Annotated in this window: 218 protein-coding genes, 2 tRNA genes and 1 rRNA gene (1 of these 221 running past the window's edge); 99 read left to right on the top strand and 122 right to left on the bottom strand. The window is 43.6% G+C overall.

Annotated elements, in window-relative coordinates:
- Nucleotides 1-141 precede the first annotated feature (141 nt).
- The 6 genes from ACFGVR_RS21750 to ACFGVR_RS21775 all read right to left on the bottom strand — a co-directional run bounded on the left by ACFGVR_RS21750 (nt 142) and on the right by ACFGVR_RS21775 (nt 5,394).
- A tRNA-Ala gene (locus ACFGVR_RS21750) sits at nt 142-215 on the bottom strand.
- A 109-nt stretch (nt 216-324) separates the two neighbouring features.
- Nucleotides 325-399: transfer RNA gene (locus ACFGVR_RS21755), tRNA-Ile, on the bottom strand.
- A gap of 227 nt (nt 400-626) precedes the next feature.
- Nucleotides 627-2,148: ribosomal RNA gene (locus ACFGVR_RS21760) — 16S ribosomal RNA — on the bottom strand.
- A gap of 855 nt (nt 2,149-3,003) precedes the next feature.
- Nucleotides 3,004-3,369 carry a CoA-binding protein gene (locus tag ACFGVR_RS21765; RefSeq protein WP_448699727.1) on the bottom strand — a complete coding sequence of 122 codons (366 nt, stop codon included), beginning with the start codon at nt 3,367-3,369 and terminating at the stop codon, nt 3,004-3,006.
- Nucleotides 3,359-3,847, bottom strand: coding sequence for a DinB family protein (locus tag ACFGVR_RS21770; protein WP_448699729.1), 489 nt, complete (start codon nt 3,845-3,847; stop codon nt 3,359-3,361). The genes ACFGVR_RS21765 and ACFGVR_RS21770 overlap by 11 nt, the downstream gene beginning before the upstream one ends.
- Complete coding sequence (locus ACFGVR_RS21775; RefSeq protein ID WP_448699731.1) at nt 3,844-5,394, bottom strand: NAD(P)/FAD-dependent oxidoreductase; 1,551 nt, start codon at nt 5,392-5,394, stop codon at nt 3,844-3,846. Before ACFGVR_RS21775 ends, ACFGVR_RS21770 begins: the two co-directional genes overlap by 4 nt.
- 86 nt (nt 5,395-5,480) lie before the next feature.
- Here ACFGVR_RS21775 and ACFGVR_RS21780 point away from each other — a divergent pair, with 86 nt between their 5' ends.
- From ACFGVR_RS21780 to ACFGVR_RS21800, 5 genes are all read left to right on the top strand, one after another.
- Nucleotides 5,481-6,059 carry a LemA family protein gene (locus ACFGVR_RS21780; protein WP_448699732.1) on the top strand — a complete coding sequence of 193 codons (579 nt, stop codon included), beginning with the start codon at nt 5,481-5,483 and terminating at the stop codon, nt 6,057-6,059.
- Nucleotides 6,060-6,158: 99 nt separating this feature from the next.
- Complete coding sequence (locus ACFGVR_RS21785) at nt 6,159-6,593, top strand: TPM domain-containing protein (RefSeq protein ID WP_448699734.1); 435 nt, start codon at nt 6,159-6,161, stop codon at nt 6,591-6,593.
- Nucleotides 6,594-6,603: 10 nt separating this feature from the next.
- Nucleotides 6,604-7,398: a TPM domain-containing protein gene (locus tag ACFGVR_RS21790; protein ID WP_448699736.1), complete on the top strand. Its 795-nt coding sequence runs from the start codon at nt 6,604-6,606 to the stop codon at nt 7,396-7,398.
- Nucleotides 7,399-7,520: 122 nt separating this feature from the next.
- Nucleotides 7,521-8,069, top strand: a complete 549-nt coding sequence (locus ACFGVR_RS21795; RefSeq protein ID WP_448699737.1) for an NUDIX hydrolase — start codon at nt 7,521-7,523, stop codon at nt 8,067-8,069.
- A 65-nt stretch (nt 8,070-8,134) separates the two neighbouring features.
- Nucleotides 8,135-8,662: a Uma2 family endonuclease gene (locus tag ACFGVR_RS21800; RefSeq protein ID WP_448699739.1), complete on the top strand. Its 528-nt coding sequence runs from the start codon at nt 8,135-8,137 to the stop codon at nt 8,660-8,662.
- 74 nt (nt 8,663-8,736) lie between these two features.
- On the opposite strand, the gene dnaA is transcribed toward ACFGVR_RS21800, so the two are convergent.
- The 3 genes from dnaA to ACFGVR_RS21815 all read right to left on the bottom strand — a co-directional run bounded on the left by dnaA (nt 8,737) and on the right by ACFGVR_RS21815 (nt 12,770).
- Nucleotides 8,737-10,164 carry a chromosomal replication initiator protein DnaA gene (gene dnaA, locus ACFGVR_RS21805; protein WP_448699740.1) on the bottom strand — a complete coding sequence of 476 codons (1,428 nt, stop codon included), beginning with the start codon at nt 10,162-10,164 and terminating at the stop codon, nt 8,737-8,739.
- 496 nt (nt 10,165-10,660) lie between these two features.
- Complete coding sequence (locus tag ACFGVR_RS21810; protein ID WP_448699741.1) at nt 10,661-12,211, bottom strand: acyl-CoA mutase large subunit family protein; 1,551 nt, start codon at nt 12,209-12,211, stop codon at nt 10,661-10,663.
- 10 nt (nt 12,212-12,221) lie between these two features.
- Complete coding sequence (locus ACFGVR_RS21815) at nt 12,222-12,770, bottom strand: DUF7935 family protein (RefSeq protein ID WP_448699743.1); 549 nt, start codon at nt 12,768-12,770, stop codon at nt 12,222-12,224.
- A gap of 95 nt (nt 12,771-12,865) precedes the next feature.
- On the opposite strand from ACFGVR_RS21815, the gene ACFGVR_RS21820 reads away from it, so the two are divergent.
- Together ACFGVR_RS21820 and ACFGVR_RS21825 are read left to right on the top strand one after the other, a co-directional pair.
- Nucleotides 12,866-13,219: a HesB/IscA family protein gene (locus ACFGVR_RS21820; RefSeq protein WP_448699745.1), complete on the top strand. Its 354-nt coding sequence runs from the start codon at nt 12,866-12,868 to the stop codon at nt 13,217-13,219.
- Between the two features lie 131 nt (nt 13,220-13,350).
- Nucleotides 13,351-14,592, top strand: coding sequence for an ABC transporter permease (locus ACFGVR_RS21825; RefSeq protein WP_448699747.1), 1,242 nt, complete (start codon nt 13,351-13,353; stop codon nt 14,590-14,592).
- A gap of 3 nt (nt 14,593-14,595) precedes the next feature.
- Here ACFGVR_RS21825 and ACFGVR_RS21830 read toward each other — a convergent pair whose 3' ends face one another.
- From ACFGVR_RS21830 to ACFGVR_RS21850, 5 genes are read right to left on the bottom strand one after another with little or no spacing between them, the layout of a single operon-like run.
- Complete coding sequence (locus tag ACFGVR_RS21830; protein ID WP_448699749.1) at nt 14,596-15,333, bottom strand: tyrosine-protein phosphatase; 738 nt, start codon at nt 15,331-15,333, stop codon at nt 14,596-14,598.
- 2 nt (nt 15,334-15,335) lie between these two features.
- A complete protein-coding gene (gene rfbB / locus ACFGVR_RS21835; protein WP_448699750.1) occupies nt 15,336-16,388 on the bottom strand; it encodes a dTDP-glucose 4,6-dehydratase in 1,053 nt (350 codons plus the stop codon).
- 10 nt (nt 16,389-16,398) lie between these two features.
- The gene (gene galE / locus ACFGVR_RS21840) at nt 16,399-17,424 is read right to left on the bottom strand and encodes a UDP-glucose 4-epimerase GalE (protein ID WP_448699751.1); all 1,026 of its coding nucleotides are present in this window, start codon (nt 17,422-17,424) and stop codon (nt 16,399-16,401) included.
- 3 nt (nt 17,425-17,427) lie between these two features.
- Nucleotides 17,428-18,411 (bottom strand): UDP-glucuronic acid decarboxylase family protein, encoded by a 984-nt coding sequence (locus ACFGVR_RS21845; RefSeq protein WP_448699752.1) that lies wholly within the window; start codon nt 18,409-18,411, stop codon nt 17,428-17,430.
- Nucleotides 18,411-19,727, bottom strand: a complete 1,317-nt coding sequence (locus tag ACFGVR_RS21850; RefSeq protein WP_448699753.1) for a UDP-glucose dehydrogenase family protein — start codon at nt 19,725-19,727, stop codon at nt 18,411-18,413. Before ACFGVR_RS21850 ends, ACFGVR_RS21845 begins: the two co-directional genes overlap by 1 nt.
- A 70-nt stretch (nt 19,728-19,797) precedes the next feature.
- Here ACFGVR_RS21850 and ACFGVR_RS21855 point away from each other — a divergent pair, with 70 nt between their 5' ends.
- The gene (locus ACFGVR_RS21855; RefSeq protein WP_448699754.1) at nt 19,798-21,015 is read left to right on the top strand and encodes a 3-deoxy-D-manno-octulosonic acid transferase; all 1,218 of its coding nucleotides are present in this window, start codon (nt 19,798-19,800) and stop codon (nt 21,013-21,015) included.
- Nucleotides 21,012-21,635, top strand: coding sequence for a DUF6624 domain-containing protein (locus tag ACFGVR_RS21860; protein WP_448699755.1), 624 nt, complete (start codon nt 21,012-21,014; stop codon nt 21,633-21,635). The genes ACFGVR_RS21855 and ACFGVR_RS21860 overlap by 4 nt, the downstream gene beginning before the upstream one ends.
- Here the strand turns inward: ACFGVR_RS21860 and hemH are convergent.
- Nucleotides 21,632-22,648 (bottom strand): ferrochelatase, encoded by a 1,017-nt coding sequence (gene hemH, locus ACFGVR_RS21865; RefSeq protein WP_448699756.1) that lies wholly within the window; start codon nt 22,646-22,648, stop codon nt 21,632-21,634. The genes ACFGVR_RS21860 and hemH overlap by 4 nt on opposite strands.
- 174 nt (nt 22,649-22,822) lie before the next feature.
- Here hemH and ACFGVR_RS21870 point away from each other — a divergent pair, with 174 nt between their 5' ends.
- Nucleotides 22,823-23,221, top strand: a complete 399-nt coding sequence (locus tag ACFGVR_RS21870) for a hypothetical protein (RefSeq protein ID WP_448699758.1) — start codon at nt 22,823-22,825, stop codon at nt 23,219-23,221.
- Here ACFGVR_RS21870 and ACFGVR_RS21875 read toward each other — a convergent pair.
- From ACFGVR_RS21875 to pgmB, 15 genes are all read right to left on the bottom strand, one after another.
- Entirely contained in the window at nt 23,218-23,892 is a 675-nt protein-coding gene (locus ACFGVR_RS21875) for a fatty acid desaturase (protein ID WP_448699760.1), read from the bottom strand. The two genes, ACFGVR_RS21870 and ACFGVR_RS21875, sit on opposite strands and share 4 nt — an antisense overlap.
- A gap of 23 nt (nt 23,893-23,915) precedes the next feature.
- Entirely contained in the window at nt 23,916-24,767 is an 852-nt protein-coding gene (locus ACFGVR_RS21880; protein WP_448699761.1) for a 4-hydroxy-3-methylbut-2-enyl diphosphate reductase, read from the bottom strand.
- A gap of 33 nt (nt 24,768-24,800) precedes the next feature.
- A complete protein-coding gene (locus ACFGVR_RS21885) occupies nt 24,801-25,445 on the bottom strand; it encodes a carotenoid biosynthesis protein (protein WP_448699762.1) in 645 nt (214 codons plus the stop codon).
- Entirely contained in the window at nt 25,442-26,530 is a 1,089-nt protein-coding gene (locus ACFGVR_RS21890; protein ID WP_448699764.1) for a glycosyltransferase, read from the bottom strand. The genes ACFGVR_RS21885 and ACFGVR_RS21890 overlap by 4 nt, the downstream gene beginning before the upstream one ends.
- A 2-nt stretch (nt 26,531-26,532) precedes the next feature.
- Nucleotides 26,533-27,153, bottom strand: coding sequence for a lysophospholipid acyltransferase family protein (locus ACFGVR_RS21895; protein WP_448699765.1), 621 nt, complete (start codon nt 27,151-27,153; stop codon nt 26,533-26,535).
- A gap of 84 nt (nt 27,154-27,237) precedes the next feature.
- Complete coding sequence (locus ACFGVR_RS21900; protein WP_448699766.1) at nt 27,238-27,861, bottom strand: lysophospholipid acyltransferase family protein; 624 nt, start codon at nt 27,859-27,861, stop codon at nt 27,238-27,240.
- On the bottom strand, nt 27,858-28,676 hold the full coding sequence (locus tag ACFGVR_RS21905; RefSeq protein WP_448699767.1) for an alpha/beta fold hydrolase: 819 nt from the start codon (nt 28,674-28,676) through the stop codon (nt 27,858-27,860). The genes ACFGVR_RS21900 and ACFGVR_RS21905 overlap by 4 nt, the downstream gene beginning before the upstream one ends.
- A gap of 166 nt (nt 28,677-28,842) precedes the next feature.
- Nucleotides 28,843-30,324 (bottom strand): 1-hydroxycarotenoid 3,4-desaturase CrtD, encoded by a 1,482-nt coding sequence (gene crtD / locus ACFGVR_RS21910; RefSeq protein ID WP_448699768.1) that lies wholly within the window; start codon nt 30,322-30,324, stop codon nt 28,843-28,845.
- 91 nt (nt 30,325-30,415) lie between these two features.
- Nucleotides 30,416-32,491 (bottom strand): 1,4-alpha-glucan branching protein GlgB, encoded by a 2,076-nt coding sequence (glgB, locus tag ACFGVR_RS21915; protein WP_448699769.1) that lies wholly within the window; start codon nt 32,489-32,491, stop codon nt 30,416-30,418.
- A 379-nt stretch (nt 32,492-32,870) separates the two neighbouring features.
- The gene (locus tag ACFGVR_RS21920; RefSeq protein WP_448699770.1) at nt 32,871-33,413 is read right to left on the bottom strand and encodes a hypothetical protein; all 543 of its coding nucleotides are present in this window, start codon (nt 33,411-33,413) and stop codon (nt 32,871-32,873) included.
- A 77-nt stretch (nt 33,414-33,490) separates the two neighbouring features.
- A complete protein-coding gene (locus tag ACFGVR_RS21925; RefSeq protein WP_448699771.1) occupies nt 33,491-34,231 on the bottom strand; it encodes a hypothetical protein in 741 nt (246 codons plus the stop codon).
- A gap of 2 nt (nt 34,232-34,233) precedes the next feature.
- Nucleotides 34,234-36,294 carry a hypothetical protein gene (locus ACFGVR_RS21930; RefSeq protein ID WP_448699773.1) on the bottom strand — a complete coding sequence of 687 codons (2,061 nt, stop codon included), beginning with the start codon at nt 36,292-36,294 and terminating at the stop codon, nt 34,234-34,236.
- A gap of 213 nt (nt 36,295-36,507) precedes the next feature.
- Nucleotides 36,508-38,958, bottom strand: a complete 2,451-nt coding sequence (locus tag ACFGVR_RS21935) for a glycoside hydrolase family 31 protein (RefSeq protein WP_448699774.1) — start codon at nt 38,956-38,958, stop codon at nt 36,508-36,510.
- 144 nt (nt 38,959-39,102) lie between these two features.
- The gene (locus tag ACFGVR_RS21940) at nt 39,103-40,809 is read right to left on the bottom strand and encodes an alpha-amylase family glycosyl hydrolase (protein ID WP_448699775.1); all 1,707 of its coding nucleotides are present in this window, start codon (nt 40,807-40,809) and stop codon (nt 39,103-39,105) included.
- Nucleotides 40,810-41,118: 309 nt separating this feature from the next.
- Nucleotides 41,119-41,769 (bottom strand): beta-phosphoglucomutase, encoded by a 651-nt coding sequence (gene pgmB / locus ACFGVR_RS21945; protein WP_448699777.1) that lies wholly within the window; start codon nt 41,767-41,769, stop codon nt 41,119-41,121.
- Nucleotides 41,770-42,048: 279 nt separating this feature from the next.
- Here pgmB and ACFGVR_RS21950 point away from each other — a divergent pair, with 279 nt between their 5' ends.
- From ACFGVR_RS21950 to ACFGVR_RS21975, 6 genes are all read left to right on the top strand, one after another.
- Nucleotides 42,049-42,414 carry a hypothetical protein gene (locus ACFGVR_RS21950; protein ID WP_448699778.1) on the top strand — a complete coding sequence of 122 codons (366 nt, stop codon included), beginning with the start codon at nt 42,049-42,051 and terminating at the stop codon, nt 42,412-42,414.
- A gap of 121 nt (nt 42,415-42,535) precedes the next feature.
- Complete coding sequence (locus ACFGVR_RS21955; RefSeq protein ID WP_448699779.1) at nt 42,536-44,989, top strand: penicillin acylase family protein; 2,454 nt, start codon at nt 42,536-42,538, stop codon at nt 44,987-44,989.
- 1 nt (nt 44,990) lies between these two features.
- On the top strand, nt 44,991-45,335 hold the full coding sequence (locus ACFGVR_RS21960) for a hypothetical protein (protein ID WP_448699781.1): 345 nt from the start codon (nt 44,991-44,993) through the stop codon (nt 45,333-45,335).
- A gap of 14 nt (nt 45,336-45,349) precedes the next feature.
- On the top strand, nt 45,350-45,970 hold the full coding sequence (locus tag ACFGVR_RS21965) for a class I SAM-dependent methyltransferase (protein WP_448699783.1): 621 nt from the start codon (nt 45,350-45,352) through the stop codon (nt 45,968-45,970).
- Between the two features lie 35 nt (nt 45,971-46,005).
- Nucleotides 46,006-46,992, top strand: a complete 987-nt coding sequence (locus tag ACFGVR_RS21970) for a LuxE/PaaK family acyltransferase (protein ID WP_448699784.1) — start codon at nt 46,006-46,008, stop codon at nt 46,990-46,992.
- Between the two features lie 64 nt (nt 46,993-47,056).
- Complete coding sequence (locus ACFGVR_RS21975) at nt 47,057-47,719, top strand: PH domain-containing protein (protein ID WP_448699785.1); 663 nt, start codon at nt 47,057-47,059, stop codon at nt 47,717-47,719.
- Nucleotides 47,720-47,834: 115 nt separating this feature from the next.
- Here ACFGVR_RS21975 and tyrS read toward each other — a convergent pair whose 3' ends face one another.
- Nucleotides 47,835-49,124, bottom strand: a complete 1,290-nt coding sequence (gene tyrS, locus ACFGVR_RS21980; RefSeq protein WP_448699786.1) for a tyrosine--tRNA ligase — start codon at nt 49,122-49,124, stop codon at nt 47,835-47,837.
- Between the two features lie 117 nt (nt 49,125-49,241).
- On the opposite strand from tyrS, the gene ACFGVR_RS21985 reads away from it, so the two are divergent.
- The 5 genes from ACFGVR_RS21985 to ACFGVR_RS22005 all read left to right on the top strand — a co-directional run bounded on the left by ACFGVR_RS21985 (nt 49,242) and on the right by ACFGVR_RS22005 (nt 54,883).
- Entirely contained in the window at nt 49,242-49,910 is a 669-nt protein-coding gene (locus ACFGVR_RS21985) for an ACP phosphodiesterase (RefSeq protein ID WP_448699787.1), read from the top strand.
- 185 nt (nt 49,911-50,095) lie between these two features.
- The gene (gene rpsA / locus ACFGVR_RS21990; protein WP_448699788.1) at nt 50,096-52,081 is read left to right on the top strand and encodes a 30S ribosomal protein S1; all 1,986 of its coding nucleotides are present in this window, start codon (nt 50,096-50,098) and stop codon (nt 52,079-52,081) included.
- 418 nt (nt 52,082-52,499) lie between these two features.
- Nucleotides 52,500-53,045: a bifunctional pyr operon transcriptional regulator/uracil phosphoribosyltransferase PyrR gene (gene pyrR, locus ACFGVR_RS21995; RefSeq protein WP_448699789.1), complete on the top strand. Its 546-nt coding sequence runs from the start codon at nt 52,500-52,502 to the stop codon at nt 53,043-53,045.
- A gap of 102 nt (nt 53,046-53,147) precedes the next feature.
- The gene (locus ACFGVR_RS22000) at nt 53,148-54,074 is read left to right on the top strand and encodes an aspartate carbamoyltransferase catalytic subunit (protein ID WP_448699790.1); all 927 of its coding nucleotides are present in this window, start codon (nt 53,148-53,150) and stop codon (nt 54,072-54,074) included.
- 89 nt (nt 54,075-54,163) lie between these two features.
- Nucleotides 54,164-54,883, top strand: a complete 720-nt coding sequence (locus tag ACFGVR_RS22005) for a DUF4397 domain-containing protein (protein ID WP_448699791.1) — start codon at nt 54,164-54,166, stop codon at nt 54,881-54,883.
- A gap of 36 nt (nt 54,884-54,919) precedes the next feature.
- Here the strand turns inward: ACFGVR_RS22005 and ACFGVR_RS22010 are convergent, their stop codons facing one another.
- The 3 genes from ACFGVR_RS22010 to ACFGVR_RS22020 form a co-directional block, all read right to left on the bottom strand.
- The gene (locus ACFGVR_RS22010; RefSeq protein WP_448699793.1) at nt 54,920-55,078 is read right to left on the bottom strand and encodes a hypothetical protein; all 159 of its coding nucleotides are present in this window, start codon (nt 55,076-55,078) and stop codon (nt 54,920-54,922) included.
- Nucleotides 55,079-55,181: 103 nt separating this feature from the next.
- Nucleotides 55,182-56,009: an alpha/beta hydrolase gene (locus tag ACFGVR_RS22015; protein ID WP_448699795.1), complete on the bottom strand. Its 828-nt coding sequence runs from the start codon at nt 56,007-56,009 to the stop codon at nt 55,182-55,184.
- Nucleotide 56,010: 1 nt separating this feature from the next.
- Nucleotides 56,011-56,844 (bottom strand): ThuA domain-containing protein, encoded by an 834-nt coding sequence (locus tag ACFGVR_RS22020; RefSeq protein WP_448699796.1) that lies wholly within the window; start codon nt 56,842-56,844, stop codon nt 56,011-56,013.
- Nucleotides 56,845-56,962: 118 nt separating this feature from the next.
- On the opposite strand from ACFGVR_RS22020, the gene ACFGVR_RS22025 reads away from it, so the two are divergent.
- Nucleotides 56,963-57,640: an NAD-dependent epimerase/dehydratase family protein gene (locus ACFGVR_RS22025; RefSeq protein ID WP_448699797.1), complete on the top strand. Its 678-nt coding sequence runs from the start codon at nt 56,963-56,965 to the stop codon at nt 57,638-57,640.
- A gap of 21 nt (nt 57,641-57,661) precedes the next feature.
- Here ACFGVR_RS22025 and ACFGVR_RS22030 read toward each other — a convergent pair whose 3' ends face one another.
- Together ACFGVR_RS22030 and ACFGVR_RS22035 are read right to left on the bottom strand one after the other, a co-directional pair.
- Nucleotides 57,662-57,946: a GNAT family N-acetyltransferase gene (locus ACFGVR_RS22030; protein ID WP_448699798.1), complete on the bottom strand. Its 285-nt coding sequence runs from the start codon at nt 57,944-57,946 to the stop codon at nt 57,662-57,664.
- A 35-nt stretch (nt 57,947-57,981) separates the two neighbouring features.
- Complete coding sequence (locus tag ACFGVR_RS22035; RefSeq protein ID WP_448699799.1) at nt 57,982-58,197, bottom strand: hypothetical protein; 216 nt, start codon at nt 58,195-58,197, stop codon at nt 57,982-57,984.
- Nucleotides 58,198-58,281: 84 nt separating this feature from the next.
- On the opposite strand from ACFGVR_RS22035, the gene ACFGVR_RS22040 reads away from it, so the two are divergent.
- Complete coding sequence (locus ACFGVR_RS22040; protein WP_448699801.1) at nt 58,282-59,250, top strand: helix-turn-helix transcriptional regulator; 969 nt, start codon at nt 58,282-58,284, stop codon at nt 59,248-59,250.
- Here ACFGVR_RS22040 and ACFGVR_RS22045 read toward each other — a convergent pair.
- The 6 genes from ACFGVR_RS22045 to kaiC form a co-directional block, all read right to left on the bottom strand.
- On the bottom strand, nt 59,247-60,752 hold the full coding sequence (locus tag ACFGVR_RS22045) for an ATP-binding cassette domain-containing protein (RefSeq protein ID WP_448699802.1): 1,506 nt from the start codon (nt 60,750-60,752) through the stop codon (nt 59,247-59,249). The genes ACFGVR_RS22040 and ACFGVR_RS22045 overlap by 4 nt on opposite strands.
- A 99-nt stretch (nt 60,753-60,851) precedes the next feature.
- The gene (locus ACFGVR_RS22050; RefSeq protein WP_448699803.1) at nt 60,852-61,349 is read right to left on the bottom strand and encodes a hypothetical protein; all 498 of its coding nucleotides are present in this window, start codon (nt 61,347-61,349) and stop codon (nt 60,852-60,854) included.
- A gap of 188 nt (nt 61,350-61,537) precedes the next feature.
- Nucleotides 61,538-63,205 carry a PAS domain-containing sensor histidine kinase gene (locus tag ACFGVR_RS22055; protein WP_448699804.1) on the bottom strand — a complete coding sequence of 556 codons (1,668 nt, stop codon included), beginning with the start codon at nt 63,203-63,205 and terminating at the stop codon, nt 61,538-61,540.
- Nucleotides 63,205-63,540 carry a circadian clock KaiB family protein gene (locus tag ACFGVR_RS22060; protein ID WP_448699805.1) on the bottom strand — a complete coding sequence of 112 codons (336 nt, stop codon included), beginning with the start codon at nt 63,538-63,540 and terminating at the stop codon, nt 63,205-63,207. Before ACFGVR_RS22060 ends, ACFGVR_RS22055 begins: the two co-directional genes overlap by 1 nt.
- Nucleotides 63,541-63,550: 10 nt before the next feature.
- Complete coding sequence (locus ACFGVR_RS22065; RefSeq protein ID WP_448699806.1) at nt 63,551-63,841, bottom strand: circadian clock KaiB family protein; 291 nt, start codon at nt 63,839-63,841, stop codon at nt 63,551-63,553.
- Nucleotides 63,842-63,848: 7 nt separating this feature from the next.
- Nucleotides 63,849-65,561: a circadian clock protein KaiC gene (kaiC, locus tag ACFGVR_RS22070; protein ID WP_448699807.1), complete on the bottom strand. Its 1,713-nt coding sequence runs from the start codon at nt 65,559-65,561 to the stop codon at nt 63,849-63,851.
- A gap of 222 nt (nt 65,562-65,783) precedes the next feature.
- Between kaiC and ACFGVR_RS22075 the strand changes: the two genes are divergently transcribed.
- The 5 genes from ACFGVR_RS22075 to ACFGVR_RS22095 all read left to right on the top strand — a co-directional run bounded on the left by ACFGVR_RS22075 (nt 65,784) and on the right by ACFGVR_RS22095 (nt 70,270).
- On the top strand, nt 65,784-66,683 hold the full coding sequence (locus tag ACFGVR_RS22075) for a DnaJ C-terminal domain-containing protein (RefSeq protein WP_448699809.1): 900 nt from the start codon (nt 65,784-65,786) through the stop codon (nt 66,681-66,683).
- A 72-nt stretch (nt 66,684-66,755) separates the two neighbouring features.
- A complete protein-coding gene (mqnC, locus tag ACFGVR_RS22080; protein ID WP_448699810.1) occupies nt 66,756-67,880 on the top strand; it encodes a cyclic dehypoxanthinyl futalosine synthase in 1,125 nt (374 codons plus the stop codon).
- Between the two features lie 274 nt (nt 67,881-68,154).
- Nucleotides 68,155-68,715 carry an SMC-Scp complex subunit ScpB gene (scpB, locus tag ACFGVR_RS22085; protein ID WP_448699811.1) on the top strand — a complete coding sequence of 187 codons (561 nt, stop codon included), beginning with the start codon at nt 68,155-68,157 and terminating at the stop codon, nt 68,713-68,715.
- 153 nt (nt 68,716-68,868) lie between these two features.
- Nucleotides 68,869-69,063, top strand: a complete 195-nt coding sequence (locus tag ACFGVR_RS22090; protein WP_448699812.1) for a hypothetical protein — start codon at nt 68,869-68,871, stop codon at nt 69,061-69,063.
- An 88-nt stretch (nt 69,064-69,151) separates the two neighbouring features.
- A complete protein-coding gene (locus ACFGVR_RS22095; protein WP_448699813.1) occupies nt 69,152-70,270 on the top strand; it encodes a GNAT family N-acetyltransferase in 1,119 nt (372 codons plus the stop codon).
- Between the two features lie 3 nt (nt 70,271-70,273).
- Here ACFGVR_RS22095 and bshB1 read toward each other — a convergent pair whose 3' ends face one another.
- The 3 genes from bshB1 to ACFGVR_RS22110 are packed head-to-tail and all read right to left on the bottom strand — an operon-like array spanning nt 70,274 to nt 72,112.
- Complete coding sequence (gene bshB1, locus ACFGVR_RS22100) at nt 70,274-70,996, bottom strand: bacillithiol biosynthesis deacetylase BshB1 (RefSeq protein ID WP_448699814.1); 723 nt, start codon at nt 70,994-70,996, stop codon at nt 70,274-70,276.
- A gap of 1 nt (nt 70,997) precedes the next feature.
- Entirely contained in the window at nt 70,998-71,498 is a 501-nt protein-coding gene (locus ACFGVR_RS22105) for a glutathione peroxidase (RefSeq protein ID WP_448699815.1), read from the bottom strand.
- Nucleotides 71,498-72,112 carry a DUF4294 domain-containing protein gene (locus tag ACFGVR_RS22110; protein WP_448699816.1) on the bottom strand — a complete coding sequence of 205 codons (615 nt, stop codon included), beginning with the start codon at nt 72,110-72,112 and terminating at the stop codon, nt 71,498-71,500. The genes ACFGVR_RS22105 and ACFGVR_RS22110 overlap by 1 nt, the downstream gene beginning before the upstream one ends.
- Before the next feature lie 117 nt (nt 72,113-72,229).
- Here ACFGVR_RS22110 and ACFGVR_RS22115 point away from each other — a divergent pair, with 117 nt between their 5' ends.
- The 5 genes from ACFGVR_RS22115 (at nt 72,230) to ACFGVR_RS22135 (ending at nt 78,103) form a co-directional block, all read left to right on the top strand.
- Nucleotides 72,230-74,452 (top strand): RelA/SpoT family protein, encoded by a 2,223-nt coding sequence (locus ACFGVR_RS22115; protein ID WP_448699817.1) that lies wholly within the window; start codon nt 72,230-72,232, stop codon nt 74,450-74,452.
- A 116-nt stretch (nt 74,453-74,568) separates the two neighbouring features.
- Nucleotides 74,569-75,036, top strand: coding sequence for a Fur family transcriptional regulator (locus ACFGVR_RS22120; protein ID WP_448699818.1), 468 nt, complete (start codon nt 74,569-74,571; stop codon nt 75,034-75,036).
- Nucleotides 75,037-75,086: 50 nt separating this feature from the next.
- Nucleotides 75,087-76,364: an adenylosuccinate synthase gene (locus ACFGVR_RS22125; RefSeq protein ID WP_448699819.1), complete on the top strand. Its 1,278-nt coding sequence runs from the start codon at nt 75,087-75,089 to the stop codon at nt 76,362-76,364.
- Between the two features lie 33 nt (nt 76,365-76,397).
- Entirely contained in the window at nt 76,398-76,775 is a 378-nt protein-coding gene (locus tag ACFGVR_RS22130) for a hypothetical protein (RefSeq protein ID WP_448699820.1), read from the top strand.
- A gap of 56 nt (nt 76,776-76,831) precedes the next feature.
- On the top strand, nt 76,832-78,103 hold the full coding sequence (locus tag ACFGVR_RS22135) for an anthranilate synthase component I family protein (protein ID WP_448699821.1): 1,272 nt from the start codon (nt 76,832-76,834) through the stop codon (nt 78,101-78,103).
- Here the strand turns inward: ACFGVR_RS22135 and ACFGVR_RS22140 are convergent.
- Genes ACFGVR_RS22140 through ACFGVR_RS22160 form a run of 5 tightly spaced genes read right to left on the bottom strand, consistent with a single transcriptional unit; the run spans nt 78,094 to nt 81,619 of the window.
- Nucleotides 78,094-78,819: a YqjF family protein gene (locus ACFGVR_RS22140; RefSeq protein ID WP_448699822.1), complete on the bottom strand. Its 726-nt coding sequence runs from the start codon at nt 78,817-78,819 to the stop codon at nt 78,094-78,096. The genes ACFGVR_RS22135 and ACFGVR_RS22140 overlap by 10 nt on opposite strands.
- A gap of 36 nt (nt 78,820-78,855) precedes the next feature.
- On the bottom strand, nt 78,856-79,647 hold the full coding sequence (locus ACFGVR_RS22145; protein WP_448699824.1) for a M48 family metallopeptidase: 792 nt from the start codon (nt 79,645-79,647) through the stop codon (nt 78,856-78,858).
- Nucleotide 79,648: 1 nt separating this feature from the next.
- Complete coding sequence (gene plsY, locus ACFGVR_RS22150; protein ID WP_448699825.1) at nt 79,649-80,296, bottom strand: glycerol-3-phosphate 1-O-acyltransferase PlsY; 648 nt, start codon at nt 80,294-80,296, stop codon at nt 79,649-79,651.
- 44 nt (nt 80,297-80,340) lie between these two features.
- Nucleotides 80,341-81,189 carry a carboxylating nicotinate-nucleotide diphosphorylase gene (gene nadC, locus ACFGVR_RS22155; RefSeq protein WP_448699827.1) on the bottom strand — a complete coding sequence of 283 codons (849 nt, stop codon included), beginning with the start codon at nt 81,187-81,189 and terminating at the stop codon, nt 80,341-80,343.
- A gap of 40 nt (nt 81,190-81,229) precedes the next feature.
- The gene (locus tag ACFGVR_RS22160) at nt 81,230-81,619 is read right to left on the bottom strand and encodes a DUF4783 domain-containing protein (RefSeq protein WP_448699828.1); all 390 of its coding nucleotides are present in this window, start codon (nt 81,617-81,619) and stop codon (nt 81,230-81,232) included.
- Between the two features lie 120 nt (nt 81,620-81,739).
- Here ACFGVR_RS22160 and gpmI point away from each other — a divergent pair, with 120 nt between their 5' ends.
- Together gpmI and ACFGVR_RS22170 are read left to right on the top strand one after the other, a co-directional pair.
- The gene (gene gpmI, locus ACFGVR_RS22165) at nt 81,740-83,269 is read left to right on the top strand and encodes a 2,3-bisphosphoglycerate-independent phosphoglycerate mutase (protein ID WP_448699829.1); all 1,530 of its coding nucleotides are present in this window, start codon (nt 81,740-81,742) and stop codon (nt 83,267-83,269) included.
- Nucleotides 83,256-83,804, top strand: coding sequence for a hypothetical protein (locus ACFGVR_RS22170; RefSeq protein ID WP_448699831.1), 549 nt, complete (start codon nt 83,256-83,258; stop codon nt 83,802-83,804). The genes gpmI and ACFGVR_RS22170 overlap by 14 nt, the downstream gene beginning before the upstream one ends.
- Here the strand turns inward: ACFGVR_RS22170 and ACFGVR_RS22175 are convergent, their stop codons facing one another.
- Nucleotides 83,805-84,437 carry a tetratricopeptide repeat protein gene (locus tag ACFGVR_RS22175; protein WP_448699833.1) on the bottom strand — a complete coding sequence of 211 codons (633 nt, stop codon included), beginning with the start codon at nt 84,435-84,437 and terminating at the stop codon, nt 83,805-83,807.
- Nucleotides 84,438-84,771: 334 nt separating this feature from the next.
- On the opposite strand from ACFGVR_RS22175, the gene lon reads away from it, so the two are divergent.
- A complete protein-coding gene (gene lon, locus ACFGVR_RS22180) occupies nt 84,772-87,246 on the top strand; it encodes an endopeptidase La (protein ID WP_448699835.1) in 2,475 nt (824 codons plus the stop codon).
- A 77-nt stretch (nt 87,247-87,323) separates the two neighbouring features.
- Nucleotides 87,324-88,268, top strand: coding sequence for a lipid A-modifier LpxR family protein (locus ACFGVR_RS22185; protein ID WP_448699837.1), 945 nt, complete (start codon nt 87,324-87,326; stop codon nt 88,266-88,268).
- Nucleotides 88,269-88,292: 24 nt separating this feature from the next.
- On the opposite strand, the gene arfB is transcribed toward ACFGVR_RS22185, so the two are convergent.
- Nucleotides 88,293-88,706 carry an alternative ribosome rescue aminoacyl-tRNA hydrolase ArfB gene (gene arfB, locus ACFGVR_RS22190; protein WP_448699839.1) on the bottom strand — a complete coding sequence of 138 codons (414 nt, stop codon included), beginning with the start codon at nt 88,704-88,706 and terminating at the stop codon, nt 88,293-88,295.
- A 24-nt stretch (nt 88,707-88,730) separates the two neighbouring features.
- Here arfB and cmk point away from each other — a divergent pair, with 24 nt between their 5' ends.
- Entirely contained in the window at nt 88,731-89,414 is a 684-nt protein-coding gene (gene cmk / locus ACFGVR_RS22195; protein ID WP_448699841.1) for a (d)CMP kinase, read from the top strand.
- 56 nt (nt 89,415-89,470) lie between these two features.
- Here cmk and ACFGVR_RS22200 read toward each other — a convergent pair whose 3' ends face one another.
- From ACFGVR_RS22200 to ACFGVR_RS22240, 9 genes are all read right to left on the bottom strand, one after another.
- On the bottom strand, nt 89,471-90,652 hold the full coding sequence (locus tag ACFGVR_RS22200; RefSeq protein WP_448699843.1) for a trans-sulfuration enzyme family protein: 1,182 nt from the start codon (nt 90,650-90,652) through the stop codon (nt 89,471-89,473).
- Between the two features lie 37 nt (nt 90,653-90,689).
- Entirely contained in the window at nt 90,690-91,118 is a 429-nt protein-coding gene (locus ACFGVR_RS22205; protein WP_448699845.1) for an OsmC family protein, read from the bottom strand.
- 633 nt (nt 91,119-91,751) lie between these two features.
- Entirely contained in the window at nt 91,752-92,360 is a 609-nt protein-coding gene (locus ACFGVR_RS22210) for a DNA alkylation repair protein (protein WP_448699847.1), read from the bottom strand.
- A gap of 3 nt (nt 92,361-92,363) precedes the next feature.
- A complete protein-coding gene (locus ACFGVR_RS22215) occupies nt 92,364-92,933 on the bottom strand; it encodes a DUF1572 family protein (protein ID WP_448699849.1) in 570 nt (189 codons plus the stop codon).
- 195 nt (nt 92,934-93,128) lie between these two features.
- Nucleotides 93,129-94,778, bottom strand: coding sequence for an IPT/TIG domain-containing protein (locus ACFGVR_RS22220; protein WP_448699851.1), 1,650 nt, complete (start codon nt 94,776-94,778; stop codon nt 93,129-93,131).
- Nucleotides 94,779-94,922: 144 nt separating this feature from the next.
- Entirely contained in the window at nt 94,923-95,318 is a 396-nt protein-coding gene (locus tag ACFGVR_RS22225) for a VOC family protein (RefSeq protein ID WP_448699853.1), read from the bottom strand.
- Nucleotides 95,319-95,424: 106 nt separating this feature from the next.
- The gene (locus ACFGVR_RS22230; protein ID WP_448699855.1) at nt 95,425-95,685 is read right to left on the bottom strand and encodes a hypothetical protein; all 261 of its coding nucleotides are present in this window, start codon (nt 95,683-95,685) and stop codon (nt 95,425-95,427) included.
- 44 nt (nt 95,686-95,729) lie between these two features.
- Nucleotides 95,730-96,143, bottom strand: a complete 414-nt coding sequence (locus ACFGVR_RS22235; RefSeq protein WP_448699857.1) for a DUF3052 domain-containing protein — start codon at nt 96,141-96,143, stop codon at nt 95,730-95,732.
- 15 nt (nt 96,144-96,158) lie between these two features.
- Complete coding sequence (locus ACFGVR_RS22240; RefSeq protein ID WP_448699859.1) at nt 96,159-96,602, bottom strand: DinB family protein; 444 nt, start codon at nt 96,600-96,602, stop codon at nt 96,159-96,161.
- Nucleotides 96,603-96,645: 43 nt separating this feature from the next.
- Between ACFGVR_RS22240 and ACFGVR_RS22245 the strand changes: the two genes are divergently transcribed.
- From ACFGVR_RS22245 to ACFGVR_RS22255, 3 genes are read left to right on the top strand one after another with little or no spacing between them, the layout of a single operon-like run.
- On the top strand, nt 96,646-97,824 hold the full coding sequence (locus ACFGVR_RS22245) for a M14 family zinc carboxypeptidase (RefSeq protein ID WP_448699861.1): 1,179 nt from the start codon (nt 96,646-96,648) through the stop codon (nt 97,822-97,824).
- A 21-nt stretch (nt 97,825-97,845) separates the two neighbouring features.
- The gene (locus ACFGVR_RS22250) at nt 97,846-99,084 is read left to right on the top strand and encodes a nucleoside recognition domain-containing protein (RefSeq protein ID WP_448699863.1); all 1,239 of its coding nucleotides are present in this window, start codon (nt 97,846-97,848) and stop codon (nt 99,082-99,084) included.
- A gap of 15 nt (nt 99,085-99,099) precedes the next feature.
- Nucleotides 99,100-101,139 carry a S9 family peptidase gene (locus ACFGVR_RS22255; RefSeq protein WP_448699864.1) on the top strand — a complete coding sequence of 680 codons (2,040 nt, stop codon included), beginning with the start codon at nt 99,100-99,102 and terminating at the stop codon, nt 101,137-101,139.
- A 58-nt stretch (nt 101,140-101,197) separates the two neighbouring features.
- On the opposite strand, the gene ACFGVR_RS22260 is transcribed toward ACFGVR_RS22255, so the two are convergent.
- Nucleotides 101,198-101,677 (bottom strand): hypothetical protein, encoded by a 480-nt coding sequence (locus ACFGVR_RS22260; RefSeq protein WP_448699865.1) that lies wholly within the window; start codon nt 101,675-101,677, stop codon nt 101,198-101,200.
- A gap of 124 nt (nt 101,678-101,801) precedes the next feature.
- On the opposite strand from ACFGVR_RS22260, the gene ACFGVR_RS22265 reads away from it, so the two are divergent.
- Complete coding sequence (locus ACFGVR_RS22265; protein WP_448699867.1) at nt 101,802-102,419, top strand: hypothetical protein; 618 nt, start codon at nt 101,802-101,804, stop codon at nt 102,417-102,419.
- Nucleotides 102,420-102,441: 22 nt separating this feature from the next.
- Here the strand turns inward: ACFGVR_RS22265 and ACFGVR_RS22270 are convergent, their stop codons facing one another.
- A complete protein-coding gene (locus tag ACFGVR_RS22270; RefSeq protein ID WP_448699869.1) occupies nt 102,442-102,630 on the bottom strand; it encodes a hypothetical protein in 189 nt (62 codons plus the stop codon).
- Nucleotides 102,631-102,796: 166 nt separating this feature from the next.
- Here ACFGVR_RS22270 and ACFGVR_RS22275 point away from each other — a divergent pair, with 166 nt between their 5' ends.
- Together ACFGVR_RS22275 and ACFGVR_RS22280 are read left to right on the top strand one after the other, a co-directional pair.
- Nucleotides 102,797-103,822 carry a PorP/SprF family type IX secretion system membrane protein gene (locus ACFGVR_RS22275; RefSeq protein ID WP_448699870.1) on the top strand — a complete coding sequence of 342 codons (1,026 nt, stop codon included), beginning with the start codon at nt 102,797-102,799 and terminating at the stop codon, nt 103,820-103,822.
- Nucleotides 103,823-103,900: 78 nt separating this feature from the next.
- Nucleotides 103,901-104,314, top strand: coding sequence for an OsmC family protein (locus ACFGVR_RS22280; protein ID WP_448699871.1), 414 nt, complete (start codon nt 103,901-103,903; stop codon nt 104,312-104,314).
- 68 nt (nt 104,315-104,382) lie between these two features.
- Here ACFGVR_RS22280 and ACFGVR_RS22285 read toward each other — a convergent pair whose 3' ends face one another.
- Nucleotides 104,383-104,622 (bottom strand): hypothetical protein, encoded by a 240-nt coding sequence (locus tag ACFGVR_RS22285; RefSeq protein ID WP_066005571.1) that lies wholly within the window; start codon nt 104,620-104,622, stop codon nt 104,383-104,385.
- A 151-nt stretch (nt 104,623-104,773) separates the two neighbouring features.
- Complete coding sequence (locus ACFGVR_RS22290) at nt 104,774-105,280, bottom strand: DUF4126 family protein (RefSeq protein WP_448699872.1); 507 nt, start codon at nt 105,278-105,280, stop codon at nt 104,774-104,776.
- Nucleotides 105,281-105,989: 709 nt separating this feature from the next.
- Between ACFGVR_RS22290 and ACFGVR_RS22295 the strand changes: the two genes are divergently transcribed.
- The 3 genes from ACFGVR_RS22295 to ACFGVR_RS22305 all read left to right on the top strand — a co-directional run bounded on the left by ACFGVR_RS22295 (nt 105,990) and on the right by ACFGVR_RS22305 (nt 109,005).
- Nucleotides 105,990-106,847 carry an N-acetylglucosamine kinase gene (locus tag ACFGVR_RS22295; protein ID WP_448699874.1) on the top strand — a complete coding sequence of 286 codons (858 nt, stop codon included), beginning with the start codon at nt 105,990-105,992 and terminating at the stop codon, nt 106,845-106,847.
- Nucleotides 106,848-107,010: 163 nt separating this feature from the next.
- Complete coding sequence (trhO, locus tag ACFGVR_RS22300) at nt 107,011-107,967, top strand: oxygen-dependent tRNA uridine(34) hydroxylase TrhO (protein ID WP_448703050.1); 957 nt, start codon at nt 107,011-107,013, stop codon at nt 107,965-107,967.
- A gap of 246 nt (nt 107,968-108,213) precedes the next feature.
- The gene (locus ACFGVR_RS22305) at nt 108,214-109,005 is read left to right on the top strand and encodes a carboxylesterase family protein (protein ID WP_448699876.1); all 792 of its coding nucleotides are present in this window, start codon (nt 108,214-108,216) and stop codon (nt 109,003-109,005) included.
- Nucleotides 109,006-109,184: 179 nt separating this feature from the next.
- Here ACFGVR_RS22305 and gap read toward each other — a convergent pair whose 3' ends face one another.
- The 3 genes from gap to pfkA are packed head-to-tail and all read right to left on the bottom strand — an operon-like array spanning nt 109,185 to nt 112,022.
- Nucleotides 109,185-110,180: a type I glyceraldehyde-3-phosphate dehydrogenase gene (gene gap, locus ACFGVR_RS22310; protein ID WP_448699877.1), complete on the bottom strand. Its 996-nt coding sequence runs from the start codon at nt 110,178-110,180 to the stop codon at nt 109,185-109,187.
- 8 nt (nt 110,181-110,188) lie between these two features.
- Nucleotides 110,189-111,037, bottom strand: coding sequence for a BadF/BadG/BcrA/BcrD ATPase family protein (locus ACFGVR_RS22315; protein WP_448699878.1), 849 nt, complete (start codon nt 111,035-111,037; stop codon nt 110,189-110,191).
- Between the two features lie 4 nt (nt 111,038-111,041).
- Nucleotides 111,042-112,022 (bottom strand): 6-phosphofructokinase, encoded by a 981-nt coding sequence (pfkA, locus tag ACFGVR_RS22320; protein ID WP_448699880.1) that lies wholly within the window; start codon nt 112,020-112,022, stop codon nt 111,042-111,044.
- 129 nt (nt 112,023-112,151) lie between these two features.
- Between pfkA and ACFGVR_RS22325 the strand changes: the two genes are divergently transcribed.
- On the top strand, nt 112,152-112,841 hold the full coding sequence (locus ACFGVR_RS22325) for an NUDIX hydrolase (protein ID WP_448699882.1): 690 nt from the start codon (nt 112,152-112,154) through the stop codon (nt 112,839-112,841).
- A 153-nt stretch (nt 112,842-112,994) separates the two neighbouring features.
- Here the strand turns inward: ACFGVR_RS22325 and ACFGVR_RS22330 are convergent, their stop codons facing one another.
- From ACFGVR_RS22330 to ACFGVR_RS22340, 3 genes are all read right to left on the bottom strand, one after another.
- Nucleotides 112,995-113,963 carry a hypothetical protein gene (locus tag ACFGVR_RS22330; RefSeq protein ID WP_448699883.1) on the bottom strand — a complete coding sequence of 323 codons (969 nt, stop codon included), beginning with the start codon at nt 113,961-113,963 and terminating at the stop codon, nt 112,995-112,997.
- Between the two features lie 243 nt (nt 113,964-114,206).
- Nucleotides 114,207-114,935 carry a YebC/PmpR family DNA-binding transcriptional regulator gene (locus tag ACFGVR_RS22335; RefSeq protein ID WP_448699884.1) on the bottom strand — a complete coding sequence of 243 codons (729 nt, stop codon included), beginning with the start codon at nt 114,933-114,935 and terminating at the stop codon, nt 114,207-114,209.
- A gap of 108 nt (nt 114,936-115,043) precedes the next feature.
- On the bottom strand, nt 115,044-115,997 hold the full coding sequence (locus ACFGVR_RS22340; protein ID WP_448699885.1) for an NAD-dependent epimerase/dehydratase family protein: 954 nt from the start codon (nt 115,995-115,997) through the stop codon (nt 115,044-115,046).
- 210 nt (nt 115,998-116,207) lie between these two features.
- Between ACFGVR_RS22340 and ACFGVR_RS22345 the strand changes: the two genes are divergently transcribed.
- Entirely contained in the window at nt 116,208-117,215 is a 1,008-nt protein-coding gene (locus ACFGVR_RS22345; RefSeq protein WP_448699886.1) for an aspartate-semialdehyde dehydrogenase, read from the top strand.
- Between the two features lie 94 nt (nt 117,216-117,309).
- Complete coding sequence (locus ACFGVR_RS22350) at nt 117,310-118,086, top strand: hypothetical protein (RefSeq protein WP_448699887.1); 777 nt, start codon at nt 117,310-117,312, stop codon at nt 118,084-118,086.
- Here ACFGVR_RS22350 and ACFGVR_RS22355 read toward each other — a convergent pair whose 3' ends face one another.
- Entirely contained in the window at nt 118,087-118,683 is a 597-nt protein-coding gene (locus ACFGVR_RS22355; protein WP_448699888.1) for a hypothetical protein, read from the bottom strand.
- 520 nt (nt 118,684-119,203) lie between these two features.
- On the opposite strand from ACFGVR_RS22355, the gene pth reads away from it, so the two are divergent.
- The 5 genes from pth (at nt 119,204) to ACFGVR_RS22380 (ending at nt 125,994) form a co-directional block, all read left to right on the top strand.
- Nucleotides 119,204-119,764: an aminoacyl-tRNA hydrolase gene (gene pth / locus ACFGVR_RS22360; RefSeq protein WP_448699889.1), complete on the top strand. Its 561-nt coding sequence runs from the start codon at nt 119,204-119,206 to the stop codon at nt 119,762-119,764.
- A 172-nt stretch (nt 119,765-119,936) separates the two neighbouring features.
- A complete protein-coding gene (locus tag ACFGVR_RS22365; RefSeq protein ID WP_448699890.1) occupies nt 119,937-122,399 on the top strand; it encodes a TonB-dependent receptor domain-containing protein in 2,463 nt (820 codons plus the stop codon).
- Between the two features lie 12 nt (nt 122,400-122,411).
- Nucleotides 122,412-122,762, top strand: coding sequence for a Spx/MgsR family RNA polymerase-binding regulatory protein (locus ACFGVR_RS22370; protein ID WP_448699891.1), 351 nt, complete (start codon nt 122,412-122,414; stop codon nt 122,760-122,762).
- 84 nt (nt 122,763-122,846) lie between these two features.
- Entirely contained in the window at nt 122,847-125,009 is a 2,163-nt protein-coding gene (locus ACFGVR_RS22375) for a M1 family metallopeptidase (RefSeq protein ID WP_448699892.1), read from the top strand.
- A 94-nt stretch (nt 125,010-125,103) separates the two neighbouring features.
- On the top strand, nt 125,104-125,994 hold the full coding sequence (locus ACFGVR_RS22380; protein ID WP_448699893.1) for a LysR substrate-binding domain-containing protein: 891 nt from the start codon (nt 125,104-125,106) through the stop codon (nt 125,992-125,994).
- A gap of 19 nt (nt 125,995-126,013) precedes the next feature.
- Here the strand turns inward: ACFGVR_RS22380 and ACFGVR_RS22385 are convergent, their stop codons facing one another.
- Nucleotides 126,014-128,449, bottom strand: a complete 2,436-nt coding sequence (locus ACFGVR_RS22385; RefSeq protein WP_448699894.1) for a DUF5686 and carboxypeptidase regulatory-like domain-containing protein — start codon at nt 128,447-128,449, stop codon at nt 126,014-126,016.
- Nucleotides 128,450-128,587: 138 nt separating this feature from the next.
- Between ACFGVR_RS22385 and kbl the strand changes: the two genes are divergently transcribed.
- From kbl to ACFGVR_RS22440, 11 genes are all read left to right on the top strand, one after another.
- Complete coding sequence (gene kbl / locus ACFGVR_RS22390) at nt 128,588-129,778, top strand: glycine C-acetyltransferase (protein ID WP_448699895.1); 1,191 nt, start codon at nt 128,588-128,590, stop codon at nt 129,776-129,778.
- Between the two features lie 170 nt (nt 129,779-129,948).
- Nucleotides 129,949-130,680 (top strand): hypothetical protein, encoded by a 732-nt coding sequence (locus tag ACFGVR_RS22395; RefSeq protein WP_448699896.1) that lies wholly within the window; start codon nt 129,949-129,951, stop codon nt 130,678-130,680.
- On the top strand, nt 130,667-131,701 hold the full coding sequence (gene pheS, locus ACFGVR_RS22400) for a phenylalanine--tRNA ligase subunit alpha (protein ID WP_448699898.1): 1,035 nt from the start codon (nt 130,667-130,669) through the stop codon (nt 131,699-131,701). The genes ACFGVR_RS22395 and pheS overlap by 14 nt, the downstream gene beginning before the upstream one ends.
- Before the next feature lie 125 nt (nt 131,702-131,826).
- Nucleotides 131,827-132,237, top strand: coding sequence for a Rieske (2Fe-2S) protein (locus ACFGVR_RS22405; protein WP_448699900.1), 411 nt, complete (start codon nt 131,827-131,829; stop codon nt 132,235-132,237).
- A 3-nt stretch (nt 132,238-132,240) separates the two neighbouring features.
- Nucleotides 132,241-132,819 carry a TetR/AcrR family transcriptional regulator gene (locus tag ACFGVR_RS22410; RefSeq protein WP_448699901.1) on the top strand — a complete coding sequence of 193 codons (579 nt, stop codon included), beginning with the start codon at nt 132,241-132,243 and terminating at the stop codon, nt 132,817-132,819.
- Nucleotides 132,820-132,917: 98 nt separating this feature from the next.
- Nucleotides 132,918-133,673: a tetratricopeptide repeat protein gene (locus ACFGVR_RS22415; protein ID WP_448699902.1), complete on the top strand. Its 756-nt coding sequence runs from the start codon at nt 132,918-132,920 to the stop codon at nt 133,671-133,673.
- A gap of 222 nt (nt 133,674-133,895) precedes the next feature.
- On the top strand, nt 133,896-135,239 hold the full coding sequence (creD, locus tag ACFGVR_RS22420) for a cell envelope integrity protein CreD (protein WP_448699903.1): 1,344 nt from the start codon (nt 133,896-133,898) through the stop codon (nt 135,237-135,239).
- A gap of 132 nt (nt 135,240-135,371) precedes the next feature.
- Nucleotides 135,372-135,653, top strand: coding sequence for a hypothetical protein (locus ACFGVR_RS22425; RefSeq protein ID WP_448699904.1), 282 nt, complete (start codon nt 135,372-135,374; stop codon nt 135,651-135,653).
- Nucleotides 135,654-136,078: 425 nt separating this feature from the next.
- The gene (gene rlmD / locus ACFGVR_RS22430; protein ID WP_448699905.1) at nt 136,079-137,485 is read left to right on the top strand and encodes a 23S rRNA (uracil(1939)-C(5))-methyltransferase RlmD; all 1,407 of its coding nucleotides are present in this window, start codon (nt 136,079-136,081) and stop codon (nt 137,483-137,485) included.
- On the top strand, nt 137,485-137,880 hold the full coding sequence (locus ACFGVR_RS22435; protein ID WP_448699906.1) for a hypothetical protein: 396 nt from the start codon (nt 137,485-137,487) through the stop codon (nt 137,878-137,880). The genes rlmD and ACFGVR_RS22435 overlap by 1 nt, the downstream gene beginning before the upstream one ends.
- A gap of 33 nt (nt 137,881-137,913) precedes the next feature.
- Nucleotides 137,914-138,423 carry a phosphoribosyltransferase family protein gene (locus ACFGVR_RS22440; protein ID WP_448699907.1) on the top strand — a complete coding sequence of 170 codons (510 nt, stop codon included), beginning with the start codon at nt 137,914-137,916 and terminating at the stop codon, nt 138,421-138,423.
- Here the strand turns inward: ACFGVR_RS22440 and ACFGVR_RS22445 are convergent, their stop codons facing one another.
- The 4 genes from ACFGVR_RS22445 to ACFGVR_RS22460 form a co-directional block, all read right to left on the bottom strand.
- Entirely contained in the window at nt 138,424-138,948 is a 525-nt protein-coding gene (locus ACFGVR_RS22445; RefSeq protein WP_448699908.1) for a shikimate kinase, read from the bottom strand.
- Between the two features lie 150 nt (nt 138,949-139,098).
- Nucleotides 139,099-140,157 carry an ABC transporter permease gene (locus ACFGVR_RS22450; RefSeq protein WP_448699910.1) on the bottom strand — a complete coding sequence of 353 codons (1,059 nt, stop codon included), beginning with the start codon at nt 140,155-140,157 and terminating at the stop codon, nt 139,099-139,101.
- A complete protein-coding gene (locus ACFGVR_RS22455) occupies nt 140,158-141,336 on the bottom strand; it encodes a BT_3928 family protein (RefSeq protein WP_448699911.1) in 1,179 nt (392 codons plus the stop codon).
- 3 nt (nt 141,337-141,339) lie between these two features.
- Entirely contained in the window at nt 141,340-141,876 is a 537-nt protein-coding gene (locus ACFGVR_RS22460; protein ID WP_448699913.1) for a DUF1599 domain-containing protein, read from the bottom strand.
- 113 nt (nt 141,877-141,989) lie between these two features.
- Between ACFGVR_RS22460 and folP the strand changes: the two genes are divergently transcribed.
- Together folP and ACFGVR_RS22470 are read left to right on the top strand one after the other, a co-directional pair.
- Nucleotides 141,990-142,859: a dihydropteroate synthase gene (folP, locus tag ACFGVR_RS22465; protein WP_448699914.1), complete on the top strand. Its 870-nt coding sequence runs from the start codon at nt 141,990-141,992 to the stop codon at nt 142,857-142,859.
- A 200-nt stretch (nt 142,860-143,059) separates the two neighbouring features.
- Nucleotides 143,060-143,554, top strand: coding sequence for a DUF421 domain-containing protein (locus ACFGVR_RS22470; protein ID WP_448699916.1), 495 nt, complete (start codon nt 143,060-143,062; stop codon nt 143,552-143,554).
- An 11-nt stretch (nt 143,555-143,565) separates the two neighbouring features.
- Here ACFGVR_RS22470 and ACFGVR_RS22475 read toward each other — a convergent pair whose 3' ends face one another.
- The 4 genes from ACFGVR_RS22475 to recJ all read right to left on the bottom strand — a co-directional run bounded on the left by ACFGVR_RS22475 (nt 143,566) and on the right by recJ (nt 147,920).
- On the bottom strand, nt 143,566-143,769 hold the full coding sequence (locus tag ACFGVR_RS22475; RefSeq protein ID WP_448699917.1) for a hypothetical protein: 204 nt from the start codon (nt 143,767-143,769) through the stop codon (nt 143,566-143,568).
- An 86-nt stretch (nt 143,770-143,855) separates the two neighbouring features.
- Complete coding sequence (locus ACFGVR_RS22480; RefSeq protein ID WP_448699919.1) at nt 143,856-145,370, bottom strand: GH3 auxin-responsive promoter family protein; 1,515 nt, start codon at nt 145,368-145,370, stop codon at nt 143,856-143,858.
- A gap of 12 nt (nt 145,371-145,382) precedes the next feature.
- Nucleotides 145,383-146,123, bottom strand: coding sequence for an LPS export ABC transporter ATP-binding protein (gene lptB, locus ACFGVR_RS22485; protein WP_448699921.1), 741 nt, complete (start codon nt 146,121-146,123; stop codon nt 145,383-145,385).
- A 96-nt stretch (nt 146,124-146,219) separates the two neighbouring features.
- Nucleotides 146,220-147,920 carry a single-stranded-DNA-specific exonuclease RecJ gene (gene recJ / locus ACFGVR_RS22490; RefSeq protein ID WP_448699923.1) on the bottom strand — a complete coding sequence of 567 codons (1,701 nt, stop codon included), beginning with the start codon at nt 147,918-147,920 and terminating at the stop codon, nt 146,220-146,222.
- Nucleotides 147,921-148,009: 89 nt separating this feature from the next.
- On the opposite strand from recJ, the gene ACFGVR_RS22495 reads away from it, so the two are divergent.
- Nucleotides 148,010-148,786, top strand: coding sequence for an MBL fold metallo-hydrolase (locus ACFGVR_RS22495; RefSeq protein WP_448699924.1), 777 nt, complete (start codon nt 148,010-148,012; stop codon nt 148,784-148,786).
- On the opposite strand, the gene ACFGVR_RS22500 is transcribed toward ACFGVR_RS22495, so the two are convergent.
- The 4 genes from ACFGVR_RS22500 to gcvP form a co-directional block, all read right to left on the bottom strand.
- Nucleotides 148,776-149,192 carry a response regulator gene (locus ACFGVR_RS22500; protein ID WP_066006238.1) on the bottom strand — a complete coding sequence of 139 codons (417 nt, stop codon included), beginning with the start codon at nt 149,190-149,192 and terminating at the stop codon, nt 148,776-148,778. The two genes, ACFGVR_RS22495 and ACFGVR_RS22500, sit on opposite strands and share 11 nt — an antisense overlap.
- 144 nt (nt 149,193-149,336) lie before the next feature.
- Nucleotides 149,337-149,660: an antibiotic biosynthesis monooxygenase family protein gene (locus ACFGVR_RS22505; protein ID WP_448699926.1), complete on the bottom strand. Its 324-nt coding sequence runs from the start codon at nt 149,658-149,660 to the stop codon at nt 149,337-149,339.
- Between the two features lie 103 nt (nt 149,661-149,763).
- On the bottom strand, nt 149,764-150,147 hold the full coding sequence (locus tag ACFGVR_RS22510) for a hypothetical protein (RefSeq protein ID WP_448699928.1): 384 nt from the start codon (nt 150,145-150,147) through the stop codon (nt 149,764-149,766).
- Nucleotides 150,148-150,246: 99 nt separating this feature from the next.
- Entirely contained in the window at nt 150,247-153,138 is a 2,892-nt protein-coding gene (gcvP, locus tag ACFGVR_RS22515; RefSeq protein WP_448699929.1) for an aminomethyl-transferring glycine dehydrogenase, read from the bottom strand.
- Nucleotides 153,139-153,261: 123 nt separating this feature from the next.
- On the opposite strand from gcvP, the gene ACFGVR_RS22520 reads away from it, so the two are divergent.
- Nucleotides 153,262-156,789 (top strand): gliding motility-associated C-terminal domain-containing protein, encoded by a 3,528-nt coding sequence (locus ACFGVR_RS22520; RefSeq protein ID WP_448699930.1) that lies wholly within the window; start codon nt 153,262-153,264, stop codon nt 156,787-156,789.
- Here the strand turns inward: ACFGVR_RS22520 and ACFGVR_RS22525 are convergent, their stop codons facing one another.
- A complete protein-coding gene (locus ACFGVR_RS22525) occupies nt 156,790-157,509 on the bottom strand; it encodes a pyridoxine 5'-phosphate synthase (protein WP_448699931.1) in 720 nt (239 codons plus the stop codon). It lies immediately after the preceding gene.
- Nucleotides 157,510-157,604: 95 nt separating this feature from the next.
- Between ACFGVR_RS22525 and ACFGVR_RS22530 the strand changes: the two genes are divergently transcribed.
- Both ACFGVR_RS22530 and ACFGVR_RS22535 read left to right on the top strand, forming a co-directional pair.
- Nucleotides 157,605-158,588: a polysaccharide deacetylase family protein gene (locus ACFGVR_RS22530; RefSeq protein ID WP_448699932.1), complete on the top strand. Its 984-nt coding sequence runs from the start codon at nt 157,605-157,607 to the stop codon at nt 158,586-158,588.
- Nucleotides 158,589-158,650: 62 nt separating this feature from the next.
- Nucleotides 158,651-159,481 carry a lipocalin family protein gene (locus tag ACFGVR_RS22535; protein ID WP_448699933.1) on the top strand — a complete coding sequence of 277 codons (831 nt, stop codon included), beginning with the start codon at nt 158,651-158,653 and terminating at the stop codon, nt 159,479-159,481.
- A gap of 39 nt (nt 159,482-159,520) precedes the next feature.
- Here the strand turns inward: ACFGVR_RS22535 and ACFGVR_RS22540 are convergent, their stop codons facing one another.
- From ACFGVR_RS22540 to ACFGVR_RS22560, 5 genes are all read right to left on the bottom strand, one after another.
- Complete coding sequence (locus ACFGVR_RS22540) at nt 159,521-159,955, bottom strand: hypothetical protein (protein ID WP_448699934.1); 435 nt, start codon at nt 159,953-159,955, stop codon at nt 159,521-159,523.
- Between the two features lie 42 nt (nt 159,956-159,997).
- Nucleotides 159,998-160,642 carry an START domain-containing protein gene (locus ACFGVR_RS22545; RefSeq protein WP_448699935.1) on the bottom strand — a complete coding sequence of 215 codons (645 nt, stop codon included), beginning with the start codon at nt 160,640-160,642 and terminating at the stop codon, nt 159,998-160,000.
- Nucleotides 160,643-160,889: 247 nt separating this feature from the next.
- A complete protein-coding gene (gene ahcY / locus ACFGVR_RS22550; protein ID WP_448699936.1) occupies nt 160,890-162,209 on the bottom strand; it encodes an adenosylhomocysteinase in 1,320 nt (439 codons plus the stop codon).
- Nucleotides 162,210-162,257: 48 nt separating this feature from the next.
- The gene (locus ACFGVR_RS22555; RefSeq protein ID WP_448699937.1) at nt 162,258-162,683 is read right to left on the bottom strand and encodes a bactofilin family protein; all 426 of its coding nucleotides are present in this window, start codon (nt 162,681-162,683) and stop codon (nt 162,258-162,260) included.
- A gap of 7 nt (nt 162,684-162,690) precedes the next feature.
- Nucleotides 162,691-163,557, bottom strand: a complete 867-nt coding sequence (locus tag ACFGVR_RS22560) for a M23 family metallopeptidase (RefSeq protein WP_448699938.1) — start codon at nt 163,555-163,557, stop codon at nt 162,691-162,693.
- 210 nt (nt 163,558-163,767) lie between these two features.
- Between ACFGVR_RS22560 and ACFGVR_RS22565 the strand changes: the two genes are divergently transcribed.
- The 9 genes from ACFGVR_RS22565 to ACFGVR_RS22605 all read left to right on the top strand — a co-directional run bounded on the left by ACFGVR_RS22565 (nt 163,768) and on the right by ACFGVR_RS22605 (nt 174,331).
- Entirely contained in the window at nt 163,768-164,178 is a 411-nt protein-coding gene (locus tag ACFGVR_RS22565) for a BrxA/BrxB family bacilliredoxin (RefSeq protein WP_448699939.1), read from the top strand.
- A gap of 504 nt (nt 164,179-164,682) precedes the next feature.
- Nucleotides 164,683-164,853, top strand: a complete 171-nt coding sequence (locus tag ACFGVR_RS22570; protein ID WP_448699940.1) for a hypothetical protein — start codon at nt 164,683-164,685, stop codon at nt 164,851-164,853.
- Between the two features lie 237 nt (nt 164,854-165,090).
- On the top strand, nt 165,091-168,162 hold the full coding sequence (locus ACFGVR_RS22575) for a tetratricopeptide repeat protein (protein ID WP_448699941.1): 3,072 nt from the start codon (nt 165,091-165,093) through the stop codon (nt 168,160-168,162).
- The gene (locus ACFGVR_RS22580; RefSeq protein ID WP_448699943.1) at nt 168,159-169,967 is read left to right on the top strand and encodes a hypothetical protein; all 1,809 of its coding nucleotides are present in this window, start codon (nt 168,159-168,161) and stop codon (nt 169,965-169,967) included. The genes ACFGVR_RS22575 and ACFGVR_RS22580 overlap by 4 nt, the downstream gene beginning before the upstream one ends.
- A gap of 39 nt (nt 169,968-170,006) precedes the next feature.
- Complete coding sequence (locus ACFGVR_RS22585) at nt 170,007-171,044, top strand: HU domain-containing protein (protein ID WP_448699944.1); 1,038 nt, start codon at nt 170,007-170,009, stop codon at nt 171,042-171,044.
- On the top strand, nt 171,041-171,748 hold the full coding sequence (locus tag ACFGVR_RS22590) for a MotA/TolQ/ExbB proton channel family protein (RefSeq protein WP_448699945.1): 708 nt from the start codon (nt 171,041-171,043) through the stop codon (nt 171,746-171,748). The genes ACFGVR_RS22585 and ACFGVR_RS22590 overlap by 4 nt, the downstream gene beginning before the upstream one ends.
- Nucleotides 171,745-172,143 (top strand): ExbD/TolR family protein, encoded by a 399-nt coding sequence (locus ACFGVR_RS22595; RefSeq protein ID WP_448699946.1) that lies wholly within the window; start codon nt 171,745-171,747, stop codon nt 172,141-172,143. Before ACFGVR_RS22590 ends, ACFGVR_RS22595 begins: the two co-directional genes overlap by 4 nt.
- A gap of 3 nt (nt 172,144-172,146) precedes the next feature.
- Nucleotides 172,147-172,947 (top strand): energy transducer TonB, encoded by an 801-nt coding sequence (locus ACFGVR_RS22600; RefSeq protein ID WP_448699947.1) that lies wholly within the window; start codon nt 172,147-172,149, stop codon nt 172,945-172,947.
- Between the two features lie 88 nt (nt 172,948-173,035).
- Nucleotides 173,036-174,331, top strand: a complete 1,296-nt coding sequence (locus ACFGVR_RS22605) for a bifunctional folylpolyglutamate synthase/dihydrofolate synthase (protein WP_448699948.1) — start codon at nt 173,036-173,038, stop codon at nt 174,329-174,331.
- 138 nt (nt 174,332-174,469) lie between these two features.
- On the opposite strand, the gene dacB is transcribed toward ACFGVR_RS22605, so the two are convergent.
- Together dacB and ACFGVR_RS22615 are read right to left on the bottom strand one after the other, a co-directional pair.
- Nucleotides 174,470-175,873 carry a D-alanyl-D-alanine carboxypeptidase/D-alanyl-D-alanine endopeptidase gene (dacB, locus tag ACFGVR_RS22610; protein WP_448699950.1) on the bottom strand — a complete coding sequence of 468 codons (1,404 nt, stop codon included), beginning with the start codon at nt 175,871-175,873 and terminating at the stop codon, nt 174,470-174,472.
- Nucleotides 175,851-177,317, bottom strand: coding sequence for an APC family permease (locus ACFGVR_RS22615; RefSeq protein WP_448699952.1), 1,467 nt, complete (start codon nt 177,315-177,317; stop codon nt 175,851-175,853). The genes dacB and ACFGVR_RS22615 overlap by 23 nt, the downstream gene beginning before the upstream one ends.
- A 243-nt stretch (nt 177,318-177,560) precedes the next feature.
- On the opposite strand from ACFGVR_RS22615, the gene ACFGVR_RS22620 reads away from it, so the two are divergent.
- The 4 genes from ACFGVR_RS22620 (at nt 177,561) to ACFGVR_RS22635 (ending at nt 182,542) form a co-directional block, all read left to right on the top strand.
- Entirely contained in the window at nt 177,561-179,807 is a 2,247-nt protein-coding gene (locus tag ACFGVR_RS22620) for a sodium-translocating pyrophosphatase (RefSeq protein ID WP_448699953.1), read from the top strand.
- A 113-nt stretch (nt 179,808-179,920) separates the two neighbouring features.
- A complete protein-coding gene (locus ACFGVR_RS22625) occupies nt 179,921-181,477 on the top strand; it encodes an amino acid permease (RefSeq protein WP_448699954.1) in 1,557 nt (518 codons plus the stop codon).
- 81 nt (nt 181,478-181,558) lie between these two features.
- Complete coding sequence (locus ACFGVR_RS22630) at nt 181,559-182,155, top strand: MarC family protein (protein ID WP_448699955.1); 597 nt, start codon at nt 181,559-181,561, stop codon at nt 182,153-182,155.
- A 48-nt stretch (nt 182,156-182,203) separates the two neighbouring features.
- Entirely contained in the window at nt 182,204-182,542 is a 339-nt protein-coding gene (locus ACFGVR_RS22635; RefSeq protein ID WP_448699957.1) for a hypothetical protein, read from the top strand.
- Between the two features lie 28 nt (nt 182,543-182,570).
- On the opposite strand, the gene ACFGVR_RS22640 is transcribed toward ACFGVR_RS22635, so the two are convergent.
- From ACFGVR_RS22640 to ACFGVR_RS22655, 4 genes are all read right to left on the bottom strand, one after another.
- A complete protein-coding gene (locus ACFGVR_RS22640) occupies nt 182,571-183,740 on the bottom strand; it encodes an RsmB/NOP family class I SAM-dependent RNA methyltransferase (protein WP_448699958.1) in 1,170 nt (389 codons plus the stop codon).
- Nucleotides 183,737-184,972, bottom strand: a complete 1,236-nt coding sequence (locus tag ACFGVR_RS22645; RefSeq protein WP_448699960.1) for an ABC transporter substrate-binding protein — start codon at nt 184,970-184,972, stop codon at nt 183,737-183,739. The genes ACFGVR_RS22640 and ACFGVR_RS22645 overlap by 4 nt, the downstream gene beginning before the upstream one ends.
- Nucleotides 184,929-186,458, bottom strand: coding sequence for a glutamine-hydrolyzing GMP synthase (guaA, locus tag ACFGVR_RS22650; RefSeq protein WP_448699961.1), 1,530 nt, complete (start codon nt 186,456-186,458; stop codon nt 184,929-184,931). The genes ACFGVR_RS22645 and guaA overlap by 44 nt, the downstream gene beginning before the upstream one ends.
- Before the next feature lie 278 nt (nt 186,459-186,736).
- Nucleotides 186,737-188,104, bottom strand: a complete 1,368-nt coding sequence (locus ACFGVR_RS22655; protein WP_448699962.1) for a hypothetical protein — start codon at nt 188,102-188,104, stop codon at nt 186,737-186,739.
- Nucleotides 188,105-188,235: 131 nt separating this feature from the next.
- On the opposite strand from ACFGVR_RS22655, the gene ACFGVR_RS22660 reads away from it, so the two are divergent.
- Complete coding sequence (locus tag ACFGVR_RS22660; protein ID WP_448699963.1) at nt 188,236-189,474, top strand: multidrug effflux MFS transporter; 1,239 nt, start codon at nt 188,236-188,238, stop codon at nt 189,472-189,474.
- A 35-nt stretch (nt 189,475-189,509) separates the two neighbouring features.
- Here the strand turns inward: ACFGVR_RS22660 and ACFGVR_RS22665 are convergent, their stop codons facing one another.
- The gene (locus tag ACFGVR_RS22665; RefSeq protein ID WP_448699964.1) at nt 189,510-191,045 is read right to left on the bottom strand and encodes a glycoside hydrolase family 28 protein; all 1,536 of its coding nucleotides are present in this window, start codon (nt 191,043-191,045) and stop codon (nt 189,510-189,512) included.
- A gap of 190 nt (nt 191,046-191,235) precedes the next feature.
- On the opposite strand from ACFGVR_RS22665, the gene ACFGVR_RS22670 reads away from it, so the two are divergent.
- Both ACFGVR_RS22670 and ACFGVR_RS22675 read left to right on the top strand, forming a co-directional pair.
- Nucleotides 191,236-191,412, top strand: coding sequence for a DUF6496 domain-containing protein (locus tag ACFGVR_RS22670; protein WP_448699966.1), 177 nt, complete (start codon nt 191,236-191,238; stop codon nt 191,410-191,412).
- A 197-nt stretch (nt 191,413-191,609) separates the two neighbouring features.
- On the top strand, nt 191,610-192,095 hold the full coding sequence (locus tag ACFGVR_RS22675) for a hypothetical protein (protein WP_448699967.1): 486 nt from the start codon (nt 191,610-191,612) through the stop codon (nt 192,093-192,095).
- Between the two features lie 58 nt (nt 192,096-192,153).
- Here ACFGVR_RS22675 and ACFGVR_RS22680 read toward each other — a convergent pair whose 3' ends face one another.
- From ACFGVR_RS22680 to ACFGVR_RS22705, 6 genes are all read right to left on the bottom strand, one after another.
- Nucleotides 192,154-194,085, bottom strand: a complete 1,932-nt coding sequence (locus ACFGVR_RS22680) for an SPFH domain-containing protein (RefSeq protein ID WP_448699968.1) — start codon at nt 194,083-194,085, stop codon at nt 192,154-192,156.
- A gap of 279 nt (nt 194,086-194,364) precedes the next feature.
- Entirely contained in the window at nt 194,365-194,931 is a 567-nt protein-coding gene (locus ACFGVR_RS22685; RefSeq protein WP_448699969.1) for a DUF2911 domain-containing protein, read from the bottom strand.
- 86 nt (nt 194,932-195,017) lie between these two features.
- Nucleotides 195,018-196,034 carry a Gfo/Idh/MocA family protein gene (locus tag ACFGVR_RS22690; RefSeq protein ID WP_448699970.1) on the bottom strand — a complete coding sequence of 339 codons (1,017 nt, stop codon included), beginning with the start codon at nt 196,032-196,034 and terminating at the stop codon, nt 195,018-195,020.
- 51 nt (nt 196,035-196,085) lie between these two features.
- Nucleotides 196,086-197,081, bottom strand: a complete 996-nt coding sequence (mgrA, locus tag ACFGVR_RS22695; protein WP_448699971.1) for an L-glyceraldehyde 3-phosphate reductase — start codon at nt 197,079-197,081, stop codon at nt 196,086-196,088.
- 108 nt (nt 197,082-197,189) lie between these two features.
- Nucleotides 197,190-197,396, bottom strand: coding sequence for a helix-turn-helix domain-containing protein (locus ACFGVR_RS22700; RefSeq protein ID WP_448699972.1), 207 nt, complete (start codon nt 197,394-197,396; stop codon nt 197,190-197,192).
- 3 nt (nt 197,397-197,399) lie between these two features.
- Complete coding sequence (locus ACFGVR_RS22705) at nt 197,400-198,017, bottom strand: hypothetical protein (RefSeq protein ID WP_448699973.1); 618 nt, start codon at nt 198,015-198,017, stop codon at nt 197,400-197,402.
- A gap of 369 nt (nt 198,018-198,386) precedes the next feature.
- Between ACFGVR_RS22705 and ACFGVR_RS22710 the strand changes: the two genes are divergently transcribed.
- Both ACFGVR_RS22710 and ACFGVR_RS22715 read left to right on the top strand, forming a co-directional pair.
- Nucleotides 198,387-199,247 (top strand): sigma-70 family RNA polymerase sigma factor, encoded by an 861-nt coding sequence (locus ACFGVR_RS22710; RefSeq protein WP_448699974.1) that lies wholly within the window; start codon nt 198,387-198,389, stop codon nt 199,245-199,247.
- A gap of 79 nt (nt 199,248-199,326) precedes the next feature.
- The gene (locus ACFGVR_RS22715) at nt 199,327-200,118 is read left to right on the top strand and encodes a PhzF family phenazine biosynthesis protein (RefSeq protein ID WP_448699975.1); all 792 of its coding nucleotides are present in this window, start codon (nt 199,327-199,329) and stop codon (nt 200,116-200,118) included.
- A gap of 10 nt (nt 200,119-200,128) precedes the next feature.
- Here ACFGVR_RS22715 and ACFGVR_RS22720 read toward each other — a convergent pair whose 3' ends face one another.
- Together ACFGVR_RS22720 and ACFGVR_RS22725 are read right to left on the bottom strand one after the other, a co-directional pair.
- The gene (locus ACFGVR_RS22720) at nt 200,129-200,392 is read right to left on the bottom strand and encodes a Txe/YoeB family addiction module toxin (protein ID WP_448699976.1); all 264 of its coding nucleotides are present in this window, start codon (nt 200,390-200,392) and stop codon (nt 200,129-200,131) included.
- Nucleotides 200,383-200,583: a DUF2683 family protein gene (locus ACFGVR_RS22725; RefSeq protein ID WP_448699977.1), complete on the bottom strand. Its 201-nt coding sequence runs from the start codon at nt 200,581-200,583 to the stop codon at nt 200,383-200,385. Before ACFGVR_RS22725 ends, ACFGVR_RS22720 begins: the two co-directional genes overlap by 10 nt.
- A gap of 156 nt (nt 200,584-200,739) precedes the next feature.
- Here ACFGVR_RS22725 and smc point away from each other — a divergent pair, with 156 nt between their 5' ends.
- Nucleotides 200,740-204,279, top strand: a complete 3,540-nt coding sequence (gene smc / locus ACFGVR_RS22730) for a chromosome segregation protein SMC (RefSeq protein WP_448699979.1) — start codon at nt 200,740-200,742, stop codon at nt 204,277-204,279.
- A gap of 69 nt (nt 204,280-204,348) precedes the next feature.
- Here smc and ACFGVR_RS22735 read toward each other — a convergent pair whose 3' ends face one another.
- From ACFGVR_RS22735 to ACFGVR_RS22750, 4 genes are all read right to left on the bottom strand, one after another.
- Nucleotides 204,349-204,954, bottom strand: coding sequence for an HAD family hydrolase (locus ACFGVR_RS22735; protein ID WP_448699980.1), 606 nt, complete (start codon nt 204,952-204,954; stop codon nt 204,349-204,351).
- Nucleotides 204,954-205,274, bottom strand: coding sequence for a hypothetical protein (locus ACFGVR_RS22740; protein ID WP_448699981.1), 321 nt, complete (start codon nt 205,272-205,274; stop codon nt 204,954-204,956). Before ACFGVR_RS22740 ends, ACFGVR_RS22735 begins: the two co-directional genes overlap by 1 nt.
- Nucleotides 205,271-205,930 (bottom strand): ABC transporter ATP-binding protein, encoded by a 660-nt coding sequence (locus tag ACFGVR_RS22745; RefSeq protein WP_448699982.1) that lies wholly within the window; start codon nt 205,928-205,930, stop codon nt 205,271-205,273. The genes ACFGVR_RS22740 and ACFGVR_RS22745 overlap by 4 nt, the downstream gene beginning before the upstream one ends.
- 114 nt (nt 205,931-206,044) lie before the next feature.
- Nucleotides 206,045-208,612 carry a M1 family metallopeptidase gene (locus ACFGVR_RS22750; RefSeq protein WP_448699983.1) on the bottom strand — a complete coding sequence of 856 codons (2,568 nt, stop codon included), beginning with the start codon at nt 208,610-208,612 and terminating at the stop codon, nt 206,045-206,047.
- Between the two features lie 460 nt (nt 208,613-209,072).
- Here ACFGVR_RS22750 and sucC point away from each other — a divergent pair, with 460 nt between their 5' ends.
- The 6 genes from sucC (at nt 209,073) to ACFGVR_RS22780 (ending at nt 212,525) form a co-directional block, all read left to right on the top strand.
- Complete coding sequence (gene sucC / locus ACFGVR_RS22755; RefSeq protein WP_448699984.1) at nt 209,073-210,266, top strand: ADP-forming succinate--CoA ligase subunit beta; 1,194 nt, start codon at nt 209,073-209,075, stop codon at nt 210,264-210,266.
- A 90-nt stretch (nt 210,267-210,356) separates the two neighbouring features.
- Nucleotides 210,357-210,713, top strand: coding sequence for a DUF4180 domain-containing protein (locus ACFGVR_RS22760; RefSeq protein WP_448699985.1), 357 nt, complete (start codon nt 210,357-210,359; stop codon nt 210,711-210,713).
- Nucleotides 210,714-210,815: 102 nt separating this feature from the next.
- Nucleotides 210,816-211,382: a hypothetical protein gene (locus ACFGVR_RS22765; RefSeq protein ID WP_448699986.1), complete on the top strand. Its 567-nt coding sequence runs from the start codon at nt 210,816-210,818 to the stop codon at nt 211,380-211,382.
- 16 nt (nt 211,383-211,398) lie between these two features.
- A complete protein-coding gene (locus tag ACFGVR_RS22770; RefSeq protein ID WP_448699987.1) occupies nt 211,399-211,527 on the top strand; it encodes a hypothetical protein in 129 nt (42 codons plus the stop codon).
- On the top strand, nt 211,524-211,670 hold the full coding sequence (locus tag ACFGVR_RS22775) for a hypothetical protein (RefSeq protein WP_448699988.1): 147 nt from the start codon (nt 211,524-211,526) through the stop codon (nt 211,668-211,670). Before ACFGVR_RS22770 ends, ACFGVR_RS22775 begins: the two co-directional genes overlap by 4 nt.
- 54 nt (nt 211,671-211,724) lie before the next feature.
- Nucleotides 211,725-212,525 (top strand): alpha/beta hydrolase, encoded by an 801-nt coding sequence (locus tag ACFGVR_RS22780; RefSeq protein WP_448699989.1) that lies wholly within the window; start codon nt 211,725-211,727, stop codon nt 212,523-212,525.
- Between the two features lie 179 nt (nt 212,526-212,704).
- On the opposite strand, the gene ACFGVR_RS22785 is transcribed toward ACFGVR_RS22780, so the two are convergent.
- On the bottom strand, nt 212,705-213,364 hold the full coding sequence (locus ACFGVR_RS22785) for a hypothetical protein (protein ID WP_448699990.1): 660 nt from the start codon (nt 213,362-213,364) through the stop codon (nt 212,705-212,707).
- A 362-nt stretch (nt 213,365-213,726) separates the two neighbouring features.
- Between ACFGVR_RS22785 and ligA the strand changes: the two genes are divergently transcribed.
- On the top strand, nt 213,727-215,742 hold the full coding sequence (gene ligA, locus ACFGVR_RS22790) for an NAD-dependent DNA ligase LigA (protein WP_448699991.1): 2,016 nt from the start codon (nt 213,727-213,729) through the stop codon (nt 215,740-215,742).
- 140 nt (nt 215,743-215,882) lie between these two features.
- The gene (dapA, locus tag ACFGVR_RS22795) at nt 215,883-216,761 is read left to right on the top strand and encodes a 4-hydroxy-tetrahydrodipicolinate synthase (protein WP_448699992.1); all 879 of its coding nucleotides are present in this window, start codon (nt 215,883-215,885) and stop codon (nt 216,759-216,761) included.
- 60 nt (nt 216,762-216,821) lie between these two features.
- On the opposite strand, the gene ACFGVR_RS22800 is transcribed toward dapA, so the two are convergent.
- The 11 genes from ACFGVR_RS22800 to ACFGVR_RS22850 all read right to left on the bottom strand — a co-directional run.
- Nucleotides 216,822-216,998 (bottom strand): histone H1, encoded by a 177-nt coding sequence (locus tag ACFGVR_RS22800; protein ID WP_448699993.1) that lies wholly within the window; start codon nt 216,996-216,998, stop codon nt 216,822-216,824.
- 405 nt (nt 216,999-217,403) lie between these two features.
- Entirely contained in the window at nt 217,404-218,645 is a 1,242-nt protein-coding gene (locus ACFGVR_RS22805) for an aminotransferase class I/II-fold pyridoxal phosphate-dependent enzyme (RefSeq protein WP_448699994.1), read from the bottom strand.
- Nucleotides 218,646-218,791: 146 nt separating this feature from the next.
- On the bottom strand, nt 218,792-220,399 hold the full coding sequence (ftsZ, locus tag ACFGVR_RS22810) for a cell division protein FtsZ (RefSeq protein WP_448699995.1): 1,608 nt from the start codon (nt 220,397-220,399) through the stop codon (nt 218,792-218,794).
- A gap of 128 nt (nt 220,400-220,527) precedes the next feature.
- Entirely contained in the window at nt 220,528-221,859 is a 1,332-nt protein-coding gene (ftsA, locus tag ACFGVR_RS22815) for a cell division protein FtsA (protein WP_448699996.1), read from the bottom strand.
- A gap of 7 nt (nt 221,860-221,866) precedes the next feature.
- Nucleotides 221,867-222,733, bottom strand: coding sequence for a cell division protein FtsQ/DivIB (locus tag ACFGVR_RS22820; protein ID WP_448699997.1), 867 nt, complete (start codon nt 222,731-222,733; stop codon nt 221,867-221,869).
- Nucleotides 222,726-224,081: a UDP-N-acetylmuramate--L-alanine ligase gene (gene murC, locus ACFGVR_RS22825; RefSeq protein WP_448699998.1), complete on the bottom strand. Its 1,356-nt coding sequence runs from the start codon at nt 224,079-224,081 to the stop codon at nt 222,726-222,728. Before murC ends, ACFGVR_RS22820 begins: the two co-directional genes overlap by 8 nt.
- Nucleotides 224,082-224,131: 50 nt before the next feature.
- The gene (gene murG, locus ACFGVR_RS22830) at nt 224,132-225,232 is read right to left on the bottom strand and encodes an undecaprenyldiphospho-muramoylpentapeptide beta-N-acetylglucosaminyltransferase (RefSeq protein WP_448699999.1); all 1,101 of its coding nucleotides are present in this window, start codon (nt 225,230-225,232) and stop codon (nt 224,132-224,134) included.
- Between the two features lie 69 nt (nt 225,233-225,301).
- Nucleotides 225,302-226,474: an FtsW/RodA/SpoVE family cell cycle protein gene (locus tag ACFGVR_RS22835; RefSeq protein ID WP_448700000.1), complete on the bottom strand. Its 1,173-nt coding sequence runs from the start codon at nt 226,472-226,474 to the stop codon at nt 225,302-225,304.
- A gap of 95 nt (nt 226,475-226,569) precedes the next feature.
- On the bottom strand, nt 226,570-227,955 hold the full coding sequence (gene murD / locus ACFGVR_RS22840) for a UDP-N-acetylmuramoyl-L-alanine--D-glutamate ligase (RefSeq protein ID WP_448700001.1): 1,386 nt from the start codon (nt 227,953-227,955) through the stop codon (nt 226,570-226,572).
- A 42-nt stretch (nt 227,956-227,997) separates the two neighbouring features.
- The gene (mraY, locus tag ACFGVR_RS22845; protein WP_448700002.1) at nt 227,998-229,239 is read right to left on the bottom strand and encodes a phospho-N-acetylmuramoyl-pentapeptide-transferase; all 1,242 of its coding nucleotides are present in this window, start codon (nt 229,237-229,239) and stop codon (nt 227,998-228,000) included.
- A gap of 3 nt (nt 229,240-229,242) precedes the next feature.
- Nucleotides 229,243-230,686 carry the 3' portion of a UDP-N-acetylmuramoyl-L-alanyl-D-glutamate--2,6-diaminopimelate ligase gene (locus ACFGVR_RS22850; RefSeq protein WP_448700003.1) on the bottom strand. Its footprint extends 20 nt past the window's final position, so 1,444 of the gene's 1,464 nt are visible here — the last part of the coding sequence; its start codon lies beyond the right edge, outside the window — the gene reads right to left on this strand; the stop codon is at nt 229,243-229,245.

A 230,686-nucleotide genomic window follows, 5' to 3' on the forward strand; every position in this document is an offset into this window, starting at 1 on the left:
TTTCAAAGCCAACAACCGTCTCTACTGTTGTTTTCTCTTTTATTACTTCTTCCAATATGTCAAAGAACGTTTACCCCGGTCCCCGCATTGCGCGGTCGCCTTTACCAATATCTCACCTTTGTTAAGGTATGAGTGGGAATGTGGAGAATAACGGATTCGAACCGTTGACCCCCTGCGTGCAAGGCAGGTGCTCTAGCCAGCTGAGCTAATCCCCCTAAAGTCAAGTTTTCTTTTTGTTCATTCGTTCACTCGTCATTTGTTCATTGGTATCCTTTTGCAAAGACTAATGAACTACTGAACTGATGAACCATTGAACCAAAAGTGTAGTCCGGAGCAGATTTGAACTGCTGACCCCTACATTATCAGTGTAGTGCTCTAACCAAACTGAGCTACCGGACTCTATTTGTTGTCAGTTGTGAGTTGTCAGTGGTCAGTTTGGGTTAGCCGCTTTTGCTAACTAACTTTTCACTTGCTTCCTTCAACTTTCAACTGCCAGCATTGTCCTGTGCCTTTCGGTTACAGCCACTGTGGCTTGTCTTTTGGGTGTTTTTTTATAAAAAGAAATAGACATGTGCGTAGCGGCATATGCGCCGCTCTTAAAGAGTGAGTATTGATACCTGCTCCAGAAAGGAGGTATTCCAGCCGCACCTTCCGGTACGGCTACCTTGTTACGACTTAGCCCCAGTTACCGGTTTTACCCTAGACGGCTCCTTGCGGTTACCGGCTTCAGGTACCCCCAGCTTCCATGGCTTGACGGGCGGTGTGTACAAGGCCCGGGAACGTATTCACCGCGTCATTGCTGATACGCGATTACTAGCGAATCCAACTTCACGGGGTCGAGTTGCAGACCCCGATCCGAACTGTGATCAGCTTTGTGAGATTGGCATCCTGTTGCCAGGTAGCTGCCCTCTGTACTGACCATTGTAGCACGTGTGTAGCCCCGGACGTAAGGGCCATGATGACTTGACGTCGTCCCCTCCTTCCTCTCTACTTGCGTAGGCAGTCTGTTTAGAGTCCCCACCTTAACGTGCTGGCAACTAAACATAGGGGTTGCGCTCGTTGCGGGACTTAACCCAACACCTCACGGCACGAGCTGACGACAGCCATGCAGCACCTAGTTTCGTGTCCCGAAGGACTGATCCGTCTCTGAATCATTCACTAACTTTCAAGCCCGGGTAAGGTTCCTCGCGTATCATCGAATTAAACCACATGCTCCTCCGCTTGTGCGGGCCCCCGTCAATTCCTTTGAGTTTCACCCTTGCGGGCGTACTCCCCAGGTGGAACACTTAACGCTTTCGCTTAGACGCTAACTGTATATCGCTAACATCGAGTGTTCATCGTTTAGGGCGTGGACTACCAGGGTATCTAATCCTGTTTGATCCCCACGCTTTCGTGCCTCAGCGTCAATTAAACCATAGTAAGCTGCCTTCGCAATTGGTGTTCTGTGACATATCTATGCATTTCACCGCTACTTGTCACATTCCGCCTACCTCTAGTCCATTCAAGCCCATCAGTATCAAAGGCACTGCGATAGTTAAGCTACCGTCTTTCACCCCTGACTTAATAGGCCGCCTACGCACCCTTTAAACCCAATAAATCCGGATAACGCTTGGATCCTCCGTATTACCGCGGCTGCTGGCACGGAGTTAGCCGATCCTTATTCTCAGAGTACATTCAGCTCCGGTCACGACCGGAGGTTTATTCCCCTGCAAAAGCAGTTTACAACCCGTAGGGCCGTCTTCCTGCACGCGGCATGGCTGGTTCAGGCTTCCGCCCATTGACCAATATTCCTTACTGCTGCCTCCCGTAGGAGTCTGGTCCGTGTCTCAGTACCAGTGTGGGGGGTCATCCTCTCAGATCCCCTAGACATCGTCGCCTTGGTGGGCCGTTACCCCGCCAACTAGCTAATGTCCCGCATGCCCATCTTATCCCTATAAATATTTGATTATTAAATAATGCTATTCAATAATGTTATGCGGTGTTAATCTCTCTTTCGAGAGGCTATCCCCCTGGATAAGGTAGGTTACATACGTGTTACGCACCCGTGCGCCACTCTCATTAGGAGCAAGCTCCCAAATCCCGTCCGACTTGCATGTATTAGGCCTGCCGCTAGCGTTCATCCTGAGCCAGGATCAAACTCTCCATTGTAAATGTTAAGTTTTTAATCACTGACTCTACTTTATTTCTATTGTAGAATCTGTATTTGTATATCTTTATACAGTTATCTACTCCTCTTTATTGTTCGTTACATAACTTCGATATTGCTATCTCCGCTACGCATCATGTTACTCCTTTTAAAGAACTTTTCGATCCACCTTCACGGCTTCTCTATATATCTATCTAAGTATTGCACTTAGTAAATCTTCTTGTTTGTGAATCACAAAATCGCTCTGTGATTGTTGAGATTCGCATCTCTTTTTGTTAAGCTTTTCAGCTCCTTTCCCTCTTCTCTCTCACCCACTTCAAGCTTTGTGCCCTCCGCTTTTCCCCAGCTTTCTATCTTTCGATTTTCTCAGCTTTTTCGATCCCTCGTTTTGGGACTGCAAAGGTAACAACCTTTTTCTTTATTTCCAAAAAATATTTTTATTTATTTTTTGGACCCTTTTTGAAGAATTCGCTTCTTCTGATCGGGGCTGCAAAGGTAGTAATTTTGTTATTTGTGTCAAGGAAAATTTTATATTTTTTTAACCTTGTTTCAACCTCTGCTTATTTCAAAAAACGCTCCCTTTTTCGATTTGGGATTGCAAATGTAATGAGAAAACAGCTATCCTACCAAACAAAAAATGAAGATTTTCGCATATTTGTTGTAACTCATTGTTTTATAGCATGCCCAATATGCTAACCCGATGCGGTGAGAGAACCTTTTTATGAGCTATAAGGCAGTTTGCAGCGCCAACTTCCTTTAAATTGCGGGGAAAGACAGGAATAAAAATATTGATCGGGCGGCGTTTTTTATCGGCCATTGTGAATAAATGGCCAGAAAAGCATCCCGCAAAAGCGGTATTAGTATTGTCCTGTGGATAACAAAACCAAAGTGCAGGCATATAAAGTTTCTATTCCATGCTCATTTGCCATGCGTTTTAATTCGGCATTCTCGGTTCCGGGGTTAAAAATGATACGCTTTGGATGGGTCTCCAAAATGTAATTATATAATGAGGGTTGGTTTTGCGGACCAACATATAAGGTAACCGTATCCACATCGTGATGAATGGCTTCGGGTTTCTCTATCGGCACACCGGCAACCTCTCCCTTTTTTATGCCTACATTAATAATAGTATGGCCCTTGCTCACCAGGCGGTTTGAAGCCAGGTTAGCGTAACGGCTTTCATCGGGTGTGGCACCTAATACCAAAGTTTTTCTATTGGCCATTGCTCAGTTTATTTAATAATACAATTTGCCCGGTGTGGTAAACATGGTGTTGGATCAACCCGGTAACCATCGCTTCGTAACTTGCTTCATAGCCTGTGTATATTCCACGAGGGTCGTTAGTAGGGGTATTCCATTTATCTTCCGGAAAATCACTGATGAGTTGTAACAGTTCAACATTAACCAGCTTAAAGTTATTAATCAATTGCTGCAGATTTTGTTCGCTGGGTTCGCCGACCTCGGGCCAGTCGCCAGCTGCAGGTATCGAAGCCACATTACCCTGCACGCGACTGATCACCTCTTCTGTCCACGCCAGCATGTGCATCAAAATTGCTGCAATACTGTTTGAAGCGCCGGGCAATTTTTGGTAAGCCGAATCGAAAGATAACCCATCGATAACATTATAAATAGGCGAACCGTACCAGGCATGGCCATACAATGCGGTACTTAATTGGTTATATAGTCTCTCAGAATTGGTCATGACAGTATTTTAAAAGCTGCCGAAGCACAGTTGATACCATCTATTGCAGCAGAAATTATGCCACCCGCGTAACCAGCGCCTTCGCCGCAAGGAAATAACCCTGTAATTTGCGGGTGCTGAAGGGTTTCTTTATCGCGAGGAACTTTTACGGGTGACGATGTGCGCGACTCTACTCCCACCAAAATGGCTTCATTGGTATAGTACCCCCTCATTTTTCGACCAAAGGCAGGTAATGCTTTACGCAACCGCTCATTGATCCATTTTGGCAAAACTTCTTTAAGCTGTACACTTTTGGTGCCGGGCAGGTAGGAGTTTACGGGTAGGTCGGCCGAAAGGCGATTTTCAAAAAAATCAACCATGCGCTGAGCTGGGGCCACCAGGTTACCGCCGCCCGCTTTAAAAGCTGCCTGCTCTATCTGATGCTGAAAGTTCAGCATACGGAACGGATCATCGGCCTTACCGGCGACATCTTCGAGATTAACCTGTACAACCGTGCCCGAATTGGCAAAAGGGTTGTTGCGTTTTGACGGACTCCAGCCGTTAACCACGATCTCGTTATAATCGGTTGCGCAAGGCGCGATGATGCCGCCCGGGCACATGCAAAACGAAAACACACCACGATCATCGACCTGTTCGACCAGGTTATAATAGGATGGCGGTAAAAATTCGCCGCGGTTTTCGCAGTGATATTGTGCCTGATCGATAATTTGTTGCTGATGCTCAATACGCACGCCTAATGCAAAGGCCTTAGGCTCGATCAATACTTCCTGATTGTGCAGCATCTCGAAAACGTCGCGGGCCGAATGGCCGGTAGCTAATATAACAGCATTGGCGTTGACCTCATTGCCTGTAGCGGTTTTAACACCCTGTATTTTATCGAATTTAATATTCAAGCCGGTTACTTTGGTATCAAAATGAATTTCGCCGCCTGCATTGCGAATGGTATCGGCCATAGCCGTGATGATTTGCGGGAGTTTATTGGTGCCTATGTGCGGCCTTGCATCTATTAATATATCCGCGGAAGCGCCGTGAGCAACAAAAGCTTTAAGTACTTCGTTTACATCACCGCGTTTGGTTGAGCGGGTATACAGTTTACCGTCGGAATAAGTACCTGCCCCGCCTTCGCCAAAGCAGTAGTTTGATTCGGGGTTGATGATGCCTTGCTTATTGATATCGGCCAGATCGCGGCGGCGGCGTTTAACATCTTTACCCCGCTCCAACACTATCGGCTTTAAGCCTAATTGAACGCATTGTAAAGCAGCGAACAATCCGGCGGGGCCGGCTCCTATAATAATAACAGGCCTGGCGTTACTGACATTTTGATAGTTTACCGTGTAAACATCTGCCACGGGCTGCTCGTCGATAAAAACTTTTATTTGCAGCCGGTAAATAACTTTACGGCCGCGCGCGTCGATAGATCTTTTAAGTATCTTTATAGCAAATACCTTGTTTAAAGGGAATTTGAGCGTCGCCGATACTATCTTCTTTAAAGCAGCCTCGTCTTCGTGCTCATGTGGCAGGCAGGTTATTTCAATGTCTTTAGTCATATTATGCCGGGTTTTTATCCCGAATAGAAACAAAGGTATGTAATTTGCATTACTCATATAATACATCATAAAAATCTACACTCAACATGAAAAAGATATTCTCAGTATTATTGATCATCGTGGCAGCAGCCTCACTAAGTTCATGCAGTTATAACAGCATGGTTAAAATGGACGAAAACGTTAAGGCAAAATGGGGACAAGTACAAAACGACTATCAGCGCCGGTCGGATTTGGTGCCGAACCTAGTAGCTACCGTGAAGGGCGCGGCCAATTTTGAAAAAAGCACGTTAACCGATGTTATTAACGCGAGGGCAAAAGCAACTTCTATCCAGGTTGATCCAACCAAATTGACGCCGGAGTCGATACAGAAATTCCAGGCTGCACAAGGCGAGTTAAGCAGCGCTTTAGGTAAATTAATGGTGATCACCGAAAATTATCCTGACTTAAAAAGCAATGCCAACTTTTTAGCACTACAGGCACAGTTGGAAGGTACCGAAAACCGGATAACCGTTGCGCGCAAAGATTTTAACGAAGCTGTACAGCAATATAATGGTAAAATCCGGTCTTTCCCGGCTAATATCACCGCGAAAATGTTTGGCTTTAGCGAAAAAGGGTACTTCCAGGCAGAGCCGGGCAGCGAAAAAGCACCCGAGGTAAAATTTTAACATGGGATTTCACTGATTGAAAATTGATGGCACCGATATCAGTGTAATCATAAAACAATCGGTGTAATCATAAAATAATCAGTGTAATCATAACCAATCATGTCAATATTTAACGACGAAGAGCAGCACCGGATACGCGTAGCAATTGAGGATGCCGAAAAGCTAACCTCGGGGCAATTGCGTGTTTGTATTGAAAAGACCTGTAGCGAAGACGTACTTTTACGTGCAACCCACTACTTTAAAAAATTAGGGATGCAGCACACCAAGCACCGGCATGGGGTATTGATCTACCTGGCAACGGTCGACCGTAAATTTGCCATTATTGGCGATAAGGGTATCGACAGTGCTGTTCCTCCCGGTTTTTGGGAAAACACCAAGGATGCCATGTTGCAGCATTTTAAATACGGTGAGTTGGTTGATGGCATTGTAACCGGCGTAAAAATGGCCGGCGAACAATTGGCCAAATACTTTCCGCATAACGATAGCGACAAAACCCAACTGCCTGACGATATAGCTTTTATGGATGGCAAATAAACCTAAACCGATGTTCAGAAAATACTTATTGATCATTTTACTTGCTGTTACAGGCAGCGGAGTATTCGGCCAGGAATATCCGCCAAAGTCGAACACTTTGGTTACCGATTATACCAATACGCTTAGCGCGGATAATAAAGCGCAGCTTGAGAATAAATTAGTAGCCTTTAACGATTCTACTTCCACGCAGATCGCAGTGGTTATCATCAAATCTGTCGGCAGTTATGACATCGCCGAATATGGCGCGGGGCTGGGCCGCAATTGGGGTATTGGTCAAAAAGGCAAAAATAACGGAATATTGATATTGGTTGCGATAGAGGACCATAAGGTAACCATACAAACCGGGTATGGTGCCGAAGGCGCTGTGCCCGATGCCATAACCAGCCAGGTGATCAATAACCAGATCAAGCCCGCATTTAAAGGAGGCGACTATTACGGCGGGTTAGATGCTGCAATCACATCACTGATACAATACATGCGCGGCGAATACAAAGCAGATGTGCAAGTTCAGGATCAGAACGAGGGCAATGGCGGCGGTGGCAGCATAGGCTTGATCATTTTCATTGTGGTGGTTATCGTGATATTGATATTCAGAAACATTGGCCGCGGCGGTGGGCATATTATCGGCGGTCGTGGTGGCGCAAGTCCTTTTTGGTGGTTCCTGGCTGGTTCGGCTTTGGGCGGCAGGGGTGGTTGGGGCGGCGGTAGTTCTGGCGGCAGCGACAGCTCCGATAGTGGAGGTGGTAGTTTCGGCGGGTTTGGCGGCGGCGATTTCGGGGGCGGTGGCTCAAGCGGTAGCTGGTAGAGGTAGTTATTAGTTATTAGTTATTAGTTATTAGTTATTAGTTATTAGTTATTAGTTATTAGTTATTAGTTATTAGTTTGGATCAACCCGGACAGGACAGTTTAATTATACATTCATTTTTTATGCGAGATCTGAGGTGGAAAACGCTTTCTTCAAAATATGTACACACCGGGGCCTGGGCCACTTTACGGGTTGATACCTGTGAGCTACCCGATGGCCGGATAAACCCTGCTTATTATGTATTGGAATATCCAAACTGGAGCAATGCCGTAGCCTTTACCGAAGAGGGTAAGATTTTACTGGTGCGCCAATACAGACACGCCGCCGAAATCATATCGCTCGAGCTCCCTGGCGGAGTTATTGAAGCCGGTGAAAAACCGGAAGACGCGATCAAGCGCGAACTGCTCGAAGAAACCGGATACCAGTTTGATGAAGTGGAGCAGATTGCCATTGTTTTCGCTAACCCGGCAACGGGTAATAACCATACCTATTGTTATATCGCCAAAAACGGCAAAAAGGTTCAGGAGTTAAATCTGGATGAGCATGAAGACATCATTGTGGAAGAATACACCATCGACGAAGTAAAACAACTATTGGCCGATAATAAAATAGCGCAGGCCCTGCATTGTACCAATTTATTTTATGCTTTGATGAAGCTGGGAGAATTGTAGCGCTTTGGTTTTTGAAGTTAAATCATTTTAAGTTTTAATACTTAATAAGTAAATTAGCTTTTGTTATGAAGAATATAACCGACATACCACGTACAGCAATGGAAGTGTTTAACATGCTTCCGGAAGGAACGCGTTGCGAGGTTATTGATAATACCTTATATATGTCGCCATCACCAAGCACCAATCACCAGGATACTCTTGGTGATATCTTTTTTAAGATCAAACAATATCTTATCCAAAATCAATCGGGCAAAATTTTTATTGCGCCATTAGATGTTTATTTGGATAACGAGCTTGGTGTGGTTCAGCCCGATCTGATCTTTATTAAAACCGACAATCAGCACCTGATACAAAAAAAAGGCATTGTCGGTTCGCCGGATATGATCATCGAAATATTATCTTCTAACATGGTCTACGATATGACGAAAAAATTCGAGTTATATCAAAGGAATCAAGTTACAGAATACATCATCATTAATCCCGACACCAAAGAGGTATTACATTATCTGCTAAATAGCAGAACGTACGAACAAACTCCATCTGAAAAAGCAAAACTGAATTTAAAGGTTCTTGACTTGCAGGTTACTTTTTAAGTACTGTGTGCTCCAAAACAAAAGCGCCTGTCTCACTTGAAACAGGCGCTTTTGTTTTATCGTTGAGGTTGTGGTTACGACATCTTCAGCTTTTTCTGAATATCTGCAACATAGCCTTTAAATTTTTTATCGGTGTCAATTAAATCTTCAACTGTTTGGCAGGCGTAAATCACTGTTGAGTGATCGCGGCCGCCGAAGAAACTGCCGATTGATTTTAATGAGCTTTTGGTATGTGCTTTTGCAAGGTACATGGATATCTGGCGGGCCTGCACAATTTCGCGTTTGCGGGTTTGTGATTTTACCATTTCGATAGGCACTTCAAAGTATTCGCAAACCAGGCTTTGGATATATTCCATCGAAATCTCTTTAGTAGAGTTTTTGATGAAGTTCTTTAACATTTGCTTGGCCAGGTTAAGGTCGATCTCTTTACGGTTAAGGGTTGATTGTGCCAATAATGACACCATCGCTCCTTCCAACTCACGCACGTTGTTATCAATGTTGTGGGCTACGTATTCAACTACTTCGTTTGGCAGTTCAATACCGTCCTGGTAAATCTTTGTTTTAAGGATAGCCATTCGGGTTTCCAGGTCCGGAACCTGCAGATCGGCCGAAAGGCCCCATTTAAAACGCGAAAGCAAACGTTCTTCTAAACCGGCCAGATCTTTTGGCGCTTTATCTGATGTAATGATCAGTTGCTTGCCCGACTGGTGCAGGTGATTGAAGATATGAAAAAAGAAATCCTGTGTTTTTTCTTTACCGGCAAAGTTGTGCACATCGTCCATGATCAGCACATCAATAGCCTGGTAAAAGTTCACAAAATCGTTAATGTTATTGTGCTTTAATGCATCTACAAACTGCTGGGTAAATTTCTCGCATGATACGTATAGTACCAGCTTATCGGGCAGGCTGCGTTTAATTTCGTTACCAATAGCTTGTGCCAGGTGGGTTTTACCCAAACCAACGCCACCATATATCATTAATGGGTTAAAAGAGGTGCCGCCTGGTTTTGCTGCAACAGCATAACCTGCCGAACGCGCCAAACGGTTACAATCGCCCTCGATAAAGCTATCGAAAGTATAGTTGCGGTTTAACTGCGGATCAACCTGCAGCTTTTTTAAACCCGGTATTACAAACGGGTTTTTAATATCCTTATTGATGGAGATGGGGATAGGCATCGATTGGTTTTTGCCCTCTGCCCCATTTCCGTTCGACGGCATGTTGGTGGTGTACGGCTTGCTCGATGATGATTGCTCAACAACAATGTTGTATTCAAGTCTTCCATCCTCGCCTAACTGCTTTTTTATCGTTTTGCGTAACAGGCCTACATAATGCTCTTCGAGCCATTCGAAAAAGAATAAGCTTGGTACTTGTATGGTTAGCACGCTTCCTTCGATCCTTAAGGCTTTTATTGGCTCGAACCAGGTTTTAAAACTTTGGGCCGGGATGTTATCCTTGATGATCTGCAAGCAGCTATTCCAAACGTTAGTACAAGTTTTTTCCATTAGTAGTTGTATAATTTATTGATTTACAAACCCCAGCACAAGCTTTCACTTCGCCGGCTTCGGAACATCGAATATTGAAAAAATAACCTGATTAAAAAATTAAATTTTCACTTTTTGATGTTCCATTTCTTAACATTCTCACCAATACACAATTAGTTTATTTTGCACTTAAAAATGTAATTATTAATTAATTTAAGCACAAAATTCTATAGAGCGTACCTTTCACTCCCCAATTATTGCAAGCCTATATTACTATAGGTTATACTACAATTGAGACAATTTAAATTCCCAAAAAATTGTTAGTTAATTATCGGCCCACCACACCGGTTTATCAGCACTTCTCTTCATGACAAACCCTCCTTCAAATTGTATTGCTTTCTAAAAAATTAAAGCTAACAAAAATATTACATCGTAGCCAAAGTTTATAAGTTTTTTTCAACTTTTTACTCTTGGCTGTGCCTTAACAAGATACGTTATCAACAATGGCGATTATGGGTTAATGTTCGCCGAAAACTTTGCGCATGGTATCGGCTATTTCGCCGAGTGTAGCGTATTGCTCCACTGCATTTAGTATAAATGGCATTAAATTGCTTTCGCCATCAGCCGCCTGTTCCAGTTGTTGCAGCGCCTGCTGAACTGCCCCGTTATCGCGTTCGTTTTTGAGTTTTTTTAATTTTTCAATTTGGTGCAGCCTGATAGAGTCGTCGACCCTGAAAACCTCAACAGGCTGCTCTTCCTGTTGCGTAAACTGGTTAACGCCCACCAGTACCTGTTCTCCGCTTTCAATGTCCTGCTGGTACTGATAAGCCGCTTTTGCAATTTCCTGCTGGATATAATCTTCCTCAATTGCTTTTACCGACCCGCCCATCGCATCTATCTTATCGATATACAGCTGCGCTGCGGCCTCCAGTTCGTCTGTTAGCGATTCGATGAAATATGATCCTGCAAGGGGATCGACGGTATCGGTAACTCCACTTTCAAAAGCTATGATCTGTTGTGTACGCAGAGCGATCTTAGCTGCAGCTTCGGTGGGTAATGATAAAGCCTCATCGTAACCATTAGTATGTAATGATTGCGTACCACCTAATACCGCTGCCATAGCCTGGTTGGTTACACGCACAATATTATTCATGGGTTGTTGTGCCGTTAAGGTTGATCCGCCAGTTTGGGTATGGAAGCGCAGTTTTTGGGCACCCGGGTCTGTAGCGCCAAGCTCTTTGGTAATATGCGCCCACATGCGACGTGCGGCACGAAACTTACAGATCTCTTCGAAAAAGTTATTATGGCAGTTGAAAAAGAAAGATAGTCTTTTGGCGAATACGTTGATATCTAACCCTTTATTCATAGCAGCTTTTAAATAAGCTTTTCCATTAGCCAGGGTAAAGGCCAGCTCTTGCACCGCAGTTGAGCCCGCTTCGCGGATATGATAGCCCGAGATAGAGATGGTGTTCCATTTGGGCAATTCTTTACTGCAATATTCAAACACATCGGTAATTAGCCGCATAGATTGCCGTGGCGGATAGATATAGGTACCACGTGCGGCATATTCCTTTAAAATATCGTTTTGGATGGTGCCTGATATCAGTTTCAGATTGGCGCCCTGTTGTTTAGCTAAGGCGATATACATGGCTAATAAGGTAGCCGCTGTAGCGTTGATCGTCATAGAGGTGGTTACCTTTTGCAGCTCGATGCCATCAAACAGTATCTCGATGTCTTTTAACGAATCGATAGCTACGCCTACTTTGCCTACTTCGCCTTCAGAAAGTTGATGATCGGAATCGTAACCGATCTGTGTAGGCAGGTCGAACGCTACTGAGAGCCCCATAGTGCCCTGGCTCAATAAATAGTGGTACCGTTTATTCGACTCCTCGGCTGTTGAAAAACCTGCGTATTGGCGCATCGTCCACGGCCGGCCGCGGTACATGTCTTTTTGAATACCACGGGTATATGGAAACTCGCCCGGCATTTCATCCATTGGCGATGGCGAAGCGGTATAGACTTCCTTGATGTTGATACCCGATGAGGTGGTAAACTTTTTTTGCGACATGCCTGCTTTTTTAGAAAATATCTTCGAGGTCTTTCCTGATCACGGCCGTAGCCATATCGTACGGATTTTCTTCCAGCTTGCTCAGGTGGGTTAGTATGGCCCGGCTCAGATCAAGCCCGGTGGCATCGTCGGGCAAACCCTTCACGACATTGGTAACAATACCCATGGTATCATCTTTAATGCGGCGGACAACAGTCCACGCCTGTGCCGAAACATAAATTTGCTGGGTAACGTTATGCTGGTATTCGTTACGGATCTCGGCAATTACTATACTCTGTAACTCTGCCGCCGAATAATCATTAGCGCCCAAACGGATAAGCATACTGGCAGGGTTAACACGCTCAATAAACAGTACTACACGTTCATATGCCTGCAGTTTTAAAGGCAGGGTTTGATTAGCGACGGATTTGCGCAGATCCAATAACTGAAAACTTTCAACCCGGTCCAGATGGGGCCTTACCAAATAATAAGCAAGTGCCACAGTAGTGAGGCCGGCGATGGTGTACTTAAGCACATCTGACAACAGAGGTGGTATTTCTAACAATAAAGTAGGGATCATAAAAAAGTTAAATGTTATTCCGGTGTCATTAATAACCGGGTGAGCAACAAAAATCTACATTTTGCCTTATATTTGTACATCAAATTAAAAATAACATGAATACTGCTGTTGAAACCGCTGCTGCCCCTGTTTCTTTTACCGAAGGCGCAGTAAAAGAACTACACAAATTAAAAGATCAGCAAGAACTTAATGATGATTTTGGCTTGCGCGTTGGCGTTGAGGGTGGAGGTTGTGCCGGCATGAACTATGTTTTAGGCTTTGACCAAAAGAAAGACGGCGACCAGGAATACCAGATTGAAGGTATCCGTGTATTTATGCATAAAGCACATGGCTTATATTTAGCCGGCATGCAGGTTGATTTTCAGGACGGACTAAATGCGCGGGGGTTTACTTTTAGCAACCCTAATGCAGCAAGTACCTGCGGTTGCGGCACTTCGTTTTCGGTTTAAAAAAGATATTGTTTATATTTAAAAGCGTTTTGTTAATAACAAAACGCTTTTTTTATGTGCTAAACTATTTACTGCATCAGGTGTAACAAACATACCTGCACAATAGTCTTAACAACCAAAATACCCGGCCCATGTCTGTACAGATGAATTATAAAGAGAATGTTGCGGTTGCCATGCAATCTATTGGCGGCAACAGGTTGCGCACAGCACTCACGGCACTCATCATTGCAATAGGCATTATGGCACTGGTTGCTATTTTAACGGCCATTGAGGGTATCAAACAATATACTAACGATGCTTTTTCGAGCATGGGGGCCAATTCGTTCACTATCCGCAACCGCGGCGGCGGTATCCGTTTTGGAGGTGGCGGCCGACGTAAAGTGTTCCAGTCCATCCGGTACGAAGAGGCCGATCATTTTAAAAGAGCCTTTAAACTACCTGCTTTATTGTCGGTTAATACTTACGCATCATACCAGGCTACGGCAAAATATGGCGATAAAAAAACCAACCCCAATATTTCAATTTTAGGTGCCGATGAAAATTACCTGGCAACTGGTGGCTATAAACTGGCTTCGGGCCGTAATTTTTCGCCCGCCGAGCTTGAGCATGGCGCTACTGTGGTTCTTATTGGCGACGAAATCAAAACCAAACTTTTTAAAAATGAAAACCCGCTGGATAAAGTATTAACCATTGGCGCTAATAAGTTTAAGGTAATAGGTTTGCTGGCGCCGAAAGGCTCAAGCATGGGTGGCGCGGGTGATAAGATCTGTATCATACCGGTATTTAAGGCCAAGCAGATCACAACCAACCCTAACCCTTCCTTTACCATTGGGGTTATGGTAAGCCAGCCAAGTGCCCTTGACGAAACTGTTGGCGAGGCTACGTCGCTGTTTCGCAACATACGCCGCCTGCCCATTAACCGCGACAATAATTTTGAAATAACCCGCAGCGACTCTATACAGCAGCAACTGGCCGGCAACCTTGCAGGCGTAACCGTAGCCGGCGTGGTAGTGAGCCTGATCACCTTGATTGGCGCTTCTATAGGTTTGATGAATATTATGCTGGTATCGGTTACCGAGCGTACGCGCGAAATTGGTATCCGTAAAGCAATTGGTGCCACCCCGGCAGTAATACGCAAACAGTTTTTAATCGAATCGGTGGTGATTTGCTTTATTGGCGGTGTTGCGGGCATTGTGTTAGGTATTGCTGCCGGTAACCTGGTGGCAGTAAATATAAGCGGCACGTTTGTGGTGCCATGGGCCTGGCTGTTTCTGGCTGTTGTGTTGTGTACCTTAATTGGATTGGGATCAGGCTATTATCCGGCAAAAAAAGCATCAAAGCTCGACCCGGTTGAGGCACTGCGGTACGAATAAAATTTAAAGCAGCGCTTTGTTGTTGAGGTAGCCATCGGCTAAAAGCCTTTGCACGTAAGGCATCTCTAACGATTTGATGAATGCATCGGCATGTCGCGTGGCGTGCATATCGCTCGATATAAAATCAACCAGGTGGTTGTCCACTAAATCTTCGGCTATTTTTTTGGTTTCGCGACCGTAATATCCGGTTAACGATATGGTGTTGATCTGCAGCATGCAACCCCATGCTTTTAGATTTTTATATTGATCGAGCGTGTAATAAGGGTACCTTTCGGGATGTGCCAGTATGGGCTGATAACCGGCATCTTTGAGCTTTTGCAAGGTTGGGATAAAAACCGGCGGCGGGCTTACAAACGAAAACTCGAAAAGGATATGGTTTTTACCGATCGGCAGCAGCTCATTTCTGTCAACCAGTTCCATAAATATCTCATCAAAAAAGTATTCGGCAGAGGCCTCTATCGGGATATCGATCTGCTCTTTAATTAATTCGGCTTTTAAAACCGCTAAGGCATTATTGATGCTTTGGGGTGTATTGCGGTAATAATCGTTCATTACGTGCGGCGTGGCGATTATTTTTTTTATCCCTGCCGACATCATCACCTTAATTAACTCGATAGACTCCTGCGGATTTTTAGCGCCATCGTCAATACCGGGCAAAACATGCGAGTGCATATCAACCCCTATACTGTCAAAATTTAGTTTTGGCTGTTCGTTTCTCCTTTTTTTAAAAAGGCCAAACATAATTAACGATTAGTATATTGGCCATCGTAATATTGCTGGTATTGGCCGGATGTAACGTGGTCAAGCCATTCCTGGTTAGCCAGGTACCAGTCGACAGTTTTTTCAAGCCCTTGCTCAAAAGTGATGCTTGGTGTCCAGCCCAGCTCGTCTTTTAGTTTGGTAGCATCAATGGCGTAACGCAGATCGTGCCCTGCCCTATCAGTTACAAAAGTGATCAGTTTAGCCGATTCGCCTTCGGGCCTGCCTAATTTTTTATCCAGTATGCTGCAAAGTAAACGGATCAGGTCGATATTTTTCCACTCGTTGTGGCCACCAATATTGTAGGTTGTGCCTGATTTTGCTTTGTGGAAGATCACATCGATAGCACGGGCATGATCTTCAACCCATAACCAATCGCGGATGTTTTCGCCCTTGCCGTAAACCGGAATAGGCTTTGACTGCTTGATGTTATGGATAGAAAGCGGGATCAGTTTTTCCGGGAAATGATATGAACCGTAATTGTTTGAGCAGTTTGAGATAACCGCATCAATACCATAGGTATCCTGATAAGCGCGCACAAAATGATCTGAACTGGCTTTTGATGCCGAATAAGGTGAATGCGGATCATAAGCGGTTTCTTCGGTAAACATACCATCTTCACCTAAAGTACCGTAAACCTCGTCGGTTGATACATGGTAAAAACGGGTTTTATTATAATTGCCTTTCCAATGCTCTTTGGCAGCGTTAAGCAGATTTACGGTACCGATCACGTTGGTCATCACAAACTCCAGCGGGTTAGTGATCGACCTGTCGACATGCGATTCGGCAGCTAAGTGAATAACCGCGTCAGGTTTCTCGGCTTTAAAAAGCTCATCAATAAACGCAGCATCAACAATATCGCCTTTTACAAAACGATAGTTTGGGTTATGCTCAATATCACGTAAGTTCTCAAGATTACCTGCATAAGTTAGTTTATCAAGGTTAATGATCTGGTAATCAGGATAGGTTGTTACAAACCTACGAACCACGTGCGAACCTATAAACCCCGCTCCACCTGTGATGATGATCTTCTTCATAAATCAGTTTTTAGAAAGGATTTTCAGCCAAATATTTTTCCCAGTTCCAGGCGGATAGCATCATATCAGCAATGCCCAATTCAGCAGTCCATCCCAGTACTTTGGTTGATTTAGTGACATCGCCCCAAACCTGCTCCACATCGCCGGGGCGGCGCGGACCAATTTTGTAATTTAATTTTTCTCCGGTAGTCTTTTCAAAAGCATGTATTACCTCCAGTACCGAACTACCGTTGCCTGTGCCTAAGTTAAACATATCGTAACCTGTAGCATGCCCTTCGGCTTCCATTAATTTTAATGCAGCAACGTGGGCCTTCGCCAGGTCGACAACGTGGATATAATCGCGGATACAGCTGCCGTCCGGAGTGCTGTAATCATCTCCAAATACGGTGATAGGACCGCGTTTGCCAATAGCACTTTGGGTGATGAACGGCACCAGGTTTTGCGGAACGCCGATGGGTAGTTCGCCTATCAAAGCAGAATCATGAGCACCAACCGGGTTAAAATAACGCAATGAAATAACCTTGCATTTACTTCCTGAATGAACCGTATCCTGTAAAATTTCTTCGGCTACCTGCTTGGTATTGCCATATGGCGATTGTGCAGGTTGTATAGGCGCGTCTTCGGTTACGGGTAGCTTTTCGGGCTGACCGTATACGGTACAGCTTGATGAAAACACAAAGTTAACCGGCTTGCTATAGTATGTTTGCAGCAGGTTAACCAGCGAGTAAAAGTTGTTGTGATAATATTTTAAGGGGTTGGCTACTGATTCGCCAACCGCTTTATAAGCTGCAAAGTGGATTATCCCCGAAATATCCGGTTCGGCTGCAGCCAGATCTTTAACCGCTTGCTCATCGCAAAGGTCGATCTGGTAAAATTTTGGTTTAAAGCCGATGATCCGGGCAACCTGATCGTGTATCTTGATATCGGAGTTAGACAGGTTATCAACTATAACGGGCTCATAACCGGCGTTAACCAGTTCGACCACCGTGTGTGAGCCGATGTAACCTAAGCCACCGGTAACCAATATTTTAGCCATAGCTTATTTGTTATAGTAGGTGAAATCCTTATGATGAATTTCTTTATCCGGTAACGACTTAAAGTATTCGTAAGTAATTTTTAAACCTTCGGCACGGGCCACTTTTGGCTCCCAGCCTAAAATTGCTTTAGCTTTGGTAATATCCGGGCGGCGCTGTTTCGGATCATCAACCGGCAGGTCTTTACAAACCAGTTCCTGGTCGGTACCTGTTAGTTTGATGATCTCTTCGCCAAACTGACGGATGGTGATCTCATCGGGGTTACCGATATTCATCGGCTGTACGTAATCGCTGAAAAGCAAGCGGTAAATACCTTCAATCAAATCGTCAACATAGCAAAAAGCGCGGGTTTGCGATCCGTCACCAAAAACGGTAAGGGGCTCGCCACGCAATGCCTGACCAATGAATGCAGGTAATACACGACCATCATTCAAGCGCATACGCGGACCGTAGGTATTGAAAATACGCACAATGCGGGTTTCAACGCCGTGGAAGGTATGATAAGCCATGGTGATAGCTTCCTGGAAACGTTTTGCCTCATCATACACGCCACGAGGGCCAACCGGGTTAACATTACCCCAGTATTCTTCGGGCTGCGGGTTAATGGTTGGATCGCCATACACCTCGGATGTTGAAGCGATCAACATACGGGCGCCTTTTGCGCGCGCCAAACCTAACAGGTTATGTGTACCCAACGAACCTACTTTTAAGGTTTGGATAGGTATTTTTAAATAATCGATAGGGCTGGCCGGCGATGCGAAATGCAAAATGTAATGCAGATCGCCCGGAACGTGTACAAATTTCGACACATCATGGTTGTAGAACTCAAAGTTCTCCAGTTTAAACAGATGTTCAATATTGCGTAGATCGCCGGTTATCAAGTTATCCATGCCAATAACATGGAAATCTTCTTTAATAAACCTGTCGCACAAATGCGAGCCTAAAAAGCCGGCGGCGCCGGTTATGAGTATTCGTTTTCTTTCTGCCATTATTTGGTTTCAACTATTTTACGACCGATACTGTTATAATAGAATCCGCAATCTAACATTTTTTGCAGATCGTATAAATTACGTCCGTCAAAAATAACTTTGTTTTTTAATAATTTACCTACCTGGTCAAAATCAGGTGTACGGAACACCGACCATTCGGTAACGATCAGCAACGCGTCGGCATCGTGCAGGGCACTGTACTGATCGGCAGCGTAGCTAATTTTGGTACCTAACAGGTTGCGTACGTTGTTCATACCTTCAGGGTCAAAAGCGGTTACGGTAGCACCAGCTTTAATTAATTCGTCAATAATATACAAAGCCGGGGCTTCGCGGATATCATCAGTCTCCGGTTTGAAAGACAATCCCCAAAGGGCAAACTTTTTACCTTTTAACTTACCGTCGAAATATTTCTTAACCTTTTCGAATAAAACTTTTTTCTGTGTTTCATTAACCTCGATAACCGAGTTTAAAATTTTAAAGTCGTACTTAGCTTCATCGGCCGATTTTACCAATGCCTGTACATCCTTAGGGAAACAGCTGCCGCCGTAACCAACCCCCGGGAACAGGAAGCGACGACCGATACGCTCATCAGATCCGATACCACGGCGAACCATGTCAACATCGGCACCAACCAGTTCGCAAAGGTTGGCAACTTCGTTCATAAAGGTAATTTTGGTTGCTAAAAACGAGTTTGCAGCATATTTTGTCAATTCAGACGAACGCTCGTCCATAAATATAATAGGGTTACCCTGACGTACGTATGGGCCATAAAGTTCGGCCATCAGTTTTTGGGCACGTTCGCTTTTGGTACCAACTACCACACGATCAGGTTTCATAAAATCTTCAACAGCTACACCTTCGCGTAAAAATTCAGGATTAGATACCACATCGAATTCTATTTCGGTTTCGGCACCTAAAGCCGCACGCACCTTATCGGCAGTACCTACAGGTACGGTTGATTTGGTTACGATAACTTTATAATCTTTAATGATCTTACCGATATCTTTAGCTGCACCCAGTACATAGCTCAGGTCGGCCGCACCGTCACCACCCGGAGGGGTTGGCAATGCTAAAAAGATAATTTTAGCTTCTTCAATGGCTTCGGCCAGGCTGGTGGTAAAATGCAACCTGTTTTGTGCAATATTACGGAGGAATAAGATGTCAAGTCCGGGTTCGTAAATTGGCATTTTGCCATCTTGCATCATTTTTACTTTTTCGGCGTTTATATCAACGCAAATTACCTGGTTTCCGGTTTCGGCTAAACATGTACCTGTTACTAAACCTACGTACCCCGTACCTACTACAGCTATTTTCATATTTTGATGTTCGCTTTAAATGTTTTTTAATTTACCTTCGATCGACGAAGATAATAATTCAAATCCTATAATGTTATTAATTTACAATTTATTCCTGCGAATTTATTTAATATTAATATTAATCTCTTCATTTTTTAACAAAAAAGCAAAAAAATGGATAACTGGCCGTAAAAATAACAATGTTGCGCATAGCCAATCATCTTTTTGGTTTCATTTTGCATCGTTAGGCGAATTTGAACAAGGCCGCCCCGTGCTCGAAAAGATGCGACTGCTGCATCCTGACCAAACAATTGTTATTACTTTTTTTTCGCCATCGGGATACGAGATACGTAAAAACACTCCCCTGGCCAACCATGTTTATTACCTGCCCTTAGACACGGCAAAAAATGCGAGGGAATTTATTGGTAACATCAACCCTACCCTTGCTGTTTTTACGAAATATGAATACTGGTACCACTATTTTAACGAGCTGAATAAGCGAGGGGTACCGCTCTACGTCATATCGGGAATATTCAGGCCGAAACAAATATTTTTTAAATGGTATGGCGGCCTACACAGGCAAATGCTGGGGTTTGTAACACGTTTTTTTGTGCAGGATAGTGAGTCGGAAGCGCTGCTTAAGGGCATTGGTATAACTCATGTTACCATTAGCGGCGATACCCGTTTTGACCGTGTTTGGGAAAACTCGCAATCGCCCAAACAGATAGATGTAGTTGCAAAGTTCAAGGCAGGGCAACTGCTATTTATTGGCGGCAGCACCTGGCCGCAGGATGAAGAACTGATCGCATCGCTCATACCATTGTACCCTGAATGGAAATTCATCTTCGCCCCGCACGAAATAACCGAACCTAAAATACAGGCTTTGCTAAAACTTGTCCCGCAGGATAAAGCCATTCGCTTTTCGGAAATTGAAAAGCTTAACGCCGATGTGAGCCATTACCAGGTACTGATCATCGATAATATCGGGATGTTATCCTCATTATATCAATACGGCGATATTGCTTTTATAGGCGGCGGATTTGGCGCAGGCATCCACAATATTTTAGAAGCTGCTGCATTTGCCTTGCCGGTGATATTCGGCCCGCGGTATCAAAAGTTTAAAGAAGCACGGGACGTGGTGGAAAAACAGCTGGGCTTTTCGGTAGTGAACCAGGAGGAACTACAAGAGGCCGCTGATATATTAATAGCCGATGAGGCCTATCGTGAAGAAACAGGTAAAAAAATACGAGAGTATGTAAAGGCGAATACGGGAGCGACGGAGAAGTTTTTGGAGGAAATTAAACGATGAGAATTAAGTTATTACTTGCTGTAATGATAATTTTCAGTGCTGCGCTCTGTTTTGGACAGCAGGCTCAATTAAACAACAAGCTTAGTTATACTATCGATAGTTTATTTAAGACGGAGCCCATACGATCAGCTTATGATCTGAAATCTACAGAGAAAGAGTCGAGAAGAAATGCAAAGAAAAACCTGCCTGTAGTAAAAGCAATACTGGATCAGTATGGTTTTCCGGGTTATGACCTTGCTGGTGAAACAAGTTCAAACAACTATGCCATTTTGGTTATGCGTTCGGTTATTGATATTGAATTTCAGAAACGGGCGTTGTCACTTTTGGAGATGCAGGTTAAAAATAAAAACGCAAATGTATGGCGCTACGCTTCTTTGGTCGACCTGATAAATATTGAAACCGGTAAAAAACAGGTATACGGAACACAAACCACATTAACTGATGAAGGCTTTGTGGTTAAGCCTTTAATTGACCCCGCAAATGTTGACGCAAGGCGTAAAGCTATTGGTATCAATACCTCGCTTGCCAGTTCGTTAAAAACGGCTAACGGCTTTTACCAGTCATACAAAAAGGGACCATGGGTAAACAAGATAACTATTAAAGACACCACCAGACATTAGTTTAACACCATCCGCTTTAGCGATTCGATAAACATCGGCGAATCGTTTAAACTTTCAACCAGTTGCATATGTTCGCCGCCGGCGGCTTTAAACTCTTCGTGGTACTCTACGGTAACTTCGTAAACGGTTTCGAGGCAATCGGCAACAAAGGCGGGGCAAAATACCAGCACGCGTTTTTTTCCTTCAGCGGCAAGCTTAGCTACTATTTCGCTGGTGTAGGGCTGCACCCATGGGTCGCTACCCAGGCGCGACTGAAAACAAATGGTATATTTTTCTTTCGGGATACCGAGCTTATCTGCAATTAGTTTTGCGGTATGGTACGATTGTGCCGAATAGCAGGTTTTGTTAACATCGGTCAGGGTGTCGCAGCATCCGGCTGTTTTAAGGCAATGCTGATGCGTATGATCGGCTTTAACGAGTTGCCTTTGCGGCAGGCCATGAAAGCTGAACAAAATATGATCGTAAGTTTCGGGGTTGTATTTTTTAGCGTTATCGGCAAAAGTACTGATCATCAGGTCGTCATCGTGAAACGAGTTGATGAACGAGATATTTGGTTTGGTTGGCCAGGTACCGATCAATTCCATCACCTTATCATAAACCGAGCCGGTACTTGCCGACGCATATTGCGGAAACAAAGGGATAACCCGGATATCATCAACCAAAGCATCCTTAAATTTAGCAAGGGCTGATTCGATAGATGGGCTTTGGTAACGCATTGCCAACTCAACCTGGTAATCTGCACCTAAGCTTTCGCGCAGCATATCGCGCTGTAAAATGCTGTAATGCAACAAAGGTGAGCCGGTTTCATCGCTCCATATTTTTTGATACAACGCCGCCGATTTTGGGCTGCGGAAAGGAACAATTATGCCTTTTACCAAAACAATGCGCCAAACAGGGTTAACATCAATTACCCGGGGGTCCATCAAAAACTCGTTAAGGTATTTGCGCACATCAGCTGTTGATGGGCTATCGGGCGTGCCCAGGTTGATCAGTAAAACTCCTTTTTTGCTCATGCTTATTAATTCGGAGTGCAAAGATAATATTGCTATGGATGGTTAGGTAATTAAAAATGTCAATAAGGTGTTAAAATAAAAATCACTTCAAAAAAATTAAAAACACTTTAAAGAATTATTTATCAATGAATTACAATTCAATTTTTTATATATTTAAGCAATTATATCATCGCCATGAAAAAATACATCTTTGCCATTATCCTGTTTACTTCAGTTTTGGCCGTTTCATCATGTAAAAAAGCGGATACTGTTAACCAGGCCGCGCCAGGATATGTACAAACTGTTACCTACCAGTTTAACACAACCGTTGGTGGTAACTATACTGCCTCATATACCGGTGCCGATGGCAAATCTGTTTTGGAGCCTGTAACCGCTACAGCAACTCCGTGGTCAAAATCTGTGGCTATAAGTGATGTTACGGTTACAAAATCAGCTACGCTATTGGTATCATCATCCACTGTTACATCCGGAACAGTAATAGTAAAAATATTAAAAAACGGTAACGTGGTAAGTTCTACAAGCTCTACCTTTACCAGTTCATCTCACGATGTTACTACAACTTATACTTTTTAAGGCTTCAGCTTCCACAGCAACCACCATGGCGTGCCCGGCGAATCGTGGTGCTCGTAATGATAACCAAAAAAATAACAAGAGAAGAATGCGGCCAAATGGTTTTTACGCTGGCTGCGCGATTGATGCCGATTAACATGTTCGCCTTTATGCGGCAGGTAAGTGCCAAAATAAAATAACTGCACTGTGCTTAACAATGACGGCGCTACCCAAAACAAGATGAGGTTTTGCTGAGGTATCCAAAGCTTTAGCACGTTGAATAATATAGCCATAAACACTACCTGCCAAACAGATAGATAATTGCGGATAAAACTAATATACCAGCGTACAAAACTGCCGGAATGATAGTCAGGGTCGGTATCGGTATGTACATGCCGATGGTGTTGGTGATGTTTGGTATACAGTTTTGGGTACCAAAAGGCTGCGTATAACAAAGTTACAATATGCCCTATCCCATTGTTGATGGTTTTATTGGCGGATATTGTGCCGTGCATGGCATCGTGAGCAGTAATGAACAGGCCCGTGTATAAATGCATCTGCAACAGCACAAAAAAATACAGCAAAGGGTTGGCAAGGCTTACCTGCCAGCGCATTAACAAAACGGTGCAGGCTAGCCAGCCCAGCAGAATGATCAAAGCGATAATGATACCGGTATTTGAGGCTGGTTTATGCATGATAATAAAACGCCTGTAAGCGGTTAATAGTTTTGCAGGGCGGCTTTTACCTCTTCCATCAGCCACATGGGTGTGGATGTGGCACCGGCTATGCCAATGGTATCTCCTTCGTTAAACAAGCTAAAGTCTATTTCGTTGGTAGCCGAAATAAAGTAGGTGTTGGGGTTATACTTGCGGCAAACTTCGAACAGCACTTTGCCGTTGGATGATTTTTTGCCCGATACGAATACGATCTTATCAAATTTTACGGCAAATTCGGGCAGGTCGCGGTCGCGGTTTGATACCTGGCGGCAAATGGTATCGTTGGCTTTAATTTCGTAGCCGCGTTGTATCAGTTCTTCTTTGATCTGGTAAAACTTGGCGGTGCTTTTGGTGGTTTGGCTGTACAAGGTAAATTTTTGCGGCAGCTGCATGGTATCCAGCTCGGTAATATCCTGAAAAACCAAAGCTTCGCCATCTGTCTGTCCCTGCAGGCCAATTACTTCGGCGTGGCCGTGTTTACCGAATATCACGATCTCTTCATCGGCGTCAAAAGATGTTTTAATACGATTTTGCAGCTTTAACACTACCGGGCACGAGGCATCAATAAGTGTAATGTTATTTTCGAGCGCTATTTTGTAAGTTTCGGGGGCCTCGCCGTGCGCACGGATCAAAACCTTTTCGTTGCGCAGGTTAACCAGTTCGTGGTGCGCTATAATGCGCAGGCCCTTTGCTTTCAGGCGGTCAACCTCTTCGTCGTTATGTACAATATCGCCCAGGCAATATAAATAACCGTCTTCGGCTAAAATATCCTCGGCCATATCAATGGCGTATACAACGCCAAAGCAAAAGCCCGAATCCTGATCGATAGTTACCTTTAACTGATGCGCTCCCATGCTGCAAATTTAAAGTAAAAAGCCCGAATAATGTTATACCCAATATAGCAATAAAAAAAACACAAACTGTGCCAGCAGCAACACCCCGCTAACGGCATTTTGCTTTTTAAACCTAAAGGCCTCAAAAACACCCAGCATTACTGCGCTAACGCCAAACCAGCTGAGGTAATTGCCTAATGGCGCGGTTAAATATTCGCCGGGAGGTGTCCAGTGCCAGTAATCGTAACGGGTGGCGCTTGGTTCGATAAAGATATCGAGTGTCATCATCACAAATGCACCAATGATGATACGTGCAGATACACTGCTGACATTTAAATTTTGCATTACCGTGCCGGTACTATACGTAAGCAGCAACCAGTTAACGGCAATAATTACCGGCACGCTTTGCCATTTGTAACCCAGCGTTTGGCCGTAAACATAATGCCCAAAAAGCAAATGCCTGTTTACGCCCAGCCACTCCACCCCAAAGGCGGTTATAGATATGACGATGATAAACAAAACAAATTTAGGGTCGATATCCTGGTGACTTAAAAATATCATCGCCAGCATTAACAGCAAATGAAAGGGTACTATCTGTAAAAAGAAAGGCTGCAGGGTATCAATAGCAAAGCCGGCCAAACCAACTGCATGAAACAGGATGATGATAAAGATCAGGATGGTAGATTTATCCCCTCTCATACTTTACGGCCTTTCCATACATTGGTTTTGGTGAGGTGTTTTTGGATAGACATAAACGCGATAAAAGTTAAACTGCACATTTGCAAAGGGTGTAATAAGGTATTGGTAATAGGATTTTGCCCGGCAAGCATACTGATCATTACCCGGTTAAGTGCAATTAAGCCGCACATAAATAAGATGAAAGAAAAGTTAAGAGTGGTAATAATGAGCAACGGACCGGCAATTAAAATGGTTAAAAATACCAGTAAACCACCAATGCTGTAATTAAACGCGGCTAAAAGGTTTTTACTAAAACCGGTTACGCTTTCGCCGAAACTCTTGTACATGCGGCAGCTGATCATGCCGTTAGCCAGTAACGCTTCGCCGTTAAGGTTTTGGGCTTTTACCTGTTTCATGATCTCTACATCTTCAACTACATCTCCCCTCACCTTTTGGTGCCAGTTGTGATGGTGGTAATCAGCAGCGTTAAATAGCATAAACTGACCGCTGGCCGCTGCTACCGACTTATTTTTTGATAAAAAAACCAGCTTTAGCGGGAGCAGATTGAGCAGTATAAAATGCATGAGCGGCACTACCATATTTTCGCCCAAGGTAAGCATGGTTTGGTTGGTAAACAAGCTCAAAAGGCTTAAATTATTCATTTGCATGCGATAAACCGCACTATTAATGAGCCCTTTGTTCACCTGCTCATCGGCATCTAAAAACAGTAAGTACTCACCCTTAGCCTGTTGCGCTAATTGGTGGCAGGCGTAATTTTTACCCAGCCAGTCGCCGGGAAGTGTGGCTCCTTTGATCACTTTGAAACGGCTGTGGCGCGAGGCAAAATTGCTGCATACCTTAAAAGTATGGTCGGTTGAGTTATCGTCGAGGATGATCACTTCGTAATCCGAATAATCCTGTTCAATTATCGATTGTAGTAAAGGCAAAATATTATGCTCTTCATTGCGTACCGGTATTAAAATTGAAACCAGGTTGCTGGCATGCTTGCCTACGCGACGTAGTTTTGGATCGGATATAAAGTTGAACAAGGTAACGCAAAAGCGAACGATGATAAAAAACAGCACAAAGCAAATGGCGTACAGCATACTTATACAACAATTTGGGTTTGATGTTGCTTTGTCAGATCATAATGCTGCTGATAGGCCTCTTGCACTTCTTCCGCGGTAAGCGTATTACTTTGCACTATCTTAAAACCAATATTTACCGATGGTTTTTGATGATCAAAGTTTTCGGTAAAGGCAGCGCAAAACAGGTATTGAAAATCGGCTATAGCCATATCGGTTATTTTAGATAAACCCTTCTCAAAGGTAACGCTATCCACAAAGTTTGAGTATAGTTTACCTTGCGGGAATATCACCACCATATTTTCAGGATCGTTCAATGATCCGGCAGCATAGTTTAACGACTCAACAACCTGCCGGGAGTTTTTATTGACCGAAAACGCGCCAAGATATTTAAAGAAGCTGATCTCTTTCATGGTTTCTTCTAACACCATTATTCTGAATTGCTTTTTAAAATATATTTTATTGAGGTAATACAACACCAGGCCATCCCACCAGCTGAAATGGTTGGCGATCAACAATACCGCTTTCGCGGGATCAGGAGTTACCTTGTTAAAGTTTACCGAATGAAAGTTGCGCTTAATGATATACCCGATGTATACCGAGAAGAACGGGGTGATGAGCCAATGGCGACGGGGAGTTATCATACGGTAGCCCTCTCTAAATCGCCCCCGGTTGGGGAGACTTTTAATAAGCCCTCCCTTCCGGGGAGGGTTTGGGTGGGGCTGTCTTCAATGCTCCACATTGATCTGATCTTTTAATGCTTGTGCATGGTGCTTGTCGATATTGGCCACCAGTTCATCAAAGGGCACCTCGTTAGCCACCCCGCAATCAAACAAATGGATGAACGCCGATGGCTTGAGGCTTTCGAAATAGTCGATCAGCGTGGCGCAGTAAACTATCTGGCATGGGCCTTTGATGTGTTTGATCAGGCGTTCGATGCCTTTTTCAACGCTGATATGCGTGGTATGGTTTGAGATCAGTTCGCCTTGCGGGAATACAACCACGAGGTTTTCCGGATCGTTCAGCAGATCGGCGGCATACCATAGCGATTTCAGCATTTCGCGGTTACCGCGTTCGATAGAAAAACCACCGAAGAGGTTGAATAGCATCCGTTTTTCGAGGTGATCGTGCTGCATCATGATATACAGGTACCGTTTCATTACCCAGTAGGCCAGGTAATTGCCAAAAAAGCCATCCCACCAGCTAAAATGATTGCACAGCAACAGCACCGAATGCCCCGGCTTTGGTGTAAAAGGTGTTACAACAATGCGGTTAAAAGCCTTGTTCATGCGGTAGCGCATGTATTTGGCGAAAACGTTGCTTAAAAACTTATTACGGCGGGCAGGTATCATGCTCCTAAATTAACCAAATAATCATCTAATTGTGTTGTTACCAGCCAATGGCCCATGGGTACTTCGTACACTTTTGCGTCGTGTATCTTTTCGATCAGCGGCAATACGGGTTTCATCGGAAAAAGCATATCATCCTTACCGAATATGAATGTGCTTTTAATATGGTGTTGATTGACTAACTCAACAATTTTGTCCATATCGGGTTTGAGGTGCTTGATTAAATTGATAGAGTAATACACATCGTGCCGTTTTTTTGGTGTGTCGATCTCATTATAGGCAATTGTATATAAGCTGTTATCAATAAACTTGAGGCGCCTTACCATTCTTAACAACATCGGCGCAAGCCATTTGCTTTTGGTAGCAGTGTAAAACAACAGCCTGCCCATGCGCTCGTGCTGTAAAAACTTAAACACTTTATATCCTGCAAGGCCATCGGGTGCCATTAATATAAGCTCGTCGATCAGGTCGGGGTATTCTTCTACCAGTATCAAGGCCAGGTTTGCACCGATGGAATAAGCCATGAGCGATATACGCTGGCGGCCATGTATCTTAAACCATTCTTCGGCATATTGTTTTACTAATTCGCGCGGCATGCCGGCCAGTATCTGTTTTTCTGTCCAGCCCTGTAATTCGCTGCCGCCATGAAAAAAATGATCGAACCCGTACACGTGGTATTGGCTCAATACCGATCGTTCCAACACGTGGAACTGCTTGCCCGTCATGCCGTAGCCGTGAAAGGCCAGCATAGGTTTCGTTCCCGATCCGTATTCGTGGTAATGTACTTTGCCCAGGCCGGGTATTTGCAGGTAGCCCATAAGCGGCAATATTAAGGAATTTGTGGGAAATGCGGGCCTTTAAGTAACACGTCTTTGCGAGGCACGAAGCAATCTCAAATAGGCAGAGCGGCTCTGTAAGTCGGGGATTGCCGCGCTATCGCTCGCAATGACGGGCGGAGAAATCTTGCTAACTATTTACCACTGACTATTCACTAATCCACTCACTCACAATTTTAGCCGATAACAACGACAACGGTATCCCACCACCGGGGTGCACACTACCACCGCAGAAGTAAAGGTTTTTTATTTTTGATGAGCGGTTGGCATGGCGCAAAAACGCCGCGAATTGCCCGTTTGAGCTGGTGCCGTATAGCGAGCCCTGGTACGATGAGGTCTTACTTTCGATCGAGCGTGGATCGAGTATGGATTCGGTTTGGATCAATGCTTCGATATTTACACCTAATTGTTTGTTTAGTTTGGTTAGGATATTTTTACGTGCTTCTGCGATAAGCGTATCCCAATCCTGACCAATGTTTGCGGGTACATTGATCATCACGAACCAGTTTTCGCAACCGGCAGGGGCATCATCGGGTTTGAGTTTGCTGCTGATATTGAGGTACACGGTTGGATCAGCGCTGATAGTTTTTTGTTTCCAGATGGTGCTAAACTCAGCTTCGTAATCAGTACTGAAAAAGATGTTATGCAATTCAAGCTGTGGGAACTGTTTTTTTATTCCCCAATAAAATATCAATGCCGAACTGCTTCGCTCCTGCTGTAAAATACGTTTGGGATGCAATTGCGGGTGCTGCTTTAATAACTTGTGGTATGTAAACCAAACATCCATATTGCTCACTATTACCCCAGCCTGTTTTAATACGCCTTTCACCCTTATGCCCTTTGCCTTTCGCCCTTCCAGTACTATTTCGTCCACCGGGCTATCGTAATTAAAGTTCACACCCAAACTTTCGGCCAGTTTAACCAGCGCCCTGGTGATACTGTACATGCCCCCATCCGGAAAGTAAGCGCCAAAATGCTGTTCCAGATGTGGGATGACATTGAGTGTGGCGGGCGCCTGATAGGGGTCAGAGCCGTTATAGGTTGCATAACGATCGGCATATTGTACCAGGCGTTTATCAGCAAAAAAGCTTTGGTTGGCCCGGTGCATAGTGCGGAAGGCATCTATCCGCCCAAAGCGTAAAACCGATTTTAGCGTATCCCATCGTAAATAGGTTTTTAAACGGTGCAACGAGCGCTGTAAAAAAACATGATCGGTTATGGAATAAATAGCCGCACTGTTTTCATAGTAACGTTTTACCGATGCCATTTCTTCGCTGGTATGTGTGGCTATTTCTTTCGCCAGTTTGTCTTCATCCGCGTAAGCGTTAAAAGTGGTACCATCGGGATAATGATAACGGCAAAGGATATCGAGTTTAGTGTAATTGAATTGCTTACGGGGATCGTGCCCGGCCAGGGTAAACAGTTCATCCACATATTGCGGCATGGTGAACAGGCTCGGGCCGGCATCAAAACGGTAACCATTTTGCTCAATCTCGCTTAGCTTACCACCGGGATAACTATTGGCTTCAAAAACCTGTACAGCGTAGCCTTTTACCGCAAGGCGAATGGCGCTGGCTATGCCGGCAATACCGGCGCCTATAATGATGGCGGTACGAGGTTGATTGGTCATTAGTATACTAGGTTGCCATCCAAATATTCGCAGGAGGATGGCGCAGAGGCCATCCCGCTATGGTTCGACACGCTCACCATGACACTTTTTTTTATTTTCCTTCCTTTAATATCACAGCACCCAACGGTGGGATGGTTAATAAGAGCGAATCGTTTTTGCCGTGCCATTTTTCGGTGCCGGTTTGCATGGGTTTAGGGTTGGTAAGCCCCGATCCATTATACTTTTTATCGTCGGAGTTGAAGAGCTCTTTCCATACGCCTGCCTTAGGTACACCAATGCGGTAACCGTGGCGCGGTACGGGTGTCATATTCAGCACGATCACCAGGTCGTTTTTGGCATCGTTACCCATGCGGCGGTATACCAAAACAGAGTCATCGGCGTTGCCGCCGTCTATCCACTCAAAGCCGTTCCAGGTAAAGGTTTTTTCGTAAAGGGCGGGCTCGGTTTTGTATAGCTTATTTAGGGCCTTTACCGTTTCGGATACGCCGTGGTGCGGGGCATATTCGAGCAGGTGCCAATCGAGCGATTTTTTGTAATCCCACTCTTCGCTCTGGCCAAATTCATTACCCATAAACAACAGCTTGGTACCGCTATGGGTAAACATATAACTGTAAAGCAGGCGCAGATTGGCAAATTGCTGCCAGTCATCTCCGGGCATTTTACGCAGGATAGATTTTTTACCGTACACCACTTCATCATGCGAAAGCGGCAGCATAAAGTTTTCGGTAAAGCCGTACACGGTGCTAAAGGTGATCTGGTTGTGGTGATACTTACGGTTTATCGGATCTTCTTTAAAATACTTCAGGGTATCATTCATCCAGCCCATCATCCATTTCATACCAAAACCCAGTCCGCCCGTAAAGGTTGGGCGGCTAACGCCGGTAAACGAGGTCGACTCTTCGGCGATGGTTTGCACATCGGGGAAGTAGCTGTAAACAGTTTCGTTAAATTCCTTTAACAGGGATATGGCTTCGAGGTTGTGGTTACCGCCATAAATATTGGGCTCCCACTCGCCGTGCTTGCGCGAATAATCAAGATACAACATTGAAGCCACCGCATCAACACGTAAACCATCGATGTGATAACGATCAAGCCAGAACAAAGCATTGCTGATTAAAAACGCCCTCACCTCGTTACGGCCGTAGTTAAATATGTACGATTTCCAATCGGGGTGAAAACCCTTACGTACATCGGCATGCTCGTACAGGTGCGTGCCATCAAAATTATATAAGCCATGAGCATCGCCGGGGAAATGCGAAGGCACCCAGTCAAGAATAACGCCTATACCGGCCTTATGCAGTTCTTCGATCAAAAACATCAGGTCCTGCGGGCGGCCGTACCTTGTTGACGCCGCAAAAAAACCCACTATCTGGTATCCCCAGCTTGGGTAGTACGGGTGCTCCATTATCGGCATAAACTCCACATGGGTAAAACCCATCTCCACTACATAAGGCACCAGTTTTGCAGCTATCTCGCGGTAGCCCAAAAACAGGTCGGGGTCTTCGGGGCTGCGGGCCCAGCTACCTATGTGCAACTCGTAAACCGACCAGGGCTGATTTAAACCGTTATTTTTGATCCGGCCTTTCATCCAATCCTTATCCTGCCACTCGTAAAAAGTGTGGGTTACGATGGATGCCGTGTGCGGCGGTTCCTCCCAGCGCAGGGCGTAGGGGTCGCTTTTCTCCAGATCTTCTCCGCTTGACGAATTAATAAAATATTTATAGGTTTCGCCATCACCAATATTGGGAATAAAGCCTTCCCAGATGCCTGAGCCATCCCAACGCACCAGCAGTTTATGCGAGCCTTTGTTCCAGCCGTTAAAGTTGCCTATTACCGATACGTATTGCGCATTTGGCGCCCAAACCGCAAAGTAAGTACCCACCACACCCTTATGCTCTACCACATGCGAACCGAATTTTTCGTACAGTTTATAGTGCGTACCGCTTTTAAACAGGCTCACGTCAAAATCGGTAAACAAGCTGTACGATTCTACCGCGTTTAGCGGTTCGCTTACAGCCGGTACTGTTTTGGTGGTTTTAGCTTTGGTAACCTTTTTTACGGGTTCGGCTGATTTCCCGGCAGGTTTAGCGGCTTTTTTTGTGGTAGGTTTGGCGGCTTTTTTTTCTCCGTCAGCTATGCTTTTAGGGTCGGCAACTTTTTTGGCCATGGTTGTAAGGTTGTATAGTATGTGCTTTACAGCAACGTATTAAAAGGGTTCTGGTTTTTGATATCGGGCACAAGTTAACTATTTATGTTTACCTGCGCTTATTATTGTAAAGCTACAGTATTAATTGTGCGAAAGAAAGGGTTGGGAGGAGAATATTGCGGGGTGTTGCGATGTTTATGCAGAGGAGAAATCGCCTAAGATCTTAAGAATAACAGATGAGGAACAGGAAGTTTTTGGGCGTTTCCCTACGGGCCGCGCTTTACGCTCATACTGCACAGGCCTTAGCCACAGGGTCGGTATCCGCTGCAATCGCTAACGCGGGGGCATCAGGAAACAAAAAAGCCCGGTATACCTTTCGTACCCGGGCTTAATGATATAGTCAGTTTGTTGGTTCGTGTAAACTAAAATAATCATAAACTTTTATTCCTTTTTTTGTCAGATGTTTGATCAGGTAATCCCTCTTTTCCATGGATAGCTTAGATGTGTTCAGATCGATATATTTTAAAGCAGGCATTTTTAACAATATTTTTAAGGCGTTTTCTACATTCGTGCTCCTGCTAAAACATATTTGCATGTCTTCCATTTTTTTAAATGATGCAAAGTATTCGGGTAGGTCTTTAATAAATAATCCATTAAGAAAAAGCTGCTTCAAATTTTCGAAGTCTTTAAAAAAAGCCAGATCGTCTAAAAAAAAGCCATTCATCGGTAATTCACTATCATCAGCATAACCAGGGTCGTATAAGTTGCTTGAGGTATAAATATATAAATTCGTTATATTTTTAGCATTAGCCCTCAACGTTTCTTTTTTCGAATTAAATTCATCGTAGCTAAGGTAATATACATTAGTGGCATCTAACATTATTTCTGTTTTGTTAGCTTGTAGTTCATTTAAACCGACAATGAAGAGAAATAACAGGTTCATAAGATCTTAATTTCATCTTTTTTGACTTCATGCAAAAACATTGGTTAGCAAAACTGAAAACTGATAACAAAGTATAATTATAGATATTCATTTAAAAAATCATACGTTTCATAATGCTCAAGTTGATTAACAGGCATTAATTCAATAGGCACTAACGGTGTTTTTAAATCAATTTGATAACCTTTTATCCACGCCAATTTTGTAAATCCCGAAGTGTCAATTGAAAAAAATTTATAAATAAGGGGATCGCCTTCCCTTCTCTTTTTATAAGTTGAGAGTAGTTGTTTTAGACCCTCTTCTAACAAGCCTGCGTCTTTTTGTTTAAAGCCATTTAAAACATCAACCACACCGGTAAGCGAATTAAACCTGGGCATTTTTACAAAACGTTCAAGACAATGGATATTCCAGTCCAATTTATCCCATTGATCTAATAAAATATTTTGCATTGCATTGGGCAATTGATAGCCAATACCCGTTTCATGATTTATAGGGTTTTTCATGACGCTATACCTATCAATTAAATCCTTATTATCTGATAATAATGCATAACTCATTTGATACAAGCCACTATCGATAACCCTACGGTCAAATTTTCTGTACATAAAATCCGCAACCGCAGCAGCTTTATAAAATAAATTTTTTGCTTTTAAATAATCATGTTCTATATATATGGATCGTATCGCATATAAGAGGTTTGTACCTTCAAGAGAAGGTACAAAGAAATAGATATTATCTATTTCTTTTATTTTCTCAAAAACTATAGCCTCATCATTTATCCTATTCTTATATATACTTTCTAAATGATCTATTTTGTCCATTATTAGTACCCCATAAGTTTTAAAATTACTATTTCACCCGTACTTTTATCAACACAAGTAACGGTTTTTGTTATTAAGTTGCGATTAAGATTTAAAATATCACCAATAGCTTGAATAGAATTGTTGGCTGTATAATTCCTCATCGCATCTATGGTTTGATTTACCCATGCATCACTCATCTGTGATGCTTTTCCAGAACCAGCCGGATTGAGTTTGATGTTGCCGGGGGCCGACATTTGCTTAGCTTCATTTATTATAATGTCTGTTGGATTGTTTGGGTCACCTTTTATATACACTCCGTCGAAACCGTTGTTGCTTCCATATTGTGAAGCTTGTTTTACGTAACCGTCTTTTTGCAGAAGTACATCAGACAGTTGTTCTGTTTTACTCCCTGTTGCATCACCAAATTGTACAATATCATCAACAATTGTCTTTAAAGCGGTTTCTGTCGGCGCAACACGCATCCCAAATTGATCAACCAAATAGCGACTAATGTTAGTTAATGTTTGGTCCGCAGGTCTTATTGCCTTCAAAGTCTTAACCGCGGCATAATCAAATATACTAACGGCGACTTTAATGACCCTTGTTTCACTACCAACTTTTATTACCTTGTAAGCAATTTTACCTACGGCGTCAGCGATAGGAACACTCTTAACTGTTGTTTTAACCCATTTTCCTGCAATTGATGCCCAACCAGCTACCGGCACCGCAGCAGCTACGCTTAATGCGCAATTTACTTTGTCTCCTTCAATAAAATAAATACCACCATTAATTAAAGATGCTGCATCACCAATCAGAGGTACAAACCCAGCAACATCTAATATAAAATGGGTGGTTCCTCCAATTACATTCCACAATGCAACTGAGTATACCCTTGTACGCCCCCAGTCGGGATGCGCTATTTTTACTACTTCAATTTCCTGAAGATAAGATTCTGAAAACATTAAACCTGTCAAATTCATGATCGGTCCAGGCCCAACCATAATTTGACTATTGTCACTGGCATCGATCTGATCCATTAACTGATCATTATTTGCAAAAATGCCTTCAATATCATTATAGGAATAAACATTGCCAGTTATTTGATCTGTTACAGTTTCATATCCCTGGGGTTCCGAAATTATAGCGGAGCTATGGAGATCAGTCATAGGAAACACCACATAATTATTACCTGAACACCCTCCGCCACCGCTGCCATCATCCGGAGGCGGAAGCGGCATAGAGTTAATTTTTAAATTACCTGCAGGAAATCCGGTAGTTGCATGTATAGTACCACATGGATTAGTATTAGGTATTACTACCCACGATGACCCACCACCCAGATCCACCGTTAAACCATCTCCGGGATTAAAGCCGGGAATAATCAGACTAAACCCAGGATCATATGGGTCTGGAGCGCTGCCGCTATTTGTTTCCTCGTCAGGACTTAAGCTATCGCAACTCCACCAGTATGTTGTCATACTTCCATTTATTTCGATTCCGTCTTCTACCATCGTGCCACCTTTAAGCCAGCACATTAATCTATCCCATAACGAAGGGGGTGGGTAAGATGACGGATGTATATTGCCTAAGGGTACAGATGGTAGCACCCTGGCCAATGCTGAGCTTTTTATTAACTGCGAATTATTATAAACTAACCGGCTTAAAATATTATCCTGAAAGCTATATGTATATATATTACCGGTAAATTTATCACCAGTTGTATTGATATTGTTCCATTTATATGTGTATACTTTGAGTAAACCATTTATTTTGGTAAAATACAAGGCGGTGTTTGTAGCTATAGGTATACGTACCACATGTTTACCTTCTATTAAAGCTTGCTGGGCCATGTTAAGTAATTGTTCGGCAGGCTTTAATTGAGGATAGGCCACAAACCATGTCTCTATTTCATTTACATGTACCTTGTCATTATCAGACAGTTGCTGCAATGTGGTAGCAGCGGATGCGGAGGGCAAAACCGGTGTAAATGATTCGTTTTTGCGGCATGCATTAGTGCTAATCAGCAATAAGGATAACAAGAAAAAAAGCGCACGATTACTACGAATAAGCATTGACTTCATTGGGTTTAAGTTAATAGTGTATAAATAGTTTAGGAAAACCGTCTCTAATATAGTATTTTATTTATAATAATATATAAAAATATTGAATAAAAAAGCCCGGCATACTTTCGTATCCGGGCCGTAATTCCGTCTTTAATTTACATCCGAGCCGCTTGGTAAAGATTTCTCGTCGCTGCGCTCGCTCGAAATGACAATTTGGATGGAGTTTATGTCTTATTTAAATATCTGGATCATTCTGAAATTCTTATTTGCTTTAAAGCGGTAGCGCTCCAGTTCGTCGATAGTGGTTTTGATGATCTGCTTGTTATCAACCAAAACCTTTGATGGCTTAAAGGGTAGGCCGATGATCTTCATTTCGTAGTTTTCGTAACGCGGGGTGTATAAGCCGTCAACCGATTGGGTGATGGTCATGCTGTGCTCGTCGCCGGTGGTTACAAATTTCTTTTCGAGGTAAATATCCTGCTCGTAAGCAAAAGTTTCGCCGTAATCTTCAAAAAAGAAGGAGTTAACCTCATACGGTGCGTAGTATACCTGGAACAATAATTCGTCTATCTGTTTTTCGCCCACGTATTGCATTACCGGCGATTCGGGGATAACCGAGCCTGCCTTAACAAATATCGGCATGGAGTCGAGCGGGGTTTCAACCACCAGTTCGGCACCACCTTTCAGTTTTTCGTGGGTCCAGTAATGGTACCAGTCGCCTTTTGGCAGGTACACGGCGCGGGTTTTTACTCCCGGATCCATTACCGGGCAAACCAGTATCTTATCGCCAAAGGTAAACTCATCCTGCCTGAAATGGTTGATGGCCACCTCCTGCTCCTGCATTACCATGGGGCGCAATATCGGGAAACCGTAACGGTTATGCTCCCAAAAGGCGGAATAGAAATATGGCATCAGCCTGTAACGCAGCTCGATAAATTTGCGGTTAATGCTGGTATAGGGTTCGCCAAAGCTCCAGGGCTCACGCTCGCGGGTATCGCCGGCGGAGTGGGCACGCATAAACGGCGAAAACACGCCCAATTGGATCCAGCGGGTAAACAGCTCGCCATCGGGTTCGCCGCTAAAGCCGCCGATATCCGTTCCGCAGAAGGATACGCCTGATATTGACAGGCGCTGGCATTGGATGTTGGCCAGTTTTAAGTGTTCCCACGAGGCTACGTTATCGCCCGTCCACACGCAGGCATAGCGCTGCAGGCCTGAGTAACCGGCACGGGTAATAGTAAACGGACGTTTGTTCTTCATCAGTTTACGCAAACCTTCGTAGGTGGCGCGTACCATTTGCATGCCATAAACATTGTGTGCCTTACGGTGCGAGCCGCGGTGACCATCGTACTGGTGACGAACATCATCGGGGAAGGTACCTGCGCCAAAAACGGCGGGTTCGTTCATATCGTTCCACACACCGGCAACGCCTAATTGCACCAGTTCATCAAACAAACCGCCCCACCAGTCGCGTACTTCGGGGTTGGTGAAATCCGGAAACTGGCAGCGGCCCGGCCAAACATGGCCCTCCATAAAGTAATCATCGCAGCGGCGGCAAAAGTATTTTTTCTCTTTACCTTCTTTAAACACGCCGTAGTTATCGTCCACACGGATACCCGGATCAATAATGACCACGGTTTTAAAGCCCTGGTCGGACAATTCGCGGATCATCTTTTTAGGATCAGGAAAATATTTGCGGTTCCAGGTAAAACAGCGGTAGCCATCCATATAGTCGATGTCGAGATAGATGGCATCGCATGGAATTTTATTTTTACGGAAGCCCTGGGTTATTTCCCTCACTTTCGACTCCGGGTAATAGCTCCAGCGGCATTGGTGATAGCCAAGCGCCCAAAGCGGCGGCATGGGATGCATGCCGGTCAAACTATGGTAGCGTTTTACCACGTCCATCATATGCGGGCCGTGGATATAGTAGTACTGCAACTCGCCGCCATCGGCCCAGAAACTGGTTTTGGCTTTGTCTTCGGCACCAAAATCAAAATGCGATTTAAAGGTATTATCAAAAAATATACCGTGCGCTATACCTTCGTGCAGGCTGATATAAAACGGGATGCTGCGGTATAAAGGGTCCTGATCTTTTGCAAACGAGTAGGCATCGGTGTTCCAGTTAACCAAACGTTTACCTACCAGGTTAAGCTCGGTAGCCTTATCGCCCAGGCCAAAAAAGCTTTCGGCGGGGTGGCATACCTTGGTCGAATACACGTAATAACCGCCAAATTGTACGTTCTCTTCCCAGTGCATGGGTTTAGCATCAACGCTGGTAACATGGTTCTCGTTATCTGAGAAAGAAATATGGAAATCCTTTTTACGGATATGGCAGTTTACAGTGTTGGTTGATACCTGGTATTCGTCATCGTCTTCATTTAGTGAAAATACCGAAACCCGGTGGTCAGTTTTACTTACAGCATAGCTAAACTCTTCTAAAAAAACGCCGTGCGGGGCAAGGCGCACACGGATAATATCATCGCTGATAACGACAACCTCAACCTTGGCATCAGCATCCGAAAAATAAAACCGGTTACCATCCTGCGTTACTTTGAGCACCGCCCCCAGGTATTTTTTTACAATAGGTTTTAAACCTACTACGGGGTTATTTAAATGCTGGATAACCTCTTCTTCAATCACCACTTTTGCTGGTATCTCCGGATCTTCAATTTTCTCCATAATAGTTATACGGGGTTTGAGCTAAAACAATTCCAAAAAAAGTAAAATAATTGCTAACTGCGGGCCAGAAATCAAAATTAAGCTTAATTTTTAACGAAAGACCTGTAGTTTTTGAATATTTTTAAAAAAACAGTGAAATATCTATCAAAAGTTTAACAAAAAACCTGCCGTTGCCGGGATAGTGATGTTTAAGCCCTGGGTAATATTATCGGCAGTGTAGCTTTGGTTACCCAAAAGGTCGGTAAAAGTGAGCTTACCGTTTAAATGCAGGTCGCTGATCAGGTCGGGAGTGAGTTTTACCAGCAGGTTGCGCTCCTCGCGATGAAAGTTTACTACCACCAATATCCTTACATTTTCGGTGTAGCGGAGGTAGGCGTAAGTTCGTTCATCAAAACCCTGGCCTTCATTGAGATTGATGAGCATCAGTTCGTAAAACTTACCCGAGGTGATGGCCTCGTTATGCCCGGCGATATTGAGCAGCTTACTGTAAAACCCTCGAAGCTGTTTTTGCGAGTCAGATAATTGGCCGCCATCAAATTGACCGCCGTTGAGCCATTTTTGATATTCGGGTACGCCCCAGTAATCAAATATGGTAGTACGGCCGTTACCTTCGTTAAAACCCGGAACGCCTGCGGCAGGTTCGCCAACTTCCTGACCAGAGTAGATCATGACCGGACCGGTTGATAAAGTTGCCGAAACGATCATCCCGGGAACGGCCAGCCAGGCATCGCCTGCAAAATGCGTGGAGGCAATGCGTTCTTCGTCGTGGTTCTCTAAAAAGCGCAGCATGTGTTCTGGAAAGTCGTTACTTTCGTGAAAGACACAGCGATTAATATCCCATATGGTAGCATAGGTTTCGTTGCGGATGAGACGTTTTACGGCATCGTACAAACCAACCTTATCATACAGGTAATCAAAGTGGCCATTAAAAATATAGTTTCGATACTGGCTATTGTTATAGGCTTCGCCCATAAAGATAATATCCGGATATTGCTTTTTTACTTCGGGGATCACCCAGCTCCAAAACTCCACGGGCACCATTTCCACCATATCACAACGGAAACCATCCACGCCTTTGCCTGCCCAAAAGCATAGAATGTGATGCATCTTTTTCCAAAGCACATGCAGCGGATCGAAGTGGGTTTGATGACCGGCCAGGTAATCTACGCCGTAGTTCAACTTAATGGTTTCGAACCAGTCGTTTATAGATGGTGTGGCACTGAACACATCGTTGCCGGTTGCTTTGGCGGGGTTTTCATCAAAGCGCCCGTTTTTTAGCGGACTGGTATATTCATCGCCACCTGGGTTGTAAAAAGCCGGCACCTGGAAAGACTGGCCGGGGATATAGTAAAAGTCGTTCTTCGGGTCGAAGTGCTTGGTGGTGTCATCATCTTCACCAAAATCGCGCACATCTTCGGGTTTCACGTCCGATCTATAAGTTCGCGCTACATGGTTAGGCACCAGGTCGATCATTACTTTCAGTCCGTTTGCATGGGTGCGGGCAACCAATGCCTCAAACTCGGCCATGCGGTTGGGTACGTTTACCGCCAGATCGGGCGTAATATCATAATAATCGCTAATGGCATACGGCGACCCTGCCCTGCCCTTCACCACATCTGGATCGTCGGGACGGATACCATAGGCGGAATGATCCGTCATGGTGGCGTGCTCGATAATGCCGGTGTACCAAACATGGGTAATGCCCATAGCCTTTAGTTCGCGCAAAGCCACATCGGTAATATCGTTAAGCTTGCCAACGCCGTTCTCTTCTACCGAACCATAGGTTTTATTGGTGGTATTGGTGTTACCGAATAAACGGGGTAAGAGTTGGTAGATGATGTGTTTGTGCATGGGTTTGTTGAAATGTTTGAAGATTGGAATGTTTGCTTTTATTTTTTAGACTATGAGTGTTTGGTTTTTTGTCTTGTCTCTTGATTCTTGCATCTTGATTCTTTTCCAGGGCGTTCCCTACGGGCCGCGCTTTCCGCTCATACTGCACAGGCCTTAGCCACAGGGCCGGTATCCGCTGCAATCGCTAACGCGGGTATTCTCGTTATTGAAGCGTTGTTGCGTACGGCAATTCCAAGTATGCAGAGCCCCTCTGTAAGTCGGGATTGCTTCGTCCCTCGCAATGACGCGCGGAGAGAAATTTGTAAGCTTTTACAATTCCTCCAACATACCCAGCGTCATCTTATCCAAACCACTGATCACCAGATTAGCCCGGCCCAAAACATCGGGCACACCTATCCCTATGCATTTCATCCCCCCGGCAATAGCCGCTTCTATACCCGCAATAGCGTCTTCAAACACCACGCACTCATCAGGGGTAACGCCAACGGCTTCGGCGCCTTTTAGAAACACCTCGGGGTCGGGCTTGGCTTTGGATACTTTGTTTCCGTCGATCACGGCGTCGAACAAATGTTCGATGTCGACTTTTTGTAAGATTATACCGGCGTTTTTACTGGCCGAACCGAGCGCGGTTTTAATACCTGCCGCGCGGCAGGCTTCTAAAAATTCCTTAGCTCCGGGCAGTATCTCGTCGGGCTGCATTTTGGTGATCATATCCACATACCAGGTGTTTTTCAGCGTAGCTAACTGCTCTTGCTCGGCCTCGGTTTTGGTAATGCCGCCGATGCCTAAGATGATCTGGAGCGAACGTACCCGGCTCACACCTTTGAGCAGTTCGTTATCGTGTTCGGTAAAATCAAAACCCAACTGGGCGGCAAGGCGTTTCCAGGCTTTATAATGGTAAACGGCCGTGTCGACTATCACACCGTCGAGATCGAATATACAGGCTTTTATAGTACTCATTTTCATTATCGCGTAAAGCCATAAATGTAGAGTTTTTATAGGAAATGAGGTGGATTTTTGGTAAATTTACGTCTGAGGGGAAAGGTTAAAGGCGGAAAGGAGAAAGGTAAAAGCATGCGAAAATTTCTTACAATTTCCCCCCTGCTTTTTGTTCATTGGTTCATCGGTCATTAGTCGATCGGCATTCTCTGGCGTAGAAAACCGAAAGAAATTAAAAATACCGCGTCATTAGACTAAAAGAAAATTGATTAACAAAGCTATCAGGCAAAAACATATCATATGACCATCGGACTATTTGGAAGAAAATTTACTGGTATAGACTTAAATGGAACCTGGGAGTCTTATAATTACTATTTACCGGACATGAATTATGGTGGCTTTCTGATCTATCAAGATCGTTTGCCCAAATATTATATTAATTTCATAGATGAGAAGTTTACAGACATGAGCGATTATATCCATACCCATAATATTGATGCTGAAAAACTCTTAAAAAAGATATGCGAAATTTGCCCTGAGAATAATTTAAGGTTACGACCGAAGTCAAAGTGGTTTGCTTATAAAGCCGGGAAGGAAGAATCGTTTGACTATGAAATAGAAGAGTTTCCTATTAGCATTTGGAATGAAGTAAAACATAAGCTGTAGACACCCAACAAGCATTTTATATTTTAAAATCCCCCCTCAATCCCATTTGTAAAAACGGTAATACCACTATTAAATATCTGCTTTGTTTAACTAACTTAGATTCACAAACTCAACCATCCTGATGAAATTAACCAAAGCCATTATATCAACCCTTTTTACGTTGGTTTTGATATGGGCCCTGCAAACAAAATTTGGCGATATACCGCCATTAGGCAAGCTTTTAAACCCCGCTACGGGTTTTTGGCAAAATGCCGAGAGTAAAAATATCCAGGCCAATAAAAGCATTAACCTGAAAGGTTTGTACGGCAAGATCACCATCAGGTATGATGAAAATATGATACCGCATATCTTCGCCGAAAACGACCATGACCTGTATTTTGCCCAGGGCTATGTTACAGCGGTGGACAGGCTTTGGCAAATGGACATCCAGACACGGTCGGCATCGGGCAGGTTATCGGAGATCGTTGGTCCGAAAGCCCTGGAGCTTGACCGTTACCACCGCCGCATGGGCATGGTTTACGGCGCCGAAAATACCCTGGCCGAGTGCATGAAGGACCCGAAGGTTAAGGAAATATTGGAGGCTTACGCCGATGGTGTTAACGCGTACATCCATAGCCTGCCCTCAAAATATTACCCGCTCGAGTTTAAGCTACTGGATTACGCGCCGGAGGATTTTAAACCTATCAATTGCGCATTGGTACTTAAACTGATGTCGGAAACGCTGGCGGGCGGATCGGACGATTTTGCCATGACCAATACCTTAAAGTTGTTTGGCCCGAAGATCACCAACGATCTTTTCCCGGATCAGGCATTTAAGGAAGACCCGGTTATCCCGAAAGGAACCAAATGGAATTTTAAAGCCCTGCCCCTGCCACCGGCATCAAAGGGCTTTATGGCCGATATGACCGATACCATTAAAACCAAACCCAAGGTTGAAGGCATTGGCAGTAATAACTGGGTGGTTGCCGGCAGCCGGTCGGCAAATGGTTACCCTATTTTAGCCAACGACCCGCATCTGGACCTGAGCTACCCATCCATTTGGTACCAAATGCAGCTTACTGCGCCGGGTGTGAGCGTGTATGGCGTTTCTATCCCGGGTACGCCAACAATCATCATCGGTTACAACCAAAAAATTGGCTGGGGCGTTACCAACGTTGATGCCGATGTTTTGGATTGGTACCAGGTGAATTTTAAGGACCTGAGCAAAAACGAATATTGGTACAATGGCAAATGGGTGCCGGTTAAAAAGCGGATCGAAGAGATCAAAATACGCAACCAGCCAACGGTTTACGATACCGTGTTATATACCAACAACGGGCCGGTGGTTTATCAAAACGCCAGCCTTAAACCTGCCAAACTGGGCGCCGCCCGTATTGTGCCTGTAGGCGATGCCTTGCGCTGGATAGCACACGATCCATCGAAGGAGTTTAAAACTTTTTACCTGCTAAACCGGGGCAAAAATTACGATGACTACCGCGAAGCCTTAAAGTATTTCACTGCACCTGCGCAGAACTTTATTTTCGCCAGTGTTGATAACGATATCGCGATAACGCCGAACGGTAAGTTTCCGTTAAAGTATAAAGACCAGGGCAAGTATATTTTGGATGGCAGCGACCCTGCCGATAACTGGCAGGGCTGGATACCGCCAGAGCAAAACCCGACGGTAAAAAACCCGGTGCAGGGCTATTTAAGCTCGGCCAATCAATCATCTACGGATAATACCTATCCGTATTACATCAACTGGCGGTTTGGCAGCTACCAGCGGGCCAAACGCATTAACGACCGTTTGAACGACATGCACAAGGCTACTGTAGATAGCCTGCGTGCTTTACAAAACGACAACTACAGCATTTTTGCCCAGGATGTTTTGCCAACCATGGTGGATGACGTTGACGAAACCAAGCTTGATGAAAAGCAGAAATACGTTTACCATGTGATAGAAGCCTGGGACAAGCAATACACAGCTTACTCCATGGGGCCAACTATTTTCAGTATTTGGTGGGATAATTTGTATAACGCCATCTGGGCCGATGATTTTGGCGTTAAAGGCGCACTGGACTTGCAACTAAAATGGCCAAGCAATTACCGCACCGTTGAACTGCTGGTTACCCAGCAACAATCAAAATGGTATGATGATACCCGCACTTTGGGTGTTGAAACCCGCGATTACCTGATCCAGAAAACCTTTGAAGCAACAGTAGACAGCCTGTACAAACATTATGGAAAGCCCGGCAAAAGCTGGCAATGGGGACCGGTTAAAGGTTCGCACATTGCGCACCTGGGCCGGGTTGAGGGTTTAGGTTCAGGCGAGTTTGATGCCGACGGTACCGGCGGCGTGATCAACGCACTGAGCGATACGCACGGCCCATCGTGGCGCATGATCGTACAGTTTGGACCGGTAGTTAAAGGCTACGGTATATTTCCCGGCGGCGAATCGGGCAACCCGGGCAGCTTTTATTACGATAATATGTTCCGCACCTGGAAAAACGGCCAACTCAATCCCTTGCTATTTATGCAAAATAGTAACGACGAGCAAAAACACATTAAATCGACCTTAACTATCAACAACAAATAATATGTTATTTTTCATCATACTCATAGCCTGCCTTGCTGTCAATTTCGTACTACCCTGGTGGATAGTGGCCATCATTTCGTTTTTAGCGGCATTCTTCATTGCTAAAACTTCTGCGCATGCGTTTTGGTCGGCCTTTGCGGCGATATTTATTGTGTGGACGGCAATGGCGTTATTTAAAAGTGTGCCCAACAACCACATTTTAGCCACCCGTATGGCGCATGTTTTCCCCTTAGGCGGGCATTGGATAATATTGTTAATGATCACTGCTGTGATTGGTGGTTTGGTTGCGGGGATGGCAGCCTTATCGGGACAACTGATCAAAAGGGTGATCAAGGACAAAGCATAAATTCAATCCTATATATGCAAACCGGCGAGAGGCAAAATGTGTACGAAGTTTACAATAAGATAGCCGTATGGTTTTCTGAGAATCGGTATGCCGGGTTGATGGAGAAAAGTTACCTGGATGATCTGATAGAACTTATCCCTGCCGGGGGCGCTGTATTGGATTTAGGCTGCGGTACCGGCAAACCGATTATGGAGTACCTGCTTAGCCAAAAACTTAAAGTAGCCGGCGTTGATGCGAGCAGCGAAATGCTGAAGATAGCGGAAGCGAATTTCCCCGATGTACAATTCATTTTGCAGGATATGCGATCGCTTAAGCTGAATCAAAAATTTGATGCCATTATTGCCTGGCACAGCTTTTTCCACTTGCCGGCTGTTGATCAGCCTGGTATGTTCGGGGTATTTGAAAAACATATCGATCCAAACGGTGTGTTGCTTTTTACTTCGGGGCCGAAAAGTGGCGAAGCATGGGGAATGAACGGCGGAGAAAACCTGTTCCATGCTTCGTTAGCGCCCGATGAGTATAAAACCTTATTGAGCGACCATCATTTTAAAGTATTGAAATACGTAGCAGAAGACCCGGAATGTGGTGGTGCTACGGTTTGGATGGCACAATACCATGATTTAACAAATGACTGACGAGGCACAACATTCATCTGCATATCTTTGCGCCAATGAGTATTCCGGGTAAGCAGCAGGTATTTGGTATTGAAAGCGACGAGCAGTTTAACGCGGTTGCTTTACAGGTGTTTCGCCACCAGGCAACGCACAACGCTATTTATCGCGAATTTTTAGCAGGCTTAAAAACTGATGTTGAAGCTGTTACTGATACCGGGCAGATACCGTTTTTGCCCATCGAGTTCTTTAAAAGTCACGCGGTGGTAAGCAGCGATGCCGGTGCAGAGGTAACTTTTACCAGCAGCGGCACTACGGGTATGATCACCAGCCGGCATTTAGTTACCGATGTAAGCTGGTATACCGAGAGCTTCCGCAAAGCTTTTGAACTGTTTTATGGCGACATTAAAAGTTACACGGTTTTAGCCCTACTCCCATCGTACCTGGAGCGCGAAGGTTCATCGCTGATCTACATGGCCGATGACCTGATCAAACAATCCAATAATGCCGATAGTGGCTTTTACCTGTATAACCATGATGACCTGTACAAACAGCTTATTCATCAGCAGCAGCTTAAAAAACCAACTTTACTAATAGGCGTTACCTTTGCTTTGCTGGATTTTGTGGAGAATTACCGGGTTGATTTCCCTGAAATGATCGTGATGGAAACCGGTGGAATGAAAGGGCGCCGTAAGGAAATGATCCGCGAGGAGTTGCATGATACACTTTGTAAGGGTTTTGGTGTAACACATATCCATTCGGAATATGGGATGACTGAACTGTTATCGCAGGCTTACTCAAAAGGCGATGGTGTTTTTGAATGCCCGCCCTGGATGAAGATCGTTACCCGTGATACTAACGACCCGCTGGACAAACTTGGCTTTGGCCGTACGGGCGGCATCAATATTATCGATCTGGCGAATGTAAATTCGTGCTCGTTCATCGCCACGCAGGATCTGGGCAGGGTGCAACCCGATGGCAGCTTTGAAGTTTTGGGCCGGTTTGATCATTCGGACATACGGGGTTGCAACCTGTTAATTGGTTAATTTAGAAGCCATAACTCACAGAATATTGTTATTTTTGTGATACTGATACAAACATTGAATAACGATGATAGAAAAATTTTTGAACGACCAGCAAGATCCAAAAGCGATTGAAAAAGTTTACTCGCGCCTGGTTGACCTGTTAACCACGGGTGAAGAAATATTATATATAGCCGTACAAAAAAAGCCTATTGTTAACGTGTTGCCCGATTGTGTGGCCCTGACCAACAAACGCCTGCTGTTTTTTACCCCGGCAAACCTTGGCTTATCCATGAAGTTTGTTGACTTTGTTTGGAAGGACATTATTGACGTACAGATAAAAGAAGAAATTTTAGGCGCCGTATTTAGCTGTAAAACCGCCAACGGAGCCGAAATGGGTGTTGATTACCTGCCTAAGGTACAGGCCCGTAAACTATACCAGATAGCCCAGGCCCGTAAAGAGGATGAGCGCGAAGCCCGCCGCCTGCGTGAACTGGAAGAAAAACGTGCCGAATCGGGGGCGTTGCAGTTTGATAACCCGGCAGCTTTTGCACACACGGCGGCGCCAACACCGCCACCTGCACCGGTACATACCCCGGAACCAGAACCTGTTAAAGCGCCTGTAGTTGAGGCCGCCAAACCCGACGAGCTAACCGAGAAACTGCAAAAACTAAAGAAACTGTTTGACCACGGGTTGATATCGCAAGACGAGTACAACCGTAAGAAGATGGATTTGCTGGATGATTTTTAAGAGTTATAGATTTAATTGTCATTTCGACCGGAGGGAGAAATCCTCTGCTTCCATACTTGTCTGCAGCAGAAGATCTCTCACTATCGTTCGAGATGACAACGGGTAGGAAAATAAATTATCCGGCGATGATCAAAAAGTAATTCTTTTTACCTTTTTGAGCTACCATGAATTTACCATTGATCAGGTGGTCGCCGTTATAAATATCATCAACCGTGTTTACCTTTGTTTTATTGATGGCTACTCCCCCGCTTTGGATCATCTTTTTAGCTTCGCCTTTGGATGGGAAAACGGCGGCCTTCGCGGCAAGCAGGTCAACAACGTTAACACCTTCTTTCAGCTCAGCCAGGCTAATATTATAATTAGGTACACCTTCAAACAAACCGATCACTTCTTTATCGTTTAGCTCGTTCAAAAACTCAATGCCGGTGTTGCCGAATAAAAACTCGGATGATTTGATCGCTTTTTCATAAGCAGCTTCACCATGCACACGGATGGTGATATCTTTAGCTAATGCTTTTTGCAGTACGCGCAGATGCGGCGCGGTTAAGTGCTCTGTTTCCAGTTGTTCAATTACCTCTTTATCAAACAGGGTAAAAATGCGGGTATAGGTTTTGGCATCCTCATCACTTGCGTTGAGCCAAAACTGGTAAAACTGATATGGAGATGTTTTTTCGGCATCGAGCCAGATGTTGCCGCCTTCGGTTTTACCAAACTTGGTACCATCGCTCTTTTTGATGAGCTGGGTAGTTAAAGCATAAGCTTCGCCCTGCCCTTCGCCTTTGCGGCGGATCAGCTCGGTACCGGTGACAATATTGCCCCACTGGTCAGAGCCGCCCATTTGCAGGGCACAGTTATGGTGTTTCCACAGATAGTAAAAATCATAGCCTTGTACCAGTTGGTAGCTAAACTCGGTAAAGCTCATACCGGTATCGCCGCTGATGCGGTTTTTAACCGAATCCTTCGCCATCATATAATTAACGGTGATGTGTTTACCTACATCGCGGATAAAATCCAAAAAGTTAAAGTTTTTAAACCAATCGTAATTGTTAACCATTTGGGCGCTGTTGGCACCGCAGTCAAAATCCAAAAACTTTTCGAGCTGGCTCTGGATGCCGCGTAAGTTATGCTGCAAAGCGTCTTCGGACAATAAATTACGCTCGGCAGATTTACCCGACGGATCACCAACCATACCGGTAGCACCGCCAACCAGGGCATAAGGCTTATGGCCCGCACGCTGAAAGTGGATCAGTGTCATGATCTGCGCAAGGCTACCCACATGCAACGAATCGGCAGTAGGATCGAAACCTATATAACCTGATACCATACCTTTGTTTAACAGGTCCTCGGTTCCGGGCATAATATCGTGCAGCATGCCCCGCCAGCGTAGTTCTTCAACAAAATTCATATCTTAAACATTGAGGCTGCAAATATAGAAGAATCAAACAAAAACCGGGTCGCTAACACTTCTTCATATGTAATTCATAAAATGTACGTATCTTACCCATGTTGACGACCATCATCTATGAATTTTTTATCGCATTATTATTTCGACAGGCATAATACTGATTCCTATCACGTTACCGGAACGGTATTGCCCGACCTGCTTAAAAATGCCGATAAAAATGCCAACGTCCACCCCGAAAAAATTGAGCGCCATGAGCACCCTTATGTCAATTCGTTATTAGATGGCTGGAAGCGGCATTTGGAAGTTGACCGTCATTTTCACTCGTCGGATTTTTTTAACCACCACTCGCACCAATTAAAATTAGCGTTGAAACCAGCAACCCAAAGTTCGCCTGTAAAGCCTTTCTTTTTAGGGCACATCGCTTTAGAGCTGATCTTAGATAATCTGCTTATCACCAACCAAAAAGTTAGCATCGATGCGTTTTATCAGCATTTAGATCATACCAAGCAAGAGCACCTGCACAGCTTTTGGGCGGTAAGCAACCTACATAACCCCGATGTGTTCTTTAAATTCTGGGCCGAGTTTAAACACCATCGTTATTTACACAGCTACGCCGAAGCAAGCCAGGTGGCTTATGCTTTAAAACGGATATGCATGCGGGTTTGGAAAGATCCGTTTACCCCTGAACAGGAAGCCATGCTAACCGATGCGATAATAGCTTATCGCGCCCTGTTACTACCGGATTTTATGGGGATATTTGATGAGATCGAGGGCTATCTGGATTAACTTTTAATCAGATTTATCTTTTCGGGCTTATTTAGTAACAGGCATAGCGCCGGCATTTTTACAACTGCTTTTTAAAAAACCCGTTCAAAATCAGCCAATAACATTAAAAATTATTTGTTTTGGATTAAAATATATCCGTACCTTTGCAGTCCCAATTGGATTGGGAAAAGGAGACAAATTATTTAATGGCAAAAAAACAAGAAGCAGAAAAAGAATTAAAGGCTAAAGAAGCCGAGTTAGGCGCGATCAACGCGAGTCCTAAAGAAAAAGAGAGCATTGAGTCAGAAGCTGATTCATTGTCTATCGAAGACATCAAAAAAGCAACCGTTACTTCGGCAGTTACCCCTGGCGATTTTGACTGGGATGCTGATGACAAAAAATTTGGTAACTACAGTGACTCTGATCGCGAGCAGTTAGAAAAAATGTACGATGGTACATTCAGCTCTATCAACAAAGGCGAGATCATCAGCGGTGTTGTAGTTAACATCAACAACAAAGATGTGGTATTGAACATCGGCTTTAAGTCTGACGGTTTGGTATCGCTTTCTGAATTCCGTGATACCCCTGATTTGAAAGTGGGTGACAGTGTTGACGTGTTTGTTGAATCGCAGGAAGATGCTAACGGCCAGTTGGTACTTTCGCGTAAACGCGCTAAAACTCAAAAATCATGGGAGCGTATTAACAGTGCTTTAGATAACGATGAGATCATCACCGGTTTTGTGAAGAGCCGTACAAAAGGTGGTTTAATTGTAGATATAATGGGCGTAGAAGCCTTTTTACCTGGTTCGCAGATCGATATCAAACCTATCCGCGATTACGATGTGTACGTAGGTAAAACAATGGAATTCAAAGTTGTTAAGATCAACCACGAGTTTAAAAACGTAGTGGTATCGCACAAAGTGCTGATTGAAGACGATTTGGAAAACCAAAAAACTGAAATTGTTGCCAAGCTTGAAAAAGGTCAGGTATTGGAAGGTACCGTTAAAAACATTACCGACTTCGGTGTATTCATCGACTTGGGTGGCGTTGACGGCTTACTGCACATTACCGACATTAGCTGGGGCCGCATAGAGCATCCGAAAGAAGTATTGGCATTAGATCAAAAGATCAACGTTGTTGTTCTGGATTTTGATGACGAGAAAAAACGTATTGCTTTAGGTTTAAAACAATTAACTCCACACCCTTGGCAGTCGCTTGACGAAGGCATCCAGGTTGGTTCGAAAGTTAAGGGCCGTATCGTAACTGTTGCTGATTACGGTGCTTTCTTAGAGATCATCCCAGGTGTTGAAGGTTTGATCCACGTTTCAGAAATGTCGTGGTCGCAAAACCTGCGCAGCCCTCAGGAGTTCCTGAAAGTAGGCGACGAGGTTGAAGCTCAAGTATTAACACTTGACCGCGATGACCGCAAAATGAGCTTAGGTATTAAACAATTAACTCCTGATCCATGGCAACATGCTGCCGAGAAATATGCAATCGGTACTAAACACGTTGCTACAGTTAAAAACATGACCAACTTTGGTGTGTTTGTTGAACTGGAAGACGGCATTGACGGTTTGATCCACATCAGCGACCTATCATGGTCTAAAAAAGTAAATCACCCTAACGAATTCACTAAAGTTGGTGAAAAATTAGACGTGGTTGTTTTAGAACTTGACGTTGAGAACCGCAAACTGAGCTTAGGCCACAAACAACTGGAAGAAAACCCTTGGGATACTTTCGAAACTATCTTCACTATCGACTCGATACACGAAGGTACTGTATTGAAAGTTACCGATAAAGGTGCGATAGTTGCTTTACCTTATGGTGTTGAAGGCTTTGTGCCAACCAAACACATGGTTAAAGAAGATGGCAAGAGCATCAAAGCTGACGATACAGCTGAGTTCAAGATCATTGAATTTAACAAGGAAAACAAACGTATTGTGATCTCTCACGCCCGCATCTGGGAAGAAGCCCGTGCCGAAGCAAGAGTACAAGAGTTTGAAACCCGCAAAAAAGAAGCAAAAACTGCTACCAATGCTGTGAAAAAAGTGAAAGATTCGGTTGAGAAATCAACTTTAGGTGATCTGAGCGTTTTAGCACAATTGAAAGAGCAAATGGAAGGTGCCGAAAGCAAAGCGCGCAAAGCACCAGCCGCTGCTAAAAAAGCTGAGGAAGCAGAAGAAGCTGAATAAGCTTTAAATAATTTAATCTCCCAAAGCCCCGTCGGTAACGATGGGGCTTTTTTTGTGCGGTAAAAAGCTGTACGGGTTAATGTCGGTGAAGGCACCGACATTGGGAAATGAGGTTGCTTCGTTCCTCGCAATCACACTTTTGATATAACTTGCATATCCTTCATTATTTGCGTATATTTAAGCAAAGCGCGAGGCTTAAAGCATTACAAACTTGGCAATAGCATACCGATATTTTATTAAAAAATACCGACAAATACCCACCTTTCCGGATTTTTTGTTGCGAATTTGGCAATGAAATTGGGTATAGCCGAACTGTATAGTTTATCAACGCTGTGATGGGTAAATTTTTCAAAAATCTCAATACGCAAATCTCAATACTCAAATCTAATTTCTATCTTTGCCCAAACCTACCCAAACGATGCTTAATTCAACATTGCTCGACGGTCAAAAATTTCAGATCACCATACAACGCTTGTGTCGGCAATTGATAGAAAACCATAACGATTTTTCAAATTCGGTTATCATTGGCATACAGCCGCGCGGTATTTATTTAGCAAAACGCATAGCCGAAGAATTGCGGAAGATATTACCCGGCAAAACCATTTTACAGGGCGACCTGGATATTACCTTTTATAGGGACGATTTTCGCCGCCGCGAATCGCCATTGGTACCAAACTCCACGCATATCGATTTTATTGTGGAAGGAAAAAAGGTGATCATGATGGACGATGTACTGTGGACGGGCCGCACCATCCGCGCTTCAATGGATGCCATGCTGGCTTTTGGCCGGCCCGAGAAGGTTGAGTTGTTGGTTTTGGTTGACAGACGTTACTCACGCCATTTACCTGTAGCTGCCGATTATATCGGTATCGAGGTTGACTCGATAGCTTCGCAAAAAGTAGTGGTAAGCTGGAAAGAGACTGATGGCGAGGATAAGGTGGTGTTGCTGTCGGATGTAAAGTAAGAGAAAGGTGATTTCGAATGTCGAATTTTCAATTTCGAATTTATCTTATAAATAATAAAAGGCTTTTTAAAAAATTCGAAATTCCACATTCGAAATAAAACTATGGGTACTCTAAGCACGCGACATTTACTTGGGATAAAAGATCTGAACAAGCAGGATATTGAACTGATATTTGAAACTGCCGATACTTTTAAGGATGTATTGAACCGCCCGATTAAAAAAGTGCCGTCGCTGCGCGATGTAACCATTGCCAATATCTTTTTCGAGAATTCTACACGTACACGCTTATCCTTCGAACTGGCAGAAAAGCGCCTTTCGGCGGATATTGTAAACTTTGCCGCATCGTCATCATCGGTTAGCAAAGGCGAAACGCTGATCGACACGGTAAATAACATTCTGGCCATGAAAGTGGATATGGTGGTAATGCGCCACCCCTACGCCGGTGCAGGAGTGTTCCTGTCAAAGCATGTAAAGGCACAGATCGTAAACGCGGGTGATGGCGCTCACGAACACCCTACGCAGGCCCTGCTTGATGCTTTTTCGATCCGCGAAAAGTATGGCGAGGTTGCCGGCAAAAAGGTAGTGATCGTGGGTGATATCTTACATTCGCGCGTAGCCCTGTCAAACATACTTTGCCTTAAACAATTGGGCGCCGAAGTAATGGTTTGCGGCCCTACTACCCTGATACCGAAATATATTGGCTCGTTGGGTGTAAAGGTTGAACATAACCTGGTAAAAGCCCTTAACTGGTGCGATGTAGCCAACATGCTGCGCATACAACTGGAGCGCCAGGATATCAAGTATTTTCCCTCGTTACGCGAATACACCATGCTTTACGGCTTAAATAAGCAGATACTCGATTCGCTTGATAAGGAGATAACGGTAATGCACCCCGGCCCTATTAACCGCGGCGTTGAAATTACCAGCGACGTTGCCGACAGCAAACAATCCATCATACTCGACCAGGTGGAGAATGGTGTAGCTATTCGTATGGCGGTGCTTTATTTGCTGGCCGGGCAAACGCAGTAGGTACTCAATCAGTCCACAACTGCAACTCGCACAATAAATCGAATTATCATTTCGTTTAACTTGTAGTTAATTAAATATCTACAAACACTATGAAATTCGATTTAAAAACAACTCAGCAAAAGCCGGCCGGCTTTTTAAAAGTGGTTATGCTTGTCGCGATCGCGGCAGTATTTTTAGCATCGTGTACCAAGTATAACGGCGATTATTATTACGACCCGGGACCGGTGGCACAGCTTAACGTCGTGAACGCCTCTCCTGGTTCGGCAAGTTATAATTTTGCCTTAGGCAATAACTTTGTAAACGGCAGTCCCCTACTATACGGGCAGCGCACAGGTTATTTGAATGCTTATGCCGGTAAACGCTTGTTCTCTTTAACATCCGGCGGTACAACCAATGTTATTGCTACCGACACGCTTAACCTGGCTGCAAACGGCTATTATTCGCTTTACATTACCGGCTTGAACAGTGCGCCAACATTTTTCTTTACACAGGATGACTTTTCGGCGCCTGTTTTGGGAAAAGCCAAGGTTAGGTTTATCCAGTTGAGCCCTGATGGTGGTCCGTTCGATCTGTCAATACAAAACGGTGCAACCTTGTTTACAAATCAGGGCTATAAAACAGCTTCGGCATTTACCAGTATAGATCCAGGAACTTACACGTTTCAGCTAAAGGCTGATCAGACGGGTACGATAACAACTCTTTCGTCCGAAACGATTAGCGCAGGCAGAATTTATACAGTGTGGGTTAAAGGCCTTGTTGACGGGACAGGCGATTATGCAATCAGCGGAAAAGTAAGTGTGAATAATTGATATTGTTGATTGACTGACCCGATGGCAGGATGAATGTTATTTAATGTTCTCCTGCCTTTTTTTACTTTTTTCCAGTTCGTCTGTCAGTTCAGGATCGATATCTTTTTCGTCTTTGAGATTGCGCCAGATCAGAAAAATAATGATCGCCGCTGCGATAACGATAACAATAATTGTTTCCGGAGTATTAAGGCTCATAATTCGCTAATTAGTTCTTTGACAATCAATATACTATCAAAAAAACACATCAAAACTTTAATAGTTTTAATAACTCAAAATTTAAACCTGACTTAACCTTTTTTTAACCTTTCTTACTAAAACAGGTGTGCATAAATAACAACTGATATTTGATAGAGTTTGACCAATATGCCCAGTTATGTGCCCCGGGCCTGATGATAAAATCATGCGGGATCTTTTGAGCCAGCAGCTTATCATGAAACTCGCAGTTTACCTTGTAAAAAAAATCATCGCTGCCACAATCAATAATCAGGGCTAACTTACCGGGCGTTAACAGGTTAATCATATTGGTAACAGTGTTTTGATCCCATAGTTCCTTATTTTCATCATACGGGCCTAACTTTTCAGCTATTCGCCAGTTTTTAGGGAACGGCCTGAAATCCACACCACCGCTGGTACTACCGGCAACACCAAAAACGTCCTGATGTTTGAACGACAGGTATAAGGCTCCATGCCCGCCCATGCTCAATCCTGTAATACCACGTTGCAACCGGTCTTTATTGGTTTTGTAATGCGCATCTATCCAGTTAACCAGCTCTGTAGCTACGTAGGTTTCGTAGCGCCAGTTCTTATCAACCGGGCTGTCAAAATACCAGCTGGTTACGTTGCCGTCGGCGCAAACAATGATCATCTGGTACAGGTCGGCCAGATCTTTTATCTCCGGCACGTTATTTATCCAGTTGGCATAATTGCCACCAGCGCCATGCAAAAGGTAAACTACGGGCATACCTTTCAGTTTAGCATAAGCATCTGGCTTAACTACCACGGCTTTGATCTGCTTGTTCATGGCTGCGCTAAAGGTAGATACGGTATCAACAGTAGCCGCGAGGGTTACATCATGTGTAAACGCAACAAAAAACAACAGGGTAAGTATTTTAAGATATTTGTTCATTTTACATTTTAGCTTTTGCCATCCAAAACAGGGCATTCAGTATCAATTTGTCTTCGTATTCATTTTCCAGGGTATGCGACAGGTCTTTATTGGTATGGTGCTCATAATCGATATCATTGTGGCCCATATTGATGTATAACATTTTATAGTTCTTATTTGTCCAGGCCACGGGGTAATAGCCGCTGTGCCATATCTCGCTTTGCTTTGGCCCTGTGCCCAGCGGGAAACTTGCCGGATCGATCGACAGCAATATTTTGATATCCGGATCATTGCGCAAATCTTTTTCCCAGCGATACCATTCGTTTGGAGCCGATTTGAATGTCGAAGGCAAATCTTTCATCATGGGGTTGGATGCATCTTCAACTTTCAGCACAGCCGATGTTGGCCGCCAGGTATTACTTCCGTACTGTCCCGAGCCTAAAAACTCGTTATGGTACCAGTCCCAGTTTTGCGGATAGCCCGATGGCGTAAGCGCAAAGGCCGAAAAGTGAAAACCTATCCAGCCTCCACCCTTCTCCATATATTTTTTGAAGGCTTCGCGTTGTTCGGGCGCTTCGGGGCGGGTATCTAAAAACAATACTACCTGGTAGTGCGATAGATACTCAGCATTGAGGTTGCTCCAAACATTGGTCGAGTCGTAGGTAAAATTATATTTCTTAGCCATTTCGGAAAACCATTTATTGGCTTCATGCACAAAGCTGATATGCGCCTGATCGCTTTTTGCAGTATAAAAACCTATGACATGAAATTTAGGTTTGTTTTGTGCCTCTGCACCGGCAAACAAAAGGCATAATGTAAAAAGCGTAAATGCGGCAGTTACTGTTTTTTTGAGCATAAGGTTTTCAATTGGTATGGCACATAAAACTAAATATTCTTTCGGGATTTTAAAATTGAGCTATACAACAAAACCTACTATTCTCAAATAAACTACATTTGTTTATAAACAAAAAACAATGGCAAAATTGGATAGTAAATTACGGGTAATAGTTACCGGTGCAACCGGGATGGTTGGCGAAGGCGTGCTACAGCAATGTTTGCAACACGCACAGGTTGAAGCCGTTTTGGTGATCAACCGTAAACCTTGCGGCGTTACACACCCTAAGCTTAAAGAGATCATTCATGCTGATTTTTTTGATATCTCGCCTGTTGCAAATCAGTTGAGCGGTTATAACGCCTGTTTTTTTTGCCTCGGTGTTTCCTCTATCGGGATGAAAGAGCCTGAATATTATAAAATGACCTATACTTTAACCATGCACGTAGCGCAAACCTTAAGCAGGTTAAACCCCGGTATGACTTTCTGTTATATATCGGGCGGCAGCACCGACAGCACCGAGCAAGGCAAAATAATGTGGGCACGTGTTAAAGGTAAAACCGAAAACGACCTGGCTAAACTGCCTTTTAAACAGGAATACAACTTTCGCCCGGGGATGATGAAACCCGCCAAAGGAGCAAAAAATGTATTGAAGTTTTATAAATATTTAGGTTGGATGTATCCTTTACTCCGCGCACTGGGTATGGCCACTACCATTGCCGAGCTGGGATTGGCGATGATCAATTCGGCAATCTACGGTTACAAAACCCGGATATTGGAGATCAAAGACATTAAAGAGCTGGCTGCATATCACGAATAAAAAAGCAAGCCACATGTATTATCAGGCAACTATACGCTGCCAATCAGGATGGCGCTTTAAATAGTGCTGTACATACGGGCATAGCGGCACTATTTTCAAATGTTTGGCCTCAATAGATCTGAATACTTTTTCAACCAATGCAGCAGCTACGCCTTTCCCTTCCAGTTCAGCGGGCACTTCGGTATGTACCAGGTAAATTTTGCCGTCTTTTTTTAGATAATCGATAAAAGCACGGTGATCTTCAACTGTTATTTCAAAGTTATGGATAGCCTCGTTATCAATAAGTGGTGTATTATCGTAATTCATATCGGATGTTTATAATCCAAATATAAGGTATAAACTTAGCAATTACAGGTTGAGTTAGGCACTGATACCTTTTTACCTGATTCGTTTTCCAGGTAATAACAGTTGCCGTTACTATCTTTATACAATATTTGGTTGGTGCCATTATAAGTACCGCAAGGCTGGTCTTTGTTAACTTTGGTACAGGCCGCTATCGATAAAAATATAGTAAAAAGCATACCTGCAAATAGTAAGAAGGGTAATTTTTTCATCATACAAAATAATTCCGGGTTAAACTATGACTACGGAAATCGATAAAATTTATTGTGGTGAGGCTTTAATTTATTAGTTTTATTATCATGAACCGCATTGACCGTATAACCGCAATCCTCATACAACTCCAATCAAAACGGGTTGTTAAAGCGCATGATATCGCTTCGCGGTTCAACATTAGTTTGCGTACCGTTTACCGGGATGTTAAAACACTCGAAGAAGCCGGCATCCCCATCATAGGCGAAGCGGGCATTGGCTACTCGATAATGGATGGCTACAGGCTACCGCCGGTTATGTTTACCAAAGAAGAAGCTATTGCGTTTTTAACTGCCGAAAAGTTTATGGATAAACTAACCGATACCATAAGCGGCGCAAGCTACAGTTCGGCTATGTATAAAATAAAGGCAGTGCTAAAAGCTACCGAAAAGGATTTTTTGGAGCAATTGGATAACAATATAGAGGTAGTTAAAAGCAGAAAAACGGAACACACCAACCTTGATATCAATCCTATTCAGGATATTTTGATTGAGGGGATATCGCAGAAAAAGGTATTATCTATCCAATACTTTGCTAACCACAGTCAGCAAAAAACAAAGCGGCTGGTTGAGCCAGTAGGTATTTTTTACCTGGATAACTTTTGGCACCTGATTGCCTGGTGCCGCTTGCGAAACGATTATCGCGATTTCCGTATTGACCGGATATCTGATTTGGTTGTTACCGATACCGTTTTTAAGCAAGAGCATCCCACCTTAAAACAACACCTTGATAAAGTTACCGAAGCGCGAAATTTACAAACGGTAATTATCCGTATTGATAAGCAAGCCGTCCCTTTTATTAGCGGGCAAAAGTATTACAGCGGTTTTGTATCCGAAAGAGAGGTGGACGACAAGGTAGAAATGACTTTTTTAACAGGATCCATAGAGGGCTTTGCACGATGGTATATGATGTTTGCCGACTATGCCGAAATTGTAAGCAACGATCACCTCATCTATAAAATAGAAAGCATCCTTACCAAAGTTAATATGCAGTTTGAAAAAAATTCGGCCCTGGGTTAATTGTTTACAACCTTGCCCTTATCCAATTTCAAAACTAAATTAACACTATCCGGAATTTCGTACTGGTAATGCGTAACATAAATCAAAGTGGTATTACCCAGGCTACAAATGGCATCAACCACATGTTTAAAATGCTGCTGCTGATGTGCGTCTAATCCCTGGCAAGGCTCGTCAAATATCAATAACGGCGGATTTTTCACCAGTGCCCTTGCCAGCAATATCAACCGCTGCTTACTAGCCGATACACTTTTTAATGGCTTACGCGCATCTGCTTCCAGTTCCAGTAATTTCATCCAACGCAAGGCAACTTCGGCCTTTTGTGGCTGGCTGGGCCTGAATAAGCCCAGCGTATCATAAAAGCCCGATTCAATAACCTGCAGGCAGGTATTGTCTGTCGGGAAGTATTGGTGCAGTTCGGGCGATACAAAACCAATCTTATTTTTAATATCCCATATACTTTCGCCGGTACCACGTTTACGGTCAAACAAAACAATATCATTAGCGTAGGCCTGCGGGTTATCGCCATTGATCAGGCTTAGTAAGGTAGATTTTCCTGCACCATTCGCGCCAAGTAAAGCCCAGTGTTCACCTTGTTTAATTGCCCAGTCAACCTTATCCAATACCTGGTTTTCGCCATATCTGATACTTACCTGCTCCATTTTTACTATATGCTCAAACGTTTGATATGGCGTTATCGAAAGCAGGTTTTGCAACTCCTCTACATTGATATTCACCGTTTCCGGGATGTTGACCATCTTATGCTTAAAATTGGGTTTGGTTACGCTATTAATGATCTTACCTTTATGCAAAATAGCTACGTGAGTAATGGCATCCGGTATTTCGTTTGGCGATGTCGCCATCACAATTGCAATTCCCGAAGCTGTGATATCATTAATAATATCGCTAAACTCCGCCCTGCTTTGTACATCTAAACCTGTTAATGGGTTATCCAACAATAATAAAGCAGGATGTTTGAGCAATGCAGCAGCGATAAGCAATCGCTTAGTTTCGCCATTACTTAGCTTGATCAATTGTTTATACCGCAGGTGCTGTAATTTTAATCTTTCAATCACCCGCTCAAGTGTCCAAACCTGCGGTGTATGTAAGGCAGGCTCAATCCCGCTAAGGTAAACCTCAACTGTCGGCGCATCTTCCGAATCGGACGAATTAAAACGCTGCTGATAATAAAAATCAGTAGTGTTTGACAGGTTACGAAAACTATGCTTCGGCGATACCAGCGCGATCAGCTTATGATGAGTGAGGTATGCATTATTGTCGGGGTTTTCGCCCAGCATCTCTTCAAAATAATAGTGATGAATACTGCCGCCAACCGCGTTAAATTTACCGGCAATGGTTTGCAGTAATGCGCTCTTACCCGATCCACTCTCGCCTACCAGTGCCCAATGTTCGCCATGGTTTATAGTAAAGTTAAGATCGGTAAAAAGTGTTTGATCAAGATAGCGTACGGTGATGTTTTGTATGGATAGCAAGGGCGTGTTCATGGCAGCGTGTTTACAAGGCCGCTAAACTATATTTTTTTAATAACAGGGCATAAAAAAAGGGCTTGTATTTTAATTACGTCCCCTTTGTATTTTGGTTAATTAATTAGCGTTCGAATTTGATTCCTCGTTAATTACCGGCGGCTCATAATAAACCCCGTTTTTATAAAAATCAAAATTGAACAGTTGCCCGTTAATGTATTCAAACTCGGCAAATTTATTGTCCTTAAAGTTACTAACCAACATATTACCCGCGGCTTGCTGAAAATCACGATCTAGGCCCGAACCTTTTTTGTAAAACGTAAAATATATTGCCGGGTATCGCTTTAGCTCGTTATGCAGCGAGTCGCGGATGAAATCTTTTATCCTGTCTTTAGTTAACTCGCTATAATCTACATTTTCGTTAATAATGTAGTATTTAATTTTTATCCCGTTTTTTCGTTCTTTGCCCACATCTTCGTCTTTATCAAATTTAACACTATCTGTATACGGACTAAGCGGGTATATTTTGATCAGGTTTCGCCTGGTGGTTTTTAATGTGCAATTGTAAACAATGGTTATTAAAGTAAATAGTATAACAGGGTAAAAGTATCTTTTCATCAAGCCAGCAAGTTTTAATCAATTAGAGTATGATGTAACGGTATACGGTAACAAAAACACTTTGGTTTACCCAAACCATGGTTATTTTAGTAACTACATAGCTGTCACCTAATAGGGTGCAAAAATATAATTAAAAACCGAACCTAAGTTATTGGTTTGCACTTATAGGAAATATTTTTTCGGGTTTATTATAACAACGGCAGATCAAAATAAAAGGTTGATCCTTTACCAAATTCGCTGATCACACCTATATTACCATCATGTGCCTTGATGATTTCAGAACAGATATAAAGCCCCATTCCAAGGCCACTTGCTAAAAACTTTTTATCCTCCACCCGGTAAAAACGTTCAAATATTTTTTCCTTTTGGGCGTCTGATAAACCGATACCAAAATCTGTTACCGATATACGCACATGCCCGTATTGGCATTGCGTGTCAATAACAATGTGTTTATTATTTTGTGAGTATTTAACAGCATTACTGATAAAGTTCATCAATACCTGTTCCAGGCGCTCTGCGTTTCCCTTCACAAACGCGTCACCTATGTCTTTCTTTTCAATTTGATGGTGAGGGTAAATATGGCGCGAATTATCAAAACAGGCATTGATCAAACTTTGCACGTTCACCTTACTCATCTGGTATTCAAGCCTGCCTGCGTTGATCTTGCTTACATCCAACAGGTCGTTAACCAGGTATTGCAGTTTGTTAACGGCTTCGGTAGCTTTATTAATAAATAACTTAATTGGTTGCGGGATGGCCTGGTCTTTATAATTACCGATGATCTGCAAATACCCCTTTAAACTGGTTAAAGGAGTTTTAAGCTCGTGACTTGCAATACCTATAAACTCATCTTTTTTCTCCATTGCCCGCTTCTGGTCCTCAATATCGGTAGCCGTACCTACCCACAATATAATTTCACCCAACTCATCGTGCAATGGTATGCCCCGGTTTAAGTGCCAGCGGTAAGAACCATCAACTCCTCTTTTGTACCTGTTCTCAATCTCAAAAATATTACCTGTTTGCAGGGCCGTTTTATATCGTTTGATAGTTTCGTCTACATCATCAGGATGAATAACCAATTGCCAGGTAAAGTTTGACGATTCATCAATACTTAAACCTGTATACTCGTACCATTGCTGATTATTAAAATTCACCCTGCCATCGGGCAAATTGGTCCATATCATCTGCGGGATGTTATTGGCCAAAAATTTAAAGTGCTCCCGACTGGCAAAAAGCTCTTGAGTGCGCTCTTTAACTGATGTTTCTAACTCATTATTCAGTTTTTCAGTAGCGCTGCGTGCCTCTTCAAGCTGATCGTTCTTTATCTTTAATTGCTGCTGGGTTTCTTTTTGTGCCGACAGATCGGTAACAATGATACTCAACGCCGTGCCTTCATCCAGCTCAAGGGTGGTACACGATAGTAAATAGGGTTTCACGTTATCACTCGCTGTATTCAGTAATATCTCGTCTTTACAATCAACCTGCCACCCTTTGTCAAATAGTTTGTCAAATTGCCTTTTAAAATCACCATTAACAAAATCACTAAAAGTTGCCCCTATCACTTTTTCCAGAGAGGTATCAAGCATCCGTGCAAAACGCGAATTGCTGTATAATATAATGCCATCTTCGTTCAGAGTAACAGCGCCTTCGGCCATTTTTTCGATGAAAACACGATAGGTCTGATCGGCACTCTTTAAAGTATATAGCTGATTTTCGCCGCCGTCATCTTTAACAACAAGCGCATCAACCCTCCCGTTCCTAATAGCGTCTATGGTTTCGTTAGCTTCTTCCAGTTGGTACTTTAATTCCTGGTTTTCGCTGTAAAGTTTATTATATGGTATCAATGGCTCTTCCATTACTCCTCCAAATTCTTTATTCCCAGCCCCCGTAATACTTTATTAGTGTCCGACATGTCTCCTATCATCCGTCTTTCGGGCGCCGGAAATTTGCGCATCAGCATCGGTATGGCAATCAAATCTTCGCTTGCCGCGATCAACGGCTGCTGGTGAACATCAATTATCTCCAATTCGTATTTACCGTTCAAATACTTTTCGCAAATATTTTTTGTGTTTGTTATAGCGCGTATCGAGTTTGGCGATGCACCGGTAACAAACAACCTAAGGATGTGCTTTTGCTCATCCCCATTGTTATCATAATTTTCATTTTCGGGCACTACGTGCTGTTCGTTCATTATAGTTGCTTTATAGCGGCCTGATGTTCAGTCCCACCAATACTTTTTCTTCGTTCGATAGGTCGCCAATAATTTTACGTATCGGTTCAGGCACTTTACGCACCAATGTAGGGATAGCCAGTATCTGGTCACCTTCGGCAAGTTGCGGATTTACCAGCAGGTCAATAACCTCAATATGGTATTGGCCCTGCAAATGCTCTTCGCAATATTTTTTAAGGTTTTGTAAGGCCGTAACCGATTTCGCAGTTTTACCTGCAACATAAAGCCTCAGTTCCCATTTTTTATCTGTCTCTTCTGTCATAAATTTATTATTTCTCAGAAATACTGCCAGTATTACCTCGCCTTATTTCAGTAAGATCTTTTCTGTTCTTCTCCAAAATATCCTGCTTTAGTTGTTCTTCAACATATACTTTATTCAGTTCCTCTTCAACCGATTCAAATTCCGACTGAAGGTTTGCTATCTTAGCCTCCAACACCTTGCGCTTGCGGTTTATTTCACGGTCTTTAGTTGATACCGCGTTATTTTTGATCACCTCGTTGGTTTTCTCCTTTAATAATTCAGCCTCGCGTGCCGAACCTATTAACACACCCTCCGGGCCTAAGAACACATCCACCAGATCGAGACCCTTATCGGTGATCACAAACTCGCGCACCTGGTTTGAGTGTTTCATCCCGCGCGATTTCATGATATACATACCGCGGTTACGTTCACCGTTATATTCAATATCGCGCACCAGCAACCAGGCATCCACTAACGATGATACACCTTCGTCTGTCTGTTCGGTAACTATGCTGTTTAAAGTAAGTGCTGTAAACATCACCGTAATTTGCTCTTCCTGTAAAAAATCTATCAGCCTGATGAGCATCGATTTTACTTCGCTTACCGAACCTATGGTAACCAGGTTGGTTATCGGATCAAGCACTACCGCTGTTGGTTTAAACCTTTTAATTTCTTTATACAGGCTTACCAGATGCATTTCAAGGCCGTGCATAGTTGGGCGCGAGGCGTGAAATTTCAACAAGCCTTTATCAATATATTGCTGCAGATCGACATTAATTGAACGCATGTTCCTGATGATCTGCTGTGGCGACTCCTCGAATGCAAAATAGATACATTTTTCGCCCCGGCTGCAGGTTTCACTTGCAAAATAAGCTGCTATACTTGTTTTACCAGTACCCGCTGTACCCGATACCAGTACGCTGCTGCCTTTAAAAAATCCGCGTTTATCCAGCATATTATCTAATGCCGGTATACCCGATGATACCCTGTCAGACAGTACCGGTTTCTCGAGCGTAAGCGAAGTTACCGGTAATACCGAAATACCATCTTCATCAATTAAAAACGGATATTCGTTAGTACCGTGCACACTGCCGCGATATTTAACTATTCGCAACCTGCGGGTTGATATTTGATTAATGATCCGGTGATCCAATAGGATAACACAATCCGAAACATATTCTTCAAGGCCCTGGCGGGTTAAGTGCCCTTCGCCACGCTCACCGGTTATTATCGCGGTAACGCCTTTATCTTTAAGCCAATGAAACAGCCTGCGTAACTCGGCACGCAAAATACTTTGATTGGTTAACCCCGAAAAAAGGTTTTCGATGGTATCTAAAACTACCCTCTTTGCTCCTATACTATCAATGGCATGACCCAAACGGATAAATAAACCATCCAGATCATATTCACCGGTTTCTTCTATCTCGCTCATTTCGATATGAACGTGGTCTATCCTGATCTTTTTTTCTTCCTGCAGCTTCTTCAGATCAAAACCTAACGATGCCACATTCATCTCCAGCTCTTCGGCTTTTTCTTCAAACGCCATAAAAACTCCGGGCTCATTGTATTCAACAGCTCCCCGTACAATAAACTCAATCGACATGAGTGTTTTGCCACTCCCTGCTTCTCCGCAAATTAAAGTGGGTCTCCCTTTCGGAATACCACCTCCTGTTATCTGGTCTAAACCGGTTATTCCTGTCGGTGTTTTGGGCAAATGGTAAACACTACCTACCTTATTCATATAATATTACTTAATAATTAATTTTTTAAATATATACAAGAAAATAAACTTGCAAAATTTCAATACAACTTAACCGAAAACTCAATATTTTGTTTAAGATTTATTTTCAACACTTCAACTTTTTACAATAATTGTAATGTTAAAGTAACCAATAACATAAGCCGGCAAACTTTGTTGAATGTTATATGTAAATTTGATATTACAATTTTAACATCAGCTACAGTGGACTATAAGGACTATTATAAAATTTTAGGCGTCAAAAAAACAGCTTCGGCCGACGAGATAAAAAAAGCATATCGCAAGCTTGCTGTAAAATATCATCCCGATAAAAACCCCGGCGATAAGGTGGCCGAAGATAAATTTAAGGAAGCTAATGAAGCCAATGAGGTTTTAAGCGACGCCGATAAACGCAGAAAATACGATGAGCTTGGTGAAAACTGGCAACAAAACCAGCAGTATCAGCAATATGCCAATCAAAACAGGGGTGGTGGCCGGGGTTTCAGCACCGAAGAATTTTATGGCGATGGCGGACAATTCTCCAGCTTTTTCGAATCAATATTTGGCAGCGGTGCAGGTTTTGGCGGCGCGCGCCAGCGCAGCTCACGGCCCCAAAAAGGCGAAAACCAGGAGGCTACCATTACACTTACGCTGGACGAGTCGTTTCACGGTACATCAAAGCAGGTAACACTTAACGGTGCTAAACTCAATTTAAAATTTAAACCCGGAACCGGCCAGGGACAGGTTTTGCGATTAAAAGGCAAGGGCGCACCAGGTTATTTTGGTGGCGATAACGGCGACTTGCTTATTACCGTGAACATTGCAGCTAACCCGCGTTATGAGGTTAAAGGCAACGACCTTTACTTCGATCAGCCCCTGGATATTTACACTGCCGTATTAGGCGGCAAGGTTACTGTACAGGGTATTGATAAGGCTGTTACCATGAGCATCCCTGCAGGAACCGACAGCCACAAAACACTCCGTTTAAAAGGGATGGGCATGCCTGTGTTTGGCAAAACTGATGAGCGCGGCGATGCTTATGTGCGTATGGTATTGCACGTGCCTAAACATCTGTCGGACGAGGAAAAGGAATTATTTACCAAACTAAATGAACTGAAGAAATAAATGTTTCACGGCATTGTCAATTCTTACCGGTTAGCACAAACAACCAATCAGCATAGTACGTATCTTTGTAATATGAATACAGCCGACCTGTTAAAACGAGCCCTCAACTTTGAGTTTTTAAGTATTGAAGAGGGATTGTTTTTATACCAGCACGCATCAACACCCGATTTGATGTATGTAGCTAACGAATTGAGGAAAATACAGGTACCCCATGGCAAGGTTACCTGGCAAATAGACCGCAATGTAAACACCACCAACGTTTGTATTGCCAACTGCAAATTCTGTAACTTTTTCCGCAGGCCCGGCCACGAGGATAGCTACATTACCGACATTGAAACCTATAAACAAAAGATAGAAGAAACCTTTCGTTATGGTGGCGACCAGTTGTTGCTACAAGGCGGGCACCATCCCGATCTGGGTTTAAAATTCTATGCCGATCTGTTTAAACAATTAAAAGAATTATATCCTACCTTAAAGTTACACTCGTTAGGGCCTCCCGAAATTGCGCACGTTGCCAAACTGGAAGGCATGAGCCACTATGATGTACTTAAAGCATTAAAAGAGGCCGGTTTAGATTCGTTGCCAGGTGCAGGTGCCGAAATTTTGAACGACCGGGTACGCAGGCTTATATCAAAGGGCAAATGCGGTGGTAAAGAGTGGCTGGATGTAATGCGTGCCGCACATCAGTTAAACCTGCCAACATCGGCTACTATGATGTTTGGACATGTTGAAACGCTTGAAGAGCGTTTTGAGCATTTGGTTTGGATACGCGAAGTGCAGGCCGAAAGGCCCGAAGGCAATTATGGCTTTGTGGCATTTATACCATGGCCTTTTCAGGATGACGGCACATTACTCCGCAAAGTGCGCGGCATAACCAATAATGTTAGCGGCGACGAATATATCCGCATGATTGCCATGAGCCGTATTATGCTGCCTAATATCAAAAATATACAGGCATCGTGGTTAACGGTAGGTAAACAGGTGGCACAAATATGTTTACATGCCGGCGCTAATGATTTTGGTTCGATCATGATCGAAGAAAACGTAGTATCGGCTGCAGGTGCACCACACCGGTTTACTGCAAAAGGCATCCAGGATTCAATACGCGACGCAGGTTTTGAGCCTCAAATGCGTAATCAAAAATACGAGTGGCGCGAGTTACCTGCACAAATAGAAGAGCAGGTTATCAACTATTAATTTCCATACCGATAAAATACAAAAAAATAGCCGGTTACTCTCGCAGTTCCCGGCTATTACATCTACCTATGAAAAACTGTCTTTAAGTAAAAAGACTTGTAACAGGTTAGTCAAAGCCCGTGCCATTTTCAAAAACGCATTAAAGCCCTTTAATTCCATGAGTTTTTTGCCAATTCCGCAAAAGTTGTGGAATTATTTACAGGGAACCGTGGCGCTGATTACCCAAACTGACGATTTTTACCGCTAAAAAATTATATTTGCGGCACAGCGTATTTTGGAAAATCACGAACTATATATTGAAGCTTTAATTTTTGCTTCCGAGAACAGTATCCGTTTTGAGGAGATAGTTTATTGTTTGCAGTTAAGCTTTGAGCAGGATTTTGCCGAGGCTGAGGTGAAAGCACATATCAAAGCCATCCAGGAAAAATACCTGCAGCCCAATTTTGCCATCGAGCTGGTTAACATTAACAACGGTTATCAGTTTTTAACCAAACCGCATTACCATACCATTGTTAAGCAGCTGCAAATACAGCGCTCAAAGAAAAAGCTAAGTCAGGCAGCTATCGAGACTCTGGCTATTGTGGCCTACCAGCAACCGGTAACCAAATTAGAAATTGAGCAAATAAGGGGTGTAAACTGCGATTATACCATTCAAAAACTACTCGAAAAGGAGTTGATCGTCATTAGCGGGAAGGCCGAAACGGTTGGGAAACCTATAATTTATGCCACAAGCCCGTTTTTTATGGATTACTTTGGCATTAACAGCATGAACGAACTTCCTCAATTAAAGGAACTTACACCCGAAGATTCGGCCATTGGCGAACAGGCTGAATAATTTTCATCCTTTTTTTTCTTAAAAAATGATTTTCGCTATTTTTGGTAAAAGAAATTTCTAAAAAAAGTATCAAAAAAAATGCTGGTTATTTTATTTCTTAGTAAATTTAGATAACCAAAAAGAACCACAATTGAAACGCTAATCTATTTCCCGATGGAAACGCCAAAAAAACCGTTAAAGAAAAGTGCAGGCTCTGCAGGAGCTAAGAAGACGACAGAAAAGCCGGAGGCTGCCAAACCTAAAAGCAGGTTTGTTGATGACGACGATGATGACGAGTTTGATAACACACTTGATGACTTGTCTGCATACGAAAGTTTTGACGGGCTGGAAGAAGAAGAAGATTATTAATTTTCGCTAAAGCGCATATAATTATATATAAGCATTCAGCTTACGCTGGATGCTTTTTTTTGTATTTTGGCAAGCATTTATTAAAAACATGACCATTACCGAAGTAAAAACAAAAGCCGATAAAAAGGCTTTTTTGGATGTTGCACGTACACTGTATAAAAACGATCCGGTTTGGGTATGCCCTTTGGATAATGATATAGAAGCTGTTTTTGATGCGGCAAAAAACAATTTTCATAAACATGGTAAAATTACCCGCTGGCTATTGCGCGATGGGCAGAACAACCTGATAGGGCGCATTGCGGCCTTCGTTAATGAAGAAAAAGCGTACAAAAACGAGCAGCCCACCGGCGGTTGTGGCTTCTTCGAGTGTATTAACAACCAGGAGGCTGCGTTTAAACTATTCGACACTGCTAAACAATGGTTGCAGCAACAGGGTATGCAGGCAATGGATGGGCCCATAAACTTTGGAGAAAACGACAAATTTTGGGGGTTACTGGTTGAAGGGTTTACGCACCCTTCTTACGGTATGAATTATAATCACCCGTACTACCAGGCTTTTTTTGACAATTATGGTTTTGAAACCTTATACCAGCAAATAACCAATCATTTAGAAGTATATAAACCCTTCCCCGAAAGGTTTGATAAAATTGCCAATTGGGTAGCAAAAAAACCAGGCTATGAGTTTAAACACCTGGAGGCTAAAAATATTGAAAAGTATGCCGCCGATTTTATGGAGATCTACAACGATGCCTGGAAAAACTTCGAAAACTTTGTACCCATAACCAAGGCAACCATTATGGAAAGCTTTACGCAGATGAAAGCCATTATGGACGAACACCTCATCTGGTTTGCTTATGTGGACGGCGAACCTGCATCCTTCGTTATCATATTACCCGATGCCAACCAGATGATCAAATCGCTTAACGGTAAACTTAACCTGATAGGCAAGCTCAAATTTTTATACAACCGCTGGAAAGGCGTATCGCGTATGCGCGCCATTGTAATGGGTAGCAAAGAAAAATATCAAAAGCATGGACTTGAGTCGGCTATGTTTATTAAGCTTAAGGAATATGTTTATCCACTTAACCAATATTTCGAACTGGAGCTATCATGGGTAGGCGACTTTAACGATAAAATGCTGGCTATCCACGAGGCCACCGGCGCCGTATTTGGTAAACGCCACCTCACCATGCGTAAGGTATTTTAAAGTTTATCGCAACGAAAAAAGATCGTTGATGCCCAGTATTTTGCGCGATGTAAACCCTTCGCCAAATTTCACCTGCATGGACCGGCCGAACTCCCGCGCGCGGGCCTCTACGCCTTCATAAAAACCTTCGGATGAAATATAGGTTTGATGTTCTTCCTTCCAGTCCGGGTTATAGAATTGCGAGCCATATGCTCTTACACTTTCAATCTTTTTATCCCAGTAATCGGTCACATCAATCACAAAATCGGGTTTGATGTAATTATCTTGTATAAAATGCAGTAAAAACTTAGGGCGCCATTCCTGCTGTTGCTTACCGTCGAGCTCGGTTTCTACTTTTCGCAATCCCGATAAAAAAGCGGCGTCCTGCACCAGGTCGCTCGCCCGGCCATGATCGGGGTGTCTATCGTGATAAGCATTGGTGATCACAATTTCGGGCTTGTATTTGCGTATGGCGGTTATAACTTTACGCTGGTGCTCCTCGTCATTTTTAAAGAAACCATCGGCAAGGCCAAGGTTTTCACGAATGGACAGGCCTAATATCTCACCAGCCGCAGCGGCTTCCTGAGCACGTATCTCTGCAGAACCACGGCTGCCTAATTCGCCACGTGTAAGGTCAACAATTCCAACCTTTTTGCCTTCGGCAACGTATCTTAAAATAGTGCCGCCGCAGCCTAATTCGGCATCGTCAGGATGTACGGCTAACACAAGAATGTCTAATTTTAGCATATTATTTCGCCGAAAGCAGGCGTTCAACCTGTTTCTTTATTTTTGATGATGTAGGTTTGGTGAAAGGGTAAAAAAAATCGGTCACCTCGCCGCTTTTATTAATTAAGTATTTATGAAAGTTCCATCGCGGGGCTACTTTCACATTTCCATTCTGTTTTTTATCACACAGAAATTTATATAGCGGATGTGCATAAGGTCCGCGTACCCGTATTTTATTGAATGTGGGGTAATGGGCACCGTAGTTATCTTCACAAAATCTGCCTATAGCTTCGCCGTCCAGGGGCTCTTGCCCACCAAAATCGTTTGACGGAAATGCCAGTATCTCAAAGTCACGACCCTCAAACTGCTCGCGTAAAACTTCCAGATCTTTCAATTGCGGTGTAAACCCACATTCGGAAGCTGTGTTGACGATCAGTAAAACCTTATCCTTATATAAAGATAAGCTGATCTCTTCACCATTTAACTTTTCAACGTTAAACCGGTAAATATTTTTGTCGCTCATTAATTACGGTGATATTTATAACCTGCATTATTCAATATACTCTCAATATCGTGCTCCTCCTGCGGGTCATAAGTCTCTTTTAAGTTATGTCCAAACAAACGCGCCAACGATTGAAACATAAATGCATTTATACCACCTTTTAATTCTTTAACCAATTCATAGCTGGTATCACCCGTTTCGCGGTTTACCAATTTTATCAATATCTCGCCCTGTGTAATCGTCATGTTTTTTATCTCGTGATTAAAAAGGTCTTTTATCTCCTTTTCACAAGTTTTAACCAACTGTTTTTGTTTTTGTTTGTCGGATGTACTGGCAATATCGCGCTCCAACTGCCGATACCGGTTACCCGCAAACATGGCGTACGGCGCTACTTTCAATACATTATATCGCAGTAAATTAAAATCGGCACGGGCCTTGGCATCTCTAAACGTCCGCACATCTCTAATCACGGTTTCGTGTAGTGGTATCCAGGGCACATATTCACCATCAAGTATTGTCATGGCTACTTTAATGGTATCATTTTTGCCTAATTGTGGATGATGCGTTGGTAATGTCTGGGCGTTGGTTAAACCCCAAAAGCAACATAACACAATAAAAAGCCCAATAAATTTCATATTTTTACCTTATACAAAATTAATGCTATTTTTTGTTAAATGTAACCCATTGTCAGAATAAATACTTTGTTACACTGAGATGGCATTTAACAAACCCCAATAGAAACTGTGCTGATAATGAAAGAATTAGTGATAGATCTGGAAGCCGAGAAGAATGAGATTCTGAAAAGATACCGTGCTTTGTTGCGCGCGTGTAAGCCTACTATGCAAAAGGGCGATAAGCGCATGATACGCAAGGCATTTGATATGGCATTAGAGAGCCATAAAGATATGCGTCGCAAATCGGGCGAGCCCTATATTTATCACCCTATTGCCGTTGCACAAATAGCTGCCGAAGAAATTGGCCTGGGTACAACCTCAATAGTTTGTGCTTTATTGCACGATGTTGTTGAAGACACCGATGTTACTCTTGACGATATTGAACGCGAATTTGGTAAAAAGGTAGCCAGGATAATTGACGGTTTAACCAAAATATCGGGCGTATTTGATACCAATAGTTCGTTGCAGGCCGAAAATTTCCGTAAGATGCTGTTAACCCTTGCCGACGATGTACGGGTTATATTAATCAAACTGGCCGACAGACTGCATAACATGCGTACCATGGAGTTTATGCCTCGCGATAAGCAGCTTAAACTATCATCGGAAACGGTTTATTTGTATGCGCCTTTGGCACACCGCCTGGGTTTATATGCCATTAAGTCAGAACTGGAAGACCTCTCGATGAAATATACCGAGCGCGAAACTTACCAGTTCATCAAAAATAAGCTTAACGAAAAGAAAACCGAGAGAGAAAAATTCATCCGCGATTTTATTGGCCCGGTACAGGCAGTTTTAAAAGAACAAGGTTTGGATGCCGATGTATTTGGCAGACCAAAATCAATCCATTCCATCTGGAACAAGATGAAAAAGAAAGCCATACCTTTTGAAGAGGTGTATGATCTTTTTGCCATCCGGATAATTTTAGATAGTACCCCAGACCATGAAAAAGCCGATTCGTGGAAAGCTTACTCGATAGTAACCGACCTTTACCGCCCAAATCCCGATCGCCTGCGCGACTGGATCTCATCGCCCAAAGCAAATGGTTACGAATCATTACACACAACGGTGATGGGCCCCCGCGGACAATGGGTTGAGGTGCAGATACGTACCAAACGGATGAACGAGATTGCCGAAAAGGGTTTCGCAGCACACTGGAAATACAAAGAATCATCAACCGATAGCGGCCTCGACCAATGGGTACAAAAGGTAAGGGATATGTTAAAGAACCCCGACTCGAATGCGCTCGACTTTCTGGATGATTTTAAAATGAATCTTTTCTCTGACGAGATCTTCATTTTTACGCCTAAAGGTGCATTGATACAATTGCCATTGGATGCTACGGCCCTCGATTTTGCTTTTGAGATACATACCGATGTTGGCGCAAGTTGTATCGGTGCAAAGGTTAACCATAAGCTGGTACCATTAAGCCACAAACTACAAAACGGCGATCAGGTTGAGGTGATTACCTCGAGCAAACAAACGCCTAAGGAAGATTGGTTGAACTTTGTAGTTACCGCTAAAGCCAAGGCCAAAATAAAATCAGCCCTAAAGGAAGAAAAACGCAAAATTGCTGAAGACGGAAAAGAAATATTGGAGCGTAAGCTAAAATCGTTAAAGATCACCTACAACTCGGATAATATTTATAAGCTGAGCTATTATTTCAAGCTGACATCGCCTCAGGATCTTTTTTACAACGTAGCCAAAGGGCTCATTGACATGAAGGACCTGAGGGAGTTTGTGGCATCTGAAAAGACCATTGAAATAAAACCCCAGGACAAAATTGAAACCGACCAGGTACAAAACCTGCTGCGTAACATTAAAGCTAAAGACAGCGATATATTGCTGATTGGCGAAGAGATGCAGAAGATTGACTATAAACTGGCCAACTGCTGTAACCCTATACCAGGTGATGATGTTTTTGGATTTATCACCGTGAGCGATGGCATTAAGATACACCGTACTAATTGCCCTAATGCCACCAAACTGATGTCGAACTACGGTTACCGCATTGTTAAGGCCCGTTGGACGAACCAACAGGAACTGGCATTTTTAACAGGTTTGCGTATTACGGGTATTGATGATGTAGGCTTGATCAATAAGCTGACTACAGTAATATCGAACGACTTTAAGGTAAATATCCGTTCTATTACGGTTGACAGCGATAACGGCATTTTTGAAGGCTCAATTATGGTTTACGTAAATGATACCAACCACCTGGATAACCTGATCAAAAAACTGAATGCGGTTAAGGGTATTACCTCCGTTACGCGGTTTGATTCGATCGTTGAAAAGGCGTCGTAATCAGTCAGGAAGATGGAGGTCAGCAAGTCCAAAGATTATTTCTTACTGACTTGCTGACTTTTCTGTCTTTCGGACTAAATAAATATTAATAACTTTGACCAGCTAATTTTTGATAAATGCCTCAACAGGAAACCATAGCTATGGTTAAAAAAATTTTCGAAGCTTATCTCGAAAATAAATCTCTCAGAAAAACTCCGGAGCGTTTCGCCATACTCGAAGAAATATACTCGCGTACCGATCATTTTGATGTGGAATCGCTGTATATCCACATGAAAAATAAAAAATACAGGGTTAGCCGTGCCACTGTTTACAATACATTGGAGTTATTGGTATCCTGCGACCTGGTAACCAAACACCAGTTTGGTAAAAACATGGCCCAATTCGAAAAATCGTACGGATATAAGCAGCACGATCATATTATTTGTATCGATTGCGGTAAGGTGGTGGAATTTTGCGACCCGCGGATACAGCAAATACAAAGCATGATGGGCGATATCCTGAAATTTGACATCAAGCATCATTCGTTAAACCTGTATGGTAACTGCGCCAAACTAAAAGCAGGCTCTTGCGATAGAAGAAATTAAACCAATCAAAAACATTTCAATCAATTTTAATCCTATATAAAAAACATATAATGGCTGTTGACGTATTATTAGGCCTTCAATGGGGCGACGAAGGAAAAGGTAAGATAGTGGATGTATTAAGTGCAGGATATGATCTGATCGCACGTTTTCAGGGCGGCCCAAATGCCGGTCATACTTTAGAGTTCGACGGTAAAAAGTTTGTACTCAATACCATTCCATCGGGTATATTTTTTAACAATACCATGAACCTTATCGGCAATGGTGTGGTTATAGACCCTATTACGCTTAAGCGCGAAATTGATAAACTGAAAGATGCCGGGCATGATCTGCTTGCCAAAAAGAACCTGGTTATAGCCAAAAAGGCGCACCTGATATTACCTACTCACCAGTTGCTGGATGCCGCATCTGAAAAGAAAATGGGCGAAGGTAAAATCGGTTCGACCTTAAAAGGCATAGGCCCTACCTATATGGATAAAACCGGTCGCAACGGTTTACGCGTCGGCGATATTTTATCACCCGATTTTAAAGATCAATACCAAAAGCTGGTTAACAAACACACCTCGATGCTGCAAGCATTATACGGCGAGGTTTCTGACTTCAGCGAGCGCGAGGCTGCATTTTTTGAGGCTATTGAACTGATCAAAAAATTCCAGCTGGTTGATTCAGAGCATTATGTTAACGGCTTTATTAAACAAGGCAAAAAAATACTGGCCGAAGGTGCACAAGGTACCATGCTGGATATCGACTTTGGTTCGTACCCGTTTGTTACCTCGTCAAACACTACTACTGCCGGTGCCTGTACCGGTTTGGGTATTGCTCCGCAACAAATTGGCGATGTAATAGGCATATTTAAAGCTTATTGCACCCGTGTTGGCGGCGGCCCCTTCCCTACTGAACTGGATAACGAGGTTGGCGAAGAACTGCGCAAGATAGGGCATGAATTTGGTGCCACAACCGGCCGCCCGCGCCGTACCGGCTGGATTGACCTGCCTGCATTAAAATATGCTATTATGTTAAATGGCGCTACCCAATTGGTAATGACCAAAGCCGATGTGTTAAGCGGTTTTGACAAGATTTATGCTTGTACCCATTACAAATACAATGGCGAAACCATTGATTATATGCCTTACGACATTTGCAATACTAAAGCCGAACCTGTTTACAAAGAAATTGAAGGCTGGCACGAAGATCTGACCGGCATTACTGAGTTGAACCAGATACCTCAGAAACTTGCTGATTACATCGCCTTCCTTGAAAAAGAGCTGGAAGTGCCTGTTAAATACTTATCGGTTGGGCCTGACAGAAAGCAGACTTTGGTATTACACTAAAACATTATATTTGGATACCTAAATCTGAATGTTATGTTTAAACCCAAAGTAATTAAAGTAGCAGCTTATGTTGCTATGGTCTGCTCGTTTCTCGGAATCATTCTTTCTTTATTAGAACTGAAAGTTTTTGGGACCTGGAACTTTTATCTTGTGGCGCTTACCTGGATATTTTTGATGTACTCAAGCTACTTGGGAATAAAATTATCGACGTATGCTGATTTGTATGATGAAGATCGACGAAAGCTCGGGTTATACATTTTCTGTATTCTGGCATTGTTTATTCTTTTCTTGTTCGTAAGTCTTGCTGTAAGTGTATTGCCTGCATTATTTTTAGCTATTACGCTTCACAATCAAAAGAAAGGATTAGATAGTTGGGCTGCAGAACAAAAAAACGCAGAGGCAGACATTTAAGCCAATCCATAGTTAGAAACCATATAAATGGTTTTTAATTTTTATAGGTTTGCATCATGATCTTACGCGCCGAGAATAGCAGTTCTGAAATATTTAAACACAAAACGCTACAATGGGCTTCGGGGTTTGATGTATCGGTTTGCCTTGATTCCGGGAAATTTACTGATCAATATTCGCGATTTAAAACACTGATAGCGGTTGGCGTTAGCCGCGAACTGAGATGCCAGGCAGGAAACGCCTTTGAGCAGTTAGCCGTTTTCCGCGAACAAAATGCGGAGTGGCTGTTCGGTTTTTTAACTTACGATCTGAAAAACGAGGTCGAAAACCTTTCCTCCGGCAATATAGATCATTTAAAATTTCCGGAACTGTACTTTTTTGTACCGGAACATCTGATCCTTATCGGGGATAGTGAGATCGAAATTATTTCGGCTCAGGCCGATGATGTTCTTCAAAATATCAATCAGCAACATATTACGGAACATCAACAAGTGCCACATATAACTATCCGCTCGCGTTTCAATCGGGTTGAATATATCAACACCATCAAGACGATCCAACAGCATATTAATCGTGGCGATATTTACGAAACCAACTTTTGCCAGGAGTTTTATGCGGAGAGGGCTAAAGTTAACCCTATATCGCTGTATCAGCATCTGCACCGGGTATCTCCTGCCCCATTTTCCTGTTTCTTTAAACTAAACGATCAGTATATTATCTCGGCTTCGCCCGAACGCTTTTTGGCTAAACGTGGTCAGCAATTGATATCGCAACCCATTAAAGGCACCGCTAAACGAAGTACGGATGTGGATGAAGACGAGCAGTTGAAACAAAGCTTAAAAAATCATCCCAAAGAGCAGCAGGAAAACGTAATGATCGTTGACCTGGTACGTAACGATCTGACCAAATCGGCCATCCCGGGCACGGTAAAAGTTGAAGAGCTTTTTGGCATTTACAGCTTTGAGCAAGTGCATCAAATGATCTCGACCGTTACCTGCCTGAAGGATGATGCAATATCTGATGTTGAGGCCATCCGCAATACTTTCCCGATGGGCAGCATGACCGGTGCGCCTAAGGTTAATGCCATGCGGTTAATGGAAAAGTATGAGCGAACCAAACGCGGTGTGTATTCGGGTGCGGTGGGGTATTTTAGTCCGGATGGTGATTTTGATTTTAATGTCATCATCCGCACCATTTTGTATAACGCAACCGATCAATATTTATCATTCCAGGTGGGCAGTGCTATTACGCACAATGCAGACCCTGAAAAGGAGTACGAAGAATGCTTGCTCAAAGCAAAAGCGATTCTGGAAGTTTTAGGTCAGGTCTGAATTTTACCCGCTATCCTTACCACCACGGCAGAACCATCTGCAAAAAAGGCCGAGTAAGGTTTAACAGTTAAATAAGGCACAAACTCTTCACCATAAAAATGAGCTATATCTGCGTCAAAAACCGGGTTACTTACTTCCTTCGTATTCCAACTGATATGCTCAACTGCATACTCTAAAGTTTTATTGGCGGTTAGTTTATTGTAACCCCAGTAATGCTCAAAAATAAATTCTTCGGCGCTGCCGGGTTGTATGGGTGTAAATTTATTGCTGACGATTGCGCCTAATTTATTCCAGCGGCCTTTTGATCTCCACTCGTATAGGTATTGATCATGATTCGAGTCAATTTTGGTGATCGAATGGCGCATGGGCATGGCACTGTAATGTTCGTTATACAGGTTATTGGCCATCAGGCTGATGGCTATTTTAGGTACTATTTCGCTGATAAATACCGCTCCACGCTTCCACACTTTTCCGTCAAAATGCTTAACATAAAAGCGCAGGTTTACCTCTTCAAAATTAATGTGAAATGGCCACCTGATACCTAAAACCCGGGTGTTGTTGAACATAAAGCCAACCATGCTTACCAGGGCCTTGCCTTGCCATAGGTCTAGCTCTGTTGCCGGTGGTAAATGGGGTTTTAATAGTTCAGGATCAACCTCATAGTTTAACATCAAAAGATTATTCCATTCGGCAGTTAGAAATTTGGGTTTGGGCATGGCGTAAATATATCCATAATCCCAAAGGCCGAATGTTTAACGTTTGTAATATTTCATAGCCTCGGGTATATGTGCCTGGATATCTGCAATTCGCTGCGCATCAGACGGGTGATCGCTCAAAAATGCAGGTGTAGTGTTTCCCTGATTTTGTTTCATCATGCGTTGCCAAAAACTCAAAGCTTCATTAGGGTCATAACCGGCCATGGCCATAAAAGTCAAACCTAAACGATCTGCTTCCGACTCCTGGTTGCGCGAATAGCTTAACAATACCAGCGGCGTGCCTATACCGTATAATTGATTGATAACCGAACTGGTACCGCTATTTGACCCTGACCCAAGTAAGCCGCCAACACCTTGTGCAACCATTTGCTGAGAGATCCTTTCGGCAGCGTGATGGGCGATAGCGTGACCTATCTCGTGAGCCAAAACTGTTGCCAAACCTGCATCCGTTTGCGTAATGGGCAAAATACCTGAATACACAGCAACCTTACCGCCCGGCATACACCAGGCGTTTACTTCTTTACTTTGTATCAGGTTAAACTCCCATTTAAAGTTATATTGATCGCCATAGCCGTTATCCTTTAAATATTTTTCGATAGCTGATGACAAGCGAAAGCCGATGTTTTTAACCCGCTGGGCATCATTGCCATTTCTGATTACGGTCGTTTTTGGATCGGATAACAATTGGGTATAGCTTTGAGCAGCCGACTGGTTAACTTCTGCATCGCTCACGGCATTAAATTGTTTGCGGCCAGTTAACGGAACTGTAGCACACGAAAACAGGACAGCTGAAAAGCCAGCCGTTAAAAATAGTTTTTTGAAATTCATGTTAAGCTGCTTTACGTTTAAATAGGTTTACTTTAGATTCTTTCCCATTCAATAACCGTTCCACATTTTTTTGGTGCGTAACCAAAATGAGCACGCAGATGCACATCCCATAAATAATGACGGATTTATTGTGCATCGGGAAAATAAATGTAACACCAATAAGATAGGTAAAGCTTGCTATAATTGAGCTTAGCGAAACGTAACGGGTAATGATCAGCACGGTAATAAATACCAGTACACAAAGTAAAGCGGCGGGCAGGTGTACGGCCAGTATCATCCCGAAAAGGGTAGCAACACCTTTACCACCTCTAAAACCTGCAAAAATTGGGAATAGGTGCCCCATTACGGCAATAATACCTAAGGCAAGCTGGTAATTTACAAAGTCGACTGAATGAGATGAGCCTGTTGTGGATACACCTATAAAGTAAGCCAGGTTTGTAGCACTCCAGCCTTTAAAAATATCAATAAGCATAACGGGAATACCCGCTTTTTTGCCCAGTACCCTGAATGTATTTGTAGCACCAGCATTACCACTGCCGTATTCGCGAACGTCGACTTTGTAAAAAGCCTGCCCAATCCACACTGCTGTGGGTATTGATCCAAACAAATAGGCCAGTACGAGCGCTGAAATCGAATATATAGAAATCATCTCACTACAATAATAGTAATTTGCCTTTGTACTATTTAATATTTTTAATCGTTTACTGCTTTTAAACTCAGGTCGAGGCTTTTAACTGAGTGTGTTAACGCGCCGATGGAAATATAATCAACACCACACTCCGCATAACCGCGCACATTTTCGGCAGTAATGCCTCCGGATGCTTCGGTGATATATTTGCCGCCGATAGTTTCAACCGCCTTTTTCAAATCAGCCAGTGAAAAATTATCCAGCATAATGCGCTGCACACCACCTGTTTTTAAAACCTCGTCGAGTTCCTGCAAATTGCGTACCTCAATTTCAATATCCAGGGTTTTATGATTTTCGGCCAGGTATTTTTTAGTATTTCCAATGGCATTAGCTATCCCGCCAGAATAATCAACATGGTTATCCTTGATCAGGATCATATCGTACAAGCCGAAACGGTGATTAACACCCCCACCTATTTTAACGGCCCATTTTTCAAAATACCTAAAACCGGGTGTGGTTTTACGGGTATCTAATATCCGGGTGTTGGTCCCTTTTATCCGTTCAAGTATATCGTGTGTTTGGGTGGCAATGGCCGACATGCGCTGCATGCAGTTTAACAACAGGCGCTCGGCTTTTAAAATACTGTGGCTGCTGCCGCTAACTGTAAAAACAATGTCGCCTTTTTTGATGATATCGCCATCATGCATCATCAGATCAACTTTCAGATCGGCATCTATTTGATGGATGATCTGGACAGCTAATTCAACCCCGGCTAAAATACCGTCTTCTTTAACTAATAATTTGGCTTTGCCCTGTGTACCGGCGGGTATGGTAGCCAGCGATGTATGATCGCCATCGCCAACATCTTCGGCAAGGCTTTTCACAATAAATTCGTGGATGAGAGTTTTATCCAATGTGTGCTTATTAAGCCTCAAAATTAAAAAATACTTTGAGCTATTTAGCCTTTTCTTCTTCAATGCGCATTTCGCTTACTTCATAGTTTCCATTGTTGTTTCGCAATGAAAATGAAGTGCGGAAATTTCCGTTTTTAGTGGAGAGTGTACAAACGCCAAATTTTAAGGCCGGGTTCGAATCGACCCGGTGGATGATTTTAACAGATGAGATTGGATTTTTGGTAAAAAAATTGGTCAGTATAGTTTCGGCCTGTTCTCTTGAGTATACTCCTTCGTCGGCTAATATGGTTAGCTCTACACTTGATGCAAAAGTTTTAACCAATTCCTTTATACTGCTTTGCCTTATTAAGCCGGCAGTCTTTTCAACAGGGTCGGCTTTTTGCTGAAAGCTGAAAAATGAAAAAACAAACGCTAAAAGAAATACTTTCATAGTAATTGTAGATATTGCCTAATAAGTAATCGTTTCGATTAAAAAACTTTACTTATATGCGGGGTTGGTTTAACCATATAAATATAACAAAAAGTTAACATATCGCTTTATATTTGCACCGTGGAAAATAAAAATAAAAAAGTCGCTTTAATTATTTTAGATGGCTGGGGATACGGCCGTAACGATAAATCGAACGCCATACTGGCTGCCAAAACTCCGTTTTTCGATTCACTGCTAACCAAATATCCAAATTCAAAACTGGAAGCCTCGGGCATGTCGGTAGGTTTACCGGCCGGGCAAATGGGCAACTCCGAAGTTGGGCACATGAACCTGGGTGCAGGCCGTGTGGTTTACCAGGAACTTGGCCGTATACACAAAGCTGTTGACGACCACGAACTTGACGAAAACACCGTAATTAAAGATGCCTTTAACTACGCCAAACAAAACAACAAAGATGTACACTTTATCGGCCTGGTATCCGATGGTGGCGTGCACTCACATATTAAACATTTAAAGGGCCTGTGTGATGTTGCCGATCGTTTTGGTTTGCCACATGTGTATATCCACGCATTTTTAGATGGCCGTGATACCGACCCTAACGGCGGATTAGGTTATGTTACCGACCTGGAAAACTACATCAGCAAAAAATCCAATATCCAGATAGCATCGGCTATTGGCCGTTATTATGCTATGGATAGGGACAATCGCTGGGAACGGGTGCGTAAGGCTTATGATGTGATGGTGAATGGCGAAGGCAAAGCTACCCACAACATTCAACAGGCTATTTCAGAATCGTACGCCGAGGGTGTTACCGATGAGTTTATTCTGCCGATAGTTAAAACCGATGCCGAAGGCAAACCTGTTGCAGTTATTAAAAACGGAGATGTTGTAATTTGCTTTAATTTCCGTACCGATCGTGGCCGCGAAATTACCGTGGCGCTCACCCAAAAATCGTTTCACGAGCAGAATATGCACCCGCTTGATCTGCATTATATCACCATGACAACTTACGACGAAACCTTTAAAAACGTTAAGGTTGTTTTCACTAAAGACGACCTGGTGAACACCATAGGCGAAATTTTGCAGAATGCAGGTAAACACCAGATCCGCATAGCCGAAACGGAGAAATACCCGCACGTAACCTTTTTCTTTTCGGGTGGGCGCGAAAAAGAATTTGACAACGAGAGGCGCATTTTAATACCATCGCCAAAAGTTGCTACCTATGATCTGCAGCCCGAAATGAGCGCACAAGGCATAACCGATGCGATATTACCCGAACTAAAAAGTGGCTGGGCCGATTTTATCTGCCTCAACTTTGCCAATACCGATATGGTTGGCCATACCGGCGTATTTAGTGCGGTAGTTAAAGCTGCCGAAACTGCAGATAAATGTACTCAAACGGTTGTTGAAACCGGGATAGCTAATGGCTACTCATTCATTATCATTGCAGATCACGGTAATGCAGAGTTTATGGTTAATGATGATGGTTCGCCAAACACGGCACATACTACCAACCTGGTACCCTGCATTTTGATCGATAATGATTATCATGAAATAAAAGATGGTAAACTGGGTGATATTGCTCCTACCATATTAAAAATTTTAGGCGTGCCCATCCCAAAAGAAATGAGTGAGAATGTATTGGTGTAAGGCATCGCGTTATAGCACAATTTGCTTTTTTGTATTGCTGGCTACATTTTATGGCTGCAAGCCCGATGTTAAGCAAAGCAATGGCACTTTAAAATATTTTGATCTTTCGGGATACTTTAAAGGTGAAGCTGTACGCTTGAACCAACAAAATAAGCCAATTGTTAAAACCGTTAGCTATAACAATCAGCCTGAAACCAAAACTATCACGATTAAAAACTGGCCGCGCGAGTTTGATCTGTTTATCACCTCTGATATCAATAAAGCGGCCTGGAAAGATAGTTACACCATTGCTAAAAACAGCGATTCGATAGTATACGCAGCGATTGACACTAATCTGCATACCCGTCAAATAGTACTCAGGTTAAAAGGCGGCCAGGTTACGGGTATAACTATTGATAACTTTACCAAAAACATGCTTTATCAAACCAGGGAGAAGCTGGTTTACTATCCCGACTCAATTTATTTTATCGAAAAGCACCAGTATGTTAAGTTATTGGGAACCAACAATTATCAGATAACCGGAAAGTTCAGATAATTACTTATTGGCAAGTGTTGTAGTGGCAAGTGCTAACTGTTGTTTAGAGATATCTAACAACGAGGCAATATCTTTTCTGTCCGGGTTATCGTTCAACACCTTCTCCAGGTCTGTAACAGAGGCTTTTAACGATTTGATGCCACGGTTTTTATCGTAAAAGCGGCTCGACTTCTGCAATTTGAACATGCCATATTCGCGGTAGAAAATGCCCCTGTTCTGGTAAAATTTAATATCCGCCGGGTTGATGGAAATTGCATTGGTTAAATCGAGTATGGCACCTAACAGATTTTTTTCTTTATCGGCAGGTAATGCGGCTGCGTCCCTGGCCAGAAAACTTTTTGCCAATGCCCTAAAGTAATAGGCCGATTCGTCGGTAGGTTTTATTTCGAGCAACCTGGTATAGGTAACTATCGATTTTTTGTAATTCTGATCGTGGTAGTACGAATACCCCAGCATCCACAGGGCGTTGGCATTGGTCGAATCCACCACACAAGCCTTTTCCAGGTGATTTACAGCGGTTTTAAAATCGCCATCCATCAAAGCCTGTTGTCCCATTTTAATATAGGCGCTTTGCCCCAGCAAGCTCTCAACCGAGGATATGATCAGGAAGGACAGTATAACCGAAAACTTCATTTGGAGGGGATATCCATTAAACTAATCAAGTAACACATACAATAACTCAATTGTAACTAAATTATTATATAAATGTTCAAATCGTTAACACAAAGTTATTAACAGTTGCCCAAAACATAGCCAAAGCAAATAACTTTTTATATTACTGTAATATATTCCGAACTTTGGTTACAACCTGTTCCGATTTTTACATAAAAAATATTTTTCGGCATAATAACAAAGCTTGGCATAGCTCTTGAAATATAATTATGCTATCGGTTAACCCCGTATTAACAGCCTGTTTATATAAAATTGGCTGACAATTTGACGTTATTACATATATAGATACTACTCCATGAGTTTTGATCCATTTGATTTTAGAAGTGCTTTACCTATTATAAACGAAGATTCTGAGTTTTTCCCCCTCATGTCATCCGAGGATGAGGAAGAAATGAACAACGAAGAACTACCTGAAGTTTTGTCAATACTGCCTCTGCGGAATACAGTTTTATTTCCAGGTGTGGTTATACCGATTACGGTTGGCCGCGATAAATCCATCAAATTAATACGCGATGCCAACAAGGGTAACCGCATGATCGGGGTGGTTGCGCAACAGGATGTGGGGATTGAAGACCCTGCTTTTGCCCAACTTAACCAGGTTGGTACCATTGCCCTGATCATTAAAATGCTGCAAATGCCCGATGGCAACACCACCGTTATTTTACAGGGTAAAAAGCGTTTTATGCTGAAGGATGAGGTACAAAGCGAACCTTATATTAAAGCAACCATCCAACCCTTCCAGGAGGTTAAATTAAAAGAAGATAAAGAATTTAAAGCCATGGTATCGTCTATTAAAGACATGGCCATGAGCATTATCCAGCTTTCGCCGAATATACCCAGCGAAGCAGGCATTGCTATCCGTAATATCGAAAGCACCTCGTTTTTGATCAATTTTATATCGAGCAATATGAATGCCGATATGGCTGCCAAACAGGATCTGCTGGAAATGAATAGCCTTCGCGACCGTGCGCGTAATGTGTTGGAGCATTTAACAGTTGAGATACAGATGCTGGAGCTTAAAAACCAGATCCAAACCAAGGTACGTACCGATCTGGACAAGCAGCAACGCGATTATTTCCTGAATCAGCAGCTCAAAACCATACAGGAAGAACTTGGCGGTAACTCGCCCGACCTGGAAATTGACAACCTGCGTACCCGTTCTGTTAAAAAGAAATGGAGTAAGGAAGTTGGCGAGCATTTTAAAAAAGAACTCGAAAAACTAACCCGTACTAATCCCGCTGCGGCGGATTACTCGGTTCAGATCAATTACTTAGAGCTACTACTTGACCTGCCGTGGAACGAGTTCACTAAAGATAACTTTGACCTGAAACGAGCTCAAAAAGTATTAGATAAAGACCATTTTGGTTTAGATAAAGTTAAACAACGCATTATTGAATACCTGGCCGTGCTTAAACTAAAGCACAACATGAAAGCCCCTATCCTTTGTTTGGTGGGCCCGCCGGGTGTGGGTAAAACATCGCTGGGTAAATCAATAGCCAAAGCGTTGGGCCGTAAATATGTACGCATGGCCCTGGGTGGCATACGTGATGAGGCCGAGATCCGCGGGCACCGTAAAACCTATATCGGTGCAATGCCGGGCCGTGTTATTACTTCGCTAAAAAAAGCAGGCGCGGCAAACCCTGTGTTTATTTTAGATGAGATTGATAAAGTGGGCAGCGATTTCCGTGGAGATCCGTCATCTGCCTTGTTAGAGGTGCTCGATCCGGAACAGAACGGTACTTTTTATGATAACTATGTAGAGATGGACTTCGATCTGTCGAATGTGATGTTCATCGCAACAGCAAACTCATTAAGCACTATACAACCTGCTTTATTGGACAGGATGGAAATTATAGAGGTTAACGGCTATACCATTGAAGAAAAGGTTGAGATAGCCAAACAACACCTGGTGCCCAAACAACGAGAAGCACACGGTTTAAAAACCAAGGATGTTACCTTTAAAAATAACGTACTCGAAAAGGTGGTTGAAGATTATACCCGCGAGTCGGGAGTGCGTTCTTTGGAGAAAAAGATAGGATCGTTGATACGCGGCATTGCCAAAAACATTGCTATGGAAGAAGAATACAACAGCGCCGTGAGTAAAGAGGATGTTGAACGTATTTTAGGCGCACCGATATTTGACAAGGATCAATACGAGAATAATGATGTGGCAGGCGTGGTTACCGGCTTAGCCTGGACACAGGTTGGCGGCGACATCCTGTTTATTGAGGCAAGCTTAAGTCCCGGCAAGGGCAGGCTAACTTTGACCGGTAGCCTGGGCGATGTAATGAAAGAATCGGCAACCATAGCTTTGGCTTATTTACGCTCGCATGCGGCACACTTTAAGATCGACCAGAAGCTGTTTGACCAGTGGGACATCCATATCCACGTACCGGCAGGCGCAACACCTAAAGATGGCCCATCGGCTGGTGTAACCATGCTTACAGCTTTAACATCGGCATTTACCCAACGCAAAGTTAAACCGCATCTGGCCATGACCGGAGAGATTACCTTACGGGGAAAAGTATTGCCGGTGGGTGGTATTAAAGAAAAAATACTGGCCGCAAAACGCGCCAATATTAAGGAGGTCATCCTATGTAAATCAAACCAAAAGGATATTAACGAGATAAAAGGCGATTATATTAAAGACATGCAGTTTCACTATGTAACTGATATGCGTGAAGTGATCGACCTGGCCCTGATGACACAAAAAGTTAAGGATCCGTTAGACCTGACTGTTAAGGAAGACCTGAAACCTGTTTTAAATTAACAGCAGAAACAATTAATATAAGCCGGAATAATCGCCCGGCTTTTTTTATATTTTTGCCCCCGATTATAACCCCTTTAATGAAGTTTATTACCCTGCTTAGTGTTTCGTTGTTGTTTAGTTGCATAGTTGTAGCACAAAGTAAAAGCTATAAAAACGAAATAGGTTTTCAGACTGATAATGATGGTTTTTTAGGCCACGGGCAGGACAGGTATTATACTGCCGGAAACTTTTTGTATTTTGATCATGCTTTAAATCTTACTGATACCAACCGTGTTGCTAATAAAGTATTAGGTTTTGAAATTGGTCAGAAAATATATACGGCCCAGTCTGGCCTTGTTCTTAATCCTAAATTTATTGACCGGCCGTTTGCAGGATACCTGTACATCGGTTCATCGTTAAATGTGCTTTACAAAAACGAAAGTAATTTAAAATTGGACGCCCAGGCAGGCTTTGTGGGGCCACATGCTTATGGTAAAGAAACGCAGGATCTGATCCATAAAACATTTGGCTTTTACACTCCTGATGGCTGGGAGTACCAGGTACAAAATGATTTTGAGCTCAATTTATCCGCACAATACAACGCCTTATTATTCAGGATTGATAATATTGATATGAGCTTTAACAGCTATATAAACGCGGGCACGGGTTTTACCGGCGCTGGTGGTGGCGCCACGATTCGCCTGGGTACACTTAATCCCCTGTACAACTCCATAAGCACTACAAGCACAGTAACAGCAAGCGGTAAACCGGCTAAAAATGAGTTATTTGTTTACTATAAGCCCTTGTTGAACCTGGTGGCTTACGATGCCACTATACAAGGCAGTATGTTTACGAGTAGTACCGGCCAAAGCGAGGTGGTTAAAAGTATAGCACCAGTGGTATTTAGCCAGCAAATAGGCGGCGCTTTGGTAATGGGGCATTGGGTGATCAACGCATCGGCTACATTTCAAAGTCATAATACCAAAACCATGGTTAAAACCGAGCAGTGGGGTTCGATAAGCGTACTCTATAGATTTCACTGATTTTATGGTGATTGCTTCGATGCTCTAATCACTGTAATCGCTTTTTCTCCTGCCAATTTTCTTTAATGATGCCTTTCGTTTATTATCCAGCCTTGCGGCGATGGAAGCTTTTGATGGCTTGCTTTTTTTACGCTTTTTAGGCTGATGTAAAGCTTTGGTCAATATATCAACCAGCTTATCCAAAGCAATTTCTTTATTGAGGTGCTGGCTGCGTTCTTCATCACAAACAATTTGCAGCAGGCCGTCTTTGTTTAAGCGCGATTGCAGTTTGCCCAGCATCAGCTGTTTTTCTTCATCGGTAAACACATCGCTTTCGCTAATGGAAAACAGCAGCTCAACCTTGCTCGATACCTTGTTAACATTTTGCCCGCCCGCGCCGCCGCTGCGCGATGTTTTGTATTGTATATTTCTTTGCAGGCCGGCTTTAGTAAAGTTCATTTTGATGCGTATCTTCGTGCTTGTATGAGTAATAATATAGTAGTTGCCATTGATGGATATTCGTCGTGCGGTAAAAGCACCATTGCCAAAGCTTTAGCTAAAAAACTTCACTTTATTTACATCGATAGCGGTGCCATGTACCGCGCGGTAACCCTGTATTTTTTGCGCAATAATATCGATTTAAAAGATCACGGACAAGTTGTTGATGCGCTGAGCAACATCCACCTCAACTTCCATTCGCGCGATTACGAAACGCATATTATGCTGAACGACGAGGAAGTATCCGACGAGATACGCCTGATGCCCGTATCAGAAAATGTAAGCGCCGTATCGGCCATTCATGAGGTACGTGTTGAGATGGTTAAACAGCAGCAGCGTATGGGCAGATCAAAGAACATCATTATGGATGGCCGCGACATTGGCACGGTGGTATTCCCCGATGCGCAGGTGAAACTGTTTATGACCGCCGACCCCAAAGTGCGTGCCGAACGTCGTTTCAAGGAGCTGACCGCCAAAAATCCTGATCTGACCTTAGAAGATGTTTTTGAGAATCTCGCCCATCGCGACTATGCCGATACGACCCGTAAGGAAAGTCCGCTGATGCGTGCACACGATGCCATTATCTTAGATAATACCGACCTCACTCCCGACGAACAATTGCAGTTCGCTATTGATAAGATCACGCCGTTTTTAAAGGCTGCGGAATAGGGTTCCGTTATTTTTTTTGCCCCCGGTGCCTGATCCAGTTACCGGGGGCAACATATTTACAGTGCGCTTTTATCCAAAGCCTGGCTGATATCAGCAATAATATCATCAACCTTTTCCAATCCTACCGAAATACGGATCAGGCCTGGAGTAATACCTACAGCAGCACGTTCTTCATCTGTAAGTTTGCTATGTGTAGTGCTTGCCGGGTGCGATGCAATACTGCGGGTATCGCCAAGATTAGCCGTTACCGACAGCATTTGCAATGCATTTAAAAATTTGCGGCCGGCTTCTACCCCTCCTTTAACCTCGAGGCAAAATACACCGCCCCCACCTTTCATCTGCTTTTTAGCGATATCATATTGCGGGTGCCCTTTCAGAAAAGGGTATTTCACCAAACTTACGTTAGGGTGATTTTGCAAAGTTTCGGCAGCTTTATAAGCGTTTTCGCAATGGCGCTGCATCCGTACATCAAGGGTTTCGAGGCTTTTGCTCAGTACCCAGGCATTAAATGCAGATAACGATGGACCGGTTACCCGGCAAAACAAGTAGATCTCGCGGATCAGGTCAGCACGGCCAACCACTACCCCACCCAAAACACGGCCCTGGCCGTCAATCCACTTGGTAGCCGAATGCACAACCAGGTCGGCACCAAACTCGGTTGGGCGCTGCAGCAATGGTGTGGCAAAGCAGTTATCTACATTAAATATCAGTTTATGCTTTTTAGTGAACTGGCCTATCCATTCCAGGTCGAGCACTTCCAACTGCGGGTTGGTAGGTGTTTCCAAGTATACCATTTTGGTATTGGGCTGCACTGCGGCCTCCCAGGCAGCATTATCGCCAGCCGGAACCATGGTATAGGTGATACCGAAGTTCGGCATGTATTTTTTGATAAAGGTATTGGTGTTGCCAAATATCGAGCTGCACACGATCATGTGATCGCCGTTTTTTAACAACGACATAATGGACCCTACCACTGCGCTCATGCCGCTGGCTGTTGAAAAACCCGCGTCAGCGCCTTCTAAAGCTACCATTTTAGCGGTAAACTCATCAACATTTGGGTTGCTGAAACGGCTGTAAATATTATCGTCCGATTCTTCGGCGAAAGCCGCGCGCATTGATTCGGCATCGTCAAAAACGAAACTGCTGGTTAAAAACAAAGGTGTAGAATGTTCGCCCTGCTCGCTGCGGGGAGTTTGTATACGTACTGCCTGGGTTACAGGGTCTAACTTACTGGACATTATATGTTGTTATTTAAATTGGAGATAGATAGATTAATTAAGCTGCGGGATGTACAAAAACCTGGTAGGTTAGCGCAGTTCCCGATCCGGTTAAAGTTGCCGCCACCGAACAATATTTGTTTACCGATAGCTCAACAGCGCGTTCGGCTTTATCCGGGTCAACAGGGCCGTAAATATGAAACTCTAAAGTAACATCCTTCCATAACGAGGGCTCTTTGCCGGTTTCGCGCTCGCCTTTTACAACCATTTTATAATCAACAACCTGTTGGCGTTGCTTTTTCAATATACTAATTACATCAATACCGCTACAACCGGCCAGGCCCATCAGCAACATTTGCATCGGGCGCACGCCAAAGTTTTCGCCGCCGCTTTCGGGGCTGCTGTCCATACGTACGCTGTGTCCGTTCTCGTCTTTCGCTTCAAAACCAAAATCGCCATGCAGGCGCGATAACTCAATAGTAGCCATTGTCTATATAATAAGTCGCAAATTTAGCTTTTTTGCGCAGAAATTAAAGCCCGTAAATGTTTGGTGCTTGTCATGTTTTGTGTGCCCGAATGTTGCAAGGTTGGCTTATGTTGCAAAGTTTAAATGTTGGAAGGTTTACATATTGACATGGTGTTTCAATAGGAAATCAGCAGGTGTCTTTGTGTCTTGATCCTTGCATCCTGATTCGCCATACACATAGGTATTGTTCGGTGTTTTTAACTTTGTCTTATTCTTGATTCTGGCTCTTCTTCAAGGGGGGAAATTGTAAGAATAATTCGCAATTGTTTTAGTCTTGATTCCTGGCTCTTAATTCTTGCATCTGTTCCCCGGAGGGGGGAAATTGTAAGAAATTTTTAAATACATTTTCCATCTTACCTTATCCATTTTCCATCGCGGTAAGCATACAATATAAGCAAAAACTGTCAATTATTCAAATAAAACAGGTATTGATCATCTGTTATCAATGCCGCAAATATTTTTTAAAATAACCGAAACCTTTAAACCAGCCTTCCGTATAAATTACAGTAGAGTTTGTTTCAATATTATTTTAGTTAGGGTTTAGTCCCTTGCTTTCTGGTGAAGGCAAGGGATTTTTTATTTAGCAGGGTGTTTTTAACCTGCTATCAGCTTATACACATAGGCCACTTTAGGATCAGACAGATCCCAGCCGGTTAACTCTTTTAAAACTAAGGACTGGTGTTTTTTACCAATATCGCGCAAAGCATTACCTACCGATTTACGCACATATTCGCTATCGTGTGAGCGCAATTTGGCAATGAGTTTAATAGCTGCCTGCGGGTTTGCTTTAAAATAAGGCCGGCCCGTCCAGATGCGTAAACCCTCAACAACCGCACGGTTAAGGTTATGGTGGCGATCACTGAGCCACAACTTTATTTCGGGCAATGCCTGTTCGTAGCCGGTATCTTTGCAATACTGATCGATGGCTTTGGCCAGCATTTCCTGCACGCGCCAGTTGGCATCATTAACTACATTGGTTTTAAGAAGTGACAGTGCCGCGGCGTTGTTTGCTGATAACCTGCCTAATATATGTACGCCCAGCATACGTGCCTGGTAGGTTTTATGATTGATCAACCCACCCGCAATTTGCAGATGCGACAAATTTTTATCGGCAAACAGTTTATCGCCTGCTTCAACAATATGTTTAAAACCATGCTCGGTTTTTTGCAGATCAGCAATGATAGCTGATATTTCATCATTCATAAGTTATTTCTTCAACCCATCGGTAAAAAACTGATCTTTCTTTTCTGACGCAAATTTACCCTGATTAAACGTTTTTGATTCGCCTTTGGGGATGGTTAATGATTGCCACGGGTCGTCCGAGATCATTTTGGCAACAAACACAATTTGCCCGATATGGTAAGGTATATGCGCCAACTGGCGGTTTACAGCTTCAATTACCGTATGTCCTTCGTTACGGATATAGATCCTTTTCAGCAGATCATTTTCGGTAAGCGGGTCGATCGCGTTAAACAGGCAGTCCCAGCCATTTTCCCACAAGGCCATCATATCTGCTTTGCTCATGTCTTCCGGTTCAAACTCATCGTCGCGGTCGCGGGTAGGTTTCTCACCGTCGGAGGTTAAAAAATCCGTCCATCGCGAAATTGAATTACCTGCGATGTGCTTTACGATCACCACAATACTATTCGAATCGGCATTATAACGCCAGTGTATGTTCCGTTCGCTAACCTGGGCTATCGCTTTATCGCCAACCGATTTATAATAACGAAATAGCTTTTTTACTGTATCGAGGTAATTACCGCCAATGTTTTCCATGTATATCAAATTTTATTCTGAATCAGGTTCATCTATAATCAAATAGACGCACCGTCTCGAAATCAAAACAACGCATCATATTTAATCGATTAAAAGGGTTCGAAATATTCTACGAGAGAATCAGGATAGTTGGTTGTATCATATCGATAATATTGCACAGAGATCGCTACAAGACCTACTAATCAAACATCTATCCTATTGTAATTTTGCTCTAAATACAACCGCGTTGTTGTATTGCACTCCTCCAACAAACGTATTTGCGATAACATATACGTACTTATTTGATTTTGCAACGGCAAACGTCTCATAAACTGTTGATGGTAAACTATAACTTTGATAAGTAGTGCCATTGTCTGTTGTAACATCCAATTTTTTATTCTCATCAGCAACAAGCATGGTGGTCGCGTTTGCATTTATACATCTTAGCCCATTGGCGGTTTGAAATGTTGGCACACTATTTTGAGCTTGCCATGTAGCACCGCCATCGGCACTACGATATAAATTTGCAGGTACATTCAATGCTCCAAAATAGCCCAGTTGATAAATACAATATAGATTATTGGCTACCGGCAACAACATATTTTGCAAACTGCCAAACGAGTTTCCAAGATATGTTGGATTGGCCGTAGTATTCCATGTCAATCCAAAATCTGTAGATTTATAAGGGGTTATTTCGCTTGAAACAAGTGGCTTACCAGCTTCTAACGAGTACACACCGCCGTTATACAAGGGAGTTCCGCCGATAGCGTAAAACGTATTGTTACTGGTTTTAACTACTGTTCCGCGCTGCGATTGGTTGAGATTTAAAATTGGAATATCGCTTATTTTACTCCAGACACCTCCGTTATTAGTTGATTTAAAAAATTGAGCGATAACTCCACCTGCCGCTTTGGTTGCACAAACGTACATATCAGTGTTTACAAACACGATGCTTGTGGGGGTGGCATTAAAGGTACTTTTATTAAAAAGAAGTGTCCAGTTCTGCCCGTCCGAAGTTGAAGCCAAACCCTGATCGGTGCTTAAATAAAAACTGCCTGCGTTTGAGATCAGTTGGTAAAAAGTGGTTGGTTTAGTAGTAAATGGCAATTTTGATGTTACATCACTAAACAACGTGCCATCGCTGCTATAATATACATAGGGTGTGTTTGTAGTGGTAACCGCACTAATCAAAACTTTCTCGCCGGCGGTAGCTGCAAAATGCTGCTCTCTGTTGGTTGCCAACGTGCCAACCTGTTGCCAGGCCAAGCTACCCGGCGGATTGATTGTGAAGTTTATACCGGGTAAAGTTACCCCGGTGTTAGCCAAAACAGTTACCAGGCCAGTTGAGGCACCTGCAGGCACCTGTACTGTAAGTTGCGTATTTGTTGCAGCAATAACTGTAGCAGCCACTCCATTAAATTTCACGATGTTACTTGTAATAGCCGTTAAAAAATCAGTGCCGGTAATTACAACAGTATCGCCTGCTATACCATTATCGGGTACGACAGAGTTAGCAGACGATTGATATGAAAAAACAGGGCCAATAGCTGCAGTGCTATTTTTCACTTTAACGGTTATTGGCCCTGTACTACCTCCTGCGGGGACAAGCACATTTAACGTAGTTGAGCTTGCCATGGTAACAGCTGCATAGGTGCCATTAAATTTAACAGAATCTTCTGCAGAGATCGCACTGAAATCTGTACCCGTGATTAAAACATTATCGCCTTGAACTCCGTTTAATTTACTTACACTAATAATAGTAGGGCTAATATTAGGATTAGGTATATCAGGATTGTGTTTGCATGCTCCAAATATGCCAGTCAATAGTAATAAAACTCCCCAGAATTTATTTTGATGCGATTTCATAAATATGAGTTTCACAAATATATAAATACTTTTCTACAGCCTGTCCGCCAACCTGGGCTATCACCCTGTCGCTAACCGATTTATATAGCGAAATGGTTTTTTAACGCTATCAAGGTAATTGGTACTGCCGTTCTCCATGCTTAATTATTTAAAAGGTTCGCCGCTGTCATCAGCTATCTCCACATAATAGCCATCCAGGTCACGCAGTGAAAACTCCTGCCTGCCCGAATTGGGGTTAAGGTGCGGCACTTCTTCTATTACGGCGTACAGCTCACGGGCGTTGTCCCACACCTCGTTAAAATTATTCACCCTGAAATAGAGGATCAGCCCGTTCCCCTTTTTCACATCCGGACTCATCAGGGTCGAATGCTCATGCACGCCCCATTTATGCAGGCATAAAATAGTGGTACCATCCTGCCTGTCGGCCAGTATTTCAAAATTATTGCCACCGTGGGTGGTTTTACAATCTAAAAGAGCCATATACCATTCGGCACTTTTAGGCACATTTTTAACTCCTATAATTACTTCTGTTCTGATCATTCTTTATATATAAGGTATTAAACCCGCCGAAGTTAAAAACTTTGACTGTGCAACAGCATTGCTTTAAGGGCGTTATTTCTGTATTCTGTTTCTGCATTTGCCATCATTAAAATGATGCGATGTTTTGAGGGGTGACATAAAAGATCATTTCGCCGTCTTCGCCCGATATCACACATTCAATATCTTTCCGCGCAGCAATGATCGACTTTGCAAATTGCAGTGCTTCGCCCTTGTCGTCAAATATGGTATAGATCTCCTGATCAGTTTTAACTGCTTCTTTAAATAATTCATCCAACACATGGCCCGTTTTAAAATCGGCCCGTAACAAGGCAACCTGTCCTTCTTTTAATTGGGGAAACTTCTCCATAATTATCTTCTTTTAAAACTGCTGCTGCAACTAATCCCTGCCACTTACACCCTGTCCGCCAACCTGATCACCAGTTTCAACCCGCTCCATACCTCATCAACCGCGCAAACTTTAACATCAACCAATCCGGTCTCCAGAGCATAATCGCGAATAATGTTTTCGGTCAAGTCAGTTGGCACTTTTGATACTTTTTTGGGCCATGATACCCAGATCATGCCGTTTTGTACAATTTGTTCTTTAAGCTGGGGTAAAACTTCAAAGTATACCTGCTTGTGCCGCACAAAAAAGTGGATCATGTTCTTCAGTTCATCGGGGTAATGAGTAAACACCACATTGGGCGGCATGTCGCTAAACAAATTGAGGTAATGGTCGGGCGCGTTGATTAGTTCGACCTTAAACTCCGGCTTTATACCTAACTTTTTAGCCAGCGGCGTACCCGAATATCCTGCTGTTTGCATAATTAATTTGCATAATTAAATAGTGATGATCTGTTTTAAATGGTGCTCTAAATGCGCCACATAATCGTTAGCCAAAAACTCAACCGTATGTAAATTTACCTGTTGTTTACCTGTGTCGCAAGTGTTTTGCAGCAATTGTTGGGGATAATTCTTTAACACCGTACTGATCTGTTTGTTTAGCAACCGCCATAAAGTAAGCAGGTCCCCAATCTTTGCATCCTGGTAATGCTGCGCTTCAACCCATTCGTTTTGTGCATAAACCAGTTTAAAATTCTGCTCGTAGGTGCAGCGTATAAAGCGGTGCAGGTTATTGCTCGCACTATCTATCAAATGGCCCATGATCTCCTTTTTCGACCATTTATCCGGGCCGGGTTTACTTACCCAATCAATATCATTGGTGATCATCATGATCAAAAAATCCTGAACCAGCTGATCAATATTTTGCGCGGCATTTTCCATAACCGCAAATTATACATTTATATTTACACCTTAATATTTATTGATGCCGGTTAACCATAACACTTATCGCGATACTGCATTTACTAATCGGTTTATTAACCATTCCGCTTTACAGGCTAAAATTGAACAGCTCAAGGCCGATGGTATATTTAGGATTGAACAAATAGGCATGTCCGCGCAAGGCCGGGCTATTCATTGCCTAAGCATAGGCACAGGTAAAACAACTGTATTATTGTGGAGCCAGATGCATGGCGACGAGCCCACCGCTACCCTGGCCCTGCTTGATGTTTTCATTTTTTTTAGTGCCGATGATGAGCACAACGATATCAGGAAGCAGATACTGGATAACTGTACCCTGTATTTTATCCCGATGCTTAACCCGGATGGCACTGAAGTTTGGACTCGCCGTAACGCGCAGGATATTGACATTAACCGCGATTTTTTAGCAGAGCAAAGCCCGGAGGCGCGCGCATTAAAACAGATGCAACAGCGCATTAAACCGGAGTTTGGTTTTAACCTGCACGACCAGATGTCGCTATGGTCGGTAACCGGGAGTAGAAAGCCTGCGCCTATTGCCTTGCTTGCTCCACCGGCCGATGAACAGGCGAGCGTTAGCCCTTCGCGCTTAAAAGCCATACAGGTGGTGGCTGGTATCAATAATCTGTTACAGCAACAAATCCCCGGGCAAATCGGCCGCTGGGATGATACATTCGAGCCCCGCTCCTTTGGCGATAATTTTCAGCGGCTGGGTATGGCCACCATATTGATCGAATCGGGCGGGTATATTGGCGACCCTGAGCGGCAGTTTGTACGCAAACTAAACTTTGATGCCATAGTGTTTGCTTTACAGCAGATAGCATCCCGCGAATATGAGCAGCAAAACATCGACGACTACTACAACATCCCGCAAAACAACAAAGAGATCTTTCATATCCTCATCAGCAACTGCCGGCTGCAAACCCGGGCCGGGATCATTAAAACTGATATCGGGCTCAATTATACCGAACAATTTGATCTTACCGGGCAAACCAGTACCTTGATCTATACCGTTGCCGATATTGGTGATTTGAGCACATGGGGTGCTTACACGTACATTGATGCTACCGAAGCGCTAATTACCAACCCTTTAGTTTTGGATAGCCCGGCCAATTTTATCCTAAATTACGGCGATGGCAGGCTGATTTGTTTTGAAAATGGTATAATTGTTTCTGAAAACAATTAACTTCATCGCTTAATTTTTTACATGGCCTTAAATTATATCTGGATAGCGTTTTTCATCATAGCATTCGTCATAGCGCTATGCAAGCTAATTTTTCTGGGCGATACAGAAGCTTTTAAGCTGTTGGTAGATGGTATTATGTCGTCTTCGCAATCCTCCGTAATGGATATCGCCTTGCCATTGATCGGTACTATGGCATTTTGGCTTGGTATAATGAAGGTTGGCGAAAAAGCAGGTGCTATCAACTTCTTATCTCGTATTGTCGGACCATTTTTTCACCGCCTCTTTCCCGAAGTACCAAAGGAACATCCGGCAACAGGCAACATGATGATGAACTTTTCGGCTAACCTTTTAGGTTTAGATAATGCCGCTACCCCACTTGGCTTAAAGGCCATGGCCAGTTTGCAGGAACTTAATCCCGAAAAGGAAACTGCCTCCAACGCGCAGATCATGTTTTTGGTGCTGCACACTTCCGGTTTAACTATATTACCTATCAGTATCATCGCTCAAAGGGCAATACTTCATTCAAAAGATGCATCAGATATTTTTATTCCATGCATTATAGCCACCTACGTTGCTACAATGGTCGGTATTTTAGCGGTGTCACTTAAACAAAAGATCAACCTGTTAGACAGGGTAATTATTGCCTGGCTTGGCGGACTTACAGCTTTTATCGCGCTCATCATCTTTTACTTCCACTATTGCCTTACTTCCGATCAGGTGAGGGTCGTATCATCAGTAGCAAGCAACCTGCTACTCTATTTAATACCGGTAATTTTTATCCTGGGCGCAGTTTATAAAAAAGTAAATGTATTTGAGGCTTTTATTGAGGGTGCCATCGGCGGATTCGAAACTTCTGTTAAAATCATCCCCTACCTGGTTGCTATGCTGGTTGGCATCGCTGTATTTCGCATTTCGGGAGCACTCGATTATATCGTACATGGCTTCAAACTGTTTTTTGGTTTTATAGGGGTTGATACCCGCTTTTGCGATGCTTTGCCTGTTGCCCTGTTAAAACCTTTAAGCGGATCGGGCGCCAAGGCGATGATGATTTCGAATATGAAAGCCTTTGGTGTAGATAAATTTGTAGGCCAGTTATCGTGTATCTTCAACGGTTCGGCCGATACTACTTTTTATATTGTTGCCTTGTATTTCGGTTCGGTAGGCATTAAAAATTCGCGTTACGCAATTCCATTTGGCTTAATTGCCGATCTTGCCGGTGTAATTGCTGCAATATTTGTTGGATATTTGTTTTTTGGATAATCAATTAAGAAACTGATGAGATCATTTTTATGTGTACCGTTAATTTTAGTGATGGCAACGCTTAACCTACAGGCCCAGCAGGCGCCGCAAAAATTAACTCCCGAAATGCTTTGGAGAATGGGCCGCTACGCCGGTGCTACCCTTACGCCCGATGGTAAAAATGTTTTGTATACCGTGTCTACCTATAATATGGGTCTTAATAAATCAGAGCCCAATATTTTTAGTGTAAGCATTGACGGAGGAGCTAATCAGCAAATTACCAACGAGCCCGGCAGTAAGTCCATATTGAAGATCGACCCGGTAACCGGCCGTATCACTTACTGGTACGATGGCCGGATATGGCAAATGAACAGCGATGGCGGCAGCCTGGCCATGCTTACCGTTAACCAGCAGGATGATTTTGATAATATCCGCATATCGCCCGACGGCAAAAAAATAATGTATACACGCGATGTGCAGGTGCAAAAGGTTTTAGGTAAAGATAAATACAGCGATCTGCCGAAAGCGAACGCCTATGTTATTACCGATCTGAACTATCGCCATTGGGATACCTGGAATGCAGGTAAATGCTCGCACATATTTTTAGCCGATTACGATAACGGCAAAATAAGCAACGAAAAAGATATTATGCACGGCGAAGCCTTTGATGTACCGCAAAAACCAAGCGGCGGACTGGAGGATTTGATATTTAGTCCGGACAGCAAACGCATTATTTATGTTTGTAAAAAGAAAATTGGTAAGGATTATGCCCAAAGCACCAATACCAATCTATACCAATACACCATAGCTACCGACGAAACCCGCGACATTACCCAGGGTAATAATGGTTATGATACCGCCCCTGCCTTTAACAGCGATGGTTCGAAGATTGCGTGGTTAAGCATGAAAGAAGACGGTTACGAAGCTGATAAAAACGACATCGTGATGCGTGATGTTAAAGGTGGCGCCAGGATAAACCTTACCGCACAGTTCGATGAAACCGTTAGCGCATTTACCTTTAGTAAAGATGGCTCTAAAATATATTTCCTTGCGGTGATGAATGGCACCGAGCAATTGTTTAGTGTGGATATTGCTGATAAAACCATCAAACAAATTACCAAAGGCCAGTGGGACATTAACAGCATGATAGGGCAATCGGGCGCAGGCATGATCGTTACCCGCACCGATATGAACCATGCCGCCGAAATTTACAACGTAAACCTTAACACCGGCACCATGCAAAAGCTGAGCGATATAAACGATAAGTTTAACAATCGCCTGGCTACCAGCCGCGTTGCCGAACGCCACATTAAAACCACCGATGGTAAAGATATGCTGGCCTGGGTTATTTACCCGCCCGATTTTGATGCGAACAAAAAGTACCCTACCCTGCTGTTTTGCCAGGGCGGGCCGCAGTCGCCTTTATCGCAGGGCTATTCCTTCCGCTGGAATTTCCAGTTAATGGCGGCAAACGGTTATATTATTATTGCGCCTAACCGCCGCGGTATGCCCGGCCATGGCGTGGAATGGAACCGCGAGATAAGCGGCGACTGGGGCGGCCAGGCCATACAGGATTACCTGAGCGCCATTGATGATATTTCGACCGAACCTTATGTGGATAAAGAGCGTTTAGGCTGCGTTGGCGCAAGCTATGGCGGCTATTCGGTTTATATGCTGGCCGGTGTGCACAATGGCCGCTTTAAAACCTTTATTGCCCATGATGGCCTGTTCGACCTGAAAAGCTGGTACGGCACTACCGAAGAGATCTGGTTTGCCAATAAGGATATTGGCGGTAACTATTGGGATAAAATGAATTACAAAGCCCAAAAATCGTACGCTAAATTTAACCCCAGCAACTTTGTTGATAAATGGAACACGCCGATCATGATCATACAAGGCGGTAAAGATTACCGTGTGCCTATCGAGCAGGGCCTACAGGCTTTCCAGGCGGCGCAATTAAAAAGCATTAAATCAAAACTGATTTACCTGCCCGATGAAAACCACTGGGTGCTCAAACCTCAAAACGCTATGGTTTGGCAGCGCGAGTTTTTTGACTGGCTTAAAGAAACGCTGTAGTTTTGATGGAAGATGTGAAAGGTAAGATGGAAAAGGGTGCACTATCCCGGGCGTTTAATTAAGTGTGTGGTCTTACCAACGCTTTGTAACAAAAGCAACAAATAATTAAATGGAACGGATTATTGATGTTTTTTGGAGAACTAAATTTATAAGTAAAATCTGAGGTTGTAGCAAGGTGTTCGTAATAACCACTAATGTCTGTTACTTCGGTGTCGCTGTACACCAGGCCCTGGGGCTTACCGGTTAAAAAAATGTTATTTGCGGTATTAATTATACTAACATCCGGCTCAAGCCAATGATAGGCGATATGGTAATTAAGATCCAATACCGGCTCCATTTCCTGATTATAAAGTTCGATCTTATCGCCTTTAAATATCTTTAGCTTATATTTTTTGCCGGTAACATCTTCTGCTATGGTATATGTTTCTGAAAATAGATGGGTTTTCACTTTAGCGGTATATACTGCTACATTATCTACTTTTAAAGTGATACTATCATAGGTAATATCGATGGTGTGTATAAATTTATCCGCTTCCATTTAATAATTATAGGCTTATAATGTGGCTACAAGGTTACTACATAATTATACTTAAGTTAACTCCCTGCCCACATCGATCCACCTGTGATACGATGTTTTAGTATAAAAGTTATATATTAGTTTGATGGGCCTTTTTCACAAAATAAATTCGTGCTATTCTTTTCTATCCGATGCGGTTTTGTTAAAAGTTAAAAAGCAAAATGCAGGTAATTCGGTGTTTTTTCATGAGGATAATTATTGCCAGATCGAGCTGCTTCCTGTACAAAACCTGCTTACCCGCCAATTTGACACCGATGAGGTAAAGCGTTATGCCGAGAGCAACTTTACCGGAGACGGTTTTTTAAACTGCTCATGCAGGGATGAAGTTGCCTATCCTATTAAAAATCTAAACATCGATAAAAAAGAGTTTAAGGCCCTGATCAAAACGGCATCATTATTTTATTTTGATACGGTTTATACCGGATACTCGTCCCACCGCATCCCGAAAAAGAATACCCGTGGCTTTGGCTTTGAAAACTATGTTTTGTATTACGAGTTTCAGGATGATATCATTACCAACTGCTGGTTGGATTATAACCCCATTGCCGACGAACTGAACACGTATCCCGAAAGGCTGCAAAACATTTTATTGCAGTTAGGCTCTGCTTACGGTTTGATCCTGATCGACTGGAACGAATGCCTGACCGTTAATCTGGCTAATAAACATGCACTGTGCGATTATATGAAAGAAGCATTGGATTGATAACCACTATTCACCCACTAACCTACATCAACTCCTTATCTTTCTTTTCGCGATAAGCTTTATTGGCGATATAGAATAAAACAGCGGCGGGTATCAGATCGTAAAACGATGAAAGATGCATAGCCGGGTAATCCAGCCAGATATCGTAGATGCTGATGCCCAGCAGCACAAATCCTGCAATAATGTATAAATATAGGTAACTTGTCTTCATCGGTTAGTAAAGGTAACAATTATATTAAACATGCCCTTATCGCCTCTTTTTTCCAGCAGCTTCTCAAAATTTTTAATTTAACTATAACTATTTTTATTTTCTTATCGTATAAATCCGAACGTGGTTAGTAATCAATTAACCAATATACCAGTGTAAAACGAAGAGGATGATGAAAAGGAGATTTTTACTGCTGTTTAGCCTGTTAGTTGCAGCCGTTGCAGCAAATGCCCAGGACCACATTTTTTCACAGTTTTTTAACGCACCTGTTTACCTTAACCCTGCCCTTACGGGCCAGTTTGAGGGCGACCTGCGTGTAAACATGATATACCGTAACCAATGGAGCGCTGTTGGCAAACTCAATTATTTAAACGCCTCTGTTGATTATAACCTGCCCCAGTTTGGCGGCGGCGTAGGCTTAATGTTTAACCGCAGCAACGAAGGTTCGGCCTATTTTGTACAGAACAGTGTTGCCGCTACTTATGCGTACAGCATCGGGGGCGACAGTTATGTACTGTCATTTGGTTTGCAGGCGGGTATAGCTAACCGCCAGATAGATTTCAGTAAACTGATATTTGCCGACCAGATAGACCCTACATCGGGTTATATCCCGGGATCAACCACATCTGCCGAAGCACCGGCATTTAACAACAAATACTATTTTGATTCGGGCGTGGGTGTTAACCTGGTAATGGGCAAGTTTATGGGTGGCGCAACACTGCAACACCTAAACAAACCAGATCAGTCGTTTACCGGTACACCATCAAATTTAGCTATGCGTGCTGCCTTGCATTTAAGCTATAAGCTTGATGTTGACCCGTACAACACGGGCGACGAGGCCGATAAATCATACGTTATACCATCAGTGGTGATGTACAAACAAGCTACTGCCAGCATCATGAGCTTTGGCGCCGAATATAAAAGGCGAGGTGTAAGCGCCGGGCTGTGGTACCGTACTGATGGCCAGGGCAGCCCTAACGCGGTTGTGCTATCGCTGGTGTTTGATCTGTTTTTACACAAGGATACAGGCGAGAAGTTTCGTTTAGGCTTAAGTCATGATGCAGCCGTATCAACAATGGGTTACTCAAATACCAATGGCACAAGCGAGGGAAGTGTAAGTTACCAAACCACCTTCCCCGGGCGCGATAGTTATAATAAGTTTGAAGGTACAAGCAGGTGTTATAGTTTCTATTAATAACACTGCAGATAACATCATACAAAAAGCAGCCTTATTGGCTGCTTTTTGTTTTAATTGTATTTTGTACTTTTAGCTATGAGTTTAAACCTGCAACCATCGGCCAGCGCCGAAGCACACATCGGGCGCGAGCATTACCAAACTACCATTACATCGGCCGGGCATACGCTCACTGCTGATGAACCCGAAACCTCAATGGGTACTGATACAGGTATGAGCCCTTACAGCCTTTTACTGGCCAGCCTGGGCAGCTGTACGGCTATAACACTGCGCATGTATGCCGATAGAAAAATGTGGGTTGTAGATAATATAAACGTAAAACTGGAAATGTACCGCATAAATGCCGATACAGTTATTGAACGCCGCATCAGCTTTACAGGGAATTTAACCGAAGAGCAGCGCAACCGCCTACTCACTATTGCCAACTCGTGCCCTGTGCATCAAATTTTAACGGGGCATATTGATATTAAAACCAGTTTGGTTACCGCATAAAAAAAACCGCCCGTAAGAGCGGTTTAGGTATCTGCTGAAAATATCCGTATAACGGCTATATACAAGTATTACTCATTACAGGTTGAGGCATACTCAACATGGTAAATAAAGTCATCCTCGCATTTAAAGGTGCCTGCACTAAAACGTATTTTACGTCCCCAGTTTTCCCAATACATTTCGTAGATGGTTTTCTCGCCAACATCTTCAACTTCTATAAAGTAATTGTTAGCAAGCTTGTACAATGTTTTTTGGAGTTTCATTTTTGGGATCAAATGAAATTTTTTCAAGGTTTCTGCCGATATTTTCATGATAGTTAATTTTTTAAAATTTGCCGCGACTGTATATAAAACACCAAAAGCCAAATGGTTGTTTTAATTGAAAATCAAATTTAATAACATAGTTGAAATATAGCTAATCAAAACACCTACTTATACGTCATATTTTATAGTTAAACGATAATTATTTAACCTTGCTGGTATTGAATTTTGAAACCAGCAGGGCACCTGCTCCCAAAACTAAACCATCTTCGATCAGCCCGGCGGCAACATTGCTTAATTTACCATGGCCGGTTACTGCTTTACGCAGATAAAAACTTGCAAACGTAGCTGCCAGGGCACATGCGCCTCCAAGTATTAGCCCGGTAACGGCATTGCCATTTTTAGCTTTTAGTAAGGTTGCGCTGGTAAATGCACCGCTTACCACACGCCCCGTGAGCGGAAGCGCATTGGTACGATTGGGCGTAAAAGGCAGCTTATCGCCTATTAACTCGCCTAAGGCCAAAACAGCTATGGTGTTTGCCACGGCTGGCGATTGTAAATGTTTAAAGGGTAAATGCGAACGTTCGAGCGTTCGGGATGGGTTGCGGTTAAGCATATAGGCTGTTAATGCCAGGCCCGTAAATGAGCGCATTCCGGATAACGCCCCTAAGGCTAACGAGGGTATTAAATAATTGGGAAGCTTTGTCATACTTATTTAACGTTGCTTCCCAATTATTGTTCGCTAAATACTAATAAACTTTGCTATGGCTGGCGCGGTAAATAGCAGCAAACACATTACATACAATCAGTACGATTATCAACTCGTTCACGATGTAAAACACTCCTTTCGATTAGGTAGAAATTGGTTTATATTATAAATATAATACTATAACGGGGCTTATAATGCTTTGTTTTGGCTATAGTTATCCACATTTACACATTTATATACATCTATACTTTTTTGTAATTATGAGTTTATCACAAATAGAGATATATAATGAAGGAAAAGTATAATATATGAGTATTATTATATTAAAATCTGTATCAAAAACAGGATTTTTCTATAAAGTATCAAAATGTTAATTTCAGTTAAAAAAATGTTGTATAACTGTAAAATTACAATAAACTTACAAATGCATTTAATTCGCGGATAACTTAAGGTTAACCGTTATTTTATATCACTTTTACTGTAGGTATAATTAAAAAGAGTACAGATCACTGGCCGGTACGCCCTTTTGAATGAATAATTGTATCAATAACATTTTAAAATATCAAACTGTAAATCAGGCATATATCTAAAATAATGCAACAGGTTACAAATTATTGCAAAAACATATTTAGCTTCACACCACAATTACAAAGTGTTTGTTTTACACTTTGTAATTTTATATTTTTAAGCAAGCTTTAATTTATTTAACATGATCATTATTGCCGACGGTGGCTCAACCAAAACTAACTGGTGCCTGATTACCGATGAAGGGAAAAAAGTTTACTTTAACACCGAGGGTTACAATCCTTATTTTTCGTCGAAAGAGTATATCACACAATCGTTAAACGAAAGTTTACCAACCGACTTAGAGATAGACAAAGTAACCGAGGTTAACTATTACGGTGCAGGTTGCTCTGTTGAGGATAAGAAAAAGATAGTTCAGGAAGCAATGGAGGCTGTGTTTGTAAAAGCCAAAGTTAACATAGGGCACGATCTGTTAGCCGCCGCACGCGCTGTATTAGGCGTTAACGAAGGTTTTGCCGCTATTTTGGGTACAGGCACCAATACCTGTATTTATGATGGTAAAGATATTGTACATAACATTGACTCGCTGGCCTACATTTTAGGCGACGAAGGCAGTGGCTGCTATATTGGTAAAAAACTGCTGGGCGATTATGTACGTGGTTATATGCCCCAGGCTGTACGCGAGGTATTTTGGGAAACTTACAAATTAACGCCCGACGAAATAATAGATAATGTGTATACCAAACCTTTAGCTAACCGCTTTTGCGCAGGCTTTAGCAAGTTTGTTTATGATAATACCGTAAATATTGAATATAGCCGTAACCTGGTAAAAAGCTCGTTTGATGATTTTTTCCGCAACCTGGTTACCCACTACCCCGATTATCAGCGTTATACTTTTAACTGTATCGGTTCGGTTGGGTATAATTTCCGTAATATATTAGAAGAAGTAGTTTTAGAGAACGGCATGGTAATGGGCAACATTATCCGCTCGCCTATAGATAACCTGGTGAAATATCATTTGGAATTAGCACCATCAAAGTAAGGTTTACACCTTGTAGCCTGTGGTAAATGCACAGGCTACAAGGTATACGGCAGTAACAGGCGGCGCCAACACAGGTACCCACATTAAAACATTTCAACCTTACAACAAAAAAACCTATCTTTGCGGCTCATTAAACGCTGTTTGCAACAGTATCAATGTTATTATGAGCACATACCAAACACTACTGTATTATTGTTATTCAACAATAACCGATGCGGAGCAATACGCCGCCGATCATTTAAAATTTTGTAAATCGCTTAACCTGGTGGGCCGCATTATTGTTGCCGAAGAAGGTTTGAACGGCACTGTATCGGGCACAACCCAAAGCTGCCAAACTTATATGCAAACCTTACATGCCGACCCTCGTTTTGCGGGTATCGACTTTAAGGTTGACGAGGTGAGCGAACCATCATTTGTAAAAATGCATGTACGTTATAAAAGCGAAATTGTACACTCGGGTCTGCGCGATCCGCATGTTATTGATCCGCAAAAGCAAACCGGCAAACACCTGGAGCCAAAGGATTTTTTGGCTATGAAGGACCGTGATGATGTAGTGATATTGGACGTACGTTCAAACTACGAGCATTCGGTAGGTAAATTTAAAAACGCCGTAACGCTGGATATTGAGAACTTTCGAGATTTCCCATCCAAAATAAACGAACTGGCGCAGTTTAAGGATAAAAAGATACTCACCTATTGCACCGGCGGCATTAAATGCGAAAAGGCCTCTGCTTTGCTGCTGCACGAAGGTTTTACCGATGTTTACCAACTGCACGGCGGCATTATTAAATACGGTAAAGAAGCCGGCGGTGAGGATTTTGAGGGCAAATGTTATGTTTTTGATAACCGTTTAACGGTTGATGTTAATGCCGTTAACCCAAAGGTCATATCAACCTGCTATAATTGCGGCACGGTTACTGCCAAAATGATCAATTGCGCCAATCCCGAATGTAATGAGCACTTTACCCAGTGCGATGCCTGCGGCGAAAAGCTGGATGGCTGCTGCTCTGATGCCTGCCAACAGCATCCGCGCAAGCGTGTGTATGATGGTACCGGTTATTATGTTAAAGTGCCACAACCGGTGAATGTGAAAAAGGGTGTGAAATTGGTGGTTGAGTAACGAGGATTAACCATCATGTCGTTGCGAGGGACGAAGCAATCCCTGAGAAAGGTTGTAAGTGTGATTAGCACGTTCGCTTGTCCTTAGAGATTATGGATTGATAATTGTTTTTTAGTGGTATCCATGAGCTTCCTTCGGTCGGTTGTCCACGCTATCGCTCGCAATGACATTACGTTATTCATGTGCTTATCGTTAAAACTATTCCCGCTAATTTTGCGTTACCATACCAATTACACTTTATGCCCTATGATCAAACGAGCTGCCTACCTCATTGCTACCTTGCTTTTTACTACTGCCGCTAACACATTTGCACAAGACTATAACTTATACGACCACGGCAGCTATATCCATAAAAAAGATACGCTGCCGTACCGAATTTTATTTCCAGAGCATTTCGATCCCAATAAAAAGTATCCGCTGGTATTTGTACTGCATGGCAGTGGCGAGCGCGGTAACGATAACAAATCGCAACTGATACATGGAGCTCAATTGTTTTTACAGGTGCGTTACCGCGAAAAATACCCGGCGATAGTGGTATTTCCGCAATGCCCTGCAAATGGCTCGTGGAGCAACCGTATATTGCAGGTTGATGCCAATGGTAAAGAGAAGCAACTGTTTCAGGTTGGCGGCGAGTCCACGCAAGCTATGCGTATGCTGCTGGGCTGTGTTGACCAGTTTTTAGATAAACCCTTTGTTGATAAGCACAAAGTATACATAGGCGGTTTAAGCAATGGCGGTATGGGTACTTTTGAGATACTGCGCCGCAAGCCCGATGTATTTGCTGCCGCTTTCGCTATTTGTGGTGGCGATAATACCCGCAACGCCAAAGTGTACGCCCAAAAAGTACCGATGTGGATCTTTCACGGCGAAAAGGACGATGTAGTATTGTTCCAGCATTCGCTCATTATGGTTGATGCCATTAAAGCCGCCGGCGGGCACCCCAAATTTACCCTTTACGCCAACGACGGCCACAACAGTTGGGACGATGCCTTTGCCGAACCGGAGTTGCTACCCTGGTTGTTCTCAAATAGCAAGTAATATAAGCTGTTTCATTACTCGTTTATCAAACACGTCATTGCGAGGGACGAAGCAATCCCAAATATGCAGAGCCGCTCTGTAAGTCGGGGATTGCTTCGTCCCTCGCAATGACGCTTTGATAATAAACAAAAAAGTCCAGGCATTGCTACCGGGACTCTTTTTTTATGATTGGATATCACTTACAGTTTACCAACTTCCTGAACCATATCGATCAGTTTGTTTGAGTAACCCCATTCGTTATCGTACCATGATACCACTTTAACAAAGTGATCGTTTAACGAGATACCTGCTTTGGCATCAAATATCGAAGTGCGTGCATCACCTTTAAAATCTTCTGATACCACTTCATCTTCGGTATAACCTAAAATACCTTTCAATTCGCCTTCTGATGCTTCTTTCATGGCAGCTTTAACTTGCTCATAAGTAGCAGGAGTTTTTAAGCGGGCGGTTAAATCAACAACAGATACGTCGGCAACCGGAACACGGAAGCTCATACCTGTTAATTTACCTTTCAGTTCGGGCAATACCAAACCTACCGCTTTAGCAGCACCGGTTGATGAAGGGATGATGTTTTGGTAAGCGCCACGGCCGCCTCTCCAGTCTTTAGCCGATGGGCCGTCAACTGTTTTTTGGGTAGCAGTTACCGCGTGGATAGTGCTCATTAAACCTTCTTCGATACCAAATTTATCGTTCAATACTTTAGCAATTGGCGCCAGGCAGTTGGTAGTACAAGATGCGTTGGAGATGATGTGCTGATCGGCTTTTAGTTGTTTGTGATTAACACCCATTACAAAAGTTGGGGTATCATCTTTTGCAGGGGCGCTCATTACTACTTTTTTGGCACCGGCATCAATGTGTTTCTGAGCCGATTCCTGGGTCAGGAACAAGCCGGTCGACTCGATAATAACCTCTGCGCCAACTTCGTTCCATTTTAAATTTGCCGGATCTTTTTCTGCAGTAACACGGATGGTTTTACCGTTAACAACCAGGTGGCCGCCTTCAACAGCGATAGTGCCTTTAAACTGGCCGTGGGTCGAATCGTATTTTAGCATGTACGCCATATAATCGGGCTCAACCAAATCGTTAATGCCTACAATTTCGATATCCGGCCTGTCAACTGCGGCTCTGAAAGCTAAACGACCAATACGGCCGAATCCGTTAATTCCTATTTTCATGATGTTTTTTAATTTTTACTTGAATAATACTTTAATAAATTATTGATAGGTTCTTTAATGATGTTGCTGATGTTGATGTTCATATCTGCGGCGGTTTGCTGCAACTGATCCTGAAATGTTGCGGCTACTGAACCAACAAAATACACCGGTGTTTCGGGCTCCTGTTTTAACAGCGGGATAACGTAGGTGCCTATAAACTGCTTAAAGCCGGTAATGATCATATTTTTGATGTACTCATCTTCCTGGTTTTCGTTAAAAAACTCGGTGAACGAGCTTAAAAACAAAGCCGGTTGCGATTGGCGGTACACCTTATCCAATATCTGTTTACGATCGTAGTCGTAACGTTTGGTAAATTTTTTGGTTACCTTTTCGGGAAGGGTTTCGTTAATAAATCCTTTTAACAGCATTTTACCCATCCAACTTGCCGAACCCTCATCGCCTAAAATATAGCCCATACCGTAATTGTTAGGTACAACTTTCCGGCCATCATAGTAAGCAGCGTTGCTGCCGCTGCCTAATATGCAAACAATGCCCTTTTTATCGCGGCAGCTGGCAATGGCAGCTGCCAATATATCATGCTGCACATAAACTTTGGCATGTTTAAAAAACGAAGCTAGGGCATCATGCACGGTTTTTATCCTTTCGGGTGACGAAGCGCCTGCTGTAAAAAAGAATATCTTTTTAATTTCCTCAGCGTGATGAATGAGGTTGATGTTTTTGTTGAGCAGGGCCAGGATACTCTTCTCGTCGCTAAAATAAGGGTTAATGCCCTGTGTTTTAAAAGTTGCAACAGTTTTATCCCGTATGGCTAAGCGCCAATCGGCATAGTTTGAACCACTGTATACAACTGCGATCATTTATTTAGATAGATAGTATGTTAGTCATTTCCATCAGGTCATCTTCCAGTTTAAATTCGTGGTTGTTAAGTGCCTCTTCCAGGCTGGTCAATGATACGTGATTTCCCCTTAACCCCACCATTTTTTGCGTTTCGCCTCTCAACAAGGCATTAACCGCGGCATAACCTAAACGACTGCCCAAAATACGGTCGAAACTGCTTGGGCTGCCCCCGCGTTGCAGGTGGCCTAATATAGTAACTTTGGTGTGATATGACTTTATCCTGTCTTTAACAATTTTAGCAATATCATAAGCGCCGCCGTGGTGTTCGCCTTCGGCTACAATAACTATGCTGGATGATTTACTGGGTGAGTTTTCGAGGGTATTGATCAGGTCTTCAAGAGCCGTTTCGGTTTCGGGCAGTAAAATGGCTTCGGCACCGCCTGCAATACCTGCACGTAAGGCAATACACCCCGAATCGCGCCCCATTACCTCGATAAAAAACAACCGGTCGTGCGAATCGGCAGTATCCCGTATCTTATCAATGGCCTCGATAACCGTATTGGTAGCGGTATCAAAACCTAAGGTATAATCAGAACCGTAAAGGTCATTGTCAATAGTACCGGGTACGCCAATAACGGCAATATCAGGATACCTTCGCGAAAAGCGCAATGCCCCGGTAAAGGTACCGTCGCCGCCTATCACCACCATCGCATCAACTTCCTGCTCTTTTAAATTGCGATAGGCTATTTCCTGGCCCTCGTCGGTTTTAAAAGCCATGCACCTTGCTGTTTTTAAAATAGTACCGCCAAGCGCCAATATATTGCTAACCGAGCGTGTATGCATAGGATAAGTGTTGTTGTCGATCAACCCCTGGTATCCTTGCCTTACTCCAATAACTTGTTTATTATTGTAAATAGCGGTACGCACCACTGCCCTTATGCACGGGTTCATACCGGGAGCATCGCCTCCGGATGTTAAAACAGCAATTTTGCGGATATTTTGCATATAGGGATAATGCTTGTTTATAATCAGCAAATATAGTGTGTAAAATTTACACTAACTAAATTTATTTTTTTATTTTTTCATTCGGATTAACGGGCTATATTTAAATTTTTAAATTAATACTTAACGCATTTGGAAGCAAGCTTACCTAAATTTGATTCTGCATTTTCTATCGACTGTGTCATCTTTGGATTTGAGGCCGGTGAATTGAAGGTGTTACTGATTGAGCGTAACGAAGATCCGTTTAAAGACTGGTGGGCGTTACCGGGTAACCTGGTTGAGAACGACGAAAGTATTGAAGATGCTGCTACCCGCATTTTGTACGAGCTAACCGGCTTGCGCGATATGCACATGGAGCAGTTTCATACTTTTGGCGAAGTACACCGCCACCCGCAGGGACGTGTAATTACGGTTGCTTACTATGCGTTAATTCGCATTCTTGGGCAAAAAGAGGTAAAGCCTGTTACCCAATACGCCAAAAAAGCCTTTTGGCATGCCATAAACGATTTGCCTAAACTGGGTTTTGACCACAGCGAAATATTTGAAACCAGTATACAAAAACTGCGCCGCAGGCTAAGCTACCAGCCCATAGCTTTTGAGCTGTTACCCGAAAAGTTTACCCTTACCCAACTGCAATTGCTTTACGAGGCTATCCTGAGTAAAAAACTGGATAAGCGTAATTTCCGCAAAAAGATGTTGAGTTACGGCTTTTTAAAGGAGCTGGATGAAAAGCAGAAAGGGGTATCGTACCGCGCGGCTAAGCTGTATAAATTCGACAGGCGTAAATACAATAAGATATTTCAGAACGACCTGGAAAGTTAATGTGGTGAATGGTGAGTAGTTGGTGAGCCGATGCTTATCTTATTTCTTGCCTCTTGATTCTATTTTGGGCGTTCCCTTCGGGCCGGGCTATCCGCTCATACTGCACGGGCCTTAGCCTCGGGCCGGTATCCGCTTCTATCCCTAACGCATTTTTTATTCTTCGTCTTCTTTCTTCGGCTTGGTAACGCCAGCTTTGAAACGGGGAGTAAAACCAATCTTTGGCTTAGGCACTTCTTCTGTTGGAGCAGGACTGTCTTCGGCTTTAGGAGTTTCGGGTTCTGCTGCCTGCTCAATAGCGGGTTTGGTAACGCCGGCCTTAAATCTCGGCGTGAAGCCTACTTTTGGTTTGGATGCTTCTTCCGCTACAATTGGATTTTCTTCTTTTGGTGTCTCGGCGACAGATTCAACTGGTGATGTTGCTTCGGCGGGTTTAGTAACACCAGCTTTAAATCTCGGCGTGAAGCCTACTTTTGGTTTGGATGCTTCTTCCGCTACAGTTGGATTTTCTTCTTTTGGTGTCTCGGCGACAGATTCAACTGGTGATGTTGCTTCGGCGGGTTTAGTAACACCAGCTTTAAATCGCGGCGTAAAGCCAACTTTGGGTTTGGGTGCTTCTTCCGCTACAGCGGGACTTTCTTCTTTTGGTGTTTCGGCGAGAGGTTCAACTGGTGGTATTGTTTCAGCAGGTTTGGTCGCACCGGCTTTGAAACGTGGGGTAAAGCCTACCTTGGGTTTTGATGCTTCTTCGGCAGGTGTTGTATTTTGTTCTGCTTTCGGTACTTCGGGGGCTGGTGTTGTTTCAGCAGGTTTGGTAGCACCTGCTTTAAACCTTGGCGTAAAACCTGCTTTTGGAGCCGGCGGTGTTTCTGCCTTTTCGGCAAGTGATTCTGTAATGGTTTGTTCGGCTAATGGATTGTCGATCTTAACCTTCTCAATCTTAACTTCTTCGGTTGTGTGGTATAAGCGGCGCAGGTTATTGAACCAGTATTTTTTGGTATGGTCGAAGCTTTTTTCGCCCATCTGCGCATAATGACTTTCAAATTCGGCAAATAGCACCGGCTCGGCAGTTTTAAGCTGCACCAGGTCTATCTTTTTCTTTTTGAAGAATTCTTCGAAAGTCATTTGTAGGTTTTAAGTTGTTGGTGATAACACCAACAACGTGCTGGGCGATTTATTATTAGGTGTCATTGCGAGCGGTAGCGTGGCAGTCGCATGTTATACAGGGCGAACATGCTTACGTGCGATTGCTTCGTCCCTCGCAATGACATGGTGGATATATTCGTTTTAAAATTCGAAATTGAAAATTCGACATTCGAAATTAAAATAAATCCGAAATCGAACATCCGAAATCCGAAATCAAAAAAACTACTCTTCTTCCATATTATGATAAACGGCCTGCACGTCGTCATCCTCTTCCAAACGGTCAATAAGTTTCATTACATCTGCCGCCTGCTCTTCGGTAACTTTGGTATGCGATAAGGCAATACGTTCCAGTTTAGCCGATTTTACTTCGATGTGCATTTCTTCCAATGCTTTTTGCATCTTACCAAAATCTTCAAATGCGGTTTGGGCAACTGCAATATCGTGACCGTTCTCGTCAGTTTCGAGGTATAGTTCTTCCAAACCAAAGTCAATCAGTTCAAACTCCAGTTCTTCCAGGTCGCGCTCGCCAGGTTCAAATCTGAAGATCGACTTGCGGTTAAAGATGAAATCAAGCGAACCGGTTTTGCCTAAAGTGCCGCCAACCTTGGTAAAGTAGCTGCGTACGTTAGCCACAGTACGGTTGGTGTTATCGGTAGCGGTTTCAACCAGTACAGGTACGCCATGTGGGGCATAACCTTCGTACACCAACTCTTCGTAGTTCGATTCGTCTTTGTTCGAGGCACGTTTTATAGCGGCTTCAACACGGTCTTTAGGCATGTTAACCGCTTTACTGTTCTGTATCGCAGTACGCAGGCGTGAGTTGGTTTCGGGGTTAGGGCCGCCATCTTTAACAGCCATTACAATTTCTTTCCCCAAACGGGTAAACTGCACCGCCATTTTGGCCCAGCGCTTAAATTTTCTTTCTTTACGGAATTCGAATGCTCTTCCCATTATTGGTTATTATGTTACTGAGTTATTATGCTACTAAGTTATTGTGTTCGATGTTATTTAGCAGAGGTACAAAATAACTCAATAACCCATTAACTTAATAACTCTTTTCTAACTATATATTTTCTTTAAATTCAACAACATATCCTCTGTCATACCGGCCAGGTCAAACTCCATGTTCCAGCCCCAGTCGCGTTGTGCGTCGCTGTCGTCGATGGATTTTGGCCAGCTATCGGCTATAGCCTGCCGCGGATCGTTATCGGCATAGCTTATCCTGAAACCGGGCAGATGCTTTTTAATTTCATCGCTCAGCATTTCGGGTGTAAAGCTAATACCTGCGAGGTTATAACTCGAACGAATTTTAATTTTTTCTGCCGGAGCGGCCATTAATTCAACCGTGGCGCGTATAGCATCGTCCATATACATCATCGGCAAAGCTGTTTGGGCAGATAAAAAGCTTTGGTATTCGCCTTTTTTTATGGCTTCGTGGAAAATGTGCACGGCATAATCGGTGGTGCCGCCGCCGGGGTTGGCCCGCCAGCCGATCAGTCCCGGGTAACGGATGCTGCGCACATCAAGGCCATATTTGTTAAAATAATATTCGCACCAGCGCTCGCCTGCCAGCTTGCTAAAACCATAAACTGTGTTTGGATCCATTACGCAATATTGCGGCGTATGGTACTGCGGCGAGTGCGGGCCAAATACAGCTATCGAGCTAGGCCAAAACACTTTGGCTACTTTAAACTCAACGGCAAAATCCAATACATTGAGCAGACCGGTCATGTTCAGATCCCAGGCCATTTTGGGTTTTTGTTCGCCCAGGGCGGATAGTATCGCGGCAAGCAAATAAACTTGTGTAGGCTGATGCTTTTCGAAAATATGGTGCAGGTTATCTTTATCCAAAACATTGGCCAACTCAAATGGACCGCTGTTGCGGATGGCATAAGCCGGATCGTTAATATCGCAGGCTATTACATTTTCGGAGCCGTTAATACCCCTTAACGCAGTTACCAGCTCTGTACCTATCTGGCCATTAGCACCAATTACCAATATTTTTTCGCTCATGGTTTGCTTGTCAGTTTACTGTGGCAAAGGTAAAAATTTGACCGAAATGAAACTGAGTTACACAACACACAAAAACGTTATTTGTGTGTCATATTCGCATAAAATACGCTACTGTTTTGATAGGTTTTGTCTGATATTTCTGCCCGGATTTTCAAAAAAGACAAATAATCCGCATCTTTGGGGCTATTACATATTAAATAATTAAAAAAAATGAAAGTCGCAGTTGTAGGTGCCACTGGTTTAGTGGGCACTAAAATGTTGCAGGTTCTGGCAGAACGCAACTTCCCGGTTACCGAATTGATCCCCGTAGCATCTAAAAAAAGTGTTGGTAAGGAAATTACTTATAAGGGTAAGCAATTTAAGGTGGTATCGGTAGACACAGCGATTAGTATGAAGCCCGATCTGGCCCTGTTTTCGGCCGGCGGCAGTACTTCGTTAAAAGACGCTCCGCGTTTTGCCGAGGTAGGTACCACTGTAGTTGATAATTCGTCAGCATGGCGTATGGACCCTACCAAAAAACTGGTAGTGCCCGAGGTTAACGCTGATATTTTAACTGCTGAGGATAAAATTATAGCTAACCCAAATTGTTCAACAATACAAATGGTAGTGGCCTTAAAACCATTGCACGATGCTTACCAGATCAAACGTATCGTGGTATCAACCTATCAATCGGTTACCGGTACAGGCGTTAAAGCTGTTGAGCAGTTGATGAACGAGCGTAACGGTATTGACGGCCCTAAAGCTTATCCGTACAAGATCGACCTGAACGTTATCCCACAGATAGACGTTTTTGGCGATAACGGTTATACCAAAGAGGAAATGAAGATGATTAAAGAGACCCAGAAAATTATGGGCGACGATAGCATCCGCGTTACCGCTACTACTGTGCGTATCCCGGTGATGGGCGGCCACAGCGAATCGGTTAATATCGAGTTTGCCAAAGATTTTGATGTGGAAGAGGTAAAAGCATTACTGGCCAAAAGCCCGGGCGTGATCGTTACCGATGATATTGCCAACTTAAAATACCCGATGCCGCTTGACGCGCACGAAAAAGACGAAGTTTTTGTAGGCCGTATCCGCCGCGATGAAACCCAGCCCAATACTTTAAACTGCTGGATTGTGAGCGATAACCTGCGCAAAGGCGCCGCTACCAATGCTGTGCAGATCGCGGAGTATTTGGTTGCCAAACATTTGATTGGGCAGGCTGTAGAAGCGTAAGCCCCCTAACCCCTCTAAGGGGGAACAGTTATGGTATGATATTAATAGGGATGATCGGGAGGTTATCCCTATTTTTATGAGGTAGAATTTTTTAATGAGAACTATAAAGCTGTTATTACTTATTGGTGTGTGTTTGGTTGCGAACAATTGTGCAGCGCAAAGACTGAAACCAGGAGCCATTGAAAAGGACCTCTGGAATTTTTTTACAAAACGTATTTACTGGAAAACCAGGAAAGGCGATACCACTATTTCGGCGCTCGATTCGTTAGAAAAGGCGGATAAATTTTTTGCAAATAAATTGAAATGGTACACCACACAATATCCTGCAACTATTACACAAGCATTTTTTACATTACGCGAAACGAATTTAACTATCCTGACTTCAAACGATCGAAGGTTCAGAATATATTCGTGGGACAACGAGATGGGAGATTGTGATAATTTGATGCAGTTTAAAGTTGATGCTAAAACAAGGTCCGTTTTAAAGATAGATACGATACGAAAGGGTGATGAAAAGAGCCAACCTCTGTATCGCTATTTATATACATTTAATATCAATGGCAAAGCTTACTATATTGCGACTTATGAATTCAACTGGTCATATCAAGCGATGAGCAGAGGAGTAAGGATATTTGAAGTGAGAGACGGCGAGTTAAGGGATGCCAAGATTATCAGGACAACTACGGGTATGCATAGTCGCATTGATTATGATTTCAATACTTTCTCTTACACTGATGGCGCGTTTCCGGAAATAATTTTTGACGCTAAATCGAATACATTATCTATACCCGTAGTATCAAAAAAGGAAGTATTTATAGATAGCTTCATTCGTTACAAATTTACCGGCAAATATTTTGAGAAGGTGAAATAGTCAATCGCCACACTTCTCTTTCGCATACTTCAAATAATCCAGATACAGCGGCTCTTTTACAATGATCTTTAGGGCACGTACATGCGGGTCTTGCAGGTTATCACTTTCGCTGCGGATCTTCATATATTTCAGTCCGGTTTTAAGTGGGAGGCAATCGCCGGCTTCGGCCATTTCTTTGGTTTTTAAAAGCGAGTATTCGAATGCCGCCTGCTCGCTATCCTGTGAGTTTCGGTTTGCCAGCGGGGTATTGGTAAAATAGTGCAGGTGGCCGATCTCGTGGTATAAAACAACGATGAGCCGGTTATCATCAAATGTGGGTTGCTGGCTTTCGAGGTATTTGATGTTGATGCGGATAACGCCATTGGGGTATGCAAAAGCAGGACCGTTATCGGGACCGGTGGTTTTGATAAAAGTAAAACGTTTGATCAGGTCATCGTGTGTTTTGATGTATTGAAATTCGCGGTAAAATTTGGGAAAGGTTTGCGCGCATTTGCTGATCAAAGCATTTGCTGTAGCAGTATCGACAATATCAACGTTTTGTGCTGACGCGGCAGTGCAAAACAGGGTAATGAAGAAGATCGTCAGTAGGTTTTTCATTGGTATAAATTTAACTCTTTTGTTGCAAAATTGACTATTTTTACTTATATTGTAATGAGTGGGATTGTTCCGGTTATTAAGAGATTTCACCGATCTGTTCTTTAAATTTCTTACAATATCCCCCCTGTTGTTGATTCATTTGTCATTGGTTCATTTGTGTTTTATGACGAATAATGGCACATCGGTATACCGATGAATACCGATGTGTTTCATCGGTGTGAAAATCAGAAAAAATGCTTTTCCAGTGAATTAAGCAAGGTTTGATTGAAAAATGGTGAAAAACACCGAAGAATACCGATGTGTTTGGAACATCAGTTCATTAGTCATTAGTTCATTGGTATTTGTATAGCGGCTTTGTATAGCATGAGATTGCCACGTCATCGCTGTTTTAAACGCGCGCTTCCTGGCAATTATAAAGTAGGAAAAATCCGAAATCGAAAATTCGAAATTCGAAATCAAAATAAATCCGAAATCGAAAATCCGAAATCCGAAATCCAAAAAAACCTATCTTTGCGGCATAATGAAATACCTGATAGTTGGCCTTGGCAATATTGGCCCCGAATATGCTGATACCCGGCACAATATTGGTTTTATGATTTTGGATAAGCTGGCTAAAGAAGAAAGCTGCCAGTTTTTTAACATGCGTCTGGCCTACTATACCGATTTTAAGTACAAAGGCAAAAGCATCCACCTCATTAAACCAACAACCTACATGAACCTGAGCGGGAACGCTTTGCGCTATTGGATGCAGGAGTTGAAAGTGCCTGTTGAAAATGTGTTGGTGGTGGTTGATGAACTGGCCCTGCCCCTGGGCACGCTGCGATTAAAACCAAAAGGCAGCGCCGCCGGGCACAACGGTTTGAAGCACATTGAAGCTACGTTAGGTAGCAGCGACTATGCCCGCCTGCGTTTTGGTATTGGCAATAACTTTCCGAAAGGTAAGCAGGTTAATTTTGTATTGAATGCTTTTGATAAGGACGAACTGCCCGAGCTCCCCGCCCTGATAGACCGCTCGATAGAAATGATCAAAAGCTTTGTTACCGTTGGTACCGAACTAACCATGACCCGGTACAACAAATAATTCAAGTGCTATTCACATATCGCAATATCCCTGATACTGTTAAAATTGCGATGTAAATGTTAAATGTGGTTATTTAATAGTTAAGGTTTGTTAAAGCATTTTGCTGTTAACGGTAACTATTTAATTTTTGTCGTGTCTTATAACCGAAATCGCTTCAGTATCGCAATCCTATATGAAATACATTTTATCCGTTCTGTTTATACTTTTATTTTCGATCAACCGGTCGTCGGCACAAGCGCCTGCAACTCCTAAAATGGAGATCAAGGGTATGGTTACCGACTCGGCTACCAGCAAGCCTATGCCTTTTGTTACCGTGATCTTAAAAGCACCGGGCAGTAACGTTCCCATCAAATCAAGTTTAACCAAGGATAACGGCAGTTTTGATATCACCAATGTTACCGCGGGTAAATACCAGCTTGCAGTAACCTCGTTAGGCTATAAAGCTAAGCTGATCAATCTTACCGATGCTGTTGATGGTGTGGTTGATGTTAAAAATGTACTGCTGTCGCCATCAACCGGGCAGCTAAAAGAGGTTTCGATAGTTGAGGCCAAACCATTGATCAAACAGGAAGTAGACAGGATAGGCTACGATGTACAGGCCGACCCGGAAAGCAAGGCGCAAAGTGTTTTGGATATGATGCGCAAAGTGCCCTTACTGTCTGTTGATGCGAACGACAATATCAAACTAAAAGGTACCGGCAATTACAAGATCCTGATCAATGGCAAAGAGTCGGCATTAATGGCCAAAAACCCATCGGATGTTTTAAAATCGATGCCTGCTACCAATATCGAAAAGATAGAAGTGATTACCACGCCACCTGCAAAATATGATGCTGAGGGCCTGGCGGGTATCATCAACATCATCACTAAAAAGAACGCCGATCAGGGTTATAACGGCAGCATTAATACACGCTTCAATTCGGTATTTGGCCCGGGCATCAACCTAAACGGAACTGTAAAACAAGGCAAATTCGGTCTGTCGGGATATATAGGTTACGGCAGCAACGGCAGTAACGATAACTCTAACGGCAATACACAAAACTTTACAGGTACACCTGTTTCGATAGAGCAATATGCCGATAGCCATGCTACCGGCAATAACCATTATGGCAATGCCGAAATGAGCTATGAGATCGATACCTTAAACCTCGTTACAGCCTCGTACCAGTTTTATGGCGGCGACTTTGACCAGACAAACAACCAGTATTCAAATACCTTTAACGGCAGCCAGATAACCGAGCAGTATAATTTAAATAATGATGGCAATTATAATTACAAGGGATCAGACGCGGCCATTAATTACCAATTGGGCTTTAAACGCAATAAAGATCAACTGCTTACCTTATCGTACAAGTACAGCTACTCGCCCAATACGCAGTTAAATACCAATGTTGTTCATGACGTTGTTGGCCAAAGCGGGTTATCAAACTATCAGCAGTATAATGATGCCGGTAACAAAGAGCACACCGTTCAATTGGATTATGTGCAGCCTATCAATAAAAAGTTAAACTTTGAGGCTGGCGGTAAAACCATTTTGCGCAATAACTATAGTGATTACCGAACCAGCGCCCAAAACCCCATAACTGATGCTTACGATTATAAAACACAAGCACATAGTTTTAATTATCACCAGGATGTTTACAGCTTTTATAACTCGTATCAGCTTAAGCTGGAAAAATGGACAGCCAAAGCAGGCGTACGTGTAGAGCACACGCAAATCAATTCTGATTCAACAGCGGGAGCATCGGCTATCGATCGGGCATATACCAACGTTATCCCATCGGTATCGGTGCAGCGGAGCTTTAAGAGCAGTAGTGTAACATTGGGTTTTACCCAGCGTATACAAAGGCCGGGCATCTATCAGTTAAACCCGTTTGTTGATGCAACCAATCCAAAATTCATCACCACGGGTAATCCTAACCTGCAACCCGAACTCAACAACACTTTCCAGCTCACGTACAGTAACTTTAAGAAAAACGCCCTCACGGCCGGGCTTAGCTACGCTTTTTCAAATAACTCTATCCAAAACGTAAGCTATGCAAGCACGCGTACCGTGGGCGGTGTTACCGATACCATTACAACAACGACGTTTCAAAACCTGGGCACTAACAAAACCTTAGGGCTTAATATCAATTATAACCTGAGCACCATTAAAAGATTCAGCTTAAGCATTAACGCGCAGGTGCAGCATGTATGGCTAAAGGGTACCTATGGCGGCAGCCTGTATTCAAATGATGGTTACGGCGGAAACGCTTTTATTAACATGGGTTATAAGTTTGATAAAGGTTACCGCTTAGGTTTTAACGGTGGCTATTTTATTGGCGATGTTAACCTGCAGGGCCGTAATGGCAACTACCTGTATAACTCGTACGTAGCGGGTATTGATGTTTTGAAGAAAAAAGGCACCATATCCCTGGTAGCTAATAATCCCTACAGTAAATACTTTACATCGCACTCAACAACCAATACTGCAACCTATTACCAGGATTCATATTACAGTTATCGTTACGCCAGCTTTGCCGTCAGGTTAAATTATAGGTTCGGTAAATTAAACAGTAATATCAAACAAAACCAGCGTGGTATAAATAACGACGATACAAAAAGCGGTGGCGGTAGTAAAAGCAACTCAAATTGATATTTTTGCTGTATGAAAGTATACGGCATCACCAACTGCAACACGGTTAAAAAAGCGCTCGACTGGTTAAAAGCTAACCATGTAGCGTATGAGTTTCACGATTTTAAAAAGCTGGGCATATCTGCCGATAAACTGGCAGAATGGAGTGCAAAGGTTGGCTACGAAAAACTGATGAACAAACAGGGCCTCACCTGGAAACAGCTTGACCCAACGGTTAAGGATAGCATTACCAGTGAGCAAGCCGCTTTTGATCTGCTGCAGCAAAAAACAAGCATTATCAAGCGCCCGGTTATTGAGGATGGCGATTTTTTGTTCTTTGGTTTTGATGAGGCGGTATATGCCGGCCATTTTACAACAGCCTAAGTAACATTTATTTTACCAAGAGAAAAGATTACTAAAATATATTCATATTTAGAAAATATTTTAGTTAACTGATCTCTCAACACAATGAATTACAAACTTATTTTGGGTTTGGCATTGGCATGTTTTGTTAACGTAGCCACAGCCCAAACCACTCCCCCTACCAAAACGCCCGACACCCCCAATCGTGCGCGCCAGAGAGGCGGATTTAGAAGACCGCGTGTAGCACCTTTTCAGGAAGACAATACGCCAGCCACCAATTATGATTACCATGCGCTTTGGAAACCTTTTTTCTACACCAAAAATGGCACGGAATTTCGCGCTGCTGATGGTCAGCAAGGCCCAAAATACTGGCAAAACCGTGCCGACTATGTGTTAAGCGCTAAAATAGATACTGCAGCTAACCAGGTTACCGGCACCGAAGTACTGACCTATACCAATAATAGCCCGCAAAAACTGGGGTTTATTTGGATGCAATTGGATCAAAACCTGTTCAAGCTCGACTCGAGGGGTAACAAACAAGTGCCGCTGGTGCGCGATTCAACAACGAACGTTATTGCACAATCAAGCCGCAACTGGGGCCAGGGCCAGGTATTTGATGCCGGTTACAAGATCAAATCGGTTAAAATAGTAAGCGCAGCTAAGGGCAAACCAACAACCGAAACTACTACCGAATACCTGATCGATGATACCCGAATGCAGGTTTTTTTACCTGCGGAGTTAGCAGCTAATGGTGGCCAGTTAAAGTTAAAGATCGAATACTCATTCACCTCGCCCGATTACGGATCAGACCGGATGGGAATTATCCTGCAAGGCAACAAACCTGGCCAGTCTAAAAACGGCAAGATATTCCAGATGGCGCAGTGGTACCCGCGGATGTGTGTGTACGATGACCTGCAAGGCTGGAATACTTTGCCTTACACCGGCGAAAGCGAGTTTTACCTGGAATATGGCGATTTTGATATCAACATTACCGCTCCCGCAAAAGACATCGTAGTATGTTCGGGCGAGTTATTGAATGCAAAAGACGTATATACACCCGAGCAGCTAAAGCGCTGGGCATTAGCCGCGCGAAGTGATAAAACGGTGATGATCCGCACTGCTGATGAAATTCACCAGGCTTCATCCCGCCCCAGCGGAAAAAGTGAACTGACCTGGCATTTCCAGATCAAAAATGCCCGCGACGCATCGTGGGGAGCATCTGCAGCATTTATTATTGATGCTGCGCGGATCAACCTGCCGAGCGGTAAAAAATCACTGGCGATATCGGCTTACCCGGTTGAGAGCGCCGCAGCACCAAATGCACAGGCCCCTGCACCGGGCCAGCGCCCTGCCGGCGGCCAGTGGAGCCGCGGTACCGAAATGATCAAGGCTTCCATTGAGTATAACTCAAAAAAATGGTTCGAGTTTCCTTACCCATGTGCTACTGGCGTTGCCGGTAAAGCTGGTGGTATGGAGTATCCGGGCATTGTATTCTGTAGCTTAGGCGGCGGCTGGGGTGTTATCGACCATGAGTTTGGGCACACCTGGTTCCCGATGATCGTAGGCTCGAACGAGCGCCTTTATGGCTGGATGGACGAAGGCTTTAACACTTTTATCAATACGCTTTCAACCGCCAATTCGTTAAACGGCGAGTTTAACCGCCCTGCACCGGGCCCTGATCGTTTGGTAGGTACCTGGAACATGTTTACCCGCCCCGGTTTGGAGCCGGTATTGAGCAACCCTGATAACCTGAAAGAAGCCAACAACGGTACTTTATTGTACAGCAAGCCAAGCGCCGGCCTGGTTTTCCTGCGCGAAAATATATTGGGGCCGCTGCGTTTTGACTATGCGTTTAAAACCTATATCAAACGCTGGGCATTTAAACATCCATCGCCCGACGATTTCTTCCGTACCATGGAAGCAGCATCCGGCGAAAGCCTGCAATGGTTTTGGCGCGGATGGTTCGAAAATAACTGGCGGTTAGATGTTGCGGTACGTGCCGTAAGGTATGTGGACAACGATCCTGCAAAAGGCTCCATCATTACCATTGATAACCTTGAAAAAATGGCTATGCCGGTGGTACTCGAAATTAAAACCGTTAGCGGTAAAACCGAGCGTGTAAACTTTACTGCCGAAATTTGGGAGCGTAACGTAAGCTGGTCATTCAAGTATCCGTCAACAGAGGCTATCGAATCAGTTACCTATAATCCGGATGGCAAGCTACCCGATTACAATCCATCAAACAATGTTTGGACAGCTAAAAAATAAGGCGTAAAGCCAGATCATCCCCTCGCCCCGAAAGTTAACTAATTAGCTTTCGGGGCGATTTTTATTTATAACTTGCATTAAATATTACCTAAACATGCTATCGATTGCCCACCAGGTTTTTTTAGAAGTTGCCGCTAACTTAAGTTTTTCAAAAGCGGCGCAGGTTTTATTTATTACTCAACCTGCCGTAAGCAAAAATATTAAACTGCTTGAAGACATGTATAAAGTGCCCCTTTTTGAACGTAAAGGCGCCAGTATATTGATGACCGAGGCAGGCACCATACTCTATAAACACCTGCTCAAAGCAAGCGAAATACAGCGTGAAATTGAGTACAACCTATCCATTTTAAGCAACGTATCAAACGCTTCGGGTCATTTACGTTTAGGCGCCAGCACCACCATAGCGTTATATATACTGCCTTCCATCCTGTCAAACTTTCAGCGCGAGTTTACTGATGTGGACGTACAGCTGGTAAACCGAAACTCCGAATATATTTTAAACGCCCTGCTTAACCACGAGGTTGATGTTGGTATTATCGAGGTTGAAAATAAGCTGACTACGGTATCATATCAACCTTTTATGAGCGACGAAGTAATACCCGTTTGCTCAGCCAAAAGTCCGCTTGCAGGCCATAGTCTTACCTTAAAAGAACTATGCAAAACACCCTTAGCTTTACGCGAACGTGGCTCGGGCACACTTAATGCGCTTACCAAAGCCCTGTTGGAGCACAACATTAAACCATCCGACCTATCGATTAAAATTCGCCTTGGCGGGACGGAAGCTTTAAAGAACTTTTTACTGGCCGATCAGTGCCTGGGCTTTATGCCGCGCCCATCAATAGTACGTGCGCTGGCCGAAGGCGACCTGGTTGAAGTCCCCATCGATGGACTTAAAATCAGCCGCGACTTCTTTTTCATCCGCCGCAAAGGCACCGAAGACTTTGGCCTAACCAGCAATTTTATTCAGTTTGCGATGAGATCGTGATCATAGATCTCACCTCTCTCTAAAACCCATAATATATCCTGATACCGTGTTGGTATGGTATTGAACCCTGGTACGATACACCATAGTCCAACCTGAAAAAGAAGCGTTGTATGCCTATGTAAAACTCCGTGTAATTGTGGTTATCACCGGGTTGTGTCAAGTAATTGGCACCGATGATCTCATCAAGCTTAAGCACCCGTACGCCGGGGATCTTGTTAAAAAGATATCCGGAAAAATTGTGCTCAAAATGTCCTTCCAAAAAACTGGTGGAATTATAGACATAATATGGCAAAAAGTGAAAGCTGCCTATTTCGGGTGTAAAGGTTAAACCCTGGTTGCCTTTAAACTGCTTATAATCCGGATAGATCAATGCCGATGCGTTAAAAAAGTTGCCGGCTTTAAACATAAACGATGTATAGCCGTAAATGCCTGTTTTAACCCGGTTTTGTATCACTTGTACCTCGCCGTAATCGTAATCAACATCCGAGCCTAACATGTCTTTAATGCCCTTGCGGTAGGTAACCTTAATTTGCGGATACCTGGATGGGGCATCAAACCGGCCCGCGGGCGTGGTGGTATATTCCTGCATAAAGGTATACGTGGCCGATACCTTAAGCGTAACAGCATTATTTTCGGCAAAAAGTATAGGGTAATCTGTAAAAGGTGTTATCGGGTTATTTGATGTAAAACCTGTACTTTGAAAGGAGAACGTGGTATTGTTAACTAATGCATTACGTTTGGCATACTCCAGCTGACCATCAAGCAACAGGCCGCGGGCAATATCATGCTGAAAACCAAATCGGGCATAGCGGCTACGGTAAAGCTTTAAGGCATTATTTTTAAAAAACAATGTCCCTAAAGTATTTACAAATTCACTTACCGATGCTTCGCTGTTCAGGTCGAGAATATCGCTGCCAAAGCCCCCATAAACTGTGGCGCGGCTTAAAGCATTATAGGTATAACTGGCGTTAATATTAGCATTGAGCAGGCTATTGGCAAAACCGTACCGCAAATTGGGGGTTATGGAATATTGCTTGCCATACCCAAACTGCTTGTTATACGTTGGCTTAAAGTTGATAACCCATCCTTCAACGGTATTATAAAGTAGGGTTTCGTACAGCGGTGGAAAGCTGAGTGTTGTTTTACGGCGATAGTTGATCACCGAATCGACAAAAAACACATAACTCACCGGACTAAATTTATTGTGCGCGCGCTGCATAGAATCGAGGTACGATTCGGATTCCTGTTTTTTAGCAATAGCATCTTTCAGTTTATAATTACGGGCTTCATCTGGCGTTAAGGGCACGGGGCGGTTTTGTGCCCAGTAAATCGAATCGCGGGCGGCGGTATTTTCGTCAATACGCACCACTTCGCCATTAAAAAAATCGTCGGCAAATTTAGGGTCGAGGTTATAATCGCTGTAAGTGCCCAGTATATAGCCGTTAAACTTAAAGCCAAAGACATCGCCGCTAAAGGTAAACGCTACCGATGCGGGCTGCCACACATCGTTTTGCAGGTTAATGTATTGCTGGTTAATGTTCAGTGTATCAACCAGGTTAATACCCGCTTTTTTTGTAACATATAAATGCGCGTTGTAAATGCGCCAGTCGCCATCGGTAATATAAATATTGCCGGCAAAGGTTGACCCATGCACCAACTTGGGTATTACCTGTATCTTGTAGATCAGCCGGTCGTTTTCAGTAGCAGTGCCCAAAAATTTGTAATCGTAGTATTGAAGAGCCCTATCCGCAATAGGCGATATAAAACCACGCGGATTTAGCCCTTCAATATCAAATATGTTTTTGTAAAAGTTAACCTGCAAGTCGGCAGCGCGGTTAAAGTTAAAGGCGTTGTTGTTACCCGCCGCTTTTGATGAGACCATGATCTCTTTATACCGGTGCGGCCCGCCGTAATTAAACTGTGACTGCGATTCGGACAGGTACAGTATGCCTTTGCGGTTGGTATCCAGCATCAACTGCCTGGCTACGTAAGGGTTTAACAAACCTTTGGGTGCGCTGATGAGCTTTTGCACCCCCTTGATGTACACGTTGCACGAGTACTCTTTGGTTTCATCGAGATAGGTTGAACGTTTGCTGATCGCGTTGCGGATGATGGTATAAGCCGGGTCTTCGCCGGTATTGGCAACAGGTTTAAGCTGGTAGTCTTCTTTTTGCAGTTGAACGGTGTGCATATCGGCTGTAGCAGTAACATCTTCTATCAATTGCTTATAACCAATAGCTCTGTAAATAAGCTGGTGCTTCCCTGGGTTTAGCTTAAGCTGATAGATGCCGTTGGTATTACTGCTGGTACCCTGTGTTGTGCCTTTAACATACACCGAAGCAAAAGCAATTGGGTCGCCCAATGGGCTGGTTATTTTACCAGTTATTGTAACCTGTTGTGCCGATGCAATAATAGCTGTGAACAAGGCAAAACACAGCAATAACTTCTTTTTCATATAGTTTAATGCTTATATAAGTCATTTTGGTTAAAAAAGTTTCAATAGAGTATAAATAGCGCTCATACAATCATTAACCCTTTGCGGGGATGTGGTAGCTATTGTTTAATTTTGCAGTAGTTAAACTGACTAACCATTATGTACAATACCCTGAAACCCGTACTTGAACAGGAACTTGCCGAAATTGAAAAAGCAGGCTTATACAAACGCGAACGCGTTATTACATCGCCTCAAGGTGCCGATATTACTGTTACCGGCGGCCAGCATGTCATTAATTTTTGCGCCAATAACTATTTAGGCTTATCGAGCCACCCAAAAGTTATTGCGGCCGCTAAGGCAGCAATAGATACACATGGCTATGGTATGTCGTCTGTCCGTTTTATCTGTGGTACGCAGGATATCCACAAGGAGCTGGAGCGCAAACTATCGGAGTTTTTAGGTACCGAGGATACCATACTCTATGCCGCTGCTTTTGATGCCAACGGTGGTGTGTTCGAGCCGTTGTTTAACGAGCAGGACGCCATTATATCCGACGAACTGAATCATGCCTCCATTATTGACGGCGTACGTTTATGTAAAGCGCAGCGTTACCGCTACAAACATGATGACATGGCCGACCTGGAAGTTAAACTGCAGGAAACACAGGGCTTACGCCACCGTATCATCGTTACCGATGGCGCTTTCTCGATGGATGGCACGGTAGCTCAACTGGATAAAATTTGTGCCCTATCCGAAAAATATAACGCACTGGTGATGATAGACGAAAGCCACTGCAGCGGCTTTATGGGCAAAACCGGTCGCGGCACGCATGAGCATTGCGGCGTAATGGATAAAATAGATATTATTACCGGCACACTGGGTAAAGCGCTGGGTGGCGCATCTGGCGGGTTTACATCCGGCAAAAAAGAGATCATCGACCTGCTGCGCCAGCGTTCGAGGCCTTATTTGTTTTCAAACACCCTGGCACCGTCTATTACCGGGGCATCAATAGCGGTAATAGATATGCTGAGCGAAACCACCGAACTTCGCGACAAGCTGGAAAAAAACACCCAATACTTTCGCAAAGCCATGACAGATGCCGGTTTTGACATCAAACCGGGCGTACATCCTATCGTGCCGGTTATGTTATACGATGCCAAGCTATCGCAAACCTTTGCCGCTAAAATGCTGGAAGAAGGTATTTATGTGATCGGTTTTTATTATCCGGTAGTTCCGCAAGGCAAGGCACGTATCCGTGTGCAGATATCGGCGGGGCACGATACCCACCATCTGGATAAAGCTATTGCCGCCTTTACCAAAGTGGGTAAAGAGCTGGGGGTGATTAGATAATAATTATATTTGCGTGAGTAGATTCTGATTCCAATAAATAGTTTTAACCCGCTACGTGGCCAAACAATTTTTAAATACATTACAGTAACAACAATTAAACATAATGCTGCGGATATTGAATATGATTTACGGTAGTTAAGCGTTATTCTGTTTTAATTATTCAAAAATACATGAAACGTTTAACCCCTTTATTTTTATTAGTATCCATATTAGCCGTATCGCAAACCTGCTTTGCGCAGAAAAAGAAGATCGTAGATGATATGTACGGCAAGGATACCAGCGATGCTCCGCGCCGAACCATTGTTAACGAGAACAAATTTAGTGTAAAAGATTTTGTGAACGGTTACCTGGTAATGCCCGATGATAGTTTGCAATATGGCTGGGTACGCTTTAACGGCAGCGTTGCCATTTTTAAAGACACCCTTACAAACAAGGTAAAACGCTATGGCCCGAAGGATATTAACGGCTTTGTAGCGGGTACAGATACCTTTAAGGTAATGGTTGATACCGTGGTGCTCGAGTCTAACCCTTATTACCGCGGTTATTATGGCAACCAGATATTTATCAATACCCAGTTTGCCCAGCAATTGATGTATGGCAATAAGCTTAGCCTGTACAAATCGGTAAGGCAATACCCCAATATCAACAATTTTGGCGGCTATGGTTACAATCCTTACCGTTATTATCGCGGTGCCGATGGTACTATTAGTCAGGACGCATTATATTTGCAGCGTAAAGATCAGTGGGGCTTTACTTACATACCAACAAACAAGCGTGATTTTAAAAGGCTGATCATACGCTATGTGGCCGATGATCGTGCTTTGGTGCAGGATATTAACGCCGGGCGCCTAACCTACGACGATTTAGACGAAATTGTAAAAAGATATAATGATACAAACTAAAATAGACCAGTACACCGCCGAAATAACGGCATTCGCGACAGCTAAAGCCGACGAACTGGAAGCATTCCGTATTAAATACCTGGGCACCAAAGGCTTGATAAAAGACCTTTTTGATGATTTTAGAACGGTAAGCAGCGAAGAAAAACGTGTATTGGGTAAAGTGCTCAACGAATTTAAGCAAATGGCCGAGGCCAAATACAACGAGCTGAAAGAGAATTTCAATGCTGAAACCGAAAATTCGAAATCCGAAATTGATCTAACCCTTCCCGGTGAAGGTATGGCTGTTGGTTCGCGCCACCCTTTATCACTGGTACGTAACGAGATAGTTGATATTTTTAAACGCTTAGGCTTTGTGGTTGCCGAAGGGCCGGAGATAGAGGATGACTGGCATAACTTTTCGGCACTCAATTTCCCCGAAGAGCACCCTGCCCGTGATATGCAGGATACCTTTTTCATCAAAAAGAACGAGGGTAATGATATTGCCCTGCGTACACATACCTCATCGGTACAGGTACGCATGATGGAAGCCGGTAAACCGCCTTTTCGTGCTATTATGCCGGGCCGTGTTTACCGTAACGAGGCTATATCGGCACGCGCGCATTGCTTTTTTCACCAGGTTGAGGGTTTGTATGTTGATGAGAATGTATCCTTCAGCGATTTAAAGCAAACGCTTTACCACTTTGTACAGGAGCTTTACGGCGAAGGCACGCAGGTACGTTTCCGTCCGTCGTACTTCCCGTTCACCGAACCATCGGCCGAAATGGATGTATCATGTACCATTTGTAAAGGTGCGGGATGCAATATGTGCAAATACAGCGGCTGGGTTGAGATACTGGGTTGCGGTATGGTTGATCCTAACGTTTTGGAAAACTGCGGTATCGATAGTAAAAAATACACCGGCTTTGCGTTTGGTATGGGTATTGAACGTATTACCAATTTAAAATATGTAATACGCGATCTGCGCTTGTTTTCAGAAAATGATGTCCGCTTTTTAAACCAGTTTAAAACAGAGGTTATTTAGGCTGTTTTAGCTGATAATGTATATACGTTTTATAAAAATCCGCAGGGGGCTAATAAAACGTATTTAGTAAAATTGGCTGGCATTTCGGTAGTTCATAAATTAGGGATACTTTTATGCTTGTGTTAATGAAAAAATATTGGGCCATAGTGTTGGTTTTGTTGTGTTGGAGTTGTGGTAAAAGTAACCAGGGCTATATTCCGGATGTACCGGTAAGTTTTAACTCCCCACTGTCCGATCCGCGTTTGGCGGCGTTGAACAGTTACGGCGGGGCAGTTTTAATTACCGGTGGCGTGGCCGGTATTATTTTGTACCGGCAACCCAACGGCGGTTATGCTGCTTATGACAGGTGCAGCAGTTACGAACCCGAAAAAAAATGCGCCGTTACGCTGGATAGTCCAACATTAACCGTAACCGATCCGTGCAGCGGGTCGAAGTTTTCGTTAACAGATGGTTCGCCGGTTAAAGCGCCGGCAACACGCTCGTTAAAAAGCTACACGGTTAACATTGGTAATAATGAAATATCGGTATACAACTAATAAATGGAAGTTGATAAAATAAAAGAGAGCATCAAAAAAGCTGCTCAGGAATTGTTCAGGAAATTTGGTTACCATAAAACAAGCGTAAACGAAATTGCACGCCGGGCTAAAATTGCCAAAGCCACTATTTACAAATACTTTGAAAGCAAGGAAGATGTTTTGCACGCCTTGCTGATGGACTATATTAAAGTGAGTGTTGACGACCTGATACACAATTACAATAACCAGATGGACGAGGAAACGCACCTCACCAACCTGATCATGAAAACCAGTCGCTTAAGCTATACCATTTGTAACGAATTTATTGGCTGGGATTTTATCCGCGAAAGCACCAACAGCCAGGATTTTTTAAAGAGCCTGAGCAACGAACTGGAAGAACTGCTCATCAGTTCGTTCACCAAAGTAAGCGATTTTCGTAAAGATGAAACTTATCCGCAGCGGTTACGCTTCCTTATCAAATCCAGCAAAAGCATTGTATTCAGTTTTGCCTTTACTTCGGTAAGCGACTCGGATGTGCGTAAAAACTTTGTATCCTTTCAAAAAGAAATATTGCCTTATCTGGTTAAGGCGGCTTTGAAATAGTTTCTTTGGATCAAAGATAAAGCAACAAGGAATAAAGACCGTTTAGGCATTATTGCCAATATTCTGTTATTTTTTATATTTGGTTAAAAAATCAGAACATGCCTTTTTCTTTTCTGAACGGTTACTCTTATTATTATATCCCGGTATTGTTACAAGCATTTTGCTGTTTCCATGCTTACAGGCGCGGTACGCTTAACAACTGGATCTGGATGATCGTATTCCTGCCGCTAATCGGCTCGATCATTTACCTTTTTTCAGAAGTGTTTTCGACACGCGGCGTACGCCGGTCAAAAATAGATGTTGGAGCTATTGTTAATCCGGGTGGTAAACTAAAAAAGCTTGAGAGTGAGTTGCGTTTTTCGGATACTTTCGCCAATAAGATCAGGCTGGCCGATGCTTACCTGGCAGCCGGGCAACTTGATAGCGCTCAGGAATTATATGAAAATGCGTTAACAGGTTCATTTGCTGATAATGAACATGGCTTGTCACAACTATTGGTTATTTACTATAAACAGGAACGTTACACCAACGTTATCGACATTGCGAAAAAGATAAACCGGTCGCAAAAGTTCCCCAAGTCAACCGCCCACCTGCTTTACGCCCAGGCACTGGAGCATACGGGTAACCTGGAAGCCGCCGAAAAAGAGTTTAAAGCAATGAAGGGCCGCTACTCGTGCTTTGAACAACGCTACGAATATGGTTTATTTTTGAAGCGTCATAACCGCCCCCAGGAAGCCGAACGCATCTTTAATGAGATATTGGATGAGGTGCCTCAACTAAGCTCAATGGAACGCAAAGGTGCACGTGCCTGGGCAGCCAAAGCCAAACTCGAAGTGCGCGATCTGGTGAGCTAACACCCCTTCTGTCCAACTTTCAACAACCTACAGGATTTCTATTTTATTATGTTTCAAAAAATTTATTTGCATATCTGAAATATCTTTAGTTGCTTTGAATTGCAAAGTACTTTAAATAACAAGAAGGCGCTTTGTATAACAGCTGGAAGTAAGTCCGGCTATTTTTTGAAATAATAACTCTGAAATACAAAGTACTTTATCATAATCAAACCATAAAACACCATGACCGAACAAATTGAAAACCAACCATCACAAGTTAAATGGTATCAAACCATTCTGTTTAAATTAGGCATCATTACAGCTATTGTACTGGTGCTGCTTATTCCATCATCTTGGATACAAAGCCTGATAGACGAACGGGCAGCTACCCAGCAGGCGGTTACGCAAACCGTATCCGACCAATGGTCGGGCAGCCAGTTAATACAGGGACCGGTGCTTGTTATCCCTTACAAAAAACAGCTTACCGAAGTAAATGATAAGAAACAAAATGTTACCCGAGAAGTAACGGAATACGCCTATGTATTGCCCGAAGACCTGGGTATCAAAGCCACTGTAAAAACCGAATTGTTTCATCGCGGAATAATTGATGTAACAGGTTATACCTCAAAAATCGCCGTACAGGGAAGCTTTAACCAGGCGGCTATTACAAAATTGGGTGTAGACCCCAGCCAGGTAGTTTATGATAAAGTGAGAATGGTGTTTAGTTTATCAGACCTTAAGGGTCTGATAAACAACCCGACTGTAAAAATTAACGATCAAAATTATGCACCCGAACCGATTTATGGCAATAACTCACCTTACGAAAAAGGTTTACAGGTAACCTTTGCCATGCCAAAAGGAGATAACCTGAACTTTAGTTATAACCTGGACCTGAAAGGCAGTAACGAGCTTAACTTTTTCCATATCGGTAAAACTACCGATGTGGAAGTTAGCAGCGATTGGAAAAGTCCAGGGTTTGATGGCAAGTACCTGCCAAATAGCCGCAACATAAGCGCAAACGGTTTTACTGCTAAATGGCATATGTTGTATTACAACCGCCCTTTCCCACAACAGTGGCTTAATGACGATAGCCTGCTTACCGGCAAAAAAGCTAAAGACGAAGCTGTATTTGGAGTAAGGCTGCAATTGCCGATTGACCAATACCGCGAAACCACCCGGACAGCTAAATACGCCATTCTGATCATCCTGTTAACTTTTGTATCGTTGTTTTTAACCGAGCTGATCCGTAAGCAGCGCATCCACGTATTTAATTATATACTCATTGGTGCAGCCATGATCGTTTATTACACTTTGCTCCTTTCGTTTTCAGAGCACATGGGGTTCAGTATTGCCTATTTAATTGCTTCGGCATCTACTATTGCACTTATATCTTGGTTTACGGCATCGTTGTTAAACAATAAAAACATGGCCGTATTGTTCGGCAGCATCCTGGGCACCTTTTACGGATTTATATATGTGCTTGTACAATTGGAAGAACTATCACTGCTGGTAGGCAGCATAGCACTATTCATTATTGTTGCCGTACTCATGTATTTCTCACGTAAGATCAATTGGGATAAGCACTAAACAAACTCTTTAACGCAACCGGTAATGGTACCGGTTGCGTTAGAGTTATAACATATCTATAACATATTGAGAGTATTAAGGTAAAGCAATCTTTTGTTAAACTATCACATTCTAAATTCTTAACTTATGACCATGGATAATCACATCGAAAATCTATATTTCAAATCGAAAAAGATTTCATTAATCGCGTTGGCGGTAACGGCTATCATTTGCTCCAGGGCATTGTTTTTCTTTTTTAATGATCCTGAAGGCCCGAATCTTTTAATAGTTGTAGTTTTCGCACTGGGTGTGTATTTGTTATCTGCAGCGGCTTATGTATTTGCACCTTACAAAACAACGGGTATTAAGAGGCTTTCGGCGGCAATTTGTATCCAGATACTTGCGGTTACTGGTCTCTATTTTTGTATGAAATAACTTTCACTTAAATATAGAAGGGGGTTAAGTGTTTGATTGTTCCAGTTACGGTGTTACAAACGTCAACCTTTATAATCAATCGGTCTGATATTATACCGAAGGATGAAACAACCTTACGATTTAACATAAATTTAACATAATTATACCAAAATCAAATTTGGTTTTTAGTTTAATTTTTATTATGCTTGCATAACATTAAATTCAAATGCCATGAGTCGCGAATTGAAAGATTTTTCAACCCTGATAGATGAGCGCTTTGAATTAGCTGACACAAACGAACCGGAAGGATTTTGGGATTTTATTATTTGTTTGTTCATCTAAATCGGGCCTCGCGCTAATCCCTTTATACTCTCTGCACTGGGGACGTGGCAATTTTGTGCCTCTATTTTAGCAAATCCGATATTTCAGGTTAACTTTGCAGCCGCATGAGGACCTACGCTGTAAAAGAGAAAAAAATAATAGAAAACATTACCATTATCGACATTGCCGAAGAAGGTAAAGGTGTTGGTAAAACCGACGACCTGGTGGTTTTTGTAGAAAAGGCCATCCCTGGCGATGTGGTTGATGTTGAGGTTTACCGCAAAAAAAAGAACTTCGCCGAAGCTAAGATCATCAACATGATCAAGCCATCCGAGTATCGTACCCAACCCTTCTGCCAGCATTTTGGTGTTTGCGGCGGCTGTAAATGGCAACATATGCAATACGATGCACAACTAACCTATAAACAAAAGTCGGTTACGGATGCCTTACAGCGACTGGCCAAAGTTGAACTGACAGGCATGGTGCCCATTCTTCCTTCAAAATACACCAGCTATTACCGTAACAAACTGGAATACACCTTTAGCAACAAGCGCTGGCTGAACGACGGCGAGATCCGCACGGATGACACCGATATGAATGCTCTTGGCTACCATATCCCGGGTCGCTTTGATAAGATACTGGATATTGAGCATTGCTATCTGCAGGCCGATCCGTCAAATCCTATCCGCAACAGCGTGCGCGAATATGCGCTCAAATATGGCCTGAGCTTTTACGATGTACGTGAGCATACTGGTGCTTTGCGTAACCTCATCATCCGTACCTCCTCAACAGGCGAGCTGATGGTGATCGTCGTTTTTGCTTATGCAGATGAACAGCAGATTGAAGGAATGATGCAGTTTGTTGGTGATAAATTCCCACACATTACCTCCCTGTTATACATCGTTAACCAAAAAAAGAACGATACTATATTTGACCAGGACGTGGTTACCTATCGCGGTGCCGATCATATCCTGGAAGAAATGGAAGGCATCAAATTCCGCATCGGGCCGAAATCATTTTACCAAACCAACTCCGAGCAGGCCCTGCACCTGTACGAAATAACGCGCGATTTTGCAGGATTTAAAGGCAATGAACTGGTATATGATTTATATACCGGCGCAGGTACCATTGCCAACTTTATAGCCGCTAAGGTAAAACAGGTGGTTGGCGTTGAATATGTGCCGCAGGCTATCGAAGATGCTAAGGTAAACTCGTTTATCAATAACATTACCAATACCCAATTTTATGCCGGTGATATGAAGGATGTGCTTAACGCAGATTTTGTAGCCGAGCACGGTAAACCTGATGTGATCATCACCGACCCGCCGCGTGCAGGTATGCACGCTGATGTGGTTGCACGATTAATGGAAATTGAAGCCGAAAAAATAGTTTACGTAAGCTGTAATGCCGCCACTCAGGCCCGCGACTTGCTGATACTGAAAGAAAAGTACGATGTGGTAAAAATACGCCCTGTCGATATGTTCCCGCAAACACAGCACGTTGAAAATGTGTTGCTTTTACAATTAAGATAATGGATCCCGAAGAACTACTCAACGATAACGGCGAAAACGAAGCCAAAAAGGATAGTCCGCTAAAAAGCCTCGAGGCCGACCTGAAAGTATATGCCGAATCGATGCGCGAGGTTGCCATCGAAATTATGGTGGAAGGTATCAGCCTCTACCCTATCTTCATCGCCCACCAGCACGAAGTTAAGCTGGGCGAAGTGATATTGGACCGCATTGAACTGAACACCAACTGGACCATCAACGCATCAACTCTCGAAGAATTTATTGAGGCTGGTGTAATTAAGGCACAATTGAAAGATCGCTTTTTAAAAACCTATAAAAAGCCCGAAGATTTTATGTGCGTATTTGCCATAGTACCCGAGGGGGCTAATTTTATATTTTTCCCTTACGCCAAAAATTAATTTTTACCTTAGAGCGAACAAAGCTACAGCCCGATGTCCGACAAAAAGATACTTGTTTTAAACGCTCAGCAAATACAGCAAAAGATCGATCGTATTGCTTACCAGGTACTGGAAGATAACCTGGACGAAACAGATATCATTATTGCCGGCATTTTGCCGCGTGGTAATTTTTTGGCCGAAAGGTTAAAAAAGGTTCTGGATGGTATCGCGCCGTTTACCAGCAAACTCATTACTATCGAACTGGATAAAACAAGCTCATCGCTAAAGGCAAAAATGGATGTTGATGTAGCTGAATGTGCCAACAAGGTGATCATTTTGGTTGATGATGTATTGAGCAGCGGCAAAACACTCGCTTACGGTTTAGGCGTATTTTTAGATGTACCGCTCAAAAAAATGAGCACTGTGGTATTGGTTGATCGTAACCACAAAAGCTTTCCTGTTGCTACCGATTATGCCGGCGTAGCGCTTTCAACCGTTTTAAAAGAACACATTGATGTTGTTTTAAACGAAGCCGGGCAGGAAGACGCCGTGTACTTGCGGTAATCAGCTTTTCGCCACGAGCGTTGCCATATCATCCACATTCAGCGTCAATCCATCCAATACGTGCGTAGCCTGGTTATAAAAACTTTCGCGCTCGGCAAGTTTGCCTTCAATAAAAGCAACCAGTTCGTCGCCCTTTTTGCCTTGCAGTACCGGCCGTACTACTCGGGCATTCTCTAACCTGTCGCCCAGTGTTTTTGGCGATAGTTTAATGTACAGGGTTTGGCCATGGCTGTTCATCCAATCCATGTTATCAAAAAAGCAGGGTAAACCACCTCCGGTTGATATCACTGCCTTGTCGGGATAAGGATATTTTTTCAGCACTTCCGACTCCTTATTGCGAAACTCAACTTCGCCATGCTCGGCAAAATACTCGCCGATACTTTTACCAACCTGTTCCTCTAAAACCGTATCCAGATCAATAAACTCGTAACCCAATCTTGCGGCAAGTTTCTTACTCCAGGTAGTTTTACCACAGCCCATAAAGCCGATTAAATAAATATGATCTTGACTAACATTGGTTGACATGCGGCAAAAATAATGGGATTTATGAGAATTTAAAGAATTATGATTTTCGCGCTAAGGCGGTAAGACGCAAAGATTCTTGATCACTACTTAGCGCCTTCGCGCCTTTGCGAGAGAAAAATAAATCCGAAATCGAACATCCGAATTCCGAAATCAAGTCAGCTTCACCCGCGGATCAATCACCGCATATAACAGATCCACCAATATACTGATCACCACAAATATCAGCGCGATAAACAATATCGAACCCATCACCACTGGAAAATCGGCTTTCTCCAATGCATCAACAGTAGCCTTGCCCAAACCGTTATAGCCAAAAATATACTCCACAAAAAACGAACCAGCCAGCAGCGATGCAAACCACGAAGCTATGGCCGTTATTACGGGATTTAAAGCATTCTTCAAAGCATGGCGATAAATAATAGTTCGCTGGCCCAAACCTTTGGCCCTGGCCGTACGGATGTAATCCTGGCCCAGTACATCCAGCATCGCGCTCCGGGTTAACTGCACAATAATGGCCAGCGGGCGCAGTCCCAAAGTTACCATCGGCAATACCAGGTTTTTCAGTGTAAGCACTTCGCCTTTAAATGGGTCGTAAGTAAACAAACTGCCCGACATGTTGAGCCCCGTATATTTACTCAGTACAAAGCCAAACACCCAGGCAATCAGTATCCCTGCAAAAAAGGCCGGGGCCGATACTCCGATAACCGAAAAGCTCACCCAAAACTTATCTATCCAGCTATCCTTCCGCACAGCGCATACTATCCCTAAAAATATTCCTATCAGGGTGGCAAACAACATAGCGGTGGTTGCCAGCACCAGGGTATTGGGTATTACATCCATCAGGGTAGCGGCAACATTCTTTCGGGTTTGGTACGACCGGCGCAGGTAGGGCCATTTGATCGCCAAAACATGTGTTGACGATATGGAGAATAACCTGGCGTAATGATATTTAGCCTGCTCTTCGGGAGTATTTAAGTGGATACCAACGGGCGACAGATCATTCATATAGTAAGCAAACTGCACCGGTATGGATTTATCCAAACCAAACTCTTTACGCACCGCCTGCAGCGATTGCACGTCGGCACGCTGTCCCTGCGTCATTCGCGCCGGGTCTACAGGCAAAATATTGAATAAAAAAAACACCACAACCACCACGCCCAGCATCACTACCAGTCCGTAACCAATTTTGCGCAGTGTGTAGCCTATCATTTACGGGTGTTGCAAATAGTTTTTCACCAGGTTATCAAAGCTTGGCATGGTATGGTAATGCCATTTGTTGACGATAGTGCCATTCTTCATCAACAGTATGCCCGGGTTTGAGCGTACCATACTTTTCAGCGGAACACCGTCGGCATAAAATATTTCACTCACCAATTTATGCGCTTTGGCAAAGGCTTCGGCGTTGCGCGGTGCATCCGAGGTTAGTATCACTGTGCGGATATTATAATTATCCGTCAGTGTGATAGCCAAAGCGTTTAAACGCTCTATGGCAGGTATGCTGGTATGGCTCAGGTCGTATGCTACAATGATCACGTTATAAAACGGATTAGCCAGCAATTCTTTGGTGTACTCGTTACCCTGAGCGTCGTTTATGCGCAGATCCTGTATTTTTGGTGTAAAGCCTTTTTTCACCAAACGGCTTTGGGGATTACCCACTATCGCCCACGTGCTGTCCTTCCATATCCCGCTTTTAATATAATCCTTATCAGTGATGTCCTTAACAGCTTTGCTCTTTTTATTTTCAAGATGATAAGTTATTTCAAACTCATCGGGCATGGCACCCGGTGGTGTCAGCATTTCGTTCGGGATATTGGCGCCTACCTTGTATGGCAAAAAGTCCATCACCGGTAAAAAATTATAAGTATAAAAACCCACACCAAATGAAAGGATGATAGCCACCCATGTTACCCTTCTCTCCGTTTGCCTGTTTCTGAATACCGGTTCGATATGCGCCCTTTTGGCAAAAATAAAAATAATGAATAACAGCAATATCAGATCCTTGCTGAACGACTGCCACGGTGTTAAAACAATAGCATCGCCAAAGCAGCCACATGTTTGCACTACTTTAAAAAAGGCCGAGTAAAAGGTTAAAAAGCTAAAAAAGATAATAAGTAGCAGCAATCCCCAGGCTATTTTTTTGCCTTGTACACCTATCAGCAATGCAAACCCAAAAAACATCTCGAGCGCGCATAAAAATATGGCCATACTTACCGCCAGCGGACTCAAAAACGTAATATGGAATACTTCAAAATACTCCTCCAGTTTATACGAAAACCCCAGCGGGTCGTTAGCCTTGATAAGCCCCGAAAAAATAAACAACAAGCCAACAAATATCCGGCACACCCAAAGTATCCTGATCACCGAAACCGAAATCTTTCTGTCTGCCATGGCTTAATAGGTCAATTTAATTAGTGCAAAAACCGAATAGTTCAGCATATCCTGGTAATTAGCCTTCACCCCTTCCGAAGCCAGCGTGGCACCCTGGTTATCTTCGATCTGCTTTACGCGGAAGATCTTCATCAAAATCAGGTCCGTTAACGAGCTGATCCGCATATCCCGCCATGCTTCGCCATAATCGTGGTTTTTGGCAAACATTAACTCTTTAGTTTCAGTAACCTTCTGTTCAAACAGCTCGCTAACGCGTTCTACAGGTAGTTCCATAGGGTCTGCGGCTGTCAGTTCCAGTTGCATCATCGCAATAACGCAATAATTAACAATGCCAATATATTCGCCCCTGATATCGTCGCCTACTTTAGAAACCTTTTTTTCTTCAAGAGTGCGGATGCGCTGTGCTTTGATAAATATCTGATCGGTGATGGATGCCGGCCTCAATATGCGCCAGGCTGTGCCGTAATCGCGGGTTTTCTTCAAAAAAAGTTCCCTGCAGGTATCAATAATAGCCTCGTATTGTTGTGCTGTGTTTGCCAAGTGTAAATGTTGTTTGAATGTTTAGAGGTTGAAAAGTTGAAAGGTTGGTCTCCTTTCAATATTTGCTTAGCAAAACATTGTAACTTTACAACATTTCAACATTACAACCTCAAGTGGCTAAAGATACGTTTTTTAATAAAAAGACCACCCTAAATGTGCGCGGCAAATTGATCGATCTGGCCTCACCAAAGGTAATGGGCATCATCAATATCACACCCGATTCCTTTTATGCCGGCAGTCGTAGCCAAACCCTTGACGATGCTTTAGCCCAGGCAGGCAAAATGCTTGCCGATGGTGCTCATTTCCTGGACATTGGCGCTTACTCGTCGCGACCAGGCGCTGCCGATATTGCTGTACAGGAAGAGCTCGACAGGTTATTGCCGGTTATAGAAGCCATATCCGCCACCTATCCCGAAGCTATTTTGTCCATCGATACTTTCCGCTCTGCCGTTGCCTTTGCGGCGATAAATGCCGGGGCGCATATCATTAACGATATTTCGGGCGGGCAACTGGATGAGGATATGCTTGATACCGTTGCCAAACTACAGGTGCCCTACATACTGATGCATATGCGCGGCACGCCGCAAACCATGACACAGCAAACCAATTACACGGATGTATTTGGCGAAGTATTTGATTACTTTACCGAACGCGTTCACCGTTTACGCCAATTAGGTGTACACGATATCATCATCGATCCTGGTTTTGGTTTTGCCAAAACACACCCGCAAAGCTACGAACTGATGAACCGACTGCAGGAGTTTGAGCGATTAGAACTGCCGGTGTTGGTCGGTGTATCGCGTAAGCGGATGGTATACAACCTAACCGGCGGTACCGCTGCCGATGCTTTAAATGGCACCACGGTTTTCAATACCATCGCGCTAAGCAAGGGCGCCAGTATTTTACGTGTTCACGATGTTAAAGAAGCTGTTGAAGCGGTGAAGATCTGGACGGCTTGTCAACCACCAGGGGGGAAATTGTAAGAAATTTTCAACTTCATTTAATCATTCAAAACTCAATCCTTCAATCATTGATTCAAGTGGGGGGGAATTGTAAGAAATTTTTCAGTTATTTCGCTTCTTGCTTTTCGCATTTAAGCATCGCGCTTAACATTAAATATACCAAATTTCCGCCATTATAGCAACGCCAAAAACAAAATTCCGTGTTAAATTATTATTAATGCATGAACGTTTTGGTCAGCATATTCGGCGAAGGAAAAGACCTCACCATTTACCAGATGAGCGCCCGGGCTATTGTTATTTATTTTGTTGCGTTGGTACTAATCCGAATTTCGGGCAGACGAACATTTGGCAAACATTCCGCTTTCGATAACGTGATCGCCATCATCCTGGGGGCCATATTAAGCCGGGCTGTTGTCGGTGCATCACCATTCGCGGCAACTATAATTTGCAGCCTGGCCCTGGTTGTTTTACACAGATTATTGGCCATGTTGTGTATTTATAGTGAAACGTTAAGCCATATAGTCAAGGGGCAAAGCATGTCGCTTTACAAAAACAGTAAGATCGAAGAAGACAATTTAAAAGCCTCACTTATGACACGGAACGACCTGATGGCAGACCTCCGCTTGCGCGGACAGGTACAAACCCTGCACGAAGTTGAAGAAGTAGTAATGGAAACCAGCGGCGAGGTAAGCGTGGTCAAAAAGAAAAAAAACTAACGCAAAGCCGGTTAAGAATGAATATACTGGTTATAAGCTGCTTTACCTGCCGAAAACGGCGACCCGCCGGCTTTGGGATGGATATAATATTTTCCACTGTGATGTGAGTGTTCTATAAAACCCGTATTTACCCCGCCATTGATATTTCCCTGGCTTATTAACATGATCTCGGGCTGCTGCCAGGTTTTCTTTTGTGGGGTATTGCTGTGTTTCATTGTGTTATCTGATTTAAAAAAACTATTTTCAAAGAAAACCGATCAAACGGAACTGAGTTAGCTGATTTATAACGCAGGCAGGGTTACTAACTTCTCATCAGCTTCAAAACCGAATCCACATACTCCCTGTCATTAGCCAAACGGGGCACTTTATTTTGCCCGCCCAGTTTACCGCGCTGTTTCATCCAGTTAAAAAAGGTTCCGCCCGGTGCCGAGTGTACCTTTGGCCGATGCAGGGCCATATCTTTAAAACGCTTGGCATCGTAGTCCGAGTTGATCTTGCGCAGGGTTTCATCCAGCAGGTCAACAAAGCGCTCAAACTCAGCGGGGTGCTTTTCAAACTCAATGATCCATTCGTGCCCACCCGCGTCGCTATCCGAAAAATAAATAGGCGCAGCCGTATAATCGCGGATAATTGCCCCGGTTTGCCGGCAGGCTTCATTTAGGGCACGCTCTGCATTATCAATGATCACCTCTTCGCCAAAGGCATTAATAAAGTGCTTGGTACGGCCGGTTATCTGTATCCGGTATGGTGTTAAAGAAGTAAAGCGGATGGTGTCGCCAATCATATATCGCCACAGGCCCGCATTGGTGCTGATGATGAGCGCATAATTTTTATACAGTTCCACCTCATCAAGCGTAAGCGTTTTAGGATGCTCATCGTGAATGCTTTCCAGCGGCAAAAATTCATAAAAAATACCATAATCCAGCATCAGCAGCATTTCGCCGCTGTCATCCTCATCCTGCAAACCAAAAAACCCTTCGGATGCATTATAGGTTTCCAGGTAATACATATCATCCTTACCGATCAGTTTGTTGAACTGCTCGCGGTAAGGTGTAAAGCTCACCGCGCCATGAAAGTAAAGCTCCAGGTTGGGCCAAACATCTATTAAGTGTTTTTTACCAGTAATTTCGAGCACACGTTTAATGAGCAGGATATTCCAGGTGGGTACGCCGCTTAAACAGGTTACATTAACGTCCAACGTAGCCTTGATCATCTTCTCTATCTTCTCATCGTAATCTTCAATCAGCGCGATGTCGATATTCGGCGTACGTAAAAATTCCGCCCACATGGGCAGGTTTTTCATGATCACTGCACTCAGGTCGCCAAAAAAAGTATCAGGCGTAAAACCGCTCGGCTGGTGGCTGCCGCCTAATGTTAAGGCCTTACCTGTAAATATTTTAGTATCGGGGCGGTTATTACAATACAGCGTCAGCATATCCTTGCCGCCCTTAAAATGGCATTCCGCAAGCGATTCTTCGCTTACCGGGATAAACTTGCTCCGGTCGCTGGTGGTGCCCGATGATTTGGCGAACCACTTAATTTCTGATGCCCATAAAATGTTCTGCTCGCCCTTCAGCATCCGCTCAATGTAGGGCCTTAGCGTATCATAGGTTTGGATGGGTACCCGCTCCTTAAACTGTTTCAGGTTGCTGATGCTCCGGTAATGGTGTTTTTTACCCCATTCAGTATTTTCGGCACCCGCTATCAGTTGTTCAAACCATTCATCCTGCACCTCGTTAGGGTATTTTTGAAAAAGCTCTATCTGGTGGATACGCTTTTTCATAAACCAGGTAAAAACAGAATTAATGATCGTCATGCGGGCGGTTCATTATTGCAAAAAGGTTTTTCTTTTCAGCACAAAGTTGGCCCCAAGGTAAACCTTACGTACCATTTCGTTAGCTGCCAAAACTTCGGGTACACCGCTTTCCAGTATCTTGCCTTCAAAAAGCAGGTAGGCACGGTCGGTTATGGATAGGGTTTCCTGCACGTTGTGGTCGGTGATCAATACTCCAATGTTGCGGTGACGCAGTTTAGCCACCATCGATTGTATCTCCTCCACCGCAATCGGGTCAACCCCGGCAAAGGGCTCATCCAGTAAAATAAACTTAGGGTCGGCGGCCAGGGCACGTGCAATCTCGGTACGGCGGCGCTCGCCACCCGAAAGCAGGTCGCCGCGGTTTTTGCGCACCTTGTGCAAGCTAAATTCGTCTATCAGCTCTTCCAGCTTATCCTTTTGCTGGGCATCGTTTAATTTGCCCATCTCCAGCACAGCCTTAATATTATCCTCAACCGATAGCTTCCTGAAAACAGATGCTTCCTGCGCCAAATAGCCAATACCTTTTTGCGCACGGCGATACATGGGATCGCCGGTAATGTCGTGGTCTTCCAGGTAAATCGTTCCTTCGTTAGGTTTTATCAAACCTACTATCATATAAAACGAGGTAGTTTTGCCTGCGCCGTTAGGGCCAAGCAAACCCACAATTTCGCCCTGCTCAACACTAAACGAAACATCATTGACAACGGTACGTTGTTTATATTTCTTAATTAAATTCTCAGCGCGTAAAATCATAAACCCCCTTTAATCCCCCTAAGGGGGGAATTTTAAAATACTACATTAATTGTTGCATTAGCCTTTTCCAAATTCCCCCTTTAGGGGGCTGGGGCGTTAATACGTCTTTATCCCTTTAACATTTAACTGTATGCTCCGCTTTTCGCGCCATACATTTTCTTCAATTGTATAACAAATATCAAAAGGTATGCCTTTGCTTAATTTAGGTAAATGCTCGCCCAGGTTAAATGCTATACAATCAAACGCCGGCGAGTTTTCCTGCACCACGCTCATTTTAATGTGGTTAGCGCCTACAAGGCTGGCATTACCGCTAACATACACATTTTTTGTGATGAAAACGGGCGACATATTCTCAGGCCCGAACGGCGCAAACTGGTTCAGTATCCTAAAAAATTTGGCGTCTATCTGTTTTAACTTCAGTTCGGCATCGATATTGATCTGCTGTATCAGCATTTCGTCGGTGATCGTCGCATTAACTACCTCTTCAAACCGCTGACTAAAAGCCTCTACATTTTCAGGCTCCATGGTTAAACCTGCCGCATATTTATGTCCGCCGAACTGGATCAGCAGATCACTGCAGCCGCACAGGGCTTCGTACAGGTCGAAACCCAATACCGAGCGTGCCGAGCCTGCAACATGCCCGTTTGAGCGTGTTAACACGATTGTTGGCCGGTAATATTTTTCCGTCAGGCGGGATGCTACAATACCGATAACACCCTTGTGCCAGTGCTCGTTAAACACCACTGTCGATTTACGGGCGATCATTAACTCGTCATTACCGATCATCTCCAAAGCTTCGTCGGTAATGTTCAGGTCATGTTCCTTACGTTCAATATTTCGCGAATTGATCATTTCGCCTTTTGTAGCGGCCAACTGTTCGTCACAGGCTATGAGCAATTCAACAGCGTGCTTCGCATCATCAATGCGCCCGGCTGCATTTATCCGCGGGCCGATCATAAATACAATATCGCTAATGGTATAATTTTCGGTGCGCCCTGCCGCCAGCATCAGGGTTTTAACTCCCAAACACGGGTTAGTATTGATCTGCTGCAAACCAAAATAAGCCAGCACCCGGTTCTCGCCGGTAATATGCACAATATCGCAGGCAATGCTTATCGCAACAAGCTCAAAATAAGTATGCAGGCTTTCAAACGGGATATCATTTTTTTGGGCGTAAGCCTGGATCAGCTTAAAACCTATGCCACATCCCGAAAGTTCCTTGTAAGGGTATTCGCAATCTGCCCTTTTAGGATCGAGCACGGCTACGGCATCGGGTAACTCATTGCCCGGCGTATGGTGGTCGCAGATGATGAAATCCACACCCAAAGTATTGGCGTACGCTATTTTATCTACCGACTTAATACCGCAATCCAGCGCGATGATGAGGCTAAAGCCATGCTCTGCTGCAAAATCGATCCCTTGTGTTGATATCCCATAACCTTCCTTATACCTGTCGGGAATGTAATAGTCAAGGTTAGGATAGTACTTTTTAAAAAAACTATACACCACAGCAACCGATGTCGTCCCGTCCACATCATAATCACCGTAGATCATGATCTTTTCACCATCGGCAAAAGCCCGCTCAATACGAAGGATGGCTTTTTCCATATCGCGCATCAAAAACGGATCGTGCAACTGGTGTGTTTCGGGCCGGAAAAACGTGCGGGCCTCTTCAAACGTATGGATATCCCGCTGCACCAGTAAGGTACTTAAAACGGGATCAATGTTCAATTCGGTCGATAGCTTGAGTACATCTCCATCATCTGACTTTGCCTTTACCGACCATCTTTTTTGCATATCTTCGCTGTATAAACAGTAAATATAGTTATTGAGTTATTAATTGAATAAGTTTTGTCGGTTAGTTACTCACAATCCGTTGTTATCCAATGCATATTTTTCCACTAACAGAAGGTTCGTACTCCGTTGATTCTACTAAAAAGTTTATTCCCTTCAATCCTGTTACTGATAATTTCCGCGACAGGCCAGGTTCACTTTTTATACACGTACAGCCTTTTTTAGTTAAAACGGATACTGATCTTATTTTATTTGATTCGGGCCTGGGTTTTAAAAATAATCAGGACGAACTGGTTCTGCATCAAAATATCCGCAACGCCGGTTTCGATCCCGAAGATGTAAGCCTGGTACTGATGTCGCACCTGCATTACGATCATTCGGGCGGTTTGGTGGTTGAACGCAACGGCAAATGGGAACCATCTTTCCCAGGCGCTACACACGTAATACAGCGCGGCGAATGGGAAAACGCTTATGCCGACAAATCATCATCGTATCATAAATATATTTTTGATACGCTACAACGCGGCGTACAAATCGATTTTGTTGAAGGCAGCGGCCAGTATAAATCAGGTATCACTTACGAGCTTTCGGGTGGGCATTGCCAGTATCATCATGTTTTTTTATTAGAAAACAATGGCTATAAAATATTTTTTGGTGGTGATGAACTGCCCGAGCCTGAACAACTGATCCGTAAATTTATTGCCAAGTACGATTACGATGGCCGCAAGGCTATGGCATTACGCGAAGAATATGGTAAAAAAGCAGCAGCCGAAAACTGGATCTGCCTGTTCTATCATGCCAAGTCAAACCCGGTAGGCCAGGTTACGTATACCGATGAAACTTTTATGGTAAAGCCGGTTAGTTATTAACCAGGTCAAGCACTTCCCGTATTTTCTCTACACTTAAAGGCTTCGAAATAAAGTCTTTAACCAGTGGATATGATTTAGCTTTATTGATATCGTTATTAAAAACAGACGACGATATAATATATATTTTGCTTTTGCCCTCAGGGTCAATACCTAATCTTTTGTATTCATCTAAAAACTCCCAGCCGTTCATTATCGGCATATTGATATCCAGCAAAATATAGTCCGGCAATTCTTCCGGGTTATTATTCTGTATCTCTACCAACTCGTCAATGGCAAACTTGCCATTTAAACAGGTTTTGATATCTGTATTTAGAAGTGTCTTCTTGATCAATTTAACTGAGATGAAATTATTGATCTCGTCATCGTCAACAAGCAGAATACTTACAGATTTAGTATTTATAGTCATGTTTATTTTCTACGTACAAATAGCGCGTTTTGTTTTAACCGAAGATAGGTTTTTTCTAAACAAAAAGCCCCTATTTTCCTTTTTTTCGGCTAACTTTTGGTTAATTAACTACTAATATATAAAATTATACAATCTGTTTTATATTTAAAATTCATAATCGTGTTCAACAAGGCAAATACGCACTTTATAGTGTGCATACCAATGTTCACGACCGTATTTTTGTGCAACAAGGTGCTGGCTGTCTGCCTTCCAGTTTTTTATGGCAGTTAACGACGACCAGTATGATACCGTAATTCCAATTTCTTCACGTGCAGATTCAAAGCCAAGGTAACCTTCCTGTTGTGTAGCCAGTTCAAACATCTGGTCGGCCATGGCATCATAGCCTTCGGCGGGGTTATGTTTTATCGAAGAAAATATAACCGCGTAATACGGCGGTTTAGGCGTTTCGGCAAGTAATAAGTTATTCATAGACGGGGCAAATATCGCAAACAATGAATAAATATAAACCTATTTATTTAACAAATCGGCCTGTTTATCACAAAAACATCTGTTTATTTTACCCGGTGAACCATTATGGTTTTGACGGCTCAACCCGGTAAACTTTACTGATGCTTTTATCCATCCAGAAAAAGCCCGACCATGAATGCTCTTCGCCTGCTTTATCTTTAAAGCTATAGGCAGCCGCTATTTTATAAGCCACAACGGCACTATCGCGGGTTGATTTATTACCTGCTTTGTGAGTATATATTTCAAAAGTATCACGTTTGGCAAAACCCGGTTTGGTGATCTGGTATACAGTTGTTAAAAAATCAAAGCCTTTGCTTTTATAACTCCCGGGATCATCGAGCGTAGTGTGCAGGTAGCTTTTAACCACACGTTCGGCTATTTGCTGTTTGGTTAGGGTATGTGCGCAGGCGGTAAGCAGTACAGCAATCAAAAGTAATATCTTCTTCATCCGGTGTTTATTTACTAAACCCCTGATGTTAAGTTTTGTTTATGATTTTAAACAACTGCTACTGCCACTTATCTACTCACTATTCACCACTCACCAACTTTATTCAATCACGCTTTCCTCAAACTCGTAGCTTTCCAAAGGCGGGCAGGTACATATCAGGGTACGATCGCCATAAGTATCGTTAACACGCCCTACCGATGGCCAGAATTTGTTAGCAGCAACATACGGCAGCGGGAAAGCCGCCTTTTGACGGGTATAAGGATGCTCCCACTCATTGGCGGTAATTACTGCAGCAGTATGCGGCGCGTTTTTCAGCAGGTTGTTTACCTTATCGGCAATGCCTTTCTCCACATCCTCAATTTCGTGGCGGATAGCGATCATGGCATTACAGAAACGGTCAAGCTCATGTTTAGGTTCAGATTCCGTTGGCTCAACCATTACCGTGCCCGCAACCGGGAACGATACGGTAGGCGCGTGGAAACCATAATCCATTAAACGCTTGGCAATATCGGTTACCTCAACCCCAAAGCTCTTAAACGCGCGGCAGTCCAGTATCATTTCGTGTGCGCAACGGTTATTAGCGCCGGTGTATAATACCGGGTAATGTTTCTCTAAACGCGCTTTAATATAGTTTGCATTCAGTATAGCGTATTTGGTAGCATTGGTTAAACCCTCAGCACCCATCATAGCAATGTACGCATGCGAGATCAATAAGATAGATGCCGAGCCCCACGGTGCCGATGATACTGCTGGGATGGATTTACCCTGGTCGATATCAACAACAGCATGTCCCGGAAGGTATGGAACCAAATGCTTGGCTACACCTATCGGACCCATACCCGGGCCGCCGCCGCCATGTGGTATACAAAAGGTTTTATGCAGGTTAAGGTGGCAAACATCGGCGCCAATATTAGCCGGACTGGTTAGCCCTACCTGGGCGTTCATGTTGGCGCCATCCATATATACCTGGCCGCCATTGTCATGGATGATCTGGCATATCTCGATGATCGATTCTTCGAAAACACCGTGTGTTGACGGGTAAGTCACCATCAAACACGATAGTTCATTTTTATATTGCTCCGCTTTGGCGCGCATGTCGGTCACATCGATATTTCCGTTATCGTCGCATTTTACCACCACGATCTTCATTCCGGCCATAGCCGCCGAAGCCGGGTTAGTGCCGTGTGCCGATGAAGGGATCAGCGCAATATTACGATGATGGTCGCCCCTATCCTGGTGATAAGCGCGGATTACCATCAAACCGGCATACTCGCCTTGCGCACCTGCGTTTGGCTGTAAGCTCATGGCTGCAAAGCCGGTAATTTCGCTTAGCCATTTGTTCAGTTCGTCAAACACTTCCATGTAGCCGCCCACCTGGTCGATAGGTGCGAATGGGTGCATTTTGCTGAATGCAGCCCAGGTTACCGGGATCATTTCGGTAGTGGCATTCAACTTCATGGTACACGACCCCAAAGCGATCATGCTATGGCAAAGCGAAAGGTCTTTATTTTCAAGCGATTTAATATAACGCAGCATTTCGTGTTCCGAATGGTGCGAGTTAAATACCGGATGTGTCAAATATTCCGAGGTGCGTTGTAAAGCAGTTGGAATGGTCGTTTTAATACTTGCTTTCAGATCATCAAAAGCAATATCATTAATGCTTTTAGCTTTTACCTTGGCAAAGAAACGGATAATGGTTTTCACATCCTCAACCGAAGTAGTTTCGTCAAGCGAGATATTAACTTCTGTACCGCTGTAATGCAGGTTCATTTCGTTGTTGATGGCCTGGCCATGTATCGGGCTTGCCAAAGCTCCCAGGTCAAATTTCAGGGTATCAAAGTAGGCTTCGTTTAACTGTTTATAACCTAAAGCCTCTAAGCTATCGGCCAGCAAAACGGTTAAGCCATGTATCCTTTCGGCGATGAGCTTCAAACCTTTCGGACCGTGATAGGCGGCATACATCCCAGCCATAATAGCCAACAATGCCTGTGCGGTACAAATATTTGAAGTTGCCTTATCCCTGCGGATGTGTTGTTCGCGGGTTTGCAAAGCCATCCGCAAAGCGTAATTACCGGCGCTGTCTATCGTTACTCCGATGATACGTCCCGGCATCGAACGCTTATATTCTTCTTTAGTAGCAAAAAATGCGGCATGTGGCCCGCCAAAGCCCATTGGCACGCCAAAGCGTTGGGTGGTACCTACCACAATATCGGCACCCCATTCCCCTGGCGGAGTTAAAAGTACGAGGCTCATAATGTCGGCTGCAACGGTTAATTTAATACCATGCTCATGCGCTTTTGCAGCGAAATCGCTATAATCATAAACCGCACCGCCGCCGGCAGGGTATTGTACTATAGCGCCAAACATATTGTCGCTCAACTCAACAGTGCGATGGTCACCTATCAGCAGTTCGATCCCGTAAGGTTGCGAGCGTGTTTTTAATATATCGATGGTTTGCGGAAACACTTCTTCCGAAACAAAGAAAACCTTGGCATGGTCATTTTTACGCAAACTGTATTGCATAAACATGGCCTCGGCAGCAGCCGTACCTTCGTCAAGCAGCGAAGCATTGGCAATCTGCATTCCGGTCAAATCCAACACCATGGTCTGGAAATTGAGCAGCGCCTGTAAACGGCCTTGAGCTATCTCGGCCTGGTACGGTGTATACTGGGTATACCATCCCGGGTTTTCGAAGATGTTGCGCTGGATAACTCCCGGCAGTATCATATCATAATACCCCTGGCCGATATACGACTTAAAAACTTTATTCTTCGATGCCGTTTCTTTCAGATCATTCAGGTAATCAAACTCGCTTTTTGCCGCAGGTAGGTTTAGCGGCTGCTTTAAACGGATCTTTTGCGGTACCGTTTGGTCTATCAGTTCGTCTACACTATTTACACCAATGGTTTGCAGCATTTCAGCAGTGTCGGCCTCATTAGGAGCGATATGACGGTGTTGAAATTTTTCCTGGTAATCGATATTTAACTTCATGAAAATGGGTCAGAATAAATTTTGGGCAAAGGTAAACAAATAACCATTCCGTAACAATCTTCCCCAAATAACGGCGCTCTTTTTTACAACAATATTATTATTTTTAAGGCGTGAACATCGCCTATGCCTTTTAAAAAAATACTGCTTGTATTATCCCTGCTTTTTGTTTTTACTGATACGTTTTCTACAGTATTTGTAGTGACTAGCAATGCCGATAGTGGGCCTGGTACTTTGCGCGACGCTTTAACACAGGCGGCGGCTAATGGCAGCGCAGTAAAAGACTATATTAATTTTAATATTGCCGACCAAAGTATCGCCGGAAGGACAATAACATTGGTAAGCCAGTTGCCTGATGTATCTTCAAACCTGGTAATTGATGGAACAACGCAACCGGGATCGGCATTTGGACAAACCGAAGCTCACGTTGAAGTATCTACGCCATTTAACAACATAAAATTTACAGTTTTCAACGGAAATTTGGTAGATGATGTTGAGTTTTATGGTCTTTATATCCATGATTATACAGATATAGGCACTTCTAGGCCGAATCTGCAGCAAAGAATTGGGATTAACATCCTCAACTCTTCAAACATTATTTTCGGTTCATCCGGTAAGGGAAACCTGTTGAGGGGCTTTAATTCGTATTCACTATATTTTGAGAGTACCACTTCAATTAAAATTCAAAATAACCTTATCGGACTAAATACGAATAACGCGTTTGACGATCCTCTGCAGCCTGGCCTATTTGAAGTAACAGCGCCGATAACTATAAATAAATGTAACTCAATTTTAATCGGAGGAGATAATACAGAAGGAAATGTAATTTTCGCACTTGTAAATATCAGTTTTTTTGAAAAAACCAGCAACAACACTCTTTCCATCAAATCAAATAACTTCGGCGTACTTAAAGACGGCGTAACTACCCGATTTATATTTCAGGCATTCGATTTTGTCAAGATCGCAACCATCTATGCAAATAACTACATTACCGATCCCACCTATTACACTTTAAATGGTGCAGATGTTAACATACTCATTCAAAATAACTTAATAGGAAATTTTGGTACTGGTATCTACCTTAATCAGCTCAATGGTATAACAAATTTCTATCACAACTATTTTGGTGTGTCCAGAGATCTACAAACCAACTTAAACAACAATAATTCGAGGCCCAACCTCGGTAATTCAGTAACAGCAATGCTGTGCAACGGCCTAATGAATTTTGGGACCAATAATAACAGCGACCTTAATTATTTTTACAATCAATCGATCGCGGTTAACGCACTAGGAACTCCTAATACCTTTTTAAGATATAATGATTTTAAATGTTTATCACCAACCGGTACTGCTGCCCAAACGTTTTATTCGAGCTTTAAATTTGCACCGAATAATCAATACACATTACCTAACATCAGTATCCTAAGTTTAAATACCAACGGCATTCACAATATTGTGAACGGGACGGCTACTCCAAACGCAACTATTGATATTTACTCATCCGAATCTTGTTTGATGCCATGTAGCATCCGAAGTTATGTGCAAACTGTAACCGCAGGTAGCTCCGGCGCGTGGCAAGCAGATATTTTAAATTTGAACGGCATTTTTTACGCTTCTGCAACACTCAATAATCAAACATCTTTATTCAAAACTTTTGAAATAAACAGCGACAATGTAGTTATCAAACCTATGCGTTGCAGCGATTTGGCAACAATATCAGGGTTAAAAGTTCCGTTGGGCGTAAGTTACTATTGGACAGACTATAATAACAATATAGTTTCCACAGATTTAGATCTCAACATACACAAAACCGGGCAATACCATTTGGTTTTAGGTGGAGGCTGCATTACATCTCAATGGTTTAATGTAGTCGACGATAGGGTTTCTTTTTATGATGGCTCATTGGCAAAACAAAACGCATCGTGCAGTCAAAGTACAGGCTCAATTAAAGGGCTTTTTGTATACGATCCCGAATCGAAATTAAAAGACAAAACATGGACCGATGGTAATGGAAACATTGTTGCTACCAGTACCGATGCAACTAACTTGCCACCGGGGAGTTATACTTTAAAAGTAACCACTACCGACGGTTGCCAGGCTTCTTACGGTCCCATCACCCTCTCCAACACCACCGGCCCTAATATCGATCAAAGTTCCGCCAACATTAGCCCGTCAAATTGCGGCTCATCAAGCGGATCGATAACCAACGTTAAAGCCACCGGAACCGGCACAATAACCTACATCTGGAAGAACAGTCAGCAGCAAACGGTTGCAACTACGCCAAACTTAACCGGACAGCCGGCGGGGGCTTACACCTTACAGATCACCGATCAAAGCAGTTGCGGTTATGTTACCTCCTCGCCTATTACCATACCCGAGGCTAACGGCATCGCAATAGATACTTCGGCCAAAACGCAAACCCAGGCTATTTGCGGCCAAAACAACGGCGGTTCGATAACAAATATTAAAGTTACAGGCGCAACAACCTACCAATGGATAGATGCAGGCGGCAATACAGTTTCAACCCAGCTCAATTTAACCAATGTTGCCGCAGGCAGATATTACCTTATTGCATCGAACGCATTTTGCAGCAAGCAAACTATGGTGTTTACCGTAACACAACAAACCAATACTGTAAACTACCTTGGCCTTACCAAAAAATTAATCAATGCCACCTGCGGATTAAATAACGGTAGCATCCAGGTTATTTTTATGAATAACCCACCGGTATTGCCGGTTAAATACCGTTGGGTAGATAGTAAAGGGCAAACACTGGGCACCAGTAGTGCAACGCTTAGCAATATCGATGCAGGCACTTACGCAATTTATGCAACCGACAACAACGGATGCGAAAAATATCTGATCAGTTATTCGATTGGCCGCGATCCGGCCCTCACGGTTACTACGAATAATGTACAAACGGTGGATGATCATTGTCAAACCGGAACAGGAAGCATTACCGGCATTGGCTATACCGGCAAAGCGCCGATTGGCATTACATGGACCGATGCTTCAGGTTCTGTTATTGCCAATACTATCGATCTCACTAATGTAAAAGCAGGCGCCTATAACGTCAAAATAACCGATGGTGCAGGCTGCGAACAGGATTTAAGCTATACCATCCAAAATGTAAATAGCGCGGTTCCGCAACCACTGGTTAACAACATACAACTTTGTACCGCCGGTGCGGCGTTGATAGCGGTTAACAACCCATCACCATCTTATGGTTTTAAGTTATATGATAGCGCCACAAGTTCGATCCCCATCACGCAAAGTACTACCGGTAAATTCAATGTATCGGTTAGCGCTGCCAGAAGCTATTTTATCAGCCAGTATATCGGTACCTGCGAAAGTGCACGGGCCGAAGTGAAGATTGGACTGGGATTATCAAAATTAAGCATAGCCAATACCTTTACCCCAAATAACGATGGCATTAACGACACCTGGAAAATAAACGGAATGGAAAACTATCCGGATGGAACAGTGCAGATTTACAATCGTACCGGGCAACTAATTTTTGAATCGAAGGGTTATACCATATCCTTCAACGGTCGTTTTAAAGGTCAGGATCTGCCCCTTGGAACGTACTACTATATCATTAACCTCAATACCAAATGCGAGGTGATATCGGGCAGCATTACTTTGGTAAGATAACTAAACCGCCAGCTCCCTCAAATATAGTTGAATGGTGTTTTCCAAACCATAATACAACGCATCGCTGATCAGGGCGTGACCTATGCTTACTTCCAGCAAGCCGGGGATATTTTGGGCGAAGTATTTTAAGTTGTGCAGATCAAGGTCGTGCCCGGCATTTAAACCAAGGCCCAGTTTATTGGCCACTTTAGCCGCTTCTACGTAAGGTGCAATCGCTTTTTCGCGATCAGTATGATAGCCGCTGGCGTAAGCTTCGGTATACAGTTCAATGCGGTTGGTGCCGGTAGCGGCGGCAGCTTCAACCATTTCGGCAACCGGATCAACAAATATCGACACCCGGATGCCTGCCAGTTGAAACTCCTGGATAATAGTTTTCAGATAATCCTGGTGGGCAATGGTATCCCAGCCATGGTTCGAGGTAATTTGCCCCAACGCATCGGGCACCAAAGTTACCTGGGCCGGGCGGTTATTAAGCACCAGTTCTACAAAACTATCTTCAACCGGGTTACCTTCAATATTAAACTCTGTAGCGATGGCTTTTTTTAGATCATACACATCACTATAGCGGATATGGCGCTCATCAGGGCGCGGATGTACGGTAATGCCTTCGGCACCGAAACGCTCACAGTCTAAAGCAACTTTTAACAAGTCGGGATTATTACCCCCACGCGAATTACGCAGGGTAGCTATTTTATTAATGTTTACAGATAGATGCGCCATGCAGCAAAGATAAAGTATTACCCATTGTTATTTTAAATGATATTTGACAAACATTACCTAACATCAATAGTTTTAGTTTTTGAATTTCTTTATAAATGTTTAAGCACCTCTACCTCTTTTCCTTCTTTCTGCTTTTCGCGATAAGCGACTTACAGGCCCAGGCCGTTTACAGCAGCATTAAAAATTACGAGGTGTATTACGGCTCGGCCAAACGCAACACGCAGGATTGGCTGGTACTGCGTCGGTTTGACGACCATGGCAAGAGCTACCTGTTACTACTCGATCCGCGCGAACTGGAAACTAAAGTCGACGAAGCTTCGCTATACCAGGTGCGCCACCTCACCATTGATGGGGCCCGTAAATATTACGCCGCCACAGCTTATGTAAAAGCAATCGATAAAGTCGAGAAACAAAGCAAAGTGATACAGGACGCAGGCATCCAAAGCGGCATGCCTAAAGAAACAGGCATTACGCTTACCGCCGATCTTTGCCCCAGCCACCGGCCGCTTGACAGGCGCATATTTACCGATATATTTAACGGGTTTAAAAAGGTGGAACAACCTGTACCGGTAGCATTATCCGTTACCGGGATATGGATGCGCAACCACCAGGCCGATTTGAACTGGCTGAAGGATATGCAGGCACACCGGCAAATTTACATTACCTGGATCAACCATTCATTCAACCATCGCGTAAGCGCAAAAGCACCACTTACCCAAAACTTCCTGCTTGAGAAAGGCACCGATATCTACTACGAAGTTATCGAAACCGAAAAAGCCATGCTTAAAAACGGCTTATTACCCTCATGCTTTTTTCGTTTTCCGGGATTGGTATCCGATGAGCAACTGGTTACTGCGATCACCAATTTTGGACTCATCCCCATAGGTACCGATGCCTGGCTGGCCAAAGGGCAGCAGCCTCAAAACGGCAGCATCGTGCTTATTCATGGTAACGGCAACGAACCTATCGGAGTTGCCGATTTTATCAAGCTTATTCAATCAAAAAAACGGATGATCACCAACCGGCAGTGGTTGCTTTATGATTTAAGGGAGAGTGTGGAGGATGAGTTTAGTAATTGAAGTATACGAACAATAGTCAGAGTACTTATATTTTGGTTATCTTTCGTCGTTAAAAACAAAAGATGAAAAAAAGAGGGTTCCTGATTCTATTGATACCGATACTTAGCGGTCTATTTTTTATTGCAGCTTGTAAAAAAAGCAGCAGTGGCGACCAGCCCGACCCTGCAACCGTCGCATTAATAGTAGGCAGTCCCGGTAAATTATGGCAATTGAACAGTGGCACCTATACTATCCCGCTTTCTATATGCAATTGCGCAAAAAAACATAATCATTTAATGTTTAATGCCGATGGCATTTTTGCCCAATCTGCCTATACCTGTAACGCCCCGATCGATTCAGCAGACTTTTACAGTGCGAACAACGCTTCGGGAAAATGGACACTGGCAAGCGATAATGTAAGCCTTAACCTCGGAGGTGCAAAGTATAATCTCGTATCGGTTACAGCTAATACGCTTGTATTGGATGTATTGAATAGCAGCGGCGTCAAGTATGAGCGTTTGAACTACATAAGTGTTGATAGCGCACCTTTTTTGCCTTTCCAGGACCGGGCACAACAGCTTTGCAATGTTACCTGGAAATTTAAAAAGATCATCCTTAACGGTTTTATCAATCAAACAGTCGATCCTGATCTGCGGCTTAAATACAATACGAATGGAATTATGGTAACATCTTCTATAGATCCCCGCACACTGGGGTATCCCTACACCGACAACTGGACATTGTTCCAGGATCAATCCACTGCGGGTATCAGGTTATTTACGACTGGTACATCAACCGGACCTACGCTTGATATGTCTATCCAGATCGTTGAACTGATCGGAGGATCGTTTATTTATAGCTATTTTGACACACGTACAGGTACTACAACCGTAAGCTACATGGTACCTCAATAGAAGATCGGTTTAATGATTGAATTTTAACTTTTGCCCACGCTACTCCGTAGTATACTTTCCATTCTCTTTCATCTTGATCAGATTAACGATTCGGGAAGGGTATTTCCCTGTTGCCCGTGTGGCCAATACCATGGTACTATCAGTAATTACTTTAACGGTATCGCGTATGGTAAACTGCACCGGTACTTTAAAAAATTTCAAATAGTACCTGGTGTAATCGTATTGCAGGTACAGCATTTTCCCCTCTGCACGCCACGATATAGGTTTTGGCAACGGCATATCAACCGAAGCAAATGTTAGCGTTCTATCCGTAAAGCCGCCATCGGGTTTTAGATCATAGATCACAGGGCTATTTTTTGAATGCAGCCATCGACCGCAAAACCGCAGATCGGTAGCCGGTTGTTTGTTGTCATTATGATGATTACAGGAGGCAAGAGCCGTCAGCAATACTAAAGCAGGTAAAAATCTTTTCATAGCCGAGGAAATAATTTACCTGAAAGGTATCAATAAATAACCTCAATCTTCAATAAAGGCCAGCCTGGTATTTTTATAGTCCGGTTTTTGCAGTTGTTCCTTTAAGCGCTCAAAGGTTTTAAACGGTCCTTCGGTAGCAAAAAGGTTGATCAGCCATGCCGGTATGCTGCCCGCAGGGTCCACGGCCAACTGGTATTCTACTTTAATAGTGTTATTAGCTGACGGAGTTATAGTCCACCGCCCTACCGAATTGCTGATGCGCACAATGTCCGGTTTAACGGGTACCATATCGGCAATGCAAGGTGCATCGATGGTTATTTCTTTGGTTTTCGGATTTTGCTTTACTATAATATGCGATATATAGTCGCGGTTTTGAGCCGGCCAGGGCACACTAACCTCGCTGTAATAATAGAGTTCCGATGGAGAAACCTGTTTAATTACACGGGCATTTTTGCCATGATATACCCATTCGGCCGAGTTATCGATATCCATAATTACCCGCACCAGTTGTGATGGATGCGCACTAAGATTGCACTCCACCTTAATGGCTTTAAGATTGGAGTTAGCCATTGGACGGGTATAGATCCTTATCCCGCCTTTATCTATGCTTAGCTTCCAGTTATCCTGCGCAAAGCAGCTTGCAGTGCTTATTAAAAATAGGATGATTGCAGATAATTTCTTTAGCATACAATTGTTTCATTTCACAGCTTTCTGCATAGCGAAAGCGCTTAAACCTTTCTTCACCAAATTCAAACAGCACAAATTAAATTCAAAAAAAGCAGGTTTGTTACGAAGCCGATTCCAATTTGACTTTTAAATTATTTTTTTGCACTTATATTACACTGTTGTGGATTAGTATTTTAACTCCATAAAAAAAGGGACGTGGTATAACCCACATCCCTCTCAAATCTGATATCTCAGATCTAAATCAATCTTAGTAACGGTAAAAATCCGATTTAAACGGACCTTCAACAGGTACGCCAATGTAATCAGCCTGATCCTGGTCTAAAACTTCAAGCTCAACACCAATTTTAGCTAAGTGTAAGCGGGCAACCTTTTCGTCAAGGTGTTTAGGCAGGGTGTATACTTTGTTTTCGTATTTATCGCTGTGTTGCCAAAGCTCCAGTTGCGCTAAAGTTTGGTTAGTGAACGAGTTGCTCATTACAAACGATGGGTGACCGGTAGCGCAACCTAAATTTACCAAACGGCCTTCGGCTAATACAATTACGTCTTTACCGTTAATGGTATATTTATCAACCTGTGGTTTAATTTCCACTTTGGTATCGCCATAAGCTCCGTTTAACCAGGCCATGTCGATCTCGTTATCAAAGTGGCCAATGTTACATACAATGGCTTTATCTTTTAACGCGCGGAAATGTTTTTCTTTAACAATGTTGCAGTTACCGGTTGCTGTTACCAGGATGTCAGCCTCGCCGATCGCAGTATCCAGTTTTTTAACTTCAAAACCTTCCATTGCAGCCTGTAAAGCACAGATCGGATCGATCTCGGTAACGATAACACGTACACCAGCGTTACGTAGCGAATCGGCAGAACCTTTACCTACGTCGCCAAAGCCACAAACAATACCAACTTTACCAGCCATCATTACATCGGTAGCGCGGCGTATAGCATCAACCAGCGATTCGCGGCAGCCGTATTTGTTATCAAATTTCGATTTGGTAACCGAGTCGTTAATGTTAATGGCAGGCATTGGTAAAGTACCGGCTTTCATACGTTCGTATAAACGGTGTACACCGGTAGTAGTTTCTTCTGATAAGCCTTTGATGCCAGCAACCAGTTCAGGGTATTTATCTAATACCATATTGGTCAGGTCGCCACCATCATCCAATATCATGTTCAATGGCTTGCGGTCTTCGCCAAAAAATAAAGTTTGCTCAATGCACCAGTCAAACTCTTCGGCATTCATACCCTTCCAGGCATAAACCGAAGTACCTGCAGCAGCGATAGCAGCAGCGGCATGATCTTGTGTTGAAAATATATTACATGATGACCAGGTTACTTCGGCACCTAAGGCCTGTAATGTTTCAATTAATACTGCGGTCTGGATGGTCATGTGCAGGCAGCCTGCAATACGCGCACCTTTTAAAGGCTGCGAAGCGCCAAACTCTTCGCGTAATGACATTAAGCCCGGCATCTCTGCTTCGGCTAAACCTATTTCTTTACGACCCCACTCGGCAAGCGAGAAGTCTTTTACTTTGTATTTTACAAATGCTGTTTCTGCTGTTGTTGACATATTTCTACTTTATTTTGAGGGGCAAAGTTAAGCATTTCCCTTATCAAATTAAAGTGTACTTAGTTTCAGCTCTTTTAATACAACCTCTTCAATTTCGGTTATTGGAGTAGATGTGGTCGGCGTAGATGTAGATAGTTTACCATTGTAAACAGCGCCCATTTCAACCTGCAACGTTTGCGTTTTTATTTCGCCGTTTATTTTGCCACTGCTTTCAATTTTTAACGATTCGGCTTTGATATTGCCATTAACAATACCATAGATAATTAGCTCGCGCGTAACAATATTACCGGTAACCACGCCTTTTTCGCCAACTATCAGGCCTGCATCAATGTTAATATCGCCTGTTATCTGCCCATCAATACGCACAAAATTGGGGGCTTTTAAATCGCCTTTTATCACACAACCTTCGCAAATCAGGGTCGATATGGCATGATGGCTGCCCGAGCCGCCATTTTTTTTGCTAAACAAACTCATAAAAATACTAACTGTTAAGGGTTAAAAATTTAATTGGATTGATGGGCTTGCCATCTTTGCGTACTTCGTAATGTAAATGAGCTCCGGTTGAGTGGCCGGTTGATCCTACTCTACCTATCACATCGCCCACGTTAACCTTTTGCCCAACCTTTACACCTATTTTTGATAAATGTCCATATAAAGTTTCCAGATGGTTACCATGCTCAATACGGATGCAGTTACCATAGCCGCCATACCAGCCGGCCCAGATAACCTTGCCATTGGCCGTACATTTTACCTGATCCCCAATAGCGCCTCCAAAGTCAATACCCGGGTGATATTCGGCATGCGATGCATCGAACGGATCGCTGCGGTAACCAAAATTGCTGGTGAGGTGGTCAACGCTGTGTGGATAGCCAAGTGGAGTAAAAGCAGTTTCGAACACCATACGCTCCAGGTATTCATTATATAAGGCATACTGTTCAACCGCACTCAGTACCGGCGTTAATGCCTTGCCTCCGCCCCCTGTCGATGCAGTTGAAAAGCCTTTAAGCCCTCTCTTTTTTAAATAATTACTAATGGTTTCCAGCTTACCCTGGATACTTTGTATGTAGCTTTGTGCGGTAGCGCTGTTATCTTTTTTTACCTTAGCCGGAATGCTTATCTTAAGTTTGGATAACTGCATTACCAGGCGATGGTTCTCTTCGTCCTTAATACTGTTTTGTTTTTGCAAATAAAAAATAGATAAACCCAGGCAGGCCACAACCAAAAGGGCCGACAGGAGATATTTGTTTAAATGCTTTAAATGCCTGGTTTTTACTTGTATTGATCGTGTTTGCTGCTGATTTTTATTGACAATAATGACTGTGCTAACATCTTTTGACTTAGTACGCATGAGTGATAATGAATAGGGTGCTACAAGTTAATAAAAGTAATGGCTATATAAAAACCAAATTAATTAATTATCAATAACTTAAAAAATGCTTAATGTAAAACAACCGTATATAAGCTGGTTAAACGGTCAGTAAAATGTTAATATTCGCTCCTATGGCTTTTAACTATTAATCATTTATTACTTTTGTACGTTATTTAAGAAAAAAAAGTTATGTACCCAGAATATTTAGTTGCCCCTATGCGGGAAGATCTGACCAGAGTTGGTTTTGTTGAATTAAAAGATGCCGATGCCGTAACTAACGCTATTGAAAGCGAAGGTACCGTATTTGTAATGGTAAATTCGGTTTGTGGTTGCGCTGCTGCCAATGCACGCCCTGCTGCCAAAATTGCTTCGCAAAACGAAAAACACCCCGATAAATTGGTAACCGTTTTTGCCGGTATGGAAAAAGATGCCGTTGACAAAGCACGTAACTATATGTTGCCTTATCCACCATCATCACCATCAATGGCTTTATTTAAAGATGGTAAGCTGGTACACATTATTGAGCGTCATCAGATCGAGGGCCGCCCTGCTCAAATGATAGCCGATAACCTGATCGGTGCTTTTGACCAGTATTGCTAAGAGATATGGTTTCTCCTTAATTGAAAAAGTCCGGTGCCGAAACGCCGGACTTTTTTGTGACAGGCATCATTTTTCATCCGAATTAATCTTTATAAATTTGGGGTAATGAGATTTCTGTCGATCCTAATGATTTCGGTTATTCTATTCCTGTCGTATACAGGAACGGCAAGGCCTACAGAGAAACCTGTCGACAAAAAGTTGTGCTGCCACACAACCGTTCATAAAAAGGCCTGCACCAAAAACAGAGCGAAAAACAACGATGACGACTGCACTAAACCAGGTTGCACAATGATGTTATCGTGCAGTATGTGTGGCTTTTTACCCGTTACTTTGTTAAGATTAAAACCGGCATTACCTCAATATCTTGCAAAACCAATCTCTTTATATAAAATCGGCAATTTATCGGACTACCAGCCTACCAATTGGAAACCACCAAAAACCTGTTAAATAATTATCCAAACCATATATTCTATATTAATTATTTGACATTTAAAAAAGATCATCATGAAAAAAATAGGTTTAAGTGTACTTGCGATCATTTTCGCAGCCACATCTTTAATGGCTAAAGTTCCTGCTCATAAAAAAGTAGCTAAGCATGCCACATGCACCCATTGCCCAAAAGGGCAGAAATGCAGCAAGCCGGTTTGTGCTAACCCTGCAAGCTGCTGCAAATAAATATAACTAAGTTGTTATACTGGCCCCTCACCAATCATGGCGAGGGGTTTTTTGTTGATAAGTACACAAAACCGCATCAGCGGTTGCCTGTTAATCTGAATATTTAAATTATCCACATCAATACCAACTGCTTACAATACCCGTTTTAAAAAGTGGTTTTCAACACTTGTGAATTACTAATGTTAATTACACCTTTGCTTTAAGCGTATTTTAGCAACATCGTTTATTAGTCTGTTTATGGCCAAAACAAAATATCTTGTACTGCTTGTTCTTATTATTTTAGTTACACGGTTAAAGGCGCAACAAAGCCCGGCATTTGAAATTTACCGCATCTACCATGCCGCTACCGATCTGATGGATAAAGGCGAATACACCGCCGCCGCCGAACAATTTCGCCTTGTAGAAAAATCCCGGTTAAGTACAACCAACCAGCCCGAATTCGAGTCGCAGCTATCGTTGTTAAAAGAAAACGCTCAATACTACGAGGCTTTTTGCGCTTTGCAACTGAACAATGATGATGCTGAAAGCCTGCTGGTTAGGTTTATCAAAGAACATAATGAAAACCCGTTAAGCAAATTGGCTTACTTCCAGGTGGGCCGCTCCTATTCCAAACAGGAAAAGTATGCCGAAGCATTAAAATGGTTTGACAAGGTGCAGGCCGGCGATCTGAGCGGCAGCGAATATGTAGAATACAAATTCCGTAAAGGTTATGCCTACTTTGCCACCAATGATTATAAAAATGCGCAGTCGCTTTTCAGTGAAGTAAAAAACACGCATTCGCCTTTTACTGAGGACGCCACCTACTATTTTGCTTATATATCATACCTTAATAAGGATTACAGCATAGCCCTGGTCAACTTCGAAAAGTTGAAAAATTCCAAAAAATACGAAGCCAGCTACCCTTATTACATTACCGCCGTTTACTTTTTAGATAAGCGTTACGATGATGTGATCAGCTATGCCATCCCGGTCATCAATAACACCAAACAGGTTAACGAGACTGAAATATTGCACCTTATCGGTGCGGCTTATTTCGCTAAAGCGGATTATAAAAACTCGGCAGCATATTACGCCCGTTTCCAGGAACAAGATCTGGGTAAGACCCAAAACACTCAGGACGATTACCAGATAGGCTACGCCAACTATAAAATTGCTAATTATCCAAAAGCTATTAAAGAGTTGGAAAAATTAGTGGATCGTAAGGATATCTACAGCGAAAACGGCAGCTATACTTTAGGCAACATCTTTTTAAAAGTTAACAACAAACAAAGCGCACGTAATGCATTCCTGGTTGCATCAAAACTTGATTTTGACCCTGGTTTACAGGAAGACGCCTTATATCAATATGCCAAACTATCCTACGAACTGGATTTTAACAGCCAGGCGCTGGATGCCACAAGGCTATATCTTAAAAAATACCCAAAAACACCAAAACTCGACGAGGTTAAAACCTTGCTCGCCGAAGCTTTGCTTAATTCGCACAATTACCGTGAAGCGATAGATATACTGGAACCTATCCCCAACAAAACACCAAGTGCTAAAGAGGCCTACGAAAAGGTAACTTATTACCGTGGTTTGGAATTTTATAACGAACGCGCCTTTGAAAATGCCATCGGTGTGTTTATACGTTCGTTAAAATATCCTGTCGATGCTAAAATAGAAACACTGACCGTTTATTGGATGGCCGAAGCGATGTACGAGGTGCGCAAGTATGGCGAGTCGGTTGAAAACTTTGAGAAGTTTTTAGATATGCCCGAAGCGCATAACACCCCGGTTTACAACTATGCCAATTATGCCTTGGCTTACGCGGCTTTTGGCGATGAGCAATATAAAAAGGCAGCCGTTTACTTTGAAAAGTTTTTAGATGGCGATGAGCGCGATAAGAACACCATAACCGATGCCACAACCCGCGTTGCCGACAGCTACTTTGTATTAAAAAGCTACAACAAAGCACTCACCTATTACAACCGCATTATTGATGAGCATGCCCAGGGCGAAGATTATGCTTTATTTCAGCGCGGGATGATACAGGGTTTACAGGGCCAGCCCGACAGCAAGATAGGTACTCTGAAAGATGTGCTGGCTAAGTTCCCTAACTCTAATTATGCCGATGATGCTTCATTCGAGATAGCTTATACCTACTTTTTAAAAGGCGAAGGTGACGAAGCTAAAACCGACCTGATGGCACTGACCGATAAATACCCGCGCAGCAGTTATATCCCGCGTGCTTTGGTAACCATGGGGCTGATCGATTACAATGCCGGTGGTAAAGATGATGTGGCGATACAATCGTTTAAACGTGTTATCCAGGAGTATCCATCAACCGATGAGGCGAAACAGGCGCTTAAACAGGTAGAGAAAATATACACAGATAAAGGCGATGCACAAACCTTTATCAACTATGCAGCTACTACGCCAATAGGCAACTATACTACTGCTGAGCAGGAAAACATCATGATTACCGCCGCCAACAACCTGTACTTAAAAGGCGATTGGCAGGGAGCGGCATCGGCAGTAAGCGGTTACTTTGATAAGTTTCCGAAAGCGATATATGATAAACAAGCCAAATTTATCCGTGCGCAAAGTTTGGTAAAATTGAATCGCCCGGATGAAGCCGTACCCGATTACACGTATATTCTCAATGACTGGACAAGTCCATATACCGAAAAATCACTCATTAGCATGTCGCAGCTCTATATCGCGCAAAAAAAATACAACGAGGCCATTCCATTTTTAAAACGTTTAGAAACAAACTCGGAGTACCAGGCCGATTATGGCTTTGCCATTGATAAACTAATGCTGTGCTATGCCGAAATGGAAATGCCCGACGATGCCTTGAAATACGTTAACCTGGTACAGGCAAATCCCAAGACATCCGAAGAGGATAAGTTTCGATCAAGCTTATATGCTGGTAAAGCTTACCTGGCTAAAGGTGATACCACTGCCGCTTTAAAAGAATTGAACGATGTGGTGAACCATACCCAAACGGTTGCCGCTGCCGAAGCTAAGTACAACATTGCCAATGTGGAATATCTAAAACACAAGTATAAAGAGTCGCAAAAAACCTGTTTCGATCTCATCAACAAACTATCAGCTTATGATTATTGGGTAACCAAAACCTATGTACTGCTTGCTGATACTTATGTGGGTTTGAAAGATGTTTTTCAGGCTAAAGCGACCTTACAGAGTGTTATTGACAATTACAAAGGCGACGACGATATTTTACCGATGGCCAAACAAAAGCTCGAGGCGCTATCGACTGCCGGTAGCGGAACAAAAAAAGACGACAACAAGGAGAACAAGCAATGAAACTGAGATATATAACCATCATTACTGTTGCGGCTTTGCTTTGCGTTGCTGATGTAAACGCTCAAACCAATAAACCGGCAGCCAAAGCTGCGGCCAAAAGGGCTGCTGCTAAAGCCAAAACCATTCCCGCTGATAAAAAAGCAGCGAACCTGGCAAAATCGTTACCGGCTATAATTGATACCACCAAACGTGGCGGTAATAAAATGCCTGCTGCGCCAAACCCAAACAATGGTGGTTTATCCGAAGAGATTGTAGTAACTACAGCCTACAAACCCGTACTTGCCGAAGCCGTTAAAATTCGCCGCAATCCCGATCTGGAAGATCAGCAACCGTTTAAGGCGCCATTAAGCTACATTAATGTAATGGATAAAACCTTACAGTTAAATACGGATATCCGCCAGTTTGATGCCATGAAAATGCCGAGGGAACAGTCGGCAGAAGTATTTAACAATTATGCCAAACTGGGCGGCGGTAATATCAAAACCACTTATGGCGAAGTATACATTAACAATGGCGCAGACCCCGGTTTGCAATTAGGCGGGTTTGTAAAACACCTCGCGCAGGCAGGCAGCTTATATCAGCAAAACTACAGCAAAGAAGAGGCAGGTATTTTTGGCAAAAGCATCGGCGAAAGCTCAAGTATAAGTGGCAGGTTAAATTATAGCCTGCGCAATAATTATTTTTATGGTTATGATGGTACCCAACTGCCACCTGCAGGTTTAAATGTGGCCAAACAACATTTTAGTACCTTATCAGGCGAGGCTGAAATAGCCAAAAACACCACTCAGGAAGAAAAGCAGTTTATATATGCTGCAAAATTGAGCGGTTATACTTTTAGTAATGCCTACCTGGCTAACGAAAATAATATCGCAATTTCTGGTTATATCAATCAAACGATAGGTAACTTTTACGCTGGCTTAAACGGCAGTATTGATCTGACTACCGTTAAAGATAGTTTGTATAACATCAGCAACAACCTTATCAGGGCCACCCCTTATATTAAACTGGAAGGCGAGAACTATAAAATTGATGCCGGGATAAAAATTGTAAGCCTGTTAGGGTATAAAAGCGAATTCAATATCTTTCCGGCAGCGCAATTAGAGTTCCAGATCGTACCTAAATATCTTCGCCTGTTTGCTGAAGCCGGAGGCGATGTAAACCGCTCGTCGATCCGCGAATTCTCAGAGATCAACCCGTTTTTAGGTAAAAACATCAGCATACAGAACTCCATTGACCAGCTTGATCTTACCGTCGGCTTAAAAGGCATGCTGGCTCCAGGCTTAGGCTTTAAGGCCAGCATATATCGCAATAGTGTTAAGGACATGCCTTTATTTGTAAGTAATTTTAACGCCACCCAAACTTACAACCGCTTTACTGTAATTTATGATAACGGTAAATCGCGCGTAAGCGGTTTTAATGGCGAACTGGACTATAAAGCGTCTGATGATTTTGATATCTTCGGCAAGGTTGAGTTTAAGGATTACCAGTTAGCTACCGAAGTACAGCCCTGGAACCTGCCTAAGTTTAAGTTAACGGCCGGTACCACCATCCATATCAATAAACAGATTAACATCAACGGATCGCTGGCTTTCCGCGGTGCTGCTTATGATCGTACAGGGCCTACAAACCAGATAGTTAACATTAGTTCGTTTGCCGATATCAGCGGGGGCGGAGAGTATAAGATCAACAACAAGTTTTCGGTATTTTTACAGGTTAATAACCTGTTAGGCAACGATTCGCAAACATGGTTGTACTATCCTAACTATGGTTTTAATATATTTGGGGGCGTGGGTTACAAGTTTTAACCCTTTTGATGTTACTTAAAATACCGTATTTTTAACCGAATGGATATACCCGCCTTTATTAACGAATTACTGGCCCAGCAAGGCGTGTTAATAGTACCTGGATTGGGCACTTTTACCATGACCCGTGTGGACGGTTATTACAACAGGGATCAGCAGCATTTTTATCCTCCTACACAGCAAATACAGTTTAAAAGCGATAGTACCGACGACGATGTTTTGGCTAACCTGATAGCCAGCGAACGCCAGATATCCGTTGCATCGGCGAAATATTTTATCGAAAAATTTGTAACCAATATACTGGAACAGGCCGGCGTTGGCAACGTAGCTTTTGGTACGATGGGGGCTTTTAGTACCCGCCGCGGGGCATTAATTTTCACCCCCAGCGAACTGAACGAAACCGACGAAATGTTTTACGGCCTTGCGCCTGTACGACTTAAAAGAAATAGTTCGTTTAAACAGCATGCCGTGGTTATCCCGCCGAGGGTAGTTGAGCCACCGGTTGTAGTGCCCGAAGTACCGCCGGTTGTTGAACAACCCGCCCCGATTGAAGAGCCAGAACCAGTTGACGAACCGGAAGAAGACTATATAGAGGAAGAAGAAACCGAGCGGTCGCGGGTTAATATCTGGCTGGTGCTGGCCTTAATTATTGTGGTGATCGGCGTAGCCATTATAGGTGCCTATATGTATAAACCCGCACTGTTTGACCGCTTTAAGCCGATGCTTGGCAAATCCACCAAACCCGCCACAAGCATATCCCCGGCCGACTCGCTGAAACGTGAGGAGCAGGCCGAAAAAGATATGGGTATTGTTAACGCGGTTCCGGCAGATAGTATAGGTACCGATACTTTTCGCATTGTAGTTGGATCGTGGCAAACGTTTAAAAAAGCGACTGAAGATGCAACGGCCCAAACTCAAAAGGGTTTTAACGCCGAAGTTCATAGAATGGCTGGCAAATACCAGGTTACAGTTCAAGACTATAACAACAATGATTCGGCAAAAGCTGCGTTACCTGTATTTAAACAAAAACTTAAAAAACAAGACATCCGTATACAAATTTATCCATTTAAAAAACCATGATGTTATTACTGCAAATAACCGATACAGCTAAAAAAGTTGTTGACACGGTAGCCAATGCTGCCCTGCCTGCACAAATACCACAAGAAGAGATTCGTTTTGGCGACCTGCTGGTTAAGGGCGGCTGGGTAATGTTACCTATCGGGGTATTGGCCGTTTTAGCGCTCGTGATATTCTTTGAACGATATTTTACCATCCGTAAAGCAGCCAAAAGCGAGGCCGACCTGATGGCCAATGTTAAGTCGAGCGTCATATCGGGCAACCTGGAAGCCGCTATCGCCATCTGCAAAAACAGCAACTCGCCACTGGGCCGTATGCTGCAAAAAGGCCTGTTGCGTATTGGCCGCCCTATTAAAGATATTGAGGGAGCGGTTGAAAACATTGGCAAGCTGGAAGTATCAAAACTGGAAAGAAACATCCCGATAGTAGGTATTGTAGCGGGTATTGCGCCCATGTTTGGCTTTTTAGGTACCATTTGGGGCGTTATCAAAATATTTTACGATATCTCAAAAACAGATAACATCAGCATGGGTGTGATATCGGGCGGTTTGTATGTTAAAATGGTAACATCGGCGGCTGGTTTACTGGTAGGTATTATAGCTTATGTACTATACAATATTTTGAACATTATGGTTGATAAGGTGATACTGAAGCTGGAAACAGATGCTATTGAATTTATCGACCTGTTAGAAGAGCCAAGCAAATGAATTTAAGAGCAAGGCATAAAAAGCATTCGGCCGAGGTGCATACTTCAGCGATGAACGATATTATGTTCTTCCTGCTGCTGTTCTTTTTGATCGCATCAACCGTTACCAACCCTAACGTAATTAAGCTGATGCTGCCTAAATCGTCGTCGGGCCAGTCGGTTTCTAAAAAAACCATTACGGTATCGGTTACCAAAGAGCTGAAATACTTTGTAGATAAAAAAGAGGTGCAGGAAGCCGACCTGAATACAACGCTATCGGCATATAAAAAATTAGCTACCGAACTGACCATTGTTTTATATGTAGATCGTTCTGTAGCCATACAAAACGTGGTATCGGTAATGGATATCGCACAAAAATTAAATATAAAGCTGGTTTTAGCTACCGAGCCAAAGTAACACATGGAGTATAGGGAAAGTAATTATCCGAAGGCTTTTGCCGCTACTACTGTTATTGTAGCCATTTTGTTTGCGCTGTGCTACCTGCTAACTATTGGTATGCCTACCAAACAGCCCGAAGGTACAGGCGGTATACTGGTTAACTACGGCACTACAGATGAAGGTATGGGCGACGATTATATGAGTGTTGAAGAGCCCTCAAAAGCGGAAAAGGCCAACAAAAGCAAGCCCGATAAAATTACTACCGAAACGACAGAAAAAACGAATACCGAAAGCAGTGATAAAAAGGTAGTTACCCAAAGTACCGAAGATGCGCCGGTTGTTACTGATAACAGCAAAAAACCAAGCAATACTGTAGCCACCGAAACACAAAAGGCAGCAAGCAAGCCAACCGTCAATCAAAACGCTTTATATAAAGGCAAGCCTAACAATGCCACAGGCGAGGGCGACGGCACCACCAATACACCAGGCAACCAGGGCAAGCCCAATGGTTCGGTTTTAAGTAACAATTACAATGGTGATGGATCCGGCAACGGAGGCCTGGCAATGGATCAGCGTTCATTTGTTTCAAAACCATCGGTTGATAACCCCAAAAGAAGCAGCGGTACGGTTGTGGTGGATATCCGGGTTGATAAAAACGGTGTAGTGATCTATGCACGCGCCGGCGCAAAAGGGACCACTATTACCGATAATACCTTACTATTAAAGTGTGAGCAAGCCGTGTACAGCTCAAGGCTCAATGCTTCCGACTCTGCACCCGATACACAGATCGGTACGGTTGTTTTTAAGTTTAAGGTAAATTAAAGATGTAAGATGGATGAGGTAAAATGGACAAGGTTTCTCTAACTTCGCCTCACATTTTCCATCTTACATCATCCATCTTACATACCCCGTGACCTACGCCCAAACTCTCGACTATTTATACACCCAATTGCCCATGTTTACGCGCGATGGGGCATCGGCGTTTAAAAAGGACCTGACCAATACTTTGGCCTTATGTGCCAAACTGAATAACCCGCAGCATCAGTTTAAAAGCATCCATGTGGGCGGCACTAACGGCAAAGGGTCGACATCGCACATGCTGGCGGCTATTTTGCAAACAGCGGGTTATAAAACAGGCTTATACACTTCGCCGCATCTAAAGGATTTCAGGGAGCGGATCCGTATTAACGGGCAAATGATACCGGAGCAAGCCGTGATCGATTTTGTACAGGATCATTTAGATGATTTTGAAGAGATAAAGCCATCCTTCTTCGAGATGACCGTGGCTTTGGCTTTTGATATTTTTGCTAAAGAACAGGTAGATATTGCTATTATAGAAGTTGGCCTTGGCGGGAGATTGGACAGCACCAACGTGATCACCCCGCTCCTGTCGGTTATTACCAATATCGGTTGGGACCATATGAATATGCTGGGTGATACCCTGCCATTAATAGCAGGTGAAAAAGCAGGCATTATCAAACCTAATGTCCCGGTGGTGATAGGTGAATATCAACCCGAAGTAGCTGAAGTATTTATCGCGAAAGCAAAACAGGAGAATGCGCCGCTGGTGTTTGCTTCGGAGAAGTTTGAGATAGAGCAAGGAGCAAAGAACAAGGAACAAAGAAATCTTGAATTAGCCGTCACTACCCGCAACTCACAACTCTCAACTCACAACTTACAACTCGATCTCCCCGGTTCTTACCAAACCAAAAATGTAAAAACTGTTTTAACTGCGGTTGATGAATTACGTAAGCAAGGTTACACCATCACCGACGAACATATTGCAGAAGGGCTAAAACAGGTTAAAACCTTAACCGGCTTACGCGGACGATGGGATACTTTAAGTACTAACCCATTGGTAATTTGCGATACCGGCCATAACCCCGATGGTATTGCCGAAGTGATGAAGAATATCGCGGCAACGCCACACCGTCAACTACATTTTGTGATAGGTATGGTTAACGATAAGGATCACAGCAAGGTGTTGGATATGCTGCCTAAAGATGCCATTTATTACTTCTGCAAACCGGATATCCCGCGCGGGCTGGAAGCTGAAAGTTTAAAACAAAAGGCAGAAAATTTTGGCCTGCATGGTGAAGTTTATGCCAACGTGCCTGCCGCATTTGCAGCAGCTAAACAGGCGGCAGAGCCCAATGACCTGGTATTTGTTGGTGGGAGCACTTTTGTGGTGGCCGAAGTGGTGTAAATAACATACCAGAGCGTCATTGCGAGCGATAGCGTGGCAATCCCCTACCTACAGAGCGGCTTTGCATATTTGGGATTGCTTCGTTCCTCGCAATGACACGCGGAGAAAGCGATATCATCTCATTCCTCCTTTAGGGGGTTAGGGGGCCTTCAACTCATCGAGCACCTTAAACATTTTTTGTTTGATGCCTGATGTGCTGCCGCTGTAATTGTTCACCATAATGGAAAAACAATACTCGTGCCCGTCTTTAGAGAGCTGAAAACCTGCGTAGGTAAGCACGTTGTTAATGCTGCCGCTTTTCATTTTGGTGTTGTTGTAAGTGGGCAGACTCTCGTAAAAGTCGGGGAACCAGGGTGCAGCTTTGGCCGATTGTAATATCGTAGCCATGGTTAAAGTGGTTACTCTGTCGCCGGGGGATAACCCGCTGCCATCAACAATATTCAGGGAGTGCGGGTCGATACCTTTGGTTTTCCAAAACTCCTGCTCGGCCTCTACCCCATTAGCTGTTGTTACCGGTTTGCCCGATGCCAGCGCAATGGTTTTAAGCAATTGCTCGGCATACAGGTTAATACTTTTTTGATTGAGCCAATAAATAATGCGGCTCAATTTAGGTGAACTGTAACTCACCAGTAAAGTACCGTTTGCAGGCACCTGACTCAAATTCCGCACCGAAACCGGGGCCAGAGCGACATCGATACCTAAATGCATTAATGTGTCAGCAAGGCGGTAAGCTACATCAAAAGCCGGATCGGGTACGGTAACCGAAATGCTTTTTTTACTTTGATCTTGCGCGTAAGTACCGCGCAAGTACATGGTGTTGTCGTTTACCGGCAAAAACGCGTATGACTTGTCGCCCGTACCGGCTTCGGCATTGGTGAGCTCACTTTTAATATCCAGGTAAGGCATATCAGGAACAGTTTTTAACACGCCCACCGCTGTACCTATGCTGCCGGTTTTAAGTTTAATGTCAAACTGGTTTTCGCGCCAGCACAGTCCCGAAGTACCGGCACCGTAATAATTACCAATATCCTGCCAGATCCAGCCATCGGGTATAGAGGCGGTGCCAAATGTCGAATCATCGCCAATGATTCGACCGTGGATATGCTGAATCCCCGCTTTACGAATGGCGTCGACCCATGAACTCAAAATTACGTTTTCGCGCGTTTCCGGATAGCGCCAGCTGCCTAAAGTTGGGTCGCCGCTGCCTTTAATGATCAGGTCGCCGTTAAGGGTACCGTTGGCAATGCTGCCGTTATAACTCAGGGTGGTAGTGTATTGATAACCCTTCCCTAAAATGTTAAAGGCGGTAATACTCGTAATAGTTTTAAGCGTGGATGCCGTTGCCAAACCCATGTAGGGATTAGCCGTAAAAACCTGTTCGCCCGTTTTAGCATCAAGCACCGTTAAGGATATGGACGCATAACGGCTCTGGCTATCCTGCTGTAATTTATTGAACGCGGTTTGCAGCCGTTGCGGTAACGTTTGTGCAGCGGCTGCATATCCCGTAAGGAAACAAAAACTAAGTAGTACTAACTTCCTCATTACCTAAAAAACGCTTAGCCAGAAAATAAATGGGTATACCCGAGAGTACGATGTATAAACCACCGGTTGAGTATTCTGGTTTGTAAAGTAATAATAAAATACAAAAGGCCAGTCCCATAATGATATAAAGTGCCGGTAACACAGGGTAACCAAAGGCCTTATAAGGGCGCTCCGCATCAGGGCGCTTAACGCGAAGGATATAGATACCCAGAATAGTGAGGATGTAAAAGATCACCACGACCAGCGATATCATATCGAGCAAATCGCCATACTGTCCGCTTAAGCATAGTAACCCTGCAACAACACATTGTATCCACAGGCCAAACTCGGGCACAGCAAATTTATTGAGGTCGCCGGTACGCTTAAAAAACAAGCCATCTTTTGCCATACTGTAATAAACACGTGCTCCCGACATGATCAACCCGTTATTACAGCCAAAAGTGGATACCATGATCATTACTGCAATAACAATGGTACCAATAGAACCAAAAATAACTTTGGATGCCTCCAACGCTACCCTGCGGTTTGGCGAAGCTGCAAGATCATGCATACTTAAAGTACCTACATACACCACATTGATGGATACATAGATCAGCGTTACGATCAAAGTACCGAAAAACAAACTCAGGCCAATATTGCGTTTTGGATTATTCATTTCGCCGGCTATAAAGGTCACATTGTTCCAGGCATCACTGCTAAAAATAGACCCTACCATTGATGCCGCTATCGCTCCTAAAGCTGCTGCCGTAACATACCCACCAACAGAAGCGGTGCCGTCATCGTTCAAATGATGTAAATTCCAGGCATCGCTCCAGTTGGCATGCCATATATCACCCTTAATAGCGATCAAACCAAACACAATAAGGCCGAATAAGCTTAATAGTTTAGTTAAAGTAAATGTATTTTGGATAACCTTACCGCTTTTAACACCACGGGTATTAAGAAATGTGAGCAATGCAATAAGCACTATAGCAACTAATTGCGCTGCGCTGATTGTAAAAAACTTATCGGCGCCATGGGCATCAACACCTGTTTTAAACTTATACAGGATATTGTCTTCGCTAAAAGGTTTATACAAATAGGCCGCGAATTTAGAGAACGCCACCCCCACCGCTGCAATGGTGCCGGTTTGTATCACAGCGAAAAAGCTCCAGCCATATAAAAAGGCTATAAACTTACCGTAAGCTTCTTTCAAATATACATACTGCCCGCCGGCCTTGGGGAACATAGCGCTTAATTCGCCGTAACTTACGGCAGCGGTTAAGGTCATAAAACCGGTTAACAACCACACCACAATGAGCCATCCGGCCGAGCCAACATAACGGGCGATATCGGTGCTCACAATAAAAATACCGGAGCCAATCATTGAGCCTGCAACAAGCATGGTGCCGTCTAACAGGCCCAGCTCGCGCTTCATTTCAGGTTGTGTAGTTTGTGTTTCCATGTATGGGGTTTAGGGTTTAAAGTACTAATCTATTTAAAAAATTAACAGGTTGATATTTTTAATTGGTATTTAATATTAATTAGTTAGTCAATGCCGTAATTTTCCGCATAAAACGTATGCACAACGATAAATTCAGAGTGCCTCAAATTCAGGAAATTAAATTTGGTAATTTGCTTGTTCTGCTTAATTTTACCGACTTTCAAAAGTGTAACCCAATTTTTCCTATTTCTATAATTGTACTGTATGGATTTTTTAAACAATTACTTAATTTATTTAATACCTGTGTGTGGGCTGGTGGGCATTGTTGCCATGTTGATCAAATCGGCCTGGGTTACCAAACAAGAAACCGGTGATGACAAAATGACCGAACTATCCGGTTACATTGCCGATGGGGCAATGGCCTTTTTGCGTGCCGAGTGGAAGATACTAAGCTACTTTGTGGTTATTGCCGCCATACTGCTTGCCTGGTCGGGCACTACGGTAGCTACCTCAAGCCCGGTTATTGCTATCTCATTTGTATGCGGCGCTTTTTTATCGGCTTTCGCCGGATACCTGGGTATGCGTATCGCAACAAAATCAAACGTGCGTACCACACAGGCTGCTAAAACCAGTCTGGCGCAAGCCTTAAAAGTATCATTTACCGGTGGCACCGTGATGGGCCTTGGCGTTGCTGGTTTGGCTATTATAGGTTTAGGATCGTTATTTATTGTGTTTTACACCATGTATGTGACCAGCAAAGGCGAAGCCGTAAACGGTGAAGCCATGGCTAAGGCGCTTGATGTGCTTGCAGGCTTTTCGCTTGGTGCTGAATCAATCGCTTTGTTTGCCCGTGTTGGTGGCGGTATCTATACCAAAGCTGCCGATGTAGGCGCCGATCTGGTTGGTAAGGTTGAAGCCGGTATTCCTGAGGATGACGTACGTAACCCTGCTACCATTGCCGATAACGTAGGCGATAACGTAGGCGACGTTGCCGGTATGGGCGCCGATTTGTTCGGATCGTACGTGGCAACCATGCTGGCCACCATGGTTTTGGGTCGCGAAATTGTATCACCCGATGTTTTCGGCGGTATAGCACCTGTATTGTTGCCCATGGTAATTGCAGGTTTAGGTTTAATATTTTCGATAGTTGGCGCCGCTATGGTGCGGATAAAAGGCGAGCACGACAGTGTACAAAAAGCCCTGAACATGGGTAACTGGACATCGATAGTTTTAACAGCCATAGCTACTTATTTTGTAGTGCAATGGATGCTGCCTGCCGGTGAGTTCCACATGTCGCGCGATTTTGTGAACGGTGCGTTTAAAGAAGGCTCATCGCATTTTACTAAAGATGGCGTGTTTATGGCCATTGTAGTTGGTTTAGTGGTGGGTACATTAATGTCGATCATTACTGAGTATTACACTGCTATGGGTAAACGCCCGGTATTGAGCATTATTCGCCAATCATCAACCGGCCATGCTACCAATATCATCGGCGGTTTAGCTGTGGGTATGGAGTCGACCGTGTTGCCGATCTTAGTATTAGCATCCGGTATTTATGGTTCATACCATTTTGCAGGTTTATACGGTGTTGCTATCGCTGCCGCAGGTATGATGGCTACCACCGCTATGCAATTAGCTATTGATGCATTTGGCCCTATTGCCGATAATGCCGGTGGTATTGCCGAAATGAGCGGCTTACCTCCCGAAGTACGCGAGCGTACCGATAACCTGGATGCTGTAGGTAACACTACCGCCGCAACCGGTAAAGGTTTTGCTATCGCTTCGGCAGCATTAACCTCATTGGCTTTATTTGCAGCTTTTGTTGGCGTTGCCAATATTGAGCACATTGATATTTACAAGGCCGATGTATTAGCCGGTTTATTTGTTGGAGGGATGATCCCGTTCATTTTCTCAGCCTTGTGTATCTCGGCTGTGGGCCGTGCCGCCATGGCCATGGTTGAAGAAGTTCGCCGCCAGTTTCGCGAAATACCGGGCATTATGGAGTACAAAGCCAAGCCTGAGTACGAAAAATGCGTGGCTATCTCAACCAAAGCATCTATCCGCGAAATGGTTGCCCCGGGCATGATCGCCCTCATCACCCCTATTATCGTAGGTTTTGTTTTCGGTCCTGAAGTTTTAGGCGGCTTGTTAGCGGGTGTTACCGTATCGGGCGTACTGATGGGTATCTTTCAGAGCAATGCCGGTGGCGCATGGGATAACGCTAAAAAATCATTCGAAAAAGGTGTAGAGATTAATGGTGAAATGTATTACAAAAAATCAGAACCGCACAAGGCATCGGTTACCGGTGATACGGTTGGTGATCCGTTTAAAGATACTTCGGGCCCATCGATGAACATCCTCATTAAACTGATGTCGATCGTGTCGCTGGTAATTGCGCCGCATCTTAATCCTAATAAAATACCTCCGGCATCGGTGAAAATCAACACCTCGAAAGAGATAAAAGCACCAACCGCCGTTGTTACAAAATTAAATACGGTTAAATACCAATAAAACTATCCATATTGTTACTTAAAAGGGATTTCTTAAACCGAAGTCCCTTTTCATTTACCATATATTTTAAGTATGTTTGGAAGTACATTAAATTAATAACACTAAACTGACTGATGAATTTATTTGTAAAGAAATCCATTGACACCTTAATGGCGGCCTCGAAAGAGGGCGAAAAAACATTAAAACGAACGCTTGGCGTTGGTTCGCTTATTGCATTGGGTATTGGCGCTATTATTGGTGCGGGTATTTTTGTGCGTACCGCAGCTGCCGCAGGCGAACACGCCGGGCCTGCCGTAACCATCTCATTTTTGATCGCTGCAGCGGGCTGCGCATTGGCAGGTTTATGCTACGCCGAGTTTGCCAGTATGATCCCTATCGCCGGATCGGCCTACACTTATTCGTATACCACTATGGGCGAATTTATTGCCTGGATAATTGGCTGGGATTTGGTGTTGGAATACGCATTGGGCGCTGCTACGGTAGCCATCGGCTGGTCGCAGTACTTCAATAACTTTCTCGAAACATTCTTTAATTGTCATATACCGTTCGCGTTATCGCACTCGCCGTTCGAGGTATCAACCACTACTACAGGTATGTACGCAGCAGAATTAGGCACACGTGGTTTAATTAACCTTCCGGCCATATTCATTTTGCTGATGCTGACCTTATTGCTGATTAAAGGTACTGCCGAATCGGCGATCGTAAATAACGTTATTGTTATTGTTAAAGTTGCGATTGTGTTAATGATCATCGCTTTAGGCTGGAACTTTATTAACCCTGCAAACCATACACCTTACATGATACCTGCTGACGCTGGTACCGTTAAAACCAATACAGGTATTGTAGATTATGCCGATACTTTTAACCATGGCTGGCTCGGCGTGTTGCGCGGTGCTAGTGTGGTTTTCTTTGCGTTTATCGGTTTTGATGCGGTATCGACAGCAGCACAGGAAGCTAAGAACCCACAGAAAGATATGCCAAAAGGTATCCTGATATCTTTAGCGTTCTGTACTGTATTATACATCTTATTCTCACACGTATTAACAGGTTTAGCGCCTTACAAAGAGTTTTTGGTACAAGGTAAAGAAGCTTCTGTTACCTATGCCATTACTACTTTTATGACTGGTTACGGGTGGCTCGCCAAATTGGTTACCATTGCCATATTAGCAGGGTTCTCATCGGTGATACTGGTGATGTTGTTGGGCCAAACCCGTGTATTTTACACCATGAGTATCGACGGTTTGATACCGCCTATATTTTCAAAATTACACCCTAAATTCCGTACGCCATATAAATCACAATGGTTTTTCTTTGTGTTTGTATCGCTGTTTGCCGGTTTTATACCTGATAGTGTGGTTGGCGAAATGGTAAGTATAGGTACTTTGTTTGCTTTCGTACTGGTTTGTATAGGTATCCTGATCCTGCGTCAAAAAAGCCCTGATCTGGTACGTCCGTTTAAAACACCATTGTATTTAATTGTTTGTCCGTTAGGCGCTTTGATCTGCCTGGCTATGATGGGCAGCGAGGGCCTTGAAAACTGGCTGCGCTTGTTTGTATGGATGGCTATAGGCATGTTCATCTATTTTGGTTACAGCATCAAAAAATCGCATGTGCGCCACGGTAAAACCGAAGGTGCCAACGATCCGCCAAATCCTAATTTTGTAGAATAACAAAAAAAATCCCGGATCAAAACATCCGGGATTTTTTTTGTTGTTTATTTTGTAGATTTACTTAAACCAACTTTCAAACCTATGAGCGAGTATTTTACTTTCGACCCCAGGGAGATACTTTCGGTAACGCTGATCCTGTTCGCTATTATCGATATTGTGGGTACCATACCCGTTATTATCGAATTACAACGCAAGGCAGGCTCTATAGCGGCCGAAAAAGCATCATTGGCGGTAGTGTTCCTGATGGTGGTGTTTTTGTTTGTAGGTAAAGAACTGTTAGGCATTATCGGCATCGATATACCTTCATTCGCCATCGCGGGTTCGCTGGTTATCTTTTTCATTGCGCTCGAAATGATCCTTGGCCATAAGTTCTTTAAAGAGGCTGATGAAGAGGAAACCGCCGAGACAACCTCGATGTCCATCGTTCCCCTCGCCTTCCCGCTTATTGCCGGTGCCGGTACCATGACTACCCTGCTCTCACTCAAATCGCAATACCAAACACAGAATATTTTGGTCGGCATCTTTTTAAATACCCTTTTTGTTTACCTGGTGCTTAAAAACACCTATCGCATCGAAAAGATACTGGGCAAAACCGGGCTTGAAGTGCTGCGCAAAGCTTTTGGTATTATCCTGCTGGCCATAGCGATCAAACTATTTAGGAGCAATACACATCTTTAGCCCCCCAGCCCCCTAAAGGGGGAGTAAGATAATCAACATTTGAAATTTATGGATGAAACCCTGAAAAAGAAAGCCTATCTGGAGGGCTTAAGACTAAAGAATACGGGATACGACAATGAGGTTATTTTTGCCCGTCTCGAAAAACAAGGTATACCTGAAGATATAGCAAGGCAGGTTATTCAAAATTTATCGATTCAACAAAAACAAGAGGTCATGGAAAGAGTGACGGAAAAGAAAGTCGTTTCTTATAACGTTGCCTTGGTAAAAATAGGAATTGGTGTATTTTTAGCTATAGCATCCTATATAATAATTCCGGAGCAGCCCATTATTCCTATCGGTCTGATTTTAGGAGGTATTATAGCTGCGTTTGTCGCAAAGTTGAGATGAGAGCTTAATTTTTCAAATTAACTCCCCCTTAGGGGGCTGGGGGGCTCAGCCTCGCCACAAACATCGTATCCGCTTTATGCTCATAACCTTTCAGCACAGTCTTTTCCTCCAGTTTTAAGCCAAACTCTTTACTCAGAAACTCAACCATATCCTCATTCTCAGCCTTAAACGCCGAACAGGTAATATAGATCAAAGGCTTGCCCGGTTTGAGATATTTCACCACATTACGCACAATACTTTGCTGCAGGTTTTGGAACGATTGGATCTTAAAATCCTGAAACTGGTTGATCATCTCGGGCGTGCGGCCCCAGGTGCCAGAGCCGCTGCAGGGTGCATCCAGTATGATGCCATCAAATTCGTAATCGTGCAGTTCGGGATCAACGTTTTTGGTCAGGTCGACCAGTTTTTTCTGGTATTTGCGTAATCCCGCCTGTTGAAAGCGTTCGTCAAGGTTAGCTAAGATAGATTCGCGGATATCGGATACCACCAGCTTCAGATCGGGCTGTAATTCGTGCAGCAACAGCGATTTCCCGCCCGAAGCAGCACAAGCATCCCACCAATGCTCCCATTTGTTGGGCCTGAAAAATTGTGCAGTTTGTTGCGATGAATGATCCTGCACTTCAAACCAGTGTTTATCCGGAAAGATCTGTTCCAACCGGGTGCCGTTCGGCAAGGCCAGGCATTGGTTACCCTCCTCGCGAAAAACAATATCAGCTTTAGCTAAACCTGCTTTTACCTGCGTTTCAAAACCTTTTAGTACCCGGATATATAGATCGGGCTGAACAAAGAATGATCTCAAAAAAGCCTGTTTATCGATATCCGGCGAAAGCTCATTGGTCCATGGGAAGACATCCTCGAGTTTAAAGGCCGGGTAAGCGGTTTTAACCATCGCCAGTTTATCATCCAGACCAAAACCAATACAAGCCGCCCACTCGGGTTTAAAGTGCTGTAAAAACGAGTTGACCTGTGTATTGCATAAAAACTCGGCTACAAACAAACGCTCTTCGCTGGCGGTATTAAATAGTGCTTTACCTAACCGGAAGTAATTATAGATCAGCCGGCCGGCAATGCGCCTATCAGTTGATCCCATTTGTTTGTTTTGGCGATAAAAGCCCGGTAAAAACTTACCTAAAGGCGTATCGGCCGGGTATTCGCCCAGTATGCGCTCAAATGTTTTTAGCTGGTTAAGGGCTTTCATTCCGCCTTTTTCAGTTCAAAGTTTTGGTACTGCAATATAGTTACATGCGTGTTAACCCAACCATAGTTAGTCGTTTTTATAAAATTATACTGGTTATTTAACCCTTTGTAGGCTGTTTTATCCAGGTGGGATAACGAGTCGGCTTTCGCGCTAAGCAGGCTGCCAAAATAATACCCCTCATCAAAGCCCTTAATCGCATAATCGCCCGGTGCCATATGGTATATCCGTTTGTAATCCCTTATAAAATTAATGGCCGCCGGCGATTTATAATCAATATCATCCGAGGTGGAAATATGCGTTTTTAAATTTTGCAGCAGTTCTGGTTTCAGGTAATCAAACTTGCTCCAGTTGGGATGGCCAAATACCGTCACCGGGTAGCTTTGTGCCACTTTTTCGAGCGAGCGCAGGGTGGTGATCAAAAACAATTCGTCTGTTGCCGGGATGACGAAGATATTCTCCTCGGTTAGAGATAGCTGTGGCAACAGCGCATCAAAACTACCGTGAGTGATTACTGTACTTACAACCTGCACCCGCTTTTTACCCAAACTATCGATGGCCTTATGGAACGGTGTGATGTATTTATTTTCGTCGCTATAGCCCGACCGTAAAATAAATACCTTTTTAGGTTTGATACGGCTGGTGATGAACCGTGCAGCCGCCCAGGCGTGGTACTCTAAAGGCGGGATAACCGTAACCAGCTTATTGCTTTTAAACTGGCTCGGAGGCGCCGGCGACAACGGTGATACAACAAGCTTATTGGCTGTAAACATGGAAGCAAACGCCGTTATACCTTCCGGAAAAACCGGCCCTATCACTATATCGCTGCTGCGGATACCTGGATTATTAGCCAAACTCCGTGAATGTGCGGCATCATCATTAGAATCGAAAACCAACAGTTTATAATTACTGCCTTTGGCGGTTAACGAATCGAGCGCAAACTTAAAGCCCTGGTAATAATCGGCAGCCAGGTCGGCTTTATTGAGGTTAGTATTACCGCTCAGATCAAGTTTATCGAGGTTAAAAGGCAATATCAAAGCTATAGTAGAGGTTTTTGCTACTTCTACTTTCGGTGGGGCCACGGGTTGTACAGGTTTAACCACAACCGGTTTAGGCGCGGGTTTCTCTGTGGGACGTATTTTGGGCGAGCAGGCGCCTAAAACAACACCTGCTAACGCAAATACTATCCATTTATTCCCATTCGATGGTAGCCGGCGGCTTCGAACTGATGTCATAAACTACACGGTTAATACCTTTAACATTGTTAATGATCTCGTTTGATATTTTGGCCAGTACATCATAAGGCAAATGGCACCAGTCGGCAGTCATACCGTCAAGCGATTCAACCGCGCGTAAACATACCACATTTTCGTAAGTACGCTCATCGCCCATTACTCCTACCGATTGCACCGGCAGGAAAATAGTGCCTGCCTGCCAAACTTTATCATATAACCCGGCACTCTTTAAATTGTTGATATAAATTGCATCGGCTTCCTGCAAAATGGCAACCTTCTCGGGTGTAACATCGCCTAAAATACGAATAGCCAATCCTGGGCCCGGGAAAGGGTGCCTGCCTAATATATTTTCGTCTATTTTTAAGGTACGGCCAACGCGGCGTACTTCGTCTTTAAACAGGGTTTTAAGCGGCTCAACCACTTTTAGCTTCATAAAGTCGGGCAAACCGCCAACATTATGGTGCGATTTGATAGTAGCCGATGGCCCTTTTACCGAAACGGATTCGATCACGTCCGGGTAAATGGTACCCTGCCCTAACCATTTTACATCGCTGATGGCATGCGCCTCGTCATCAAACACTTCAATAAATACGCGACCGATAGCTTTACGCTTCTTTTCAGGATCGGATAATCCTGCTAAAGCATCATAAAAACGTTGTTTGGCGTCAACACCTTTTACGTTAAGCCCCATGTGCTGGTATGAATCCAATACCGATTGGAACTCATCTTTACGCAACAGGCCGTTATCCACAAATATGCAATGCAGGTTTTTACCGATGGCATGATGCAGCAATACCGCCGCTACCGACGAATCAACACCGCCGGATAGGCCAAGCACCACTTTATCATCTCCTAATTGCGCTTTCAATTCGGCAATGGTAGTTTCTACGAACGAGTCGGGCGTCCAATCCTGTGCGCAGCCGCATATATCAACCAAAAAGTTTTGCAGTAATTGCTTGCCATCCAAACTGTGGGTCACCTCGGGGTGAAACTGGATACCGTAGGTTTGTGAGTTAGCAACCTGGTAAGCCGCCACACGCACACTATCGCTGCTGGCAATAATTTCAAAATCATCGGCAATAGCAACAATGGTATCTGCATGGCTCATCCATACCTGCGATCCGGACCCGATACCTTTAAACAACGGGTTACCGGCTTTGATGTATTGCAGGTTGGCCCGGCCGTATTCGCGGGTTGTTGATGCCTGCACTTCGCCACCATGAAAATGGGCCAGGTATTGCGCGCCATAACAAACCGCCAAAATGGGATAATGTGCCTTGTACCTGGCATAGTCAAAATGCGGGGCATCCTCCTGCCTTACCGAATATGGGCTTCCCGAAAGGATAATGCCTTTTACGCTGTCGTCAAACTCCGGAACGTGGTTAAATGGATGTATCTCGCAGTAAATATTGAGCTCTCTTACTCTCCGGGCAATCAGTTGGGTAAATTGCGAACCGAAGTCAAGAATGATGATTTTTTCTTGCATGGGCAAAGATAGTCTTTTGAGCTGAAAGCCAAAAGCAGAAGTTACTAAGGTTTTAAATGTTAATAACCGGGTAGGTATTTGTGGGTATTTTTGAATAGTTTTTGTCTTGATTCCAGGCTCTTGGTTCTTGCATCTTGACTCTTGCTTCTCTCGTCCAGGGGGGAAATTGTAAGAAATATTTCGATGCTCTTATTTGCTCTTACTAATAACAATTAAACTTACAACACTCAAACAACAATCACTAATATACCAAAAACCATCCACTTTTCTCACATTTATTACAAGCTCCGCTGCTTTATTTTTTGCTGGGCTTTGATCAGTCCGTCCACAGCCGTTTGCGGCAGTTTCCGTTCTTTGGCTAATGATACTGCCTGCTCCTGCTCTGCTTCTGCCTCGGCATAAAAACCATACCGATATAAAAGGTGTGCCAGTGTATCATGGTTATAATAGGCCGATTCGATAGCTATGGAATGCCGTACCCAGCCGATTGCCTTTACCAAATAAACGGGGTTATGCGTTCCGGTTAAATACGTTTCCCATGCCGCGGTATTTAAACCCTGCGCAACTGCATTAGTGGCAGCTGGCAACATGGTAAAAACCAATTTCACGTTAGCCGAATCTTTATTTTTCGCATTTCTTTCGCGAACAGCTTTTAACGAGTCGGTCCGCTTTTGTTGTTGCCGCCTGGCCGAATCAACGCTGATGTTCATGTAATAGCGATCATAAAAATACCCGGCCTGTTGCAAATAAGCGGTCGTGTCTTTTGTTGCTCTGTAAAAGGTCAACATATGGCTCTGGCTCGAACGTTGCCCGCTAACATAATCTTTACCATACGTGCCCTGTACATATGCCGAAGCCTGGTAAGCCAGGTTTTTATCTTTGGTAGCAATCGCTTTATCGAATGAATTTTTAATGGTATGGTTATTCATAGCAATATTGGCCGCTTTGGTTTGCGTTTTATATATACTGTCGCGTAACGGCTTATTCATATAGCTAAGTTGCAAAGCAGTGCTGCCTACTATGGGTCCTGCCTGTAAAATAAACTGCATTTGCTTATAGGTATTGATCTCACCAATGGTTAGTCGCTGTATATAATCATTGATCAGTTCGGAGTTATCATAAAAACCAATATGTTCTTTCGCTAAAATATACGTATGTAAAAATTCACGGGAACGTTCGCCGGCAAGATAACGCTGCTGGTAAGCCGCAATATTATTACCGTTCTTGATCATCTCTAAAACATGGCTAACAGTAGTTATATACAGTTCCGGTTTCGACAAATAGCCATAAGCGCGATATACCAATGCTCCGTCGCTGTTTAAAAATAAAAAAGTTGGATAGGAGCCAACGTTATACTCTTTAGCTAACTTTTGCGCTACCGTACTGCCAAATCCAGCTTTACAGCAGATAAAATTTTGCTGATATGCTTTTACCACCTCCGGATCATTAAGCAAGTTGCGTTCCTGCTGCTGCGCCGGATCTTTAATTGTGGCAGGCGCATCCAGTAAAATCATTACAGGCATATCTTTAGCTTTTGCTTTGGTCAGAACAACCGATAACGAATCTTTTTCAAAATTGATACCTTGCGCGCGGGTATTATTTAAAGCAAAAAAGGTAAGCGTAAAAAACAACAGAAAGGATTTCATTAAGTATGGTATAAGGTTTATCAATGGTACAAAAAATAATCAATTTAAAAGCACCTGTTTCTGTATTATTACCAGGTTATTATTAAATAAAATCCTCCCTCATGGGCTGTATGCGTATCTTTGCAGCATTAATGAACACTACTGATACGAAACGATACTTCTTACTTATCTTAATATTAGGTTTGGTTACGGCGCTTAGCCCGTTCTCCATCGATATGTATTTGCCTGCGTTTACAGCCATTGCGCACGATCTGCATTGCCCTGTATCCCGTGTCCAATTATCCTTAACAAGTTATTTTATCGGTATCGCCATCGGCCAGTTAATTTACGGACCATTATTAGACCGTTTCGGGCGAAAAAAGCCTTTATACATCGGTTTATTCATATACGTAATGGCGTCGCTGGGTTGCTCGGTTACCAAATCGGCTAATATGCTCATCGCGATGCGTTTGCTGCAGGCATTGGGGAGTTGCGGGGGCATGGTGGCCGCCCGTGCGCTGGTACGCGATCTGTTCCCGGTTAACGAGATCGCCAAAGTATTTTCTTTACTGCTCCTTGTGGTGGCTGTTTCGCCACTGGTGGCGCCCACCGTAGGTAGTTATATCAGTGTGGCACTTGGCTGGCATGCCGTGTTTATTGTTCTTACCGGGATCTCGGTTTTTATATTGACAGCCAGCTGGTTTTGGCTGCCTGATGGACGTGAACCTAATGCAGCCTTATCATTAAAACCTAAATCCATTTTTAACGATTTTTGGGCCGTATTTAAGCATCCGCAATTTTACACGTATGCTATTACAGGTGGTATCGCGTCAGCAAGCCAGTACGCCTATCTTTCCGGAGCATCAGTAGTGTTTATAGGCACCTATCACTTTACCCAGCCCCAGTTTGGCTGGATATTCGCTTCAATAGCAACCGGATTGATCGGTTCCAGCCAGATAAACAGCCTGTTTTTACGCCATTATACCAGCGCGCAGATCATCAGGGTAGCGCAGGCTGCACAATGCCTTATCGGGATAACCTTATTTACACTTACGTTTTACGGTTTGATCAGCGCCACAGGCATGATCGCTCTGATATTTTTATTTTTAAGTGCCCAGGGCTTTATATCGCCTAACGCATCGGCTTTGTCATTAACACCCTTTGCCCACAATGCAGGCACCGCTTCGGCACTAATGGGTACTTTACAGATGGGTATCGGCGCCTGCGCATCGGCCATGGTGAGCGTTTTAAATAACGGCACCGCCCTGCCTATGACGGGTATTATGGCGCTTTGTACAGTTTGCGCTTTGGTATTACTGTTTACAGGCAGTAAACGATTGGCAAAAACAGAAGCAGCAAATAATCTGCGTCCTTTTGTAACCAGTGTTTAATATGGTCTTCTACCTGCGCCAGTTTATAACGCGTCTTAATTAACCACCACAGCTCCTTTAGCTGCCTTAATTGCATCGCTTTTTACGGCAGTCTCACTAACGGTAATCCCTGTAGATTTTCCACCTTCGGCCGATATAAAAGTCTTAGCGGCGGCATCAAAACCCATATTATTGATATGGATATTGCCTGCATTATTTAGGGTAAACACCGTTTTATCGGGCGACACGATCTTAACGTTTTTCAATGTTAAATCCGTTGCTTCCGTAGCATAAAAAGCTTTATCTGCCGATATGGTGATATCGGTAAAATCGATCTTGCTTACCGGCATCTGCGGCAAACCGATGATAGATACCGCAATTTTGGCGCCGTTGCAATAGATGTTGCTTAAATGAAAATCCTGGAAGTTCGGGGTTTTATCGCTGGCCACTACCGGTGCGTTGGTAATGCCCGGATTTTTATCCTCGTAGTAGCTGCTGAACAAAATAGCCTCATTCAAAATATCGCGCATATAGATATGGTCGATGTAGATATTATGCACCAGGCCGCCCCTGCCCTCGTTACTTTTTACGCGAATGCCGATATCGGTATTCACAAAGTTGTTGTTGGTTACCCAGATGTTATTCATACCGCCATCGGTATTACTACCGATCACAAAACCACCATGCGCATGGTAAACAATGTTTTCGGCTATGATGATATTTTCTAAAGCGGCGGTAGTCTTATCTTTGCTCCCGCTCGATTTCATGCAGATACCATCATCGCCCGCATGAACCGTACAACGGTAAACAATGGCGTTTTTACAGGTTGAAAGATCTATCGCGTCGCCGTTCTGGGCATAATACTCATTCTCGATCTTTACATTACGGATGATCAAATTGGTAATGCTTTTAGGATTGAAAGCGAAATTAGGCGAGTTTTTAAACGTAGGGCCGTCAATCAAAACGTTTTTACTGCTGGCAATGATCACCATGATCGGGCGCAACCTATCGTTCTCCATCGCTTCTTTAGTTGGGTACCACATATCCCCGGCTTTGTTCAGCACCCCGCCCGATTTCAACTCGTCGTTCCACAGGGTTGGCGCGGCCTTGCTCTTTTTTAACGGGCGCCAGGTATCGCCGGAGCCATCAAAAATACCTTCGCCGGTTATGCCTACGTTCTCTAATTTCTCGCCATACAGTTGCGGTTTGCCGCGACCATCCTGCATCGCAAACAGCGAATGATCCGGACTAAAAACAATCAACGCGCCTCTTTCTGTATGAAAATTGATATTGCTTTTCAATTCTATGGGCCCGGTTAACCATAAACCCGGCGGAACCAAAACTATACCGCCCCCTGCCGCCGAACAAGCGTCAATAGCTTTGGCAATAGCCTGGGTATTGACCGTTTGCCCGTCGCCAATGGCACCGTAATCTTTAATGTTAAAAGTACGGTCGGCAAATTTAGGCTCGGCAATGGTGCCCATTTTAAAAGGCGCATTAGCTACGTACCAGGCCATATCGTGTTGTTGCTGTGCAAATGCGGCCATTCCGGATAGCATCAACAAGGCAGATAAGATCGGTTTAATATTCATAGATCGGTATGTTTGTATAGGTGGTTTGTTGGGGTAAACTGCTTTCTGTTAAGCAATGCTAACGAGTTTTTGTTGATAATAGAACGAATAAGACCGATTTATTTGTGCAATCGTTCCCGGCAACGATACCACAAACTGGCAATAAATTTGCTTTATAAACTATTATTAACATTTACCAGGCATAAACATCATGGCAAAGTATTCAGAAAAAGCAAGCGAGAAGGTTGAAGCAACCATGCACGAAATGAAAGAAGGCAAATTAAAAAGCGGCAGCGGCAAAAAAGTTACCAGCCGTAAGCAGGCCATTGCTATCGGCCTATCCGAAGCGCGTAAAGAGGGTGCGAAAGTACCGAAGAAAAAAGATTAACAATTACTCCTCGCTAAGATACTCCGGTAATATTACCGGGGAATCTTAATGTTTCCAATATCAAACAGTAAATGTCACTACTCCTATTATACTCTTTCGTAAAGTAGAATATTTCCAATTAAGAAAATTTTATTTTACGGGATACTTATTTGAATTATATTGCAATGGCTAATTAAGGCAAACTATTTTTATACTTTATGAGAAAAACTCTACTCTTATTATTTTTATTTGTTACTGTTTTGATGTTTGGTTGCAGCAAAAAAGATAGCGGCACACCATCATCATCAGGTACTTCAGCTATTGTTGGCAAATGGGTACCAGGCTCTGCTCTCACCATTTATTACAACGGCAATACGGAAGTTTACCGCTCTACCACAAACAGCTATATCGGCGTTTATTATTATGTTTTCAAAGACAGCGGCATTATTCAAATATTTGAATACCACTCCAATATAAACGGATTTGCAGAATATTCTGATGGCACATCAAATTACAGCTGGAATTTTCCTGATAGTAAAACATTGATCATTAATCAAAAAGGGATTACAACGACCTATCAATATGCAGTTGTAGACAGCAATACCATGACTTTAACCGAAAACTATACCCTTGCTGCCGGAGACCAATCGGCCAACCATAACGCTACACGATACACAACTGCCACAACCTATACCCGTCAGTAACTGTAAAAACAAATGGCAAAACGAATATCGTTTTGCCATTCTAAATGATGTTTTAATGTTATTTATCTGCCTTAGGTAAAGCCTTTTTATTTGCCTTATCTTCTGCCGATGAGGTATCCATCATCTCCATCAACTTAATACCCAGCAAACCGCTTATCGGTCCATCGGTACCATTGGCGCCGCCTATCAGTACATCAGGCATTACCTTGATCTGGCCTTTACCTATCTCTTCGGTAATTTTAAATTTGGTAAAGTTATCGCCACCCATGGCCTTAACCTGTAACTCGTAAGCTTCGGCGGTTGATTTACCTACGGCCATGATCTTTTCGGCTTCGGCTAAACCGGTTTTCGATATCCGTTCGGCATCGGCAGAAGCGTTGAGCTTGGTCGATTCGGCTTGTGCAGCGGCACGTACCCTGGTAGCCTCACCTTCAGCTTCGGCTCGCATTTTGGTCGCGGCGGCTTCGGCCGATACCTGCAATTTTAAGCTGGTAGCTTCACCTTCCGATTTTTTAACGGCTGCATCTGCAGTACGTTGTGCAATTTCCACGCTTTGTTGTGCCTTTACAATTTCCTTCTGTATCTCGGCAATGGCGGTTTCTTTTTCCACGCCCTGGCGTTGCACTTGCGCCATCCGTTGTGTTTCGTAAGTTTTTTCCTCTTCCTGTGCTATTTTACGGTCGGTTAAGGTTTTCATCAACGCTTCCGGCGGAACGATATCACCGATCAGCGTATCTACAGCATTTACGTTATACTCTTCCAATACTACCGAGATGTGTTGTTTAGCCGATTCCTGCCTTTCCTTACGGGTGATGAGGAAAGAGATCACATCGCTATCCTGAGCCGAGTTACGGAAATAGTTACCGATGGTTGGCTCCAACACCTGCGATACCAGGTTCAACATACTGCCAAACCTTGCGATCACTTTTGGTGCCTCGTTGGCCGGGATGTGAATGATCTGCGCCACATCCAGGTTAAATGGGAAACCATCTTTTGACCGTACAGTAATCGTACACAAATTCTTATCCAAATTGTGCGATTCGCTCCGGGCATTGGCCCAGTTTAATACCAGGTTGGTAGTTGGCACCAGCTCTACTTTCATAGTGAAAGTATTGATAGGGTACCTGCCCGGGCCAAGCGGCTCCATCCACACACCGCGGAAGCCTTTGCCTACAATATTACCATGTTTAAAGTGCTCACCGGTCAAATCTTTACCATCTTCGCCAATGTATGATATTACCACACCTACATAACCAATAGGTACTTCGGTCATCGGGATCTCTTCTATCTGCACGGCCCATTTGTTCACGTTGTACGAACCGGCCAGAATGATCTGCGGTTGCAAACCACGGTTACCGCCGTTATTTAAAAAGGCATCAATATCCTGGAAGTTGTTGTGACCCTCCACATGCTTACCGGCAATCTGGCCGATAGTGATCGGCTGACCGTCGAGCACGGTAATTACACCCACCATGTTTTCGCGGATGATGGTCATATCGGCTATGGTAATAGCAAACGCATAGCTATTGATACGATAGGTACCAGCTGTGATAATGGTTGTTTGCCTACCTTTTTGACCACCGTTAGCTAAAAACTTCTCAGCATCCTGAAAGTTATCGCACTCAACTTTACGGCCCAAAATATTACCGGTAGGTATCTCGGCACCATCCTTGGCCATTACCAAACCTATTTTACCTACCGGGATAACGGTAAACGGCTCCAGCAAGATGTTGTATTGCCATGGGAACAGGTACCAGTACATACCCGGCGCCAGGGTACGGGCCTGGTAACCGGCCTCGCCATGGGTGGCAATAAAACGGCCATCGGGCAGCGAGCGGTTTTCGCCATAAAGCACGAATTTTTTTGTGACCAAACCTATACTGTCTTCGGGGATGACAACCATCCCGAAGATGATACGCAAAATGGTTTTGTACAACACTAAACATAATACGGGTATAACTACCCACCAATAAGTTTCTAAATAGTTCATATATTTTTTTGATTTAAGTTGGTACCAAATTCGCTACGGAATCGAATTTCAGCAAGCAAAATCAATCAAAACAACACAAACCGTCTGCATCACACTTTGGTATAAAATATTTTAAAAAACATGTTTAAACTTTATTTTCTATACCCTTAACACAAAAAAAAGCCTATAATTACAAATTTCGTAATTATAGGCTTTCGTTATTTTTTACCCGCATTTTCTGTCACGCTTTCGCGGATGAAAAACGGGTGATTTTCTGCCCAAAAATGGGTTCAGTATAAATTATTTTACATTAAAGGCCACCATATAGTCGCCCCACATAAACCCTACTTTACCCGATTTTTCAATACCGAATTTTAGTTTTTCGGTAGTTTCGGGGGCTTTTGAAGTTTTAACCGTGATACGTAAAACATCAGTTTTGCTACCGGTAGCTTCATCAAGGGTATAGTTAAGGCCCCATATTTTCCATACACTGTTAAATATAATTACACATTCCTTTTCACCAGGGATTGTGTACAGGCCGTATTTACCTGCTGGTAACTCTTTGCCTTCAATTTTTACAGCCTTACTAAACTCAATGGTGGTAGCTTCGTTAGCCCCGGTGCGCCAAACTTTACCATTAAACGGCGCTATCTCTTTACCAACAGTACGTCCTTTTAAGCTTGGCTGGCTGTAAGCAATTGTAATATCAACGCCGTTGTTTGTGGTACGTTTTACCGTGTCGGGCAAACTGGGCCTTACCTTTTTAGCAGCCGGCGCCTTCGCTGGTGCAGCCATATCCTGTGCCGAGGCATTGAACATGCTTAACATGCCCATAGTAAAAAGGGCAAGCATCAATAATTTTTTCATGGTTTGTATTTTTTAAGTTTAATTGTAAAACAAAAATAAGCTTATTAAATTAAGTAGTGGTACTGTTCGTCGTCGACAAACCGAAATTATGACTTTCCCGTAAAAGCATCAATCATCTGCATCACCACAATGGCATCTTCAATAGAACACAGGTTTTCGGCCTCGCCGTTAAAATACTGCACCATGCGTTCTATCATTGGTTGCTGGATATGCTGCGGGTGATCAAAATTTACTACCTGTACTTCATCCTCATCTTCATTGTGCCACACCACTGTTTTACCGAAGAACGGAAAGCTGATACTACCCTCGCTGCCGACGATCATACATTCGTCAATCTCTTCGTTCTCATCAACATTAAAGCTCCACGAACCGTTCAGCACCACGTTGTTCGGGAATAAAGCTATCCCGGCAACATGGTCATCGGCCGCTGTATTTTTGGATTGATTTAACGAAAAGCCATGCAGCTTTTCGGGCACACCAAAAAAGTAAAGCATCAGGTCGAGCTGGTGCGGCGCCAGGTCGTGAAAGTAACCGCCGCCCGAAAGCTCCGGGTTTACCCGCCAGTTCTCTGTTGTTTTGGCAACCAGGTTTGGTTTACGTTTTTGCCACATCCTGATCTGCACGGTACGCACATCGCCAATAGCCTTTTTATCCAGCAGATCTTTCACGAACAAAAACATAGGCACCGCCCTGCGGTAATGCGCTACGGTTAATTTAGCCGTCGATTGTTTTAACGCTGCCGCGATATCTTCTGCTTCCTGCTTGTTCAAGGTTACCGGCTTTTCAACGTAAACATTCAAACCGCGTTTTAAAGCCTCAACAGCATAATCTTTATGGTAAACAGGCGGTGTCGCAATGTATACCGCGTTAATCTCCGGGTCGCTCATTAATTCATTGGCGTCGCTGTACCATTTGGGTACGCCGTGGCGCTGGGCGTAGTCAGCAGCCTTTTCGGCATCGCGGCGCATTACAGCTACCAGTTTACTATTGGGTACTTTATTGAAAGCCGGGCCGCTTTTCTTTTCCGTCACATCGCCACAGCCAATGATACCCCAGGTGAGCCCCCCTGCCCCCTGAAGGGAGAGTTTATTATCTTCGTTCATTTTGATTTTTTGGATAAATGGTACTTTGCATGTCAGTTCCCCTTTAGGGGGTTAGGGGGCTAATATGGTTTCAATCTGTTGCAATTCTTCACTGCTAAAATTGATATTCTCCAAACATTTTAGCGAGTCGGTTAACTGCTCTGGCCGGCTTGCGCCGATGAGTACACTGGTTACCCTATCATCTTTCAATATCCAGGCTAAAGCCATTTGCGCCAGGCTTTGGTTGCGATTAACCGCAATATCATTCAGTTTTGAGATCTGCGTTAAGCGTTCTTCGGTAATGTTGTTTTCGGTTAAAAAGCCAACGCCTTTTGCCACGCGCGAATCGGCCGGGATACCCTTTAAATATTTATTGGTTAACAAGCCCTGCGCCAATGGCGAGAACGGAATGCAGCCCACTCCCTCTTTGCCTAACAGGTCAAGCAAACCTTCTTTTTCTATCCAACGCTCAAACATGGAGTATTTAGGCTGGTGAATTAAACAAGGCGTACCTAATTCTTTCAATATCCTGATGGCTTCTGCAGCTTCTTTTGGGCGATAGTTGGATATACCCACATACAAGGCTTTACCCTGCCGAACGATCAGATCAAGCGCGGCCATGGTTTCTTCAAGCGGGGTATCCGGATCTGGCCGGTGATGATAAAAGATATCCACGTATTCCAGGTCCATCCGCTTTAAGCTTTGATCTAAACTGGCCACCAGGTTTTTCTTCGATCCCCATTCCCCGTAAGGGCCGGGCCACATATAATAACCGGCTTTGGTTGAGATGATGAGTTCATCACGGTAAGCAGCAAAATCTTCCTTCAGTATCCTGCCAAAGTTAATTTCGGCCGAACCCGGCGGCGGGCCGTAATTGTTAGCTAAGTCGAAATGGGTAATGCCGGCATCAAAAGCGGTGTGCAACGTTTTGCGATAGGTAGACATGGTGTCCACATCGCCAAAGTTATGCCAAAGGCCCAGCGAAACGGCCGAAAGCCTGATACCGCTTTTACCGCAACGGCGGTATATCATATTCGAATATCTGTCGGTAGATGGTATATAGGTCATGGTAAGTATTTGTGGTAAAAGTAGTATTTTAACAGAAGAATCAAGATGCAAGAGTCAAGAATTAAGACAAAATCACATCTTCCATTTTACCTCTCACATCTTACCTTACTATTCAGGCTGGTATTCCAAAATATCTCCCGGCTGGCAATCCAGCGCTTTACATATTGCTTCGAGCGTTTCAATGCGGATAGCTTTGGCCTTCCCTGTTTTCAGGATGGATAAATTTGACAGTGTAATACCTACCCGGGCGCTAAGTTCGTTCAAACTCATTTTGCGCCGCGCCATCATTACATCTAAATTAACTATAATAGGCATAGGTTAGATGGTTAAATCCTGTTGTTCCTGCAATTCTAAGCCTTTTTTTGGTATCAGCGTTAAAAACATCAACAATGGGTATATGAGGTAGGTAAACGAAAATACTTTAAAGTTATCATAACCGGTAAACTGCCCCTGGGTAATATACGGAAGATAGTGCCTGGCTATTTCCACACGTGCAACATCGGCAAGCATCCCCAAAACAGCAATCGTCACCACGAAAAAACTAAAGCGTTTCGTTAGCTTTTTGGTAAACAGCGCCGAGTAGCTCGAACTGTTAAACATATACAATATCATAACGGCAACAAGTATCAAGGCAATAATATCCAGAAAATCAATGTCCTTATTGTTAACGGTACTTAATAGTAACGATTCGCCAAAGGTTTGGGGCTTCCAGAACAACTCGCCTTCAATACCCGAAATAAAATGCCCCGAGTTTACTGTTTTTACATCGGTATATTGATTACCCAAATGCTTGCCTATTGCAGTGGCCTTTAATATTAAACCATTACTTAAACCATAACCTGCATCAAAAACAACCAGGCCTATCATAATTATAAGGTATGGTACTGTGCTGATAATAAACCGCTTTTTGAGGCTTTTGCTTATTGCTGTTTTCATCTTATCTATATTTTAAAACTGTAAATTCTGTTTCCTGGCAAGTAATAACATAATCTATAAACACCATTAAGGGTCGTAATATCAAAAGGGTTGGTATATAGTAACAGCCCACAGCCGCAATTATAAACCGAATTCAATGCATTTTTCATCTGCCCATTGTGGTTAAAACTAAATTATTACAACACAAACGTAATAAATATTTATTGATTGACAATAAATGTTTATTAAAAATCACTACAAAAATCAATGTGGATAATTTTATTTAAAAAAATGTGCCGCTATAGTTTCAAATGTTAATTTTTAGCAACATTTTTATATGTTTGCTCGTTCTATTCTGAATAATAAGAATATCGAGGTATATATACATACATGAGACAACTCAAGATAACACAATCCATAACCAACCGTGAGTCGCAGTCTTTAGACAAGTATCTCCACGAAATAGGTAAGGTTGACCTGATTACAGCAGAAGAAGAAGTAATATTGGCGCAAAAGATCAGAGAGGGCGATCAGGCCGCTTTGGAGCGTTTAACCAAAACCAACTTACGTTTCGTGGTATCGGTTGCCAAACAGTACCAAAACCAGGGTTTAACGCTGGGCGACCTGATAAACGAAGGTAACCTGGGCTTAATTAAAGCGGCAAAACGCTTTGACGAAACCAAGGGCTTTAAATTTATCTCGTACGCTGTTTGGTGGATCCGCCAGTCGATATTGCAGGCTATTGCCGAGCAAAGCCGTATTGTGCGCTTACCGCTAAACCAGGTAGGCTCGTTGAGCAAGATCAGCAAGGCATTCAGCAAATTAGAGCAGGAATACGAACGTGAGCCATCTCCCGAAGAGCTGGCCGATATATTAGAAACCACCGTTGACAAGATATCCGACACGTTAAGTAACTCGGGCCGACATGTAAGTATGGATGCGCCGTTTGTACAGGGCGAAGAGAATACCTTATTAGATGTGCTGGAAAACCATGAGCTCAGTACAGATTCGAACCTGATCAACGAGTCGTTATCCGAAGAGATCAAACGCTCGCTTTCAACCTTAACCGAACGCGAAAAAGAGATCATCGTGCTGTTTTTTGGCCTGGGAACCAATCACCAGTTATCGCTTGAAGAGATCGGCGAAAAATTTAATCTCACACGCGAACGTGTAAGGCAGATCAAAGACAAGGCCTTGCAGCGTTTAAGGCATACCTCACGCAGTAAGATACTCAAATCGTACTTAGGATAAAAAAAGACAAAGCCCCGACAAACCGGGGCTTTTTTGTTGATGTATACTCTCTACCTTAGCATTTTAACATCTATACTTTATGACTACTATACCTATTTACCAGGCTGATGCCTTCACCGATCAATTGTTTGGCGGCAATCCTGCCGCTATTTGCCCCTTAACCGAGTGGCTTCCTGCCGAAACCATGCAGAAAATAGCCACCGAAAATAACCTGGCCGAAACCGCCTATTTTGTAAAACAGGATGATGGCTACGGCTTGCGCTGGTTTACTCCCGAATACGAGATCGACCTTTGCGGACACGCTACTTTAGCCAGTGCACATATTTTATTTACCCAATTAGGTTATACCGGCAATTCCATCAATTTTTATACGCAAAAAGCCGGTACGCTGGTAGTAACCCGTAATGGCGAAAAGTACAGTTTAGATTTTCCATCACGACCGGCACAGCCAGCCGTGGCCCCCGCCGATTTGATAGCCGCCCTGGGTGGCAAAACACCGGTTGAAGTTTTAAAATCGCGTGACTATATGCTGGTTTACGAAACCGAGCAGGACATTGCTGATATGAAGCCTGATTTTAACCTGTTAGGTAAAGTTGGCGATACCGTAGGCATAATGGTAACCGCTGTTGGCAACGAGGCCGATTTTGTATCACGCTTTTTTGCACCTGCCGCAGGTATTAATGAGGACCCGGTAACCGGCTCATCACACTGCAACCTGATACCTTACTGGGCCGGAAAGCTGGGTAAAGATAAATTGCATGCTTACCAGATCTCATCCCGCAAAGGTGAACTTTGGTGCGAAAACAAGGGTGACCGTGTGCTGATGGCAGGTAAAGCGGTTACCTATTTAAAAGGGGAAATTTACGTTTGAGGAAGAAAGATTATTTTATATAGTGACCCTTTAGCGAGTAAACATTAATCACATCATCTTTTACGTCGTATACTATTCGATGTTCACCGTTGATACGTCGCGACCATTTGCCTTTGAGATTATGTTTGAGAGGTTCAGGTTTTCCAATTCCTTCAAAAGGATGCTTTAGCATATCTTGAAACAATTGTTGTATCTTTTTTTGAATAATTTTATTCCCTGATGTTTTCCAGAAATCAAAGTCATCTACTGCATCAGCGAATAACTTTATTTCCATAAATTATCCATATCGACTTTAACACCCTTACCCTCTTGCATGGCTTTTTCACCACGCTTTACTTTGTCTACAAATTTGGGGTCATATGGGCTTTCTTCTTCCTTCTCAAAGTTAATTTTCATAACTTTCAAAAGGCTTTTTATTGCCGTTAATTCTTCTTCAGTATTTGGATGTACCCTTAATGTTTCCATGTTATTACTTTCAAAAGTAAAATTACACAATAAAAGTTTCATTTCCGGCAATAAAATTGAAACTGCATTTCAAAAATCCATTTTTTTATCATTTATTTAAGGTTCATATTTTTGATGCCATCGTTGGTGTTGTCACCAACGATACAACGTAAATAAATGCAGCTTACCAGTTTAGAAGTCAAGGGTTTTAAAAGTTTTGGCGATAAGATCACCATCAATTTCAACGAGGGCATAACTGCCATTGTTGGCCCTAACGGCTGTGGTAAATCAAACGTTGTCGACTCTATCCGCTGGGTACTGGGCGAGCAAAGCACCCGCATGCTGCGCAGTGAAAAGATGGAGAACGTGATATTTAACGGCAGCAAAAGCCGCAAGCCGGGCAACCTGGCCGAGGTGTCGCTCACGTTTGATAACACCAAAAACGTACTGCCTACCGAATTTTCGCAGGTGACCATTACGCGCAAGCTTTATCGTACCGGCGAAAGCGAATACCGCCTTAACGATGTGCAATGCCGGTTAAAGGATATTACCGACCTGTTTTTAGATACAGGTATCGGCGCCGACTCCTACTCCATCATCGAGCTGCGGATGATCGAAGAGATCATCACTAATAAGGAAGGCTCGCGGCGCAATTTGTTCGAAGAAGCATCGGGTATCTCTAAATACAAGCTCCGCAAAAAGCAAACTTTTAATAAGCTTAAAGATACCGAAGCCGACCTGGCCCGTGTTGACGATTTGCTGTTCGAGATTGAAAAGAACTTAAAGAGTTTAGAAAACCAGGCCCGCAAAACGGAGCGTTATTATAAACTGCGTGATCAGTATAAAGAGCTGAGCATTAAACTGGCATCTTTCAGGATAGCGTCGTTCAGCGAGTCGCTTGCGCGGATTGAGGATGATGAGCAAAAAGCAAAGGAAGGCAAGAGCGGTATCGTAGCGATAATTGATAGTATGGAAGCCGCTGTTCAGCAACAAAAACTGGATAGCCTGACGAAAGAAAAAAACCTATCCGTACAGCAAAAAGCCACTAATGAATATGTCGCCAAAATACGGGCATATGAGAGCGATAAGAAGATTAAGAATGAGCAGCTTAAGTTTCAGCAGGATAAAGAATCGCGTTTAAGTGAAGAACTGGAACGCGATACCAATCAGCTGAATCACGTAAAGTATAATATTAAAAGACTGAGCGAAGAAAAGCTGCAGGAAGAAGAGGGCCTGGAAAAGATCAGGCAAACGGTAGCCGAACTGAAGGATGCGGTTGATGAACTGCGCGCCGAGCAGGTCGGCGCCAAAGCTGAGGCCGACGAAATTACAGCCATCAATAACCGGCTGCAAAACCAGATCTACAAAGCCGAAAAGGACCTGGATATTTTGCAGATACAGCAGCAGGCGCTGGAGCAGGAAAGCCAACGTAATTTGGAAGATGCCGGTAATAAGGAAGCCGAGCTGACCCATTTTAACGAGGTGATAACCGAACTGGAGGGCCAGGCCGAAACGCTGCAAAAAGAATACGACGCGGTTGTTGAGTTTGAGAATAAGTTAAAGAACCAGATAACCGAAACCGAGGCTGAACTGGCCAAGGTTAAGGATACGCTGACGCAGGACGGACGTAAATTGGATGCCAAGCAAAACGAATACAACCTGACCAAAAGTTTGGTTGATAACCTGGAAGGTTTCCCCGAATCGATACGATTTTTAAAGAAGAATACCGACTGGGCCAAAAATGCCCCGCTGTTTTGCGATGTGCTGTTTTGCCGCGAAGAGTATCGCGTGGCTATTGAAAATTATTTAGAGCCTTTGATGAACCACTACGTGGTTGAAAATTATGATGAGGCCATTCGCGCTATTAACCTGTTGAGCAATTCGTCGCGCGGCAGGGCGCAGTTTTTTGTATTGAGCAATTATCCTGCAAAAGCAGAACAAAAGGTAGCCGGAATACCCGACGGTATAGCCGCTTTGGAGGTTATTGAAGTTGAAGCAAAGTACCGTCCCTTATGCAACCATTTGTTAAACGGCGTTTATTTAGTTAACGACCAGGCAGAGAATGATATTAATACCCAGCAATTACCCGAAGGCACGGTTGTCTTAGGTAAAAGCGGTAAGTTCAGCAAATCGCGGTATACTATGGCCGGTGGTTCGGTGGGACTTTTTGAAGGTAAGCGTATTGGCCGTGCCAAAAACCTGGAGAACCTGAACAAAGAGATCAAAACACTAGAAACGCGTGTTGCCAAACACAAAACCGAAACAGAAACATTGCAGGAGCGGTTAACAGTTTTAAAAGCATCGGGCAAGGCGGGCGAGCTTTACCAAAAACAACAGGATGTAAACAGGCTGAATACCGAACTGGTAACAGTAAAAACGCGCCGGGAGCAATATCAAACCTTTATTGAGAACAGCCGCAATCGTAAAGAAGATATAGCGCGCAAAATTGAGGGTATTAAGGAAGATACTTTAAAGATTCAGCCTGAGCTTGCCAGCCTGAAAGAACAAAAGCTAACCCAAAGCGAGTTACTGACCGAAAAGCAGGCCGCATTTAACGAACTGACGGAACATGTATCGGTACAATCAAACCGGTACAACCAGGAAAACATCCGTTTCCATCAGCAGCAAAATAAGGTATCGGGGTTGGTTAAGGATCTGGACTATCGCGATACGCAACTGGAAAACCTGGACCAGCGCATTACTCAAAACAGTACCGAGCTGGTAAAAGTTAAAGCTGCCATACTGGAGATTTTGCAGCATACCGACCATAGCGACGAAGACCTGTTAGCCATGTACAGCCAACGCGAAGAACTGGAAAAAGCTACACAACAAGCCGAGCAGGATTATTATAAAAGTCGCGGGACAATTACCGAAGCTGAAAATGAGATCAGCGAACTGCGCAAGAAGAAGGACCAGTCGGAACTGATAGAAAACGAATTACGCGACCGTAAAACCAATTTAAAGCTCGAACTGAACGCGCTAAAGGAACGCCTTTCGGTAGAGTTTAACATCGATATACAGGACCTGCTGGATACCGGCGTACCTACCGACGAAAGTGAAGATGAGCTGCGCGAAAAAACAGAAAAGCAAAAAAGACAATTAGACGATTTTGGCGCCATCAACCCCATGGCAGTAGAGGCTTACCAGGAAATGAACGAACGCTATACTTTCATTCAGGGACAGAAAAAGGATCTGAGTGAGGCTAAGGCATCATTACTGGCCACCATTCAGGAGATTGACGATACCGCCCGCGGAAAATTCATGGATGCTTTTACACAGGTGCGCGAAAACTTTATCAAGGTATTCCGCTCGTTGTTTAACGAGGAAGATAGCTGCGATCTGATACTGAGCGACCCTGACAATCCGCTGGAATCGGATATCGATATCATCGCCAAACCTAAAGGCAAAAGGCCACTATCTATCAACCAGCTTTCGGGTGGCGAAAAAACATTAACGGCCACGGCCATCCTGTTCTCGCTTTACCTGTTAAAGCCGGCACCCTTCTGTATTTTTGATGAGGTTGACGCACCGCTTGACGATACCAACATTGATAAGTTCAACAACATTATCCGCAAGTTCTCCAAGGATTCGCAGTTCATCATCGTATCGCATAACAAGCGCACCATTGCCAGCACCGATATTGTTTACGGTGTTACCATGGTTGAGCAAGGCATATCAAGGGTAGTACCGGTGGATTTGAGGGAATTGGCAGATTAGCCCCCTAACCCCCTAAAGGGGGAATATAAGAACAACTTTAAGAGTCTCTTGCAAGTCAAAGTTCCCCCTTTAGGGGGCGGAGGGGGTATAATCCACTCCTGCTGCTTCGGCGCAAAGCTGGTCGGCCTCTGAGTTGCCGATCATCACCACATCGCGGCGCTCCAGGTTATGAGTTTTCAGGATGTGGTGCAACGCATCCGGCTCGGGTTTGGGTTTGATCTCGTCGGCAAAATAGCAGGTGAGGTATTTTTCCAGGCCGTTCCATTCGGTTTGCCTGATCTTGTTGAGCTGCTGTTCGGGGTTACCATTTGTGAGGATGAATAGTTGTTTACGTTCTACCACAATATCCTGCAAAAGGCTCAGCATATCTTTATACAGCAGCAATTTTAAGGGTAGGCGCGCGGTTACATGCAGCAGATCGAAATTGTAACGGTACTCTTCGCTGATCTTAAAACGTTCTTTTACCACATCAAATATCCTGGAGCTTCCCTCCTTTTCATAAGTTTCGGTCATCAGGCGGGTAAGCACTTTACCGTCAAGCAGTTCTTTATATTCTAAAAAGGCACCAAACAGGTAATACACCTGCAGCAGGTAATCCTTTTCGGGATACAGTACGTTATCCAGTTCAAACACAAAGGCTTTTTTGCGGGGATCGATATCGGTATAAGAGAACATTATTCGGCAATAAATTCGTTTTCGGGTGTACAAAGTTCAATATCAAACTCGGCAAACAGAGTTTCGGCTTCCAGCAGCAACGCCAGTTCGGCGCTGCGTAAAGGGTATATTTTGGTGATCTGGTTATCCAGCGCAAGCGTCAGCATCAAATGCGCGAACGACGGGTTTTCCGGCGCCGGAGTTTTGATCATCGTTCCGTTTTTGATCATCAGCTCAGGAAGATCAAAGTAGTCGCCCAACAGCACTTTTTCGGTTGTATTAAGCGCCGCCTTTAATTTATAAGCCTGCGCAGATGTAGCCGCAGTGATCAATACGCTCATAGATGCTCTACAATTAAGCCGTCCTTCATCAGCACCTTACGGTCGGACAGGTTGGCCAATTCTTCGTTATGGGTAACAATGATAAAGGTTTGGTTAAGCTCGCGGCGCAGGTCAATAAACAACTGATGCAATTCGCGCGCGTTGTGCGAATCGAGGTTACCCGAGGGTTCGTCGGCCAGTATCATAGCCGGGTTATTGATGAGCGCCCGGGCTACAGCCACACGCTGCTGCTCACCACCCGATAGCTGTGCAGGTTTATGGTCGAGCCTGTCGGCCAGCCCCAATAATTTGAGTAACTCGGCAGCCCGCTTTTCGGCTTCTTTTTTTGATTTTCCGGCAATATAGGCCGGGATACATACGTTTTCGAGCGCGCTAAACTCGGCCAGTAAATGGTGAAACTGGAATATAAACCCGATATATTTATTACGAAACGAGCTTAGCTGGCTGCCGCTCAGTTTACTTACGTCGATATCGCTGATCAGTACCTTGCCTGAGTCGGATTTATCCAGTGTGCCGATAATATTAAGCAGCGAGCTTTTACCCGCACCCGAGGCACCTACTATCGCGACAATTTCGCCCCGCTTAACATTCAGATCAACTCCTTTCAGGATATCTAATTTACCGTAAGATTTTTTGATGGACCGGACTTCAAGCATAGAGGCAAAACTACTATTTTTTTGGGTTTGGATTTCACAGATTTTGTTTTGATTGCACCGATAATACAATCATTGTCATTTCGAACGATTGTGAGAGATGACAGGTCTTTTTAGTTATTCAAGCTGTGGATTCTTCGGCAACAGCTTAATACTGCGGTTAAGATTATCTGTGGCCTGCAGTATTTTGGCTTTTAGCTTTTCGTTATAGTTGGGGTGCGCGGCTAAAAAGTCGGCAACTATTTTGGCGGCCTCCGGACTTTGGTAACTGCCGAACGTGCCAGCCAGCCATGATTGCGGGAAAAAGATATCGCCGGTAACTTGTATGCTTTCGAGCATATTTAAGCTTTTAGCCAGGTATTTAACCGAGGTATTTTGCCTTAATGGATGATGCAGGTAAGATAAAGCCGTAAGCACATTGGCTTCCCTGGCACGGTTTTTAAGATTGGACAGACTGGCGAAAAACTCATCGCGGACTTTTACATCAGGTGATAAAGCCGGGCGGATAAATTCGAAACGTTTTTGCCTGTCGGGATTGGTAATGCGGGCATATTGTTGTGATAAGATGGAAGTATCGGCATCATTGCGGAGCGCCAGAGCAAAAGCCAGGTTGGTATAATCATCTTCGGATAATTTTACGCCCGCCGGTGGTTGCTGCTGTTTCCAAACGCTGTACAAATTATCGTGCGCTTGTGTGCTTAAATGAATGCTTTGATAGGTGCCGAACAATATTTTTTTATTGTTTGCCGATGTTTGATTTTGCATGGCCTGCCACAGGCTGCTCTCGAGCTGGGTGCTCAGCTTTTCGCGAACCCTGGGGGTGATAAATTGCCAGTAAATGCTGCTGATGTAACCGTTGATCAAGCGGAGGCTCATTTCTTCTTTTTCGATAGCCAGGGTTTTAACAAACAGGTTGAGCAAAGCCTCCGGTTTAACATAGCGGCCGGCCAGCATATTCTCATACATGGCAATATAAGCCGAGGTGCGCTGCAGCGGAGTTTGGATATCAGGCAATGAGTTATACAGGTCAGGGTCGGTTGGGAAGAGGCCGTAACCTTCGCCACCCGAATTGAATATGACGAACGATGGTATTTTTTGGCCAATAAAATCCTGTAAAGTGGCCACGCCGCCGGTCATGTTCACAGTAATGGTTTTATTGGTAAGGCCCCAGTATGCAGTTACTTCAAAGCTTTGCGGCCAGGTACGCGGCTGGCCGCGCTCGGCATGCTGTATCAATACAAAATGCCTTATCCTGCCATTTTTAACCGACATGCTGTAGTTAAATACCGGCCTGCCGGGCTGGTTAACCCAGGTATTGTTCCAGATGTTCAGGTCCTGCGTGGTGTATTTGCCGAGTATTTTGATCAGGTCGGGCCAGGTGGCGTTGCTGTAAGCGTAAGTTTTTAAATACTCGCGCACACCTTTTTGAAATGCATCGGCACCCATCAACAATTCCAGTTGGCGCATCATGATGGGTGCTTTGTGATAAATAATATTGCCGTAAAGCGAACCCGCATCTTTTAGGTTGGATAAGTTTTGACGGATAGGATTGGCACCAGGTGTGCGATCGACACCATAGGCGGCCGGGAAATGATCGGTGAGGAATTTGAGATCGAAGGTTTCCTTACCCATCAGCGATCCTGTAGTTTTATCGGCCATAAAATTGGCAAACACCTCTTTCATCCACACATCGTTAAACCAATCCATGGTTACCAGGTCGCCAAACCACATGTGGCTGGTTTCGTGGGCAATGAGGTTTAGCCGGGCGATGATCTGCTCCTGCGTTGCCGAGGCATCCAGAAACAGGCTCGACGCTTTGTACTGTACCTCGCCGGGATGTTCCATACCGCCAAACTGGAAATCGGGAATGGCCACAAAACCCATTTTTTGAAACGGGAAGGAAATGCCTGTCCAATTTTCTAAAAAGCTAGCTGCATCGGCATGGGCCTTAAAAATGGCATCGGTGCTGAGGTTAATTTTAGCCTGATCTGTTTCGCGGTACAAAAACTCGGGGTGCAGTTTGCCAATGTTCTGTTTCGCAGAGAAATATTTACCTGCGGTGAACGAAAAGAGGTAGGTGCTTAGGGTATCTGACTTTTCAAAAACATAGCTGTTATTGGCGGTTTTGGTTGTGGTTGTGCCATTAGCGAGAGCCGTCCAGCCTTCGGGTATTTTTAATGCTAAGGAGAAAACCGCTTTTAGGTTTGGCTGATCAAAGCAAGGAAAAACTGTCCGGGCACGATCGGGAACGAATAAAGCGTACAGGTAATCATCGTTGCGGTTTAGGGCACCGTTACCGGCGAGAAAGATAAAAGACACCGTATTTTTGCCTGGCGAAAGATTTTTTGAATCGAGGATGATATGTTCTTTGGAGAAATTAAGCGGAGTTTCTTTTCCGTTAATTGTGATGCTTTTGATGCGGGCCGGGTCTTCTTTAAAATCAACCTGCAGCGGTTGGCCGGTGGGTTTAAAATCAAAGGTTAAGGTTTCAGTTGCTGCAATATCTTCGGTTTTCAGGGTCGGGATAGTGAGTTCGAGCTTATAGTTAATGCGGCTTACATGCTCTTTGCGATAATCGGCTAAAGCGCGCGACACGCCGGTTTCAACAAGGGTTTGGGCATGGTTGATGAGTGGCAGTAGCAGTAGCAGCGGCAGTATAAACCTGGCAGATTTGGAAAAATGCATAAGTAGTATTTTAACGGCGTAAATTAAGATTATTTGGCGATAGTTTTGGTTAAGACCCATGGTTTGCGTTAAGGATTGCAGCGGCAGCCCGGAGCGAGCTTCTACCGGCGAGTGAGGACTATAGCGGAAAGCCTGGGCCGCAGGCAACGCCCGAATAAAAAGTGGCAGTTGCAGTAGCAGCAACTTTTAGCAAACAAAGAAGACAAGAATCTACTTTTAATAAATTTCCATTTTAAAAACTTTACTTACTATCATTTAAAGTAATATTGACACAGTAATTTTATACCTATCGGTATATTAAAAATCATTAGCTACCTCCTTATTGGAAATGTATTTGCCTTTTGTTCTGATCTTATCATTTATTTACTCTTCCTTTTCAAAAATAATCTGCTAAAAACACATTTAGGGTTTTATAAGTACGACTGAAATTGTAGCTTTACCGCAAATAAATTCAATTGGAATGAATATTCACGAATACCAGGGTAAAGCTATACTAAAGAGTTTTGGTGTACGAATTCAGGAAGGCATTGTAGCCGATAACGTTGAGGAGGCTGTTGCCGCCGCAAAAAAATTAAAGGAAGACTTTGGGTCGGACTGGGTAGTTGTTAAAGCACAAATACACGCCGGTGGCCGCGGTAAAGGCGGTGGCGTTAAACTGGCCAAAAATATTGATGAGGTTAAAGAAAAGGCCGGTGCTATTTTAGGCATGACCCTGGTAACCCCGCAAACCGGTCCCGAAGGTAAACTGGTGAGCAAAGTTTTAATTGCACAGGATGTTTACTACCCCGGCGCCAGCGAAACCAAAGAATTTTACATGAGCGTATTGCTCGACCGTGCCAAGGGCCGCAACATTATTATGTACAGCACCGAAGGCGGTATGGATATTGAAGAGGTTGCCGAGCACACTCCGCACCTGATATTTAAAGAAGAGATCGACCCTAAAGTTGGTTTACAAGGTTTCCAGGCGCGTAAAATTGCCTTTAACCTGGGCCTTAGCGGCGATGCTTTTAAAGATATGGTGAAATTTGTTGCCGCGTTGTACAAAGCTTACGATGCTACCGATTCGGCAATGTTCGAGATCAACCCGGTTTTAAAAACCAGCGATAATAAAATTTTAGCTGTTGACGCCAAAGTTAACCTGGATGATAACGGCTTGTTCCGCCACCCGGATTATGCTGCTTTGCGCGACACTGCCGAAGAAGACCCAATGGAAGTGGAAGCCAGCAAAAGCAACCTGAACTATGTGAAGCTTGACGGTAACGTAGGCTGTATGGTTAACGGTGCTGGTTTGGCCATGGCTACTATGGACATTATTAAAATTGCCGGTGGCGAGCCTGCTAACTTTTTGGACGTAGGCGGTACTGCCAACGCGCAAACGGTAAAAGCGGCCTTCAACATCATCTTGCAGGACCCTAACGTTAAAGCCATCCTGATCAACATCTTCGGTGGTATCGTTCGTTGCGACCGTGTTGCTCAAGGTGTTATCGACGCGTACAAAGAAATCGGCAACATCCCTGTACCGATCATCGTACGTTTGCAAGGCACCAACGCTGTTGAGGCCAAAAAACTGATCGACGAAAGCGGCCTGCAGGTTAAATCGGCTATTTTGTTGAAGGAAGCTGCTGACAGGGTAAGAGAAGTATTTGCGGCGTAAGCCAGTTTAAATATCATTACGAAAAGGCAGATGAATCATCTGCCTTTTTTGTTGAATAGTCTGTGGATATAGGTATGTATAGATTTAGTTATGGATATCAGGATTTTTAATGACAACGGAACAGACATTGCTGAAATATTATCGGACGGCATCGTGATTAAAGATGCGCAGGATGCTCTGGATATCATTGCCAATTGCGGTTACTATGGTACTGATAGGATTATCATTTATGATAAGAACCTCGTTGCTGATTTTTTTTATCTGAGCAATGGTATTGCCGGGGATATATTACAAAAATTTTCGACATACCGGTCGCGCCTGGCCATAATCGGCGACTTCTCCAAATTTACCAGCAAAAGCCTTAAAGATTTTATTTATGAGAGCAATAAAACCGGAAGGATAAGCTTTGTGACTTCGATAAAGGATGCGATTGAGAGGTTGAGGTAGTACGATGTCTGTCGGAGCACATCCGGATAGCGATGGGTTTGAAACCTATCGCTATTTTTGTTTTACTGCTCTTTTATATCGTATATAACCGTTATCTTTAAGATGATGACTAAAGAAGAGTTAGCCCCATTTGTCGACTATGATAAAAGCCTGGCAAAACAACGGTTGGTTTATAAGTTTAGCGGTTGGTATGTTATTGACTGGGTTCTCTTGACCGGCCTTTTTTCTTTACTGGCTATAGAAGTGTTGTATGTAGGATATGAAGAATACTCTCGAGACAACAATTATCCATATCTCGCAATTGGAATTTTGAGCGTCACCTGGCTCATAGCCAGCTTTGTTTTCCTTAATAAGTTAGTTGCAGTTAAAGGTACTAAAACAATGTTGAAGAATAGAGAAGACGTCCGCAAAACCCTTGCTCATTTTTATGACGATTTAACATACAATTACAATAGCAAAAATATCATTCGGGATGTAGTACCAACTAAATGGAGTAATGGCAGGATACTGACAGTTATTTTTGATGAAAGCAACGATAATATATATTTTCATAGAGCTACATTAATCCGGGGTAGCTCTATTTCGCCTGTATCAGGTTGGATAAACTATTGGAAGTGCAAAAACCTGGCTAAGCATTTTAAAGAATTACAAGCTAAAAGCTTAGCATAAAAAATCATGCTTATCTATGTTATATCTCTCATTATCAGCCAACTATACCTTCGCCATTGAGCCAAAAACCAACCGGCGCATGCGGCTTATCGTGTACCAAAACGGCGAGAACTGGTTTGCCGCAAAGAGAACATCAAACAGTTGAGCGAGTTTTTAAGTGCTGATGAAGCCAGAGCTTTTAACGGCCGGTTGCAATTGCTGAAGCATGGCGATGATATTATTGTGGAGGTTAAAGGCGAACCAATCGGCAGTATCAGCAAAGCCGTTTTACTTGCGCATCTTGGTTAATCAATTGCTTACTGCACATAATGTTCTGCCTGAGTTTTGTAGTATCTTGAAGCTATGAAGATTAAAAACCTGTTTGCAATTATTATAACCGTACTGGCAACATCTTACCAATTATACGCCCAAACCGATACGCTTTGGAAAGGCTTTAAACGCACCGACTTTATAGTTGCTGAAAGGAAGTGCATAGTGGTTAGTCCGCAAACACCGGCACCGGGCAGGCCCTGGATATGGCGTACCGAGTTTTTTGGTAACGAACCGCATGCGGATAGCGCCTTGCTCACCAAAGGTTATTACCTGGTGTATATGAACATGCAGGATATGTACGGCGCCCCGATGGCTATGGGCTTGATGGATCAGTTTTATGCTTACCTTATTAAAAACTATAAGCTCAACAAAAAAACCGTACTGGAGGGCTTTAGTCGGGGTGGCTTGTTTGCCTTTAACTGGGCCGTGCTGCATCCCGACAAGGTAGCCACTATTTATGGCGATGCGCCGGTATGCGATTTTAAAAGCTGGCCGGGTGGCAAGGGCCGCGGGCCGGGATCGGCTAAGGACTGGCAGAAGCTGCTGAAAGTTTACGGTTTTACCGAAGAAGAGGCACTGGCCTATAAACTCAACCCGGTTGATAACCTGGCGCCGCTGGCCAGGGCGCATATCCCGGTGATTATTGTATGCGGCGGCGCGGATAGCTTGCTGCCTGTTGAAGAGAATACTTTTGTGGTGGAGAAGCGCTATCAGGAACTGGGCGGCGAGATCAAAGTGATCGTAAAACCCGGCGGCGACCATCACCCACATAGTTTGAAAGATCCGGCGCCTATTGTGGATTTTATTCTGTCGCACCAGGCAGCTAAATAGACTTTTATTGGAAAATTCGCTACCTTTTTTGTATATTGTAAGGTTAAGCGCGAAGCTTACTCCGGGAAGTACGAGGTAAAATGGTGCGAAAATTTCTTACAATTTCCCCCCTGCGGTCAATGATTGAAGGACTGAATTATTGACTGATTGATTTATTACCGGCGTTTTCACTCAATAAATCAAAACTGTTCTGTGGTAATGATATTAAGAGTCGGGGTATCGCCTTTGAGCGATTTGAGTTTGCCGATATTCTGGCGGCCATCGAAACGATCTGTCCAGACGAGTTTGGTGTTACCGATAGACTTTAATTTGCCGATGTTATCACCGCCATCAAACCTGTCGTAATAAGTGATCCGGATATCGCCGATACCGCTCAGCTTACCTATGTTATCAAAGCCATTGTAAGCTTCGTTGTAGGTAAAATTGATGTTGCCGATTGATTTTACCTTGCCGATATTTTTATCCGAACTGGTAAACTGATCGCAATAGGTAATGGTGATGTTATCGATAGATTTGAGTTTACCGGTATTTTTGTCATTAGCAAAACCATCGTAATAATCGAGCCTGGCATTACCCAGGGTTTTAAGCTTGCCCTGGCGATATTCGCCATCAAAATTAGTATAGTACTCGATATTATTGTGGGCAACCGAACGAACATTGATGCGGCCGTTGGTATCGATACGCAACAGGATACTATCGCACATGATCTCGATAGAACGGATAGAGGCTTTATAATCAGAAACACGGAGGTTGATGCCGTACAACGTTTGTGCCCGAACAGAAAAACTTAGAGCAAGCAAAGCCGCCGAAAGCAGGATGTATTTGGATAAGGTTTTCATAGGTTGATATTTTGTTAAACGTGATATAAGACCATTAATTATTATCGCTTACTTATATTATTATGACGGTTGATATTAACCAAAGTTTAATAGGAATTAAAAAACGTTGGATGCGTTAAGGATGGCAGCGGATACCGGCCCTTCGGCGGGCTCAGGGCAGGCCGTGGCTAAAGCCAGTGCAGTATGAGCGTACAGCCTGGGCCGCAGGCAACGCCCTGATAAAAGTTAAAATTCAAAAGTCAAAACTCAAAAACGAAATTGCAAGGCCGCTCTGTATGATGGGTGCTGAAACGAGTCAGCATGACTGTAGGTTTGTTATTACTAACTTGCACATCTGCACATTCATTGTTTATCTTCGTTGCATGTCGTTCGCACCAGCCCAAAAACGTATACAGGCCTTAGCTGCCGAGCTTAAACAGCATAACTACAATTATTATGTGTTAGCTATGCCAACCATCAGCGATCATGATTTTGATATGAAGCTGGAAGAGCTGGCGGCACTGGAAAAGCAATTCCCGGAGTTTGCTGAGCCCGATTCGCCTACGCAACAGGTTGGCGGCGAGATCACCAAGGAGTTTGAAACGGTAAAGCACAAATGGCCGATGATGAGCCTGGGCAATACCTACAGCGAGCAGGAGCTGATCGACTTTGACCAGCGCATCCGCAAAGCCATTGGCGATGATTTTGAGTACGTGTGCGAGCTTAAGTTCGACGGGCTATCCATGAGTGTCACTTACGAACAAGGTAAGCTTACACGGGCTGTTACGCGGGGTAACGGTGTTGAAGGCGACGATGTAACCAACAATGTTAAAACCATTCACAGCATCCCCAAAAAGTTGGACGCTGATGCGGGATATCCGGAGCATTTTGAGATACGCGGCGAGGTGTTTATGCACCGCAAAGCTTTCGACCGTTTAAACGATGAACGGATAGAACAGGGTGAAGTGCCTTACGCCAACCCGCGAAACTTTGCTTCGGGCACCATCAAACTACAGGATTCGCGTGAGGTAGCGAAACGTCCGTTGGATGCTTTTATGTATTTTTTATATACCGATAAACAACTATTTAAAACTCATTGGGAAAGCATCAACGCGGTAAAAAGCTGGGGCTTCCATGTGTCCGAGCATACCAAACTTTGCAAAAACATTACCGAGGTAATGGACTTTATCGGCGTTTGGGAAGAGGGCCGTTTTGGCTTGAGTTATGATATTGATGGCATCGTACTCAAAGTAAACAGTTACGCGCAGCAGCAGGAACTGGGCTTTACCGCCAAATCGCCGCGCTGGGCAATAGCCTACAAATACAAGGCACAGCAAACCGAAACTATCCTGGAAAGTGTAAGCTACCAGGTTGGCCGCACCGGGTCGGTTACACCGGTGGCTAATTTGAAGCCGGTATTGCTGGCCGGGACGACAGTTAAACGGGCGTCGCTGCACAATGCCAACGAAATATTGCGGCTCGACCTGCACGAGGGTGACAGCGTTTTCGTTGAGAAAGGCGGCGAGATCATTCCGAAGATCATCAGCGTTAATCCGCAAAAGCGAAAGCCAAACACCAAAGCCATTGAATATATTACCCATTGCCCCGAATGTGGCACCGAACTGGTGCGCAAGGAAGGCGAAGCCAATCACTATTGCCCTAACGATGAAGGCTGCCCGCCGCAGATCGTCGGCAAAATGCAGCACTATGTGGGCCGTAAAGCGATGAATATTGATGGACTGGGTGATGAAACGATCGAAACGCTGCACCGCAAGGGTTTGCTCAACCATATCAGCGATATATATGAGCTAAAAGATCATGATGCCGAATTGAAGCAAATGGACAGGTTTGGCGAAAAATCAATCACCAACATGCTTGACGGTATCGAGAAATCGAAACAAATGCCATTTGAAAAGGTGTTGTTTGGTTTGGGCATCCGCTATGTGGGCGAAACCGTCGCTAAAAAACTGGTGGCGTATTTTAAAAACATTGATAACCTGATGAAAGCCTCGCTGGAGGAACTGATCGCGGTTGACGAGATAGGCACCCGCATTGCCGAAAGTTTGGTAGAGTACTGGGCCGATGCCAAACACGTGGAGCAGATAGAAAAACTGCGCTCGGCGGGCCTGCAATTTGTAAGCGAAGAAAAAGAAGTTGTGCTTGCCAGCGATAAACTGGCCGGTAAAACATTTATCATCTCGGGTACTTTTGAACGCTCGCGCGAGGAACTGAAGGATATGATAGAGCAGAATGGTGGTAAGATATTGAGCAGTATTTCGGCTAAGCTGAACTACCTGGTTGCTGGCGACAATATGGGGCCGAGCAAACTGGAAAAAGCCACTAAGCTGAATATCCCGATCATTAGTGATGAGGAGCTGCTCGCACTGCTTGACCGTTGATTAGACGTGATTGAATGATTTCGTTGATTTTGCTCAGCAATCAGCGAAATCACACTAATCATAAAAAAATCAGCGGCAAATCATGGTTTAAATCGTTTAAACACATATTTTTCCTATCTTAGCGCCCTTATAAATTATTAATGAGCACATTTAACGGAACCGGAGTTGCAGTGATAACTCCTTTTCAAACAAGCGGAGAAGTTGATTTTGTTGGCCTCGAAGCGGTAATTAACCACATTATCGGGGGCGGAGTTGAGTATGTAGTATCGTTGGGCACAACCGGCGAAAGCGCTACTTTAAACAAGGATGAAAAGAAGCAGGTTTGGAAACGTACTGTTGAATTTAACAATAACCGTGTGCCTTTGGTTGCCGGCATTGGCGGCAATAACACCTACGAGGTTTTAAAATGCATTGAAGAATTTGATACCACCGGTTACTCGGCTATTTTATCGGTTAGTCCGTATTACAGCAAGCCAACCCAGGAAGGTATTTACCAGCACTATAAAGCCATAGCCGAAAAATCGCCCTTGCCGGTGATCTTGTACAACGTACCGAGCCGTACCGGCAGCACTATCAGCGCCGAAACTACTTTGCGTTTGGCGCACGATTTTAAAAACATCATAGCCACTAAAGAAGCATCGGGCAACTTTGATATTTTTAACCAGATCATGCGCGATAAACCGGCTGATTTTAAGCTGATATCGGGCGATGACCCGGTTACTTTACCAATGATGGCGATGGGTTGCTCGGGGGTGATCTCGGTTATTGGCAACGCTGTACCTAAAGTAATGTCGGACATGGTTCGCTTATGCCTTAAAGGCGATTTTGCAGCAGCACAGCCATTACACTACAGCGCGATAGAGTTTACCCGGTTAATGTTTGCAGACGGCAACCCTGCCGGCGCAAAAGAGGCATTAAAACAATTAGGCATTTGCGGCGATACTGTTCGCCTGCCATTGGTAGGTGTAAGCAAAGCAACTGCCGATAAAATTACAGTCGAACTCAAAAAGCTTTCTTAAACAAAAAAACCCGGCTTTAGGCCGGGTCTTTTTATTCATCATGTAAACTTACTTTGATGCTTATGCTTTGTTTTTAGCGTCTTGTACTTCAAGGCGGATAGCTTGAGCAAGGTTTTTCAAATCTTGCATACCTTTACGTACACGTGTGCCAGCAGCGCTGTTACCTTTGTTGTAGAATTTGTCAGCATCACCTTCTAAGCTTGCGATCAGTTCTTTTACTTCTGTAAATTTTTTCATTGTAAGTTACTCCTTTTTAATAAATGAGGTTAAAATTGTTTTAAACTATTGCTAAAGTAAAATGTTTTTTCTGCAAAAAAAAACATTTAAAGCACTAAATAACGCCATCAGAGGGGTTTTTTTCCACATTTTTAGATAATGCACAGGGTTATAAAATGTTTCAAAATTTCAATTTTTAACACTCTGATATTAAAAGCGGTTAATTATAAGCATAATGCAAGCATAACTATCAAAATGTTATAAAAATCACATTTTTTGGCTAAAAATCAGGTTTCTGAGTGCTCGCCTTAATTTTTGACACAATCGCAATATATTTGATATATAACCCCAATATATTTTAAAGAATAAAAAAAGCTGCTCAAAAATTAATTAAGCAGCTTATTTATATCAGGTTACAAACCAGTGTTAGGCCATCTCCAGTTTTTGTTCTTTATAATAACCTGCTTTTAGTTTTTCGCCAACCTCGGTAAAGGCATCCAGTGTTCTTTGTACATCTTCGAGGCTATGAGTTGCCGTAGGGATCAACCGCAGTTGGATCAAACCTTTCGGGATAACCGGGTACATCACAATAGAGCAAAATATACTGTAGTTTTTACGCAAGTCCATCGTTAGCAAAGTAGCCTCGTTAAGGTCGCCCTGCAAAAATACCGGGGTTACCATGGTTTCGGTTATACCGGTATCAAAACCGCGTTCTTTTAAGCCTGTTTGCAAGGCATCGGCTATTTCCCATAGCTTTTTGCGAAGCTGCGGTTGTGATTTAAGCAACTCAAAACGCTTGTGTAAACCTATCACCATTGGCATAGGCAATGCCTTTGCAAAAGTTTGCGAACGCATGTTGTAACGGAGGTAATTGATGATCTCTTCGGTTGAGGCAACAAATGCGCCAATACCCGCCATTGATTTGGCGAATGTACCAAAGTACACATCTACCCCATCAATACAGTTTTGATGTTCGTGTGTGCCGGCACCGGTTTTGCCCATGGTACCAAAACCATGCGCATCGTCTATCAATAAACGGAAATTGTATTTATCTTTTAATTTGATGATCTCTTTTAACCTCCCCATCGCTCCCGACATGCCAAACACGCCTTCGGTGATCACCAAAATACCGCCACCGGTTTCTTCGGTTAGTTTGGTAGCACGTTCCAACTGTTTTTCGCAGCTGTCAACATCGTTGTGTTTGTATACAAAGCGTTTGCCCATGTGCAGGCGAACACCGTCGACTATACAGGCGTGCGATTCAGCATCATACACGATCACATCATTACGGTCAACCAAAGTATCGATGATTGATACCATACCCTGGTAACCATAGTTCAATAAAAAGCCGCTTTCTTTACCCACAAAATCAGCAAGGCTTTGTTCTAACGACTCGTGGTATTTGGTATTGCCCGACATCATCCTGGCTCCCATCGGGTAAGCCATACCGTAATCGGCAGCACCTTTAGCATCGGCCTCGCGCACTTCAGGGTGGTTAGCCAGGCCCAGGTAATTGTTAAGGCTCCAAACCAAGTGTTCTTTACCCATAAACTGCATGTGTGGTGCTATTTCGCCCTCTAAACGCGGGAATGAAAAATACCCATGCGACCATTTTTGATGCTGCCCCAGGGGGCCCATGTTCTTTGAAATTTTCTTAAATAAATCCAAGATAACAGAGTTTTTTGATACTAAAATTTAACTACAAAGATAAGCTTAACACTAAGATAAACAATCATTATTACTTTTTATCATAGCTTATAACGAAAAAGCCCCTTGTATAAATACAAAGGGCTACGCTTAATGTTTTAAAATCATTAGTCTACATTATCATGTAAAAACGAATTGTTATTTCTTATTTCAGTTTTGCCCTCATCATCGGTGAGCAACGAGAATTTTGATACCTGGCTCTCAGACGATGCAGGGGTTTGCTGCAAAGCAATTTCTTTACGTTTATAAGCCGGTACGTTCTCCAATTCCTGGATGCCACCGTTACGCAGTTTCATGCTCAGATCTTTCAAACGCATGATACGCTCGCGCGATTTACGCAGCTGATCTTCTATCGACTCATCGGTTTTATGGTCATCGGCACCAACAATTGGCTCGGGTTCCGGCTCAGGTTGCACCTGCTCAGCAACCGGCATGTTAAATTCAATTTCGGTTTCTTCGCTTAGCTTGAAGGTCATTTCCGGCATTTCAGAAACCTCTTCTTCTTCAGTTGTTTGCTCAGGTTCTTCGAACGAATATTTGATCACCGCCGGCTCCTCTGGTTTAGCGGCAAACAGATCGAACAAACCTGCTTGCGCCTGCTCTTCTTTCTGACCTTTCATATAAGGCTCGGTAGCAAAGTCTTCTTTCTTAACTGATACCGTATTGATAAACTCATTAACCGGTTTTACCAAAGGTTTATTTTCGGGCACCAGCATAGAAATTACTTTCTTGGCGCTTTGCTCTTTTTCGCGCTCGTCTTTGGTTTGGAAACCGGTAGCAATAATGGTTACCGATATTTGCTCGCCCAAAGATTCGTCGCGGCAGTTACCCCAGATCAGATCGGCAGATAAACCGGCTTCCTGCTGGATAAAGTCGGTAATAATGCTCACCTCATCCATAGTTACCTCGGTAACACCCGATGTAATGTTCAATAAGATGTAACGTGCACCTTCGATCTCGTTATCTTTCAATAGCGGTGATAACAACGCGCCTTCAACAGCTTTCAGGGCACGACCGTCGCCTTCGGCAGCACAGCTGCCCATGATGGCTACACCACTGTCTTTCATTACAGTACGCACATCCTTAAAGTCAACGTTGATATAGCCAGGCAATGTAATGATCTCTGCAATGCCTTTAGCGGCAGTGGTCAAAATATTATCAGCTTGAGCAAAGGCCGAACCGAGGGTTAAGTTTCCAAATATCTCTCTTAACCTGTCGTTTGAGATCACCAGGAAAGAGTCGACATGTTTTTTAAATTCTTCCAAACCTTCTTCGGCCTGCATTTTACGACGCTTGCCCTCGAAAGAGAAAGGTGTAGTAATAATACCTACCGTTAGTATATCCAGTTCGCGGGCGGCTTTGGCTATAATAGGGCTTGCACCAGTACCGGTACCACCACCCATACCAGCTGTAATAAATAACATTTTAGTATTAGCGCCAAGCATTTGTTTAATATCGTCGATATTTTCGATAGCCGAGTTTTTGCCAACTTCAGGGATAGAGCCTGCCCCCATACCTTCGGTTAAACTTGCGCCTAACTGTACCTTGTTTGGTATAGGGCTCAACTCTAAAGCCTGGGCATCTGTATTACAGATAATGAAGTCAACACCTGTGATCCCCTGCTTGTACATGTGGTTAACAGCATTGCCACCACCGCCTCCAACACCAATAACTTTGATGATGGACGACTTTTCTTTTAACATCTCAAACTGCATAATCCTTGTTTTTCAGCTATATGTGATCGACGAACAAAAACATTTTACCTCATGTAATATTAGTACTTTTTCAACACAGTTTATCCACAATTGTGTATAATGTGGATAAGTTGCTAATTGTGGAAAAATCACTTCAAAAAGTCTTCGTCTTTAATATCGTCTTTAATAAATTTCTTTCCGGTTTCTAAAATCTTACCAAATAAACCAAAGCGTTTTTCTTCGGTAAACTTGGTTTTTTCGGTCTTTACTTCAGTTTTTGTTGGCATAACAACGTCTTCCATTTTCTGGATACCTTTAATGAGCAAGCCTATACCGGTAGCAAAGGTCGGGCTTTGCAGTTCCTCGTAAACGTTCTTCGGCAATACTTCGTTCTTGGCCAGGTGCTCATTAGGATATCCCACACGGCAATCCAAACCGGTAACAAACTCAACCAGCTGCGACAGGTGTTTTAGCTGTGCACCACCACCGGTTATTACTATACCCGCTATCAGTTTTTTCTCATATCCCGATGATTTGATCTCGTAATAAACATGCTCTACAATTTCTTCCATCCGCGCCTGGATAACGAACGCCAGGTTTTTGATTGAGATCTCTTTCGGTTCGCGGCCACGCAAGCCCGGCACACAAACAATCTCGTTGTCTTTGTTCTCTTCGGCTAAAGCCGAACCAAAACGGGTTTTTAATTGCTCGGCTATGTTGCGCATTACCGAACACCCCTCGCGGATATCCTCGGTGATGCTGTTACCGCCAAACGGGATAACAGCAGTGTGACGAATAATACCTTCGTGGAATATGGCCACGTCGGTAGTGCCACCGCCTATATCAACCAAAACAACACCGGCTTCTTTTTCCTCTTCACTCAATACCGATTCTGACGATGCCAGAGGCTCCAGTATCAGGTCCTGACTTTCCAGGCCGCCTTTGTTAACGCATTTTACAATATTTTTAATAGCAGTTACCTGGCCCGAAATGATATGGAAATTAGCTTCGAGCCTTACACCTGCCATACCGATCGGGTCTTTGATACCCGGTTCGTTATCCACGGTAAACTCCTGCGGCAACACATGAATGATCTCCTCGCCCGGAGGCATCACCAGGTTGTACATATCCTCGATCAGCTTATCAATATCCTTACGGGATATTTCGGTACCCAGTTCGCGGCGGGTTATTAAACCACGGTGCTGCAGGCTTTTGATATGCTGGCCGGCTATACCCACATTAACTACCTTTATCTCCACGTTCGATTGCGTTCCGGCAATATCAACTGCCTGGGTAATGCCGGTTACGGTTTTATCAATGTTTGATACCATACCGCGGGTAACCCCTGCCGATTCCGCTTTACCTATGCCCAATACCTCGATCTTGCCGTTTTTACCACGGCGACCAACAATGGCGCAAATTTTTGTAGTACCGATGTCTAAACCGACTACAATAGGTGAACTTTTTTCGTTTGTACTCATTTCCATATCAATGCTGTATTAAAGTTGTATTCGTTGTGTTTATTTTAGTTGAGTCGGGTTGGATGGGTTTTATCTTAGCCGAATCGGGTTTTGTTGTTATTTCTTTTTTTACACCAATTACCTGGTTAGCGTATTTTATGTTAATGATCTTGTAAGCATCCTCGCCCACTTTAGGTAGGGCCTGCTTGTAAAAAACCAGCAGGTTATCAAACTTGGTTTTAAGCGAATCGGCGTTACCTAACAAGATGCGTTGGTTGCCCACGCGCGGTATCAGTTCCATCTCGTGCTGTTGGTTAACAAATACCTGCACTATCTGCGCGCTCCATAACGAGTCGCGGCGGATAAAGTCGGCCGTTTTATACAGATCCTTAGCCATAACGGTATGCAGCGAGTCGACCCGGTTGCTGAACATTTCATCAATATCGCCGGTAGCTACCAGCACCTTAGCCGTAAAGTTTTGCGACAGCGGGATCTTCAACCCATGCTGATCGATATAAAAGTCCTGGTCGAACCGGTTAACCACCCGCAATATTGGCTGCCGCTGACTGATCTCCACCTGGATCACGCCATCCATATCCGCATAAACCTTGGCAAACTCAATAAAGGGGTTAGCCTTTAGCTTATTTTCGAGATCATGGATATTAATATCTTCCAGCTTATGGCCGATCAGTGCATTGCTTTTTACCTGCAGGATGTTGTCAACTTCGTCCTTATCAATAAAATACTGGTTGCCCGGAATATAAACCTTCACATCTTTGCAAACTACCTCGTTCTTCTTTACTTCGATGAAACTCATCAGCACAACAATGCCCGTGAGCACGGTTACCCATGCAAAACCAATTAAAATATGCCTCCATATTGGTTTTTTAAACATGCTGCATCAGTTGTTTTAAAGGTTCAACCAAAGTATCAATATCGCCTGCGCCTACTGTTAAAAGCAGTTCGGGCTTTTCGTTACGTATAATTTCTACGCTCTCCTGCTTACCGCAGATGCGTTTGTTGGCCAGTTTCATCCGGCTTAAAATCATATTGCTGTCCACACCTTCAATAGGTAACTCACGGGCCGGATAAATATCCAGCAGCAGCAACTCATCACTCGTATCCAGCACCTCGGCAAAGCCATCCACAAAATCGCGGGTGCGTGTAAACAGGTGCGGTTGGAAGATGGTGGTCAGCTTCTTATCAGGATACAACCTTTTTACCGATGATATAGCTGCACGCAACTCCTCTGGGTGGTGTGCGTAATCATCAATGTAAATGTGTTTATCCGTCTTCACGATATACTCAAACCTGCGTTTCACCCCGCGGAATGAGATTAGCGCATCGTGTATCTTCTCTGGCGCAATATCCAGGTACAGTGCTGCCTGTATAGCTGCTACCGCGTTCTCGATATTGTGCGTACCGGCAATACCTAATTCAATATCTTTTATTGTAACCTTACTATTCTTAAAATCAAAAAAGAACGAGCCATTCTCCACGCGGATATTCTCGGCAAAAGCATCGGCTTCGCCATCAATCGTATAAGTATCGCCGGTTTCAAGCTCTAAGCCCTTACGATGAATTAATTTGCCGCCCGGTTTCAATTGCGATGCAAACTGTTTGAACGAATCGGTCAGATGCGAATGATCGCCGTAAATATCCAGGTGATCGGCATCCATCGAGGTAATGATGCTGATATCCGGATGCAGCGTCAAAAACGAACGGTCGTATTCATCGGCTTCAACCACCATCACATTACTTTTACCGATCAGCATATTGGTGTTATAGTTAGATGATATACCACCCAAAAATGCCGAACAATCAATACCCGAAGCTTTCAGGATATGGGCCACCATCGTCGAGGTAGTAGTTTTGCCATGTGTGCCTGCTACCGCTACCGTAAACATACCTTTGCTCAGGATACCCAGCACCTGCGAGCGTTTTTGCAGATCAAAACCTTGCGCTTTGAAGAAATTCAGTATGGCCGAATCCTTTGGGATGGCGGGCGTATAGATCACTAAAGTAGCCGCGTCAGCCGTATGGAACTCTGCCGGTATCAGTTCAACCTTATCCTCAAACACAATTTGCATGCCTTCGCTTTGCAGGCCGCTGGTTAAGGTGGTTGGTGTTTTATCGTATCCGCAAACAGTACAGCCCAGGTGGTTAAAGTACCGCGCAAGGCCGCTCATACCGATGCCCCCGATACCTACCAGATAAACCCGCTGTATATTGCGTAACTCCATTGTTTCTTTTTAAAAAAGCCCCTCTCTTTTGGGAAAAGAGGAGCCTGGATTTAATTGTTAACTGTTATTTGGATAACCTCTTTTGCGATAACCTCATCGGCATTTAATAGCGCCAGCTTGCTGATGTTATTGCTTAATGTTTTTTGTTTGTCTTTATCGTTTAATAATTCAAGCGCTTTGTCAACCAGGTTTGACTCGGCATCACGGTCGGCAACAAAAAGTGCTGCGTTTTTCTCGATCAACGCTAAAGCATTTTTGGTTTGGTGATCTTCGGCCACGTTTGGCGATGGTACCAAAATGGCCGGTTTGCCAATCGCGCAAAGCTCAGATATCGTTCCGCCTGCACGTGATATAATGATATCAGCAGCAGCATAAGCCAGATCCATGCGTTCTAAAAAACCCATTATTTTAATGTTGGGATGATAATCATCGCCCAGCTTATCAATAATGCCCTGATAGTACAGTTTACCTGTTTGCCATATCACCTGCACATCGGCCTGTATCAACTTATCCAAACCGCCCATAATGGCGTTGTTCAACGTACGTGCGCCCAGGCTTGCCCCGGTTACAAAAATGGTTGGCTTATCGGCCGATAGCTTAAACAGCTCCAAAGCCTGCAGGCGTTTGCCAGCAATATTCACCGACTCGCGGCGAATAGGGTTACCTGTTTTAACTATTCTATCTGCAGGGAAAAACTTCTCCATTCCATCAAAGGCCACACAGATCTTTTTAGCTTTTTTACCCAGCCATTTATTGGTAATGCCCGCGTACGAGTTTTGCTCCTGTATCAGCGTGGGCACACCTTTTAAACTTGCGGCATACAATAACGGACCCGAAGCGTAACCGCCAACACCTACCGCGGCATCGGGTTTAAAATCTTTAATAATACTCATCGACTTAAACACGCTTTTGATGAGCTTTACAGGGAACATCAGGTTTTTAACTATTGAACTGCGCTGTATACCCTGAATATCCAAACCAATAATTTGATAACCCGCCGCCGGAACTTTTTCCATCTCCATACGGCCATTGGCACCAACAAATAAGATCTCGGTGGTTGGGTCGAGCTTTTTCAAAGCATTGGCAATAGCAATAGCCGGGAAGACATGTCCTCCGGTACCCCCGCCGCTAATGATGATCTTTTTTCCCACTTTGGTTATCTGTTATTGAGTTATTATGTTATTCGTATTATCATTCATCCTTAAATCCGAAATCCGAAATCAAGCCTCCCTTATCTCGCCCACTACTACTTTATTACCTTCATCGTTATCCTTACTTACCGAGAGGATGATACCAAATGCTATGCTGGTAAACAAAATGGATGTACCACCCATACTTACCAGCGGCAGCGGCACACCTGTTACCGGGCCCAACCCGACGGCTACCGCCATGTTGGCAAATGCCTGTATGGTTAAGCTAAAACTTAAACCCGCTGCAAGTAACGCCCCAAATGCTTTTGGCGCTTTGGTTACAATACGGATACACCGGTATAATAAAAACAGGTATAATCCTACCAAAGCAAAACCGCCTATCAAGCCGTATTCTTCAACTATAATGGCGTATATCTCATCAGAGTATGACTCTGGCAACACGTTCTTCTCGGTGCTTTTGCCCGGGCCCTTACCAAAAAAACCGCCCGTGGCAATCGCTATTTTGGCATGGTTTGATTGAAACGATTTATTTGGATCGGCCTTTTCGGGATGTAAAAACGTTTCGATACGTTTGGTATACAGGTGGCGACGCGGTCCTAAAAACATAATACCCGACAGCACCACGGCTCCTCCCAAACAAACCACCGCTATTTGTTTTACGCTTATCCGACCTATAATAAGCAGCAATATACTTACACCGAACAGCATGATACCCGTGGACATATTGGCCCAGGCGATCAAGGCAAACACTACACAAACTGAACCCATAATAGGAATGAACGACTCTTTTACGTCCTTTATATTTTCCTGCTTACGCGACAAAAGCCTCGCGAGGTAGGTTATCAAGGCTAGTTTTGCCAAATCGGAACTTTGGAAGCTCAGGCCTGTACCCGGTATAGCTATCCAGCGACTTGCATCGTTAATACGTGCGCCAAAAACCAATGTATATAAGAGCAACGGTATAGTGATAACCATTAACAGTTTGGATATACCAGCATAGTAGCGATAATCGAGTTTATGTGATATATACATTAATGCTATACCACCCGTAATCATGGCCAGGTGCTTCATCAATATCGACTCGGCGCCAACACCGCGTTTATAGGCCAACGTACCTATTGAGCTGTAAACCGCCAGCAATGATATCATAGACAATAGCACCACGATGAGCCATATCCAACGGTCGCCTTTGGTTTTGCTGAAAATACTATCGATATACATGGATCTTACTGACGCTTCCATTTTACCTTTTGATTACACTGATTATTAATTCTGATTCCACCGATCTCTCTATTTGCTTCTTTATTTTTTGTTCCCCCTTCAGGGGGTTAGGGGGCTTATAATTCTTTTACCGCTTGTTTAAACTGGTTGCCGCGGTCTTCATAATTTTTAAACAGATCAAAACTTGCACAAGCCGGAGATAACAGCACGGTATCACCCTTCTTAGCCAAATGATAGGCAATCAATGCCGCTTCAGAAGCTGACGATGTATTTACGATAATGTCCACATCATCTTCAAAAGCATCGTGTATGCGTTTATTGTCTTTACCCAGGCATACTATGGCTTTTACCTTCTGGCGCACCAGGTCGCGCAGCATGCTGTAATCATTACCTTTATCCACACCGCCCAAAATCAAAACCACATCGGTACTCATGCTTTCAAGCGCGTACCAGGTTGAGTTGACGTTGGTAGCTTTTGAGTCATTGATAAAGCTGATGCCCGATATCTTGGCAACAAACTCCAAACGATGTTCGATGTTCTGAAAATCGGCCATGCTATCGCGCAGCGTTTGGTTGCGGATATCGAGCACCTTGGCTAAGATTCCCGAAGCCATCGAATTGTAAATGTTGTGTTTACCCTGCAGGGCCAGCTCTGTGATTGACATTTTAAAATGTGCTTGTGAAGTGTTTATAATGATATCCTGGTTATCGAGATACGCTCCCGGTTCTACTTTTTGTTCTATCGAAAATGGTAACAGCTGTGCTTTAAACTCCCGGTTCAGCATACCTTTAATGGTTTCAGGATCATCGGCACAGTAAATAAAATAATCGCCGGCAGTTTGATTTTGCGTTACGCGAAACTTTGATGCCACGTAGTTTTCCATCTGGTAATCGTACCTGTCTAAATGATCAGGCGTGATGTTTAACAGCACTGCCATGTCTGCTTTAAAATCATACATATCATCCAGCATAAAGCTGCTGATCTCTAACACATAATGGTCAAACTTTTCGGTAGCCACCTGGTAGGCAAAGCTTTTACCGATGTTACCTGCCAAACCCACGTTCAACCCCGCATTTTTTAAGATGTGATAGGTTAAGCTGGTCGTAGTGGTTTTACCATTCGACCCGGTAATGCAGATCAGTTTGGCATCAGTATATCTTGCCGCGAACTCTATTTCTGAGATAACTGGCACGCCTTTTTCCTTCAGCTTTTTTATGATCGGCGCTTTCTCGGGTATACCGGGGCTCTTGATCACTTCCGCAGCCGATAATATCTCGCTCTCGGTATGTTGCTTTTCCTCAAAGCGGATATTCCACTCCTGTAACTGCGTTTTGTATTTATCCGCTATAGCGCCAAAATCCGACACAAAAACATCATAACCCTGTTGCTGCGCCAGATATGCTGCCCCGGCGCCGCTTTCGCCCGCGCCCAAAACAACAAGCAGCCTCCCTGCACCCTGAAGGGGGAGTTTTTGATTGGCTATATTGTTGTTCTTCTCCATTTTAATTTTTTTTATCATTCCCCCTTTAGGGGGTTAGGGGGCTTATCTCAATTTCAATGTGATCACGGTGATCACGGCCAGTATGATGCCGATGATCCAGAACCGGGTAACAATTTTTGCTTCATGAAAACCACGTTTTTGAAAGTGGTGATGCAGCGGCGCCATTAAAAACACGCGCCTGCCTTCGCCATATTTCTTTTTGGTGTACTTAAACCAGGATACCTGGATCATTACCGAAAAATTCTCCACCATAAAAATTCCTGCCAGTACAGGCAACATCAGTTCCTTGCGGATCATGATGGCAAAGGCCGCGATGATACCACCTATGGCCAGGCTGCCGGTATCGCCCATAAACACCTGTGCCGGGTATGAATTGTACCATAAAAAGCCTACACAAGCACCTACAAATGCCCCGGCAAACACCACCAACTCGCCCGAATTGGGGATGTACATAATGTTCAGATAATCGGCAATCACCGTGTTACCCGACACGTAGGCCAGTATAGCCAGGGTTATCCCGATAATGGCCGATGTGCCCGTAGCCAGGCCGTCAATACCATCGGTAATATTGGCCCCGTTGGATATGAAGGTGATAATGATGATCACGAAGAACAGGAACACCACCAGTGTATAGTTCTCATACCCATGACCGAATATTTTTAACACCTTACCGTAATCAAACTCGTTGTTTTTGTAAAATGGCATGGTAGTTTTGGTGGACTTTACATCCTGAGTGTAAACGGCATGGTTCCCGCGCAGGTGATAATCAACTACTAAATCGTTTTTTACCGGTAATTTTACTTCCTGGCGGATCAGGATATTTTGGTTAAAATACATGGTGTAACCAATAATGAGCGCCAAACCAACCTGACCGATAATTTTGAATTTACCCGCTAAACCCTCTTTATTCTTTTTAAATACTTTAATGTAATCATCCAGAAAGCCGATAGCACCTAACCAAACAGTGGTAATGATCATCAGGATCACGTACACGTTTTCTAACTTAGCCAGTAATAACGTCGGCACCAGGATACCCAGCAAAATAATGATACCACCCATGGTTGGCGTACCTTGTTTTTGCATCTGGCCCTCTAAGCCCAGGTTACGCACCGTTTCGCCAACCTGCTTGTAGCGGATATAATCAATTAACCGCCGACCATAAACCGTAGTGATCAACAACGACAAGATTACAGCCATCGCCGTACGGAATGTGATGTATTGAAATACACCACTGCCCGGTATGCTAAAATTGTGATCAAGATAATTGAATAAATAATAGAGCATCTCTTATTTGGCTAATTGGTTAAAAGCATTGGTCAACTCCTCTTTATCATCAAAGTGATTCTTCACTCCTTTTATTTCCTGGTATTTTTCGTGGCCTTTGCCGGCTAAAACAATAATATCCCCGGCTTCTGCCAAATGGCAGGCGGTTTTGATCGCTTCCCTCCTGTCGGTGATGCTGAGCACCTTACGCTGATCGCCTGGGCCAACACCTGCCTGCATATCTTTAATAATTTGCTCAGGGTCCTCGCTGCGCGGATTATCCGATGTCAGGATCACCTTATCGCTCCACTGGCAGGCCACCTTAGCCATTACCGGGCGCTTGGTTTTATCCCTGTCGCCACCGCAGCCAATTATTGTGATCACTTTTTCGTTTCCTTTACGGATATCGTGTACGGTGCTTAATACATTTTGCACAGCATCGGGCGTATGGGCGTAATCAACAATACCGATCACCTTGTTTGCCGAGATGATATAATCAAACCGCCCCTCGGCACCTTTTAATTTGCTTAAAGCGGTTAACACCGTGTGCTTATCCTGACCAAGCAATACCGCTGCCGAATACACAGCTAAAAGGTTATAGGCATTAAAGCTACCCACCATTTTAAACCAAACCTCTTCGTTATCTATCGTAAGCAGCAAACCGCCAAACTGATTCTCCAATATTTTGGCGCGATAATCGGCCATGCTTTTTAAGGCATAGGTTTTCTTTTTGGCTTTAGTATTTTGCAACATCACACTGCCGTTCTTATCATCGGCATTAGTGAGCGCAAACGCACCTTTAGGCAATCCATCGAAGAATGCTTTTTTGGCCTTTAAATAGTTATCGAAGGTTTTATGATAATCTAAATGATCATGCGTTAAGTTGGTAAACATGCCGCCTGCAAAAGTTAAACCACCAATACGGTGCTGCACCACGGCATGCGAGCTAACTTCCATAAAGCAGTATTCGCAGCCTTTAGCCACCATATCATCCAGCAAACGGTTTAGTTCAACCGGGTCGGGTGTGGTATGTGTGGATGGGATGATCACACCATTAACCTGGTTTTCAACTGTCGACAACAAGCCGCATTTGTAACCCAGATCGCGAAACAACTGGTACAATAAAGTAGCAACCGTTGTTTTGCCATTGGTGCCGGTAACCCCAACCAATTTTAATTTTGCCGATGGCTGATCGTAAAAATTAGCAGCCAGTTGCGCCAAAGCTACCGACGAATCGGCAACCATAATAAAATCAACCTCGCCGGCGGTATGGCCGGGCAGGTCTTCACACACTATGGCTATGGCGCCATCTTTAACAGCCTGTTCAATATAATCGTGCCCATCAACCACAGTACCGCGCACTGCTACAAACAAACATCCCGGTTTAACCTGGCGCGAATCGAACACGATGGAAGTAATTTCTACGTCGTATGCCCCCTGCAACTCTGTTGCGGGAACATTTTTTAAT

It is taken from the genome of Mucilaginibacter aureus (assembly GCF_053514885.1).

Coding starts and splice junctions, on each gene's coding strand:
- ACFGVR_RS22470 (WP_448699916.1), top strand. CDS start 143,060: ATGAACGTTTTGGTCAGCATATTCGGCGAAGGAAAAGACCTCACCATT.
- ACFGVR_RS22280 (WP_448699871.1), top strand. CDS start 103,901: ATGAGTTTAAACCTGCAACCATCGGCCAGCGCCGAAGCACACATCGGG.
- ACFGVR_RS21920 (WP_448699770.1), bottom strand. CDS start 33,413: ATGAACCTGTTATTTCTCTTCATTGTCGGTTTAAATGAACTACAAGCT.
- rpsA (WP_448699788.1), top strand. CDS start 50,096: ATGGCAAAAAAACAAGAAGCAGAAAAAGAATTAAAGGCTAAAGAAGCC.
- ACFGVR_RS21930 (WP_448699773.1), bottom strand. CDS start 36,294: ATGAAGTCAATGCTTATTCGTAGTAATCGTGCGCTTTTTTTCTTGTTA.
- ACFGVR_RS22475 (WP_448699917.1), bottom strand. CDS start 143,769: ATGAAACACAGCAATACCCCACAAAAGAAAACCTGGCAGCAGCCCGAG.
- ACFGVR_RS22640 (WP_448699958.1), bottom strand. CDS start 183,740: ATGAAAGCCCTTAACCAGCTAAAAACATTTGAGCGCATACTGGGCGAA.
- ACFGVR_RS22590 (WP_448699945.1), top strand. CDS start 171,041: ATGATGTTATTACTGCAAATAACCGATACAGCTAAAAAAGTTGTTGAC.
- ACFGVR_RS22065 (WP_448699806.1), bottom strand. CDS start 63,841: ATGACAGAAGAGACAGATAAAAAATGGGAACTGAGGCTTTATGTTGCA.
- ACFGVR_RS22770 (WP_448699987.1), top strand. CDS start 211,399: ATGTTATATCTCTCATTATCAGCCAACTATACCTTCGCCATTGAGCCA.
- ACFGVR_RS21965 (WP_448699783.1), top strand. CDS start 45,350: ATGCAAACCGGCGAGAGGCAAAATGTGTACGAAGTTTACAATAAGATA.
- ftsZ (WP_448699995.1), bottom strand. CDS start 220,399: ATGCAGTTTGAGATGTTAAAAGAAAAGTCGTCCATCATCAAAGTTATT.
- ACFGVR_RS22095 (WP_448699813.1), top strand. CDS start 69,152: ATGACCATTACCGAAGTAAAAACAAAAGCCGATAAAAAGGCTTTTTTG.
- ACFGVR_RS22765 (WP_448699986.1), top strand. CDS start 210,816: ATGATGACTAAAGAAGAGTTAGCCCCATTTGTCGACTATGATAAAAGC.
- cmk (WP_448699841.1), top strand. CDS start 88,731: ATGAGTAATAATATAGTAGTTGCCATTGATGGATATTCGTCGTGCGGT.
- ACFGVR_RS22735 (WP_448699980.1), bottom strand. CDS start 204,954: ATGTTCTCTTATACCGATATCGATCCCCGCAAAAAAGCCTTTGTGTTT.
- ACFGVR_RS22035 (WP_448699799.1), bottom strand. CDS start 58,197: ATGATGAAAAAATTACCCTTCTTACTATTTGCAGGTATGCTTTTTACT.
- ACFGVR_RS21975 (WP_448699785.1), top strand. CDS start 47,057: ATGATAGAAAAATTTTTGAACGACCAGCAAGATCCAAAAGCGATTGAA.
- ACFGVR_RS22235 (WP_448699857.1), bottom strand. CDS start 96,143: ATGCAAACAGCAGGATATTCGGGTACGCCGCTGGCTAAAAAGTTAGGT.
- ACFGVR_RS22530 (WP_448699932.1), top strand. CDS start 157,605: ATGTTTAAGCACCTCTACCTCTTTTCCTTCTTTCTGCTTTTCGCGATA.
- crtD (WP_448699768.1), bottom strand. CDS start 30,324: ATGACCAATCAACCTCGTACCGCCATCATTATAGGCGCCGGTATTGCC.
- ACFGVR_RS22395 (WP_448699896.1), top strand. CDS start 129,949: ATGAAACGTTTAACCCCTTTATTTTTATTAGTATCCATATTAGCCGTA.
- ACFGVR_RS22705 (WP_448699973.1), bottom strand. CDS start 198,017: ATGAAAACAGCAATAAGCAAAAGCCTCAAAAAGCGGTTTATTATCAGC.
- ACFGVR_RS22305 (WP_448699876.1), top strand. CDS start 108,214: ATGATCAAACGAGCTGCCTACCTCATTGCTACCTTGCTTTTTACTACT.
- ACFGVR_RS22130 (WP_448699820.1), top strand. CDS start 76,398: ATGTTTAAACCCAAAGTAATTAAAGTAGCAGCTTATGTTGCTATGGTC.
- ACFGVR_RS22670 (WP_448699966.1), top strand. CDS start 191,236: ATGGCAAAGTATTCAGAAAAAGCAAGCGAGAAGGTTGAAGCAACCATG.
- trhO (WP_448703050.1), top strand. CDS start 107,011: ATGAGCACATACCAAACACTACTGTATTATTGTTATTCAACAATAACC.
- ftsA (WP_448699996.1), bottom strand. CDS start 221,859: ATGAGTACAAACGAAAAAAGTTCACCTATTGTAGTCGGTTTAGACATC.
- ACFGVR_RS22655 (WP_448699962.1), bottom strand. CDS start 188,104: ATGAAATCCTTTCTGTTGTTTTTTACGCTTACCTTTTTTGCTTTAAAT.
- ACFGVR_RS21830 (WP_448699749.1), bottom strand. CDS start 15,333: ATGTTTGGCCTTTTTAAAAAAAGGAGAAACGAACAGCCAAAACTAAAT.
- pfkA (WP_448699880.1), bottom strand. CDS start 112,022: ATGCAAAATATCCGCAAAATTGCTGTTTTAACATCCGGAGGCGATGCT.
- ACFGVR_RS21900 (WP_448699766.1), bottom strand. CDS start 27,861: ATGATACCTGCCCGCCGTAATAAGTTTTTAAGCAACGTTTTCGCCAAA.
- galE (WP_448699751.1), bottom strand. CDS start 17,424: ATGGCTAAAATATTGGTTACCGGTGGCTTAGGTTACATCGGCTCACAC.
- ACFGVR_RS22105 (WP_448699815.1), bottom strand. CDS start 71,498: ATGAGCGACAAAAATATTTACCGGTTTAACGTTGAAAAGTTAAATGGT.
- ACFGVR_RS21890 (WP_448699764.1), bottom strand. CDS start 26,530: ATGCTGTACGCCATTTGCTTTGTGCTGTTTTTTATCATCGTTCGCTTT.
- ACFGVR_RS22285 (WP_066005571.1), bottom strand. CDS start 104,622: ATGAAAATATCGGCAGAAACCTTGAAAAAATTTCATTTGATCCCAAAA.
- ACFGVR_RS22715 (WP_448699975.1), top strand. CDS start 199,327: ATGACTACTATACCTATTTACCAGGCTGATGCCTTCACCGATCAATTG.
- ACFGVR_RS22405 (WP_448699900.1), top strand. CDS start 131,827: ATGAAAAAATATTGGGCCATAGTGTTGGTTTTGTTGTGTTGGAGTTGT.
- ACFGVR_RS22675 (WP_448699967.1), top strand. CDS start 191,610: ATGAGAAAAACTCTACTCTTATTATTTTTATTTGTTACTGTTTTGATG.
- ACFGVR_RS22495 (WP_448699924.1), top strand. CDS start 148,010: ATGCATATTTTTCCACTAACAGAAGGTTCGTACTCCGTTGATTCTACT.
- ligA (WP_448699991.1), top strand. CDS start 213,727: ATGTCGTTCGCACCAGCCCAAAAACGTATACAGGCCTTAGCTGCCGAG.
- rfbB (WP_448699750.1), bottom strand. CDS start 16,388: ATGAAGAAGATCATCATCACAGGTGGAGCGGGGTTTATAGGTTCGCAC.
- sucC (WP_448699984.1), top strand. CDS start 209,073: ATGAATATTCACGAATACCAGGGTAAAGCTATACTAAAGAGTTTTGGT.
- ACFGVR_RS22380 (WP_448699893.1), top strand. CDS start 125,104: ATGCTATCGATTGCCCACCAGGTTTTTTTAGAAGTTGCCGCTAACTTA.
- ACFGVR_RS22700 (WP_448699972.1), bottom strand. CDS start 197,396: ATGCCTATTATAGTTAATTTAGATGTAATGATGGCGCGGCGCAAAATG.
- ACFGVR_RS22000 (WP_448699790.1), top strand. CDS start 53,148: ATGGGTACTCTAAGCACGCGACATTTACTTGGGATAAAAGATCTGAAC.
- ACFGVR_RS22350 (WP_448699887.1), top strand. CDS start 117,310: ATGAGAACTATAAAGCTGTTATTACTTATTGGTGTGTGTTTGGTTGCG.
- ACFGVR_RS22435 (WP_448699906.1), top strand. CDS start 137,485: ATGGATCCCGAAGAACTACTCAACGATAACGGCGAAAACGAAGCCAAA.
- lon (WP_448699835.1), top strand. CDS start 84,772: ATGAGTTTTGATCCATTTGATTTTAGAAGTGCTTTACCTATTATAAAC.
- ACFGVR_RS22720 (WP_448699976.1), bottom strand. CDS start 200,392: ATGGAAATAAAGTTATTCGCTGATGCAGTAGATGACTTTGATTTCTGG.
- pgmB (WP_448699777.1), bottom strand. CDS start 41,769: ATGAGTACTATAAAAGCCTGTATATTCGATCTCGACGGTGTGATAGTC.
- dacB (WP_448699950.1), bottom strand. CDS start 175,873: ATGAGGAAGTTAGTACTACTTAGTTTTTGTTTCCTTACGGGATATGCA.
- ACFGVR_RS22520 (WP_448699930.1), top strand. CDS start 153,262: ATGCCTTTTAAAAAAATACTGCTTGTATTATCCCTGCTTTTTGTTTTT.
- ACFGVR_RS22500 (WP_066006238.1), bottom strand. CDS start 149,192: ATGACTATAAATACTAAATCTGTAAGTATTCTGCTTGTTGACGATGAC.
- ACFGVR_RS22835 (WP_448700000.1), bottom strand. CDS start 226,474: ATGGAAGCGTCAGTAAGATCCATGTATATCGATAGTATTTTCAGCAAA.
- ACFGVR_RS21825 (WP_448699747.1), top strand. CDS start 13,351: ATGTCTGTACAGATGAATTATAAAGAGAATGTTGCGGTTGCCATGCAA.
- ACFGVR_RS22525 (WP_448699931.1), bottom strand. CDS start 157,509: ATGGCGCATCTATCTGTAAACATTAATAAAATAGCTACCCTGCGTAAT.
- ACFGVR_RS22115 (WP_448699817.1), top strand. CDS start 72,230: ATGAAAGAATTAGTGATAGATCTGGAAGCCGAGAAGAATGAGATTCTG.
- ACFGVR_RS22410 (WP_448699901.1), top strand. CDS start 132,241: ATGGAAGTTGATAAAATAAAAGAGAGCATCAAAAAAGCTGCTCAGGAA.
- ACFGVR_RS21955 (WP_448699779.1), top strand. CDS start 42,536: ATGAAATTAACCAAAGCCATTATATCAACCCTTTTTACGTTGGTTTTG.
- ACFGVR_RS22270 (WP_448699869.1), bottom strand. CDS start 102,630: ATGAAGACAAGTTACCTATATTTATACATTATTGCAGGATTTGTGCTG.
- ACFGVR_RS21950 (WP_448699778.1), top strand. CDS start 42,049: ATGACCATCGGACTATTTGGAAGAAAATTTACTGGTATAGACTTAAAT.
- ACFGVR_RS22335 (WP_448699884.1), bottom strand. CDS start 114,935: ATGGGAAGAGCATTCGAATTCCGTAAAGAAAGAAAATTTAAGCGCTGG.
- ACFGVR_RS22785 (WP_448699990.1), bottom strand. CDS start 213,364: ATGAAAACCTTATCCAAATACATCCTGCTTTCGGCGGCTTTGCTTGCT.
- ACFGVR_RS21925 (WP_448699771.1), bottom strand. CDS start 34,231: ATGGACAAAATAGATCATTTAGAAAGTATATATAAGAATAGGATAAAT.
- gcvP (WP_448699929.1), bottom strand. CDS start 153,138: ATGAAGTTAAATATCGATTACCAGGAAAAATTTCAACACCGTCATATC.
- murD (WP_448700001.1), bottom strand. CDS start 227,955: ATGGAGAAGAACAACAATATAGCCAATCAAAAACTCCCCCTTCAGGGT.
- ACFGVR_RS22160 (WP_448699828.1), bottom strand. CDS start 81,619: ATGAAAGTATTTCTTTTAGCGTTTGTTTTTTCATTTTTCAGCTTTCAG.
- bshB1 (WP_448699814.1), bottom strand. CDS start 70,996: ATGCTAAAATTAGACATTCTTGTGTTAGCCGTACATCCTGACGATGCC.
- ACFGVR_RS21970 (WP_448699784.1), top strand. CDS start 46,006: ATGAGTATTCCGGGTAAGCAGCAGGTATTTGGTATTGAAAGCGACGAG.
- guaA (WP_448699961.1), bottom strand. CDS start 186,458: ATGCAAGAAAAAATCATCATTCTTGACTTCGGTTCGCAATTTACCCAA.
- ACFGVR_RS21855 (WP_448699754.1), top strand. CDS start 19,798: ATGTTATTAATTTACAATTTATTCCTGCGAATTTATTTAATATTAATA.
- ACFGVR_RS22625 (WP_448699954.1), top strand. CDS start 179,921: ATGAATTTATTTGTAAAGAAATCCATTGACACCTTAATGGCGGCCTCG.
- ACFGVR_RS21815 (WP_448699743.1), bottom strand. CDS start 12,770: ATGATCCCTACTTTATTGTTAGAAATACCACCTCTGTTGTCAGATGTG.
- gap (WP_448699877.1), bottom strand. CDS start 110,180: ATGAAAATAGGAATTAACGGATTCGGCCGTATTGGTCGTTTAGCTTTC.
- ACFGVR_RS22685 (WP_448699969.1), bottom strand. CDS start 194,931: ATGAAAAAATTATTGATGCTTGCCCTTTTTACTATGGGCATGTTAAGC.
- ACFGVR_RS22480 (WP_448699919.1), bottom strand. CDS start 145,370: ATGACGATCATTAATTCTGTTTTTACCTGGTTTATGAAAAAGCGTATC.
- ACFGVR_RS22185 (WP_448699837.1), top strand. CDS start 87,324: ATGAAGTTTATTACCCTGCTTAGTGTTTCGTTGTTGTTTAGTTGCATA.
- ACFGVR_RS22740 (WP_448699981.1), bottom strand. CDS start 205,274: ATGAGCGTATTGATCACTGCGGCTACATCTGCGCAGGCTTATAAATTA.
- ACFGVR_RS22455 (WP_448699911.1), bottom strand. CDS start 141,336: ATGGCAGACAGAAAGATTTCGGTTTCGGTGATCAGGATACTTTGGGTG.
- ACFGVR_RS21985 (WP_448699787.1), top strand. CDS start 49,242: ATGAATTTTTTATCGCATTATTATTTCGACAGGCATAATACTGATTCC.
- smc (WP_448699979.1), top strand. CDS start 200,740: ATGCAGCTTACCAGTTTAGAAGTCAAGGGTTTTAAAAGTTTTGGCGAT.
- ACFGVR_RS22210 (WP_448699847.1), bottom strand. CDS start 92,360: ATGAATGATGAAATATCAGCTATCATTGCTGATCTGCAAAAAACCGAG.
- ACFGVR_RS21880 (WP_448699761.1), bottom strand. CDS start 24,767: ATGGGAGCGCATCAGTTAAAGGTAACTATCGATCAGGATTCGGGCTTT.
- ACFGVR_RS22010 (WP_448699793.1), bottom strand. CDS start 55,078: ATGAGCCTTAATACTCCGGAAACAATTATTGTTATCGTTATCGCAGCG.
- ACFGVR_RS22020 (WP_448699796.1), bottom strand. CDS start 56,844: ATGCTCAAAAAAACAGTAACTGCCGCATTTACGCTTTTTACATTATGC.
- ACFGVR_RS21875 (WP_448699760.1), bottom strand. CDS start 23,892: ATGCATAAACCAGCCTCAAATACCGGTATCATTATCGCTTTGATCATT.
- ACFGVR_RS22745 (WP_448699982.1), bottom strand. CDS start 205,930: ATGCTTGAAGTCCGGTCCATCAAAAAATCTTACGGTAAATTAGATATC.
- ACFGVR_RS22365 (WP_448699890.1), top strand. CDS start 119,937: ATGAAATACATTTTATCCGTTCTGTTTATACTTTTATTTTCGATCAAC.
- ACFGVR_RS22505 (WP_448699926.1), bottom strand. CDS start 149,660: ATGAATAACTTATTACTTGCCGAAACGCCTAAACCGCCGTATTACGCG.
- ACFGVR_RS21940 (WP_448699775.1), bottom strand. CDS start 40,809: ATGCACAAACACATCATCTACCAACTCTTACCCCGTTTATTCGGTAAC.
- ACFGVR_RS21800 (WP_448699739.1), top strand. CDS start 8,135: ATGAAGAATATAACCGACATACCACGTACAGCAATGGAAGTGTTTAAC.
- ACFGVR_RS21850 (WP_448699753.1), bottom strand. CDS start 19,727: ATGAAAATAGCTGTAGTAGGTACGGGGTACGTAGGTTTAGTAACAGGT.
- ACFGVR_RS22600 (WP_448699947.1), top strand. CDS start 172,147: ATGGAGTATAGGGAAAGTAATTATCCGAAGGCTTTTGCCGCTACTACT.
- ahcY (WP_448699936.1), bottom strand. CDS start 162,209: ATGTCAACAACAGCAGAAACAGCATTTGTAAAATACAAAGTAAAAGAC.
- ACFGVR_RS22540 (WP_448699934.1), bottom strand. CDS start 159,955: ATGAAAAGATTTTTACCTGCTTTAGTATTGCTGACGGCTCTTGCCTCC.
- ACFGVR_RS22555 (WP_448699937.1), bottom strand. CDS start 162,683: ATGAGTTTGTTTAGCAAAAAAAATGGCGGCTCGGGCAGCCATCATGCC.
- mraY (WP_448700002.1), bottom strand. CDS start 229,239: ATGCTCTATTATTTATTCAATTATCTTGATCACAATTTTAGCATACCG.
- ACFGVR_RS22055 (WP_448699804.1), bottom strand. CDS start 63,205: ATGGAAGAGCCATTGATACCATATAATAAACTTTACAGCGAAAACCAG.
- ACFGVR_RS21790 (WP_448699736.1), top strand. CDS start 6,604: ATGTTCAGAAAATACTTATTGATCATTTTACTTGCTGTTACAGGCAGC.
- ACFGVR_RS21770 (WP_448699729.1), bottom strand. CDS start 3,847: ATGACCAATTCTGAGAGACTATATAACCAATTAAGTACCGCATTGTAT.
- ACFGVR_RS21820 (WP_448699745.1), top strand. CDS start 12,866: ATGAATACTGCTGTTGAAACCGCTGCTGCCCCTGTTTCTTTTACCGAA.
- recJ (WP_448699923.1), bottom strand. CDS start 147,920: ATGCAAAAAAGATGGTCGGTAAAGGCAAAGTCAGATGATGGAGATGTA.
- arfB (WP_448699839.1), bottom strand. CDS start 88,706: ATGAACTTTACTAAAGCCGGCCTGCAAAGAAATATACAATACAAAACA.
- ACFGVR_RS22125 (WP_448699819.1), top strand. CDS start 75,087: ATGGCTGTTGACGTATTATTAGGCCTTCAATGGGGCGACGAAGGAAAA.
- pth (WP_448699889.1), top strand. CDS start 119,204: ATGAAATACCTGATAGTTGGCCTTGGCAATATTGGCCCCGAATATGCT.
- ACFGVR_RS22025 (WP_448699797.1), top strand. CDS start 56,963: ATGGCAAAATTGGATAGTAAATTACGGGTAATAGTTACCGGTGCAACC.
- creD (WP_448699903.1), top strand. CDS start 133,896: ATGACCGAACAAATTGAAAACCAACCATCACAAGTTAAATGGTATCAA.
- ACFGVR_RS21795 (WP_448699737.1), top strand. CDS start 7,521: ATGCGAGATCTGAGGTGGAAAACGCTTTCTTCAAAATATGTACACACC.
- ACFGVR_RS22315 (WP_448699878.1), bottom strand. CDS start 111,037: ATGATCGCAGTTGTATACAGTGGTTCAAACTATGCCGATTGGCGCTTA.
- ACFGVR_RS22145 (WP_448699824.1), bottom strand. CDS start 79,647: ATGAATTTCAAAAAACTATTTTTAACGGCTGGCTTTTCAGCTGTCCTG.
- ACFGVR_RS22370 (WP_448699891.1), top strand. CDS start 122,412: ATGAAAGTATACGGCATCACCAACTGCAACACGGTTAAAAAAGCGCTC.
- ACFGVR_RS22340 (WP_448699885.1), bottom strand. CDS start 115,997: ATGAGCGAAAAAATATTGGTAATTGGTGCTAATGGCCAGATAGGTACA.
- ACFGVR_RS22560 (WP_448699938.1), bottom strand. CDS start 163,557: ATGCGTACTAAGTCAAAAGATGTTAGCACAGTCATTATTGTCAATAAA.
- ACFGVR_RS22355 (WP_448699888.1), bottom strand. CDS start 118,683: ATGAAAAACCTACTGACGATCTTCTTCATTACCCTGTTTTGCACTGCC.
- ACFGVR_RS21845 (WP_448699752.1), bottom strand. CDS start 18,411: ATGGCAGAAAGAAAACGAATACTCATAACCGGCGCCGCCGGCTTTTTA.
- glgB (WP_448699769.1), bottom strand. CDS start 32,491: ATGGCCAAAAAAGTTGCCGACCCTAAAAGCATAGCTGACGGAGAAAAA.
- rlmD (WP_448699905.1), top strand. CDS start 136,079: ATGAGGACCTACGCTGTAAAAGAGAAAAAAATAATAGAAAACATTACC.
- ACFGVR_RS21810 (WP_448699741.1), bottom strand. CDS start 12,211: ATGTCGCAAAAAAAGTTTACCACCTCATCGGGTATCAACATCAAGGAA.
- ACFGVR_RS22030 (WP_448699798.1), bottom strand. CDS start 57,946: ATGAATTACGATAATACACCACTTATTGATAACGAGGCTATCCATAAC.
- ACFGVR_RS22135 (WP_448699821.1), top strand. CDS start 76,832: ATGATCTTACGCGCCGAGAATAGCAGTTCTGAAATATTTAAACACAAA.
- ACFGVR_RS22450 (WP_448699910.1), bottom strand. CDS start 140,157: ATGATAGGCTACACACTGCGCAAAATTGGTTACGGACTGGTAGTGATG.
- ACFGVR_RS22585 (WP_448699944.1), top strand. CDS start 170,007: ATGGATATACCCGCCTTTATTAACGAATTACTGGCCCAGCAAGGCGTG.
- mqnC (WP_448699810.1), top strand. CDS start 66,756: ATGAATACAGCCGACCTGTTAAAACGAGCCCTCAACTTTGAGTTTTTA.
- ACFGVR_RS22240 (WP_448699859.1), bottom strand. CDS start 96,602: ATGGAAAATGCCGCGCAAAATATTGATCAGCTGGTTCAGGATTTTTTG.
- ACFGVR_RS22050 (WP_448699803.1), bottom strand. CDS start 61,349: ATGAAAAGATACTTTTACCCTGTTATACTATTTACTTTAATAACCATT.
- ACFGVR_RS22680 (WP_448699968.1), bottom strand. CDS start 194,085: ATGAACTATTTAGAAACTTATTGGTGGGTAGTTATACCCGTATTATGT.
- ACFGVR_RS22510 (WP_448699928.1), bottom strand. CDS start 150,147: ATGAAGAAGATATTACTTTTGATTGCTGTACTGCTTACCGCCTGCGCA.
- ACFGVR_RS22635 (WP_448699957.1), top strand. CDS start 182,204: ATGGATGAAACCCTGAAAAAGAAAGCCTATCTGGAGGGCTTAAGACTA.
- tyrS (WP_448699786.1), bottom strand. CDS start 49,124: ATGAATTTTGTTGAAGAACTACGCTGGCGGGGCATGCTGCACGATATT.
- pheS (WP_448699898.1), top strand. CDS start 130,667: ATGATACAAACTAAAATAGACCAGTACACCGCCGAAATAACGGCATTC.
- ACFGVR_RS22230 (WP_448699855.1), bottom strand. CDS start 95,685: ATGGAGAAGTTTCCCCAATTAAAAGAAGGACAGGTTGCCTTGTTACGG.
- ACFGVR_RS22545 (WP_448699935.1), bottom strand. CDS start 160,642: ATGCTAAAGAAATTATCTGCAATCATCCTATTTTTAATAAGCACTGCA.
- pyrR (WP_448699789.1), top strand. CDS start 52,500: ATGCTTAATTCAACATTGCTCGACGGTCAAAAATTTCAGATCACCATA.
- ACFGVR_RS22170 (WP_448699831.1), top strand. CDS start 83,256: ATGTATTGGTGTAAGGCATCGCGTTATAGCACAATTTGCTTTTTTGTA.
- ACFGVR_RS22090 (WP_448699812.1), top strand. CDS start 68,869: ATGGAAACGCCAAAAAAACCGTTAAAGAAAAGTGCAGGCTCTGCAGGA.
- ACFGVR_RS22295 (WP_448699874.1), top strand. CDS start 105,990: ATGATCATTATTGCCGACGGTGGCTCAACCAAAACTAACTGGTGCCTG.
- ACFGVR_RS22595 (WP_448699946.1), top strand. CDS start 171,745: ATGAATTTAAGAGCAAGGCATAAAAAGCATTCGGCCGAGGTGCATACT.
- ACFGVR_RS21870 (WP_448699758.1), top strand. CDS start 22,823: ATGAAAAAATACATCTTTGCCATTATCCTGTTTACTTCAGTTTTGGCC.
- ACFGVR_RS22385 (WP_448699894.1), bottom strand. CDS start 128,449: ATGAAAAAGAAGTTATTGCTGTGTTTTGCCTTGTTCACAGCTATTATT.
- ACFGVR_RS22005 (WP_448699791.1), top strand. CDS start 54,164: ATGAAATTCGATTTAAAAACAACTCAGCAAAAGCCGGCCGGCTTTTTA.
- ACFGVR_RS21765 (WP_448699727.1), bottom strand. CDS start 3,369: ATGGCCAATAGAAAAACTTTGGTATTAGGTGCCACACCCGATGAAAGC.
- ACFGVR_RS22760 (WP_448699985.1), top strand. CDS start 210,357: ATGGATATCAGGATTTTTAATGACAACGGAACAGACATTGCTGAAATA.
- ACFGVR_RS22175 (WP_448699833.1), bottom strand. CDS start 84,437: ATGAAGTTTTCGGTTATACTGTCCTTCCTGATCATATCCTCGGTTGAG.
- kaiC (WP_448699807.1), bottom strand. CDS start 65,561: ATGAATAAGGTAGGTAGTGTTTACCATTTGCCCAAAACACCGACAGGA.
- murC (WP_448699998.1), bottom strand. CDS start 224,081: ATGGAGTTACGCAATATACAGCGGGTTTATCTGGTAGGTATCGGGGGC.
- kbl (WP_448699895.1), top strand. CDS start 128,588: ATGTACAATACCCTGAAACCCGTACTTGAACAGGAACTTGCCGAAATT.
- ACFGVR_RS22330 (WP_448699883.1), bottom strand. CDS start 113,963: ATGACTTTCGAAGAATTCTTCAAAAAGAAAAAGATAGACCTGGTGCAG.
- ACFGVR_RS22200 (WP_448699843.1), bottom strand. CDS start 90,652: ATGTCCAGTAAGTTAGACCCTGTAACCCAGGCAGTACGTATACAAACT.
- ACFGVR_RS22225 (WP_448699853.1), bottom strand. CDS start 95,318: ATGATCAGAACAGAAGTAATTATAGGAGTTAAAAATGTGCCTAAAAGT.
- ACFGVR_RS22800 (WP_448699993.1), bottom strand. CDS start 216,998: ATGAAAAAATTTACAGAAGTAAAAGAACTGATCGCAAGCTTAGAAGGT.
- plsY (WP_448699825.1), bottom strand. CDS start 80,296: ATGATTTCTATATATTCGATTTCAGCGCTCGTACTGGCCTATTTGTTT.
- ACFGVR_RS22750 (WP_448699983.1), bottom strand. CDS start 208,612: ATGCATTTTTCCAAATCTGCCAGGTTTATACTGCCGCTGCTACTGCTA.
- ACFGVR_RS22245 (WP_448699861.1), top strand. CDS start 96,646: ATGCCGGTTAACCATAACACTTATCGCGATACTGCATTTACTAATCGG.
- ACFGVR_RS21960 (WP_448699781.1), top strand. CDS start 44,991: ATGTTATTTTTCATCATACTCATAGCCTGCCTTGCTGTCAATTTCGTA.
- ACFGVR_RS22425 (WP_448699904.1), top strand. CDS start 135,372: ATGGATAATCACATCGAAAATCTATATTTCAAATCGAAAAAGATTTCA.
- ACFGVR_RS22710 (WP_448699974.1), top strand. CDS start 198,387: ATGAGACAACTCAAGATAACACAATCCATAACCAACCGTGAGTCGCAG.
- ACFGVR_RS22440 (WP_448699907.1), top strand. CDS start 137,914: ATGTCCGACAAAAAGATACTTGTTTTAAACGCTCAGCAAATACAGCAA.
- ACFGVR_RS22215 (WP_448699849.1), bottom strand. CDS start 92,933: ATGGAAAACATTGGCGGTAATTACCTCGATACAGTAAAAAAGCTATTT.
- ACFGVR_RS22040 (WP_448699801.1), top strand. CDS start 58,282: ATGAACCGCATTGACCGTATAACCGCAATCCTCATACAACTCCAATCA.
- dnaA (WP_448699740.1), bottom strand. CDS start 10,164: ATGGAAAAAACTTGTACTAACGTTTGGAATAGCTGCTTGCAGATCATC.
- ACFGVR_RS21905 (WP_448699767.1), bottom strand. CDS start 28,676: ATGGGCTACCTGCAAATACCCGGCCTGGGCAAAGTACATTACCACGAA.
- ACFGVR_RS22220 (WP_448699851.1), bottom strand. CDS start 94,778: ATGAAATCGCATCAAAATAAATTCTGGGGAGTTTTATTACTATTGACT.
- ACFGVR_RS21935 (WP_448699774.1), bottom strand. CDS start 38,958: ATGGAGAAAATTGAAGATCCGGAGATACCAGCAAAAGTGGTGATTGAA.
- ACFGVR_RS22110 (WP_448699816.1), bottom strand. CDS start 72,112: ATGAAATTTATTGGGCTTTTTATTGTGTTATGTTGCTTTTGGGGTTTA.
- ACFGVR_RS22690 (WP_448699970.1), bottom strand. CDS start 196,034: ATGAACGAAGATAATAAACTCTCCCTTCAGGGGGCAGGGGGGCTCACC.
- ACFGVR_RS22780 (WP_448699989.1), top strand. CDS start 211,725: ATGAAGATTAAAAACCTGTTTGCAATTATTATAACCGTACTGGCAACA.
- ACFGVR_RS22045 (WP_448699802.1), bottom strand. CDS start 60,752: ATGAACACGCCCTTGCTATCCATACAAAACATCACCGTACGCTATCTT.
- ACFGVR_RS21780 (WP_448699732.1), top strand. CDS start 5,481: ATGAAAAAGATATTCTCAGTATTATTGATCATCGTGGCAGCAGCCTCA.
- ACFGVR_RS22120 (WP_448699818.1), top strand. CDS start 74,569: ATGCCTCAACAGGAAACCATAGCTATGGTTAAAAAAATTTTCGAAGCT.
- ACFGVR_RS22255 (WP_448699864.1), top strand. CDS start 99,100: ATGAGATCATTTTTATGTGTACCGTTAATTTTAGTGATGGCAACGCTT.
- ACFGVR_RS22275 (WP_448699870.1), top strand. CDS start 102,797: ATGATGAAAAGGAGATTTTTACTGCTGTTTAGCCTGTTAGTTGCAGCC.
- ACFGVR_RS22375 (WP_448699892.1), top strand. CDS start 122,847: ATGAATTACAAACTTATTTTGGGTTTGGCATTGGCATGTTTTGTTAAC.
- ACFGVR_RS22580 (WP_448699943.1), top strand. CDS start 168,159: ATGAAACTGAGATATATAACCATCATTACTGTTGCGGCTTTGCTTTGC.
- ACFGVR_RS21785 (WP_448699734.1), top strand. CDS start 6,159: ATGTCAATATTTAACGACGAAGAGCAGCACCGGATACGCGTAGCAATT.
- ACFGVR_RS21860 (WP_448699755.1), top strand. CDS start 21,012: ATGAGAATTAAGTTATTACTTGCTGTAATGATAATTTTCAGTGCTGCG.
- ACFGVR_RS22205 (WP_448699845.1), bottom strand. CDS start 91,118: ATGGCTACTATTGAGTTATCGCGCCTGCATGGCGATTTTGGTTTTGAA.
- ACFGVR_RS22615 (WP_448699952.1), bottom strand. CDS start 177,317: ATGGAAACACAAACTACACAACCTGAAATGAAGCGCGAGCTGGGCCTG.
- ACFGVR_RS22015 (WP_448699795.1), bottom strand. CDS start 56,009: ATGAACAAATATCTTAAAATACTTACCCTGTTGTTTTTTGTTGCGTTT.
- ACFGVR_RS22565 (WP_448699939.1), top strand. CDS start 163,768: ATGTACCCAGAATATTTAGTTGCCCCTATGCGGGAAGATCTGACCAGA.
- ACFGVR_RS22265 (WP_448699867.1), top strand. CDS start 101,802: ATGGGCCTTTTTCACAAAATAAATTCGTGCTATTCTTTTCTATCCGAT.
- ACFGVR_RS21885 (WP_448699762.1), bottom strand. CDS start 25,445: ATGAGAGGGGATAAATCTACCATCCTGATCTTTATCATCATCCTGTTT.
- lptB (WP_448699921.1), bottom strand. CDS start 146,123: ATGATTTTACGCGCTGAGAATTTAATTAAGAAATATAAACAACGTACC.
- ACFGVR_RS21895 (WP_448699765.1), bottom strand. CDS start 27,153: ATGATAACTCCCCGTCGCCATTGGCTCATCACCCCGTTCTTCTCGGTA.
- ACFGVR_RS22630 (WP_448699955.1), top strand. CDS start 181,559: ATGAGCGAGTATTTTACTTTCGACCCCAGGGAGATACTTTCGGTAACG.
- ACFGVR_RS22620 (WP_448699953.1), top strand. CDS start 177,561: ATGGATTTTTTAAACAATTACTTAATTTATTTAATACCTGTGTGTGGG.
- ACFGVR_RS22535 (WP_448699933.1), top strand. CDS start 158,651: ATGAAAAAAAGAGGGTTCCTGATTCTATTGATACCGATACTTAGCGGT.
- ACFGVR_RS22445 (WP_448699908.1), bottom strand. CDS start 138,948: ATGTCAACCAATGTTAGTCAAGATCATATTTATTTAATCGGCTTTATG.
- ACFGVR_RS22140 (WP_448699822.1), bottom strand. CDS start 78,819: ATGCCCAAACCCAAATTTCTAACTGCCGAATGGAATAATCTTTTGATG.
- ACFGVR_RS22290 (WP_448699872.1), bottom strand. CDS start 105,280: ATGACAAAGCTTCCCAATTATTTAATACCCTCGTTAGCCTTAGGGGCG.
- hemH (WP_448699756.1), bottom strand. CDS start 22,648: ATGAGCAAAAAAGGAGTTTTACTGATCAACCTGGGCACGCCCGATAGC.
- ACFGVR_RS22660 (WP_448699963.1), top strand. CDS start 188,236: ATGAACACTACTGATACGAAACGATACTTCTTACTTATCTTAATATTA.
- ACFGVR_RS22260 (WP_448699865.1), bottom strand. CDS start 101,677: ATGGAAGCGGATAAATTTATACACACCATCGATATTACCTATGATAGT.
- ACFGVR_RS22345 (WP_448699886.1), top strand. CDS start 116,208: ATGAAAGTCGCAGTTGTAGGTGCCACTGGTTTAGTGGGCACTAAAATG.
- ACFGVR_RS22060 (WP_448699805.1), bottom strand. CDS start 63,540: ATGAACGAACAGCACGTAGTGCCCGAAAATGAAAATTATGATAACAAT.
- mgrA (WP_448699971.1), bottom strand. CDS start 197,081: ATGACCTATATACCATCTACCGACAGATATTCGAATATGATATACCGC.
- ACFGVR_RS22665 (WP_448699964.1), bottom strand. CDS start 191,045: ATGAATATTAAACCGATCTTATCTGCCTTGTTGATGCTATCCGGAATG.
- ACFGVR_RS22570 (WP_448699940.1), top strand. CDS start 164,683: ATGAAAAAAATAGGTTTAAGTGTACTTGCGATCATTTTCGCAGCCACA.
- ACFGVR_RS22820 (WP_448699997.1), bottom strand. CDS start 222,733: ATGTTTAAAAAACCAATATGGAGGCATATTTTAATTGGTTTTGCATGG.
- ACFGVR_RS22575 (WP_448699941.1), top strand. CDS start 165,091: ATGGCCAAAACAAAATATCTTGTACTGCTTGTTCTTATTATTTTAGTT.
- ACFGVR_RS21775 (WP_448699731.1), bottom strand. CDS start 5,394: ATGACTAAAGACATTGAAATAACCTGCCTGCCACATGAGCACGAAGAC.
- dapA (WP_448699992.1), top strand. CDS start 215,883: ATGAGCACATTTAACGGAACCGGAGTTGCAGTGATAACTCCTTTTCAA.
- ACFGVR_RS22250 (WP_448699863.1), top strand. CDS start 97,846: ATGGCCTTAAATTATATCTGGATAGCGTTTTTCATCATAGCATTCGTC.
- ACFGVR_RS22645 (WP_448699960.1), bottom strand. CDS start 184,972: ATGACATCAGTTCGAAGCCGCCGGCTACCATCGAATGGGAATAAATGG.
- ACFGVR_RS22725 (WP_448699977.1), bottom strand. CDS start 200,583: ATGGAAACATTAAGGGTACATCCAAATACTGAAGAAGAATTAACGGCA.
- ACFGVR_RS22415 (WP_448699902.1), top strand. CDS start 132,918: ATGCCTTTTTCTTTTCTGAACGGTTACTCTTATTATTATATCCCGGTA.